The organism is Heliorestis acidaminivorans, assembly GCF_008933955.1.
GTDB classification, from domain to species: domain Bacteria; phylum Bacillota; class Desulfitobacteriia; order Heliobacteriales; family Heliobacteriaceae; genus Heliorestis; species Heliorestis acidaminivorans.
The window spans coordinates 230687-461372 of sequence record NZ_WBXO01000001.1 but is presented as its reverse complement, the minus strand read 5'-3'; the positions used below and the strand labels follow the sequence as shown (position 1 = coordinate 461372).

The following is a 230686-nucleotide window of genomic DNA, read 5'->3' as shown; positions in this document are numbered from 1 at the left end:
TATGAGAGGGTAATTATTTATTGGGATGTACTGTGGTTACTTAACTTTATCATGGATTTTTTATTGCTGTCTATTACGGCTACTATCTTACGCTGGCCTCATCAATTTGTAAGGGTAACCATCTCTGCAGTAGCAGGGGCTTCTTTTACTCTTTTACTGCTCTGGGTGGAGATGACTCCTTTTATTGTTTGGCTTTACAAAATAGCCCTAGCCCTGCTTATGGTTCGCATTGCCTTTCCCTTAAAAAGCTTGAAAGAGCTTTGGCGAGGTTCCCTAATTTTTTATTTATGTGCCTGGGTTGCTGGAGGAATTCTCTACTCTTTTGCTCCCTCAGCGACTTGGTATTCGGGAATCTTATTCTGGCTATTATCTCTGTTCGCCTTGTTGATTGCACTAGGCCTACTAACTTTTTGGCGTAACCAAGGGCAGAAGCAAGCCTGGCAAGCGCAATTATTTGTAACCATGCCTGCAGGAGAAGTGAAAGTTCCTGCTTTGGTAGACAGTGGCAATCGTCTTTCTTGTCCATTGACAGGTAATCCAGTCATCATCGTAGAGTACAAGGCTCTAGCTCATTTACTGCCACCTGCATGGATTGAAGGAACCTTTGAGACAGCGGCTACAGAGGCAACAGAACTGGCTGAAGAGTCACTACGACCACGTTATATCCCTTATACAGCTATGGGCACCTCTCAAGGACTCCTATTGGGCTTTCGACCCACCAAAGCTGAATTAATCAGAGAAGATGAAGTCATTCAATGTTGCAATGCAATTGTAGCATTAAGTCATCAACGGCTCGATCCAGCAGGCCAATATGAGGCCCTCGTCCCTACTGCCTGGGATAGTTAAATGTCGATTCTATTGAAAAGGAGGTATGTTTGTTGATGGAGAAGCCTCTCTTGGCTTTTAAGCATATGGGGCGAACTCTTGAATCGAGCTTCATGAAACTACTTCGCAAATTCGATCTTGTATCTGAAGTCCATTATATCGGTTCTAGTGAAACTTTGCCTCCACCACTAACGAATGATGAAGAAAGTCATCTCTTAATTCAACTAGAGCAAGGTGACTTCACAGTTAAATCCATTTTAATTGAGAGGAACTTACGTCTTGTAGTCTATATTGCTCGTAAATTCGAAAACACAGGCGTAGGTACTGAAGATCTGGTGTCAATCGGTACTATTGGACTTATAAAAGCAGTTAATACTTTTGATCCTCTAAAAAAAATCAAGCTAGCTACATACGCCTCACGATGTATCGAAAATGAGATTCTCATGTACCTACGTAGGAACAACAAGACACGATCGGAAGTATCTTTTGATGAACCCCTTAACATTGATTGGGATGGAAATGAACTCTTGCTCTCTGATGTACTAGGAACAGAAAATGATATTATTTACAAGTCTATTGAAGAAGAAGTAGACCGCAAACTATTACACGCCGCTATGAGTAAACTTACTTCACGAGAAAGAAAAATTGTTGAGTTACGTTTTGGTCTTCGCGACAGTCGTGAAAAAACACAAAAAGAAGTTGCCGATTTACTAGGGATTTCTCAGTCTTATATCTCTCGTCTAGAAAAAAGAATCATTAAGCGTCTACGTAAAGAAATTCATCGTATGGAATAATTTCTTTTTCCTTGCTCTCCGACAGTATAAGCCAGTGCTGGCAAGCTCATACTACTGTATATGATCAATCGTCACTGTCGGGAGGGTTGCCCATGATGGTCAACAAGGTGGAAATCTGCGGCGTTAACACTTCAAAATTGCAGGTGCTTACGAACGCAGAAATGCGTACCTTGTTTCAGGCCATGCAGTCAGGAGATTATTCTGCAAGGGAGAAGCTGATCGGTGGCAACTTACGGTTAGTACTCAGTGTAATACAACGCTTTACTAACCGTGGGGAGTATGTTGATGACCTTTTTCAAGTAGGTTGCATTGGTCTGATGAAAGCTATTGACAACTTTGATCTAGGTCAAAATGTAAAATTCTCCACTTATGCTGTGCCTATGATTATTGGTGAGATTCGGCGGTATCTCCGAGATAACAATCCCATTCGCGTCAGTCGATCTTTACGCGATATTGCTTACAAAGCCTTGCAGATTCGTGATCAGCTCGTTAATCAGCTTTCTCGTGAGCCATCGGTTACTGAGATTGCGGAAGCCCTTGGCTTTGCTCGAGAAGAAGTGGTCTTTGCTCTCGATGCAATTCAAGAACCTATATCTTTATTTGAGCCCATCTACCACGATGGTGGCGATCCCATTTTTGTAATGGATCAGATAGGTGATGAGAAAAACCAAGACGGTCAATGGCTGGAAGGCATTGCTGTGCGGGAAGCACTGCGCAAGCTAAACGATCGGGAAAAATTGATTTTAACGTTGCGTTTTTTTGAAGGAAAGACGCAGATGGAAGTAGCTGATGAAATCGGAATCTCGCAAGCGCAAGTATCAAGATTGGAAAAAGCGGCCTTAGGTCATATGCGTAAGCACCTTTAGTATCAGCAGAAAAAGTATTTTTTACGATAGCACTCTAGGAAGTGCTACTTTTTTTTCCTATTAGTCACAAAAAGAAGCCTCTGTTCATAGTATATAGCATTGAAATGGTTGTTCTATAGCAGGAGGTGATATATCTATGATCAAGATTTCCGATCTGCGTATGCGTGACATAGTTAACGTGGCCGATGGACGTCGTTTAGGGATGATTAAAGATATTGATATCGATCCTGAAGTGGGCAAGGTAAAAGCTTTGGTTCTACCAGCACAAGGCCGTTTTATGGGTTTTTTCAGTAGGGGAGAAGATATCATTGTTCCTTGGGACAAAATAAAAAAAATCGGCGTTGATGTAATTTTGGTAGAACTAAACCATCTGGGCGAGCCTTTTCAACAAGATGTTAGCTAAATAAGAGCCTTTAATCGAAGGACGCAGAAGACTTTGATTAAAGGCTCTTATTATGGGTAATTCATGGAAATATGTACCTTGACGTATCAAGATATAGGGAGATATAATAAGCTACGTACTAGATATAGTAAGAGAAGCAGGTGTTGTCCTATGAATTGTTTATACTGTGGCCATTCTGAAACGAAGGTTATCGATACCCGTACCGTTGAAGATGGACGAGCTATTCGACGTCGCAGAGACTGCGTTGAATGTAATAGACGATATACAACACTAGAAAAAGTAGAAGAAACACCGCTACTGGTGCGCAAAAAAGATGGTTCCTTAGAAATTTTTGATCGTGAAAAACTTTCTAGAGGACTGCTCAAAGCATGTGAGAAAAGGCCAGTAGCTATGGAAGAAATAGAAGCACTTGTCTTTTCTATTGAGCGTGATCTACGTAACCAATATAGCAGAGAAGTGACGGCACAGCAGATTGGTGAAATGGTTATGGAGAAGTTGCGTTATGTTGATGAAGTAGCTTATGTACGATTTGCTTCTGTCTATCGTCAATTCAAAGATATCAATCGATTTCTGGAAGAATTAGAGAACCTGCTTCCAAAGCAAAAGTAGTTAGGTAAATTTAAAAAGCATTGTTATAAGTAGCTAATAGCTTTTTATAGTGGTATTAAGCAATGTAGCAACAGTGCCAATTGTGAAAAGTGGGTAACCACTTAGAGGAGGAATGGAAATGTTTATCCAGATCCGCAAAAGAGATGGTAGAGTCGTTGATTTTCAAGAGTCTAAGATTACTGATGCCATTTTCAAAGCGGCTAAAGCTGTTGGTGGCGAAGATCGCCATATGGCTATGGAATTAACTTTACTTGTCTTACGGACATTAAAAGAAAAATATAATGGCCATATCTTTTCTGTTGAAGATGTACAGGATATGGTTGAAAAGGTGCTAATTGAGGAAGGACACGCTCGTACTGCTAAAGCATACATAATCTACCGTAACCAACGCACTAAGATTCGCGATGCTCGCTCTGATTTAATGGATGCTGTTCAAGAGATTCTAAAAGAAACAAGTCGGGAAAATGCCAATGTTTCTAACAGTCCTTCAGCTAAGGTTTTGCAGATCTCTGAAGTTGCTTCCGTTAATTATTATTTAAACAGAGTAATACCAGAAGATGAAGCGGCGGCTCATCGCAATGGCGATATTTACATTCACGATCTGGCCTGGTATGGGAAAACTATGACTTGTCTACAAATTCCCTTGGGCAGACTGTTAAAGAATGGCTTTGATAATGGCCATGGCCACATTCGATCTCCCAAAAGCATTAAGACGGCGGCAGCCTTAGCGGCCATTATTCTTCAATCTAACCAAAACGACATGCACGGTGGTCAGTCTTATGCTTGCTTTGACACCGATTTAGCTCCTTATGTAAAGGCCGAGTATAAGCGTCAAGAAGCAGATCTGAAGAAAGATTTTGCAACTCTGGACATGGAAATACCTTCTGAGAAGCTAGAACAATTAGTTCGTCAGCGTGTAGAAGCAGAGACTTATCAAGCTATGGAAGGTTTTATCTACAACTTGAACACTATGCACAGCCGAGCTGGTGCGCAAGTTCCATTCTCTTCCATCAACTTTGGGACAGATACGTCCTGGGAAGGTCGCTTGATTACTCGCACTTTCTTGAAAGCTTACGAGCGTGGCTTAGGGAAAGGGGAAGCGCCCATATTCCCAAACGTATGCTTCAAAATTCGTCAAGGCATTAACTATGAGCCCTCTGATCCTAATTACGATCTTTTTCAGCTCTCTATGGAAGTAGCTTGCAAACGCTTATTCCCTAACTTTGCTTTTCAAGATGCTTCTTTTAACAAACCTTTTAGTGAGCAAGGTGAAGAAGTCGCTTATATGGGCTGTCGTACTAGAGTAATAGGTAATGTAGTAGGTCCTGAAGTGACAGATGGTCGAGGAAACCTCTCCTTTACTAGTATCAACTTACCTCGTCTCGGGCTTCGAGCTGAAGGCGATCTAGATCGTTTCTGGTCTTTGCTCGATGAAACTATTGATGTAGTCGTCAAACAGCTAATTACACGTTATGAAGTACAAAGCAACTTAAAAGTGCGGGATTTTCCTTTTCTCATGGGTCAGCGCCTCTATATTGATAGTGAGAAGTTAGGGGTTCATGATAGGATCGAAGAAGCTATACGTCATGGTACCTTATCAATGGGCTTTATTGGTCTGGCAGAGTGCCTCATAGCTCTAGTTGGGCAACATCATGGTGAATCATCAGCGGCACAGGATCTAGGATTAAAAATTGTTGCCCATATGCGTGCTCGACTAGATGAGGAAACGGAGAAGCGAAAACTAAACTTCAGCTTACTAGCTACACCAGCAGAAGGCTTGTCTGGAAAGTTTACAGCTAAAGACCGTCAGGTTTTCGGTCTGTTGGAAAGAATTACTGATCGAGATTGGTACACCAATTCATTCCATATTCCTGTCGATTATACACTTAGCGCTTTCGAAAAAATTGCTATCGAAGGACCATACCATAAGTATTGCAATGCCGGTCATATCTCTTATGTAGAATTACCTTCTGCACCTCAGCATAACTTGCAAGCTTTTGAGAGTATTGTAAAAGCTATGTACGATGCTGATATGGGTTATGCCGCTATCAACTTTCCTGTAGATATTTGTAAGCGCTGTGGGTACAATGGTGTTATTCCTCGCAGTTGCTATAAATGCGGTAATGATGAGATTACACGGGTCCGTAGAATTACTGGATACCTTTCTACGCTAGATAATTTTAATGATGCCAAAAAACAAGAAGAAGCAAACCGAACTATTCATTACAAACTGCCCTCAGGTTGTTGTCCATAATTGTTAGTAAAGAGACCTGGACTCCTTATGAGTCGAGGTCTCTTTTTGAATAAGCCTGCTTATTCTGTTATGGTCTATAAATTTAAAAATATGCTTCTAGAATAGGGGATAAGCGGACTTTCAACGACCTTATCTTTCTAATTATAAATGAAAAAGGAAAAGAACATTTTATGACGAAGGATTAAGAGCAAATGTTTTTAGCATAGGGAGTTTTTATAAGGATGAGCGAGCTACGCTTAGCTGGTATCGTAAAAGATAGCATTGTTGATGGACCAGGTATTCGAATAACTTTATTTGCACAGGGCTGTTCTCATTATTGTAAGGGTTGTCAGAACCCACAAACTCATAATATAGAAGAAGGAAAAGTAATGACCCTTTCTGAAATTCTGAAAATAATTGATCAAGCACCTTACATACATGGTGTTTCCTTTTCAGGAGGAGAGCCTTTTTTGCAAGCTCCGGCTTTTACTGAGTTAGCTCGAGAAGTTCGTAAGAGAGGGTTGCATATAGTTCTTTATACAGGCTATACCTACGAAAAGATCCTTGAACTATCTAAGCAGGATAAGAGCTATATAGAGTTATTGCAACAAGCACAGTGGCTTATTGACGGTCCTTATATAGAAGAAGAAAAAGATTTATCCTTACCATTTCGAGGATCAGGTAATCAACGTATTATTGATGTAGAACGATCACTTTCTTCTGGTGTCCTTGTTACTGTGATGGATTGAGCCTAAGAAAGGGGAATTTCATTGCAAGATCTAAAGTGGAGTCGCCGATGTAGGGGTGAGCTTGCTGTCTATCAACCTTCTTGGGATAGCAATGTCCTTAGTGCTGTTAGTACGCGCCAAGGAGGTGCTAGTTCGCTACCTTATGATACTTTGAACCTTGCTTATCATGTTCAAGATGAAGCAGAAAAGGTTGAGCAGAATCGTGAAAGGCTTACGAGAGCATTAGGATTAGCTTCTGCTCCTTGGGTTACTCTTAATCAAGTTCATGGTACGAAAGTGCATTGGGTTAGCAAAGATAACATAAAGGCTTTTCAAGGTCAAAATATGAATGAGCTAGTAGAAGGCGATGCTCTTGCTACCGAAGATAGCGATTTACCGCTCGTTGTTTTCGGAGCAGATTGTGCGTTGTTATTATATTACGATGCTATAGGCGGCAGAATAGGGGCTGTCCACGCAGGCTGGAGAGGTACTGTAGCTGGTTTGCCATCTATTATGGTCGAAGAATTTATTGAGCGAGGTAGTAAAGTCCAAAATATTCAGGTAGCTATAGGACCTGCTATTGGACCTTGCTGTTATCCTGTAGGTACAGAAGTAGTCAATGCTTTTCATCAACGCTGGTCTTTTGCTGATCAACTCTTTACTTCTGAAGAGAAAGAGTGTAACGAAAAGAGCAAGAATATGGTAAGATTTGACCTAATCAAAGCGATAGAACTACAATTGATGGAATACAAGCTAAAGCCAGAACATATATCAACTCTTAATATGTGCACTTCTTGTGCAGAAGAAGATTTTTTTTCTTATCGCCGTGATCAAGGAAGAACAGGCCGTCATGGTGCATTGATTATGTTGACTCGTCCATGATAGAAGATTAAGGAGGACTTTATGGCTACCATTTTAGTAGTAGAAGATGATAGTAATATTTTAGAACTGGTAAAGTTTAATTTGGAAAAGGAAGGTCACATTGTTAATGAGGCTATCGATGGTGAAAGCGCCATTATAAAGTTACAGGAAACACTTCCTGATCTGGTTATATTAGATCTCATGTTACCTCGTCTTGATGGTTTAGAAGTATGTAAAAAACTTAGAGCTAATACAAGGTCATCTAATTTACCTATTTTAATGTTAACTGCTAAAAGTGAAGAATTTGATAAAGTTTTAGGTCTTGAGATGGGCGCCGATGATTATATGACAAAACCTTTTAGCCCTCGAGAGCTCGTGGCACGTGTGAAAGCTCTTTTGCGTAGAAGCAGTCGTCGTGAAAGCTCTTCTGATGGTCCTATTCAAGTGGGTGAAATCTCTATTGATGTGGAACGTTATGAAGTTTGGATTCATGGTCGTAAACAGGAATTAACGCCAAAAGAGTTTGAGTTACTGCGCTTATTAGCTTCTAATCCTGGGAAGGTTTTCAATCGTGAGTTTTTGTTAGAACGGATCTGGGGATACGATTATTTTGGAGATAGCAGAACTGTTGATGTTCATATCCGACATATACGACAAAAAGTTGAGAAAGATCCGGCTAATCCTCGCTATATTGAAACTGTAAGGGGAGTAGGTTACAAATTCCGTGATCCTGCTGAAATGGGATGAAAATAGTTGAAAAATAACTCAAGTATCCAAAAAAAGATTGTCTATGGTTACGTAGTAATTTTCTTAGTACCCTTCTTGTGGTTTTTTTTATGGTATTTACCTCAGGGAGACGAAGGTTTAACTTTATTTATTCTACTTTATGCAATCATAACAACAGCGGCAGTTTACTTCTGGTCTCGTAGAATTGCTAAAATAATCGTTGACTTGACTAGAGCAGTAGACGATATGCAAGATGGTTCTGCACCTCGTCTTTATGGTATTCAAGCTCAAGGAGAGTTAGGTGATCTAGCCGCTTCTATTCGTGCTACTTCAGAACAATTACAAAAGCAGATTCGCGACTTGAATCAGGAAAAAAATAAGTTTGAAACTGTTTTGGGCTCTATGGTGGAAGGTGTTGTAGGCTTTGATCGCATGGGCCGTATTTTACTAGTGAACAAAGCGGCAGAAAAAATGCTACTCATTAATGCTGAAATAGCTAAAGGTAAAATGTTAGTCGAAGTAATTCGTAATAGAGAACTAGAGGCTGTTTTCTCTCATACGCTTCATACGGGAGAAGTAGGTAGAAGAGAAATTCAAATCTGGCCTAACAAATTGCAAATGTATAAAGTGCAAGTAGTACCTGTCTGGTCAGAAGAGCGTATCTTTGGAGCTGTAATGGTTATTCATGACATCACTGAAGTACGACGCTTAGAACAGATGCGTACGGAGTTTGTTGCTAATGTATCTCACGAGCTACGCACACCTCTGACTTCAATTAAGGGGTTTGTGGAAACTTTGCTCGATGGTGCTGTGGAAGATAAGAAGCTTTCACATCGTTTTCTTACGATTATTGATGAGGAAACAGACCGCTTACAGAGATTGATTGAAGATTTACTAAAACTATCTCATATTGAAAGCCATCGAGAGCTAATTATTCAAGGTGAAACGGAAGTAGAGTCTGAGTTATGTCGAATAAAAAGTTTACTTACTCCTGTAGCCCAAGAAAAAGAAGTAACTTTGCATTTCGAAATTGCTAAGTCTTTACCGAAAGTACCGCTTACTTCAGACCACTTGCAACAAGTTCTTGTCAATCTGATTGAAAATGGCATCAAATATAACAAAAAAGGTGGTCACCTTTTTCTTCGGGCTTTTTCAAAGGGACAAGAGGTGCATATAGAAATTGAAGATACAGGCATTGGCATACCTGAAGATAGTGCACCTCGTATTTTTGAAAGATTTTACCGTGTAGACAAAGCTAGGTCTAGAGATATTGGAGGTACGGGACTTGGACTAGCTATTGTAAAGCATATTGTGGAAGGTAGTGGTGGCCAGATTACCTTATCTTCTCAAGTAGGTCGTGGAACTACTTTTTTTATTACTTTCCCAGCAGTAAAAAAACTAACAGTACTTTAACAGTTTCTTCAATTAAATATAATGCGCAAAGTCTACCATTAATCCTATAAGGATGGGTAGGCTTTTTCTTTTTTCTACCAATAATCACTTTGCAAAAAAGGAGCTATTTGCATCAATGACTTTATCAAAGAATTACACATTAGAAGATTCTAATAAGAACATCATAGCTATGGATATAGCACAATCAATTGGCACATTACCTATCGGACGATATACAGAACCTGTACAAATGATGGATCAATCAATTAAGACCCGTCATATTGCTGATTTTTTTGAACGCTCTCCAAACTCTCAATGTGTAGTAGTTACAGAAAAAGGTTTACCCGTTGGTCTAATTATGAAAGATAAATTTTTTGCTCATCTTGGTAGACGTTATGGTGTTTCAATTTACTACGATAGACCTAGCCGCTTAGTGATGAATAAAAATTATTTGCAAGTAAGTAGTGATACCACAGTAGAAGTAGTATCGAAGTTGGCAACACAACGAAATAGCGACTATCTCTATGATAGCATTGTTGTTACCGATCATGGACGATGTGTTGGCGTAATAACTATCAAAGCTTTGTTAGATTTAATAACCGGAAACCAGATTACCTTGGCTAAAAGCCAGACAAATAATCTAAAAATAACAGCTGATATGATTGGTAATATAGCTGATTTGGCACAAAAAATTGAAACTTACAGTGGTCAAACAAAAACCTATTCCCATTCTATGCATAGCTCAACAGTAGGAGGTCGTAAGGCTCTAACTGAAACAACTCAAGTTATTGCTCAGATCGATCAGGCCATAGAAAAAGAAGCAAAAATTATTGAGGTATTAGAAAGTTACTCGAATCAAATCAAACCAATATCGATTGTAATTGCCAAATTGGCTCAACAAATTGACATGCTGGCTATTAATGCATCTATAGAAGCGGCTCGAGCAGGACAGCATGGCAGAGGTTTTGCTGTGGTGGCACAAGAAGTAAAAAAATTAGCAGATGAAACTAATGAATCGGCGAAAAGTATAACGCAGTTAATTCAACACATTATTAATCAAGTTGGTTCAGCTGTAGAAACTTCAAGAAACACGCAAGAGCAAATTCAAGCAGGTACAAAAATATCCTCATCAATAGAAAGAGCCCTTGAAGAGATTTTTCATTCTATTGAGATAACGAACAATCACGTAGAAGGAATATTCGAACTAGCTAGCGAGATATCATCTAGTTCTACACATCTACTAGAGGTAATCCAATTTATGGCACTACAAGCAGAAGAGGCGGCTGGGCTTTGTGAACAGGTAAAGCAAGACGATAAAATGATAAGGTACTGTGTTAATCAATGATTAAGCTGAGAAGGGAGGACAAGGTTGTGAAGCCACTCAGTAGGATTAATAAGTGGCTTAAAGGTGAGGGCCATAAAGAGAAAAAGGAGCTTTTTTACTCTTCCATGGTTGCTAATTCACAAGTACTTAAGATGGTGGAAAGAGAATTATACCTTCACGGACAGCTTGGCTTAATCTATATCGACATAGTTAACTTTACTAATATAGAGATAAAGTACGGAAATAAAGTTTGTAAAAGAGTCTTAGAATTGTTAAAAGAAGCGATTCTGCAGTTTAGTAGTTCTAATGAGACAGTTAAAGTAGAAATCATCCACAATATTTATGGAGATGACTATGTGCTCTATTGTTCTATCCAAGCAAATAGCAAAGATCGCTCTTACTGCTTTGAACTAATTGCACATAAAGCTCAAGAATTAAAAAATTATATAATGAATCAGGTTAACAGAAAACTAAATAAAATTGTTGATGAAGATATGAACTTTCATGTAGGCTGTTCTGTACTTTGTTACAAATCAGAGCTAACAGTAGAAAGTCAAGTTTACAGTGCTATCAAACAAGCACTTGCCCTGGCCAAGGGGGAAATAGACTTAGATAGTGGAAAAAAGATTTGGGCATTAAAGCAAGCAATAGAAGATAAAAACTTCATAATTCACTACCAACCAATTTATTCTTTAGAAAAGGGTGCTATTATAGGTTACGAAGCTTTGGCTAGAGGTCCTGAAAATAGTGCATTTCAAAGCCCCTTACAAATCTTTAAGCTAGCAGAAAAAGCTAATTGCCTCTTACCCTTAGAGCGGCTTTTACGTCAACTAGCTTTAGAAGGTGCGAGCGATATAAAGAAAAATCAATTCTTGTTTCTAAATTGTAGCCCCCAAGTAATTAATGATCCTTCCTTTTCTAGGGGTGACTTTCGTCAAATTGTGGAATCTACAGGCCTTCGTACAGAACAAATAGTTTTAGAAATCACTGAGAGACATGTTATTAATGATTTTACGCATTTTCGCAAGATAATAGATATTTATCGCAAACAGGGATTTCGATTTGCTGTTGATGATGCAGGTGCAGGCTATTCAAGTTTGCAATCTATTGCCGAATTACAACCAGAATACATAAAAATAGATAAGTCATTAATAGAAGGGATAAATAACTCTGCTGTTAAACAAGCCTTGTTAGATACATTTTTATCTTTTGCCTTGAAAATCAATAGTCATATTATTGCAGAAGGGATTGAAAAGGAAGAACAACTTAAATGGCTTTGCAAAGCTGGAATTCATTTAGGTCAAGGCTACTTACTAGGTAGACCTTCACCACAAAAAAAATATAGCGAGTCTAGACAAATTCAATCACTTCAGAAGCAAAGGGAGATAGAAAATAAAGAGAAGCCAACAACTAAAGCTGTAATTGGTAGTCTTGTAGAAAATTATTATTTTTTATCGGCACAGGCACCTTCCAAAAAGGCAATGGAACATTTTCATAAACATCGAGATTCCTACAGTATCGTAATTATGGAAGAAGAGAAGCCAATAGGTTTATTAATGCGCGAGAAGCTATACTTTCATTTAGCAAATCAATATGGTCAAGCTCTTTACTCTGATAGACCTGTTTCTTTAATAATGGATCATAATCCATTGATAGTAGAGGGACATAGTCGATTAGAAAAGGTATCACAATTGGCGACTTCACGGCACTTATCACAACTATATGATCACATTATAGTTTGCCAATCAGGAAAGTGTATTGGCGTCGTTTCAGTTAGAACTTTACTCGATCAATTAACGAAAGCTCAGATGGAATTAGCATTATCAGCTAATCCGTTGACAGGATTACCTGGCAATGTACGTATAGAACAAGAAATATACCAAAAAGTTTGGAAAAAATCTTCCTTTACATCCATTTATATTGATCTAGATAATTTCAAAGCTTTTAATGATCGCTACGGTTTTGAAAGAGGCGATCAAGCTATCAAACTTGTTGCTGATATTCTAGTATCAACTATAGCTGAATTAGGCCATGAGGATGATCTAGTAGGACATATAGGTGGTGATGATTTTATCATCATTTCAGAAGCCCCTTTTCTACCGCTTTGTCAAAAAATCATTACTAAGTTTGATGAAAGAATTGTAGATTTCTATGCACCTACTGACCGACGTAATGGTCATATATACGGCAGAGATCGCTATGGAAAGCATAAAGCTTTTCCTTTGATGTCCTTATCCTTAGCTGTCCTTGTATGCCCAGCGGGACGTATTCACCATCCTGTAGAGTTAGGTGAATTAGCGGCCGAAACAAAAAAAGTGGCCAAAAAAATAGAAGGCAGTGCTTTTGTAATTGATGATGGCTATTTGTTAGCTTAACAAATACTTAAAATTAAGGTAATCAAGGGATAACAAATATGCATTAATATGTATTTCGTAAGCAGGACATAGAACAGAGTCCTGAAATTTTGAGGAGGTTAATCTACATATGTCTTATGTCAAAAAGTTTTCTAAAGTTATCGGTCTTACTGTTATTACCGCTATGGTTGGAGCTGTTGCTGTAGGTTGTTCTGGTGATCAGTCTCAAAGTAATTCGGGGGGAGATAGTACATCTGGTCTTTCTGGTACTATTCAAGTAAGAGGTTCTGATACTCTGGTGAATTTGAGTCAGGCTTTTGCAGAAGATTTTATGGATAAATATCCTAATGTGAGCATAGCCGTTACAGGTGGAGGCTCTGGTACAGGTATATCTGCTCTAATCAACGGTACTGCTGATCTAGCCAATTCTTCTCGTGATATTAAAGACAACGAAATAAATGATATAAAAGAAAAGACTGGTAAAGATGTGGTCGAGTACGACATCGCTCTTGACGGAATTGGTTTTATCGTTCACAAAGACAATCCAGTTAAAGAATTAACAATGGAACAATTAAAAGGCATTTATACAGGTAAGGTAACTAACTGGTCTGAACTAGGTGGCCCAGACCAAACTATTGTTCCACTTGCTCGTGAAACTTCCTCTGGTACACACGTGTTCGTAAAAGAATTCGTTTTGGATAACGAAGAGTATCGTCCTGATGCACTATTACAAACATCTAGTGCTACTATTGCTAAAGAAATTGAAACGAATACAGGCGCCATTGGTTATGTTGGTATGGGTTACTTAACAGATAAAGTACAGACCATTGCTGTTAAAAAAGATGATAATAGCCCAGCAGTATTACCTAGTGATAATGCTGTAAAAGATGGTTCATATCCTGTATCTCGTCCTCTTCATGTATATTCAGCCGGTGAACCAGAAGGTGTAGCTAAAGCTTTTGTAGAGTTCATGCTTAGCCCAGAAGGTCAGAAAATTGTTGGTGAAATGGAGTTTGTTCCTGTAAAGTAAGGTATTAGATGCAAATGTATAAAGTCTGCTTCATTCCGAGAGGAGAAAAGCAGACTTTTCTTTTGCAAAATATTGATTATATACCTCAATGAACAGACAAATATCACTATTATTTCAACAGAATTACAATTAAAGAGAATTAATATGTCGTATTTTGCCGAAAAACACCGCCTTAACATTCCCTTAACAATATCATAATCATAGCCTAACAAAAGCATAGTATTGTTAACCTCAGACATGAAGGTTTCTGTGCAAGGAAGCTGAATGTATTTTGAGGGGGTACAATATATTCATGGATTTTAAATCAAAGTTAAAACGGATTATTACAACTTCAAGTATGATTGCGCTGGTAGGCCTTCTCACAGTAGGTTGTGGAGGAGAGCCAAGGGAATCGATTCAAGTTAAAGGCTCTGACACAATTGTTAACATGACACAATTTTTGGCGGAAGAGTATATGATTCAACATGATGTAAGCATTGCTGTAACAGGCGGTGGCTCTGGTACAGGTATTTCGGCCTTAATTAATGGTACGGCTGATATAGCTATTACGTCTCGCGATATTAAAGACAACGAAATTGCCACAATATTAGATAGAACAGGCAAAGAAGTTGTAGAGTACACAGTAGCATTAGATGGACTTGCATTTATTGTTCATAGGGACAATCCCATTGACGAGTTGACAATAGGACAATTAAAAGATATTTATACAGGTAAAATATCCAATTGGAGCGAACTTGGCGGTCCTGATCAAGCCATTGTTGTAATGGCTCGAGAAACATCTTCTGGTACTCATGTTTTTGTTAAAGAATTTGTTATGAATAATGAAGAATATCGACCTGATGCACTTCTATTAACTTCTAGTGGTACTATATCCAAAGAAATTGTAACAAATCGCAATGCAGTTGGATATGTAGGTGTTGGCTATCTTACAGATGACGTAAAAACGATTGCTATCAAATTAAACGAAGAGGCAGTAGCGGTGTTACCAACGGATGAAGGAATCAAAGATGGCTCATATCCGATATCTCGTCCTCTTCACTTTTATACAGCTGGTGAAGCAGAAGGATTGGCCAAAGACTTTATTGATTTTGTCCTAAGTGAAGAGGGACAAAAAATCGTTGGTGAAATGGAATTTGTTTCCATTTTGTAATTTCTATATTTTTAATAGACACTATGATTTTGTAAATTATCAAGAAAATCGAATGGGTGGAGTCCAACTACTCTGCCCATTTTTTCTGCAAGAAGTTCCCCTTGAATGAGGAGGTAAAAAAATTGAGTTCCAATCAGGATAATGTAGCTTTTTCATCAAATCAAGAAAATGCTGAAGAACCAGGAGATAAACAAAAGAAATTATTGAAGAATTCCTCCCGTCGAAGAAAAGCTTGGGATATCTTCGAAAAGTTATCAGAAGGTGTTCTTTTTGTAAGTGCCTTTCTTGGTGTTATTACCGTTATACTAATATTTCTCTTCCTATTTAAAGAAGCCGTTCCTTTATTCCTCGATCCCCTATCAGCCCCTACACTGACGGCAAAGAATTGGTATCCAATTTCTAATCCTCATATTTTTGGACTCTGGCCATTAATAGCTGGCTCTTTAATCGTAACCTTTGGTGCTATTTTGATTAGCGTTCCTCTCGGGATAGGAGCGGCTATTTATCTCTCTATGGTCGCTAGCCCTAAAGTACGTGAGATTCTAAAGCCTACTATTGAAGTGTTGGCTGGAATTCCTTCTGTTGTGCTTGGCTTCTTTGGTCTTGTTGTATTAGCGCCTTGGATTAAAGACTTCTTTGGTTTATCAACAGGCTTAACAGCTTTGACAGGATCAATTACCTTAGCTCTTATGGCCTTACCAACAATTACATCTATTTCGGAAGATGCGATTTCTTCTGTACCTCGTAAATATATGGAAGCTTCTTTGAGCATGGGCGCCACTCGTTGGCAAGCCATTGTTACAGTTATTGTTCCCGCGGCCCTTTCTGGTATTACAGCATCGGTAATGCTCGGCATTGGCCGAGCCATTGGTGAGACCATGACGGTGTTGATGGTAACAGGTAATGCCGCCATTATTCCTGGTACTATGCTTGAGCCTGTTCGAACCATGACGGCTACAATAGCGGCTGAAATGGGTGAGGTTGCGCGTGGCAGTGAACATTATCACGCTTTATTCGTAGTTGGTGTTGTTCTATTCTTAATGACTTTTGCAGTAAACTATATTGCTGATCTTGTTAGTCGACGCATGAAGGAGGTTGAATAATGATGTCACCAAAAGTGACAGAAAAAATCGCCTTTGCTACTCTTAGAGCTATTGCTTTCTTCATTGTGCTCTGTTTGGCCGTTGTGCTTTGGGATATCTTCTCCAAAGGTCTGCCTGCCTTAACATGGGAGTTCATAACAGAAAATCCACGCCGTGGTATGACAGAAGGCGGCATATTCCCGGCCATTGTTGGTACTTTTTATCTTGTTTTAGGAACAATTATTTTTGCATTACCTATAGGCGTGATGACAGCCATTTATCTTGTTGAATATGCCAAGGAATCTTGGGCTACTCGTATGATTCGTCTCGCTGTTGTCAACTTAGCGGGTGTTCCTTCTGTTGTCTTTGGTCTATTTGGCTTAGGTTTCTTTGTCCTTTTCCTTGGATTTGGTGTTTCTATCTTAGCCGGTTCTCTTACCTTGGCTTTGATGATCTTACCAGTCATTATTACGACATCAGAAGAAGCTTTACGTACAGTGCCTCGTGGCTATCGTGAAGCTAGTTTGGCTCTTGGTGCGACAAAACTACAGACAATCCTCTTTATTGTTCTCCCCAATGCCATGCCAGGTATTCTAACAGGATCAATTCTTGGTGTAGCGCGAGCGGCCGGAGAAACAGCTCCGATTCTATTGACCGTAGCGGCTTTCTTCTTGCCTAGGTTACCCAACAGTATTTTTGATCAAGTTATGGCCTTGCCTTATCATCTCTATGTAATTGCAACTCAAGTACCTCATGCCGATCAATCCATACCTTATGGTACAGCAGCTGTTTTGATGATTCTTGTGTTAGGTCTTAACTTGATTGCCATATTGTTACGGACTTATTTTCGTCGTATGCGCAAGGTTTAGCGTGTAGAATGTAGGAGGATATAATGAGTAAAATAAAAATAGAAGCTGAAAATCTTAAGCTTTTTTATGGTGATTTTCAAGCATTAAAAAATATAAACCTAACGATGAAAGAAAAAGAAGTAACCGCCTTGATTGGCCTCTCAGGATGTGGAAAATCAACTTTTTTGCGCTGTTTAAATAGAATGAATGATATTATTCCCAATTGTCATGTAGAAGGAAAATTAACCTTTGAAGGGGAAGATATATATCATCCTGATTGTGATGTTGTAGCCTTGAGAAAAAAAGTAGGTATGGTCTTTCAAGCACCCAACCCTTTTCCCAAAACAGTATATGAAAATGTAGCCTATGCTCCTAAACTTCATGGGACCAAAGATCGAGCTTCATTAGATGAAATTGTTGAGACATCCTTAAAACAAGCCGCCTTGTGGGATGAAGTGAAAGATCGCTTACACAAGCCAGCGTTGGGTTTATCTGGAGGTCAACAACAGCGTCTTTGTATCGCTCGTGCTCTGGCAATCAAACCTGAAGTTTTGTTAATGGATGAACCAACATCAGCTCTTGATCCTATCTCAACCTTAAAAATTGAAGAATTGATTCGTGAATTAAAACAGCACTATACAATTATTATTGTTACCCACAATATGCAACAAGCGGCAAGGGTTTCTGATCGTACTGCATTTTTCCTTGTTGGTGATCTGGTTGAAGTAGACGATACGGAAGTTATCTTTACCAACCCTAAAGATCAAAGAACGGAAGATTATATAACAGGGCGCTTCGGATAATAGAATAGAAAGGGTGGAGCATATGGCAATTAGAACAGAGTTTGACCAATCTTTAAGAGATCTACAAGCCAAGTTGCTACACATGGGAACATTGGTAGAAGAAGCGATTCACAAAAGCACTGAAGCGCTAGTTAATCAAGATATTGCACTTGCAGATGCTGTCATTGATGGCGATGATGAGTTAGATAGATTACAGCTTGAAATAGAAGATAGTTGTATGAAACTGATCGCTATGCAACAGCCTATGGCTAAGGACTTACGTAAAATTAGCGCCGCTTGGAGAATTTCTGTCGAGCTTGAGCGAATGGCTGACAACGCTGTCGATATAGCTAAGTCCTGTCGTCGCATAGCCGGGCAACTATATATTAAGCCTCTTATCGATATACCGCTTATGTCAGAGATCTGTCAGCAGATGGTAAAAGGTGGCCTTGACTCCTACATCAAAGATGACAAAGATATGGCCATAAAAATGAGTGAAATGGATCACAAAGTAGATGCTTTATACAAACAAGTTTTTCGTGAGCTCTTGGCAATAATGTTAGAAGATCCCAAAACTATTGCACAGGCCACACACCTCTTGTTTATTGCACGTCACTTAGAGCGCTTTGGCGATCATGCCACCAATATTGCTGAATCTGTAGTCTATCTTGTTACAGGTGAGCGTGCCTACTTAAATGAATAAAATCAAAACTCTTAATGCTTCACAACGAAATGTTGTGGAGCTTTTTTTTAGGGAAAAGTTTTCTCCTAATACTCTCTGCGCTCTAGTATGATAGCTTATTAATTTGTACATAGTTAAAGCTAGAAAGGCTACTTATTGCTAAGGAGTAGAAAACTTTTATGAGACGAGAAATACAAGTTGATGAAAGGCCACCCATACTGAAATCAATTCCACTTAGTTTTCAACACCTTTTTGCTATGTTCGGTGCTACGGTCCTTGTGCCGATTTACTTTAATGTCAATCCTGCAACTATTTTGTTATTTAATGGTATTGGTACGCTTCTTTATCTCATTTTATGTAAAGGCAAGATTCCTGCTTATCTTGGCTCAAGTTTTGCTTTTATCTCACCAGTTGTACTTGTCTTACCACAATATGGTTATGAAGCCGCTCTAGGTGGCTTTATTGTTGTTGGTCTGATCTTTACCCTTGTTGCTTTAATCATAAAAGTTGCCGGTACTAGGTGGCTGGAAATTGTCTTCCCACCGGCCGCAATGGGAGCTATTGTTACTGTCATTGGTCTTGAATTAGCACCTGTTGCCGCTGGAATGGCTGGACTGACGGCAGAAGTTATAGAGCCACAAGTAGTAATAGTTTCATTATTTACTCTTGCCGTAACTGTCTTAGGCTCTTTGGTATTTAGAGGTTTCCTAGCGATAATTCCTATTCTAGTCGGCGTTATGGCTGGATATTTTCTTGCTTTATTCTGGGGGATGGTTGATTTAACAGCTATTCAGGAAGCCCCATGGCTTGCCATGCCTACTATATATAGGCCTACTTTTGAATGGGAAGCAATTGCTATTATTGCTCCTGCCGCTCTTGTGGTTATTGCAGAGCATATAGGTCACCTTGTTGTAACCAGTAATATTGTGGGGAAAGACTTGTCCAAAGATCCTGGACTGCATCGATCTTTACTCGGTAATGGCTTATCAACGACCTTATCAGGATTTTTTGGTTCTACACCTAATACGACTTATGGCGAGAATATCGGTGTAATGGCAATTACAAGAGTATACTCTGTTTGGGTGCTTGGTGGCGCCGCTATAATTGCTATTATACTATCTTTTGTCGGTAAACTAGCCGTAGCTATACAAACGATTCCTACGCCTGTTATGGGTGGTGTTTCACTCCTGCTTTTTGGCGTTATCGCCGCTTCTGGTGTGCGCATGCTCGTGGAAACGAAGGTCGATTACTCTAAAGCAAGCAACCTTATTCTTACTTCTGTTGTTCTAGTTATTGGAGTCAGTGGGGCACAGTTGTCTTGGGGAGCTTTTACCCTAAAAGGAATGGCTTTAGCTACTGTAGTTGCTATTATTTTGAGCTTGATCTTTCGTCTCTTAGAAGTCAAGAAACTTACTAACGATAGCGTGAAAGAATAAATTCCAAATTAACTTTAGATTATAGTAAAAGCTTAGTTGCCAGTAAGCTCGGATTGACAATTGTCGATTCGGGCTTTAACATTACAAGGGAACTGCTGGGAAGACAATAATAGGAGGGGTCATAAAGATGTCCCGGCTTACAATGGTTCCACTTGGCAAAGAAGCTATGAGCCGTCGTAGAAGATCGGCTCTGCTTAAAGTAGCTATATTAGTACTACTTATCATTACAATTGCATTGTTTTTCTGGTTTCTAAAAGGAAAAGTTACATCTTTGATCGTAAAAGCTGTTGTTGAAACAGAACCGGCCAGCATGGGACAAATAGCTGATACTCGTCATTTGCCTGGTTGGATCATTCGTGACGAAACTATTGTCTATACACCAATTACAGGTCGACTTGAATCTCTTATTGGCGATGGTGAACGTGTAAGATTAGGAGCACCTGTAGCTCGTGTAAAAACGGTTAACCCATCAGGAGAAGTGATGGGAACGGTGCAAGATTTTATGGCGCCTCGCTCCGGATTGGTTGTTTATAACACGGATGGTTTAGAAGATATTATGACACCTAGAGTTTTAGAAGAAATCGATGTAGAGCAATTGTCAAATCTTACAGTACGTAAGGAGATTATCGAGGTAGAACAATTAGTCTATCAAGGACAAGCTCTGTTCAAAGTTATCAATAATCTTGATAAGGCTCACTTCTTAGCTCACTATAACATACAAGACTTAGGAAGGGCTCTAGTACCTGGGGCGCGGTTAACTTTAGCCTTAAGTCCTGAGGGACCAACTATGTCGGCACGTGTCATTAATGTTCGGGGAGGAGAAGATGCCTGGGTAGTTTTGCAAATTTCTAATCCTCCAACAGAAGTTATCAAGGAACGACAAATGACACTTCTGGTTGTTGACAGAACATATCGCGGTTTTATCTTGCCGGAAAAAGCTATTGTTCAAAAAGAAGGGCAAGATGGTCTCTTGCTAAGCATAAGAAAGAAGGCCCAGTGGAGGCCTGTTGAGGTTTTAGCTATCGTAGGTGACCAAGTCGTTGTGGAAGGTATTAGAGAGGGCGATTTAGTTGTCCTAAATCCTCAATTTGTAGTAGAAGGGCAAGAAATAAAATAAAAATCTTAATAAAGGGATAGAATTTTATCTAGATGTAGCAGGATTTCCCTTTTTGGTGGCGAAATACGAAGCAGGTTGGAGGGATTGAGCATAGATGGGTCATGTAGAACAGAATCTCAATCGTGTTCGCCAAAAAATCAAGGCATCTGCGGATAAAGCAGGACGTAATATTGATGATATTACCCTCGTTGCAGTGACTAAGAATGTGGCTATTGCTGATATAGAAGCGGCTGTTGCCTCTGGTGTTACTACATTAGGCGAAAATCGTGTTCAAGAATTTATGAAGAAGATTGATCAACTGCAAAACCCCCCTGTGCGATGGCATATGATTGGTACATTACAATCTAACAAAGTTAAGTACATCTATGACAAAGTAGAATTAATACATTCACTCGATCGCCTTTCATTAGCAAAAGAAATCCAAAAATATGCCCGCTATCTCGGCAGACCTATTTCTTGTCTTGTAGAAGTGAACGTTGCGCAAGAGGAAAGCAAGGAAGGCTTACAGATAGACGAAGTCCCTGCTTTTTTGAAGCAACTAACTGAGCTAGAGGGCCTGACTGTTCAAGGTCTCATGACCATGGCGCCATATACAGAGAATCCAGAAGAAGTTCGCTGGGTCTTTCGTAAGCTACGCGAACTATCGCTAGAGTTAGCTGAGCTTAAGTTAGAAGGCGTAGCTATGCGGGAGCTATCTATGGGTATGTCTAATGATTTAGAAGTGGCTGTGGAAGAAGGCGCTACTCTTGTTCGTGTAGGAACAGCTATTTTTGGTGGTAATTGAAAGGAGGAGCTTTTAAGTGGCGAAGTTCATGGATAAGTTTTACAATATCATGGGCTTAGGTGATGAGTATGAAGAGGTCGAAGAAAGAACTACCAATACTAAAAGCACTAAAGACGAAGAGACAGAGAAAAATATTTTTTCTATGAAACGACCTACAGCAGAACGTAACGACCGGAATTTGAGCGCTCCTGTTGTAAGCTTGGCATCGGAGAGGCAGAAGAAGGATCATAAAGTTGTGGTCGTAGATCCCAAAAGCTTTGATGAAGCACAAAGCATTGCTGATCATCTGAAGAACAGAAGGCAAGTTATTCTAAACCTAGAAAACACTGATCGCGAGATGGCTCAGCGTATGATTGACTTTATTAGTGGTACAACTTATGCGCTCAACGGTTCTATGCAAAAAGTAGGTGCGAATATTTTTGTGTTTGCGCCCAGTCATGTAGATATATCAGGAGACTTTGTTTCTGAGAATACAATAATACGCCCCATGGCCTGGGCTAGTAAAGGCTAGGAGTGAATAGTTTGGGTCAACAGTATCTTTCTGAGAGAAAAGTTGGCTTTATCGGTGGCGGTGCAATGGCAGAGGCACTTTTAAGGGGCTTATGCAAAATCTTACCGCCTGAACGTTTAGCTGTTTCTGATCTATCTCAGGAACGATTAGAGTACTTAAAAAATGAACTTTCTGTAAATATATATAAAGATAACGAAGCATTATGTAGAGAATGTCAGATACTACTGTTGGCTGTAAAACCACAAGTATTGCCGAAGGTGCTTGCTTCCTTAGAGAATGTAATTCATAAAGACCATCTCATAATTTCCGTTGCGGCAGGAATATCCCTACAAAAGCTGGAAGCTCTCTTACCAGAAGGTGTTGCTGTCGTTCGTGTAATGCCTAATACACCTGCTCTTATTGGCAAAGGCGCTTCTGCCTTATCACGGGGCACTGCTGTTAAGGATGAAGAGTTAGAAGCCGCTTTGATCTTAATGAAGGCGGTAGGTACGGCTGAGCTTGTCCCAGAGTCTTATATGGATGCTGTGACAGCGCTAAGTGGCAGTGGGCCGGCTTATGTATACTTATTCATTGAAGCACTGATTGATGGAGCAGTACGTGAAGGATTGCCTCGCGATTTAGCTCGCAATTTGGCTCTACAAACAGTAATTGGTTCTGCAGAAATGGTACTGCATTCAGGAAACCATCCTGCTGTAGAACGAGATAAAGTTACATCGCCCGGTGGAACTACAATTGCTGCTATCGAAGCCTTAGAGCAAAAGGGAATGCGCTCTGCCTTATTTGAGGCACTACACGTAGCAGCCAAACGTGCTCGTCAGCTAGGTGAATCCTAAAAAAGCAAGAACCCGGCGATATCGCCGGGTTCTTTGAAGAACGGGGGTTGAGTTTTGGTTCTAGGCCAGATTATCTCTACGGCTTTCTGGGTGATGAAAATCCTTATATTAGTTCGTGTTATTGTTTCCTATTTTCCTCATAACCCAAATAATGCAGTATTTAAGTTTATTTATGAAGTTACAGAACCTATCCTTGCACCACTACGCAAAGTTATACCGATTCCCAAGTCATTGCCTATTGATTTTACGCCAATTGTAGCTTTTATTCTTTTAAGTATAGCTGAACAGATTGTTTGGTCTCTTTTCTTATAGAAATGACTAAAGGCAGAGGAAAGTTTCTAGAACACGTTGCTGAAGATATGCGTGAGCCCCTGGGCAGACTTATTGATCAAGCGGAGCTTTGCCAACGAAGCGGTAAGGTTCAATACAGTAACTTTCTAGAGCCTTTTTTATTCGAGAAGGCTTCCCAGCTCTTGCAAGGCTATTCAGCTCTTTATTTTTACCTCGATGGAGGTTATGAAGAAGCAGAGCGCAAACGATTTATCTTATATCCTTATGAATACGATAAAGCAGATAATAACTTGCAATGGCTGAAGGGAGAGCTTGCCAAAGGTCATGGCAAAGTAAAGCATCGAGATTATTTGGGGTCACTGCTCGGTATAGGGATTGGCCGAGAAAAAATAGGCGACCTAAAAATAACTGAAAAAGGTTGCGCTGTCGTTGTAGATGCTACACTGGCACCCTACATTGAGTCTCATTGGCGAGAGGTAAATAAGTATGGAATCGAAGTTTCAGCTATTTCAGTAGGAGAAATCCCTCCTTTTCTAGAAGAAGGAAAAATACGCTCTATAACCGTTTCTTCTCTGAGAACTGATGCTATTATAGCGGCAGTTTGGTCTCTTTCTCGCTCTAAAGCCGCTGAATTAGTTCAAAAAGGTTTGCTGCGCGTTAACGGTCGTGAAACTAGTAGAATAGACTTTGTCATTGAAGATCAAGACCTGCTATCTTTACGAGGTTATGGTCGAGCCAGAGTGCAAGAAATTACAGGAACTACCAAAAAAGGTCGTATTTCATTAAAGATCTGGCAACCTGTTGAGCTTTAGCGAGGAGGTTCTGTAGCTATGTTAACACCTTTAGAAATCCATCAGAAAGAATTCAAAAAATCCGCCTGGGGCTATAAACCTGAAGAAATTGATACTTTCTTAGAGCGAATAGCACAAGATTATGAAGCTCTTTACAAAGAGAACATGATTCTTAAAGAGCAAATAGCCCGCGGAGAAGAGAACTTGCATCGCTATCGTCAGCTAGAAGATACACTGAACAATACTCTCTTACTAGCCCAAAAAACTGCCGATGAAGTACGAATTACAGCTGAACGAGAATCGGAATTATTGCTCAAAGAAGCACGTCATCAGTCTGAGATTATCATCTCTAATGCGAAGAGCAAACAAAGAGAATTAGAGCAAGATTTTGAACGCCTAAAAAATCAATCTCGACAGTTCCGTGTTCAATTTAGAGCTATGCTGCTATCTCAATTAGAAGCTATCAAAGGTGAAGAAGAGAAAGAATTAGATAAATACGAACAAAATTACGTTGATTATGAAGCAAGAGACGTGGAAGAATATGAAGGACTTCCTGGTAATTTTCAAGAAGTGGAAGGTATCGCTTATGCTGAGACAGCTTCTGCCTTTGAAGGTTCTCCAGAGCTTAGTGGATCTGATAACAAAAAAGCTGTATACTGATAGAGTTAACAAAGTTTATATTAGAATCGGAAAAAAGGCAAAGAATGGGACAGGTAGTATGTTATTGTCTTGACAGCGAACCTGGGTTAGGTGGAAGCCAGGGCTAGATGACCATACTATATCACCCGGGAGCTGTGTCAGTGAAGCAATAGTAACTGACAACGGAAGCGGCCGTTACCCGCGTTAATGAGACTGTGATCGATGTGATAAGGTACATGAATTAGTGCCTCAGTTGTAACAGTAAACTAGGGTGGTACCGCGAGCTAACTCGCCCCTTGCGTAAGTAAGGGGTTTTTTTATTATACGGAGAGGTGAATACATTGACAGAAAAAGAGACACTAGACTATGGAAAAACATTAAATCTACCTAAAACGGAATTTCCTATGCGAGGAAACCTCCCCAAAAGAGAACCAGATATGTTACAGTACTGGGAAGAAATCAACTTATACCAAGAAGTAGCTAAAGCAAATCAAGGAAAAAAGAAATTTATTCTACATGATGGTCCGCCCTACGCTAATGGTGATATTCACTTAGGTCATACTTTGAACAAAGTTTTGAAAGATTTTATTGTAAAATATCGATCTATGGCTGGTTATGATGCCCCTTATGTACCAGGATGGGACACACACGGTTTGCCTATTGAGCAAAGAGCTATTAAAGCACTAGGCCTAAATAGACATGCTGTATCTCCTTTAGAATTTCGTCAACGCTGTCAGGAGTATGCCTTAAAATACGTAAATATTCAAAGAGAACAGTTTAAGCGCTTAGGTGTGCGTGGTGATTGGGAAAACCCTTACCTGACTTTGCAAAAAGATTTTGAAGCAGAGCAGATTGGTATTTTTGGTGAAATGGCCAAAAAAGGATATATTTACAAAGGGATGAAACCTGTATATTGGTGTGCATCTTGTGAAACAGCCTTAGCAGAAGCGGAAGTTGAGTATGGTGACAAAGAATCTAACTCTATATATGTCAAGTTTCCTGTACTAGATAGTAAAGGCTTATTTGACACAGAAAAAGTGTCCATTGTTATCTGGACTACTACACCTTGGACCTTACCTGCTAACGTCGCTATTGCTCTTCACCCAGAATTCAAATACCTTCTTGTTGCCTATGGCGATGAAAAATTGATCTTGGCCAAAGAGTTGCTTACTTCTTTTGGTGAGATAACAGGTCTTGGTGTAGGCAAGATTGAACAAGAATTTACAGGATCTGAACTAGAATTCGTACGTTGTAATCATCCTTTTATGGATCGACAGTCTTTAGTTATTGTGGGAGAGCATGTAACGCTGGAGCAAGGTACTGGTTGTGTTCATACAGCTCCAGGACATGGTGAAGATGACTTTATTGTAGCCCAAAATTATGACTTGCCTGTTATCTCTCCTTTAGATAATCAGGGACGTTTTACAGCTGAAGGTGGTCTTGTTGCTGGTCTCAAAACTACAGAAGCTAACGGTGTCGTTATCGAAGAACTAGCTAAAAGAAATCGACTAGTGCAATCTTCCAAAGTAAGACATCAATATCCACATTGTTGGCGCTGTAAAGATCCCATTTTATTCCGAGCGACGGAACAATGGTTTGCCTCTATCGATGGGTTTCGTCAAGAAGCATTAGCGGCCATAGAAAAAGTAAGATGGATTCCAGGCTGGGGACGAGATCGGATTCATAACATGGTGGCTGATCGTGGCGACTGGTGTATTTCTAGACAGCGCATCTGGGGAGTGCCGATTCCAATTTTCTATTGTAATGATTGTGGAGAAGCAATCATTACCGATGAGACAATTGAGCACATTAAACAGCTCTTTAGAGATCATGGCTCAGATATCTGGTTTGCCAAAAGTGCTGACGAACTAGTGCCACCAGGCTTAGCATGTACAAAATGCAAGCACAGTAAATTCCGTAAAGAGACAGACATTATGGATGTGTGGTTCGATTCTGGCTCTTCCCACGCGGCTGTCTTGGATGCCCGTGAAGAGCTTAGCTGGCCTGCTGATCTTTATTTAGAAGGTTCTGATCAGCATCGTGGTTGGTTTAATTCTTCTCTTTCTACAGCTGTAGCTACTAAAGGAACAGCACCTTATCGAGCCGTCTTAACTCATGGTTTCCTTGTTGATGAGCAGGGACGAAAGATGTCCAAATCCCTAGGTAATGGTGTTGATCCTCTTGATGTAATTAAAGATATGGGTGCTGATATCTTACGCCTCTGGGTTACATCGGCAGATTATCGCTCTGACGTAGCTGTTTCGCCCAATATTCTTCGTCAGATTGCCGATAGTTATCGGAAGATCAGAAATACATTCCGCTATTTCTTAGGAAACCTATACGATTTTGACCCTGCAAAAGATCAAGTTGCTGACCAAGACTTATTGGAGCTTGATCGCTGGGCTTTGATGAACTTAAACAAGTTAAATAAGCGTGTAACCAAAGCTTGCGAGAATTATGAGTTTCACGTAGTCTATCACGCTGTTCACAATTTCTGCGCTGTAGAGATGAGCGCTCTTTATCTTGATATTATTAAAGATCGGCTTTATGCTTCACCAGCTAATTCTTTGGAAAGACGTTCAGCACAAACTGTTTTATACAAAAGTGCCCATAGCTTAGTTAGGCTATTAGCGCCTTTCATTACTTTCACAGCCGAAGAAATCTGGCGTCATATTCCCGGCGCACTTGCAGAATCTAAGACAGTTCAAACAATGCCTTGGCCAGAATACGACGATAGCTACAATGATGCCGCTTTGGAGCAAAAAATGGAAAAATTGTTAGAAGTACGTACTCGCGTCTCTAAAGCTCTTGAGCTTGCCCGACAAAGTAAAGTGATTGGTCATTCTTTAGAAAGCCATGTAAAACTACACGTGGATGATCAATTGAAGCCTTTACTAGAAAAAGAAGATTTAGCCTCTTTCTTTATTGTATCGACTGTTACTATTGCGGACCAAGACAATAAAGTGCCAGAAAATGCTTTCTGCGATAAAGATCTACCAGGCTTAGCTGTACTCGTTTCAAAGGCAGAAGGTTATAAATGTGAACGTTGCTGGATCTATAGCACAGGTGTAGGTAAAGATGAAGTCCATAGTCAGTTGTGCCCTCGTTGTGCTCAAGTAATGGGGGAAATGGATGAAGAAGCGTAAGATATAGGTTTTATAAGCCACCGAATGGATTCGGTGGCTTTACTTTTCGCTTATAGTTCCTTCTTCTACGGTAACTCTACATATAGGTCGCAGAGAGAGGAGGCTCGAGAAATGTCGGCTACAGAAATAAAAATTGCCATTGGCGTGTCCAACAGACATATCCATATGGCAAAGCAAGACATGGAAATTCTCTTTGGAAAAGGTCATGAGCCCAAAATGTTAAAACACCTTTCCCAACCAGGGCAATATGCTTCTGAAGAGGTTGTCGCTCTCCTTGGACCCAAAGGAACAATAGAAAATGTTCGGCTCTTGATGCCTCTCCGGAAAAAGACACAAATAGAAGTCTCTCTGACCGATTGTTATAAACTAGGCATAGCTCCTGTGATTCGAGATTCTGGAGATATAGAGGGAACACCTGGTTTGACATTGGTAGGTCCTAAAGGGCAGTTAACCTTAAAAGAAGGCGTCATTGTAGCAGCTCGTCATATTCACTTGCGGCCTAAAGAAGCGGAGTTATTCAAGCTGAGTGATGGCGACCGAATTTCTGTACAAATTAGCGGAAGCCGCGCTCTACGGCTAGACCAAGTCTTAATTCGTGTCGATCCTTCTTTTGCTTCCGAGCTTCATATTGATACTGATGAAGCTAATGCTGGTGCGGTAAAAAACGGTGAATTGGCCACACTATTGTTTACCAAAGAAGTGGCTCGAGCAGATCGCCCTCTAGCAAAAGTGTAATTTGCCCAAGAACTGCTTTTCGACAAAATTTGATATTAGGGCAGGAGTTGTACAAACAGGCACGAATTAAAGTAAGCAATACCTTCTGGTAAAAGGTAATCTTACAGGCTTTTTGTGCCTTTTTTTTGAGGAGTGGAAGTTTTATGACGACAAAGAAAGAGAATCGCGTTATGGTAACAGTGATTGGACAAGATAGAGTCGGTATCATTGCTGGCGTTGCTACGATTTTGGCTGATGCTGGTGCCAATATTTTGGATATTAGCCAGACGATTATGCAAGAAGAATTTTTTGCTATGATCATGGTTGTGGACATGGAAGGTGCTAAGCTACCTTTTGATGAATTGAAGATTACATTAGAGGAAAAAGGCAAAAGCTTGGGCGTACAGATCATGGCCCAGCATGAAGATGTTTTTAAGTTTATGCACCGCATCTAATTTGTACAGGAGGCCATAAAAGCTATGCCAATGACCATATCGAATGATGAAATCTTAGAAACGATCCGAATGGTTCAAATGGAAAACCTTGATATTCGTACAATTACAATGGGGATCTCTTTAAGAGATTGTTCTCGTACTGATACAGAATCTACTGCTAGGGCAATTTACGATAAGATCACGAAAAAAGCAGAAAATCTTGTAAAAGCAGGGGAACAAATTGAACGGGAATTCGGTATTCCCATTATTAACAAAAGAATTTCTGTTACCCCTATTGCACTAGTAGCAGAAAGCTCTTCTGATCAGAATTATCCAGTAATCGCCAAAGCTCTAGATAGAGCGGCTATTGAAGTAGGTGTAAACTTTATTGGTGGTTACTCAGCTCTTGTTCATAAAGGTAAAACAAAAGGTGATTCGGCCTTAATAGAGTCTCTACCAGAAGCCTTAAGTACAACAGAACGAGTATGTGCTTCTGTTAATGTAGCCACCACAAAAGCAGGCATTAATATGGATGCTGTAGCTCAAATGGGTCGAATAATTAAAGCGACTGCAGAAGCTACAGCTCATCAAGGTGGCCTTGGTTGTGCTAAGCTTGTTGTTTTTTGTAATGTTCCTGAAGATAATCCCTTTATGGCTGGTGCTTTTCATGGTGTGGGAGAGCCTGAATCTGTTATCAATGTAGGTGTTAGTGGTCCAGGTGTAGTCCTCAATGCAGTTCGCAAAAATCCAGAAGCAGATTTTGGTGCTCTTGCTTCAACAATTAAACATACGGCTTTCAAAATAACTCGCATGGGTGAGTTAGTAGGACGAGCGGCTTCTGCCAAGCTAGGCGTTCCTTTTGGCATTGTGGACCTTTCCTTAGCACCTACACCAGCTATTGGTGATAGTGTAGCAGATATTCTTGAGGCAATGGGGCTAGAGCGATGTGGCACTCACGGCACTACAGCGGCCCTTGCTCTCTTAAATGATGCCGTCAAAAAAGGAGGAGCTATGGCCTCGTCCTATGTAGGCGGTCTTTCTGGTGCTTTTATTCCTGTAAGTGAAGACGCAGGTATGATTGCCGCTGTTGAAGTAGGAGCTTTAACAATCGATAAGCTAGAAGCTATGACTTGTGTTTGCTCTGTCGGTCTCGATATGATAGCTGTACCTGGCGATACATCAGCAGAAACTATAAGTGCTATTATTGCCGATGAGTCTGCTATTGGCATGATTAACCGTAAAACAACAGCTGTTCGAATCATTCCAGTACCAGGTAAAAAAGTAGGAGACCATGTAGAATTTGGCGGTCTTTTAGGCCATGCTCCTGTTATGCAAGTACACCCTTTTAGTGCCCAAACTTTTATTAATCGCGGCGGCCGTATACCAGCTCCTTTACAGGCCTTGAATAATTAAAACCATAGAGGCACAGATATAATAGGAGTATTTCTTTCCATTTAGTATTTTTTAGCCCTAATTGCTTTAATTCTGGAATCCTGCTAACAGCCTATTTTAGCTGTTAGTGGGATTTTTGCTTTTCAAAAGAATGCCTTGCTTGTAACTAGTAAAAAGTAAGGTCGAGGCTTAGAAGGTTTTTCACATAATATGAAAAAAGATTATTAAAAAAAGAAGAATGGAAGTAAAAAAAGGGATCTTGATCATAAAAATAGAAGATCTTTACATATAGTAAGGTCTCAGGAGGATGGGCAAAATGAAAGAGGAAGATAAAAAACAAGAAAACCAGCAACTATTGGAAAAGGTTTCACAAAAGCTCGATAATATGGCTGTAGATATGGAGAAGCTTCAGGTAGCTGAGTATATAGAGATGCTCAACAATCCTAGGCGACTTATGTTTTTGAACTTTTTAGCTGGAATCGCTAGAGGATTGGGAATGGCAGTCGGATTTACCATTTTAGGAGCTATTGTTTTGATTGTCTTGAGAGAGCTGGTTGTTCTTAATCTTCCATTGGTTGGCGGGTTTATTGCAGAAGTGGTACGCATGGTTCAGAGTCAGATGGGAATGCCATAAAAATCTAAGAGGGGTAGTGAAGACCCATGCTTTCTCGACCATCTATTGATCATGAAGCACAGTGGGAAAAGCTTGAAGAGATGGAAAAAGAGAACGAGCGAATGCTTCACCATTTAACAGAAGATGCACTGGGTGAATCGCTCGGTGAATCGATTCAGGAATTGAGTGTCTATGACAATCATCCTGCAGATATCGCTTCGGAACTATATGAGCGTGAAAAAGATATGGGTACTCGTGATCGCTTAAGTCGTGAACTAGACGAAATCGTAGAAGCCAAAAAAAGAATTACTGAAGGTATCTATGGCATATGTGAAGATTGTGGGGAAGACATTTCTGCTGAGCGAATGGATGCCATGCCTACGGCTACCCTGTGTATTCGCTGTCAACGAGAAGAAGAAACCTTTCATCCCGATCGACACCCTAGGCCGATTGAAGAAGATGTACCACCATATCCCTGGGGTGGTCAATCTGATCATCTCTATTCCATTGGAGAGCATGGCCTCGATAAAGATGAACGAGATCCAACTATGTACGATGGCGAAGACACTTGGCAAGATATTGCCGAACATGGAACTTCGGAATCACCAAGCGATATTGAGTTTACACCGGAATATCCCAAAATCTATCCTGATCACGGAGAGCGAATCGGTGGATCAGAAGCGATTGAAATGATCCCCGTGGAAAAAGACAAAGACGGTACCTTCTATCAAGATATGGACGGTCAAGACGACGAAATAGGCCCACAAAGGTTGTAGAAAAAAGAAAGAATCTTTATAAAAGCCGCCCACTGGGGGGCTTTCTTTATTGCCCGACAATTTAGACAATTCAACCAAAGCTGTCATGGTGTGGACATAACGGTAAGGCCTTAAGGTTTTAACAATAGGTTCATAATATGATCTGGCCTCAGATGAGGCATTCTATGCCTAGACAAGGAGGGAGGTGAAAACACACATGCCTAACCGAAACAAAGCCGTTTTCCCAGGAGCCCAATCTGCACTAGACCGCTTCAAATATGAAGTTGCTTCTGAAATCGGCTTGTCTAACAAGATCCAAACCCAAGGCTGGGAGAACATGACTACTCGTGAAGTCGGAGCCATCGGTGGCTTCATGACTAAGAAGATGGTTCAACTAGCGGAGCAACAACTGGCTCAGAACAATGGTGTATCTAGTCAGCTTGCCCGTTCTGCTGGTGCCGACGCTAGCCAAGGAGCAACACAAGAATCTGGCCGATAAGGTTGTCATAAAAAAGGTCAGCTTACGAGCTGGCCTTTTATTGATCTTGTCCGCTAGTTGCATCTCCCTAAGCCTCTATGCTAGAATGAAACGATTCTCCGAGGAGGGAGTGTATCTTTCTTTGAAAAAGTGGCTTCCCCAAAAGGTGTCTAATAAGGCTTTTTGGGTAGTTGTGTTGGCCTTAATAGTTTCCGATCAGCTCACTAAATGGATTGTTCAACAGCAAATGAACTTACACGATACTATCCCATTGATCCCCAACATATTCCACATCACATACATCTTAAATCCTGGTGCGGCTTTTGGCTTAATGGCTTACCAGAAAAGTTTTTTTATCGTCGTTACACTGATAGTGCTGTTAGCTATTTTATATTTTTATCGCAAAATACCACCAGAACAATCTTCTTTTCGCTTGGGACTAGCTTTTCAAGGTGGGGGCGCTACAGGCAACTTAATTGACCGAGTTAAAGAAGGCTATGTAGTTGATTTTATTGACTTTAGAATATGGCCTGTCTTTAACATTGCTGATATTGCCATTACCTTGGGCGTTATATTGCTCATCTATAGTATTGTAACTATGCCTGAGGAAGATGAAAAAATTTTTAAGTAAGAAGCGGGGGAGTGCCCGTGCCAGAAGATAAACAAGACTGGCTTCCGGAAGAACTAGACGGGGAAGTTGTTCAAATGTCCGTATTGCCTGAAGATGCAGGAACTCGACTCGATCTCTGGCTTTTCAAAAAAGGTATAGCTCCATCGAGATCACATGGCCAGATCTGGATTCGAGATGAATTGGTTATGAGGGCAGAAAAAATACTAAAAGGGAATTACAAAGTAAAAGCTGGCGATATAATTGTAGTAAAAAAACCTTTCCCACAGCCCGTGGAAATTGGTCCAGAAGACATTCCTCTAGCTATAGTTTATGAAGATGATGATCTTGTTGTGATCAATAAACCGGCTGGTCTGGTCGTGCATCCTGCTGAAGGAAACCAGACTGGAACGCTAGTCAATGCTTTGCTTTATCATATTAAAGACTTGTCTGGCATTAATGGTGAGATTAGGCCAGGAATTGTACATCGCATAGACAAAGACACATCGGGGCTTTTAGTGGTAGCCAAAAACGATGTGGCCCATATAGATTTAGCCGCTCAAGTAAAGGAACACCAAGTCAAAAGGGAGTATCTAGCTCTCGTTCATGGTATCGTGCCTAGTGAGACGGGAAGAATTGATGCGCCCATCGGAAGAGATCTGCGCGATCGTCAAAAAATGGCCGTTAATTCTAAAGGTAAACCTGCCGTAACTCACTTTTCGGTCAAAGAACGATTTCCTGTGCAAGGTGGTTTCTCCCTAATTCATTGTACTTTAGAAACTGGCAGAACTCACCAAATACGTGTTCATATGGCTTATATAGATCACCCTGTAGCTGGAGATCCCAAATACGGACCTCGCAAAAGTGCCTTTAATTTAACTGGGCAGGCCCTTCATGCTTGGCGACTAGAATTCCAACATCCTCGTCATAAGAAATTAATGTCTTTCGAACAAGAACCTCCTGAAGTTTTTCAAAAACTATTGGGTAAGCTAAGACAAAAGGATTGACAGGATTCGACAAGAGAATTACAATAGTCCTAATAAGTTTAGACCATCCTTTAACTCGGTCCTGTGAGGCCGCCAAGGTTGGCCATCGTGAACTATAGGATTGATACAAGTACTTCCCAAGGAAAGGTACTTACCTCTATGGTAGAGGTGTATTTTCTAGGGTAAGTTCTGCCTATAAGAACGAAAGCCTGTCTTTGTCGGTACTCGACCAAAGGCAGGCTTTTTTAGTTTATGTTGTTGCTGTACCTTGTTGCAAGAGGAAAGGGAGGGTGAATTCCATGAATTTACCGGATAAAGCCCAGTTAATGGACTCAGAAGGCATTCGAAGAGCTATAACCCGTATTGCACATGAAATTGTCGAAAAAAATCAAGGTGTAGAAGATCTTGTCTTGGTTGGTATTCGACGTCGTGGTGTCCCCTTGGCACAACGTTTGCGGGAAAAGATTTCTGACATCGAAAGCTTAAATATTCCTCTTGGCTCGCTCGATATAACTCTTTATCGAGATGACTTATCGACATCTCATGTACAGCCAATTATTCACAAAACAGAAGTTCCCTTTTCTATTGATGGAAAAATCGTAGTTTTAGTCGATGATGTTCTTTTCACGGGACGTACTGTTCGAGCGGCCTTAGACGCTTTAATGGATATGGGTCGTCCACAGGCAATTCAATTAGCTGTTTTAGTTGATCGCGGTCACCGTGAACTTCCTATTCGTGCAGATTTTGTTGGTAAAAATGTTCCTACAGCAAAAAAAGAAATCATTTCCGTTTGTGTCCATGAGATTGATGGAGATGATAGTGTTTCTATTCAGAAGTTACACCTCTGATGGAACAACAGAACCTCCCGGTTTTCCAGGAGGTATTTTTGTGAACAATTGTGCCAAAAGAGCAAAGGAGGCCATAGTCTGATGAGCTTTCAGCGCAAAGATCTACTTGGCTTACGAGGTATGACTGCTCAAGAAATAAGCTATATTCTTGATACGGCCTTGCCCATGAAAGACGTAATCCAGCGAGATATCAAAAAAGTACCAACTTTGCGAGGTAAAACAGTTGTATGTCTTTTTTATGAAGCTTCCACACGGACTCGTACATCTTTTGAATTAGCTGGCAAATACATGAGCGCAGACACCATTAATATTTCAACTTCAACTTCTTCGGTAGTTAAGGGTGAATCGCTTATTGATACGGGCAAAACAATTGATGCGATGGGTGCTGATATCATAGTTCTACGACATGGTGCTTCAGGAGCACCAGCTTTGCTTGGTAAACATGTTAAAGCTCGCATTATCAATGCCGGTGATGGTTTTCATGAACATCCTACTCAAGGATTGTTGGACATGCTGACGATTCGAGAGCGAAAAGGTACTCTTGAGGGCCTTACTGTGACTATCTTGGGCGATATTCTACATTCACGAGTAGCTCGGTCTAATATTTGGGGATTGACAACAATGGGTGCTAAGGTTCGAGTTTGTGGACCGGCCACCTTATTGCCACCGGAGATAGAGGCCTTAGGTGTAGAAGCTTTTACATCTGTAGAAGAAGCTTTAGAAGGTGCTGATGTTGTTAACGTATTGCGGATGCAATTAGAGAGACAACAAAAAGGACTTTTCCCATCGATTCGAGAATATGCTCGTCTTTTTGCTCTTAACAAAGAGCGACTTAAGCGCTGTAAATCTGATGTACTAGTGTTACATCCTGGACCGATGAATCGCGGCGTAGAAATTGCCAATGATGTGGCTGATGCTGATTTTTCTGCCATTGAAGAACAAGTCACGAACGGTGTGGCTGTGCGCATGGCCATACTGTACCTGATGATGGGAGGAGGCACTGCCAATGGCTCTGTACATTAAAAAAGGCAGAGTAATTGACCCTGCTAACGAAATCGATGAGATTAGAGACTTAAAAATAGATAATGGTAAGATTGTGGCTAGTGGACTTGCTGTAGCGGAGGAAGCTACGGAAGTTGATGAGGTCATTGATTGTGAAGGTATGCTTGTGATCCCTGGGTTGATTGACTTACACTGTCATCTTCGTGAACCTGGTGGAGAAGCAAAAGAAACTATTGCGTCTGGAACGAGAGCGGCCGCTCGAGGTGGCTTTACAGCTGTATCTGCTATGGCCAATACAGCTCCTGTCTGTGATAGCCAAAGTGGTGTTGAGTTTTTGCTCAAAAGAGCGGCAGAAACAGGTATAGTAAGAGTTTATCCCATCGGAGCAATAACGAAGGGACTAAAAGGTCAAGAGCTAGCTGAAATGGCTGATATGGCTACTTGTGGTGCTATTGCTTTTTCCGATGATGGCAAGACCTTATCTCGCAGTGATTTGATGCGTCAAGCTTTACAATATGCCCAGATGTGCCAGCGCTTGATTATCTGCCATTGTGAAGATGACGACCTAGTTCATGATGGTGTGATGCATGAAGGTTATTGGTCTACCATTCTAGGCCTTAAAGGTATTCCAGCAGTTGCTGAAGATATTATTGTAGCGCGTGATATTCAACTAGCTGAAGATACAGGATCAGCTGTTCATATTGCCCATGTCTCCACAGCTGGAGCTGTTGAATTAATAAGACAGGCTCGAGCACGTGGTGTCAATGTGACTGGCGAAGTTTGTCCTCATCATTTAGCACTTACTGATAGCGCTGTTGAAGGTTACAACAGTTCTACCAAAGTTAATCCTCCCTTACGTACAGAAAAAGATCGCCAAGCACTAAAAGAGGGTTTGCGTGATGGAACACTTACCATCTTAGCAACAGACCATGCGCCTCATACGACTGAAGAAAAAGCACGTGAGTATGCTTATGCACCTTTTGGCATCTCAGGCTTAGAAACAGCTTGGCCTTTATATTGGCGTGAGCTTATAGAAGAAAAAGTTATGACCATTTCTGAAATGGTTGCCTCATTAACTATCCATCCTGCCAAACGTTGTAACTTACCAGGAGGCACTTTATCAGTAGGAGCTCCTGCTGATATTACAGTGATAGACCCTAATATGGAAGAAAACGTAAGCCTAGAAGGTTGGGAATCACAAGGGAAAAACACACCTTTCTTAGGTTGGACTCTTCGCTCTTGGCCCATATGCACTATTGTCAATGGTCAAATTGTCATGAAGGATCGCAAAATCGTAGATTGAATGGAGGACAAGAACTTGAAAGGTTACTTAGTTTTAGAAGATGGTTCCGTCTGGGAAGGAAATGCCTTTGGCGCGGCGGGAAAGCAAATTGGTGAAGTAGTTTTTAATACCTCGATGACGGGATATCAAGAAGTTCTTACCGATCCTTCTTATTGTGGTCAAATTGTTGTTATGACCTATCCCTTAATTGGCAACTACGGTATCAACGATGATGACTTTCAGTCAGCCAAACCAGCATTGAGAGGCTTTATTGTCAAAGAATGGGCACAAGAGCCTTCTAACTGGAGAAGTCGTCAATGTGTAAACAGTTATTTGGAAGAACAAGGTGTTTTTGCACTTGCTGATATAGACACAAGAGCGCTAACGAGAAAAATTCGCAGTCATGGTGCACTTAAAGGAATTATGGTAAGTGGTCAAGAGGAAATCAATGTACCGGCTCTGCTAGAGGAGCTCGCCAATTCTCCATCTCTCACAGAACAATGTCTCGTCGAAGAAGTAACGGCCAAAGAAAAATTTACTTTAGCTGGTGATGGTCCTCGCGTCGTTGTAATGGATTTCGGTGCGAAACAAAGCATTCTTTCCTCACTTCATGAGCGAGGTTGTGAAGTAGTTGTTGTTCCTGCTACAGCAACAGCTGAGGAAATCAAAGCATTAGAGCCTGACGCTATTATGCTTTCCAATGGACCAGGAGACCCAACAGCCGTTCCTTATGCTATTGAAACAGTGCGTCAATTAATTGGCTATAAACCGCTCTTCGCTATTTGCCTAGGTCACCAGATTCTAGCACTTGCATCAGGTGCAAAGAGTTACAAATTACCTTTCGGACATCGTGGTGGCAACCAACCTGTAAAAGACTTGTCAACTGGACGTATCTACATTACTAGTCAAAACCACGGCTATGTCATTGATGGGGATACTCTTCCCGAACACGTAGAAATCTCTCATATCAATATGAACGACAACTCTTTAGAAGGTATTCGTTTCAAGAATGTACCAGCTTTCTCTGTCCAATATCACCCTGAAGCAGGTCCTGGACCAGGAGATTGCAACATGCTTTTTGATCAATTCATGGAACTGATTGAAGAACACAGTGAAAGGAAGGCCTAAGATGTCCAACACAAAAGAATTGCGTAAAGTTATGGTTATTGGGTCAGGTCCTATTGTGATTGGACAGGCCGCCGAATTTGACTATGCCGGTACACAAGCTTGCCGTGCCTTGAAAGAAGAAGGCTATGAAGTAATTCTAGTTAACTCCAACCCAGCTACGATTATGACTGATGCCAATATTGCGGATAGAGTATTCATTGAGCCCTTATCACCTGACTTTGTTGAAAGAATTATTCGCCAGGAAAAGCCCGACGGTCTATTACCAACCCTAGGAGGCCAAGTTGGTCTTAACGTAGCTCGAGCTTTGGCGGAAAGAGGTATCTTAGAAGAGTTAAACGTGCGACTCCTCGGTACTCCTCTTTCAGCTATTGAAAAAGCAGAAGATCGCGATCTTTTCAAACAAATGATGGAAGAAATTAATGAACCTGTACCACAGTCTACGATTGTGGAAACCTTAGAAGATGCTGTTGCTTTTGCTGAAGAAGTAGGATTTCCACTTATCATTCGCCCAGCTTACACCTTAGGTGGCACTGGCGGTGGTATTGCCGCCACCATGGAGGAGTTCAAAGCAGTAGCTGTTCGTGGACTGAAGCACTCTCCCATTACACAAATCCTAGTAGAACGCAGTGTAGCTGGTTGGAAAGAAATTGAATTCGAAGTAATGCGCGACAAAGCAGACAATTGCATTACGATTTGTAGCATGGAAAACATTGATCCAGTAGGTATTCACACTGGTGATTCTATCGTAGTAGCTCCGACACAAACTCTATCTGATAAGGAATATCAGATGTTGCGTGCCGCTTCCATTAAGATTATTCGTTCTCTGAAGATTGAAGGCGGTTGTAACGTACAATTAGCTTTGAACCCCAACTCTTTTGAGTATATTGTTATCGAAGTAAACCCACGGGTAAGCCGCTCTTCAGCCTTAGCCTCTAAAGCAACAGGCTATCCTATTGCCAAAGTAGCCGCCAAAATTGCTATTGGCAAGACTTTAGATGAGATTCAAAATGCAGTAACAGGCAAAACCTATGCTTGCTTCGAACCCTCAATCGATTATGTAGTTATGAAAATTCCTCGTTGGCCTTTTGACAAGTTCACAGGTGCTCAGCGTCGTCTGGGTACGCAGATGAAGGCTACTGGTGAAGTAATGGCCATCGATCGAAGCTTTGAGTCAGCGCTGCTGAAAGCTATTCGTTCTTTAGAAATGGGAGTCGTTGGTCTTTATCAAAAAGGCTGGGAAGCTCTTTCTGATGAAGAACTTAGTAAAGCTCTCGTGGAAGCAGATGATCGTCGACTCTTCGTCTTAGGTGAGGCTTTCCGCCGTGGTTGGACAGTACAACAGATTAACGATATCACAGCTATTGACCTTTTCTTCCTTCACAAAATGCAAAATATCGTGAACATGGAAAAAGAGCTAAGCAATTATCGCAATCAAGATATTCAAGCTTTACCACTGGAACTGCTCAAAAAAGCTAAAAAGATGGGCTTCTCTGACGCCGAACTAGAGCGCATTCTAGCAATTGATGAAGTTACTATTAGACAACATCGTTTGGAAGCAGATATTAAGCCAGTTTACAAAATGGTTGACACCTGCGCCGCAGAGTTTGAAGCTGAAACACCTTACTTCTACTCCAGTTACGAAAAAGAAGATGAAGGACCGAGAACAGATCGCCCCAAAATCGCAGTTATCGGATCTGGTCCTATTCGGATTGGACAAGGTATTGAGTTTGATTACTGTTCCGTGCACTCTGTCTGGGCTATTGGTGAGAAAGGTTACGAATCTGTTATTATCAACAATAACCCGGAGACTGTATCTACTGACTTTGATACTGCTGACCGTCTCTACTTCGAGCCACTCTTGCCAGAAGATGTAATTCATATCTTAAACAAAGAAAAGCCAGAAGGCATTATTGTGCAATTTGGTGGGCAAACAGCTATTAACTTAGCGGCACCTCTAGCTGAAGCAGGCTTCAAAATCCTAGGTACTTCTGTTGAAGATATAGACCGAGCAGAAGATCGCGACCGCTTTGACCAAGTTCTTATCGAACTAGGCATCGCTAAGCCTGCCGGTAAGACAGCCACTTCTGTAGAAGGAGCTCTTGCTGTAGCAAGAGATATTGGCTACCCTGTTCTGGTTCGTCCTTCTTATGTTTTAGGTGGACGTGCTATGGAAATTGTCTATAATGACAACGAATTAATGAACTACATGACAACAGCCGTAGAAGTTAACCCTAAGCATCCTGTGCTTGTCGATAAATACATGATTGGTAAAGAAATTGAAGTTGATGCTATTTGTGACGGACAAGAAGTTCTAATTCCTGGCATTATGGAGCACGTAGAAAGAGCAGGCGTTCACTCCGGTGACTCCATAGCTGTCTACCCAGCTAATAACCTTTCTGAGCATGTCGTTAACAAAATCATCGAGTATACGACCAACCTAGCATTACACCTCAATGTAAAAGGTGTCTTGAACATTCAGTATGTACTTCATGACGAGCAAGTATATGTTATTGAAGTAAACCCTCGTTCTAGTCGTACAGTTCCCTATCTCTCCAAAATCACCAACATCCCTATGATTAACATTGCCACACGTATTATCTTAGGAGAAACGTTAGCGCAACAAGGTTATAAGGGCGGTCTTGTGCCCCCACCACCTTATGTGGCTGTTAAAGTACCAGTCTTCTCTTTTGGTAAGTTAGTGGACGTGGAGACTTCTTTAGGGCCTGAAATGAAATCTACAGGTGAAGTAATGGGTGTCGATGTGAACTTCCATAAAGCATTCTACAAAGCCCTTGTAGCTGGCGGTATGGATATTCCATCTTCAGGAACAGTCTTAGCTACTATTGCTGACAAAGATAAAGAAGAAGCAATCGCTTTGCTCAAAGAATTTTCTGAACTGGGCTTCCCCATTATGGCTACTGGTGGAACGGCTAAGGCTCTACAAGAAGCAGGTGTTCCTGTAGAAGCTGTCAACAAAATTGGCGAAGGCTCTCCTCATATTATTGACTTGGTCAAAGAAGATAAGATTCAATTGATTATCAACACTATGACCAGAGGAAAAGAGCCACAACGTGATGGATTTAAGATTCGTCGTGCCGCTGTTGAACACTCAATTCCTTGCTTAACTTCTCTCGATACAGCTGCTGTGTTGTTGCAGACCTTGAAAGCAATGCGCGAAGGCGATGATTTTGATATGATTCCTCTTCAAGAATATCTGGCCTAAATAGGAAAGGCGGCGATATAAGTGCAGCCTATACTTTATCATGCTACGGTACTTGAACAAGAAGAGCTAAAACCTGCTATTTTTCGAATTCGTTTTATGGCTCCTGAATTGGCCCGGCTATGTCAACCGGGTCAGTTCATCCAAGTAAGAGTTAATGCTATGGTCGATCCTTTATTGCCTCGTCCCATTAGCATTCATGACTTTGATAGTGAAGCAGGCACAGTCACTTTACTTTATCACCGAGTAGGCAAAGGAACAGCTATCTTAGCTCAATGCCAACCTGGCGAGCAAGTAATGATCTGGGGACCCTTAGGAAGAGGCTGGACACTGCCAGAGGCTCAAGACCTGCCAGCAGGAGACCTTTTACCTATATATGTAGCTGGCGGCATTGGCGTTGCGCCTTTATTGTCGCTAGCTAAAGCATGGAGCAAAGTTGGCAAACCTGGCATTTTGCTTTGCGGTGGTCGTTGCGAAGAACAGCTTGTAGCCCTAGAGGAATTCCAAGCTCTAGGCGTAGATGTAGACCTAGCGACAGAAGATGGTTCTGCTGGTCATTGCGGTCGAGTAACTGCTCTTTTTGACCATCTGCCCTTGTTAGGGAAGATGCCACTTCTATATACTTGTGGCCCTAAAGGTATGCTTAAAGCTATTCATGAATTGGCTCTCCAAAAAGGTTGGCCTTGCCAAGTTTCTTTGGAAGAGCGCATGTGTTGCGGTCTAGGTGCTTGCCTTTCCTGTGTCTGTAAAAGAGAAGCAAGTCAAGAAGGTAAAACTTGGACTCATGCCAAGGTTTGCACCGATGGTCCTGTTTTCTGGAGTAAAGAGGTGATTTGGGATGACTGATCTCAAAGTTAATCTTGGTGGCCTAGCAATGCAAAACCCAGTGACGACAGCATCGGGAACATTTGGCTTTGGGTTAGAATACGCACCTTTTGTGGATTTACGTCGACTTGGTGCTATTGTTGTCAAAGGAACGACGCTAGAACCACGAGAAGGTAATGCTACACCGCGTATGGCTGAGACTCCGGCAGGAATGCTTAACGCCATTGGCTTACAAAATCCAGGTATTGATGGTTTTATTAAGCAACACTTGCCAGCTTTACAACCTCTCGGAACACCGATCATTGTGAATATCAGTGGGAACACCTTAGAAGAGTATGGCCAACTTGCGGCCATGATTGATGCTTGTGAAGGTATTTCTGCCATAGAAGTAAACATATCTTGCCCTAATGTAAAGCAAGGTGGCATTCAGTTTGGTACTGTTCCTACTATGGCCGCTGATGTGACAAAAATGGTTCGTGAGCATACCAAAAAACCTGTCATTGTTAAACTATCACCTAATGTAACTGATATTACGGAAATGGCTAAGGCTGTTGTCGATGTCGGAGCTGATGCTATTGCTTTAATCAATACGCTTCTAGGAATGGCTATTGATACTAAGCAAAGAAAGCCTCAATTGGCTAATATTTTTGGTGGTCTTTCGGGACCTGCTGTAAAACCAGTAGCTTTACGCATGGTCTATCAGGTTCACCGAGCTCTTCCCGCCGTACCTATCTTAGGTATGGGAGGGATCACAACGGCAGAAGATGCTATTGAGTTTATTATGGCTGGTGCTACTGCCATCGCTGTAGGAACGGCCAACTTTGTTAATCCGAAAGCAACTATAGATATATTAGAAGGTATTGAAGCTTTCTGTCTTCAAGAAGGCATAAATACTCTTCAAGACTTAGTTGGTGCGGCCCATAGTAGTTAGATGATAATTATAATAAATAGTCAAAAAAGGAAGGCTTTCATCGATAGCCTTCCTTTTTTTGCAAAAAAAAGACCTCCCCTTATAATAGGGAGGCCTGCTTAGGCAAAATTATTTCAGGCGAAGTTATTGAGAGATTTATGCCAAAGCTTTTCGTCCTTTTTCTTCTGCAGGGGCCTTTAGCATGGCGGCTAATACTGTTGCGATGGCCGCTAAAACAGCGGCAACTACATATGCTACTGTGTAAGTGCCGGTGGAATCGACCATATAGCCAGCTAGCATAGGACCGAAAACACCACCAACACCCCAACCTGTAAAAATTACGCCATAGTTAGTACCTAAATTTTTCGTTCCGTAATAATCAGCAGTTGTTGCTGGTATTAAGGCAATAGATGCGCCATAAGCAAAGCCAATTACAATCAGTGCAGACGCTATCATGTAGGGAGATTCGATAAAGTTAAGTAAAACTAAGACTAGAGCGGCAGGAGCAAAAACATAAGTCATTGTTTTGGTACGACCGAGGTTGTCTGATAGAGCTCCAGAAGCTAAACGGCCACCTGCGTTGGCGACAGCTAGAATAGCTACTAGGATAAAGCCCCACTGAGCGCCGCTTAAGCTCATGATTTTGGCGGCATGACCAATTACCATCAGACCAGACATGGCAATACAAGCAAAGATAAGCCAGAGATAATAGAACTGAGATGTTTTGACCATTTCAGATACACTATATTGATGTCCTTGAAAAGCAGTTGTAGCACCAGCACCTGTATTTTTTGGTGTTGGAGGTGGTACAAGAAGCTGGGCCAACAAAACACTAATAACCATAAAAGAAAGACCTAAAATGAGAAAAGACTGTTGAATTCCATAGTTATTTAACATATATGTTGCTAAGGGGGAAGCGTAGATAGGAGCTCCACCAAAACCTGTTACAACAATACCTGTAATTAAGCCTTTTTTGGCTGGTGGAAACCATTTGATAGCTGCCGGAGTTGCGGCGGCATAGGCTAGTCCTATACCTGCACCTGTCAAAATACCAAAGGCTAGCATAACAGTCGTTGGTGTAAGGGATAGACTGGCGATAACTAGGCCAAGACCACATAGAGCACCACCGACGGTAGCAACTATACGAGCTCCAAAGCGGTCTTGCATACGACCAGCAGGCCACATAAGTAAGGCAAACATACCAATTGCTAAAGTGTAAGGTAAAGTAGCTTCAGTATTAGTCCAATTGAGAGTTTCTGTTAACTCTTTAGCAAAAACGCTCCAAGTATAAAGGATACCAAGGGTAAGATTGATTCCCAGACCCGCTAGAACGACTAGCCAGCCCCGCGACGATGAGTTCATTAGTTTCCTCCTTAGCTATTGAAACAGTGGCATCAATTATGTTGTCATTCATCATCAGTCTATGAGTTTTTACAACCAATCATACAAGGGTCAACTCATTGATAAGGACCATGGATTTTCTTTTTTTGGCTTTTTCTCTCTTTTTTCTCTACCAAAAAAGCGCCAAAAAATGCCCTCCCTCGCCATAACCGTTTAACATTGTATAGGATAATACAAAAAAGGACAAGTATTTTCTAAAAATTAACGTAATTATGATATTACACACACTTCTGTCTTTTTAGCGACTTGTATTTTTTATAAATTGCTAGTTTTCTCGTAGATCATTTGTGGATTAGCCATAATCGTCTGTTGATGATCATAAATTACAAAACCAGGCTTAGCTCCCGATGGTTTGCGTACAAAACGACGCTCAGTGAAGTCCACAGGAACTTTTGTACTTTGGCGGCCCTGGCTGTAATAAGCGGCGTAAGCGGCCGCGATTTCCAAAACTGTAGCAGGTACATCTTTATCTTGACGACGTAGAATAAGTACATGAGCTCCCGGAATGTCTTTTGTATGCAGCCAAAGATCTTTATCACGACCTAATTTCATTGTTACATATTCATTTTGACGGTTGTTGCGACCGATCAAAATCGTCCACCCTTCATACTCTACCTTTAGAGGTTCAGGAGGGGGAGCAGCTTTTTGCGTACTTTGTGACTTTTGCTTTCCTTGTTTTTGTTTCTTTTGTTTTACTTTCTCTTTTTCTTTTTCTTTTTGCCAGTAACCTTCTTGAACAAGCTCTTCTTTGATTTCTGCTAACTCTTCTAAAGATTCACTTTGCTCAAGCATGGTTAGAATAGAGCTCAAATATTGGAGCTCATTTTTTGTTTTTGCTAGTTGTTCTGTAGCTTGCCGTACTGTTAATGTTGCTTTGTTATAACGACTATAATATTTCTGCGCGTTTTCACTAGGCGAAAGAGCTACATCTAAAGGAATTTGGTGAATTTGTTCTGGCCTTTCTAAGTCATAAGCCTGTAGTACCTTTTCGCCACCTTGTAATTGATAAAGATTAGTAAGAATTAGATCGCCCCAAGTGCGACAGATAAGATATTTTTCCGCTTCTACTATATCTTGAGTCTGACTAACTTGCTTACGTTGTAGTTTATCCCATTCAATAGCTACTTTTTTTTGCAAACTTTGACGAAGTTGATTAGTTTTATCGATACTTTCTTTCCCATGATAGAAAGCATCGAGTGTTTCGTTAATACTTTCTTTTTCTGTTTTACTTAAAGTTTTTTCTAAATGCTGAAGAGGCCAGGGAGCGAAAGTTTTTAGCTCATCTCCAGCCCAGTATAGATAACTTTCTTTTTCTTTTTTGTCAAGATACTGTAATAGTTCTCTAAAAGCGATGATAATTCTTCCAAGTTCGTAATTACCACATTGGTCTGCAGTAATTTCTGCATTGAGACCAGCTCGGTAAATTATCTCTTGTGTTGTTTCCATACTAAGTCCAGCAATTTGTTGCTGTAATACCTTCACAACTTTTTTATCAGGTTCTGTATAGAGAAGCGAAGCTAGTAGTTCATCATTAAGCTGATTAGGAGCAATTTTGTTTTGAGCAGGTGGGAGGACGTAGGGTCGGCCCGGTAAGACTTCACGATGTCGACTAAGTGCATGACTGTAGCGTCGCAACCCATCGAGAATAGCAGATGATTCTTCATCTACTAGAATAAGGTTTGAGTGGCGACCCATGATCTCCAAGATTAACTTTTTCTCACTTCGACCTCCTAGCTCATCTTTCCCTTCAACTGTAATCATCACAATGCGTTCCCAGGGAATTTGTTCGATTTTTTTAACCCGTCCACTTTCTAAGTGTTTTCGCAAAACCATGCAAAACAGAGGAGGTTGGGGCGGGTTTGTTTTATTTACTTTAGTCATATGAAGGCGCGCTGTCATGGCCTGAACTGATAGCAACAAACGCCAATGCTTAGCACCGGTTCTCCCTAGAATATGAATCTCTTCTGGTAAGGGTTGTACTATGCGATCAATCCGTCCTGTAATTAAGGTTTCTTTTAATTCATCAACAATGTGATGAAGTGTAATGCCATCTAAGGCCATTTTGTTTGGACCTCCTTTGATTCATATTGATCATACCATGACCCTTTTAGTGGAGCAATTGAGAAATTACCATCTTTGTAGCTACTTTCTTGCTTGTCCTCGTCATGGAAAGCTTTTCCTGAACATAGTCATGAAAAAGAGAAGCATCAGCTTAGCTTTTTATTACCTTTCCACTAAGGAGGAACAGTCATGGGAAGAGAGAGCCCTGTCGATGGTAAGGACAAGTCACAGTCCTTAAGGGACAAGCCTTGGCATCAATTCACAACAGAAAAAGTACTACATTACTTTGAAAGTAATCAAGATAACGGTTTGTCCGAGCAGGCCGCCAAAGAGAGGTTAGCTTACGTAGGTCCTAATTGCCTAAAAAAAGCAGAGAGTGAGCCACTGTGGAAAAAACTATTGAATCAATTTCAAGATTTTATGATTCTTGTTTTGCTTGGCGCAACTCTTTTTTCCTTTTTCTTAGGTGAAATTGTTGATGCTGTTACTATTTTGGTAATTGTTGTTATGAATGCCCTGCTTGGCTTTGTTCAGGAATATCGAGCTGAAAAGTCCTTAGAAGCTTTGCAAAAGCTTACAGCACCTGAGGCTAAAGTGCTTCGTGGTGGACAAGTAAAAAAAATAGCGGCAGAAAAAGTTGTGCCCGGCGATCTTGTCTTTTTAGAAGCTGGTGATCGCGTACCGGCCGATTTAAGATTATTGGAACTGTCCGACCTCAAAGTAGATGAAGCGGCTCTTACAGGTGAATCGATTGCTGTTAGCAAGCAAATCGAAAGCATAGATGCTAGTGAGACAAGCCTAGGCGATCGAAAGAACATGGCTTATGCCGGAACTATGGTTACACAAGGTCGTGGTCAAGGCCTTGTTGTGGCCACTGCAATGGATACTGAGATGGGTAATATAGCTAACTTAATGGAATCAGTGGGCCAAGATATGACACCTTTACAGCGGCGTCTAGAACATTTAGGTAAAGTTCTTGTTGTACTATGTCTGCTAATCTGTACACTCGTTGTGTTAATTGGTTTATGGCAAGGAGAGCCTATCTATCGAATGCTCTTAGTTGGTGTTAGTCTTGCTGTAGCCGCTATTCCTGAGGGTCTGCCTGCTATTGTAACGATTGCACTAGCTATTGGTGTCCAAAAAATGATCAAAAATAGGGCGATTATTCGCAAGTTGCCAGCTGTAGAAACATTAGGTTGCGCTACCGTGATTTGTTCAGATAAGACAGGCACGTTAACACAAAATGAGATGACTGTTCGCGAAATGTTCCTTCCAGGTCAGAGTGATACGATAAAAGTTGATGGACAAGGCTATGAACCTATCGGTGCTTTTAGAATGCACGGAGAAGTCTTAAAAAACAAAGTTATAATAAAAGATCTTTTACGTGCGGCAACTATATGTAATAATGCGGTGCTTAAAAAGCCCAAAGGATCGTTATTACCCAAGAAAGAGGGCTCTTGGCAGATTCAAGGTGATCCAACGGAAGGTGCTTTAATGGTTTTAAGTGCTAAAGGAGGAATTTACCGTGAAAATGTAGAAAAAGAGTTTGAAAGAATAAGAGAGATCCCTTTTGACTCCAATCGCAAGAGAATGGCGGTCATTGTTAAAAACTCTTACCAGCGTTATTTTTCTTACGTCAAAGGAGCTCCTGAAGCAATTCTTAACCTTTCTTCAGCCGTGCAAAGAGATGGACAAACTTACTCTTTATCGGAAGAAGAAAAGCAGTCTTTGCTTTTAGAGAGTGAGAAGATGGGACAAAAAGCTCTGCGTGTTATAGCGCTAGCTTATCGAGTTTTACCGCACCTTGATATTACCGATGAAGATGTAGCTTCTAAGGCTGAAGAAAATTTGATCTTTCTTGGTTTTGCAGGCATGATGGATCCACCAAGACCAGGAGTTCAAAAAGCTGTACAACGTTGTCAGCGAGCGGGCATTAAGACGGTGATGATTACTGGAGATCACCCTGTTACTGGCCTAGCTATTGCTAGAGAATTAGGAATTGCCAAAAGCTCTCAAGAAGTGATTGTAGGTCATCAATTAGATAAAATGACTGATAAAGAGCTTATTGAGCGTGTAGAAGGGACTTCTGTCTTTGCCCGTGTTTCACCAGTCCACAAGCTTCGTATTGTAGGAGCTTTCAAAAAACAAGGTCAAGTTGTTGCCATGACAGGCGATGGTGTTAATGATGCTCCAGCTGTAAAAGAAGCAGATATTGGTATTTCTATGGGTAGAACAGGTACTGATGTAACGAAAGAAGCTTCTTCTATGGTTTTGGCTGACGATAATTTTGTAACTATTGCTACTGCTGTACAACATGGACGAACTATATATGATAACATACGTAAGTTTATCCGTTATTTATTGTCTTGCAATACGGGAGAAGTTCTTGTTATGTTTTTGGCCAGCCTCATGGCTATGCCTTTACCTCTTTTACCAGTACAACTGCTATGGGTTAACTTAGTTACTGATGGATTACCAGCATTAGCTTTAGGTTTAGAAAAGTCTGAGCCTGATGTAATGGAACGCTCACCACGGCATCCTCAAGAAAGTATTTTTTCAAGGGGACTTGCACAGAAGATTCTCTTTTGGGGAGCATATTGTGGTGTTGCTACACTAGCAGTTTTCTCTTATGGAATCTATCTTGGTGACTTAGATTTAGCCAGAACGATGGCTTTTTGTACACTTACTTTTTTTCAACTTTTTTATGTTTTTGACTGTCGCTCCGAAAAATACTCTATCTTCGAACTGGGGTGGACTAGCAATCCTTATTTAATTGGGGCAGTCGCTTTATCAGCCCTTATGCAAATAGCAGTCGTATATATTCCACCCTTACAATTGATTTTTCAGACTGTTCCTCTTGAGATCTCTCATTGGCTTGTTATACTGTTTATGGCAGGAGGATGGCTTCTATTGGCAGGAATCTGGCATTTCCTTAGCCGCAGAAATCGCTTAGTACATCAATCTCCTGTGGATTTGAAGAAATAGAATCAGAAAGGTGGCACCTGTGCAAAATGGAATTTGTAAAAATGCACGGATTAGGTAACGATTTTGTAATTGTTGATGCGAGAAAAAGTCCTTACTTAGAGCACAAAGATTGGGAAGAGGTAGCAATCAAAGTTTGTGACCGCCACTATGGAATCGGCGCTGATGGACTGATTCTGGTTCTTCCTTCTGAAATTGCTGACATTAGTTGGAGAATTATTAATCCTGATGGTTCTGAACCGGAGATGTGTGGCAATGGTATTCGCTGTTTTGCCCGTTATGTTTATGAGAGAGCTATTGTAACGAATAAGATTATCAAAGTAGAAACCTTAGCTGGCATTATTGTTCCTGAGATTCAGGTAAATGATGAAGGCAAAGTAGTAGCCGTGAAAGTAGATATGGGAGAACCTATCTTCGAAAGAAGCAAAATACCAATGACTGGTCATGCCGATAAGGTCATAGATGAAGAGATTGATGTAAATGGCAATACTGTAAAAATAACCGCTTTATCAATGGGCAATCCTCATTGTTTAATTTATGTTGATAAGATAGATCAAGCCCCCTTGACGGAGTGGGGTCCTCTAGTAGAAAAGCATCAAATCTTCCCCAAGAAGACTAATGTAGAGTTCGTAGAAATACTTAACAGAAATGAAGCCCATATGCGTGTCTGGGAAAGAGGTGCAGGACCTACCCTTGCTTGTGGTACTGGAGCTTGCGCTACTCTAGTAGGCTCTGTGCTAAATGGTTACCTTGATCGTCAAGCAACAATTCACTTGCCTGGCGGAGATCTTGAGATCGAGTGGGATGAAGGTAGCAACAAAGTTTTTATGACTGGCCCAGCTGTTGAAGTCTTTCAAGGGAATTATCCATTGGAATAAATAATAATTATTAATAGGGTGTCGTCATTTCGCTAGGAATCGGTTATAGTTAGTATGGGGAAGGCTATTTCCGTATTGCTTCGATTGTAGAGACGGAGCAGATTCGAGAGGCACTGGCACGTATGAAAGAAGCGATTAGAACAGCGGAATTATAAAAATTGCTTTTATCGAGGCCAGCTATTCTGGCCTCGATTTTTGTTACAAATAATGAGGTGACGCAAGGACATGATTAAGAGCATGACCGGTTATGGTCGTGGAGAAGCAGTCGGTTCTGGACAACAGGTAACTGTAGAAGTGAAAGCGGTCAACCATCGCTATTCCGAAGTGGTTGTGCGCATCCCACGTACCTACATGTCTCTTGAAGAAGCTATCAAAAAACAATTCCAAAAAGGTGTATCTCGTGGTAGAGTTGATGTTTTTGTAAATATAGAACAACTTGGTGAAGTAAATGGAAAGGTAAAGGTTGACAAGAATTTAGCACTACAGTATTATCAATCTTTGAAAGAGTTGGCAGAGGAACTGAGTCTTCCTAGTGATTTTTCTGTTCATCAATTCATTAATCTTCCTGAAGTTATCACATTAACTGAAGAGGAAGAGGATTTAGAGGCACTTTCGGAATTAGCTAGCAAAGCTGCTCAAAAGGCTTTAGATAGTCTTTTGTCCATGCGCATTAATGAAGGCACTGTTCTCTATGAAGATCTACTAAATAGAATTGAGCTTATCAAAGATTTAACAGAGAAGATCAAAGAGAGAGCACCTTTGCTCGTCGGTGAATATAGACAAAAGCTACAAGAAAGACTCAAAGAATATCTCGATCAGATTCCTGTGGACGAGCAGAGAGTGGCCATAGAAGTGGCGTTATTTGCCGATCGTGTGAGCATAACAGAAGAGTTAGTTCGATTATGGAGTCATCTAGAGCAATTTGAGAAGGCCCTTAACTTAAAAGAGCCAGTTGGCCGGAAGCTAGATTTTATCATTCAAGAAATGAATCGAGAAGTTAATACTATTGGTTCTAAAGCAAATGACTTAGAAATTTCTCGGCATGTTGTCAACTTTAAAAGTGAGCTGGAGAAAATCAGGGAACAAGTTCAGAATGTAGAATAAGGTATTAAGAGACTTATGTATGAGTCACCAGGTAAAGTCTTAGACGTAAAAGTTCTTTAATACAGGGGATTGCAGACATTCATCGCTACACTGGGCTTAGGGGGATAAGGCTGTGGATATAAAGTTGATCAACATCGGTTTTGGCAATATCGTTTCGGCTAACAGAATAGTGGCTATTGTAAGTCCTGAGTCGGCACCGATAAAACGGATTATCCAAGAAGCACGGGATCGGGGCATGCTAATTGATGCTACCTATGGAAGACGTACACGAGCTGTAATTATTGTTGATAGCGATCATGTCATTTTATCAGCAGTACAACCTGAAACGGTGGCTCATCGACTTTCAATTAAGGAGTCGGTACAACATGGAGAGGATGGAAACGACTAAAGGTGCTCAGATCTTGGACTCTTGGTTAGCACGGCTGAACCGAGGTGTACTTATTGTTGTTTCAGGACCTTCTGGGGCTGGTAAAGGCACACTTTGTCGAGCTTTGCTCGAAAAAGAAGCAGATATTATGCTTTCAATATCAGCAACGACACGAGCACCTAGAAGTGGAGAAATAGACGGTGTCCATTATTTTTTCTTAGAAAAAAAAGAGTTTATTCAAAAAATCAACGCAAATTCTTTTTTAGAATGGGCTCAAGTTTATGACAATTATTATGGGACACCTCGTGAAAAAGTGGAAGAGTACTTAAGTCAAGGCAAAAATGTTCTCTTAGAGATCGATATTCAAGGCGCTTTACAAGTAAAGAAGCATTACGAGGAAGCGGCACTTATCTTCATCGCTCCACCTTCACTAGAAGAACTAGCTAAAAGGATTTACGGTCGAGGAACTGACAGTACTGAAGTGATTCAGAAACGATTACGTTTAGCTTCTGAAGAATTGGAGTATATTGACAAGTATGATTACTGCATCATAAATGATGAAGTAGAAAAGGCGACGGAGCGCTTGCGAGCTATTGTGGCGGCAGAGCGAAGTCGAATTTATCGATTCTAAATGAATTTTTTGCGTAAATACAGAGGAGGCCTTCCCAAAATGAATCAACCATCTTTAGATCGTCTCATGGAAAATGTAGATAGCAAATATGCTTTAGTCGTCTTAGCGGCCAAAAGAGCACGAGCTCTGACAGAAAAAAAAGATTCCCTACCAGAACAATATAAGAACAAAAAAGCAGTTACTTTAGCCCTTCAAGAAATTGTTGAAGGTAAAGTGAAGTATGAACAACCGAAGGGCGGCATCAAATAGCCTTGAACAGTCATTGTCTACAAGGGAAAAGAATTGTAGTTGCCGTTACAGGTGGCATTGCGGCCTATAAAGCTTGTGATCTCGTTAGTCGTTTGATCAAGCTAGGCTCTGATGTGCAAGTTATTATGACGGCTGGGGCTACGAAATTTGTTACGCCTCTAACTTTTCAAACTTTATCTCGTAACAGAGTAATTACAGAAATGTTTGAAGAACCGAAGGAATGGAATGTTGCTCATGTGTCTGTCGCAGAAGCGGCAGACCTTTTCGTCGTTGCACCAGCTACAGCTAACTTAATTGGAAAGCTAAGAGCAGGTATTGCTGATGATTTTCTAACTACTTCCTTGTTGGCGACGAAAGCACCTTTATTGTTAGCACCTGCCATGAATGTAAATATGTATGATCACCCTGCCGTTCAAGAGAATATGGAAGTTCTGCGCAGGCGGGGCATAATGATCTTAGACCCCGCTGAAGGTCTTCTAGCTTGTGGTGTCGTTGGTAAGGGAAGATTGGCGGAAGTAGATCAGATTCTAGATAGAATCATGGAAATTATGAGTCACTCTCAAGCTTTAGCAGGCAAAGAAATACTCATTACAGCTGGTGGGACAAGAGAACCTATAGATCCAGTGCGCTATCTTACCAATCGTTCTTCCGGTAAGATGGGTTACGCTTTAGCGGAAGAAGCAGTCGCTCTAGGTGCAAGTGTTACTTTAATATCAGCCCCTACGGCATTACCGGCTCCGAGACAAGTAAATGCTATTTATGTCGAAAGTGCCAAGGAAATGCGTTCAGCCGTGCTGGAGCGTTATAACAAAGTAGACGTAGTCATTAAAGCGGCCGCCGTTGCGGACTATCGACCCTTAAAAGAATATGATCGGAAAATAAAGAAAAAAGATGATCGATTTATTCTAGAACTAGTTAAAAACCCCGATATACTAGCTGAACTCGGTCAGAATAAAAAAGATCAAATTCTTGTTGGTTTTGCCGCTGAAACAGATGAACTAGAAAAATACGCCCAAGAAAAGGTGCGTTCCAAAAACTTGGATTTGCTTGTAGCTAATGATGTAACTATTCCTGGAGCAGGATTTGCTGTAGATACGAATATTGTTACATTGTTTGATAAAGATGGACAAGCTGAGCCTTTAGCTATAATGAGTAAAAAAGAAGTAGCAAGACGAATATTATTAAAAATTAAAGAACTTTTATCACAACGATAAAAAAGAGAAGTCTTGAATTTCGTGGCTTTCCTTGTTAATCTAGGAAAGTGTAGATTAATACAGCAATATATCGAATGATGGTGAAAAGCCGTCGAAGGAGGAGCGTACATTGAATCGTAGGCGTTTATTTACTTCAGAATCTGTGACAGAGGGGCATCCCGACAAAGTAGCCGATCAGATTTCTGATGCCGTTTTAGATGCTATTTTTGCCCAAGATCCTATGGCTCGAGTAGCCTGCGAAACTTCCGTTACAACAGGATTAGTTCTCGTTGCAGGTGAAATTACCACGCAGTGTTACGTAGATATTCCCAAAGTGGTTCGTCAGACCATTCGTGAGATTGGTTATACTCGGGCTAAGTTCGGATTCGACTGCGAGACTTGTGCCGTACTCACCTCTATTGATGAGCAATCTCCCGACATCGCTATGGGTGTTGATAAAGCATTAGAAGACCGCAATAGAGAAATGAGCGATTCAGAGATTGAGTCTATCGGTGCAGGCGACCAAGGTATGATGTTTGGTTATGCATCTAATGAAACACCTGAGCTAATGCCTATGCCAATATCTTTATCTCATAAACTTTCCCGTCGACTTGCAGAAGTTCGTAAGTCTGGTGAACTTGAGTACCTTCGTCCTGATGGCAAGACACAAGTCACCGTTGAATACGAAGGTAACAAACCTGTACGTGTAGATACCATTGTTATTTCTTCTCAGCACTCTCCTGAAGTAACACTCGAACAGATTCAAAAAGATCTGATCGAGCGTGTGATTGTACCCATCATTCCCCAAGAGCTTATTGATGAACAGACACGCTACTTTATCAACCCAACGGGAAGATTTGTCATTGGTGGTCCTCAAGGCGATGCAGGCTTGACGGGACGTAAGATTATTGTAGATACTTATGGTGGTATGGCTCGTCATGGCGGTGGTGCTTTCTCTGGTAAAGATCCCACGAAAGTAGATCGCTCTGCGGCTTATGCGGCTCGTCACGTAGCAAAAAACATTGTAGCAGCAGGATTAGCTGATCGCTGCGAGATCCAGATTGCCTATGCTATTGGCGTAGCTCAACCTGTATCAGTTATGGTTGATACTTTTGGTACAGCCAAAGTAGACGAAGTAAAAATTGAAGAATGGGTCAAAGAAGTCTTTGATCTTCGTCCAGCTGGAATTATTAAAGCACTTGACTTAAGAAGACCTATTTATCGTAATACAGCCGCTTATGGCCACTTTGGTAGAACAGATCTCGATCTACCATGGGAGAGACTAGACAAAGTGGAAGACTTGAAAAGGTTGGCAGGTCTGTAATACAAAGCAAAAATACTTACTAAAGTCAATAAATCTAAAGAAGCCAGGAGCGACTTATTGCTCCTGGCTTTATCAATTTTTCATATAAGAGACTCTTTCTTTGGCTTAAAAGGTAAAGATTTGTTATAATGTTGATTAGATTTGCTTAGATCACGGAGGTGGGTGTTTGAAGGAAGAGGACTCAACAAAACAGTCTTTAGCTCAAGTGATTATAGACAGCACCCACAGCAATTTGGATCGCCCCTTCCATTATTTTATACCAGAAGAGATGAGAGCTCTTGTTGCGCCTGGCATAGAAGTATATGTGCCTTTTAATCATCGAGTTATTCGTGGCTGGATTATGGCGATTGACGATGAGCTACCTGACCATATAGCTTATCACAGCTTACAAAAGATCGTGGCTGTTAATGAACAATATAGATTGCAAAAAGACTTAATATCCCTTGTTCCTTGGCTGTCTGAAACTTTACTTTGCTCACAATCGGAAGTTCTCAAAGCTATAGCACCAGTGGGAGTAGAGAAGAAGCTTCAAGAATGGATTTTCTTACCAGAGAAGCTATCCAAAGAACAGCTTTATCTCTGGCAAGGTCTAGATCCTGATAGTGCAGAAATATTGACACGTCTTAATAATGCCGCAGGAAGAAAGATTAAGAAAAAAACCTTGTTAACTAACAAAAGTGAGAATACATCAATAGCTCTGCAGAGACTTCTAAAAGATCGCCTAGTTGAAGTAAAAAAAATTCTTTCTTCAGGTAAAAGAAGCTCCCCTAAGTCTTCTTCATCTAAAATTATTGTAGAGGAACCAAGGAAGCATCAGCTGACCTTAGAACAAGCCAAGGTGCTTAAAGAGATAGAAAAATCAATGCAAGAAAAGATTTTTCGAATTTTTCTGCTTCACGGTGTAACAGGCAGTGGAAAAACAGAGGTGTACATTGAGGCGGCTAAGAAAGTACTAGCACGTCATCAGCAAGTACTTTATCTCGTCCCTGAAATTGCCCTAACACCTCAAACAGGTCGTCGTTTAATGGAGCGCTTTGGCAGTTCGAAGGTCGTTGTATTGCATAGTGCATTGCCAGAAGCAGTGCGTAGAAAAGAATGGCAGAGAATTGCCTCCGGAGAAGTGGAGATTGTCATTGGCGCACGTTCAGCTGTATTTGCGCCACTACCAGACTTAGGACTAGTCATAGTTGATGAAGAACATGAGCCATCTTATCGACAAGAAAAAGACCCTAAATATCATGCTCGAGATGTAGCTATTCAAAGAGCTACTATTCATGGCGCTACTGTCTTATTAGGCTCAGCTACACCATCCTTAGAAAGTTACGAAAAAGCCAAAAGAGGTTTATATAGCATATTAGAGCTAAAAAACCGTGCACGGGGACAATCGATGCCTATCGTAGAGATTGTTGACATGCGTCATGAGTTATCTGAAGGTCACAAAGGCATGATCTCAAGGCCCTTGCATAAAGCCATAGAAGAACGTTTGAGACGGCAGGAACAGGTCATCCTATATTTAAACAGACGTGGTTTTTCCACTTTTGTTCTTTGTCGTGAATGTGGACATATTGTAAACTGTTCAAGATGCTCTATCTCGATGGTATACCATCGTAGTGGAGAAAAGCTACATTGTCATTACTGTCAAAAGAAAGAGGCTGTACCTACCACCTGTCCTCAATGTCGAAGCAAATCAATTCGATTTTTTGGTACAGGTACTCAAAAGATAGAAGCAGAATTAATGAACCTCTACCCGGAAGTCCCTATCTTGCGCATGGATCGAGATGTGGCTCAACAAAGTGGTAGTATGGAAGAAGTCATAGATAAATTTGCTCGTGGAGAAGCGCCTATTTTGATTGGCACACAAATGATCGCCAAAGGTCTTGATTTTCCTCGCGTCACCTTAGTTGGTGTACTCTCTGCTGATGCGTCCTTACATGTATCCGATTTTAGAGCTGCTGAAAGAACTTTTCAATTGCTATCGCAAGTAGCTGGTCGAGCAGGGCGGGCAGAAAAAATCGGAGAAGTCTTTTTACAAAGCTACTGTCCTGAACATTACTGCTTAGAAGCTGTAAAAAATCATGACTACTTGTCTTTTTATTATCGAGAAATACAGATACGTCATCAGCTTGGCTACCCACCCTACTCTAGGTTAGCTCAGTTCTTATTTACAGGAGCTGAGGACGAAGAAGTGCAATCAGCAGCACAAAACTGGACAGAGATACTTAATCATATAAGCAAAGAAGTAAATATCCCTCTCGACGTCTGGGGACCAGCGCCTGCATCAATCCACCGTGTGGAAGAGCGTTTTCGCTGGATGGTTACAGCTCGTCTAGAGGGAACGGGAACAGATCTTTTGCGATATCTTATTAGATTAACAAAACATAGTTATCAAGAACAAAAAAGGAAGCCCAAAGGAGTAGCCTTGAGTATCTCAATTGATAGCAGTGACTTATAAATCTGAATGCGAATAAGGAGGAAATATTTTGGCTATTTATGAAATACTAACAGTAGGTCATCCTGCCCTTAGAGAAAAAGCTCGAGAAGTGACTAAATTTAACGAAAATTTAGGTCGACTTCTTGATAATATGGTAGAAACTATGGTGTCTGCTCAAGGTGTCGGCCTAGCAGCACCACAGATTGGTATTGCTAAGCGTGTAGTTGTTATTGATGTGGGGCAGGGACCAGTTGAATTGGTAAACCCTGTTCTAATGGAGTACAAAGGAACTCTTCAAGAGTTAGAAGGATGTTTATCAGTACCTGAATTTACTGAAGAAGTAGAGCGACATGCCTGGGTGAAGGTGAAAGCACAAGATCGTTATGGCAAAGAATTCTTTATTGAAGGTACAGAATTACTTAGCCGTGCTTTACAACATGAAATTGATCATCTTGATGGGATTCTTTTTATTGATCGGACCCAACGAGGTCCTTTACAGGAGAGATAAGTATGCGCATCCTTTTCATGGGAACACCCGATTTTGCAGTTCCTACTTTACAGGCCCTAGTTGAAGCAGGTTATGAGATTCCTCTTGTAGTATCTCGTCCTGATCGCAAGCGAGGTCGAGGTCAGAAAACAATGCCGAGCCCTGTCAAAAAGGTAGCTCAAGAATTGTCAATACCAGTGCTTCATCCTGCTAAGCTCGATCAAGATTTTATAGAAATTCTACAGAAAGAAAAAATAGATCTAGGTGTTGTTGTAGCTTTTGGTAGAATTTTGCCGCCTGATCTTTTAAAAGCTTTACCAAAAGGCTGGATTAATGTACATGCTTCTTTACTACCAGCTTACAGAGGTGCTGCTCCGATTCATAGAGCTGTTATGGCAGGAGAACAAGAAACGGGCATTACTACAATGCTCATGAGTGAAGGTCTTGACGAAGGCGATATGTTGCTACAAGAAAAAATAGCAGTTCACGAAGATGATACAGTCGGTAAAGTCCATGATCAATTGGCTCTTGTGGGAGCATCTTTGTTAGTGAAAACACTGAAAAAGTTAGAGCAAGGGCAATTAAAACCACAGCCACAAAATCATGAGGAGGCTACATATGCTTCCATGCTCTATGTAGAAGATGAGCAAATAAATTGGCAAGAATCGGCTGAAAAAATCCATAACCAAGTTCGAGGCATGAATCCTTGGCCAGGTGCCTCCATGAAAGATAATGGAAAAATAGTAAAAGTATTCAAAGGGTGCTTGCGTAAAGAAGGCCTCGCTTTAGAAGGCAACGGTCAGCCTGGTGAAATTATAGCTATAACAGGAGAAGAAGTAGCTGTAGCGACTGGGCAGGGGCTTTACTGGCTACAAGAAGTACGTCCTGCTGGTAGTAAAACCATGACGGCTGGTGCTTATGTTCGTGGACGTAGAATTGCAAAAGGATACTGTTTCACCTAAAGCCCCATAAATGACAGGAGAGGTGAAGAATGCACATACGCAAAAGATTGTTTATTGGCTTAATGATTGTAAGCTTCGTTACTGTACTATCTCTTCTGTTACTTGGGTGGTATACCATTAATTATCAAGATCACCTGTGGAATCAGGCTTTGATTGGTCTCATTGGTCTTGTTTTTCTGGTTCTTATTCTAATCATTGCCTTTGGAATTGCAGCAATGATCTTTTCTATCTGGCAAGATAGGGCTATACCGCAGTTATATCGATGGACTCGCATGGCTACTAATGTCTTATTTCCTTTAGCTTTGGTACTAGCTAAAGTTTTAGGTATATCGTCAGATCGTCTTAAAAGTAGCTTTATTGAAGTAAGTAACCAGTTAATAAAGACAAGAGAGTTCAATATTTCACCAGAAAGAATCATGATCTTAGGGCCTCATTGTTTACAAAAATCTAGTTGCCCTTACAAGATCACGCTTGATATTAACAATTGCAAAGAATGTGGAGCTTGTCCTGTTGATGAATTAAAGCGCTTAGCTAATCGCTACGGTGTCGTGCTTACTATCGTATCGGGAGGAACATGGGCTCGCAAAATGATTATGGAGCGAGCTCCTCAGGCGATTGTAGCTGTTGCCTGTGAAAGAGATCTTACTAGCGGTATTCAAGATATCGATCGGATTCCCGTAATTGGAGTATTAAATGATCGGCCCGAAGGTCCTTGCTATAATACACGAGTAAACTTAGAAAAAGTGGAAGAAGCAATTCGCTTTTTTCTTTACGGAGATCGACAAGGTTGGCAAATAGAAAGTCCATCTTCTTCGAGAAAAGTGCTAAAAAAAACCAGGACTAGCAAAATTATCAGTTAGAGGTGCTTTGATGAAAGAATCTGCTCGCCAGGTAGCCTACCAGGTACTTGCAGCGGTAGAAGAAAGACAAGCTTATGCTAATTTACAATTAACCCATCTATTGAACAAAAGCAATCTGGCTAGACTTGATCGAGCATTTGTTACTGAACTCGTTCTTGGTGTGTTGCGACGTCAAAATGCGCTAGACTACGCTATCAATCAATTTCTAGAAAGGCCCGGTAAATTGCCCAAAGAAATTAGAAGAATACTCAGACTGGGCTTTTATCAAGTGCTTTTTCTAGATCGTGTACCTAAAGAAGTGGCAACGAATGAAACAGTAGAGCAAGCTAAAGGTTTGCTAAAAGGGAAGTTTATAGCTCTTGTTAATGGTGTAATGCGCCAACTGGCAAGAAAAGAAAGTATTATTTGGCCTACTTGGGAAGCTAATCCCTTGCAATATCTTGTTGTTGTTGAATCTCATCCTAAGTGGCTAGTTGAACGGTGGGTCAAACAGTATGGCCTAGAGAAAACAAGAGCAATCTGTGAAAGAAACAACCAATCAGCTTCTGTTTCTATACGGGTCAACGCTTTGCGCATAGATCGGCAAGAGCTATTAGAGGATTTTGCTAAAGAGCAAATAGAAGCTAAGGAAACAGCTTTTTCAACAGTAGGCTTAAAATTAAGTGCCCCCTCGGCTATTACAGCCCTGCCAGGCTTTTGGGAAGGTTTATTTACCGTACAAGATGAAAGCTCTATGGTTATAGCACCTATTCTTAATCCACAGCCAGGTGAAACAATTATCGACGCCTGTTCGGCCCCAGGTGGCAAAACGACTCATCTTGCTGAACTCTCCAAAGATGAAGGAACAATCCACGCTTGGGATATTCATCCTCACAAATTAGGACTTATTCGTCAAAATTGTGAACGACTAGGCATTAATAGTGTAACTATAAGTAGAGTTGACGCTCAAGAGCCGCCTAAAGATCTTCACGGTCAAGTAGATCGTATCCTTGTAGATGCACCTTGCAGTGGCTTAGGCGTATTGAGAAGAAAGCCAGAATTGCGTTATCGCATTACAGAAAAAGATATTATCTCCTTAAAGAGCTTACAAGCTAAGATTCTTGACGGACTAGCACCACTTTTGCGTTCTGGTGGAATACTCGTTTACTCTACTTGTACTATTGAACCAGAAGAAAATTTCCAACAAGTAAAAGATTTTTTACAACGTCATCCAGACTTTGAAGCTGACGAACTACTTCCCTATATACCTGAACTAGATTTCTCTGAGGAAGAAAAAAGACAGATCGACAAAGGTTTCTGGCAGATCTTACCTCACCGCTATCAAACGGACGGCTTTTTCGTAGCTCGTCTAAGGAGGAAATAAGACCTTGGTCTCAGCAACTCCCTCTTTTCGAGAAATGCTACCAGAAGAAATAGGCGACTACCTACAAAGGCATGGTCATCCCAAATACAGAGGCAAGCAAATTTTTGCCTGGCTTCAAGCTCAAGCTGTCGTAAATAGTGAAGAAATGACTGATTTACCACAATCATTGCGCAAAGAAATAGTTGAAGAAAAGCTACTAAAACCACTACAAATAGAAAAAAAACAGATCTCTCGAGATGGTACAGAAAAATACTTATGGAAGCTTGAAGATAATGAGTTCATCGAAACAGTTTTAATGCCTTATCAGCGCCAACAAAGCCGCCAACGTGTGACACTTTGTTTATCAACGCAAGTGGGCTGTCCACTAGCTTGCAAATTTTGTGCCACAGGGAAAGAAGGTTTTACTCGTAATCTGACTACTGCAGAGATTGTAGGGCAGGTTCTTGATATTACAGCTGAAAAAAGAAAGCAAGATGATGACTTCAAAGTAACAAACATAGTTTTTATGGGTATGGGTGAGCCCTTGTTAAACTATGATGCTGTAAAAAAAGCGATTCAAATACTAACGCATCCTCAAGGACAAGCCATCGGACAGAGAAGAATTACTGTATCAACAGCTGGGATCATACCTGGTATTGACCGTTTTACCGACGAAGGCTGGGAGGTAAATTTAGCGCTTTCCCTTCACGCCGTTGACGAAGCTCTTAGAAGTGCCTGGATGCCAGTTAATCAACGCTATCCACTAAGTGCTCTTTTACAAGCTTGCAAAAGATACTGGGAAAAGACAAGACGCCGTCTTTCTGTGGAATATGCACTTATTGCAGGTGTTAATGATAAGCTTGAAGACGCCAAAAAGCTAGCTCATATTTTTCACAGATGGCCTATCCACTTAAATATTATCCCTGTTAATCCCGTGCAAGAAAGTGGCGCACAAAGACCAGCGCAAGAATCACTTCGAAAGTTTGTACAAGAGTTAAAAGGACGAGGCTTAGAAGCTGTTATTCGGGAAGAACGGGGCACTGATATTGATGCTGCTTGCGGTCAACTGCGAAGCAAGAAGCAGAGCGAAAAGGGGGAAGCTTGATGAAGTATCTAGTGCAGTCTATCGCTCGAACTGATATAGGAAAAGTACGAAAAACTAATGAAGATAGTTTTCTAACAGATTCTAATGATAGAATTTTTATTGTGGCAGATGGCATGGGAGGCCATGAAGCAGGGGAAGTGGCCAGTGCTTTAGCTGTAAAAGCTATTGCAGAATATTTTGAAAAACAAGACGAGGCTTCTAGAGGAATTAAAGCATTAGAAAAAGCTTGTCGAGAGGCAAATAGTCGAATTTATTTAGAAGCACAAAATAATAGCAAATGGGCAGGTATGGGGACTACTGTAACAGCTCTGCTTATTACCGACAGCACTCTTTGGATAACACATGTAGGTGATAGCAGAGCATATAAGTACAGCGGTGGCAGACTTTACAAACTTACAGAAGATCATTCTCTTGTAGAAGAAATGTTGAAAGACGGCAGAATATCTCCAGAGGAAGCGCAAGCACATCCCCAGAGAAACATAATTACAAGAGCACTGGGGACAAAAGAAGAGATAGATATTGACTTGGTAGAAGAACAGTGGGCTGTGGAAGATCTTATGATTTTATGTACTGATGGCTTAACTAATCTAGTATCAGAACAAGAGATTGAAAAGATTTTGCAGAGTCTACCTCCTTATCCTTATCAACAAAATCTTTTAGAAAAAATTGCTGACCGAATGATGGAGCTTGTTCTAGAACGAGGAGGCCATGATAATGTTACCTTCTTGATTCTCTGGCAGGATAATAACGAAGGATGGACGCAATGAAGGGTCGCATATTTGGAAATCGCTACGAGATAGTTGAATATCTTGGCGGCGGTGGTATGGCTCAAGTCTATAAATCCTGGGATCGTGTTCTAGAAAGAGCTGTTACAATCAAATTTCTTCGCGAGGGCCTCACTAATGATGAAGAATTTGTACGTCGCTTTCGACGAGAAGCACAGGCTATTGCCTCCTTATCCCATCCCAATATCGTAAATGTCTATGATGTTGGTCGGGAAGGTGAAACAGACTACATAGTGATGGAATATATAGACGGACCGACTCTAAAAGAAGTGATACGTCGTAATGGTTCTTTAGAGCCTGTAGAAGCTGTCAATCTGGCCCGTCAAATTTGTGATGCTCTTGAACATGCTCATGAGAAAGGCATTATCCATAGAGACATAAAACCTCATAATATTCTGCTAACAGCATCAGGTCGGGTAAAAGTAACTGATTTTGGAATTGCACGTTCTACTACACAAAACACTATGACCATGGATAGAACTATTGTCGGCTCTGTCCATTACCTATCTCCAGAGCAAGCTAGAGGTCTTCCAGTTGATGAAAAATCAGATATCTACTCCCTTGGCGTTGTTCTCTATGAACTTCTCAGTGGTCATGTTCCTTTTCAAGGCGAGACACCTATTGCCGTTGCTTTACAACAAGTTCAGCAAAACCCGCCTCCAATATCAAAAAGCACACCGGAAATTCCTCGAACCTTAGAAGAAGTCGTAATGAGAACCCTAGAGAAAAATCCAGAGCGTCGGTATGGGAATGCTAAAGCATTAAAAGATGACCTAGATCATGTTTTTTCAGGAACAATAGTTGGACGTCTTCCTTTAGAAGATGATAGCCCTACAGTACGTTTAGAACAACCTCTTCCCTGGCAAGAACATGGAAAGCTAGAAACAAGAGAGCCTAGCTATTCTAATAATAAGAATGAAAAAGAAGAACCGACAGCTCGTATTAATTGGAAAATAGTACTTTCTTCATTACTCTTATTAGCCTTGATAGCTTTTGCAAGCACATTTGCCTGGCAACGTTATATGAATGTTCCAGAAGTAATGCTTCCTAGGGTTGTTGATATGCACTACATGGAAGCGATTGAAGCTATAGAAAATGTAGGCCTGCAAGTACAAGTTGAAAGAGTAAATCACAACCAAATAGCAAGAGAGGTTGTGATTAGCCAAGATCCAGAAGGCAATCGTATGGTTAAAGCGACGCGAGAAGTACGTTTAACCGTAAGCCTTGGGCCCAAGCTAGATCGAGTTCCTTATGTTACAGGCATGACGCAACGAGAAGCTCTGATTAAACTACAAGAAGCAGAATTTTCCTATGATGTGGTCGAGGAATACGATAATAGAAGGCCAGCAGGCACCGTAATTAGTCAGAAACCGGCGGCCAATACAGAACAGCCTATTGGAACGATTATTGAATTACTAGTAAGCAGAGGGCCTGAAAACCAACCTATTATGCCAGCTCTTACAGGACTGTCTATTGAAGAAGCGAAAACGGTACTAGCACCTTTAGAGGTAAGAATAGAACAGCGAGAAGAAGCAAGCGATAGTTTTGGTCAAGGCCTTATTATAGGGCAAAATCCTGCTTCTAATAGCAATGTAGAAAAAGGCTCTACCGTCACAATTACAATTAGTACAGGAGCAGAAGAGAAAAAAGCAGAAATAGAAAAGAAGAAAACAACCGTAACGATTATGATTCCTGAGGAACGTACAGAGTCAAAAGTCCGCATTATTCTCCAACAGGGAGCAGAAACCATAGAAGCCTACTCTGGAACTCACGCAGGTGGAGATGCCGTAACTCGTCAAGTAGAGTATCAAGGAAGAGCAATTATTCAAGGATTCCTTGATGGTGAAAAAGTATTTGAACGTCAAGTTGAATAACGAAGGTAAAGGGAGTGCTAGGAGATCACCGTGAATCTACCGGGAAAAGAAGGTACTATAATTAAAGGGTACTCTGGATTCTATTACGTTTTATCAGAAGGAACGATCTTTACTTGTTCATTACGAGGCAAGTTTCGCCAAAAAAAAATGGAACAAACTTTTTTACCAGGTGATCGAGTCGTAATAAGCTTACTTGAAGGTGACAAAGGAGTTATCGAAGAAGTATTACCAAGAAAAAATGAGCTATTGCGTCCTACGATCGCTAATGTAGATCAAGCCTTGCTGGTCTTTTCGCTAACCTCGCCTGATCCTGACTTTGCACTCATCGATCGTTTGTTACTATTTACAATTGAAGAGCAGATAGAGCCTATTCTAATCTGGACAAAAAGCGATCTAGCCACAGAAGAATGCATCGAAAAAGCCAAAGAAAGCTTTGTACAAGGGCAGATAAAACAAGTTATAGTATCGGCCGAAACTATGAATGGTATTGAGGCGGTAAAAAATCTACTGCGTCAACGCATTACCGTCCTTGCTGGACCATCAGGTGCAGGCAAATCCTCTTTGCTCAATGCTTTACAACCTGGCCTAGCCTTAAAAACTGGTGAAGTAAGTAAAAAAACAGGCCGAGGCCGCCACACAACTCGTCATGTAGAATTATTACATCTCTCTTTTGACGCTCTGGTAGCCGACACACCAGGTTTTTCTACTTTGAATTTACCAGCTCTGACTGCCCCTCAACTAGGAGAACTTTTTCCTGAAATAGTTGATTTGATGGGTCAATGTCGCTTCAATAGCTGTCTTCATCGCACTGAGCCCGATTGTGCAGTACAAGAGGCTGTTGAAAAAGGCTTAATTCATCAACGAAGATATGAAAGCTACTTGCTTTTCCTTGAAGAACTTATCAACCAAGATCGCCGCAAACCGAAAGGAAGAAAAGAATGACCATAAAAATCGCCCCCTCAATCTTATCGGCAGACTTCGCTAGATTAGGTCAACAAGTAGCCCTTGTAGAAAAGGGTGGTGCTGAATATCTTCATATTGATGTGATGGACGGACACTTTGTTCCTAATATCACTATTGGACCACTTGTGGTGTCCGCATTAAGACCTCATAGCAAAATGATTTTTGATGTCCATCTGATGATAGAATCGCCTGATCAATATATTCCTGAATTTATTAATGCTGGTGCTGATCTAGTTACAGTTCATCAGGAAGCAACAAAACATCTTCATCGTACGATTTCTCTCATCAAAGAAAAAGGCGTCAAAGCTGGCGTATCAATTAATCCAGCAACGCCTTGGCAGACTTTAGAATATGTTCTCCCCATGGTAGACCTTGTTCTTATTATGTCCGTCAATCCCGGTTTTGGAGGACAAAAATTTATTCCTTCTGCTTTGAAAAAGATTAGTGCACTAGCTCATTACAAAAAAGAGCATGAATTAAACTTTGAGATTCAAGTAGACGGTGGAATTAACCGTTCCAATATAGCTCAAGTCGTGCAAGCCGGAGCCGATGTCTTGGTAGCAGGATCGGCGATTTTTAACACCGAAGATATTGAACAAGAAGTAATAGCCTTGCGAAAGCAAGGAGAGCTGGGTCTAAGTGGAGACTTTGTTAATTGACTCTTCCCATGGAAAAAGATATAATTGCAAGGTCTTCTCAATAATTGAACATAACCATTCCTTCGGGGTAGGGTGTAATTCCCGACCGGCGGTATAGCCCGCGAGCTTTTTAAGCAGATTCGGTGTAATTCCGAAGCCGACAGTTACAGTCTGGATGAGAGAGGGAAAAGGACAAGCTTTTCTACTTTTATAGAAGTAGGAAAGCAGTCTGTTGTATCTAGAAACCTCGGGGAAAGCTACCCTTGAGGTTTTTTATTTTCCATGGAAAAGGTAGGAAGAGGATGAAGGATGCAGATGTACTGTTTATGCAGAGAGCTATTGAGCTTGCTCTAAGAGGAAAAGGAAAAACAAGTCCTAATCCGCTAGTAGGTGCTGTGATCGTAAAAGATGGTCAAATTGTAGGAGAAGGTTATCATCAAAAAGCAGGGACAGCTCATGCCGAAATACACGCGTTGGCCCAAGCTAATGAAGAAGCCAGAGGTTCTACGCTTTATGTGACCTTAGAACCATGTAGTCACTATGGCCGGACACCACCTTGTACGGAAGCTATCTTGAAGGCAGGCGTAAAAAAAGTTGTTATGGCTATGCTTGATCCCAACCCACAAGTTGCCGGAAAAGGGATGGAAAAGCTCAGACATGAGGGTGTTGAAGTACAAGTAGGTCTTCTATCTCAAGAAACTGCTGAGATAAACCAGCCTTTTCTTACCTGGATAACTGCTCAACGTCCTCACGTGCTGGCGAAGTGGGCTATGACTGTTGATGGTAAGATAGCTACCCTAAGTGGTGACAGTAGATGGATTTCTTGTCCAACTAGCAGACAGTTAGTCCATCAGTGGCGTCAAGACAAAGATGCTATATTAGTAGGCATCGGAACAGTTCTAGCTGATGATCCGCAACTTACGACTCGACTTGCTGATTTTGATCCTACCTTTGATCAATCAGAACAGAGACACCCTTTGCGAGTAATTTTAGATAGCAAAGGGCGTACACCCTTAACTGCGAAGGTATTGAAGGCAGAAGGAAAAACGCTTATAGCAGTTACGGAGCAAGCCCCTTTAGAGAAAGTTAAGGCATTAGAAGCAATAGGTGCTACAGTGTGGCTTTGTCCACAAAATGAAAAAGGAAGGATAGATCTGCCTTCCTTGATGGCAAGACTGGGGCAAGCAGGGATTACTTCCTTACTAGTAGAAGGAGGCTCTTCTGTACACGGTGCTTTTTTGGAGGACAAGCTCGTTGACCAAATAGCAGTTTTTATAGCCCCAAAGCTTGTAGGTGGTGCTACAGCACCTTCACCAGTCGGTGGTGGCGGCGTGGAACTAATGTCTCAAGCTTGGTTAGTAAAAAGATGGCGTGGTCAACCTTCCGGTGAAGACTATTTACTAGAAGGGACTCTACGGGAGGTGATACCTTGTTTACAGGGATTGTGGAAGAACTAGGAAAAGTAAAGGAAATTAGAAGAGGTCCTCGTTCGGCCCAATTAGTCCTAGAAGCTCAAAAAGTGCTTGAAGATGTGAAAATGGGAGACTCTATTGCAGTCAACGGAGTTTGTCTTACAGTCGTGGAATTTGCCAAAGATTATTTCGTAGCAGATGTGATGGATGAGACATTGAGAAAAACAGCACTGGCTAGAGTTCAGAGAGGTAGTTATGTCAACCTTGAGCGAGCCTTACGCATGGGTGATCGTTTAGGAGGACACATCGTATCAGGTCATGTCGATGAAGTAGGGGAAATAGTAGGTCAGAAGAAAATCGATATTGCTGTTATAACAGCAATTACTTGCTCATCAGACCTTCTCAAATACCTGATACCGAAAGGATCTATTGCTATTGATGGAATTAGCCTCACTGTTGTTGATGTCACTCAGCAGGGCTTTACAGTATCGCTTATCCCCCATACAGCTGGCGAAACAACTCTAGGGATTAAGAAAAAGGGAGATCTGGTTAACTTAGAAGCAGATATGCTGATGAAATATGTAGAACGTCTACTTTCTACACAGAGTGAAGAGGGGACGAAAAAAACGGCAAAGGGTAACCTAACAAGAGAATTTTTGCTGGAACAAGGCTACTGATTCTTTTTTTGATCAAGAGAGTGAATCAGTAATCCTCTTTTAGAAACTCCTCTTTGCTCTTCTCTGTCTCAGTGGTTTTCCTAAATAACAAGGAGGTGATTCCTGTGTCTTTTCATAGTATTGAAGAAGCAATTTCTGATATTCAAGAAGGCAAAATGATTATTGTTGTTGATGATCAAGATCGGGAAAATGAAGGCGATCTGTTAATGGCCGCTGAAAAAGCAACGCCAGAAGCGGTAAACTTCATGGCTAGCTATGGTAAAGGCTTAATATGTGTGCCCATGTCAGGAGATCGCTTAGATAGTCTTGAACTTTATCCCATGGTTCAAAATAATACAGATCGTATGGAAACAGCTTTTACAGTATCTGTTGACGCGTCATCTTGCACGACAGGAATCTCTGCTTTTGAACGTTCTCAGACCATTCAAGCGCTCTTAGATCCTAAGACTAGACCTTCAGACCTTCGTAAACCAGGCCATATCTTTCCTTTGCGTGCTCGTGATGGCGGTGTTTTAACGAGAGCTGGTCATACTGAAGCAGCTGTTGATTTTGCACAAATGGCTGGTCTTTATCCTGCTGGGGTAATCTGTGAGATCATGGCTGATGATGGCACAATGGCACGAGTTCCTGCTTTAATAGACTTTGCCAAGAAACATAACTTAAAGCTTGTTACAATTGCTGATCTTATAGAATATCGTAGGCGCAAAGAAAAACTAATCCGACGGGTGGAGACTATCCAATTGCCTACTAAGTACGGCAATTTCCAAGCTGTAGCTTATGAAAGTCTTTTAGACAAAGAGTGTCACCTTGCTATCGTCAAAGGAGATCTTAAGCAGAGTGATTCTTCCGTTCTTGTTCGTGTCCATTCAGAGTGCTTAACTGGAGACGTCTTAGGCTCAAAACGTTGTGACTGCGGAGATCAATTAGCCGCCGCTTTAAGAACAATTGAAGAAGAAGGTCGTGGCGTCGTTTTATATATGCGCCAAGAAGGCCGCGGCATCGGTTTATTAAACAAAATAAAAGCTTATAAACTGCAAGATCTAGGTGCAGATACAGTTCAAGCAAATGAAATGTTAGGCTTCCCTGCTGACTTACGGGAATATGGAACAGGTGCTCAGATCCTTGTTGATCTAGGTGTTAAGCAGATTCGCTTAATGACTAATAATCCTCGGAAGATTAAAGGTCTAGAAGGATATGGTTTATCAATTGAAGAAAGAGTTCCCATAGTTACAGGCTGTGTACCGGAAAATGAACGATATCTTCATACCAAAGGCGAAAAATTAGGTCATCTGCTATTCGAACAACAATAGATGCGACATAGTGAAAGTAGCGCATAAATCATCTTAAGTCATATCAATTAAAGGAAAGGCGGTTTATATCATGGAAATTCAAAAATCTTATGAAGGCCACTTATTAGGACAAGGGTTACATTTTGCCATCGTAGTAAGTCGATTTAATGAGTTTATTACGAACAAACTTTTATCAGGTGCTCTCGATGCACTATATCGCCATGGTGTACCTAAGGAAAATGTGACTGTAACCTGGGTACCAGGAGCTTTTGAGATTCCTCTAGGAGCTAAGAAAATGGCGGAGAAAAATAATCATGCTGTGATATGTTTAGGTGCTGTAATTCGTGGCTCTACGCCTCACTTTGATTATGTTTGTAGTGAAGTTGCTAAAGGTGTTGCTCAAGTGAATATGCAGACTGGCAAGCCTACTATTTTTGGCGTAATAACAGTCGATTCTATTGAACAAGCCATTGAGAGAGCAGGTACTAAAGCAGGTAATAAAGGTTGGGAAGCAGCTTTATCAGCTTTAGAAATGGCTAACCTGATGGCTCAGTTGGAAGGGTAAAGGATGAAAAAAGTTCCGGCTATTGTTTCCGTGCAGAGCATGGTAGCACAGGGTTTTGTAGGTAATGGCGCTGTTGTCGCAGGACTATTGCAATGCGCTGTACAGCCCTTACCTATTCCTACGGTCTACTATGGCGCTCATGGTGCTTGTCAGCCTCGTCGAGGAGGCCCTGTGCCTGCCACTTTGTTTTATCAGCTTTTGACAGCTCTAAAAGACCGAGAAATAGATTTTTTATTAAGTGGCTTTTTAGGCTCTTCTCGACAAGGAACTATTCTTGCTAAGTGGTTAGAAGAGCGAAGAGATTTGCCTTATTTGTTAGATCCCGTCTTAGGTGACGATCCAAAAGGACTTTATGTCTCCCTTGATGTGGTTGATGTTGTACGCGAAAAATTGCTACCAAGGGCTGATTATGTTACCCCCAATCCTTTTGAACTTACGTTACTAGCAGAAGGTGAATTGACGGCATTAGAGGAAGGAACAAAACCTCGCGATTGTAATAAGCTTTATCAAGGTGCTAAGAAGTTATTGCAAAAAGGCCCAAGCTGGGTCGTTGTGACGAGCTGGCGTGTAGATGAGCAAGCACAGAAGATTTATAATCTTTTGTTGCACCGTGAAGGGGGCGCTTGGGAAGTTGCTGTTGATGCTGTACCGAAGAAAGCCTTTGGAACTGGCGACCTTTATGCGGCTATACTTACAGCAGGCTTAGCACGAAGCTACACAGTCAAACAATCCGCGTCAGCAGGCGCTTTTGCAGTGGCGCAGTCACTACAAAAGGCTTCTGAGCAAGATATGGATACTATTTTGCCTATAGGGTTAACAACAGATCTTTTTGAAGAAAAAAACCATAGTCAATTCAATATCACAGTTACCACTTTGGGAAAGGAAGAGTATAATATAGATGGGTGACCAGTTGATTTGGGCTACTGATCGAGATGGGCAGATTCGTTTAATTGCAGCACGTACTACAGAATTAGTAGCAGAAGCGCAAAGTCGACACAAAAGTTGGCCTACAGCAACAGCCGCTTTAGGTCGTGCTATGACAGCGGCTTTACTGATGGGTGCTATGCAAAAAGGTGAAGAGAAAATAACTTTACGCATTCTTGGCGACGGCCCTTTAGGCGCAATTGTGGCGCAAAGTAACGCTCAAGGAGAAGTGCGTGGTTATGTACAAAATCCAACCTTGGATTGGCCTTCGCGTTCGCCTGAGAAGCTAGATGTAGGTGGTGCTGTTGGTGCTACAGGTCATCTTCATGTAACTCGTGATCTAGGTCTGAAAGAAAGCTATACAGGCTCAGCACCTCTAGTTAGTGGAGAAATAGCAGAAGACTTAACTCATTACTTTGCTACATCAGAACAAACACCGACGGCTGTAGCTCTTGGTGTATTACTCAATGAAGATGGCACTGTCCAAGCGGCCGGTGGCTACCTATTACAGCTCTTACCAGGTGTAAGTGAGGAAAAGATAGAACATTTAGAAAAGAAAATCAAAGAACTAGGCCCTATTAGTTACTTTTTTGCTAGCGGCAAAGACGTTGCATCTCTTTTAGACCCTCTTTTGCCAGAAGAAGACAAAAAAATATTGGCCCAAAAAAAACCTTTCTTTCAATGCCAATGTGATCGCCTGCGTCTAGAAACAATGCTCAAAAGCTTAGGTGCTCAAGAGTTAGCAGAAATGCGTAAAGAACAAGGTGGAGCTGAAGTAGTCTGTCATTTTTGTAATGAACAATACATTTTTTCAGTTGACGAATTGATTGCTCTAGAAAAAGAGCTCGAATAAAATAAAAAAGTCCTTCGACATATAATGTCAAAGGACTCGTTTTATTACCCGTTCAGTATATTAGTGAATCTTATACAGATCTTTGAACCTTGCCCGAACGGAGGCAACGGGTACATACGTTCAGACGAACTGGAGTACCCTTCACAACAGCGCGAACACGCTGAAGGTTAGGCGACCAGGTACGTTTTGTACGGATATGAGAGTGGCTGACTTGCATACCAGTCTGAACCCCTTTGCCGCAAATGGCGCATTTCCGTGCCATGACTACACCTCCTTACGGGTCAAAAAAATCACTATTACAGTTTACCAGATACATTATTTTTTGACAAGCTCCAATCTAGGGGTAAAAGGATTTTCTATGATAGATGGCGAATATTGAACCATGACAGGGATAGAGGAGGTGTTATGATGGGAAAGATAACCAAAGAAATGTCCCTCTTAGAATTGCTTCAAACCTATCCCCGATCTAGAGAAATATTGGCAAACCACGGTATGGCTTGTCAAGGTTGCATGGGCTCTGCTTTGGAATCTATTGAAAACGGAGCGCGTATGCATGGTATTGATATAAATATTTTGATGAATGAACTTAATCAGTTGGAAAAGAAGGGGCCTTAAGGCTCCTTTTCCAATAGTGAATTAAGAAAAGCTTATTAGGTTTAATGATTGCTTTGAGGAGGTTAGAATGCTTATGTCTATTGTAGAGACTTCAAAAGCTGGGAATGTTTCAATTTCTGATGATGTTATTATGGCTATTCTATCTCAATCTATTTCAGAATGCTATGGACTTGTAGCTATGGCACCGAAAGATCTATTAGAGGGCCTAAACTTAAAAATTAGTGAAAAAGGTCGAAAAAAAGGCATAGCCATACAAAGTCACGATGACTTTTCTGTTACTGTAGATCTTCATGTTATTGTAGCTTACGGCGTAAGGATTCCTGAGGTAGCTCGCACTGTAATGGAAAGAGCTAAGATTGCTATTGAAACTCAACTTGGCATTCAGGTCCGTGAGGTGAATATAAATGTCCATGGCATCAAAGTCCCCAAAGGATAAGAATTACAAGCTCTCCGGAGAGGACTTAGTTCGCCTGCTTCAGGGTGGTGCTTACTCTGTTGAGCAAAAAAAAGCACAGATTGATCAGTTGAATGTCTTTCCTGTCCCCGATGGTGATACAGGTACAAACATGGCTTTAACGTTGAAATCTGCTGTAGCATCTCTGCCTGGTGAAGGAGAAAAAAAGGCAGGTAAAATTGCAACTGTAGCGGCCAAGGGTGCTTTGTTGGGCGCTCGTGGTAACTCTGGAGTAATTTTTTCGCAATTAATCTGGGGCTGGGCTAAAGCCATTGAAAAAAATACCCTAGTTACACCACAAGACTGGGCTCAGGGCATGGTTAAAGGGGTAGAACTGGCGTATAGCGCTGTTATGAAGCCTGTGGAGGGTACAATCTTAACAGTAGCCAAAGAAGCTGCTCAGGAGGCCAAGAAAAGAGCGAAGAGAAAAGATATATCCTTTGAAGAACTCTTTCTTATAGCGACTGAAGCAGGTCAAGAAGCATTAAGTCGCACACCAGAACTACTGCCTGTTCTAAAAGAAGCTGGTGTGGTTGATGCTGGTGGACAAGGCTATGTGCTTTTCTTACAAGGCATTTATAAAGCTTTACTAGGTGAGACAACTGAGGAAGAAGGCGATTTACAGCCTTTTTTGCAATCAGTAGAAGCAGACTGGCAGAAGCGCAATGCTTTTCATCTTACAGGAGCAAAAGAAAGAGAAGCTACTCATTTTACTTACTGCACAGAATTTATCCTTCGCGGTACGGCATTACCCTTGCAAGCATTACGTCACAGGCTTGAGGATATTGGCGATTCCGTTTTAGTCGTAGGAGACTCTAATGTACTGAAATGTCATGTACACACAGATCGCCCAGGGCTTGCATTAGAAAAAGGCGGTTTTTATGGTACACTTCACGACATCACAATTTCAAATATGAAAGACCAGCTACGCCCAAAAAGCGAAGTAGCTTTTATTGCTTCAGCACCTTCAGAAGGCTGGGCTCAACTGTTTCGTGAGCAGGGAGCTAGTGCCATTGTCATGGGAGGTTCTACAAGCAATCCTAGTGCCCAAGACTGGGTAGAAGCTATAGAAAAAGCAAATGCTGCTTACACCATATTACTGCCTAACCATCCAAACCTAACGATGGCCGCAGGGCAGGCTATCAAAATGATCGGTGAAGACCGAGTTATGATGGTGCCAACAAAGCATCTAGCAGGAGGCCTTGTAGCGGCCTTAGCTTATGATAGTAACAAAAGCGTTAAAGATAATGTACAAGTTATGACAGAAGGCTATCATCAAGTAGAGTGTGCTGAAATTACAAAAGCTGTAAGGGACGCAACTATTAATGGAATTACGGCTAAGGAAGGCCAATTTTTGGGCTTGTTGAACCACCAATTAGTAGCTAGCGGTACGGTAATAGAAGAAGTTATTGTGCAAACGATCGAACGAAATGATGAGGACTGGGAATTGATCACAGTCTATACAGGTGCAGGTCTGGAGCGAGAAGAGATTGATCGGGTTATCAAAACCTTACAAGAACGTTTTGCTGAAGCAGATATAGAAGAGATTACAGCAGGACAACCTCTCTATCCTTACTTGATAGGACTGGAGTAACAGAGCGATGAGTTGGCGACCTTTATGGATAGAGCTCCGACGTTCGATTGATGCAGAACGTAACCTGGGTTATACCGATGGTGCTGTTATTGGTGGTTTTTCCCGCTATGCGCAAACTATGTTAACTTCAATACTACAAAAGCTATCAGAAGAATCAGGGCCTTTTAAAGCACGTCTTGCTTTATGGGAAAGGCAAATGAGTAATTATCGTAGCTTATCGAAAGCAGAAAGAAAAAAAATCGTAGAAGAATTAGCAGAAGCCCTAAAAGAAGTAGAGATAGAAAAGCCGGAGCTTTTTCAAAAAAAAGAAGCCAATCAGCAGGAGGCTCAAGCCAAAGCTTCAAGTGTACAAAAAGGTCCAGGGACTGCTATTCAATTTTTAAAAGGTGTGGGTCCGCAACGGGCTCTAAAAATGAAGAAAATGGGTATTGAAACAATAGAGGATCTATTCTTTCATATCCCTTTTCGATATATTGATCGTAGTCAGATAGTTAAAATCTCACAAATTTATGGTCCTGGAGAAGTTACTGTAGCTGGTGTGATTCGAGCTTACCAGGAATGGCAACCTCGCCGTGGCCTTACTGTGATTAGAGGACGTTTAGACGATGGGACGGGAATTCTTTCTCTCCTATGGTTTAATCGTAAGCAAATGATGAAGCAATACCCCCCTGGGTCAGCAGTTATGGTATCGGGTAAAGTTGAGTACGCCTATGGCAAAGCAGAGCTAACAGTTCAAGAAATAGAGTTACAAGAAGAAGCTGGACTTCATACAGGGCGATTAATTCCTGTTTATCCTGCAACAGAAGGAATTCATCAGCGATACTTAAGAAAACTTTTTGAACAAGTCTTCCAGAACTATAGACATATTCTTGAAGATATTGTTCCTAGGGAGGTTCGACAGCAACTAGATTACCTTCCTTTAGACAAAGCTTTACAAGCTTTACACTTTCCTCATAGTTTAGAAGAAGCGGAAAATGGTCGAAGCGGACTTGTTTTTGATGAAGTTTTTCTTTTGCAATGTGCCTTACACTATCTAAGACAACAAAAAAAGGATACTTCTCGAGGTTTTGTTCATGGTCGGGGTGACGAAGAGCTTAGGCGCTTTTGGAGTCTCTTGCCTTTTAAACTAACAGGAGCTCAACAAAGAGTAATCCAAGAAATTTCATCTGATATGGCTTCTCCACGACCAATGAATCGTTTATTACAAGGTGATGTAGGGTCGGGGAAAACAGTAGTTGCCGCTTCAGCCGTTGTAAAAGCAGTCTCATCAGGTTATCAAGCCGCTTTTATGGCACCTACAGAAGTTTTAGCTGAACAGCACGCCATAAATTGGCAAAAGCTATTAGCCCCCATAGGCATAGCAGTTGCTCATCTTTCCGGTTCTTCAGGACGCAGGAAGAGAGAAGAAGTTTTACAAGGTCTGCTAGAAGGATCTATTTCTGTAGTTATTGGCACCCATGCACTAATACAAAAAGATGTAAGATTCAAAAAATTAGCTCTTGTAATAATTGATGAGCAACATCGCTTTGGTGTAAAACAAAGGTCTGCTTTATGGGAAAAAGGCAAAGGTGCTGACTTACTCGTTATGACAGCTACTCCCATCCCTAGAACACTAGCCATGACCATCTATGGAGATCTAGATGTTTCTGTGCTCAATGAGAGACCACCGGGCCGTCAAAGTATTAAAACATATCATCTATCCAGTAAAACTTGGCCTCGTATATATAACTTAATTCGTCGTGAAGTAAAGGCTGGTTTCCAAGCTTATGTGCTTTGTCCATCTATTGAAGAGTCTGAAACGATGGACTTAGCAGCTGTAGAAGAGAGATATGAGATACTATCTCGAGACATCTTTCCTGATCTGAAAGTGGCTATTATGCATGGGAGACTAAAAAAAGATGAAAAAGCTTCCGTTATGGAAGCTTTTAGTCAAGGCAAAATCGATATTTTAGTGACTACAACAGTTATTGAAGTAGGTATTGATGTACCTAATGCAACGGTAATGATTATAGAAGATGCAGAACGATTTGGTTTGGCCCAGCTACACCAGATTCGCGGACGTGTAGGAAGAAACTCTCATGAGTCTTACTGTATCCTCGTAGCAGATCGTTTAACTGAAGAAGGGCGCCTGAGAATGAAGGCTATGGAGAAAAGCAACGATGGCTTTTTACTTGCTGAAGAAGATCTAAAACTACGGGGACCTGGTGAAATGTTAGGAACGAGACAAAGTGGAATTCCTGCCTTCAAAGTAGCTGATCTAACGAGAGATGGCGCAATTATGGAGACAGCTCAGATCGCGTCTCGCTCCTACCTAGAAAAATATCCTCAATTAGATAATCCTGAAAGCAAGGCTTTACGCAAAAAAATCGCCCATACTTTTCAAGGTCTTGACTTGCTTTGAGTGATTTTTTTGAGTGACTTTTAAAAGAACAAGGAATCTTAAGAAATCTAGGTTCAAAAGATTATTGCAAATATTGTAGCCCTTCACTACTACTTGAGATAGATGGATGTAAAGCTTGGGCAAGACCTGTAGCAATGATACGAGAAGTATTTTCAATTAGTATATCGATCTCTTTTGGAGTCATAATTAAGTCTCGTCCAAAAGGCTCTAGCACATCTTCAATAATTTGTTGCATTGAATCAGGGTTAAGGCCTTTGTAGAGACGGTAGAGAGAAGGACTGGTATGAAACTGTTGAAGTAACATTTCGATGGCTTCGTGAGCGATTACACCGGCGTGGACGACGGTGGGAACACCGATAGCTATAACAGGTACGCCCATGGTTTCTTTATTAATTCCGACACGACGATTGCCAACACCTGAGCCAGGCGTAATGCCTGTATCGGCGATTTGTAAACTAGTAGCCATTCTTTCTACTGAACGAGTAGCTAGGGCATCAATAGCAATAATTACAGTGGGATTTATCTTTTCTACAACGCCTTTAATAATTTCTGCTGTTTCAATTCCTGTTAAGCCGAGAACACCAGGCGCAATAGCACTTACAGATCGCAGTCCTCCCTGTAACTCTTCCGGTGCAAATTTATGGAGATGACGCGTTACCATGGTGTGATTAACTACTTTGGGACCGAGGGCATCAGGCGTAGCATGCCAGTTGCCTAGACCTACCACTAAGACAGAATCATCAGGACCTAAGTGGAGAAGTTTACTTAGCTCCTGTGCTAACAAACCAGAAAGTTCCTGATGGATATCTCGGTTATTAACTTTCATATGCGGTGCATCGATGGTTACATAGTTACCCATGGGCTTACCCATAGCTTCTTCGCCTTCTGGCGACGTAATTTTTACGGTCGTTATATCGCTATGGCCCACCTTGTTCTTGTACATTTCTACACCGGCGATGTTACTTTGCCTTTCTTGTTGAAGCACATCATGAGCTTCAACAGCCATATCAAGTTGGATGCCTAAATTCTTGTAGAGATGCGAACGTTCCAAAAAAATGCCCTCCCTGTTCACTTTTCCCGTCATCTTCAATGTTCCACTGCACAGTTATAGTCATTCATGGAAGTCAATAATTGTCGATTGAAAGCGAATATGCTATAATTTGGTTACTGTCGACCTGGGAGGAATGTAAATGCGTGTGATTGCCGGTCAAGCCGGTGGTCGTAGACTCTTTGCTGTAAAGGGGCTGAATACTAGACCTACGGCAGATAGAGTAAAAGAAGCAATGTTTAATGTATTAGCTCACCGTGTGCAGTCAGCTCAGTGTCTTGACCTTTTTGCAGGTACAGGCTCTTTAGGGCTTGAAGCTTTGAGTCGAGGAGCTCAAAGCGTTTTATGGGTTGAAAAAGATCGCCGAGCTTACCAGGTCATTCAAAAGAATATAGAGAATCTAGGTATGCATAATAAAGGGAAGATTCTTCAACAAGATGTTTTTCAAGTATGCAAGAGACTGCTCCAAGAAGGAGAAAAGTTCGATCTGATTTTTGCTGATCCACCTTACCATAGAGAAATATTACCTTTGCTACTCCAATCACTTAATGAAAAACCTGGTTTACTTACAGAAAAAGGCACAATTATCTTGGAAAGTCATCGTGACGAGAAAGTGCCGAATAAGGTTGGACGATTAGAAAAAAGGCGAGAAGATGCTTATGGCGATACGGTTCTTCATTATTATCAATGGGAAGAAAAGCCGGAAAGTCTTGCTGTAGAAGTCAGGGAATAGGAGGCTATCATCGTTGCGAATTGCCGTCTATCCGGGGAGTTTTGATCCTATTACGAATGGACATATGGATATAATTACACGAGCGTCTAGTGTTTTTGATATTGTAATTGTAGCCGTTGTAAAAAATCCCGGCAAAAACCCTCTTTTCACCATGGAAGAGCGTGTGAAAATGATCGAAAAAGCCTCTGTACATCTTGGCAATATAAAGGTTAAAAGCTTTTCAGGCTTGCTCGTCGACTTTGTAAAAATCGAAAAAGCGCAGGTCATTATTCGAGGATTACGAGCAATATCAGATTTTGAAAATGAGTTTCAAATGGCTTTGATGAATAAAAACTTGTATCGCCATGCAGAAACGTTTTTTCTAGCTTCTCACACCGACTATGCCTTCTTGAGTAGTTCCATGGTAAAAGAAGTAGCTTCTTTTGGTGGAGATGTACAAGCTTACGTACCTAGTGCTGTTTGGGAACAATTGAAGATCAAGTACCGATAAGATATAGTGGGGAAACTATCATTATGATAGAAAGGGGAACAACATGGAGCGGGGGTTGCCTTTAGAAGGAAGCGGAATGCGAGGCATGGAGAGCAAGCTCAATGTAACGCGCATCATCGATGAGATGGAAAATTTAATTAACTCTTCATCGCGTATTCCAATGACAGGAAAAGTATTGATCGACGACCAGTTACTGCTTGATTATCTAGACAGAATTAGGACAAGCTTGCCGGAAGAATTAAGGCAAGCTAAGTGGTTAACTAAAGAAAGACAAAGAGTGATTCAAGAAGCAGAAGATGAATGTCAACGAATGATTGATGAGACTAAATCTTATGTAAGCAAACTAGCCAATGAAAGTGAAGTATATCGATTAGCTCAGACACAGTCAGAAGAAATTATTGCTGATGCCAAACGAGAAGCTGATGAATTAAAAATGAACGCTTGTCAATATGCTGATGATGTGCTCCAACAGATGGAGCAATTGTTAAATCGTGCGGCTACAACAGTTCGAGAAGGTCGTAACGAACTCAGGGAAGAAAGTAACAGTGAACAAGAGAGAGAATATTAGAGTATAAGGGGAGCCTAATTTAGGTTCCTTTTTATTTTTTAATTTTTTGATTTCTCCATTACAAAGACTTGAGCAATCTTTTTCTGGCAAAAACCAGAAAGAGCAGAAAGAAACCAAGAAAAGTATAAAAAAGTCCGATAATACCAGGCCAGAAAGACCACAAATTACTCGATAAGCTGGGATTGACCTCTACTGTAGCTAGAGGGAGAGGCCAGAGATGAAAGAGTAGATAGGAGATAGCAAGAGCAAGGAAGCCCTGCATTAATCGAGCAGTAATATATCTATGAACAGGAACACCGCTTTGAAGCAGAAAAGTGGCCACTTGCGCTTGTATAGACAAACCACTCCAAGCAAGAATAAAAGAAATAAGAAGAACTTTATCAATAAGAGGTGCTGATGTTGCGACAATCTGTTGGCTACCTAAAGTCATTTCCATAAGACCAGCAAGTAACCCTTGCGCTAATGCAGGTTCAAAGCGAAACCACATAAGAAACTTTTCCATAAACAAAATTAAAGGATTGAGCACTCCACTGGCCAAAAATAAGCGAAAAACAACGGTGAAAAAGATTAGATAACCACCGATAGCTATAGCATTATTCATGGCTTTGACAATAGACTGTCCGATAATTTCACCAGGTGGACTGTCGTTTAGAAGAAAACGCTTCCACTCTGCTTTCATACGAGAAGAGAAAGGAACTTTTGCAGGAACAGTAAGGACAGTTCTTTTGCGATCCAAAAAAGCAAAAAGAATACCTAAAATCAAGTTAGCACCATAATGCGAACAGGCAATCAATAAGCCAATTTCTGGATGGCCAAAAAGAGCTGTACCTACAACACCGAGTAGAAAAAGGGGACTAGCATTATTAGTAAAAAGAGCCAGACGTTCTCCTTCTTGCCTAGTAAGCAATCCTTCTTGAATAAATCTGGTAGTCATGATAGCACCAATGGGAAAGCCTGTTGTAAAACCCACAGCTACGACAACACCTGCTGGACCAGGCAAGCGAAAGAGAGGTCTCATCATAGGCTCAAATAAAAGTCCTAACAGTGGCGGCAATCCTAGTCGAATAATTAACTCAGCAACTACCATGAAAGGAAAGAGAGCAGGTAAAGCAACGGTGAGCCATAGGTGGAGACCATCTTTAGCTCCTGCTAGAGATTCTTGAGGGTAATAGACCATCAGGGGAGCTAAGAAAAAAATAAAAAGGACGAAAAAAAAGAGAATTCTTTTCTGCATGAAGGAACCTCCAGCTTTTCGTTCTTAGACTCAGTCTTCAAGAAACTAGAAAAATCTTTACAAGTGAGATCAATCACTCGTTTTAGGGTATATTAAGGTAGAAAGCAATGAAAATGGGTAGGAGGTTCAAGAATGATCGTCTTAGTAATCAACTCTGGCAGTTCCTCGTTAAAATATCAGATCTTTGACATGAAAGAAGAACAGTTATTAGCAAAAGGGTTGGTTGATCGCATCGGAATCTCAGGTTCATCGCTAACTCATCAACCTCTCAATAAAGAAGCGCTAGTTGTAAAAGAAGATATAGAGAATCACAATCAAGCCATTGAACTGACCGTAAAAGCATTAACTCATCAGCAACAAGGCGTTATAAAAGAAATGAATGAAATAGATGCTATTGGTCACCGCGTTGCCCACGGTGGTGATCGTTTTGCAGACTCTACTGTCATTAGTGATGAAGTTTCAAATAAAATAGCCATGCTTTTTGATGTAGCGCCTTTGCATAATCCACCAGCATTAATGGGCATAGAAGCATGTGCTAGAATGTTGCCTAAGGTAACACAAGTGGCTGTTTTTGATACAGCCTTTCACCAATCTATACCAGAAAAAGCATATATCTATGCCTTGCCTTATGAAATATCCAAGAAATACTCCTTGCGACGTTATGGTTTTCATGGTACATCACACAAATATGTAGCCCAAAAAGCGGCGGAATTTTTGCAAAAAGATATATCAGCTCTAAAACTGATCACTTGTCACTTAGGTAATGGTGCTTCCATTGCCGCCGTAAATGGTGGAAAATCAGTAGACACTTCAATGGGTTTTACACCTTTAGAAGGTCTTGTTATGGGAACAAGAGTAGGAGATATTGATCCCGCTAGTTTGCTCTTCCTCATGGAAAAGGAAAATATGAATATAGAAGAAATGAATAGTTTTCTTAACAAAAAATGTGGTGTTCTTGGTATTTCAGGCCTCTCAAGTGATTTTCGTGATTTAGAAGAAGCAGCTAAGAATGGCGAGCATCGCTGTCAACTAGCTTTAGATATATTTGCCTACCGTGTTAAAAAGTATATTGGTGCTTATAGTGCAGTTATGAATGGTGTGGATGGGATTATCTTTACAGCTGGCCTAGGTGAAAACTCACCTACAATTCGTCAAGCTATCACCGAAGATCTAGGTTACCTTGGTGCGGAACTAGATCATGAGAAAAACAATAGACGCGGTGAAAAAGAAATTTCAAAACAAGGAAGTCGATGCAAGATTCTCGTCATTCCTACGAACGAAGAGTTAATGATAGCTCGCGACACTTTTCGACTTGTAAAAACATCGTAAGACAAGATAATGAATCATTGACAGAGCCAGAGGAGCTTTGTATAATAATGGCTGGTCCGTTTATAATGAGGTGAGCTTGTGAAAGTCGAAGGATCAATACTGCTCAAAGCTCGAGAGACTTGGCGACCACAGCAGTGGTCAGGTCAGTGGCAGGAAGCCTTGGATTTAGGAAAAGACTTTCGCTTACTGGGACCTGTCGATGTAGAAGGAACAGTGGCCCGGGTGGAAGAAGGCTATCGTTTTCAAGGTCTTTTAAAAGCTCTTGTGCAAACAGCTTGTCATCGCTGCTTGCAAACGGTAGAATTACCTATGGAAGTTCCTCTAGATGGTATGTTTATATCCAATTCTTTAGAGAAAACAGCAGAAGAGGAAGAGCTAAAGGAAGAACCTGAAATACCAACTTATCCTTTATTGAATCAAGGTGAATTGGATTTGACGGAACTTAGTCAGGATGCTCTTTTGCTAGCTCTACCAATGAAGGTTCTCTGTCAGGAAGACTGTCAGGGATTATGTCCACAATGTGGAACTTATCTAAATGAACAGTCCTGTACTTGTCAGGTTGAACAAGGAGATCCACGCCTGGCTCCCCTCCTGGCTTTACTCAAACAGAAAGAACCATCGTAAAAGCATAAAGGAGGTGTAGGAGATGGGTGTACCTCAGCACAAACGCTCAAAGTCACGGAATCGCAATCGTCGTGCCGTGAATGAGAAACTAAAGCTTGTAAAGTTTAATGCTTGTCCTCAATGTCAAGAGCCGAAAATGCCTCACCATGTCTGCTCTAGTTGCGGTTTTTACCGTGAAAGGGAAGAAAAGAAGGCAGAATAGTTCACCGATCAAGTGAATTTTATAAAAAAGTATCCGAAAGGCCTGTATATTTGTATAGGCCTTTTTCTTTTTGGGAAAAAAGGAAAGTAAAGGAAAAACTTTTCTCTATACCTCTTTTTTTCTTGCTTTATCAGGGCGATAAAGATATACTAAATTTATTACCAGCTACTAATATTATCTTCATGCGCTCAAAAGAGTGGAGGTGTGGAGATAGTGGCGCGAAAAAGAAAAGGCTTGCGTCATGCAAACTTAGAGAAATTATTAAATGATAATCCGCTTCAAACAGATGGAGAGCTAGCTCGAAGACTTGGTGTAAGCATTCAGACAGTAAGGCTTGATCGTTTGGAGATTGGAATACCTGATTTGCGTGAGCGTACGAGACGAGTTGCAACGGAAAGGCTACAAGAAGTTCGTTCACTAAGTGATGCTGAAATCATAGGTGAGATAACAGAACTTACTTTAAGTAAGAGTGGCGCTTCCCGCTTAGAAATTACGGAAAATATGGTTTTGCGTAAAACAGCTATTGCAAGAGGGCATCATCTCTTTGCCCAAGCTAATTCATTAGCTGTAGCGATTGTAGATGCACCAATTGCTCTTACCGGAATTGCGAGAGTACGCTATAGGCGACCTGTTGCACTTGGAGAGATAGTTCGGGCAGAAGCTTTTGTTATGAAAGTAGTAGGTGCTCGTCACATCATTCGGGTCATAAGCCGAGTGGAAGACGAAATTGTACTCTCAGGTAGATTTTATATTGTCGCCCGTGAAGAGATTACAGACTCATAAGGAGGAGACCTACTTGCGCATTGCCTTGGACGCCATGGGTGGCGATCATGGGCCTATAGAGATTATCAATGGTGCTATTCAGGCGGTCGAAGAAAGCGATTTGACCATTTTGTTAGTAGGCCAAAAAGAAATGCTGGAACCATTACTGGCCGAAACTTCGTCAAAAGTTCGGTCTCGCTTAGAGATTATCGCTGCCTCAGAAGTTATTACTATGGATGAATCTCCTGCTACGGCCTTAAGAAGAAAAAAAGACGCTTCTATTGTAGTTGCCACCCGGTTGGTCAAAGAGGGAAAAGCAGATGCTCTTGTATCAGCAGGATCAACAGGAGCACAGATGGCTTCTTCACTGCTCGGACTCGGTCGTATTTCAGGCATTGATAGACCAGCTATTGCAACTATCATACCAACACCTTATGGTGGCAAATTATTGCTCGATGTAGGAGCGAACTCTGAAGCAAAACCTAAAAATTTACTACAGTTTGCTTTAATGGGCAGTATCTATATGGAGCGTGTCTTAGGGATCAAAAATCCTCGTGTAGGCTTAATGAACATAGGAGAAGAGTCTACAAAAGGAAATGAACTAGTCTTAGGTGCTTATGGACTACTGCAAGAAAGCCCTATTAATTTTATTGGTAATGTTGAAGGGCGTGATTTTTTCAATGACTCTGTTGACGTTATCGTTTGTGATGGCTTTGTAGGCAATATAGTTCTCAAATTTGGAGAAGGTCTAGTAAGTGCTCTGTACAGCATGGTAAAAGAAGAGTTGAAAAATAGTCGCCTCGCTCAAGTTGGAGCCTTTATGGCTACTCCCGCTTTAAGAGGTATGGCCAAGCGGCTAGATTATGCCGAATATGGCGGAGCTCCTCTTCTCGGTGTTAATGGTGTATCAATTATTTGCCATGGCTCATCGAAAGCAAAGGCCATTAAGAATGCACTTCAAGTAGCCCATCAAAGTGTAGAACAAAAAATTATTAAAGCTATCCAAGAAAATATTCCTGGAAAGGATAGTGTCCGGAATGATGACTGAGCTGCGTTCTGTAGGTTTTTGGGGCACTGGATCCTATCTACCTGAGAGAATCATGACTAACAAAGAGCTTGAATCAATAGTTGACACCTCTGATGAATGGATACGGACAAGAACAGGCATTCATGAGCGACGAATAGCGGCAGATCATGAAGCAACAAGTGATCTGGCCTTTAAAGCAGGTGAAAAAGCACTAGAACATGCTGGCCTCTCTGCTGAAGAGATAGACCTTGTTATTGTAGGTAGCTGTGCTTTTGATATGTACTTACCAGCTACAGCTTGTCTGGTAGCTGAACGGTTAGGCGCAAAGAAAGCGGCTGCTTTTGATGTAGAGACAGCATGCACTAGCTTTATCTATGGCTGTGCGATAGGAGCTCAGTTTATTGCCACAGGTTTTTATAACAAAGTTCTTGTCATAGGTGCCGAAGTCATGTCAAGAATTATCGATTTTCAAGATCGTAACACTTGTGTTCTTTTTGGAGATGGAGCAGGTGCGGCTGTCTTAGGTCCTGTTGAAAATGGCAAAGGAATCCGTTCTATTTATCTAGGAGCCGATGGTTCCGGCGGTCCTTCCTTGCTTGTGCCAGCAGGAGGAACTCGCTTGCCTCATTCGCTGTCTACGTTAGAGAAAAGAGAACACTTTGTACGTATGAATGGTTCGGAAGTGTATAAGTTTGCAGTAAAAGTGATGGGCGATGCAGCTTTAGAAGCTTTAGATAGGGCTGGATGGAAGCGTGAAGATATTGACTTTTTCATACCCCATCAGGCTAATCAACGCATCATCGACTCATCAGTCAAGAAACTAAAGATCCCCATGGAAAGAGTAGAAGTTAACTTAAACCGCTATGGCAATATGTCAGCAGCATCGATTCCAGTCGCCCTTGATGAAGCTGTAAGAGCTGGTCGAATTAGAGAAGGCGATCGTCTCATGCTTGTTGGTTTTGGTGCTGGCCTTACTTGGGGTAGTTTAGCAGTCCATTGGGCAAAGCCCCAAAAATAATTATTTATGAGACTTTGGTTAGTTGCGTAATTACAAAGGAGGAGACTCGTGAGAACCGTTTTATGTGACCTTCTAGGAATTGAATATCCGATCTTACAGGGTGGGATGGCCTGGGTGGCCACGGCGGAACTGGCGGCATCAGTATCTGAAGCTGGTGGCTTAGGTATACTTGGCGCCGGTCAAGCGCCAGCTGAGTGGATTGATACAGAAATTCGTAAAATTAAAGCAAAAACGAACAAGCCTTTTGGTGTTAACGTGATGTTAATGTCGCCTCATGTAGATGATGTGATGGATGTGATTATCGAACACAAAGTTAAGGTAATCACGACTGGTGCTGGTAATCCTGGCAAATATATCCCTCGATTAAAAGAGATTGGTACCAAAGTGATTCCTGTTGTATCTGCTGTGGCTCTAGCACAGCGGCTTGAAAAATCAGGTGTAGATGCTGTTATTGCTGAAGGTATGGAATCGGGTGGTCACGTTGGAGAAATGACAACAATGGCCTTAGTTCCTCAAGTTGTTGACGCTGTAAAGATTCCCGTTATTGCCGCTGGAGGCATCGCTGATGGTCGCCAGTTTGCCGCGGCTATCGCTTTAGGTGCTGCAGGTGTTCAGATTGGGACTCGCTTTATGTGTGCTGAAGAATGTATTATTCATAGCAAGGCCAAAAAGATGGTGTTAAAAGCAAAAGATCGTGACACCGTCGTCACTGGTCGCCCAACGGGCCATCCTGTTCGAGTTATTAAGAACAAATTGACGAGACAGTTTGAAGATATGGAAAGAAAAGCGGCATCAGCTGAAGAGTTTGAAAAGTTAGGTGTTGGCAAGCTACGGATGGCCATGATTGAAGGTGATGTGGACTATGGTTCCGTCATGGCTGGCCAAGTAGCTGGTATGATATGTAAGGAACAAAAATCTTCCGAAATCATTCAAGAAATAATGGAGGAAGCTAAAGTTGTTTTCTCCAACATGTCTGCAATAGCAGAGATGAAAGCTTAGGAGGCATCATGGAGAAAATTGCCTTTCTTTTTCCAGGTCAAGGCTCTCAATTCGTAGGAATGGGTGCTGATCTTTACGAACAGTTTCCAGAAGCCAAGAAGATTTATGATGAAGCTGATGAAGCTCTAGGTTTTTCTTTAAGTCGACTTTGTTTCGAAGGACCTGAGGAAGAGTTAAGACTGACTATAAATACACAACCAGCCTTGTTAGTTACTTCTATAGCCCTTTACAAAATTGTCTCCCAAAGAGGCTTACAGCCTCACTGGGTAGCTGGACATAGCCTTGGTGAATACTCTGCCCTTGTGGCAGCAGGTTCACTGAAGCTAGCTGAAGCTGTACAATTAGTTCGCCAGCGTGGTACTTTTATGCAATCAGCTGTTCCTGCAGGCCAAGGAACGATGGCGGCTATTCTTGGGCTAGAAGGTTCTTTAGTAGAAGAAGCTTGTCAGGAAGCCTTAGAACTAGGTATAGTAGAGCCAGCTAATTACAATGGTGCAGGGCAAGTAGTCATTGCAGGTGAAGTGAAGGCAGTTGAAAAAGCGGCTGAGCATGCTAAGGCCAAAGGGGCTAAGAAAGTAGTTATGCTAAATGTAAGTGCCCCCTTCCATTGCTCTTTGATGGAGAAAGCCGCTCGAGAGATGGCCGAAGTGCTAAGAAAAGCAGAACTTAAAGATCCTGCTATACCTATTGTTGCTAACGTAACAGGTACAGCTTCCTACAAAGCTGATGAAATCCGTAATAATCTCATTAAGCAGGTAGACCATTCTGTAAGATGGGAGCAATCTATGAACTTCTTGGCCCAAGAAGGTGTCACAGATTTTTATGAAATCGGGCCAGGGAAAGTTTTATCAGGATTAGCAAAAAAAATAATAAAAGGTTCCAAAGTTATTTCTATAAGTGATGTAAGTTCACTAGAAAAGATTGTTGCATCTTCTGGGGAGAGTGGATAAAATGGGTGTAGACCAGCGGGTAGTTCTGGTTACAGGTGCTTCTCGGGGTATTGGACGGGCTGTAGCTCTCCGTTTTGCTGAAGAAGGTTATGCTGTAGTCGTTAACTACATGGGTAATGAGGAAAAGGCTAGGGAAGTTGTAGAGCAGATTGAAGCTAAGGGTGGTCAGGCCATAGCTATCAAAGCTGACGTTTCTAAGCAAGAAGAGGTAGAAGCGCTTCTACAAGAACTCTTAAACCGTTTTGGTAGAATTGATGTACTCGTGAATAACGCCGGCATTACGAGGGATAATCTCTTAATGCGTCTTAAAGAAAATGATTGGGACGCTGTCATGAATACAAACCTCAAAGGCGTATACCTTTGTTCAAAAGCAATTGCCAAAGTGATGATGAAACAGCGTCAAGGGCGTATTGTTAATCTCACTTCTGTTATAGGACAGATTGGTAATGCAGGACAGTCAAACTATGCTGCTGCCAAAGCTGGTGTTATAGGCTTTACCAAATCATTAGCCAGAGAGTTAGCTTCTAGGAACATAACTGTAAATGCAGTTGCACCAGGCTTCATAGTGACAGATATGACAGATAAACTGCCTGAAGAGTTACGCAATAATATGATTCAAGCAATCCCTTTATCTCGTTTTGGTCAACCTGAAGATGTAGCTAATGTTGTTGTTTTTCTCGCTTCAGAGCAGTCTGCTTATATTACAGGTCAGACGATTAATGTTGATGGTGGTATGGTCATGGCCTAGTCATGAACTAATAATGAAATGAGTAACTGAAGGAGGTGAATTAGGTGTCAGCAAATATTTTCGAAAAAGTTAAAGCTATCGTTGTGGAACAGTTGGGAGTAGACGAGGAAGACGTCAACATGGAGACCTCTTTCGAAGATCTTAACGCCGACTCTTTGGATGTTGTTGAATTGGTCATGGCGCTAGAAGAGGAGTTCGATATTGAGATCCCCGATGAAGACGCCGAAAAGATCAAAACCATCGGTCAGGCTGTAGAATACATTAAAGAAAATCAATAATTTGTACCAAGAAAATGATGAAAGCCTAATTCGGAAGTCCCGTAAGCATTACGGGGCTTCCTTCCTATAAAGAGGTACCATCGTATGCTCAAATAGCCTAGCTTTTTTCTTGGACAACCATTGGGGGAGTAACGGGTGAATCTACCAGAACTGAAAATTGGTCACCTTACAGCTAGAGTACCAATCATTCAAGGTGGAATGGCTGTAAAGATATCTATGGCTCCTCTTGCGGCTGCTGTAGCAAATGAAGGTGGCATAGGTCTAATAGCGGCAACAGGTCTAACAGATGAAGAATTACGTCAAGAGATTCGTAAAGCCAGGGAGTTAAGCGACGGGATTATCGGTATTAACTGTATGTTTGCAGCAAAAGTATTTGCTCAACTAAGCAAAACAGCAATTGAAGAAGGTATCGATCTTATTGTAGCTGGTGCAGGATTCTCTAGAGATATCTTTCAGTGGGGGAAGGATTCGAATACACCTATCGTCCCTATTGTTTCTTCGGCAAGATTAGCTAAGCTCGCCGAAAAGATGGGTGCTGCCGCTGTCGTAGTAGAAGGCAAAGAAGCTGGCGGTCATTTAGGCACTGATGAATCTATGAAAAAAATTGTTCCTGAAGTAGTATCAGCCGTAAAAATACCTGTTATTGCGGCCGGTGGTATTATTGATGGTAAAGATATTGTAGAAGCTTTCCAAATGGGTGTTCAAGGCGTACAGATGGGTACACGTTTTGTAGCAAGTGATGAGTCTAGTGCGGCCGAAGCTTTCAAAGAACTCTACCTTCAATCAAAACATGATGATGTAATACTCATTGATAGCCCCGTCGGCTTACCCGGTAGAGGTCTCAAAAACTCTTTTTGGCAGAAGCTTGAAGACGGTACCGATCTCGCCCCAGAAAACTGTATCGGGTGCTTAAAACATTGCTCAAGGCGCTTTTGTATTTTAGATGCTCTCAACCGGGCTCAACAAGGCGATTTAGAATTCGGTTTAGTTTTCTCAGGCGAGGACGTGGAAAAGATTAAGGAAGTCTTACCTGTAAAAGAGATCTTCCGCAGACTATTGCAAGAAGTGGAAGACTATTCCTAAGGAGTGTGTAGACAGAAGATGAATAAACGTGTAGTCATAACGGGTCTAGGTGTAGTTTCACCTGTTGGAATTGGCAAAGACTCTTTTTGGAACTCCCTTATTGCAGGCGAGTCTGGAACTGGTCCTGTTACCCGTTTTGACGCTAGCGCCCTGCCGACTCAGGTTGCCGCTGAAGTCAAAGACTTTGAACCGACCCGCTATCTCGAACGTAAAGAAGCACGACGGATGGACCGCTTTGCACAGTTTGCTGTGGCCGCTTCCAAAATGGCTTTAGAAGATGGTAAGATTGAACAAGAAAAAATAGATTTGGAGCGCGTTGGCGTTATCCTTGGTTGTGGTATTGGTGGTATGGAGACTTTCGAAGACCAAGCCAGAGTACTTTTTGAAAAAGGTCCTGGTAGAGTTAGTCCATTCTTTGTACCTATGATGATTTCTAATATGGCTGCTGGTCATATCTCCATGCAATTAGGTTTAAAAGGTCCTAGCGAGACTGTAGTTACTGCTTGTGCTTCTGCTACTAACGCTTGTGGTAGTGCTTTTCGCCTTGTACAACGGGGTGAATGCGATATGATTTTGACAGGTGGTACGGAAGCTTCAATTGAGCCTCTGGCCTTTGCTGGTTTTTGTGCCATGAAAGCTATGTCGACTCATAACGACGATCCTAAGAGAGCTAGTCGTCCTTTTGACAAAAGTCGTAGTGGTTTTGTCATGGGTGAAGGCGCAGGCATCTTGCTCTTTGAAGAATTAGAGCATGCTTTAGCTCGAGGTGCTCATATCTATGCAGAAGTAGTTGGTTACGGATGTACTAGTGATGCCCACCATATTACCGATCCTGCTCCAAATGGTGAAGGTGCCGCTAGAGCTATGGCAAAAGCCCTCAAAGATGGGGCCGTTAAACCAGAAGAAGTAAGCTACATCAATGCTCATGGTACAGGAACAGAAAAGAACGATTACTTTGAAACTATGGCCATTAAGACCATTTTTGGCGATAAAGCCAAAGAGATCGCTATTAGTTCAACCAAATCGATGACAGGGCATTTATTAGGAGCTGCTGGTGCCATCGAGTTAATGGTTGCGGCTTTAGCTATTGACAATAATATAGTGCCACCTACGATTAACTTAGAGGAACCTGGTGAAGGTTGCGACCTAGACTATGTGCCCAATGAAGCACGCAAATTAACAGTAGACATAGCAATCTCCAATACTTTCGGTTTTGGAGGCCATAATGCTACACTAGTTGCTCGCAAATACAGAGACTAGTCAATTAAGAAGACCCCGAACCCATACGGGTTAAGGGGTTTTTTTTTCGAGGTGATTTTATTGAACCATCGAGGTAAAAAAAGTAATGCAAGTTGGCCTGCCGACTTGGCAACTATCGCAGGTGTCGATAAAGCACAAAGAAAACTTCTCGAAATAGCTCTTACGCACCCTTCTTATGTCTATGAAAACAGCCGCCTGCCTCAAGAGCACAATCAACGCTTAGAGTTTTTAGGTGACGCTGTACTTGGTTTAGTTGTGGCAGAAGAGCTTTACAAACAATACCCTCATTGGTCAGAAGGAGAACTATCTCGATATAGAGCTGTTATTGTCTGTGAGGCTAATCTTGCCTCAGCGGCTCGTAGAATTGGCTTAGGAAATTGGTTAAAGCTTGGCAAAGGTGAAGAAGGCAGTGGTGGTCGCGATCGCACTTCTAGCTTAGCTGATGCTTTAGAAGCATTGATAGGCGCTTCTTATTTGGCAAGCGGTATAGATGCTGCTCGTAACTTGGTGCTGACGCTTTTTGGAGACAAGTTAGAAAAGCTACCTGAAAAAAGTGGACTAGATCACAAGACAACTTTACAAGAAATTATTCAGAAAAATGGTCAAGCCCAAATTGCCTATCGAATACTAGAAGAATCAGGGCCTGATCATAACAAACTTTTTAAAGCTGGTGTCTATCTAAACGGAAATTTGCTTGCCTCCGGGCAAGGCAAGACTAAGAAAGAAGCAGAACAGAAAGCAGCGGGTCAGGCTTTAGAAGAGATTAAAGGCAATGAAAAAACCTTGTCATGATTATTCCAATTTTTTTACCGCAAATCGGCTGTCCTAATCATTGTATCTATTGTAATCAAGAAGATTTAACAGGCACTAGGGGCTTGCCAAGAAAAGAAACTATCGATCAAACTGTTCAAGCTTACTTAGCTAGCTCTAATCAACGACAAAAAGCAGATCAAACTGTAGAGATAGCTTTCTATGGTGGTACTTTTACAGCTTTGCCAGAAGCTACTCAAGCAAAACTTCTAGACTACGCATCTTCATGGATAGAAAAAAGATTAGTTCATCACTTGCGTATTTCTACACGCCCTGATTATGTAGATCTTTCTACGGTACGACGGCTCTCCACTTATGGTGTAGCCATTGTAGAAATCGGAGCGCAAACTATGAATCCAAAGGTATTGCAAAATATTTATCGTTTTCACAAGCCGCAAGCTACTGTGCGAGCCATAAAGCTTTTGAAACAAGAAGGAATAACAACAGGTCTTCATCTAATGACAGCTTTACCTGGTGAAGATGAAGCAAGTGCACTGCTTTCCCTAGAAGAGTCTTTACATCTTAAGCCGGACTTTTTACGTATTCATCCAACTCTTGTTCTTAAGAACAGTTTGCTAGAGAAAAAATGGCGGACTGGAGCTTATCAGCCTTGGAGCTGGGGAAGAAACTTACGTTTGTTAACGAAAATGGCTTTACTTTGTGCTCGGCACAAGATACCTGTATATAGGTGGGGTCTTATGCCAGGGGAGCTATGCCGTAATAGTTATCTAGCTGGTCCTTATGCTCCTGCTCTTGGAGAATGGGTGAAGCGTTCTTTAGCTTTTCACTATGTAGCTTCTTTACTAACAATTGCATTGTCCTCTAAAGAGCCGGGACTTTCTCAACTTACTCTTTCTGTCCCCCAAAAAGATCTTTCATTAGTCAAGGGACAAGGCAGCTGGCTACTTCGACATTGTAATAGCCTTAGCGACATTATTATAACGTCTTCTACCCACCAAAAAGAAGAAAGAAGTCTAAATCTACCCAACTACCTACCTTTTCATGGCGACTGGCATATTCAAAAAAATGGCGAAAAATTATTCTTTCTTACACAAGAGGAATTTATAGCCAATTGGCGAATATAATGTTGTCGTAGTTGTAGTTCTAGCTATATACATGAATGAGGTAATAAGGAGGGAATTATTGGTGGAAGGCTTAAAAGTATCTGCACAATCTAATCCCAAATCAGTAGCAGGCGCATTAGCCGCTATTCTTCGCGAAAAAGGCCGTGCTGAGATTCAAGCTGTAGGAGCAGGCGCTGTAAATCAGGCTATTAAAGCTATTGCTATAGCCCGTGGTTTTGTAGCTCCTAACGGCATCAATCTCGTGACAATACCGGCTTTTGTAGAGATTGCTATTGAAGGGGAAGAAAGAACAGCGATCAAATTTATTATCGAACCACGATAAGGTGATGACTAATATTTTTGTATAACCTAATAGAATGGGTAAACCTAATAGGAAGCCTGACCAACTGCTCACAGTTCTGTGAGCAGTTCTTTTTTTACTCTGCTTGTTCCTTTCCGCGGGCCTGTGCTACAATGGGAGAGGAATTTTTCGGGAGGAATTGGCATTGGTTTTAAAAAGAATTGAGCTCAATGGATTCAAATCTTTTGCCGATAAAACAGAGATCCTCCTTTCTCCTGGCGTTACAGTTATCGTGGGACCTAATGGATCCGGTAAGTCCAATGTCTCCGATGCCATACGCTGGGTTTTAGGTGAGCAAAGTGCACGCTCTTTACGAGGCTCTAAGATGGAAGACATAATCTTTGCTGGCTCAGAGCGACGTAAACCGGTAGGTATGGCAGAAGTATCAATTCATGTTGATAATGATCAAGGTCTTTTACCCCTTGATTATAGAGAAGTCCTCGTAACACGAAGAGTTTATCGCTCTGGTGAGAGTGATTTTTTATTAAATCGAAGCACTTGTCGTTTGCGCGATATTCATGAGCTTTTCGCCGATACTGGCTTAGGTCGAGAAGGAATCTCTATCATCGGTCAAGGCCGTGTTGATGAAGTGCTTTCGTCGCGTCCTGAAGATAGGCGAACATTTATTGAAGAAGCTGCTGGAATAGTCAAGTATCGTAATCGCAAAAATGAAGCACTTAAAAAGATGGAAGATACACAAAATCATATTATAAGAGTCGAAGACATCATTGATGAACTTGAAAAACAATACCTTGCGATGACAGAACAAGCTGCTAAAGCTCGTCTCTACCAAGAGCTAGAAAAGAAAATCAATCAACTTGAACAAAGAGTTGCGCTGACTGATTACAAAGAAGTAAAAATCAAAAAAGCTCAACTTCAGCAGTCTTATCAAAAACAGCAAGAGGGCCTTTTGGGAAAAGAAAGTGCTTTTGTTAAATTTGAACAAGAAGAAAGCACCCTGTCTTTACAATTAAAAAAAGCTGAAGAAGCCTTGTCTACTATACGACAAGAGAAACAGGCCCAGTCGGAGCAACTATTAAAACTCAAAAACGAATTAGCTCTTTTAGAAGAGAGAAGCAAAGGGCTAAAGGCACAGAAAGAGATGCTCCAAAAAGAACTTAGCCAGAACCAAGAAACTTTAACAGAGATTCTTAGAAGAGAAGAAAATGATCTAGCAAAAGAATCAAAAGTAAATAAACGATTACAGACTTTAGATCATGAACTTAAGGATCAGCAGAAACTAGGTGAATCGTCTAGAGCACAGGTCTTTCAGATAGAACAAAAGATTACGGAAGTAACATTAAGAGCGCAGAAAAGAGATGAAGAAGCTGAAGTTATACAGCGACAGCTTCATGAAATAGAGATAGCCTTAACTCGCCAAGAAGAACAATCTAAAACTTTAGAAGAATCGATTTCCTTTTCACTTGCTCGTATGGCTGAATGGGAAGAAGAATATAGTCGATGCCAAGAAGAGCAAGAAAAAGTAGTTCAAAAAGCAAAGCGTCTTGAAGAAGAAGCTAAGCAGACAAAAGAGAAACTGACAGCTATCCAGATAAAAGGGGAAGACATAGAGAACAAGCTTACAGAAACGATGCGTCGATGGCAAGAAATTTCAGCACGAATTAAAGCTCTTGAGCATATGGAACGTTCTTATGAGGGCTTTAACAAAGGCGTCAAAGAAATTATGACAGAAGCAAAAAAGCATCAAAGCTCTTTACAGGGGATCTGTGGGCTAATCAGTGAGCTTATTGAAGTACCATTAGGCTTGGAAATTGCTTACCAGGTAGCTTTGGGATCGTCTATGCAGAACATTGTTGTAGAAGATGATCGCTCAGCGCAAATAGCTATTGAATTTTTGAAAAAATACAAAAAGGGAAGGGCTACCTTCTTACCTCTTAAAAGTCTACAAGTATACACAGGACCTGGGAAAGAATTTCTTCAAGAACCTGGTGTGATTGGTTGTGCCGCCGATCTGATTCAATTTGATAAGCGCTATGATAAAGCGGTACGCTTTCTATTAGGTCGAACTTTGATCTTTGAAGACTTGACAAGAGCACTTGCTTTTGCACGACAAAAGAAAAGTAACTATAAGCTTGTAACACTAGATGGAGAAATTCTACAGCCTGGTGGTACTGTTACTGGCGGAACTTTAAGTCCTCAGGGAGGCCAAACTTTTCTACGTCGACGAGAGCTTACTATGTTAAAAGAAGAAGAAAGAAAACTATCTCTAGTGATTGCTAGTCTCAAACAAAGTCGAGAAGAAGTGCGGGAAGAACAACAGAAGACAGCAGAGCAATCAATGCAACTTGAAAAAGATCTAACAGCCTTACAATTCGATAGATCATCAAAAGATGCTGAAATGTTAGGACTACAAAAATCTTTAGCAAGAGAACGACAGCAGATAGAAGAGCGACTCAAAGAGCAAGGTAACTGTCAAGAGACGATGACTAGGCTATATAGTGATAGAAATCGTTTAGAAGGAAAGATCAAAAACCTCTTTAGTCTCAAAAAAGAGCTGGAGCAGACCTATCAAGAGCTAAAAAAACAAATAGAAGAACTTCGAAAAAAAGGCGACGATGAAAATAAAGTTCTAACAGAAAGACAATTAGAAAGAGCAAGACTTGAAGAAGAACAGAAAAGCCTTGCTGTATCATTACAAATCTTAAGAGAAAGTAAAGCAAAATTACATGAAGAAGCAGAACAAAAAAAAGAAAAAGATCAAGAATGGGCAGAATTGCTGTGTAATTACGAGAAAAGAGCTCAAGAACTAGAAGCCAAGGTATTTCAGGGGATTTTACAAGAAGAGACTCTTGTAGAGCAAACAAAGCAGTGTCAACAAGTCTATGACAGCCTGCGTGAAGAAGTAGAAGTTTTACTTAATAAAAAGAAACCTTTACTAGCTGAAATTACAGCCCTTAATAAAGAATTGCATCAGATAGAAATTGCCTTAACAAAAGTAGAAACAGAAGAAAAGGCACTTCTCCTTAAGTTTCAAGAAAAATGGGCCATTACTGACGAAGCAGTTATGACACAAGCAGAAGAAGATGAAATAGATCGCAAAGCATATCAAAAAGAGATTGCTACTGCTAAAATATCGCTAAAAGAACTTGGTACAGTTAACATGCTAGCTATCGAAGAAGAAAAGAATTTGCAAGAGAGAATATCTTTTCTTCATCAACAACATGAAGATCTGAAAGCGGCTCAAGATAGTCTAGAGCAAGTGATTACAGAAATAGAAGAGATTATGATCCAGCGTTTTGGACAAGCTTTTGACGAAATCAATGAACATTTTCGCTATACTTTTTCTGAGCTTTTTCAAGGTGGACAAGCAGAATTAATTCTTACAGATCCAGACAATCTTTTAGAGACAGGTATTGACATGGTAGCTCAACCACCTGGCAAAAAGAGAGTACCCTTGTCCTTACTTTCAGGTGGAGAAAGAGCCTTAACAGCTATTGCCCTGCTCTTTGCTTTACTTAAGACTAGACCGAGTCCCTTTTGTGTCTTAGATGAAATCGAAGCAGCCTTAGATGAAGCTAATGTATCACGTTTTGCTAATTACCTAAAAAAACTATCACAAAAAAGCCAATTTATTGTTATCTCTCATCGTAAAGGAACGATGGAAGCGGCAGACTACCTTTATGGTGTAACCATGGAAGAAGGCGGTGTGTCTAAACTTATTTCCGTTAAGATGACTGATCGCGATGATGGTATAGATGCAGTTAGTTAGAGGAGGCGCCATATGGGTTTTTTTGATCGATTAAAAGAAGGCTTAAGTCGAACACGACAGAACCTCGTTCAAAAAGTAGAAGAACTAGTAACAGGAAGACAACATATTGATGAAGAGCTTTATGAAGAGCTTGAAGAAGTCTTAATTAGTGCCGATGTAGGTGCTGAAATGGCATTAGAAATGGTAGAAAGACTGCGAAAGAAAGTAAAAGAACAAAAAATTAGCGATCCCTCAGAGCTAAAAAATCTGCTTCAACAGGAGATCGTAGCTTTATTAGGACAAGAAGCTGTGCCTGTTAAGATAGAGCAAAAACCAACTGTTGTTTTGGTAGTAGGCGTTAATGGTGTGGGGAAGACTACAACTATTGCCAAGCTAGCCCATCGTTGGAAGTCAGAAGGTCGTAAAGTGTTACTAGCGGCCGGTGATACATTCCGTGCTGCCGCTATTGATCAATTAGAGATTTGGGGTCAACGAGTTGGTGTTGATGTTATTCGCCATCAGGAAGGTTCTGATCCTGGTGCTGTTGCTTATGATGCCGCACAAGCCGCGATTAGTCGTGGTGTTGATATCCTCATCGTCGATACTGCAGGACGGTTGCATAATAAAAACCATCTTATGAGCGAGCTTTCCAAAGTAGGTCGTGTCTTAGATCGGGCACTTCCTGGAGCTCCCCATGAAATCTTACTGGTCTTAGATGCGACAACAGGTCAGAATGCTGTAACACAAGCGCGCTTATTTGGTGAAGCTGTAGGAGTTAGTGGGTTGGTGCTCACAAAACTTGATGGAACAGCCAAAGGCGGTGTCATCTTAGCCATACAAGGAGAACTTAGTGTTCCTGTTAAGTTCATCGGTATTGGAGAAGCTATGGACGACCTTCGTGTCTTTGAACCACAACAATTTGCCAAAGCTCTTTTTGGGCAAGAGGAGACAGGGGAGTAAGGCTATATAGCTTAAGTAAAAAAGCTCTCTTCTTTCACTTCCAGCACCAAAATAACAATAACAATGTTATAGAAAAGGAGATTTGATTCAAAATGCCAGTTGTACAAATTACGATGTTAGAAGGACGATCAGAAGAACAAAAACGTGAGCTAGCCAAAGCGATTACGAAGGCTCTTGTCGACACTTGTGGTGCTAAGCCAGAGTCAGTAATCATGACTGTCTTAGATGTGTCTACAGAAAACATTGCTCTAGGAGGAGAGTTAATTAGTGACCTAAGGAGGAAATCCTCTTGAGCGTAAAAATTGCAATTATTGGCGGTACAGGTGTCTATGACCCTACTATGTTAACAGACTTAAGACAAGTTGAAGTTGATACTGTTTACGGTAAAGTTGCCATCAAAGTAGGTCGTTATCAAGAAAAAGAAGTGGCCTTCCTACAACGTCATGGAGAAGGTCACTCTGTTCCACCTCATCTTATTAATTATCGAGCCAATATTTTAGCGCTGAAAAAGCTTGGTGTTCGCCAGATTATTGCTACAGCCGCTGTAGGCTCTTTAGATATGAAGCTAGAAGCAGGTCATCTCGTTGTTGTTCATGACTTTTTAGATTTCACTAAAGTAAGACCTACTACCTTCTTTGATGGTGGAGAAGCAGGCGTTGTACACACTGATTTTACTTACCCCTACTGCCCAAGACTCCGCAATGTACTCTTAGAAGCAGGGCGTCAAGAGAGCTTAACTATTCATGACAGTGCTGTTTATGTTTGTACAGAAGGACCTCGCTTTGAGACACCAACAGAGATTAAGATGTATCAGAACTTTGGAGGTCATCTTGTTGGCATGACTAGCGTTCCGGAAGTCTTATTGGCAAGGGAAGCGGAGATATGTTACGCTACTGTAGCTATGGTTACGAACTATGGCGCCGGTATCTCACCACAACCGCTGACGCACATGGAAGTTCTAGAAGCCATGGATGCTAACAAAGAAAATATTAAGTCCTTGGCTATGAAAACGATTGAGTTATTGCCGACTGATGATGATTGCGAATGTCACCATGCTTTGGCTGACTTTGGCGGTTTTAAGCTTTAAGGAAAGGAAGTTTTTCATTGGATGCGATTCGCTGGCATGAAGACCACTTATTACTGCTAGATCAGACCAAACTCCCTCTTGTCGAAGAGTACATTGAATGTTGGGATCATCATATCGTAGCCAGAGCTATTAAGATTTTGCAAGTACGTGGGGCCCCAGCGATTGGTGCTGCCGCCGCTTTTGGTGTAGCTTTAGCAGGCCTTAATTATACTGGTGATTCTGTTGAAGAATTTGAAGCAGAAGTTCATCAAGCAATTGACGACCTAGCCAAAACAAGGCCTACAGCTGTTAATCTTTTTTGGGCTCTTACGCGCATGAAGTCTTTTCTGGAAAGCACTAGAGGCACATCCATAACAGATCGACAACAGTCTCTGCTAGCTGAAGCACAAGCTTTGTTGGCTGAAGACAAGGCTATGAATGAACAAATGGGCCAATATGGTCAAGAGCTAATTCCTGAAAGTGCTGGTATACTCACCCATTGTAATGCTGGTGCTTTAGCAACAGGTGGTTTTGGTACAGCCCTAGGTGTGATTAGAGCGGCCCATCAAGCGGGTAAAGAAATTTCTGTTTTTGCTGATGAAACAAGACCGTTATTGCAAGGTGCTCGATTGACTGCCTGGGAATTGATGAAAGATGGTATTCCAGTCACTTTAATTACCGATTCCATGGCGGCTTATGTAATGAAACAAAAGCTTGTGGATCTAGTCATTGTAGGAGCAGATCGAATTACAGCTAATGGTGATGTAGCTAATAAGATCGGTACTTATGGTTTGGCTGTATTAGCTAAAAATCACGGTATCCCTTTCTATGTAGCGGCGCCCTTTTCTACTTTCGATCTCTCCTTGCAAAGTGGTGATGAGATACCTATTGAAGAAAGAGATCCTGAGGAAGTACGGACATTAGGTGGAACTACAACAGCACCTCTGGAAGTACCAGTATATAACCCATCCTTTGATGTAACGCCTAATGAATACATTACTGCTATTATTACCGACCGAGGTGTTATTCAAGGGCCTTATACTGAGAATATAGCTAAGCATATGAAGTCCTAAGCTACTGGAGGTGAATAAGTTGAGCAGAATCTTAATTCAAAATGCTACCATTATTCCTATGACTTCAAAAGAAGATATCTTTCAAGGTCATATCTATATTGAAGATGGAAAGATTGTTCGTCTTTATAACAAAAGGGAAAGAGAAGAAGTTTCTTTTCCGCTAGAGATGACAGACTTAGAAATTATAGATGGTCAAGACAAAGTAGTTATACCTGGCCTAGTGAACGCTCATACTCATGCTGCTATGACTCTCTTTCGGGGCTATGCTGATGACCTTCCTTTAATGGAATGGCTTAATGATGCCATATGGCCTGCTGAAAAAAAGCTAACAGATGAACATGTCTACTGGGGAACTATGTTAGCCATTGCCGAGATGCTCAAAGGTGGCATTACCGTATTCGCCGATATGTACTTTTTCATGGACCAGGTGGCCAAAGCAGTCTCCGATAGCGGCATACGAGGTCACTTAAGTCGTGGTATGATCGGCTTTGGTCCAACATCAGAGAAAGCACTTGTTGAATCTGAAGAATTTTATCGAAAGTGGCATGAAGGTGCTGATGGCAGAATTCGCGTCTGGTTAGGACCTCATGCACCTTATACTTGCCCACCTGATTACCTGCAGAAAGTAATGGCCCTAGCCGATCGTCTTGGAACAGGCTTGCATATCCATTTGGCAGAAACGAAAAAAGAAGTAGAAGATATTCAAAAAGAGCATGGCCTGAGACCAATTGAACTTATGAATAAGATTGGACTCTTTGAACGTCCTGTCTTAGCCGCTCATTGTGTTCATCTTACGGAAGAAGAAGAGAACATACTGGTTGAAAAAAAGGTAGGTATTGCTCATAATCCGGAAAGCAATATGAAATTGGCTTCCGGCATTGCACCTATTGAGAGTTTGCGACAGAAAAAAGCAATTGTAGGTCTGGGAACAGACGGTGCGGCCAGTAATAACAACCTTGATCTAATAGAAGAAATGCGACAAGCCACTTTCTTGCAGAAAGTAAACCTCCTTGATCCTACAGCCTTACCAGCTTATGATACTTTAGCTATGGCCACTATTGGTGGTGCCAAAGCATTAGGTTGGGATCATGAGATTGGGACTTTAGAAGTAGGTAAAAAAGCGGACTTAGCTGTGATTGATATGAAGCAACCTCACCTTTATCCTGTCCATGATCCTGTGGCTCATCTGGTCTACTCTGCCAAGGGATCTGATGTGCATACAGTTATAGTAGACGGCAAGGTATTAGTGCGAGCAGGAAAACTTACGACAATGAATGAAGAGCAGATTATGACAGAAGCACAGAAAGCGGCTGTAGTTTTAACTAGCAAAGAGGGCTAAATTGCACTCAGTATAGGAAAACTGCAGAGACGAAGATAGGGTAGAGGAAATATTTAGCCAGAGTATTAGTGCTCTGGCTTTGCTCCTTTTTCTGATTTTTTCTTATGTTAAGCAAAAATCCTTGACAGTAGGGGCTAGACGTAGTAAAATCAATAACGGTCAAGCACGTGTCAAGGTATTTAGCTTGACAACTGAGGGATCAGTATGATGGAAGAGTCCACTTTAGATAAACTGATCAGAATGAACTTGCTTGTTGACTTTTATGGTCAGCTTTTAACGGAAAGACAGCGGCAGGTCCTTTCTTACTATTATGAGGATAATCTCTCTTTAGGGGAGATTGCTAATGAACTAAAGGTTTCTCGACAAGCTGTTTTTGATTTATTGAAGAGAGTAGAGAAATTATTAGAAGGCTATGAAGGTAAGCTTGGTCTCGTCAATCGCTGGCAAACAGAACGTGCCAAATTGTTACAAACAGTTGGAGAGATGAAAGAAGCTCTAGCGAAACGAGATTGGAATAATATAGAGAATGCGGTTCAATCTTTTGCCAAAATGGTAGAAGAGGGGAGGGTTTAAGGTATGGCTATGTTTGAAAGTCTTGCGGAAAAGTTGCAAAGTACCTTCAAAAAGTTACGAGGCAAAGGTAAAGTTTCTGAAGCTGATGTAGCAGAGGCCATGCGGGAAGTTCGGATGGCCTTACTAGCCGCCGACGTTAATCTTAAAGTAGTTAAAAACTTTGTGGCTAAAGTAAAAGAGCGCGCAATTGGCCAGGAAGTTTTAGATAGCTTAACGCCAGGTCAGCAAGTTGTTAAAGTTGTACATGAAGAACTTGTTGCCTTGATGGGTGGTACTTCATCCAAAATTAATATGTCTCAAAAACCACCTACAGTCATTATGTTGGTAGGCCTTCAAGGTGCTGGTAAAACTACTTCTGTTTCTAAGCTAGCTTTATATTTGCGCAAGCAAGGAAGAAAGCCACTTATGGCCGCTTGTGACGTTTATCGTCCTGCGGCAGTAAAGCAGTTGCAAGTCCTCGGTAATCAACTGGACATTCCTGTTTTCTCCATGGGCACAGGTGTTAATCCAGTAGATATTGCACGCGGTGCTATGGAAAACGCTATTGCTACAGGCCGTGATACGCTTTTACTAGATACAGCAGGCCGTCTTCACATCAATGAAGAGCTCATGGGTGAGCTCAAGAATATCAAAAGCACTGTAAAACCTCATGAGATACTCTTAGTCGTAGATGCCATGACTGGTCAAGATGCTGTTAATGTAGCTGAGACTTTCCATGAACAACTTGGTTTAGATGGTGTTATCTTAACTAAGCTAGATGGTGACGCTCGTGGTGGTGCTGCTTTATCGGTAAAAGCAGTAACAGGCTGTCCTATTAAATTTGTCGGTCTTGGTGAGAAAGCAGAAGCGTTAGAACCTTTCCATCCTGATCGTATGGCTTCTAGAATCCTCGGTATGGGTGATGTTTTAACGCTCATTGAGAAAGCCCAAGCTTCCATGGATACTCAGATGGCTCGCGATATGGAGCAGAAGCTTCGTAAGGCTGAATTTAACTTTGAAGACTTTCTTGTACAGATGCAACAGATGAAAAAAATGGGACCGATTGATCAAATTCTCGGTATGTTGCCTGGTATGGGGAACATGAAAGCACTAAAAGATGTGCAAGTTGATGACAAAGAAATGAAGCACATTGAAGCGATTATTCTTTCCATGACACAAGAAGAGCGGCAGAACCCTCAGTTGATCAAAGATAGTCGCAAACGTCGTATTGCGCGAGGATCAGGAACATCGGTACAACAAGTGAACAATTTATTGAAAACTTTTGATCAAAGTCGTAAGTTAATGAAGCAATTTTCTGATATGCGAGGCGGCGGCAAAAAAGGTAAGAACAAAGCTAAAGGTATGTTTAAGATGCCTTTCTTTAAGTAAAACCTATTAAGTATACAAATCTGGCAATTAAGCTAAAGTCTTTGAAGGAGGTGATATTCTTGGCTACACGTATTCGTCTAAAGCGCATGGGTATGAAGAAAAAACCTTTTTACCGTGTTGTTGTCGCCGATTCGAGATCTCCTCGTGATGGGCGTTTTATTGAAGAAATTGGGTACTACAACCCTATTAAAGAACCTGCTGAAATCTCTATCGATGAAGAAAAAGCACTAAAGTGGCTACAAAATGGTGCTCAGCCTTCCGATACAGTAAGAGCTCTGCTCACCAAAGCTGGTGTTATTCAAAAGTGGACCGAAAGCAAAGCGCAAGGTTAAGGTCTTTGCTTTAGTTACCCCCCAGGAGGTAACATAATGAAAGAATTAGTGGAACTTTTAGCAAAAGCACTGGTTGATCAACCAGAAGCGGTGCAAGTTACACAAAAAGAGACGGACAAAGAAGTTTTACTAGAGTTACGAGTGGCGCCTGAAGATATGGGCAAAGTAATCGGTAAGCAGGGTAAGATTGCTAAAGCCATTCGAACCATGGTAAAAGCGGCGGCGGCTAAAGATGGTCGTCGTGTAACCGTCGAGATCATTTAATGTTTGAGACATAGATGATCCTGTGGAAGAGGGGGCAAGTGCTCCCTCTTTCTTTATTAGGAGGCTGTAAAAGTGAGAAAGCATGTTCGTGTTGGACAAGTAGTTAATACACAAGGCATTAAAGGTCAAGTTCGTGTATGGCCGCTCACAGGCTCTGTGGAACGATTTAAAACAATAAATAATGTCTATCTGGAAAAAACAATTCCAGGTCTTCCTGAAAAATTAACAATTACAGCCACTGGCCAGCTCAAAAAGCTGGTAATCCTTTCTTTTCAGGAAATCACCACAATGAATGAGGCTGAAAAATTAAAAGATTCCTATTTAATTATTCCTATTGAAGAAGTGCCTCCACGAGAAGAGGACAGTTATTATCATTTTGAGCTAGAAGGACTTAAGATCCTCACAGAAGAGGGCGAGCTATTGGGGCAATTACATGAAATTATTGAAACAGGTAGCAATGATGTTTATGTTGTTCGTAAAGAAGACAAAAGCCAGAAAGATTTACTCATTCCAGCTCTGAAGTCAGTTGTTCTTAAAGTTGATCTACAAGAAGGAACCATGGTTGTAAAATTACCAGAAGGATTGCTAGAGTAGTGGCATCTATGAATATTCATATTTTAACTATTTTTCCTGAGATGTTTCAGGGCCCCATGAGTAGCAGTATTATAGGAAGAGCTTGCCAAAAAGGACTTCTTTCTATAGAACCTCATAATTTACGCGATTATACAAAAGATAAGCACCGCCAAGTAGATGATACACCTTATGGTGGCGGGGCAGGTATGGTAATGAAAGCAGAACCTTTTTTTGAAGCTCTAACGGAGCTAACGGGTTCACCTAAGCAAAAAAAAGTAGGGCGAAAAATTATCATGCTAACGCCACAAGGCGCAACTTTTACACAAAAGAAAGCCCAAGAACTAGCTACTATGTCTGAAATTATTTTTTTATGCGGTCGTTATGAAGGTATTGATGAGCGCGTTCGGCAAACTTGGGTTGATGAAGAAATATCTATTGGTGACTACATCCTTACAGGCGGAGAATTAGCCACCATGGTGATTATAGATGCCCTTGTTCGTTTCCTACCCGGTGCTCTCGGTGACGAGATGTCAGCACAAGAAGAATCTTTTAGCGATGGACTTTTAGAGTATCCACAATACACTAAACCAGCAACTTGGCAAGGTATGACTGTACCCGCTCCTTTATTGAGTGGTCACCATGAACAAATCAGAAAGTGGCGACGTAAAGAAGCTTTTAAGCGAACTTATCAGTTTCGTCCCGAACTACTTAGGGGACGTTCTTTATCAATAGAAGACCAGATCCTTTTTGCAGAGGCTCTCCAAGAATTAGGGATGCCTGTAGAGATTGAGAAAAGCTCACGAAAGAAGAAAAGAAAGGGCCGAACAAAAGATGACATGGGAGAATGATCAACAGCGAAAAAAAGCCCTTTTGTATATAGCCCTTGTGCATCATCCTGTCTATAATAAAAACATGGACATAATAGCTACATCTGTCACCAATCTTGACCTACATGATATTTCGAGAACGGCAAGAACTTATGATGTGGCAGGTTACTTAATCCTACACCCACACTTAGCTCAACAAAGATTAGTGTCAGAAATTCTTCGTTACTGGACTGATGGATATGGAGCAGAATATAATCCTGATCGCAAAGAAGCTTTGGAAAGAATTGAAGTTCTAACTTCCGTAGAAGAAGCGATAAGTTATATAGAGCAGAAGGAAGGGCGCCGTCCCCAGATCATAACGACTGATGCTCGTATTTACGATAACTCGATCAGTTATAGTGGGATGAGAAAAAAACTGCAGACAGAAGAAGGCCCCTGGCTTCTTCTCTTTGGTACCGGTTTTGGCATGGAAAAAGAACTCATGGCTTCTGCAGACTATATCCTTCATCCCATCTGGGGCAGAGGAGACTACAATCACCTCTCCGTCCGCAGTGCTGCTGCTATTATCATCGATAGGTTACTTGGCGAAAGTTGGTTCGAATAAAACCTACAACGTTAGTCGACAAGTTACGAAGAAAAAACTTGCTGACAGGCATTTAGCTATGCTATAATCAGAGTGTTGTCTTTATGGGAGATTTATACTCCCTTAGCAAGGGTGGTCCGCTGGCTTCAAAAGGGAGTTAAGAACACCTGGGCCGGAAGGAGGGACTTTTTAATGCAAGAAATTATTCGTCAAATTGAAGCGGGTCAACTGCGTCAGGACATCCCCCAATTTGGCCCTGGAGACACTGTTCGTGTTCACGTGAAAGTTGTAGAAGGAAACCGTGAGCGGATTCAGATTTTTGAAGGTGTAGTCATCAAGATTAAAGGTGGCGGATTGAGAGAAACCTTCACAGTACGCCGTGTTTCTTATGGCGTTGCTGTTGAGCGTATTTTCCCCTTACATTCACCTCGCCTCGAAAAAATCGAAGTGATTCGTCGAGGACGTGTACGCAGAGCCAAACTGTACTACTTACGTGGCCTTTCTGGTAAAGCTGCTCGTATTAAAGATCGACGCTAACTTGAAAAGGGACTGGAAACCCAGTCCCTTTTTGACTATGTGCCTATGTAAAAAGATGGATTCTCAATTTCAGGAGGTGTCTCGTGGAAGAGATCCAACAACAACAAGATCTTGCTAATGGCACTGAAAAGAAAAAAGAAAAATCGGCCTTGCGAGAGATAGTTGAGTCTATACTGATAGCCATAGTGCTAGCCTTTATGATTCGCTATTTTCTTTTTCAGCCTTTTTATATTCCTTCAGGATCTATGGAACCGACCCTTAAGCCATATGATCGCATTATTGTTAGTAAGATGAGCTTTTGGTTTAGTGAACCTGAACGGGGCGATGTTATTGTTTTTCGCTATCCTCTCGATCCCAGTCGAGATTTTGTAAAACGAGTGATCGCTTTAGAAGGAGAAACGGTAGAGATTAGGAATAATCAACTTTTGATCAACAATGAAGTGATTGATGAACCTTATCTACCTCCTTTAGTTATGAGAGATTATGGTCCTACGAAAGTATCAGAGGGTCATCTTTTCGTACTGGGAGATAACCGTAACCATTCTGACGATAGTCGTTTTTGGGGCTTTGTTCCCGAGGAATATCTTGTTGGCAAATCAGTGCTTATTTACTGGCCTCCTGATAGAATTGAACTTTTGGGGGGTAAATAGTGACTTCTGTACAATGGTATCCAGGTCATATGACCAAAGCAAGGCGGCAAGTAACAGCTGATCTAGCAAAAGTAGATGTAGTCTTGGAATTGTTAGATGCTCGTATACCTATGAGTAGTCGCAATCCAGATATAGATAAAATCATTGGTGAAAAACCAAGGATTATCTTATTGAATAAAGCTGACTTAGCTGATAGTAACTTCACCAAAACTTTTATAGATTATTTTGCCCAAAATAACTTACGCTCCATTGCTATAGAAGCATCTACCGGTAAAGGATTCAATCTTATTTCTCCTGCTGTAGAGAAAGCCTCTGTACAATTGTTAGAGAAATGGAAGCAAAAGGGCATGAGGCCGCGCGCTTTTCGAGCTATGGTAGTAGGTATTCCTAACGTAGGCAAGTCATCGGTTATTAATCGATTAGCTCGTGCAAGGAAAACAGTGACAGCCAATCGACCTGGCGTTACGCGTGGACAGCAATGGGTAAAAGTAAGTGACAAACTTGAACTACTTGATACACCTGGTATTTTGTGGCCAAAGTTTGATGATCCCTTAGTTGGTTTGAAGCTAGCGGCTACAGGTGCTGTTAGTGACTTTGTTACCAACTTAGAAGAAATAGCCTTTTATGCCTTACAAGTAACGGAGCAAAGAAGCTCGGCAATTATTAAGGAACGTTATCATCTAGATTGTGATGCAGTTCCACATGAAGAATGGTTGGAAAAGATAAGCCGCCGCTTTGGTTTTTTGGTATCAGGTGGTAAAGCCGATACTATCAAAGGCTCAAAGCAAGTCTTGCAAGATTTTCGTGCTGGTAAACTTGGCAAGCACACTTTAGATTCAACTCCGTAGTTTCCTATACAAAGATGTATAGCACCCTTAATGGGGTGCTATTTCTATTTCGTATGGCTTAAGTTCATCAAGACTTACAAAGCTATATCCTTTTTTTTCGATCGTATCTATGATATTCTCTAGTTGATTTACAACAACCATGGAGTTGCCGTGCAAAAGAATAATTGCCCCAGGATGAAGTTGCTGAATTACGCCTTTATACACGTTTTGTGCGGAACTGTTTGGTTTCCAGTCCACAACAGCAATGCTCCAAAAAACACTTTGATAACCTAACTGTTTCGAAATTTCTAAGGTTTTGCGGCTAAACTCCCCTCTAGGAGGACGCAAATATTTTGGTTCGTAATTAACATGTTCTTTTATATGGTCGTGTAAGGACATTATTTCTTTGGTCAATTTTTCTTCAGAAATATCAGGTAAACTGGGATGTCCCCAAGTATGGTTTCCTACAATATGACCTTCTTCAACAATTCTTTTTAGAAGTTCAGGTTGTGTCTTTACCCAATGACCAGTGAAAAAAAAAGTAGCTTTTATATTGTGCTTATCTAGAATATCAAGGATCTGGGGAGTGGCGCCTTCTTTTTCATAACCCATGTCAAAGGTTAAAGTTACGTGCTTTTGGTCTTCTTTGCCAATATAAAAAGCTCCATATTCTTTTAATAAATCTTTTTCCCACTGAGGCACTTGCGGACCTTTTTCGTTTTTGGAGCGCACAAAGCCCCAGCCATATTTTTTGTTAGCTTTGGGAGATGCCATCAACTCATCTATAAACTCGATAGATTCTTGAGCCTCCGGATACCCTGGTGGTGGTGATGATTGGTTATTGTACGACCAATGATAACCACCATACAGAAGAACTATGGATAGGGCGAAGAATCCTAGGAGTTTTAACAGCCCTTTGTTTTTCAAGAATACCTCCCCTTCGTTAGTTCTGTATTACCTTTTAGTAGTTCCATTCTAGCTAAAAAGTTCTTTCGACTTTGCTTTTAGTCTATTTCTTTTTACAGAAACTATGGCAGGAATAAAGAGGCCTTTTTGGCATAAATCAATTTTCTATATGGATAAAGATGGCCTAAAGAAAAATAATGGAAAGGTGGTGAGGCTCACTGTCTAAATACAGTAAAATTTTATGGGACCATTGGACAGTAATGGAAAAAAATTTACGACAGAGTGGTCACAATTTATTGGCAGGTGTTGATGAAGTAGGGCGTGGACCTTTAGCAGGGCCTGTTGTTGCTGCGGCTGTAATCTTGCCTCCTTATTGCTATATCGACGGTTTAGCAGATTCCAAAAAAGTGAGCTCCTCAAAAAGAGAAAAGTTAGCTCAAGAAATTGCCGAGAAAGCAATTGCGCTCTCTGTAACGGTCATATCGGCTCGACATATTGATCAACAAGGAATTGTTCCTTCAACCTTTAAGGCTATGAACAGAGCCGTTGAGCATCTTAAGTTGACGCCTGATTATGTGCTTGTTGATGGCAACAAAGTTATTCCAACTTATCAAGGTCAACAAAGCTCTTTGGTTGGTGGTGACGGACTGGCCGCACCTATTGCGGCGGCTTCGATTATTGCTAAAGTTTTCCGAGATAACCAAATGATTCGCTTCAGTCGTATCTTTGCTGAATACGGTTTTGAGAAACATAAAGGCTATGGAACAGCAGAACATAGAAAAATATTATCCCAAGTAGGACCATCACCGATTCATCGACATTCTTTTTTACCAAAATAAATGTAAGCAATCTACAGTTTGAAGGAGTGAGCTTATATGGACCCTTCAATGCAAGTGTTGCTTCGAAGTACGATGGATCAAATTATTAAAGATCAAAATCCCAAAACTAATCATCAAAGACTGCTTTGGAGTGCTGGTACTCAGCTTCGTGGAGAAGTTGTACAAAGCTTAGGAGACGATACCTTTACCCTTTTAATAGATGGCAAAAAGGTAATATTACAGTCTAGCCATAATCTTCAAGTAGGGCAACCTGTAACTTTGCGTGTAGAAGGAAGCCAACAAGGTCAAGTTGTTGCTAAGCTTTTGCCGTCCCAACCTAACCAGAATTTGCAAGGAATCATGTATCAAGAAAGAAATCTTGCTAATAGCTTAGAAAAAATGGGCCTAAAGAACACGGTTGAAAACAGGCTAATCTACAGAGCTCTTATAGACTATCAGATAGAACTTACACCTGAAAGATTTCGGCAAGTTACTCAAGCTATGAATAGTTTAGGCAAAATTGACTACCCTACTGCGCAGATTACAGCTTTTGCCATAAAAGCAAACCTTCCTTTACAAAAAGATGTCCTTTTATTACTGCAAAAATCTTTTGGCTCTGAACATATCTTTAGAGAACTGCAATCATGGATTGAAGAAACTAAAAACATCACTAGAAATCTTCCTGGTCTATTAGCAAGTGCAGAACAGAAGGAAAATCCTTGGAAAGGAGACCTGCGCAATCAACAAGTCCTTATGACGAACCTAATGAAGAATGTAGAGCAGTTGGAAGAACAACTTAAAAATCTACTTATTAGAGGGAATGAAGATAAAAATATTATTCGAGATAAAGCAACTGCGGCAATAGAATCACAGCTCTTTCAACGACAAGAAGGCAAAGTTCTTTCTAAGGATTTAACTGCTGTAACATCATCGCAAAGGAATCTATTGCCTACTCTGATCAGTAACTCAGTAACACAACTAGAAGTATTGATGCAGTTTCCTGATGCTAGAGAAAAGTTCTCTCAATTGCTTCAAACCCTAGCTCGAGGTCTTGTTTTAGAGGAGGTGTGGGCAGGCAAACAGGTGCTTCAACATACTGACAAGTCTTCCAATCAGTCAGGAGATTACTATTATTTTCAGATACCTTTTCAACAGTCTGAAAACAAGGAAAGTGTAGCTCAACTAAGAGTTTATAAAGATGCTGGAAAAAGAAAAATAGATAAAAAAAATTTACGCCTAATTTTGCTGTTGCATATGGAACAGATGGGTCCTTTTAGTATGGAATTGCAAATTCAAAATGAAACTATTCAAGGTCGTGCAACTGTGCAGAATAAAGAGATAGCTTCTATAGCTCAATCTTTTTGGCCACAATTACAAAAGGACTTGGCTAGCTACGGTTACGCTCTTCATAATTTTGAATGGCACATAGGCGAGCCAGCTGACTTAAAGCCTGCTCTTGAAGCTCCCTCGAAAAAAGAGACAACAAAAGTTGATCTCTTTGTGTAGGAGGCTTGAACAATGGAAAAAGACAAAGATAAGCAAAAGGACCTTTTAGCTGTAGCTTTACGTTATAATCAAGCAAAAGAAAAGTCACCACGGGTTGTAGCAGTAGGTAGGAACTATTTGGCGCAAAGAATACTAGAAGTAGCTCAAAAAGAAAACATTCCCATAAAAAAAGATGCTTCTATGTCAGAGTTGCTGTCGAAGCTAGATTTAGGGGAAGAAATTCCTCCAGAATTATATCAAATCGTGGCAGAGCTTTTTGCCTTTATCTATCGTTTAGAAGCAAACTATGGCGAACATAAAATAGAGATGTTGCAAAAAGGTAACTTTTCAAAAGATTACAAAACAAAAAAGTAAAGCTTTTAGAAGGGTTTTTTGATTCCATAGAGAATATAAATTTTTTGGGATATAGCTTGCTTCCCTATATGCATTATCCGAAGACGTTTTTAATGTCAGTTCGTGGAGAAAGGAGGGGAGGCGGTGTTAAAAGACTATCTGGGCATAGGTATCTTTCTGGCTGTTGGCTTAGTAATGCCATTGATCATTTTAGCCGTATCAGCCTTGTTACAGAAAATCTCGATTCGATATGCCAAGACTGAAGGCCCTGCTAAGTATGAAACTTATGAGTGTGGTATCGAGACTAAAGGTGATACCTGGGTTCAGTTTAAGACAAGCTACTTTTTGTATGCTCTCGTCTTTGTTGTCTTTGATGTGGAAGCCATATTCTTGTTTCCCTGGGCTGTCACATTCCAGGAACTAGGTACTCCTGCATTTATTAAAATGTTTATATTTATTACAATTCTAGTTGTTGGATTCTGGCACGCCTGGAAGGAAGGAGCTTTGGAATGGAAATAGGAAAGGACAGAGATGTTCTTAATGAACGTCAGGTCCAGGATCTCGTCAAAAATAACATCATTTTAACGAGTCTTGACGCAGTTTTTAATTGGGCTAGAGGTAATTCCTTTTGGCCTCTTACTTCTGGTTTAGCCTGCTGTGCGATTGAGATGATGGCTTGTGGTACGAGCCGCTTTGACATTGCCCGTTTTGGCTATGAGGTTTTTAGACCTTCGCCAAGACAAGCTGATGTTCTTGTTGTGGCTGGTACGGTAACAGATAAAATGGCCGATCCTCTTGTTCGGTTATACGATCAGATGGCTGAACCTAAATGGGTCATTGCCATGGGTTCATGTGCTTGCACAGGTGGTCCTTTTATAGATTCTTATGCTGTTGTGCCTGGTGTAGATAAGATACTTCCAGTTGATGTTTACGTTCCAGGTTGTCCACCTCGTCCTGAAGCACTGATTGATGGGTTTTTGAAGCTCAAAGAAAAGGTGCAAAACCCGACGAAAGTGGGGTCTTTGTAAAATGGCTATTTCATTACTTGAAAAGTATTCAGTAGATGAAGTTTTTGCGCCCTTTCAAGAAGTTGTTCAAGTGGAAGGGGAAGGTGTAAGTCAGGCCGTAGTTGTTCCAAAAGAAAAACTTGTAACAATTATGGAACATTTGGCTCAGAACTTCTCTTTAGACTATCTCAGCGACCTTACTGCTGTCGATCGAGGCGAAAAAGGCTTCGAAGTCGTTTATAATCTATTTTCCATCTCCAAAAAGTTTGAATTATGTGTGAAGACTCTAACTTCACAAAGTGAAGCTGAAGTGCCGACGGTCATACCTGTATGGCCAGGCGCTGATTGGATGGAACGTGAGGTTTACGATCTCATGGGAGTGACTTTTGCCGGTCATCCCAACATGACACGGTTGCTATTACCTGAGGAGTTCGAGGGTCACCCCTTACGAAAAACCTTTAAGCTTCAATCAAGAGCGTAGATAGGCTAGGTGAAATTCTTTGCAAACACAAACCTTTGAATTGAATATGGGTCCTCAGCATCCGGCGACACACGGTGTCTTGAGGGTTGTATTAGAACTAGATGGAGAAATTGTCGTTAAAGCGACACCTGTTATTGGTTATCTTCATCGCGGTATAGAAAAGATTTGTGAGAACAGGACCTATGTTCAGTCTATTCCTTTTACCGATCGGATGGACTACCTTTCTGGAATGAATAATAATTTGGCAATCTGTCAGACCATTGAAAAGCTTATGGCCTTAGAAATTCCTGAAAGAGCCGAGTATATCCGCGTGATTACAGCTGAACTCAATCGGATTGCCTCTCACATGATTACTATTGGTGTGTTAGCTCTAGACTTAGGCGGTTGGACTGGCATGGTTTATTGTTTTCGAGACCGCGAAAGGATTCTAGATCTATTTAATTCACTTTGTGGCGCACGCATGACTTTTAACTACATTCGCGTAGGCGGTGTAGGTTGGGATCTTCCTGAAGGCTGGCTCGATGAGTGCCGTCGCTTTCTAAAAGACTTGCCTGAGATGCTAAAGACCTATGAAGATCTGATCAGTGGCAATGAAATTCTCCAGATGCGCTTAAAAGGTGTAGCACCTTTAAGTGCTGAAAGAGCTATTGCTATGTCAGCTAGTGGTGCAGTTTTACGAGCTTCTGGTGTTGATTACGATGTTCGTAAAGCTAATCCCTATGGAATTTACGATCGATTTGACTTTGAAGTGCCTCTGGGCACGAGTGGCGACAACTGGGATCGATTCTATCTTCGCTATCTTGAAATAATTCAGTCAGCAAGAATTATCGAGCAAGCTTTAGAGCAAATCCCAGAAGGACCTGTGATGGCTAAGGTACCCAAAATGATTAAGCCACCTGTTGGCGAGGTTTATCATCATGTAGAAAATCCTCGTGGTGACTTAGGTTTCTACCTCGTCAGTGACGGTTCGCCGAAGCCCTATCGATGGCATGCACGGCGTCCGGCCATGATTAACCTGCAACTACTTGATGAGCTATCGAGAGGAACTTTTATTGCTGACGTAGTTGCGACTTTAGGTACTCTTGATCCTGTATTGGGAGAGGTGGATTGTTAATGCCACAAGGTGGGGAGACGAGGAAATGAACACCAATCAAGATATTCTGTTAACCATCGCTGCCACCTTACGTTCTTTTTTAGATCCTCTGCTGGGAAATCCCGATGTAGTAGACGTGACCATGTACGGTGTGGCTTTAGCAGCCATCTTAGGTATAATTTTTGGTAATGCCGTTATATTGGTCTGGGCAGAACGTAAAGTGGCAGGTTACATGCAATCACGTCCAGGACCAAACCGTGTGGGTCCCATCGGTTTGCTTCAGACTGTTGCAGATACGATTAAGTTGATTACCAAAGAAGATATTCGCCCAAAAGGCGTCGATCGCTGGGTATGGTTTTTGGCACCTGTCGTTCTTTTTGTACCCACATTGGCAGCTTATGCTGTTTTCCCTTTTTCTGAAGGTTTAATTGCCGTAGATTTGAATATCGGCTTGTTCTACTTTCTAGCAGTTGCTTCTACAGTAACGATTCCATTTTTGATGGCTGGCTGGAGTTCTAACAACAAGTACTCCTTAATAGGTGGTATGCGTTCTGTAGCTCAGATGGTGAGCTATGAAATTCCGCTAGTCTTCTCATTAATTGGTGTTGTTATGCTAGTTGGTTCCTTGAAGATGTCTTCTATCGTAGAGGCACAGTCAGGAATCTGGTTTATATTCTTACAACCGGTAGCATTTTTGATCTATGTAATAGCAGCAACAGCAGAGACCAACCGTACGCCCTTTGACCTCGTTGAAGGGGAATCAGAGATTGTTGCTGGACCGATGACAGAATACTCCGGTATGAAATGGTCTCTCTTTTTCTTAGCTGAATATGCCAATCTTTTTGCAGTTTCAGCTATTGCAACAACCGTCTTTTTAGGAGGCTGGCAACCACCACCGATGCCTGCTGTAATGCGCGACGCTGTAGCTTTTATTCCTGGATGGATCTGGTTTGCCGCCAAAACCTACTTTATGATTTTTCTCTTTATGTGGTTCCGGTGGACTTTCCCACGTTTTCGGGTTGACCAACTTATGTCTTTCGGTTGGAAAGTGCTATTGCCTCTGGCTTTGGCCAACATCCTGGTCACCGGTGTCGGTATCTATGCCTACCGCATAGCGATTGGAGGGTAATTGATGCTGGGTAAAAGTTTATTGACAGGGATGGCTGTAACCCTGAGAGAGCTTTTCCGTAAAAATGTGACAGAAGAGTATCCAGAGGTGCAACCGGAGCTAGGAGACCGATTCCGTGGAGGACGTCTGGACTTAGTCGTTAGTAAATGTATTGCTTGCGGACTTTGTATGAACAACTGTCCTAATGGCTCCATTAAGCTAAAAACTGTCAAAGATGAAAATAACAAACGTCAATTGGACAGCTACATTCATAATACTGGACTTTGCTTATTCTGTAATTTATGTGTAGAAGTTTGTCCAACCAAATGTCTCGTCTGGTCGAAAGAGTTTGCCTATGCTGGCTACTCTAGAGATGCATTAGTTTTTGATTGTATGGCACTAGACAGAGAACGAATTCATAGAGAAGAACAAAGTCAGACAACAGAGGAAAAGGGGTGAACGAACTGTGAATGAGACTGTCTACGTAATAGCCTTTTATATCTTAGCTGCTATTGTTCTTTTCTCAGCGATTGGTGTTGTAGTTCTCAAAAACATCGTTCACAGTGCACTCTTGTTGGCTTTGACTTTTGTTGGTGTAGCCGGTATTTATGTATTGCTCAATGCAGACTATTTAGCGGCTGTACAAGTTATGGTCTACGCTGGTGCGATTGCGATTCTCATCGCATTTGGTGTCATGTTGACGCGCAGGCCTAACATGAAAGAATCAAACCCCTTTAATTCAAGCGCTGTTGTAGGCTTTGTCGTTGCGGCGGGCCTTTTTGGAACGATGGCTTGGGCTATTTTGACTACAACCTTCCCGCTGGGTCTTACAGCACCGACTGATGAAATCTCCGTTCGCGGTGTTGCAAAACTGTTATTAGAAGACTACACTGTATCTTTTGAGGCAGCAGCCTTGCTCTTAACAGTGGCCATGGCTGGCGCTATTATCATTGCCAAGGGGGCGAAAAAAGCGTGACCATTGGATTGACTCACTTTTTAGTCCTTGGAGCGGCCCTCTTTTGCTTAGGTCTTTTTTGTGCCCTCTCTAAACGCAATTTGATTGCCATTTTGATGGGTATTGAGTTAATGCTCAATGCTGTCAACGTGAATCTAATTGCTTTTAATAAGTTTGTTGCTCCAGGAAGCTTTGAGGGACAAGTCTTCTCCATTTTCATTATTGCAGTTGCCGCTGCTGAAGTAGCTGTAGGTTTGGCACTCGTCATTAGCATCTACCGAGATCGCACTACTTCCAGTGCGGAAGAACTGAACTGGCTCAAGTTGTAAGCGATTATTAGATGCGACTTTCGTAGTAAAGGTAGGTGTGATGGGGCAATGGCTTTTGCCCAATTTAGTTTAGAAAATGCCTGGCTTATTCCATTACTGCCCTTCGTAGCCTTTTTGTTGATTGTCTCTTTCTTCAGAAATATGGAAAAGACAGCTTCAACAACGGCTATCATATCAAGTGTGATATCTTTTGCACTTGCATTAGGAGTAGTGGCGGCCGTATTGCAAAGACCGGAGTTAATTGAAGAACCCCTCGTATATTCGATGCGCTGGTTCTCTATGCCCGGCTTAGAAGTATCCATGGGTGTGCTTATTGACTCAGTAACAGCAATGATGCTCTTTGTTGTTACGCTTGTTGCCACCATGGTAATGATTTACTCAACAGGTTATATGAAAGGCGACCCTGGTTATAGTCGCTTCTTCGCATACCTATGTCTCTTTGCAGCATCCATGTTAGGACTCGTTATTTCTACTAACTTGTTGCAAATGTTTGTTTTCTGGGAGCTTGTAGGCCTCTGCTCTTATTTGCTGATTGGATTCTACTACTTTAAAGACTCAGCCAAAGAAGCAGCCAAAAAAGCCTTCATTACAACTCGTATTGGAGACTTTGGTTTGCTCATCGGTATCTTGTTAATCCAAGTTAACTTTGGCACCTTAGAGTTTGTTGAATTGGCTGAAATGATGCCAGCCTTTGCACTGGCTCATCCTTTTCTAGTTACATTGATGGGTATTTTGGTCTTCGTTGGACCAATCGGTAAGTCAGGTCAGTTCCCCTTGCACGTCTGGTTACCTGATGCCATGGAAGGCCCTTCTCCAGTATCAGCTCTGATTCACGCCGCAACGATGGTTGTTGCTGGTGTTTATCTAGTAGCTAGAGCTTTTACTCTTTTCCAGTTCTCTCCAGAAGCTATGATGGTGATTGCTTATATTGGTGGCTTTACGGCCTTGTTTGCGGCAGCCATTGCCATAACACAACGAGAGATGAAGAGAATTCTAGCCTACTCAACAGTCTCACAGCTAGGTTACATGATGTTGGCTTTAGGTGTAGGTAGTCTTTCGGCTTCCATGTTCCATTTGATGACTCATGCTTTCTTTAAAGCCTTAATGTTCCTTGCTGCTGGATCTGCCTTACACGCTATTCATGGTCGTACTGATATCTTCCAAATGGGTGGACTATACAAAAAAATGCCTTGGACAGCAGGTTTTATGGTAATCGGTTTGTTGGCCATCGCAGGGATACCACCTTTTGCTGGTTTCTGGTCCAAAGATGAAATCGTATTAGCGGCTCAATTAGGTGGCTATACTGATCTTTATTATGTGGCCAAAATTACAGCATTTATGACTGCTTTTTATATGTCACGCATGGTTTTTGTTGCTTTCTTCGGCAAAGAAAACCCCGAAAATCATCCCCACGAATCGCCTATTAACATGCTAGCCCCTATGGGTGTATTAGCCTTTTTAGCAATCTTCGGTGGTCTCGTTGGGGCACCTTGGGTAGAAAAAGGTTTCAGCTACTGGGTACGCTATGGCGAATACGTTCCACATCAAGCTGATCTGATGACCATGGCTAGTTCTGTGCTAATTGCTGGAGCTGGGATAGCTCTTGCTTGGGTTATCTATGGTGCTAAATGGATTGATGCTAGCATGTTGGCTGAAAAAGCTTCTTTCCTACACAAGCTTTCCTACAATAAGTTCTACATTGATGAGATCTATCAGTGGATGAATGAGAAGATCGTAGCTGGCACTAGTCGTGTTCTCTATTGGATAGATCTTCGCGTTGTAGATGGTGCTGTAGATGGCTCAGCTAAACTTACAGGTTGGTTAGGCGATAAATTGCGACTTTCTCAAACGGGTCAATTACAACATTATGCCATGATATTCTTTGCTGCTGTTGTGCTGTTAGTAGCGATCATGGGTATGATGGGTGCAGAAACTGCTATGGCTCTGATCGGAGGTGGAAAGTAAGTGGACTTTCCTTTGCTTACCATCGCCCTACTAACACCACTCGTTGGGGCATTGGCCTTGGCTTTCGTTCCCAAAGATGAGCATAAGGTGATCAAATCTTTATCTGCTCTATTCACAGGAATTCCCTTACTGCTTACTATTTATGCGTATTTCACTTACGATTTTGCACAAGGCGGTATGCAATTCGTTGAAGAAGTTCAATGGGTTAAAGATTTAGGTATAACCTATATCATGGCCGTTGATGGCATTTCTTTACCCATGTTACTTTTAACGAACTTGATTGGATTTAGTGCTGTTTTCGCTTCTTGGAATATTGAGAAAAGGCCCAAAACATTTTTTATCTTGCTACTCATTTTGATTGCCGGTGTTATGGGAACCTTTATCGCCCAAGACTTATTCTTCTTCTTCTTGTTCTATGAAGTGGTTGTAATTCCACTTTATATCATGGTTATCATTTGGGGTTCTAGCAAACGAGTTACCAAAGAATACGCTGGTATGAAGCTAACTATCTACCTGCTTATTGGTTCAGCACTCTTATTGGTTGGTCTACTTGCTATGTACCTCAATGCTTATCCTGCTGGCGAGAGAACTTTCTTAATTGAAAGTTTACAACAAGCGAATTTTAGTGACGAATTCCAGATCTTTGCCTTTTTCTTGTTACTAGTTGGCTTTGGCTCACTCTTATCTATGTTTCCTTTCCATTCATGGTCACCAGATGGATACGCTGGTGCACCGACGGCTGTTTCGATGATTCACGCAGGCGTACTGAAAAAGATTGGTGGTTATGGCCTGATTCGTATTGGTATTTTAGCACTTCCTGTAGGCGCAAAATTTTGGGCGCCCTTGATAGCTGTACTTGCTGTTGCGAACGTTGCTTATGCGGCCATGATTGCTCTTTCTCAGAAAGATTTGAAGTATGTTGTTGGTTATTCTTCAGTCAGCCATATGGGCTTCGTCTTGATAGGCTTAGCTGCCATGAATATCATTGGCATTAACGGAGCTATTGCTTATATGTTCGCCCATGGTGTTATGTCTGCCTTATTCTTTGCCTTGATTGGACATGTATATGAGAAAACTCATACTCGATACATCCCCGATTTAGGCGGTTTATCACACCAGATGCCACGCCTAGCAGTTGGTTTTATGATTGCTGGTATGGCCGCTCTTGGTTTGCCTGGATTGATATCTTTCGTTCCAGAATTCACTATTTTCATTGGTGCTTTCCAAGAGTTCCCAATAATGACGGTGATTGCGATTACTGGTATTATCATCACAGCTCTTTACACCCTACGTGTATTGGCAAACGTCCTCTTTGGACCACGCCGAGCAGAGCTTGACAAGTATCGCGATTTGCAAGGTCCAGAGATGGTACCCCTAATCCTCTTAGGAGCTGTAATTATCGTAACTGGATTCTTCCCAGCTCTCTTGATGGATATGGTTAACGCAGGCGTTGAACCTTTGATTGGTCCTCTTCTTGACATGCTTGGTGATACGCCAACCATAGGAGGTGGATTCTAAGATGAATTACAGCTTGCTATCCACCGAAATGTTAATGGCCGCCCTGGGTATCGGTCTACTGGTTTTGACCATTCTTTCACCAAGAGAAAAGGGACATCAAGGTATCGGTTACGCAGCTGTCTTTGGTATGGTAGCCATTTTAGTGGCAACATCATTTCAATACGGTATTAATGAAACAACTTTTCGTGAGATCTGGATAGTTGATGATTTTGCTGTTTTTATGAAACAACTCTTCTTAGTTTCAGCAATATTTGTCACCTTATCTTCTTTAGATTATGTTCGTTCTCTACCAAAATACCATGGCGAATTCTTTGTTATGATAATTTTTGCCACTCTTGGTATGATGGTTATGGCATCAGCCAATGATCTGATTACTCTTTTCGTTGGCATGGAGTTAATGACTGTCACTTTCTTCGTCCTAGTTTCCTTTTTACTTGGAAACGGTCGATCTTCTGAAGCAGGTATTAAGTACTTGATCCTAGGGGCTACTTCGTCAGCTATTATGTTATATGGCATGAGCTTACTATATGGTTTGACCGGTACGACAATCATTCCTGAACTCGTAGACGGTCTCACATGGAGTCCAGCTCTTGCTGTTGCAGTAATCATGATTTTAGCTGGCTTTGGCTTCAAAATTGCTGCCATTCCTTTTCACATGTGGTCACCTGATATCTATGAGGGTGCACCAACACCAATTACAGCATTCTTAGCTGTAGCGTCTAAAGCGGCTGGTTTTGCTGTTATGATTCGTCTCTTTATTCAAGGTGTACCTGTTACAACAGGTGTAGATTGGATAGTTATTATTGCTGGTTTGGCCGCTATTACCATGATTGTTGGTAACGTAATTGCCATTCCACAGACGAATATTAAGAGAATGTTAGCTTACTCATCTATTGCTCAAGCTGGTTATTTGCTTGTCGGTATGATGGCCGCTGACGTAGCTGGTATAAAAAGTATCCTTTTCTATGCCATGATCTATGTCTTTGCCAACATTGGTGCTTTTGCAGTTGCTATTGTAGTTGGTAAACATCTTAACTCAGACAAAATTTCTGACTACGCGGGATTAGGACAGCGCCAACCTTTATTAGCCATAGTTATGACAGTTAGTTTACTATCACTAGCTGGTATCCCTCCGCTGGCAGGCTTTGTAGGTAAGTTATATCTCTTTGCGGCCATTATGGACCAAGGTGTTCTTTGGCCAGCATTCATTGGATTTGTTATGTCTATGATTTCAGTATATTATTACCTCAATGTGTGTCTCTATATGTGGAGAGACGATCCTAAGGATGATCAACCAATTCATGTTAGTGGAGCTATTAAGCTTACTGTTGTGGTATCTATGGTTGTCACTTTGGTCTTGGGAGTCTATCCTCAGCCATTGGCAGAAATGGCTAATATTGCAGCCAAAGCATTATTCTAAACACTTCAATGAAGAAGTAAGTCTTTTTATAAGACTTACTTCTTTTTTTATTCTTTCAAAATAAAAAGCATAGATAGAAAAGATTATATAAGTGAAATTTAACTACAATATTTGATTTATTATTTTTACTCTGGTCTTGTGTTTATTGAATATGAATGATTATTTTAATTAAAAATATTGAAAGGACGATGAAGCAAAATGTTAAAAGTAGCAGTAGCAAGTAGTGATGGAAAAGTAGTTAATCAGCATTTTGGTCGAACGAAACAGTTTTTAATTTTTCAAGTTGAAGAAGGCATTTATAGATTTTTAGAACTTCGTACTACATCACCAGCCTGTAGGGGACAAAATCATAATGAAGGTAAAATGGAGGAGATGATCGAAACTATAAGTGATTGTAAAGCTGTCCTTGTAAGCCAAATTGGTGCAGGTGCAACAGATAAATTATTAGCTAAAGGTATAGAAGCTTTTATAATACCAATTTTTATTGATGATGCTCTTAAAGCATGGATGGAAATGGAAGGCCTTGCATGAACTTTATAATACAATTATTTAAGGGCAGTCACAAAGATTGCCCTTAAATAATTGTTAAAAATGGTTATAAAAAGAAGGAAAAGATCGATTAAAAAAGAATGGCTTTCCAAGTAGAAAAATAGTAGGTGATATTATGAATCATAAAGTTCTTCTAGGACGATGGGGCGAAGAACAAGCTTGTCTTTTCCTTCTTGAAAAAGGATGGATACTAAAAAAGAAAAATTATCGATGCTCTTTTGGTGAAATTGACTTAATTTTTAACGATGAAAAAAGTATTGTTTTTGTAGAAGTTCGTACACGCTCCTCAGATCGTTGGGGACGAGCTGAAGAAACAATTGACTATAAAAAGAAAAGAAGACTACTGCTAGTAGCTTCGAATTATTTACAACAGGAGCAATCAGTTTTTCAGCAAATACGGTTTGATTTAATAAGTATAAACTTAAATAACAATTGTCCAGAAGATAGCAAAGGTTTTCATATAGATCATCGCAAAGCTATATTTACGCCTTAAAAACCAATATCATAAAGAGTAAAAAAGGCAATAAAGGAATATAATTACTATTTGTCGAAACTCATAGAGTAATTATTTATTAGTTTTTTTAATCGATCATAATTGAGGAGTTGTCCCAAATGCTTGCAAGAGTTCGAAGCGTTGTTTTAGAAGGTATGATAGCTAGGCCTGTGCTAGTTGAAGTTGATGTATCTAATGGCTTACCTGCCTTCGATCTTGTTGGATTACCAGCTACAGCTGTTCGAGAAGCACGAGAACGAGTTCGAACGGCCATTAGAAATAGTGGTTTTAGTTTTCCTTTACATAGAATAACTGTTAATTTGGCACCAGCTCATGTACGTAAAGAAGGTACTGTATTAGATATACCTATTGCTTTAGGTGTTTTATCAGCAACAGGCCAAGTTAACCTTCAAAGATATATAAGTGATTATTTTGTTGGAGAATTAGCATTAGATGGTTCTGCCCGACCTGTGGAAGGAATCTTAGCTATGGTTTATGGATTGTCAAAAAATCATATGAACGAAGATAAGACAATTCAAATATGGGTACCAGAAGCGAATATAGGTGAAGCTTCAAGGATTACGCAGTTAAAAAGTCAAGCAGTAAAAAATCTTCAAGAAGTTATACATAGCTTACAACATCCTCATGAAGAGAAAGGGAGAATCATAAATATAACGAAAAAAAGCACTCATAATGACAGTAGAGTAGAAAGTGCTTATGATTTAAGTCAAATAAAAGGTCAAAGTATAGCTAAACGAGCTTTAGAAATTACAGCGGCAGGAGGACATAATCTTCTTATGACTGGTCCACCTGGTACGGGGAAGACAATGTTAGCTCGCTGTCTGCCAACCATACTTCCACCAATGTCTTATCAAGAGTCTTTAGAAACAACGATGATTTACTCCGTTACAGGTGGACTTCTTGATGATAGTACCTGGATTACAGAAAGACCTTTTCGAACACCTCATCATCACAGTACTATGACAGCACTTATTGGCGGAGGAAGGACACCTAGACCAGGAGAGATCAGCTTAGCCCATCATGGTGTTTTGTTTATGGATGAATGGCCTGAATTTACAAGAGAACTTCTAGATGCACTCCGACAACCTCTAGAAGATGGGGAAGTAACTATATCAAGACAAGGTGGAACTTATACTTTTCCATCAAAATTTATCCTTGTTGCAGCGATGAACCCTTGTCCTTGTGGCTATCTAGGAGCAGAAGATGATCAAGAATGTAATTGCACCCCTTATGCAATTGAACGATATAAGCATCGTATATCAGGACCATTATGGGATCGTATGGATATACAAGTAAAAGTAACTAGGCCTAAGTATGAATCATTACGTCAAAAAGAAGGACCAGAGGAAAGTTCAGCACAGATGAGAGAAAGAGTTATGATAGCAAGAGAACGGCAATTAGAACGATTATTGCCTTATGAAAAGAAAAATAAAGTTTTTTGCAATGCCCATTTAGATGCAGAATTGCTTGAAAAGACTTGTATTTTAGAAAAAGAGGCAGAACAGTTGTTAGAAATGGCCTATAAACAATTTCACCTTAGTGGGCGAGGACTTCATCGCTTAATCAAAGTGGCTAGAACAATAGCTGATCTCAGAGGTGCAGAAACAATATCAAGCATTGATTTAGCAGAGGCAATACAATATCGATTGTGAAAAGATCTCTTTTTTTCCTTGACAAGTATTCATGAAGTCATTAATGTTAAATACAATCTATGGCACGATTATCCAGCTGTTAATGGCTGTTAATTGTACCTTGGAGGGAAGAACTATGCAGATAATTTCTGAAAGAGAGCGTCCTTACTGGATAGCTTTGGCGTCCTTACCTGGCATAGGTGCTAGAAGATTTCATAGCATTGTAAGTCATTTTGGCTCTGCGGAATCAGCTTGGCTTGCCTCAGATAAGGAATGGGATGGTATTGCTGGTTTAACTTTATTAGGTTGGCAAAAAACTTTACAATGTCGAAGAAAGGACTATTTATCTTCCTTTTTGGAACGTATACATTATGGAGCAATAAAAGCCTTAACTTTATATGATGATGAATATCCAGAACTTTTGCGTTCTATTGCCGATCCTCCGCCGGTTTTATATACAAAAGGACAGATCGAAAAGAACGATAAGGTGAATATGGCCATAGTGGGCACTCGTAAGCCTACTGCATATGGAGAAAAAGTATGTTCACTCTTAACAGAAGAATTGGTTCAGCAGGGTAGGACAATCATAAGTGGTCTCGCTAGAGGAATTGATGGTATCGCTCATCGTAAAGCTTTGGAAAAAAAAGGCCGGACTCTTGCGGTATTGGCTTGTGGACTTGATACTATCTATCCAAAAGAACATAATAATTTAGCATCAGCTATATTAGAAAAGGGTGCACTGATCAGTGAATATCCGCCGGGGTCGCCAGCTGAACCTGGTAAATTTCCCGCACGCAACAGAATTATTTCAGGGCTTTCTCAGGGCGTTATTGTGATTGAAGCAGGAGAGAGGTCAGGCGCTCTGATCACAGCCGACCAAGCTTTAGAGCAAGGTCGGGAAGTATTTGCTGTTCCCGGCCCTATTACTTCACGCCAAAGCGTAGGGACAAATCGCTTAATACAGCAGGGAGCTAAACTAATTACTTCTATAGAAGATGTGCTTTCGGAAGTGCAAATGCAGTTTAACTTTCTAAATAGTCCCCAGCAAGAAAGCAGCTTAGAACCTAGCGAAAAAGTTATTTTATCCCAACTCAATTGGGAGGGGAAAAGTATTGATCAATTGGTGCACTGCACAGGAATGAAAGGTGCAGAAATAGCATCAATATTAACCTTATTAGAAATGAAAGGCCTGGTAAAATCACTACCAGGAGGAAGCCATTTTGTTGTCCAATAATTAATTAACTTGTTAAATAAATTCTGTTGGCTATAATAGCCCATAGGTAGAGGGTTACAAAATAAGATTATTTATCAGGTGAACGAGGTGAACCTGTTGTCCGATAAAGTACTTGTTATTGTTGAATCACCAGCTAAAGCAAAAACAATTGGTAAATTTTTGGGTCGACGTTATCAGGTCAAGGCTTCTATGGGTCATGTACGAGATCTACCCAAAAGTCAATTTGGTGTAGATGTAGAAAGCGATTTTTCTCCTAAGTACATTACCATTCGGGGCAAAGGTGATTTACTTAAGGAATTGCGTAGTGCGGCAAAAAAGTCTACAAAAATTCTCTTAGGGCCTGACCCTGACCGAGAAGGAGAAGCTATTGCTTGGCACCTAGCTCATATTCTTGGCGTTGAAGAAGAAGCTTTATGTCGTATTGAATTTAATGAGATCACCAAAAAAGCAATTCAAAATGCTGTTAAAAAGCCAAGACAGATTGACGTTGATCGCGTAGAAGCACAACAGGCTCGACGCATTCTAGATCGCTTAGTCGGTTACAATCTAAGTCCACTTTTATGGCGCAAAATTCGCAAAGGTCTTTCGGCCGGACGAGTACAGTCTGTTGCAGTAAGATTAATCTCTGATCGAGAAGAGGAAATACAAGACTTTAAGCCTGAAGAATACTGGTCTCTTACAGCACAGTTAGAAGCTGAACAAGGTTCTCTCACTGCTAAACTACAAAAAATGGGAGAACAAAAAATTGAAGTAAAGAATAAAGAACAAATGGATCAAATTCTTCAAGAAATTGAACAAAAACCTTTTCAAGTAACAGAAGTAAAAAAGAAAGAGAAAAAGCGAAATCCTGCTCCACCTTTTACGACAAGCTCACTACAACAGGAAGCTTATCGAAAGCTTGGTTTTACAGCACGACGCACCATGATGGTGGCTCAACAGCTTTATGAAGGCATTGATTTAGGCAAAGAAGGTACTGTAGGTTTGATAACCTATATTCGTACCGATTCTGTACGCGTTTCAGAAGATGCTATGGAAGAATTGCGAACTTATATCGATAGTCGTTTTGGTAAGGATTATTTACCTAACTCAGCTAGACAATATGAAACTAAAGGCAAAGCGCAAAATGCCCATGAAGCTATTAGACCTACATCCATTCAATATGAGCCCGAAACAATCAAGTCAGCTGTAACTACAGATCAGTATAAGCTATACAAACTTATTTTTGAGCGCTATACGGCTAGTCAGATGAGTTCGGCTATCATGGATACAACAACTATAGATATAACAGTGGCTAATTATATTTTCCGTGCTTCTGGATCAACCATGAAATTTGCTGGCTTTATGAAAGTATATATTGAAGGAAAAGATGATGAGGCCAAAGAAGAGTCAGGTTTGTTGCCAGAAGTAGAAGTAAATAGCACCTTATCTTTAAAAGATCTCGAACCAAAACAACACTTTACTCAGCCACCGCCAAGGTATACGGAAGCAACGTTAGTAAAAGCCTTGGAGGAACAAGGTATAGGTCGACCTTCAACTTATGCACCAATCATTGAAACGGTAGTAGCTCGTGGCTATGTTGTTCGTGAAGAGAAACAATTTTTTCCTACTGAACTAGGAGAAGTGGTTGTTGAACTACTTAAGGAACATTTTCCCGAGATATTAGACGTAGAATTTACAGCAACTATGGAAAGTAAGCTAGATCAGGTTGAAGAAGGTGCTGCTGAATGGAGAGAAGTTCTACGTAATTTCTATGAGCCTTTTAAAGAACGATTAGAAGAAGCGGAAGAGAAAATTGGTTCTATTGAATTAACTGTTGAAGTAAGCGATCAAGTCTGTGAAAACTGCGGTGCTCAAATGATTGTTAAACAAGGACGTTTTGGTAAATTTTTAGCCTGTCCCCGTTTTCCAGAATGTCGCTATACCAAACCATTGCTTGAAGAAATAGGTGTACCTTGTCCCAAATGTGATGGAGCAATTGTTTTACGACGGACCAAAAAAGGGCGAAAGTTTTTTGGTTGTGCCAACTATCCTGATTGTGACTATGTATCATGGGAGCGTCCTACTGATATACCTTGTCCACAATGTCAAAAACCTTTAGTTCAAAAAGAATCGAAAAAACTTGGAACTCGAAGAGTATGTTTAACAGAAGGCTGTGGCTTCGAAGAAAAAGTTAACCTAGAAAATATAGACGAAATGGAACAGAAACAGGTGACAAGATAGTGAAAGTAACAATTATTGGTGCCGGTTTAGCTGGAGCGGAAGCGGCTTGGCAATTAGCACAGAGAGGTATAGCCGTTCAGCTTGTGGAAATGAGACCACAACAAATGACACCAGCACACAAAACAGGAGACTTTGCAGAACTAGTCTGTTCTAACTCTTTACGAAGTGACGCTATTGAAAATGCCGTAGGATTACTCAAAGAAGAATTACGACAGCTAGGCTCATTAATTATGGAAGTAGCTGATCAAAACAGAGTACCGGCGGGAGGTGCTCTAGCAGTTGATCGCCATAAATTTGCTCTTACTATTACACAGCGACTGCTAGAACATCCCTTAATAGATGTAGTAAGAGAAGAAGTTACTTCTATTCCTACAGAAGGGATTGTAATAATTGCTTCTGGTCCGCTTACTTCATCAGCCCTCTCTCAAGCTATTGGGGAATTAACTGGTACTGACTACTTGTATTTTTATGATGCGGCCGCTCCTATTGTAGATGCTGATTCAGTTGACAAAAGTATTGCATTTTGGGCTTCCCGCTATGACAAAGGCGACGCTGATTATTTAAACTGTCCGATGACAGAAGAAGAATACAACCGATTCTACGAAGCATTAACAACAGCGGAAGTACATCCTCTTAAAGAGTTTGAGAAAGAGATTTTTTTTGAGGGCTGTATGCCTATTGAAGTGATGGCCCGTAGAGGACGCGAAACGATGACTTTTGGACCGCTCAAACCTGTAGGACTTCGAGATCCTCGCACCGAAAAAAGACCTTTTGCAGTAGTTCAATTACGCAAAGAAAACCTAGAAGGAACTATGTTGAATCTAGTAGGTTTTCAAACTCATCTAAAATGGCCTGAACAAAAAAGAGTTTTTTCTCTTATACCTGGCTTAGGAAATGCTGAATTTATACGCTACGGTGTTATGCATAGAAACACCTTTATTAATAGTCCTTTATTATTAGCACCAACTTATCAAATGAAAAAGCAGAGCAGAATTTTCTTTGCTGGGCAGATTACTGGTGTAGAAGGGTATATTGAGTCAACCTCGTCAGGTTTTTTGGCAGGTCTTAATGCAGCAAGATTAGTTAAAGGATGGGAACCTTTAATTTTTCCTGCTGAAACAGCTATGGGCGCTTTGGCTAATTACATTACCACAGCTGATGCCAAAAACTTTCAACCGATGAACGTAAACTATGGAATTTTTCCTTCATTGCCAGGTAAAGTAAAAGGCAAAAGCATGAGACAGAAAGCACATAGTGAAAGAGCTTTATCAAAAATCTTAGAAATGAAAAGTCAAAATTTCTAAATAGATTGATTAGATAGGACGGAGTAATTTGAAGAAGTGGTATTATTGGCTAGACCGTTATATGAATTATATAAAAGCAGAGAAAAACTTCTCTGACCATACGGAAAAAGCTTATGCCACTGATCTAAATCAACTACTAGAACACTTAGAAGAGTGCAACGGAAAAGTACCAGAACTAGAACAAGTAACGCCAGAAATGATACGCCTTGCTTTGAATCAGCTTTACCAGGGACAGTTGGAGCGTTCTACACTGGCCCGCAAAATAGCCGCCTGGCGCGGCTTTTTTCGCTACTTAATAAGGGAAGAAGTTATTGAAAAAAGCCCGCTTTTTCGCTTCAAGTCTCCTAAATTAGCTAAAAAAATGCCTAAGGCCATAACTATTGAAGAAATAGAAAAGCTACTAGAATTCTCTAAAGATCAGGGCAATCCTTATCTATCTTCACGTAATGGCGCTATTTTTGAATTATTTTATGCTTCTGGTATCCGCATTCGAGAGCTTTGTAAAATAGATCTAGTTCATCTTGATCTGAATATGAAACAGTTGCGGGTAAAAGGAAAAGGCAATAAAGAACGACTAGTACCTCTTGGCGAGGAAGCCCAAAAAGCTTTAGCAGCTTATATGAAAGAGAGTCGTCCTATTCTAGCGGCAAAAGCAAAAAGTAGTGATTGTAAAGCCTTATTTCTCAACCATCGAGGTGAAAGACTCGGAGCGAGAGGCATTCAAAATATACTACATAAAATTGTAAAAGAAGCTAATTTAGATTCATCAATTACTCCTCACGTTCTAAGACACACTTTTGCAACCCATATGGTTGACGGTGGTGCAGATATAAGACTTTTACAGGAATTGCTCGGACACAGCAAGCTATCGACGACTCAGATTTACACTCATCTTTCTACAGAAAGACTTAAAAAGGTTTATCAAAAAAGTCATCCAAGGGCCTAACTTGCCAATTAACACCAATACTTTAGACAGAAGGAGTCTATGTCATGAAAATGAGGGGTACGACTATAGTAGCCGTAAAAAAAGGTAATGCTGTCGCTGTAGCAGGTGATGGTCAAATTACTTTAGGCGATAAAACGGTTATGAAAGGTTCTGCTAAAAAGGTACGCCGCTTATACCAAGGAAAAGTTATCGCAGGCATTGCAGGATCTGTTGCCGATGCCTTGACTTTACTAGATAAACTAGAATCTAAAATACAAGAGTATCGTGGTAACTTACTAAGAGCATCTGTTGAGCTAGCCAAAGAATGGCGTACAGACAGAGCCTTACGCCACTTAGAAGCGATGATTATTGCCGCTGATAAGGAACAATTACTTGTCCTTTCCGGAAATGGAGAAGTTATTGAGCCTGATGATGGCGTTGCAGCAATTGGTTCGGGAGGAGCTTATGCATTATCTGCGGCAAGAGCCCTAGTACGCCATACGGACTTACCAGCAGGAGAAGTTGCAGAGAAGTCCTTGCAAATCGCCGCAGAAATTTGCGTATATACAAATGATCATATTACTGTGGAAGAAATAGAAGGGACTGAACAGTAATGAGTTCAGAAAATCTTACTCCCATAAAAATTGTGGAAGAATTAGATCGTTACATTGTTGGACAACGAGGTGCCAAAAAAGCCGTTGCCATCGCCTTACGTAATCGATTTCGTCGCAAACAATTACCTCAACAATTGCAAGAAGAAATAACTCCCAAAAATATTCTTATGATCGGACCAACAGGTGTGGGCAAAACAGAAATAGCCAGAAGGCTTGCTAAGCTAGTACAGGCGCCTTTTATAAAAGTAGAAGCAACTAAGTTTACTGAAGTTGGATATGTCGGTAGAGATGTAGAGTCTATGGTTCGCGATCTAGTCGAAACATCGATCCGCATGGTAAAAGCGGAAAAGCTAGAAGACGTTCAAGGAGCGGCTGAAAAAGAGGCTGAAGAGCGCCTTGTAGAAATTCTAGTGCCAACACCTCGACCTAGTCGCAATATGTCTAACCCTTTTGAAATGCTTTTTGGTTCACAGAATCAACAAAGTACTCAAACTTCTACTGTAGAGCCTGAGCTAAGAGAACAGAGAGCTATCATAAGGCAAAAGTTAAAACGGATGGAACTAGAAGATCAAATGGTAGAAGTAGAAGTAGAAGAGCAAAGCAACCCTTTTGGTGATATGTTAGGGAATCAAGGCCATGATGATATGGGGCTAAACAATATACAGAATATGTTAGGTCAGGTCTTTCCCAAAAGTAGAAAAAGAAGACGTCTTCCTGTACGGGATGCGCGCAAAGTATTAGCTTTACAAGAGGCTCAGAAGCTGATTGATATAGAAGCTGTTAATCGCGAAGCTATTGAAAAAGCAGAGCAATCAGGGATCATTTTTCTAGATGAGATAGATAAAATAGCTTCTCGAGAAGGTGGGCAAGGGGCAGATGTTTCAAGAGGTGGAGTGCAAAGAGACATCTTACCAATTGTTGAAGGCTCGACTGTGATGACTAAATACGGTCCTGTAAAAACAGATCACATATTATTTATAGCAGCAGGCGCTTTTCATGTTTCTAAGCCTTCTGACTTGATACCCGAATTACAAGGCCGCTTTCCTTTACGAGTGGAATTAGAAGCTTTAAGTCAAAAAGATTTTCAAAGAATCTTAACAGAACCTGAGAATTCTTTATTAAAACAATATATTGCTTTACTATCTACGGAAGAGATAGAGCTAGATTTTGCAGAAGAAGGTATTGAAGCTATTGCTTCAATAGCTTATCGTGTCAATGCTCAGACAGAAAACATTGGCGCCCGTAGATTGCATACCATATTAGAAAAAGTATTAGAAGACCTTTCTTTCCAAGCCCCGAATCTAATTGATAAAAAAGTAGTCATAGATAGAGAATATGTTGAATCTAGGTTAGAAGACATTGTTGAAAAAGAAGATTTAAGTAGATATATTTTGTGAAAAGCGTTATAATATAAAACTAGAAATGAATAAATAACTTTTGGATTGTATTATACAGTTTGCACTGACCGACTAAGGAGGCAATGGGGGTAATATGCGCAGCTTACTGGAGAAGACAAGAACAGTTAACAAGCTAATTCAGAAAAATGCAGGTCATCCTGTTAACTTTAATGAAATGGCTAAAATAACTAGTGAACTGATAAAAGCGAATTGCTACATTATAGGTAGACGGGGTCGGATTTTAGGTTTTTCCTTTATGCCTCACTTTAATTGCCACATCATGGCGGATATTGTGCACCATTCGGAACGTTTTCCTGAAAGTTACAATCAGGATTTAATGCGTATAAATGAAACACAAGCGAACTTCTGTCAAGTCACTAGTTCTTGTGTATTTAATTACGGTGAGAAATGTTCTTATGGTCATAAGCTAATGACAGTTACACCAATTTTAGGTGGCGGGCAACGACTAGGTACGCTTGTCCTTGCAAAATACAACGAAGAATTTACTGATGAAGATCTCATCTTAGCAGAATATGCCTCTACTGTTGTAGGCATGGAAGTTTTGCGAGCGAAGGCTGAAAGAATGGAAGAAGAAGCACGCAAAAAAGCTGCTGTTCAAATTGCTATCGGGACTTTGTCTTATAGTGAATTAGAAGCGGTAGAGCATATCTTTTCTGAATTAGAAGGTAACGAAGGTCTTCTAGTTGCCTCTAAAATTGCAGACCGAGTTGGAATTACCCGTTCTGTAATTGTTAACGCCTTGCGCAAATTTGAAAGTGCTGGCGTTATAGAGTCAAAATCACTGGGAATGAAAGGAACATATATCCGAATTCTCAATGATAACTTATTAGATGAGTTAGAAAAACTACGTCACTAATAGATGAAAATAACTTAATAAACGTTATATATATAAATAGATAGTATTAGAAAGAAGGTTAACCAAGGGGTTAGCCTTTTTTTTTTCAAAAAAAGGAATTGCGAAAGTAGTATCGAATAATTTTATATCGATGATGTGATGATTCTATCTGAAAGGGCACCTTCATTTAAAAAGTGATGAAGGTGGTCGTAATAAAAAAAAATATATCGAATACTTATACGAGATATGTGATTAGAATTGATAATACCTTTTTTACGCTCAGTAAGTATTAGAGCAAAAGAGTAAAGAGGTGAGAAAATGGCTCAATTTCTAGATACTGCTTCAACAAGTTTACTGGAAAAAGGGCTTAATGTTGCCGCCCTTCGCCATAAGGTTATTGCAGATAATATTGCCAATGTAGATACACCTGGATACAAAAGAAAAGAAGTTAGTTTTGAAAGTGAGCTTGCTCAGGTGATGAAAGGTAACTCTCAAATGAAGATGGACGGTTCCATCAATAACTCGAGACATATTCCTATTATGGCTTCATCAATTCATGAAGTTAATAGCAAAACTCATCATACTAAAGAGCAAAGTTATCGTAACGATGAGAACAATGTGGACATAGATAAAGAGATGGCTGTTTTGGCCAAAAATACTTTATGGTATGATGCGATGATTACACAAATATCTCGTCGACTTTCAGGTTTGAAAAATGTGATCAAGGAGGTGCGTTAAAGCATGAAATTTCTTAGCTCTATTGACACAAGTGCTTCTGCTTTGACAGCCCAAAGATTGCGCATGGATATTGTTGCTAACAACATTGCTAACGTAAACACCACTCGTTCTGGTCAAGTAGACGGTGATGGTAATGTTGTACCTTACCGACGCCAAGTACCTCTTTTTTCAGCAAGACCGGCTAATAATGAATCTTTTGCTACTTCCCTTGCCAAAGCAGAAGAACAGATGAATGCACCAGGTTCAGGTGTGCGTGTTGTAGCCATAGTTGAAGATCAGAAGCCTTTCAAAATGGTCTATGATCCAGAGCATCCCGATGCGATACGAGAAGGTCCTGAAGCAGGCTATGTGAGAATGCCTAATGTCGATACAGTTGTTGAAATGGTAGACATGATTTCCGCAACACGAGCATATGAAGCCAACATAACAGCTATTAATTCAGCTAAAACATTAGCAACAAAAGCGTTAGAAATCGGAAGAGGGTAACTATTATTCATCTTACGAATTTATAAAAAACTAAGGAGGCAGATGATATGAAAGGGCTGGCCGTTACTCCTAATTCTTTATTACCCTATCAAAGCCTGATCAAAAATGGACAGCCTGCAGAAGCGGTTGCCAAGGGGAAAGATTTTTCTGCCTTTCTCAAAGAGTCTCTTAACAGTGTAAACCAACTGCATGCTGAATCAAATCGACAAACAGAAGCGCTTGTTTCAGGTCAGACAGAAGATATTCACCAAGTTATGATTGCCGCAGAAAAAGCGAGTATTGCAACTTCAATGACCTTACAAGTGCGCAATAAAGTGATGGAAGCTTATCAAGAAATTATGAGGATGCAGGTTTAATTTCTATTAGTGAAGGATTTCTGATCAATGAATGAAATGTTTGAAAAACTGCGCACTCAATTGAATGAGCTTCTAGGTAAATTATCAAGACAGCAAAAATTTATTATTGCTGGCTCTATTTTTGCTGTTTTATTTACCTTGCTTGCTTTTGCCTTTATTGCAGGACGTCCAGATTATGTTCCGCTTTTTTCGCGTCTCGATCCAACTGATGCCGGTGCTATAAGAGCAAAATTAGTAGAAATGAATAGTGATTTCAAAATCTCTGAAGATGGATCTACCATTTTTGTGCCTTCTAAAGATCAAGCCAATCTACGACTTGAACTAGCCAACTCAGGTTTACCAAGAGGCACAGGATGGGGCTTTGAGACTTTTAGCGAGAGTCGCTTTAGCGAAACAGAAAAAGAGCGAGAGATAAGACTCAAAGTTGCTACCGAGACAGAGCTGGCCAGAACATTACAGAATATAGCTGGTGTGGACAATGCCCGTGTTATGATTGTTCCTGCCACAGATTCTCTTTTTAGAGATAATGCTACAGATGCAACAGCATCGGTAATGTTAATTATGAGGCCTTTTTCGCAACTAGAAGATGAACAGGTACGCGGAATTGTTCATCTCGTATCAAGAAGTGTGAAATCGCTAAAACCAGAAAATGTAACAGTTTTAGACCAGAATGGTATTGTTTTAACAGAAGGCCTTTTTAATGATAACTTAGGTCTACAACTAGATGGCTTAACAAAGCACCAAATGGAAGCTAAGAGTCAATTTGAGAGACACTTGGAGCAGAAAGCTCAAGAAATGCTTAATCGTGTTGTAGGTCCTGGTAACGCTATTGTCAAAGTAGCTACAGAACTCGATTTTTCTCAACAAGAAGTAAGGGATTCTCAATTTGGTCGACCTGTTGGACCCCTTTCTACAAGAGAAATCTTAGAAAGTGGGGAAGGAACGACAGGAGGCGCTGCTCCAGGTGTCGATGCTAACATTCCTATGCAACAAGAAATAGGAGCAGGAACAAGTCGTTATGAGAGATCAGACATTATAATCAATAACGAAATTCCTAGGACAGAAACGCACATTATTACACCACCAGGTTCCATGATTAATCGACTCACTGTGTCGGTAATGATCGATAGCAATCGAATTGATGGTGAGTTTGACGAACAGAGACAGCAACAATTTGAGCAAGCTGTAGCTCGTGCTGTTGGAATTCAATATCCCATTGTAGAACCACAACCAGGTGGACGAGTTGAACAAATTAGTGTCGTAGCTATGCCTTTTGATCGTACTGCAGTCGATGAGTTAAATCGACTTTTGGCTGAAGAAGCGAACATGAGAAACTATCTCTGGATAGGTGCTGCAGTGGCTGTTGCTTTAGCTGTAGCAATTGCGTCTATATTCTTCATCCGCAAAGCTATGGCTAAAAAGAAAGAAGAAGAAAAACCAGTAGAAATGGTCCAAGAAGAGCCTTTGGTAGAGGAAGTTGCACCGACACCTCCTGTTATTGAACTGACACCGGAAGAGAGAGAAAGATTAGCATTGCGAGAACAAATTGAAGAACTGACAGAAAGCAATCCTGAAGCGGTAGCCCGTTTGTTAAAAACGTGGCTAGCTGAAGACTCGAGGTGATTCAGTGACAACGAAAGGATCATTATCTGGAAAACAAAAAGCAGCAATATTTTTGATTTCTTTAGGACCGGAGAAATCAGCAAAAATATTTAAACATCTAAAAGACGAAGAAATCGAACAAATGACTCTTGAAATTGCTAGCATTCGAAAAGTAACACCTGAGAACCGTGATATAGTCTTTGGTGAATTTCACAGTATTTTGATGGCTTCGGAGTACATAACCTCAGGTGGTATTGATTATGCCAGAGAAATCCTTGAGAAAGCTTTAGGACCACAAAAAGCACTTGACATAATCAATAGACTGACATCATCTTTACAAGTTCGTCCTTTTGAGTTTGTTAGAAGGACTGATCCGGCTCAACTTTTGAACTTTATACAATCAGAGCATCCACAGACTATCGCTTTGATCTTGGCTTACCTAAGCCCAGAACAGGCCTCGATTATCTTATCAGCCCTACCTCCAGACAGGCAGTCTGATGTTGCTAGAAGAATTGCTTTGATGGATCGAACATCACCAGAAGTAATAAGAGAGGTAGAGCTGGTACTAGAAAGAAAGTTGTCTTCCTTAGTCTCTCAAGAGCATACAAGTGCTGGCGGTATTGAAAATGTCGTTGAGATGCTCAACAGAGTCGATCGAGGAACGGAGAAATCGATTTTAGAAGCTTTAGAGATACAAGATCCAGAGCTAGCTGAAGAGATCAAGAAGCGTATGTTCGTCTTTGAAGATATTGTTATGTTGGATGATCGTTCTATTCAGCAAGTTCTGCGTGAAGTGGATACTAAAGATCTAGCCTTGGCGCTCAAAGGTGCTAGTGAAGAAGGAATTCAAAAGATATTCAAAAACGTATCCAAAAGAGCTGGCGAAATGCTACGAGAAGATATGGAATTTATGGGACCTGTTCGTTTGCGAGATGTGGAAGAAGCTTAGCAGCGGATTGTTAATATTATCCGCAAGTTAGAAGAAGCTGGCGAGATCATTGTTGCTCGCGGCGGAGGTGATGAACTCATTGTCTAGAGTCATCAAATCTTCGACTTTATTAGCTAACCAACCTAAGTTACTCAAACTAAGTTTTATCGAAATGAAACCAGAAGAGCTAGCACCTCCCTCTGAAGAGAGGGAGGAAAAGGTAGAAGAGCAGGAAACTGCTATATTAGCACAAGAAGAAGCTGAGCAAATCTTAAGGGAAGCTCATCAAACAGTACAAGAGCTACTTCAAAAAGCAAAAGAACAAACACAGATCATAATGACGCAGGCTAAGGAAGAAGCTAGGGGAATTTTACAACAAGCTCAGAATGAAGCAGAAGGCTTAAAAAGCTTGAAGGCTGAAGAAGGATATGCAGAAGGTTATCAAGATGGTTATCAAGCAGCAATTGAAGCGGCTAGAAACGAAAGCGATGCCATGATTGCAGAAGCTCAGCAGGAAGTAGAGGCGGCCAGACAGGCACGACTTATCTACATGCAGGATCAAGAGAAGGATATGGTAGAACTAGCTTATGGAATTGCTGAAAAAATACTTCAATATGAGATAGAGCGTAATGACGAAGTAATCTTACGAATTACTGAAAAAGCCTTGAATAAAGCACGAGACATTAGTCAAGTAATTATCAAGGTAAACCCTGAAGATTATGCTGTCTTACAAAGTTACAAAAGTGATCTGATGAGTTTAATCAAAGGCTTGCGCTCTATAAATATTGAAAAAGATGAAAGTATCAGTCGTGGTGGTTCTATTATTGATACAGCTTACGGCTATGTAGATGCTCGAATCGATGCACAACTTGAAGAGTTGAGGCGAGTTCTTAGTGAAATCATGAACAGGTAGATAGTCTATGCAAAAATATATTGATGCCTTAAAAAAAACCGACCCGGTACGATTGAATGGAAAAGTTAACCAGGTAATCGGCTTGGTCGTTCAGTCTGATGGACCTAGTGCTCGACTTGGAGAGCTTTGTTATCTTTCCACTCAATCTAGTGGCGAGAGAATTGGTGCAGAAGTTGTAGGTTTTCGTGACAAAAAAACATTACTAATGCCTCTAGGTGATATGACAGGCATAGGACCAGGTGCACAAGTTCTTGCATCTGGTGATGTATTAAAAGTATCGGTTGGAGAACACCTTTTAGGTCGTGTACTCGATGGCCTAGGTAACTTCATGGATAGTTATAATCCTATGGGTTTTTATGAAGCGTACCCTTTAGATGCTACACCACCCCATCCACTTAAAAGGCAACGCATTCAAGAAATACTACCATTTGGCGTAAAGGCAATTGATAGCATGCTAACCTGTGGTAAGGGACAACGCCTTGGAATCTTTGCTGGTTCTGGTGTTGGCAAAAGCACCTTGTTAGGTATGATTGCACGGAACACTTCTGCGGACATTAATGTGATCGCATTAATTGGCGAAAGAGGACGGGAGGTCAGAGAGTTTCTTGAAAAAGATCTAGGACCTGAAGGCCTGGCACGCTCTGTTGTAGTTGTAGCCACCTCTGACCAACCTGCTCTAGTTCGCCTGAAAGGTGCACTAGTTGCTACAGCAATAGCAGAATATTTTCGTGATCAAGGTCGCGATGTCATGCTCATGATGGACTCTGTAACGCGTTTTGCCATGGCTCAACGGGAAATAGGACTGGCTATTGGTGAACCACCAGCGACACGAGGGTATACTCCCTCTGTTTTTGCTATGCTACCGAAGCTATTAGAACGCTCAGGTACTTCAGATCATGGAACTATCACAGGCCTATATACAGTATTAGTAGATGGCGATGACATGAATGAGCCAATTGCAGATGCTGTTCGTGGTATTCTAGATGGGCATATAGTTTTATCAAGAGAAATGGCGGCACAAAATCACTATCCAGCCATAGATGTACTAAGAAGTGTAAGTAGGGTAATGATTGAATTAGTCACTCCTGAGCATCGTGAATTGTCAGCAAGGCTTAGACAAGTTTTGGCTACTTATAACGATGCTAAGGACTTATTAGATATTGGCGCTTATCAATCTGGTGCTAACGCTAGAATCGATTATGCGATAAAGAAAATAAATGCATGTAATAACTTTCTAAAGCAAGAAATTGAGGAAGCAGTGCCGATTGAGCATACCTTAGCACAGTTACGAGAGTTGTTTAGTTCATGAAGCCTTTTGTTTTTAAGTTACAACGTTCTTTAGACTTAAAGCTAAAAGAAGAAGAATACCTTAAGACAGAATTACAGCAACAGTGTGAAAAGGTAGAAGAATGCGAACTCTATGTAAAACATAATAAAGAGGCCATGGCAGAGGCTATAAAAAAATGTAAGCCTCAACAAGGAACAGCTTTTGACTTAGACAGCCGCATGATTTTTAGCCATTTTTGGCAACGTCTACAAGAAAAAGAAGATGAGTTGTACGAACACTTGTCTTCTGAGCGTGAAAAAGAGCAAGAGATTAGAGAGCAATTACATAAGACAATGAACGAGAGAAAAATTCTCGAAAAATTACGAGACAAACATCTTACTGCTTATCAAAAAGAAGTACTAAGTGAAGAACAAAAAGTCCTTGATGAAATGGCACTTAATCGTTTTATTGCTTCTAACAATAAAGGAGAATAGGAGGGAGATAGGTCTTGGCCGATAATCAAAAAGAAGATAATAAAAAATCATTATTTCCATGGAAAACATTTTTTGTTCTGGCCATCCCTGTCTTTCTTCTAGGCTCAATCAGTGCCGCTCAAGTAACAGGCGTTGTTGATTTTACGCAATACCTGAGACAAGTGCCTGTTGTAGGAGCCCTTTTTCCAGAAAAAGAAGAAGAAGCTGCTTTTCAACAAACGTTTGAAGAATATCGAATTGCACAATTAGAAGAAGAAAAAGCAGAAATGGATGCTCAGTTACGTGAGCTACAACAACAACTTGCTTGGTTAGAGCCTCAAGAAGATTTATGGAATCAGGAAAAAGATGAATTAGAAGAAGAATTAAAAGCTTTACAGGAACAGTTAGAAATATCATTGGAGCAATCAACGCAAACAACAGTAGATCAACAAGGTCTTGTTGAAAGACTTGCTTTAATGAAACCAGCTAACGCAGCAAAGATTATGGAAAATTTACCGGATCACATGGTTAATAGTTTATTATCTGAAATGGATGTCGACGAAGCCGCAAGAATTATGGCTCTTTTCGATCCTTTAAGAGCAGCTCGTCTGGCCTATCCAGATATTAACATTGAAATAGCTACACAAGATGGATCTCAGCAAGCCGTCCAAGAAAGATCTGCTACCTTACAAAGTCTCGGAAGATCTCTAGCCGCCATGCAGCCTGATGAAGCTTCTATGTTAATTGAAAACTTATCAAATGATATAGCTGTTGCAATAATGAAAGAAATGAATGATGAAGCAAGAGGAAAGATTTTATCATCTTTATCTTTCCAGAACCCAGCGAGAGCGGCTCAGCTTGTTACAATGATAGGACAGTCTTAAAAGAAAGGGGTGATGAAAAAAGAAAAGTATTCTAAAAGATCTTCATTAAGAATCTTTAGAAGTGGTAGAAGTTTAAGGAGGTGATAAATTGAGTGATGTAGCTATCTTAGCTTCTTTGGTTCAAGGGCAAGGAAAGTCAAAAAAAGAGTCACCAGCTCAGATGGATCAGCAAGAGATGAGAGGACAGGAAAGTTTTGCAAGCCTAGTGAGCACTTTTATTTCAAACCATACAATGCAAGGCAGAAATCATAGTTCCTTTCTACTCAATGAATTGAATCAAAGTATGGCAAAGAGATTTGAGGAAAGTCGTAATCAGCAGAGAAGAGAGAATCTGTCAGCCTCTATTAGCAACACAAGAGGTGAGGAACGAAGAGAACTGACAGCTTCACCGATTACTCCTAGAGAGAAAAAAGATCATGTTAATCACTCCCCCAAAATAGAAGCGAGTAATAGCAAAGAAGAGAGACAACCTCAAGGAAAAGTAGAAGAAAAACAACAAAATGTCTCTAGCAACCGGGAAAAAATGTCACCTGTCACTCAATCACTAGAGGATAAAGGATCTACTACATCGACATCTCAAAAAGAAAAGCTTGACATTTCTTTTATTTCAAAAGGAATGGAAGAAAAAAATGTCAACTCAGAAAAAGAACAAACTGTTTTATTTCAACAAACAAAACCGGTAGATAAGCCTAAAGTTTTGAATAGTCAAACAAAAGTACAGAGTGAACTGTTGCAAGAACCTAAAGAAAAGCTACAAGAACAGCTAAAACAAGAGATTATGCAACACCTGCGTAATAATGTAAGTTCAGGGAAGCAGAACGTAGAGACAAATTATTTAAAAGTAACTGAAGAGAACGTCAAAGCTCTATCAGCAACAGAACCAGAACAACTACCCTTGTTAGCTAACTTACAGCGACGTCAAGAGAGACAACAAAGCAGTAAGGATGGATTAACAAGAGAGGAGCCTCTTTTAACTACGGAAAGCTCTGAAAAAGCAGGCATCCCTAATTCATATTTGAGTCCTCAGATGCTCGGTAGGAAAGATGGTGGGACACAACAGCCATTAAATTACCGATTGATGAGAGATGGAATGGGACATGAAGCAGCTAGCGAAAAAATGCTACAGAACAAAAACAGTTCCAACAATGCTTTAGGGGCCACAGAAGCTAGTAGAGAGACGTTTAAAGGTAGGCTTCTAAACATACAGAAACAACCAGTGATGCCGAATCGACAAGAGATACTGAATCAGGTTATTGCTCAAGCAAAACTTTTGAATAAAGCAGGATCACAAGAGTTGAAGATTCAGCTTAAACCAGACTTTTTAGGGCCTATGAAAATGAGAGTGCTTATGGAAGATGGAATTGTATCGATTCGTATCGCCGCAGAAAATCCACAGGTAAGACAACTGCTTGAATCTAATATGGCTCAACTAAGACAATCATTAGAAGAACAAGGGATTAAATTCGATCGAGTAGATGTAAGTAAAGATGATAGTGGTAGAGATTTTTATCAGGGAAATCAGAACGGCTTTTTAGAAAAGCAACCTGGTAGAGGGCAAGCTCATGAGGGTCTTTTGTATAGTAAAGAGGGCGAATTGGGAGAAGAAGATCATCCTTCTGCACAAAAAACTGCTCTCTATTACGAAAGTGAGCGCAGTACAGTAGAGTACTTTGCTTAATACAAAAGCAAGTGATCATAGAGTTGCGACATCTTAAGATTCTATTAATAAAGATTAATAAGCTATAAGCGTTTTAGTAGGAGGTGAAGAAGTGTCTAACATAGTAAATTCGCAGTATGCCTCTCAAATGGCTTCTCTTGAAGTATCTAAAGTTAATAAAGACAAAAACACTATGGGCAAAGACGACTTCCTAAAACTCTTAGTTACACAATTACGTTACCAAGACCCAATGAAACCTATGGAAGATAAAGAGTTTATTGCCCAAATGGCACAGTTTAGCTCACTTGAACAGATGCAAAACATGGCTGATGGCTTCATGGAGTTAAAAGAGGCCCAAATGAAAATGCTTCACGAAAATTATGTAGCTCAGGCTGTTAGTTTCATAGGTAAAGAAGTTGATGCAGTAACTTTCCAAAGAGATGCCTATGGAGAAACTATTTATGATAATAGTGGAATGGCTTTAACAGAATTTGTACAAGGCGAAGTGCGAGGCGTAAAGTTTGACAAAGGCCAACCAATTTTGCAAGTACAGATCAATAATGGAGATCAGACTTACATGCGTTCAGTTCGATTAGAAGAAATAAGTCAGGTAATAGCAAAACAAGAAACTGTTGCATTAATACCTCAGACAGAAGCAAAAGAGGACGGAGAAGAGGAGGTAAAAGATAATGAATAAACCTTTCTTCTATCCTCAACCAATGATCCCAGGCGCTAACAATATAGCACCAACAACTAAATCACCTACTGCTAAAGGTTCTATTCATAATTCTGGACAATCAGCGGACTTTCAAAAAATTCTTGATCAAGAAGCTGGCAAGTTAAAATTCTCTAGTCATGCACAACAAAGATTAAACCAGCGTAACATCCACTTTGGAGAAAAAGAGCTGAAACAATTAAACGAAGCTGTGCAAAAAGCAGAAAGTAAAGGAGCACAAGAAGCTCTTGTTATGATGAAAGATCTTGCTCTAGTTGTATCGATCAAAAATCGCACCGTTATCACAGCTGCCCATGGTAATCAACTTAAAGACAATGTCTTCACTAAGATTGATAGCGCCGTGATTATCCCGTCTTAAAAGGCTGGACCTCCCGAGGAAGCCTTGATTGTGGACCGATAGAAGCAATCAGCGGGAAAGGTAGAATCAAAGAAACGGGGGTCATTTTAATATGATGCGTTCTCTTTACTCAGGCGTAACTGCACTGAGGAACCATCAGACACGAATGGACGTAATCGGTAACAATATTGCGAACGTAAACACAGTTGGCTTTAAGAAAAGCCGTGTTACTTTCCAAGATGTTCTAAACCAGACTGTACGCGGTGCCTCTGCTCCACAAGGTGGACGTGGCGGAACTAACCCTATGCAAGTCGGGTTAGGCATGAATATAGCAACTATTGAAGTTGTTCCGACTGCGGCAAGTCCGCAAGGAACAGGAAAAAACTCTGATTTATCTATCTCTGGAGATGGTTACTTCGTCTTAGACGATGGTGGTTCTCGTTATTATACAAGAGCCGGTAACTTTGATTTAGATACTTCTTTTAACCTTGTACGTACCGACAACGGTATGCGCGTTATGGGTTATAAAGCTGTAGATGGAGTAATCGAAAGCACCGATGCACCAATTGCTTTGAATTTACGAGAGGCTATGAGCATGGAAGCTCAAGCGACCGATAAAGTTACTTTTATCAAGAACTTAGATGCGCGAACGCAGAATGGTGATGATGCTATTGTACAGACTATTACAATTTATGATTCTCAAGGTGGTCCTCACCAATTAGAAGTTAAATTTACAAAAAGTAACGTTGATAATGTTTGGAATGTAACAGGCGCCCTAGTTCATCCCAATGGTAGATATTACACTACAGATGGTGACCAGACTGACGTTAACAATGCTAATATTGCTAACTTAATTAGTGGTGCTATGCAATTTAACGAAAGTGGTAAGTTTGTATCATTTGTATCGGATGAAAATGATATAGCTCCCATCGAATTACCTGGTGGTGTTTTTGAAATCCCAGCTATGAATGGGAATTATTTCTCAGATCCTGATCCAGATGATGATGATGAGATGACCTTTGAGCAAGCCAAAGCAGAAGCAGACGCGGCAGGACTTCCCAGACCAATCTGGATCGACTTGTCTTCTATGACTCAGTTCGGATCTGCGACGACCGTCACACCATTAGATCAAAATGGTTACCAAGACGGCGACTTACTAACCTACTCTTTTGACGCAACTGGTACCATCACAGGAAGTTACTCTAATGGGCAGAATCGCCAAATTGCCCAAGTAGCTATTGCCAATTTTTCCAATCCGTCAGGTCTACTTAAAAACGGCGAAAATTTATACAGTCAATCGAATAACTCTGGAATGGCGCGAACAGGACGACCAGGTGAAGATGGTAGAGGAACTATTATTCCAGGCTCTCTAGAAATGTCTAACGTAGAATTAGCTGAGGAATTCACCGATATGATCGTCACTCAGCGTGGTTTTCAGGCGAACAACCGAATTATTACCGTATCAGATTCAATGATTGAAGAATTAGTAAATCTGAAACGCTAATAGAAGTAAATTAAAGTCTCTAAAAAGTGATTGAACCTGTTGATGTGAAATATACAGTTAATACCGTAACTTGCTTCTTTTATTGAGGGCGGGTATTAAAGGCCAAACCCGCCCGTTTTATCATTATTAGGGGGGGATGTAAGCTGATCAAAGTAACGCAACTAAATCAACGCGAAATAGTCATCAATGCTGATCTAATAGAGATAGTTGAATCTACACCAGATACATTGATTTCTTTAACAACAGGACGTAAGCTAGTTGTTAAAGAAAAGGTAGAAGATGTCATAGAGCGCGTTATTACATATCGCAAAGCTTATTATCAACGGAAATATTCCAACGATCCCCTATAAGAAAAAAGAAGGAGCTAGCAAGATGGCCTAGAATCCATATATAATAAGACGAGGATAGGCTTCTTATTAACAAGGGCAAGCCAAGAACAATGCCTGGGAAGGAGCGCTTCTTCACGATGGCTGAAAATGAAAAAAATGAAGAAAAGAAAAAATCGTCTATAAACATAAAGTTTATAGTCATTGCCTTGGCCATGATGGTCATAACAGCACTTATCTCAATTGCGGCTTTTACTTTCTTTGTAGCTCCTAATGGCTTAATAGGTGGTACTACCATTCAAGAGCCAGTAAGAGCGCCTGGTGTGCTATACGATCCAGGCGGAGAATTTAAGACGAACCTTGCTGATCCCGGTGGCAGAAGATACTTATTAGCTCAGATTTCTTTAGAGCTAAACATGCAAAAAAGAGATGAAAAAGTAATCGCCGAACTAGATGAACAATTGCCTATTGTTCGTGATCGAGTACTAGCAGTACTAAGTGCAAAAACAATTGATGATTTTCAGAGCCATGAAGGAAGAGAAAGAGTGAAGAGGGAAATACTTATTGCTCTTAACAAACAATTTGGAGCAGACAAGTTTCGAAATGTTTACTTCATAGATATTGTTTATCAATAAAGGTGTAATGAATGATTAAAGGTTCGATAAGGAGGAGGTGAGGGTTAAAAAATGAGCGAAGTTCTCTCTCAATCGGAAATAGATGCTCTATTAAATGCCCTTGCCAGTGGTCAAGTCACCGCTGATGAAGTGAAGCAAGAAGACTTGGCCAACAAAGTACGCCTCTACGACTTTAAAAGACCTAATAAGTTCTCAAAAGACCAGATTCATACTTTACAAGTAATTTACGAGAACTTCTGCCGCAGTCTGACTACATACTTTTCAGCCCATTTACGTACCCTGGTTCAGATTTCAGTTATGTCAGTTGATCAATTAACCTATGAAGAATTTGTTCGTTCTATTCCCAATCCCACCATTGTCAACATCTTTACTATGACCCCTTTAGATGGTAATGGCATTATGGAAGTTAATCCGAATATTGCTTTTTCTATTATTGATCGTCTTTTTGGAGGTACTGGACAACCTCCAAGCAAGATTCGGGGCTTAACAGAAATAGAGCAATCTGTTTTTCAGAGAACGACGAGGAGAATGCTAGATAGCTTTGCAGAAGCATGGGAAAATATTGCTGAGGTAAGTGCTAACCTCGAAGTAATTGAAACTAACCCTCAGTTTGTTCAAATTGTAGCACCTACAGAAATGGTCGTGCTGATCACCTTAGATTGTCGTATTGGTGAGACAGAAGGTATGATTAACATCTGCTTGCCTTATATTCTACTTGAACCAATTATCAGTAAGCTCAGTGCTCATTTTTGGTTTTCTAGTTCAGCAAAAGGGCGTACGCAGGAGCAATTAGATATTCTGCGTTCACGTTTAGAAAAAGCCAAAATTCCGATGACAGTTTTATTAGGTCAGACGCACTTACATGTAAGTGAGCTCTTAGATCTTCAAAAAGGTGACGTAATCCAACTTGATAACCAAGTTTCTGAAGAACTAATCGTAATGGTAGGTCAACGAAGGAAGTATTGGGGGCGACCCGGTGTCGTCGGTTCAAAACTAGGTGTGCAGATCACCTCTACCTTCGATGAAGGAGTTGAGACAGATGATGAGTAGTGGTGTTCTATCGCAAGAAGAAATAGATGCCCTGCTTAAAGGATCCGATGCCGATACCTCTCCAGCAGAAGATAACTTAACAGCACCGGTAGATCCCAATAACAGCATTAGTGACATGGAAAAAGACGTTATTGGTGAGATAGCCAACATCTCTATGGGAACAGCAGCAACAACATTGTCAACACTTCTAGGCAAAAAAGTAGACATAACTACCCCTCGAGTATCTCTAACATCAAAAACAGAGATTCAAAGGGATTACCCTTCACCATTTGTTGTTGTTGATGTACACTATACAGCAGGATTAGAGGGTAACAATGTACTTGTCATCAAAGAGTCCGATGTAGCTATTATCGTTGATTTGATGATGGGTGGAGATGGATCAGCGCCACCAATAGAACTATCAGAGTTGCACTTTAGTGCTATTTCTGAAGCTATGAACCAAATGATGGGCTCAGCGTCAACATCAATGGCAACTATGCTGAACAAAAAAATAGACATTTCTCCACCTGAATTGAACAAAGTTGATTTTGCTAGTGAGGAACTTCAACATCCAGAGTCTGATCCTGTTGTAAAAGTGGCATTTCGAATGGTTATAGAAGGTTTAATTGATAGTGAATTGATGCAGATCTTCCCCATTCCCTTTTCTAAAGCCCTGACCAGAGGCTTAATGGGAGACAGTAGTGAAAGTGCAGCTACAAACACAGCAGAAGTTGCAGCATCAGTTCCTCCTTCTACAGCGCCATTCCCAGATCTTCCAGGAGCAGCAACAGCTTCACCAATGGCTGCAGGACCATCAGCGGTAACAGCACCTCAGCAACCAATGCCGCAGCATCAACCTCCGCAGGTACCACCAATGGGTTCAGGTAGTGAACCTTACGGAGCACCACCGCCACAACATTACTATGGTCCACCACCAGGCTATGGGAACTACTATCATCACCCCCAACAAGGTATGATGTATCCCCCACCACAACCACCAACTCCATCGTCTATCCCTGTCCAACCTGTTCAATTTTCACCACTGCAAGGCCAAACTTCATCAAAAGAAGTAGGTAATCTAAATCTTATAATGGATGTGCCTTTGCAGGTAACTGTTGAACTAGGAAAAACAAAGAAAACTATTCGAGACATCTTGGAGCTTGGCTCCGGTTCGGTGATTGAGCTAGATAAATTGGCTGGTGAGCCAGTTGATATTCTAGTAAATGGTAAGTTAGTGGCCAAAGGTGAAGTTGTCGTAATTGATGAAAACTTTGGTGTCCGCATAACGGATATTGTAAATCCCATAGAGCGGATTGGAAATCTACAGTAAACGGAGGATGAATATATCATGGCCAATCGTATTTTGATTGTCGATGATGCGGCTTTCATGCGCATGATGATTAAAGATATTCTATCGAAAAATGGTTATGAAGTTGTAGGAGAAGCAGAAAACGGAGCAGTTGCCGTAGAAAAATGGAAAGAACTAAGACCAGATCTAACAACAATGGATATTACCATGCCTGAAATGGATGGCATTAATGCAGTTAAAGCTATTCGACAAGTTGATGCTAGTGCAAGAATTATTATGTGCAGTGCAATGGGACAGCAGGCAATGGTTATTGATGCTATTCAAGCTGGTGCTAAAGACTTTATCGTTAAGCCCTTTCAACCAGAAAGAGTATTGGAAGCAGTAAAAAAAGCTATTGGTTAATCGTACCCACCGCTTCAGAATCTGTAACATTACTTTCTCTCCAGGTTAGGCGGGACATTTATGAATGTATGTCGGCATTCTGGCCGCCGAAACATCGGCGGCCTGGTATTTTTAACTTTACTTCTTTTGTTGCTCATGAACCCTCTTAGTGCTCTGGCAAGCTCAGACTTAGAGGGGGGAGGCAGTTTGCAAGAACGGCCTTATCCTTCTACAGCGGTCTTCGAAGATCGCTCAGAAAGCATGCCAGGCACAGGAGAAGTTATTTTTCGATTGATTATCACTCTTTCCATATTGGCTATAGTTGCCTGGCTTGTACTACGCTACTTAAAGAGACCAGGAAATACAGCTTTCTTTCCCAAAGGGGAATGGCTCTCTGTACTAGATCGAGTTTCTTTAGGACCTAACAAGAATCTTTTTATTACAGAAATAGCAGGTAAATATGTTGTTCTTGCTGTAACGGATCAATCAATACAACCGATTATGGAGATAACAGATCCGAAAAAAATAGAATCTATTCAAAGATCTATTGAAGAACAGAAAGAATTACCAGTACCCAACTTTTTTTCCGATCTTCGCAATGTGGCAACGAAGCTCAAAGGAGAAGAAAGGAATAAAAACGACCTATCTTTTCATAGTGAAATGATGCGACAGATCGATCGATTGAATTCCCTGCGGATGGGAGATGAAAAGCAGAATAACAAGAGCTCCAGAGAAGGAGAGAAAATGTGATGAAGTCCCTGTGGCGCAGAGGTCAATTACTAAGATTACCTTTATTACTGCTTTTATTTGTAACCCTCGTGCCTACAGAAGGGCTGGCCAATCCTCTACCAATTCCAACTGTATCGATTGGAGTGGAAGGTACAGACGATCCTGTAGAAGTTTCAAAAAGTCTACAAATACTTTTTCTCTTGACTGTCTTATCGCTTGCACCGGCAATCTTGATCATGATGACTTCCTTTACTCGTATCATCGTGGTCTTAAACTTTACTCGTACCGCATTGGCCATGCAAACAATGCCACCCAACCAAGTCTTAATTGGACTGGCCTTGTTTCTAACCTTCTTTATTATGGCACCTACTTGGTCTACTATAAATGAACAGGCTTTACAACCTTACATAGCCGGTGAGTTATCACAAGATGAAGCATTAGAAAATGCTATTGATCCTCTTCGAGAATTTATGTTAAAGCAGACGAGAGAAAAAGATCTAGCACTATTCGTCAATCTTGCAGAAATTGACCAACCTGAAACATACAGAGATATACCAACGCGTGTTGTAATTCCAGCCTTTATACTTAGTGAATTAAAGACTGCTTTCCAGATTGGTGCAATTATTTACTTGCCTTTTATTGTGATAGATATGATAGTAGGTTCTGTGCTCATGTCCATGGGGATGATGATGTTACCGCCTATGATGATTTCATTACCTTTTAAAGTGCTTGTCTTTGTTCTTGTAGATGGTTGGTACTTAATAGTACGATCTCTTGTCCTTAGTTTCCAATGACCCTCCTTGTCAAGTGAGTAGTACTTTTTAACAATAAATTTGCTTTCATTAGGGGAGGGAAGATCTTGCCACAAGATATTGTAATTCAGCTTGCTCGTGATGCTCTAACTGCTGTATTGATAATTGGCACACCGGTTTTAGCGGGAAGCTTGTTAATTGGTTTGGCTGTAAGTTTATTTCAGGCTACAACACAGATACAAGAAGCGACCCTCGCATTTGTACCGAAAATTATAGGTGTTTTTCTCATTATTTTTATACTTGGTCCTTGGTTGCTAGAAAACATGCTTCAATATACAGGTAGCCTTTTTGAGAATCTCCATCTTTATACATTTATTCGATAAAGAAGAATTTTACGGGAAAGGGATTTTAACCAGTGGAAACGGTCATCTCCCAATTTCTGGTTCATCTAGATATATTGTTGATGATGATGACCAGGGTTGCTGGTATTCTGGTGATGGCTCCTCTTTTCAATACACCGGGCTTTAATAATTATGCCAAGATTGGATTTGCTTTCTTTGTTGCCTTAACGCTTTTTTTAGCCATGCCAGCGAGTAGCTATCCAGAAGTGCCAACTGATCTTTTTCACTTTACCGTTACAATAACCCAGGAAGTTGTTATTGGATTAACCATTGGATTTATTTTCCAGCTACTTTTTGCTGCTATCATGACGGCTGGTCAGTTTATTGATTACCAATTAGGTTTTGGTATTATTAACGTTGCTGATCCGCTCTGGGGAACACAAGTGCCAATGACAGGCCTTTTTCTTCAAATGATTGGCTTACTCTTTTTTGTTCTTGCTGATGGACATCTCCTAATCATTCAAGTTCTAGCAGATAGTTTTCGATTAATTCCTGTAGGAACAGGTCCTTTTACAGCAGAGTTATCAGGAAGTATTGCGGCTTATATTGTTCATTTGTTTGTAAGTACTTTTCTTATTGCGCTTCAACTTGCCCTTCCCATTCTAGGTGTCACTATAATTACCGATGTTGCTCTGGGAATCATGGCTCGTACAGTTCCTCAGCTCAACATTTTTGTTGTCGGTTTACCTCTGAAAATTGGTGTCGGCATCTTCTTCTTATGGGTATTAATTCCTTTTTACATAGAGAGTCTAAATTACCTCTTTGCGATTACGCTGTCCAATGTAGAAGGCTTTTTATCCATTATTGTTCGTCAATAAGTAGAATCAATAAAGGATTGACCAGCCATGGTAAAATGGAATCTCCAATGGTTTGCGGGAGAAAAAACAGAAAAAGCAACGCCAAAGAAAAGACAAGACTCACGAAAAAAAGGTCAGGTTGCCCGTAGTCAAGAGGTAAACTCTGCAATTATTTTACTTGTTACTTTTCTTACCCTTTTCTTTTTGGGTCAGCAAACGATTGATGGAATTCAACGATTAACCTCTCACATCTTAGGCGTTTTAACAGGTACAGAAATTACACCAATTACTGTTTTTTCTGTTGGATTAGATATCACGATACTAGCCTCACTGTTGGTAGCACCTTTTTTACTAGTAGCTATGGCTGCTGGATTAACGGCAAGTTATCTACAGGTAGGCTTTTTGTTTTCTACGGAAGCTATAAAAGTCAAATGGAATAGAATCAACCCTCTGTCAGGATTTAAAAGAATTTTTTCAAAAAGAGCACTCGTTGAGTTAGTCAAATCAATTTTGAAAGTAAGCTTTGTTGGCTATATCGCATACATGGTAATTATGGAGAATTTACACACTTTTCCCAAAATGATGGGAATGGATGTAACCACAGCTCTAGCTATCATTGCCAATATAGGATTTGATGTAGGCTGGCGAGTTGCTTTGTTACTGCTTTTTGTGGCCGCCATTGACTTATGGTATCAGCGTTATTCTCACGAAGAGTCCATAAAGATGAGTAAACAAGAAGTAAAAGATGAACATAAGCAAGCAGAAGGGGATCCACAGATTCGTAGTAAGATTCGTCAAAGGATGAGAGAAGCGGCCATGCGTCGCATGATGCAAGAATTGCCTCAAGCTGATGTAGTAATTACGAACCCAACGCACTTTGCCATAGCCCTAAAATACGACGGAAACTCAATGGCAGCACCTCGAGTCATTGCCAAAGGACAAGATTTTCTGGCTCAAAAAATAAAGGAAGTTGCTCAAACACATGGAATACCAATGGTGGAAGATAAACCACTGGCGCAAACTCTTTATCGAACTGTCGAAGTAGGCGATCAGATACCAGCGGACCTATTCCAAGCAGTCGCTGAAGTTTTTGCTTTCGTTTTTAGAATGAAACAAAAAAAGGCCTAAAGTCATATCGCTTTTTAGTGCACAAGATTAATAATAAATTTTTCCCATCATGGTGACGAAAGGGGAAAGGAAGAGTTAGATGGCCCAAACAGAAGCGTCGAGCCCATCATTTCGATACTCAGATATATTAGTTGCTGTCGCTGTTCTGACGACCGTTATCATGATGATCATCCCCCTGAGCCCCATTCTGTTAGACATGCTACTGATCTTTAACATTACGATTGCTATGTTGATTCTCTTAACGGCTATGTTTATCAAAGGTACTTTAGAGATTTCTATTTTTCCTTCTTTACTTTTGATTACGACACTTTTTCGATTAGCACTTAACGTTTCTTCTACAAGGCTTGTTCTTCTCGATGGTTATGCTGGTGAAGTCATTGCCAAATTCGGTTCTTTTGTGTTAGCCGGTTCTGTTATTGTTGGATTTATTATCTTTTTAATTCTTGTCGTTATTCAATTTATTGTCATTACTAAAGGCTCAGAACGGGTTGCAGAAGTAGCAGCTCGATTTACCCTAGACGCCATGCCTGGTAAACAGATGGCTATTGATGCAGATCTGAATGCAGGCTTGATTAACGAAAGTGAAGCCAAACAAAGGCGTAAAGATATACAACGAGAAGCAGACTTTTACGGTGCCATGGATGGTGCTACCAAGTTTGTTAAAGGCGATGCTATTGCAGGTATTGTTATCGTTATTGTTAATATCATCGGTGGTTTTATCATCGGTGTTCTTCAAAGAGGTATGTCTATAGGTGAAGCAGCCAGCGTTTACACCTTACTTACCGTCGGTGATGGTCTCGTAACACAAATTCCCGCTCTGATCATCTCTATTGCCACAGGTATTATAGTAACGAGAGCGGCATCAGAAGGAAATTTAGGTCAAGATATTACTTCACAGTTTTTCCAAAGACCGAAAGTACTTTTTATCGCTGCTGGTTTACTTGCTCTACTTGGTATTGTTGGCTTGCCACCTCTTCCGCTTTTTACCATGAGCATACTTCTAGCAGTCTTGGGCTACCAAATGAAAAAAGCGCAAGATAGAACGGCAGTCTCAGAAGTAGAAAAGGCTCAGGAAGAAGAGATAGAAGAGATCAAAAAGCCAGAAAATGTTATTTCCTTACTCAATGTAGATCCTTTAGAGTTAGAAATGGGCTACGCTTTAATACCACTAGTAGATGCTCAACAAGGGGGCGATCTACTGGACCGCGTGATTATGATCAGAAGACAATGCGCTTTAGAACTAGGTCTTGTTGTACCACCAATTCGCTTGCGAGATAACATGCAATTGAAGCCTAATACATACTCTATCAAAATAAAAGGAGTAGAAGTAGCTTCTGGCGAATTATTATTAGATCACTATTTAGCCATGTCGCCTGGATTTGAAGATGATACAATTTCCGGTATAGATACAGTGGAGCCTGCTTTTGGATTACCAGCAAAATGGATTACAACTGACATAAAAGATCAAGCAGAATTAGCAGGATATACAGTTGTTGATCCACCAAGTGTAGTTGCAACACACTTAACAGAAGTGATTAAGTCACATGCTCATGAGATTATGGGTCGTCAAGACGTACAATCACTGGTCGATCATGTAAAGCAAAGCCACCCTGCTGTTGTGTCAGAACTTATACCAGATTTAATGACTATTGGAGAATTACAAAAAGTATTAGCAGGCTTATTAAAAGAAAGAGTGCCAATTCGAGATCTTGTCACTATCATGGAAGCCTTGGCAGATAATGCAAGATTGACCAAAGATAGCGATGTTCTCATAGAATACGCTCGGCAAGCTTTAGCACGCCAAATTGTAAAAGCTTACGTTGTGCCAGGAACGAACCAACTCTCTGTCATTGCTCTTGATCCTGCATTAGAAAATCAGATTCGAGAATCAATTCAACAGACTGAGCATGGAACTTATCTGGCTCTTGATCCAACAGAAGCTCAGAGAATGCTTACTTCTTTAGCTAGCGAAGTAGAACGAGTTTCTCAAATGGGCTATCAACCGATTGTTCTTTGTGCCCCTATTGTTCGCCTCTATTTCAAACGACTAACAGAAAGAGTGGTTCCCCAATTGACTGTTTTATCTTATAACGAAGTAGGAACAACCTATGAAATTCAAACAGTTGGGATGGTGAGCTAGACGGTGCGTGTAAAGCGTTTTGTTGCCAAAACAATGCAAGAAGCTATGACAAAGATGAAATCAGAGATGGGTCATGATGCTGTAATTCTGCATACCCGCAAGGTAAAAGAAGGAGGCCTTCTAGGCTTTTTCACGAGAGAAATGTTTGAAGTTACAGGTGCTATTGAAAATGTTGCCAAGGGAATCACCAAAAAAACAGTGCCATCTACCAAAAATAACATTCAAACTATGGAAGTACTCGCTTCATTACAAGAAGAAGAGACAATAAAACAGAGCAAAGAAGAGCCATTAATCGATCCTAAGACGTTATTTTCCACTAAAACAAATGATGATGGTGTTAAAGTGGAAATAAAAGAACTAAAAACAATGATGGGCGAGATTCTTCATACATTAAATAAAGAAAAAAAAGATCTGCCCGTAGAATTACAACAAATTGAAGAACAATTGATTAAGAATGATGTTGAACCTACGATTGCAGAAACATTGATCGCTGAAATCTATAATGAGTTAGGGGAGAAGTGCAAAGAAAACCCTAGCGTTATCAGAGAAAAATTATACGATAAAGTAGTAGAACTCTTAGGTACACCAAAGCCGATTCTTTCCTCAGATCAACGACAACAAGAAGTTTTTATTTTGCTAGGACCAACAGGTGTAGGAAAAACAACTACGGTAGCCAAACTAGCCGCAACATTCTCTATTGTTGATAAACGCAAGGTTGGGTTAATTACTGTAGACACTTACAGAATAGCCGCTGTTGAACAACTAAAAACTTTTGGTGAGATAATTGGTGTACCTGTAGAAGTTGTATTTACACCTGAAGCTTTAAAAACAGCGATTGATCGAAACCGTGATAAGGAGCTAATCCTTGTAGACACAGCCGGAAGAAGTCATAAAAACAAAGAACAAATAGAAGAATTAAAAGCTTTTGTAGATGCCTGTCCAGGCTCAAAAGTAATGCTAGCTTTATCTTTAACTACCAAATACGCCGATTTAGAACAGATTATAGAGAGATTCTCTTCATTAAACATTAATCGCTTTCTCTTCACCAAACTAGACGAAACAAATCACTATGGAGCAATTCTTAATATTCTTCACAAAACACACAAACCTGTCTCATATATAACAACAGGGCAAAATGTGCCTGATGATATGGAAATTGCCGATTCCCGCAAAATAGCGAAACTTATTTGTGGAGAGGCGAAGGTATGAAAGATCAAGCAGAAAAACTTCGCATCATGATGCAAAATATGCGACAACAAGTAGAATTTGAAATTGCAGGTGAAGAATCGCCTACTCGGATTATATGTATATCAAGTGGCAAAGGCGGTGTAGGTAAAACCAACTTAACACTTAACCTTGGCCTAGCTCTTGTTGACTATGGTCAAAGAGTACTTATTCTAGATGCTGATATGGGAATGGCCAATGTAGACGTAATACTTGGCAAAGTTCCACCGCATAATCTATACCACGTTATCAGGGGCGAAAAAAAACTATCTGAAGTCATCTGCAAAGGCCCTAAAGGAATTGGACTCATCTCAGGTGGATCAGGTATTGTTGAGTTGGCTAACTTAGGCGCACAGGAGCTTGATCGTTTTATCGAAGGTCTTTCTGAACTAGATGGAACAGTAGACATATTATTAATAGATACAGGTGCAGGGATATCAAAGAATGTACTATCTTATATTTATGCTGCAGACGAATTGATCGTTGTAACGACACCAGAACCAACGGCTATTACAGATGCCTACGGGCTTATCAAGTCTGTAGAAATGGTACAAAAAAAGAAGCCTATATCACTTGTAGTAAACAAAATAGAAAACGAAAAAGAAGGAAACGACGTATCTCAAAAATTACTTATAGCTTCAAAGAAATTTCTAAATCGAGAATTGAACGTCATGGGTTATATTCCAGACGATCCTGTCGTTTCAAAATCCGTAAAAATCCAAAAACCATTTTATCTGCACTATGAAAATTCTTCAGCTTCGCTAGCTATTTCACGTTTGGCCGCTAACCTGTGTAATGTAGCTGTAAAAGCAGATAATAAAGGTACGTTGAGTCGACTTTTTGGACGGATGAAAAGCTTTTTTGGTTAAAGCCTACAAAAAGGGCAGGAAAAAAACTTAGCAATGTGGAAGATCTTAATATTGCGGATAATAATTTAGCTATCCCAAATCGACTGGGAGTGATCGCGTGTCAGTCATTAAGGTATTAGTCGTTGATGACTCAGCCTTCATGCGCAAAGTAATATCGGATATGATTGCCGCTGAATCCGGCATGATTGTTGTAGGTACGGCACGAAATGGTCAAGATGCTCTACATAAAATTGAGCAGCTATCACCTGATGTCGTAACTATGGATATAGAAATGCCTATCTTAGATGGGCTTTCTACGCTTGAAAAAATAATGTCAGAAAAACCCGTACCAGTGATCATGCTTTCTAGCTTGACACAACAAGGTGCAGAATCGACTCTGCAAGCTTTACAAAAAGGTGCTGTTGATTTTATTCCCAAACCATCAGGTACGATTTCTTTAGACATTCATAAAGTTCGTGATGAGCTGCTAAGTAAAATTAAGATAGCAGCTATGGCGCGTATTAGAACAAAACCTGTGGCACCTAGGAAGTGGTCAGCACCACCAGCAAGTCCTTCTCCAAAGCCATCAACTAAAAAGATTACCATTCCACTTATGTCAGAGGCAAAAGAACCAAACACTTATGCAGGAAAAGTATCGAATAATCTAGGTGGTTTAAACAAAATTATCCTAATAGGAACTTCAACAGGAGGCCCTAAAGCACTATACGAAGTGATTCCTAAGCTACCAAGAGATTTAGACGCAGCAGTTCTTGTTGTACAACACATGCCGCCTGGTTTTACTCGTTCCTTAGCAGAAAGACTTGATGCCAACTCTCCTCTTAAAGTGAAAGAAGCGGAGCATAATGAAGAGATTCGCCCAGGCGTAGTCTACATTGCTCCTGGTGACTATCATTTAAAAGTTCAAAAGACAGAAAAACCTAGTCTAGGTAAGCAATTGTGGGTACGATTAACCCAAGAACCACCCGCAGGTGGACATAGACCTTCTGTAAATGTCATGATGACATCAGTAGTAGATAACTACTGGTCTAAGATAGTAGGAGTTATCATGACGGGAATGGGTAGTGATGGAGCAGAAGGAATAAAACTTATAAAAAGTCAGCAGGGCAAAACAATAGCAGAAGATGCATCAACATGTATTGTTTATGGAATGCCCAAAGTTGCTATCGAATCTGGCTATATTGACAAAGTTGCCCCCCTTACAGAGTTAGCCGACGAGATCACAAGATCTATCAGGGAACGTTAAGATTGATAACCTTGGAGGTGTGGACAAAATGGATATGTCCCAATACCTTGATATGTTTTTAGAAGAATCGCGGGAACACCTTCAAACATTAAATCAGAAGATTCTCGAGCTCGAAGATAACCCTCATAACGTTGCAGTTTTGGACGAAATTTTTCGTTCAGCTCATACGCTCAAGGGAATGTCAGCAACAATGGGCTTTGAAGGCATAGCCGAACTTACCCATGAGATGGAGAATGTTTTATCAAACTTGAGAGGTTCACCATCAGCAGTAACAACAAAGGTAGTAGACTTGCTTTTTAAGTGTTTAGACTCCCTAGAAAACATGGTAGATGCCATTGTAAGTGGTGGCGATAATAAAGGTAATGGGGAAGAACTAATTCAATTATTGCGATTAGCTGGCACTGGGGAACTAGATAGAGAAGAGAAGAAAGTAAAGAAGATTATAGAACCTAAAGAGAACCTGACAAAGATATTACAAGAAGAGGAAGAGAGAGAAAATCAGCAAAATGAAGAGCTCTTAGCTTCCTTTAATATCAACCAGTACGATTTAACAATCCTTCGAGAAGCTGATCGCAAACAACTGCAAGCTTACCATATTAATGTACAGCTAGACGCAAGTTGTGTCATGAAAGCTGCTAGAACCTTCATGGTCTTCCGTAATCTAGAAGAAGCAGGCGAAATTATCAAGTCAGTTCCAACGGCGCAAGAACTTGAAGAGGAAAAATTTGATCGTACATTCCAAGTAGTGGTAGTGACCCCTGACAGCAAAGAAGAAGTTATAAAAACACTGGAAAGTATAGCTGAAGTAGAAGTCTTGTCAATCACAGATATTAATATTGATGAAGTACAAACTCAAAAAGGTCAAGAATTATCTAAGGATGAATTTTTAGATAATGCAGTAGCTGTAGAAGAAAAACTTGAAGTAGTACATATAGAAGATAAGAGAGATAGTCAAAAACAAGAAATAAAGACAGCTACAGGCAAAGAGACTGTTAAGAAGACGAAGATTAGTCCTACAGTTAGAGTTGATATTGAGCGACTTGACAACTTAATGAACCTTGTTGGTGAGTTAGTAATTAGTAAGACCAGACTAGAGCAAATCTCTACAACCAGTGATCTTGCTGAGCTTAATGAGACCATAGAGCACATTGATCGCATTACAACAGATCTACAGACCGTTGTGATGAAAGTGCGAATGGTTCCTATTGAACAAGTATTTAACCGTTTCCCTCGCATGGTTCGTGACTTGGCCAAAGAATTAGGCAAAGAGATAAACTTAATCATAGAAGGCAAAGAGACTGAACTAGATCGCACAGTAATTGATGAGATTGGCGACCCCCTCGTACATTTGATACGAAATGCAATTGATCATGGTGTGGAGCAACCAGAAGTTCGTCGTCAAATGAACAAGCCTGTAGAAGCAGTACTACGTCTTGTAGCCAAACATGAAGGTAACAACGTAGTTATTGAAGTAGAAGATGATGGTCGAGGCATTGATGCTGGAAAACTCAAAAACAAAGCGATTCAAAAAGGATTAATTACTGCCAAAGAAGCAGAACAATTAGACGAACAGGGTGCGGTAAACTTAATATGGATGGCAGGATTTACAACAGCTGAGCAAGTATCTGATATATCAGGGCGCGGTGTAGGTCTTGATGCTGTAAGAACCAAAATAGAATCATTAAGTGGTTCAGTAGAGATAGAGACACAAATCAACAAAGGTACAAAATTCAAAATTAGACTACCCTTGACCCTTGCTATAATTCAAGCGCTCCTAGTCAATGTGGGCGATGAAATTTATGCTATACCTTTAGGTGCTATTGATGAGACAACAAGCATTGAACAAGGACATATTAAGAAAGTACAGAATCAAGAAGTAGTTTTACTACGAGGTCAAGTACTTCCTTTAGTACGTCTTGATCAAGTCCTTGAAGTACCTCGTGCAGGTACTCATACAGAAGAACTTTACGTTGTTGTAGTACGTAAAGGAGAAAAGAAGGCGGGACTAATTGTCGATTCTTTAATTGGTCAGCAAGAGATTGTCATCAAATCACCTGGCAAACTACTACAAGGCATTTGTGGTATCGCAGGAGCTGCGATTTTAGGCAACGGTCAAGTTTCATTGATTCTTGATGTAGGAACTCTCTTGTAAGAGGTGACGTTTGATGGATAGGGTAGATTTTTACGACGAATCACAATTGGTGGCCTTTACATTAGATGGCGAAGAATATGCCATCAATATTCACTATGTTCAAGAAATTAATCGCCTTCTTAACATTACCCGTGTTCCGAAGGCACCCTTTTATGTTGAAGGTGTCATAAACTTGAGAGGAAACGTTGTGCCAGTTATTGATTTGCGCAAACGTTTTTCTCTATCCCCTCGAGAAACTACAGACCGCACTCGAATTATTATAGTTAAGGTCAAAGATATAACAGTAGGGATTATTGTTGATGGTGTTTCTGAAGTAATAGGCTTGGCCAATGGAAACATTGAGCCGCCTCCAGGCTTACAAGGATCTTTAGAGCAAGAGTTCATTTACGGTGTGGGCAAAATTGATGAGCGGCTTTTAATTTTGATCAACATCGAAAAAGTCTTAGCTATTGAGTCAGTAGAAGATAAGGAATAATTATGGCACTGCTCGGAGTGAAGGGATGATGAAGGCGTGCTAATTAAAGTGGGCATGGCCGATTTGAAAGTGTCTAAAGCACCCCAAAATCTAATGACCTCTGGTTTAGGTTCCTGTATTGGTATATGCCTTTATGATGGAACAGCACGAGTCGGAGGTCTAGCCCATATCATGCTTCCTACATCAACACAAGCACGAAACTCAGATAATAAAGCCAAATTCGCAGATACAGCCATTCCCTATTTAATTGATGAGATGAGGCGTTTGGGAGCGGCAAAAAGCCGTCTTGTTGCCAAAATTGCAGGCGGTGCACAAATGTTTGCTTTTCCAGGCGCTTCTGATGTCATGAGAATTGGGGAAAGGAATGCAGAAGCTGTTATTGAAAAATTGCGAAAAGAACAAATACCATTATTAGCCAGGGAAACAGGTGGCAATTATGGGCGGACGATTGAATTAGATACTAGCACGGGAAAACTATTTATACGCACCATTGATCGAGGCGAAAAAGTCCTATAGGGAGGAAATGTGGTGTTTAACGTCGCCATATGGTTCTCCGCTGGCATGGCCCTTTTTTCAGGCTTACTAACAGCGGCCGTTGCTATCGGGGCATCGGTTGCATGGAAAGCTGTAATAACAAGAACTCTAATGGCGGCTCTTGTTGTTGGAGCGCTAACTTATGCCGTATCTTGGTATCTTGGTAGAATTATAGAAGAGAATAACTCTAAAAGCCTAGGAGAAAGCAATTTAGAGGAAGAAGATTCTTCTACAATCGCAGAAACATCAAAAGGTAACCATTTAGATGTAAAGCTTCCTACCGAAAAGCCTTTCGTTCCAGGTCAGATAGAAGCTGATCTAGAAGAACTGCTTGCAACGGATCCGGCCCGGGCAGCAGAAATCATCCGGAAGATGCAACTGGAGGAGTGAAGCAAGTAATGACACTTCAAACCAGTTTACTTCTCCGTGAAGGAGCGGTATAGGTGGCCCTTACAATGTCAATATATTCTAAAAAAGAAGATACCAGCAATATTTGGCATCGCTATAAAGTCCAAAATGATTGCACAGCAAGGGAAGAGCTTATACTTTACTATGCACCTCTTGTTAAATATGTGGCAAGCAGGCTAGCTATCTTACTACCTCCAAATGTGGATAGAGATGACCTAAACAGTTACGGAATCTTTGGTTTAATTGACGCTATTGAAAAGTTCGACCTTGCAAGAGGGCTCAAATTTGAGACTTATGCTATCGCTCGGATTAGAGGTTCTATTCTAGACGGATTACGAGCTATGGACTGGGTGCCTGCATCATTACGACAGAAAGCAAAAGAAGTAGAAAAAACTTTTGCTTTACTGGCCCATCAGCTTGGCCGTGAAGCTAATGATGAAGAAGTTGCTGAAGCCATGGGTTTAACAAACAAAGAATACCAGAAACTAATGAACGATTTAAAAGCTACCACCCTTTTATCATTAGACGAATACTGGCCTGCAGATAGAGATAAAAGCGATACTTTTTCACTTATAGAAACAATTGTTGATGAAAATGTAGAAGATCCTGGTGTATCAATAGAGTTTGAAGAACTTAGGCAAATATTGTCGAAAGCTATTGATAAACTTTCAGATAAAGAACGAAAAGTTGTTGCACTTTACTATTACGAAGGACTTACCCTAAAAGAAATTGGTGCTGTTCTTAATTTATCAGAATCAAGAATCTCTCAAATTCACACTAAAGCAATTTTGCGTTTGCGAGGACAACTAGCTAGGCAAAAGAAAAAAATTTTTTGATGTAAAGGGGAGATCAACATGAGCGAAAACAGAAAGGTGGACGAGAGAGAAGATATAAATAATAATGAGAAATTGGTAGAAAAAAAAGATGGGGAAGTCGTAGTAAAATTCTCAAGAGATGAAATGGAAGCTTATCTTGTCGTAGTACCACCAGAAAATGGTGGAACCCCTGTAAGTATCACAATGGCGAAAGAAGCTATACAACAGGCCGGAGTTCAGTACGGTATTTTAGAACAAGAGGTAGAACATGCCGTTAAAATGATGAATCCTTCAGACAATGTTGTAGTAGCAAAAGGTAAAAAGCCTACAAACGGACAAGATGGTTTTATTGAGTATAAATTTAGCACTGATACACGCATACAGCCTATGGAAATTGAACATGGACGAGTAGACTTTTACAATCTAAACCTTATTAAGAATGTACAGGCTGGAGATGTACTGGTTGTAAAAACGCCAGCATCACCAGGCGAACCGGGCATGACTGTAAAAGGTAAAGAATTAAAAGCTAAAGCAGGTAAAGATGTTCGAATTGCCGTTGGTAAAAACACAGACCTAAGCGCTGATGAAAAATCACTGACAGCGACTACAGCAGGACATGTCCACATTGTAGGTGGCAAAGTTATTGTAGATCCTGTTTTTGAATTAAAAGGCGATGTTGACTTTTCTTCTGGTAACTTAAACTTTTTAGGAACTGTTGTCGTTCGAGGCTCTATAACTTTTGGTTTTTCCGTACAATGTGAAGGAGATTTAGAGGTAGGCGGATCTATTGACGGAGGCAATGTTACTGTAGGTGGTAATCTCACAGTACGCCAGGGCATTCAAGGACAACAACGTTCAATAATTGATGTAAAAGGAAATCTAGTCTCGCGATTTATTCAGAATGCTACTGTCAAGGCAGGTGGCGATGTAGTCGTAGGAGAAGCAATCATGCATTCTATGATTGATGCAGGCTATAACCTGATAGTAGGTGGCAAAAAAGGCTTAATTGTGGGTGGACAATGTAGAGCAGGTAGTGAGATAGTAGGAAAAACATTAGGTTCTTTACACTCAACAGTGACAGAACTAGAAGTTGGTGTCTGCCCAGAAATTAGGCAAAAATATAACGAAGTCTGCAATGCACTTGATGAGAACCGCTTGAACTTAGACAAAACACAAAAAGCAATTAAAGTCTTAAAAGACTGGGAAGCACGTTTGGGCTCATTAGCAGAAGACAAGCGCTTTTTGTTAATGCGACTAACCCGTACGCAGTTTCAACTCCTTAAGACAATACAGGATTTAGAGGCAGAAAAAGAAATTTTAGAATTACGGGTAGAAGAAGGAAATCGCGGCAAAATACGAGCGGCTACATGTATATATCCAGGCGTAGGAATAAAAATCGGTCAAAATACAACAAGAATTCGTGATAAAATTGACTTTGCCACCATTCTGATTGAAGAAGGAGAATTGCGTTTTAAACCTTACAACTATTAGAAGTAACTTAACTTCTATTCTCAAATTTAAGGGTGTGAGGATTATGACAATTCGTTCTGTCGATATGCAAGTTCTGCTACCAAAAGTACCCAAAGTAAGTAATCAACAGCAAACTCAACAGCAGACACCACAAAATCAGCAGGATTGGATGGCGCAACAGGCTCAACAAAACTCTGCAGACAATTTAAAGAAAGTTTTACATTCACCTAATTCTGAAGAATCTAAATTAGATACACAAGAAGATGGAAAAAATCGTAGAGAAAAGCAAAAACAAAAAAGCAAAAATAGCAAGAATTCTTCTAAAGATTTAGCTGATGAGGAACAAAACGATTCTCGTAAAGGAAAACATCTCGATATTAGAGTATAAATGAGGAGGTTAATCTGTGGATTTTGGTCTAATACTAGCAGGCCTCGGTATCTTTCTAATGGCGGGGGGAATCCTTCAGTTCTCTAAGCAGAATCGTAAAAAGGAAGAAGAACTAATAGAAGCCGTAGAGATCGATAGAAAACTACTCGAAGCTAAATTGGTTAAACGAGATATGGAAGAACTGCTTAAAGTAGCTACTTTACAGAGCGAAGAAATTGTAACCAAAATACAACGTGAAGTAGAACAAGCCAAAACAAACTTAGCACATCAAGAGCATAATAAATTGCCTGTAGAAAAAGAAGTAGTAAACAAAAAGGTTGAAGTAGTCTCTTCTGTACCACAGAAAGTAGCATCTCGACCTTATTATATTGAAGAATATCGACAACAGCTGGAAGGAAAAAACTACAGTAAGAGCAAAAATAGTCCCCAAAGTTTATATCAACAGGGCGAAGAATATATAAGACTATTAGACAAAGGCACTCCACAAAATTGGAGCAAAAATGAACGTTATGAGCAGATCCCAGTTTTACGCCAAATGGGCATTCAAGACAGGGAGATAGCCCAACTGCTACATATAGGTTTAGGTGAGCTTCAGCTAATTAGTGAATTACGTAGGAGGGCTTAGTACTTTGGGAACAAAACATCCTAATGAACAAAGAACCTTCTCGACTAATCGCTTTAGTAAAGCGACCGACGGGAGGGTTCTCTTTGCCATAGGTTTGTTATTTTTTATACTTGGTCTTTTGCTTCATTATGCAGGTCCACAGTTAGACAGACTATCTCAAGAAAGAGTTGGCTTTTTAGAAGAATCAGAAAGTAAAAAAGAGCCAGTAGAAGAGGAATATGAAGAAGAAAATATTTCTTTTACAGAAGAGTATGTTGAAGAAGAAATCGTAGAAATTATTGAAGAAACAACTGAAGAAACAACTGAAGAAACTATTGAAGAGGTTATTGAAAAGTTCGTTGAAAAGTATGTCCAAAAAGCCGTTTCGTCTCAAGAAAGAGTCGATTTTTTTGAAGAACAAGAAAATGAACAAGAAGCAGTGCCAATGGAACAGGAAGCTAAAGATTTATCTATAACAGAACATGTTGAATTAGAAACAATAAAGGCAACTAAGAATGAAGTAACCTTAGTAGAAGATAATCTTACTGTAGTTATGGATAAAGTAGAAGCTCCCGTGGCTACCTATCATGAATTTACAATTTTTCGTGGAGATACATCAGAAAAAGTGGCCAAACGGTTAGAAGAAGCTGGCTTAATCGATAATAGCCAGCAATTTAACAGTTTCATGATCTTGCAAAACTATGTGCGAACTATAAAAGTTGGAACTTATTACCTCAGCAGATCTATGTCATACGAAGAAATGGCCGCTGTCATTACAGGAAGACAATGAAAATTTGACATTTTTCTTGCCAAGCTAAGACTTCTATGATAATATTCATTTTGGTGTGATTACACACGGTTGACAGACCTTTTCGTCCGGTTCCCATGTTATGAGACAGGGTGGCGAAAGAGAATGAAGCAACCGGAGGAAGAAAAACCTGGAAGGAGGTGGAGTTGTGGCGGTTATCTCAATGAAACAACTGCTCGAAGCAGGTGTTCACTTTGGACATCAGACACGTCGCTGGAATCCCAAGATGGCCCCCTACATCTTCACTGAGCGTAACGGCATTTACATTATTGATTTGCAGAAAACGGTACGCAAAGTAGACGAGGCTTATAACTTTATCCGTGACGTAGCGGCGCAGGGTAAGAAGATTCTTTTCGTAGGTACGAAAAAGCAAGCTCAAGATTCCGTTAAGGAAGAAGCAGAGCGTTGTGGCATGTACTTTATCAACCAACGTTGGTTAGGCGGTATGCTGACTAACTTCCAAACCATTCAAAAGCGTATTGCACGCTTGCGTGAATTGGAGAAGATGGAAGAAGACGGCACTATGCAATTGTTACCTAAGAAAGAAGTTTCTCAATTGATGCATGAAAAAGAAAAGCTAGAGCGCTTTCTTGGCGGCATCAAAGATATGAAAGACCTACCGGGCGCAATTTTTGTCATCGATCCTCGAAAAGAGCGTATTGCAGTGGCAGAAGCACGTCGATTAGGAATTCCTCTTGTTGGTATTGTAGATACAAACTGCGATCCTGATGAGATTGATTATGTTATTCCCGGTAATGATGATGCTATCAGAGCCGTTAAGTTGCTCACAGCCAAGATGGCCGATGCTGTTTTGGAAGGCAACCAAGGACAATCGGAAGCCCAATAATTCAGAGGGGTGACCGGGGTATACCCCGTGGTCACCCTTTTTTACTAGACTATTCTCTAACAGATACGGGAATACTAATAGAGTGAGTGAATTTTAGGGAGGAATCGTTTGTGGTTACAGCAGCTATGGTTAAAGAACTGCGTGAACGCACTGGCGCAGGCATGATGGATTGTAAAAAAGCATTAGCTGAGACTAATGGTGATCTTGAAAAAGCAGTAGATTTTTTGCGTGAGAAAGGCTTAGCCGCCGCAGCAAAGAAATCAAGCCGTATTGCAGCAGAAGGACGTGTTGAGTCTTACATTCATGGCGACGGACGCATTGGCGTACTGATTGAAGTAAACTGTGAAACAGACTTCGTAGCCAAAACTGATGATTACCGCAATCTTTGTCGCGATATAGCTATGCAAGTAGCAGCCGTAAAACCTGAATTTGTTCGTAGAGAAGAAGTACCTGCTTCTTACATTGAGAAAGAAAAAGAAGTTCTTCGTTCCCAAGCACTGAATGAAGGCAAACCTGCACATATTGTCGATAAGATGGTTGACGGTCGTATCGAAAAATATTACAAAGAGATTTGTCTCATGGAGCAAAGCTTTATTAAGAATCCAGATCAAACAGTAGAAGAAATGATCAAAGAAGCAATTGCACGAATTGGTGAAAACATCAACATTCGTCGCTTTGTTCGCTTTGAATTAGGTGAAGGCCTAGAGAAACGGCAAGATGATTTCGCAGCTGAAGTAATGGCTGAAATGAAAAAGTAATGCCGCTATAAGGCTTCATTTAGACCGAAAAAAGGGGACACAAAAAAAGTGTTCTCTTTTTTATAATAAAAGGATTTTCCAAGCTTCTGTAGAAATGGAAATAGAGAACAGGGGAGGTAAAACTCCATTGCAATTAAAATATAAAAGAGTCATCCTCAAATTAAGTGGAGAAGCACTAGCGGGAGATCAAGGCTATGGAATCAATCCAGATGTGGTTAACTCCATTGCCGATCAGATTGGTGAAGTTAAAAATTGTGGTGCTGAAGTTGCTGTTGTAGTAGGTGGCGGCAACATATGGAGAGGTGTTGCTGGCTCTGCCAAAGGAATGGATCGAGCAACAGCAGATTACATGGGTATGTTGGCTACTATTATGAACTCTTTAGCTATACAGGATGCTTTAGAAAAGCGTAACATTGACACTCGTGTACAGACAGCTATCGAGATGCGACAAGTAGCAGAGCCTTATATACGTCGCAGAGCCATAAGGCATCTCGAAAAAGGTCGTGTTGTAATATTTGCCGCTGGTACGGGCAACCCTTATTTCTCAACTGATACGACAGCGGCCTTGCGAGCCGCTGAGATTGAAGCTGATGTAATTCTGATGGCCAAACGAGGTGTAGATGGAATCTATGATTCCGATCCTAGAAAAAACCCAGATGCACAAAAAATCAATGAATTATCTTATATAGAAGTACTCAACCGTGGACTAGGTGTTATGGATTCCACAGCAACTTCTTTATGTATGGATAACCATATCCCCTTGATTGTATTTGGTTTAGATGAATCAGGTAACATAAAAAGGGCAATCACAGGAGAAAAGATTGGAACGATTGTAAGGAGGAACGATTCATGATTGCTGGCATCAAGAAGGAAACAGAAGAAAAAATGAAGAAGTCCTTAGATGCCCTTCGAAAAGAATACCAGAGTATTCGTACCGGAAGAGCAAATCCCGCCTTGCTAGACAAAATTATTGTAGACTATTACGGCACACCAACACCAGTGAACCAGGTAGGTAATATTTCAGCTCCAGAACCACGTCTTTTGGTCATTCAACCATGGAGTAAAAGTGATCTTGCTGCCATTGAAAAAGCTATCCTTAAGTCAGACTTAGGGCTAACACCTTCTAATGATGGACAAGTTATTCGCTTGGCTATTCCTGCTCTAACTCAAGAGCGTAGAGCGGAACTTGTAAAGACTATAAAGAAAAGAGCGGAAGAATATCGTGTCATATTGAGAAACTTCCGTCGCGATGGAAATGAAGAAATAAAAGCACTTCTTAAGTCCAATAGCGTTTCTGAAGATGAGTCTAAAAGAGGCCAAGATGAAATTCAAAAACTAACAGATAAGTATATCAAAGAAGTAGACGCTGTTGCCGAAAGAAAAGAAGAGGAGATCATGGAGATTTGAACCTCCTAACAGCAAAAGGAGACCTTGAACAGTTAATTGGACTTCCTCTTGATCAAGCTCAAAAATTCTGTGAAGAACAGGGATTTATTGTATCAATTCAAAAAACAGGTTCAGCTTCATCAAAAGAAGTAGATATAAGACCACAAGGTCGTGTTCTACAAGTTTGCTTTCAAGAGTCATCTAAGATCAAACTCCTCTATACCAACTTTCTTATATAGTTGAGTAGACTAAAATTATGACCCCCTCGGGGCTCCGAGGGGGTCTCCTATCTTTATTATCACTTATTAAAAACATATTTCATGGCAAAAATTAGTACGGGAGGGGTTTGATTTGACGAGGCGTTTTTGGCCTTTTCGAGAACAAAAAACCACCCCATCAGAAGAAGAATTGATGAAGCAAATTGACTCCCAGCGCTTACCTCGACATATTGCAATTATAATGGATGGCAATGGACGTTGGGCCAATCGCAGAGGCTTACCACGAGCGGCAGGCCATAGAGCCGGAGTTGAATCCTTACGAAGAGTTTTAGAAACTTGTGAAGACTTACGTATAGGAGTTCTAACAGTATACGCTTTTTCAACAGAAAACTGGAAAAGACCGGCCGATGAAGTTAGCGCTCTGATGGATCTGTTAGTAGAATACTTACAACGAGAACTTGATGATTTACATCAGAAAGGTGTTCGCGTATCTACTATAGGTCTTATCTCGGACTTGCCAGAGAGACCACGTAAAGAATTGGAAAAAGCTATCCAAAAAACCTCTAAGAATGATAAAATGGTCTTAAATGTTGCTTTAAACTACGGTGGTCGTTTAGAAATAGTAGAAGCTGTCAAAAAAATTGCCACAGATGTTTCGAATGGTCGCATGAAAGCTGAAGAAATTGATGAAAATCTATTTGAACAATACCTCTATACAGCTGGAATGGTCGATCCAGACTTATTAATACGTCCTTCTGGAGAGCTGAGGTTATCAAACTTTTTATTATGGCAATCAGCTTATACAGAGATTTGGGTAACGCCTACCTTATGGCCAGATTTTGGGCGCATCGAGCTTATGCAGGCTATCATTGATTTTCAGAAGCGAGATAGGCGCTTTGGTGGCGTAAAAGTATAGGAGGATTTTACCTCGTGCTTTGGAAGCGAATTGCAAGTGCTATCATAGGTATCCCTCTTCTTGTGGTCATTGTATATCAAGGCGGTTGGTTAATGACCACAGCCGTAGCTATTCTAGCTCTCATTGGTTATAGAGAGTATCATGTCATGGTTCGCCGTATGGATCATCGACCGCCACTTTGGATTGCCTATCCACTCGTAGTAATGTTTGTTCTTGCAGCTCACCATGGTGGAGTTGGCTTAACTTGGCTAATAGCTCTGGCGACTTTAGCTATACTAACACATTTCACAATTACTTTTCCTGAAGGCAACCCCCAAGATGGTGCTATAGCTGTCACTGGAGCATTGATGACAGGATGGTTGCTTGGTCATCTCATCTTACTACGCCAACTTCCTAGCGGCTTAGAAGCTTTACTAATCACCTTTTTTATAACTTGGGCAACAGATACTGGTGCGTACTTTGCTGGCAGAGCTTTTGGGAAAAGACCATTAGCCAAACAGCTTAGTCCAAAGAAGACTTTGGAAGGCTCTTTAGGCGGCATAGTCTTAGCTATCATAATCGGTGTAACTTTTGGTTCACTATGGTTTCCTAATGTAGATTTGTCTTTATGGATTGTTCTTTCTTTAATTCTTTCTATAGTTGGTCAATTTGGAGACTTGGCTGAGTCTGCGCTAAAAAGAATGGCAAACATTAAAGATTCTGGCACCCTCATACCTGGCCATGGAGGAGTATTAGATCGTTTTGATAGTATCTTATGGACCGCTCCTGTAGCCTATTATTTTTTTCAAATAATTGAGGTGTGGCTGTAATGAAGGACTGGCAAGATTCATTATCCTTACTCATAAAACTATCTATCTGGACAATTAGTTTAGTCTTATTCTATTTTGCACTTAACTATGTACTTCCTTTGACAAATGAGATCTTAGGACGCTTAACTATATACCTTTTCCCCTTTATTATTGGAACAGCTATCGCAGTTTTGATCGATCCGGTCGTAGAATTTTTGACTAAAAACACAAGGTTTTCTAGAGGATGGTCTACCTTAATCTCCCTATTCTTTACTATTAGTATAATTAGTTTTGCACTCTTTTTTATTACGAGTCGTCTCGTTGTAGAGCTTCTAAAAATAGCTGCGAATTTGCCTTCACCACAAAAGATAAGCGACTTTTTTACATCATGGCTTGATGCGGCAGAGCCCTATTATGCTCTGCTTTACTCATCGCCTGAAGTTGTTTCAACCTTACAAAGAGTTACTTCAGACGGCTTAGTTACCGTTAAGAACATGATGGTCTCATTATCTAACTTTTTGCTGGAAACCTTGGCGGCCTTGCCTGAGTTTTTTACAGTCTTATTATTTACGATCATTGCAACATTTTTTATTAGTCGTGATAAAAGGCTCGTATTAGGACTTATATATGGTATATTACCTCGCAATAGAGCAAAACAAGCACGCCAAGTAATCATAGAAATGGGTCGCGCTTTTATTGGTTTTATTAGAGCTCAATTTATTTTGATTACAATTACAGGTATTTTAACAATAATTGGACTCTACATAATAGGTATTGAATATGCATTTACAATTGGTGTACTTGCTGGAATGCTTGATATTCTACCTATCGTAGGTCCTGGACTACTATTCATCCCTTGGATTGGATGGGAGTTGCTAACTGGGAACTATGGATTAGGTGCTAAACTTGCTTTGCTATACGGCTTTATAGCAATTACAAGACAAATGATTGAACCAAAAGTCGTTGCAGACTCTATCGGCCTTCATCCACTAATAACTTTATTAGCAATCTATGTAGGATTAAGAGCTTTTGGTTTTATAGGTATAATAATTGGTCCTGCGGTAGTATTACTACTTTTATCATTTTATCGAGCCGGTATATTCCGTGAAATGCAAACGAGGTGACGTTGTTGACCAAAGCAATTGCCATACTAGGTTCAACAGGTTCCATTGGCAAACAAACTTTAGAAGTAGTTGATCAACACTACCATGCTTTACGAGTGGTAGCGTTAGCGGCCAGCTCTAATTGGAAAGAAATGCTTAAACAGATAAAAAAATACAAACCATCTTTAGTAGCACTGATGGATCCTTTGGCGGCAGAAAAACTAGAGCAAGCACTTTATGAGCAAGATATTAATGTTACTGTAGCTGTAGGCTTACAAGGTCTTACAGAAGTAGCCACTCATGAAGAAGCTCATACCATAGTTACGGCCGTTAGTGGTGCCATTGGTTTAGGTCCTACCCTAGCGGCCATTGAAAAAGGAAAAAATATTGCACTTGCTAATAAAGAGACCCTTGTAGCAGCCGGTGCTCTAGTCATGGAAAAAGTAAAAGAAAAAGGCGTATCCTTGTTACCTGTAGACAGTGAACATTCAGCAATTTTTCAATGTCTTCAACAACAAGATTGCCAACAAGCTAGACTTCTACTAACAGCTTCAGGTGGTCCTTTTCGAGATAAATCCTTAGAAGATTTGCAAAAAGTAACAGCAGAAGATGCTTTACGTCATCCTAATTGGCGTATGGGCTCTAAAATTACTATCGACTCAGCTACACTTATGAATAAAGGATTAGAAGTTATTGAAGCAAGATGGTTATTTGATATCGACTTTGATCGTATTGATGTACTAATTCATCCGCAAAGCATTATTCATTCCATGGTGGAATTTGCTGACAGTTCTGTAATAGCCCAACTTGGCCACCCCGATATGCGTTTACCCATACAATACGCACTTTCCTATCCACAGCGATGGGACAGCCAGTGGCCACGACTAGATCTTACAGAGCTTGCTGGTCTAACCTTTCATAAGCCAGACTACGACCGTTTTCCTGCTTTACAATTAGCCTTGCAAGCAGGTAGAGCCGATGGAACCATGCCTACTGTTATGAATGCCGCTAATGAAGTTGCTGTACATGCATTTCTAGACCATAAAATTGCTTTTATGGATATCCCAAGAATAGTAAAAGGAACTATGGAAAAACATAATTGGGTTGCCAAACCAAAACTAAAAGATATTCAGATAGCTGATCAATGGGCAAGAGAATTTGCTGAAATCCAGGTCAACCCTCATAGGGAGGTTTCTCAATGACGTTTCTCGCTTCTGTCTTTGTATTCGGGTTGCTCATTGTCTTCCACGAATTTGGTCATTTTATTGTGGCCAAAATGGCAGGAGTTCGTGTGCTAGAATTTAGTGTCGGTATGGGACCAAAACTATTTGGTCATCAACGAGGGCCTACTCTATACGCACTGCGAGCATTACCGATTGGCGGTTTCGTCCGCATGGCCGGTATGGATCCCGAAGAAAACAAAGAGCAGGAAGAAGGCTCATTAAAGGACGCTGGCAGTTTTAATAACAAATCGATTTTTAAGAGAGCGGCTATTATTTTTGCTGGCTCCTTTATGAACTTTGTTTTAGCTATTCTTCTTTTTATCTACATCTACGCTATTGTAGGCATACCCATGTTCACCAATGTAATTGGTGATGTTCTACCAGATCGACCAGCAGCCATGGCGGGTATTCAACCAGGAGACCGTGTTGTAGCAGTTGATGATAGGCCTGTAAGCAACTGGGCTGAATTAATTCAAGAAATTCATCCTAGAGCTGGTGAAGAAATGCGCTTAATGGTTGATCGTCAAGGAATGGTGCAAGAATTTCGCGTCACACCAGCTTTAGATCCAGAAAGAAACGTTGGACAACTTGGTATCGTAGTAGACGAAAGTGCTTATCATCATGAAAAGCAAGGCTTTTTAGAATCCATTCGTCTTGGTTTAATGAACACCTACATGCTTACCAGCTTAATCTTAGAAAGTCTTTATCAAATGATCACAGGTGCTGCACCAGCTGAAGTAGGTGGCCCTGTCATGATTGTCAGTGAAATTGGTAAAGCGGCAGAAACAGGATGGTCCAACCTACTTATGTTAGCGGCAATCTTGTCGGTTAACTTGGGAATCATTAATTTGTTACCCATACCTGCTCTTGACGGTAGTCGACTGCTATTTTTAGCTATAGAAGCAATTAGAGGAAAACCGATTGATCCTGCCAAAGAAAACATGATTCATCTCATTGGTTTTGCCTTCTTAATTACCTTGATGATTCTCATTGCCTATCGTGATGTAATTCGCTTGATGGGAGGCGAATAATTTGGAAGGGCAAGTATATCGCCGAAAGAGCAGACAAATAAAAGTAGGCTCCATACCAATTGGTGGTAATGCGCCAGTATCAATTCAATCGATGTGCAATACCGATACAAGAGATAAAGAAAGTACAATTGTCCAGATTAACAGACTTGCCGAAGCAGGTTGTGAAATTATAAGATTGGCCGTTCCCGATCAAGAGGCAGTAGAAACCTTACCAATGATCATAAAAAATTCTCCCTTACCTGTGATAGCTGACATACACTTCGACTACAGACTAGCCATCGATTCAATTAAAGCAGGAGTACATGGACTACGATTGAATCCAGGTAATATAGGTGGCGCGCAAAAAGTTCGCGAAGTGATTGCCTCTGCAAGGGAAAGAGAACTTCCCATACGCATAGGAGTCAATGCCGGATCCTTAGAAAAAGAAATATTAGAAAAATATCAAGGAATTACGCCAGAAGGCATGATTGAGAGTGCCTTAGGTCATATTCAAATCTTAGAAAATGAAAACTATCCTTGGATGAAAATATCACTAAAAGCATCATCAGTACCTTTAATGATTAAAGCATATCAAGGTCTAGCAGAAAAAGTAGACTATCCTTTACACGTAGGTGTAACAGAAGCCGGAACAGTTCGTTCCGGCATCGTCAAGTCTGCAGTAGGTATTGGTGCTCTTTTAGCCCAAGGTATAGGAGATACTATAAGAGTTTCTTTAACAGGTGATCCTGTTCCTGAAGTTAATACAGCCTGGGAAATTGTAAAATCCTTAGGTCTTCGCCAACGTGGTCCAGAACTCATATCTTGTCCCACCTGTGGTCGATGTCAGATTGACTTAGCCTCTATAGCTGAAGCAGTTGAAAAAGCATTAGCTACAGAGAAGAGATCCCTTACTGTAGCTGTTATGGGCTGTGTCGTTAACGGTCCCGGTGAAGCCAAAGAAGCAGACGTGGGGATTGCTGGTGGAAAAGACTGTGGGCTACTTTTCCGACAAGGAAAAGTCATAAGAAAAGTCTCACAAGAAGAAATGGTACAATCTTTATTAGAAGAAATTGCTCGTCTGCCCTAAAGAACGTAATGTGGAGTGAATCGATCCATGAAAATGAGTAAACTAATGGCCCCAACACTAAGACAAACCCCTGCAGAAGCAGAAGTAGTAAGCCATCAACTCTTATTACGAGCTGGTTACATCAGACGATCTTCTGCTGGTGTTTATCATTACCTACCCTTAGCCCATCGAGTTTTACAGAAGATCACACAAATCATTAGAGAAGAAATGAATAAAGCCGATGGTCAAGAAATAGTTATGCCCGTCATGCAACCAGCTGAACTATGGGCCGAATCTGGTCGCTGGCACGTGTATGGTGATGAATTATTTCGACTGAAAGATCGACACAATAGAGACTTTTGCTTAGGGCCAACGCACGAAGAAATTGTAACAGATCTTGTACGTAATGATATTCGTTCTTATCGTCAACTTCCACTATTGTTATATCAAATAGCTAACAAATATCGAGATGAGCGACGTCCGCGTTTCGGTCTTTTACGAGGTCGGGAATTCATTATGAAAGATCTCTATTCTTTTGACCGAGATGAAGAAGCTTTAGATAGAACTTATCAAAGTATGTACCATGCTTATAGCAATATTTTCAAGCGCTGTGGATTAACTTTTCGACCTGTAGAAGCTGATGCTGGTGCTATCGGTGGAACAGGAGGCACCCATGAGTTTATGGTGATAGCTGACTCAGGTGAAGGCGCTATTCTCTTTTGCCACCAATGCGACTATGCCGCTAATGTTGAAAAAGCAGAAAGTGCATTAACCGAAACAGTATCTCCACAGGAACCTTTGGACATGCTAACGGTAGATACACCCGAGCAAAGAACGATTGAAGAAGTAAGTAACTATTTGAATATTTCTCCTTCTGAAATGATAAAAACTATGATCTATCGTGCCGATGAAGAAGTAATTGTTGTTCTAATTCGGGGCGATCATCAATTAAACGAAGTCAAACTTGCTAACCTAACACAAGCACTTGACTTAGAATTAGCTTCAGAAGAGGAATGTCAACAGATTAGTCCGGGAGGACAAGGGTTCTTAGGGCCTCAGGGACTTGGAGCTCTCAAGATTTACGCAGACAAAGAAGTTATGAAAATGACAAGAGCTGTTGCCGGCGCTAATGAACGGAACAAACACGTCGTCAATCTTTGCCCAGGTAGAGATTTCCAAGTTACGATTGAAGCCGATTTGCGTATGGTGGAAGCAGGGGAAGCCTGCCCAAAATGCAGAGCACCCTTAGAAGAAGCAAGAGGTATAGAAGTCGGACAGGTTTTTAAACTTGGTACAAAATACTCAACAGCCCTTGGCTGTACCTTTCTAGACGAAAAAGGAAAAGAAAAACCCATGGTAATGGGATGCTATGGAATAGGTGTAAGTCGCACTATGGCAGCTACAGTAGAGCAGAATCATGATGAAGTAGGAATCATCTGGCCTATGTCTATAGCTCCTTATCAAGTCATAGTTGTTCCTTTATCTTATAAAGATGAGCAACAAAGAGAAATTGCTGAAAAGTTTTATCAAAACTTATTACAACAGGGCATAGAAGCGCTTATAGATGATCGCGATGAAAGACCTGGAGTAAAGTTCAAAGATGCTGATCTAATAGGAATTCCAATAAGAGTTGTAATAGGTAGCAAAGCTATCAAAGAAGGTCTTGTAGAAGTAAAAGTACGCAAAACAGGCGAGCAACACAACATAACTGTAGAAGAAGCTACTAACAAAGTTATGGCCCTGATAGAACAAGGTTTCAAAAATACCTAGTCACGATTAGGGGTGGGGCATTAGTGTCTGTTTCTGTCATCATACCGGCCTATAATGAAGAACGTACGATTACAGAAGTTGTTCAAGTAGTCAATACTTCTCCCTATAACCAGGACATTATTGTGGTCAGCGATGGTTCTATGGATAATACCACAACAGTAGCTCACCAAGCTGGCGCAAAAGTCTTAGAACTACCTGAAAACATTGGTAAAGGTGGAGCCATGAAAGCTGGTGTGCAAGAAGCAAAGTATGAGATACTTCTTTTTCTCGATGCCGATCTAATTGGCCTAAGAAAAGAGCACATACAAAGCCTCGTAGAACCAATTCTTGATGGCAACGCTGAAATGACCGTTGGTGTTTTCGAAAAAGGAAGATTGGCTACCGACTTTGCCCAATTAATCACACCTTATTTGTCAGGACAACGAGCTGTGTTAAAAAGTATTTTTTTGAATGTTTCTGAGTTAGAAGCTAGTCGATACGGTGTAGAAGCAGCACTTACGCAACATTTTAGAAACTCTACTTCATTACGAATAATAGAAGTATTACTTCCCGATCTAACCCATCTTATGAAAGAAGAAAAACTCGGATTAGTAAAAGGATTTAAAGAACGCATGAAAATGTATTGGGAAATTGCCAAATGGGTAAAGTAATAATTTTGCAACTGTAATCAGGAAAAAAGCCCGTAAAGATTATCTTTGCGGGCTTTTTTAAAGTCAATTTGTTGACATGGCAAGAACAATAATGGCATGATTATAAACAAATTGCAGAAGACCTTAGCAGGAGAATTTGGATGAATTCAACAGACGTTTTGATACTATCAGTCGAAGCAGGTGCAGGCCACAAAAGAGCCGCTCAAGCCCTAGCTTTGGCTCTTAGGAAGAAAGGCTTGCAAAGCCAAACAGAAGACCTTTTCACCTGTGGACCTTCATGGGTCTTTCGCTTTACTATTGGTAGTTACATGAACATGCTTCATTGGACACCAGGACTTTATCGAACACTTTATGATACATCATCAAAGCCTAAAGTAAGCACCTTGAGTAAAAACTTTGTTAAACATTCACTCTACAAATATTTAGGACCGGGACTAAGTAGATTAATAGATGATAAAAAACCTAAAGTAGTCATTTGTACCCATCCTTTTCCTCTCGGAGTCTTATCAGTGCTCAAAGAAGAAGGTTGTCTAAATGCGAAAACAGCAGGTGTTCTAACAGACTTTTCTGTTCACCCTTTTTGGACTTATTCTAATTGCGACCGTTATTATGTAGCCGCAGAAGAAATGATTAACGAGCTAGTTGAATTAGGTGAAGAAAGAAGTAAAGCTTCTGTAACGGGAATACCGATTCATGAAGATTTTTCCTTTGCAGGCTCACTTAGTCGAGTAGAAGCTGAAAAAATAGCCAAGCTCTCTTCAGCTAGTCATCGCATCTTAATTATGGGTGGAAGCTTAGGTCTAGGTCCTTTAGAAGTATGGGTAAAAAGACTTTTTGATCAAATAAAGCTTTCAAAACTAGAAGAATGGCAGATTGTGGTCATAGCAGGAAAAAACAAAAGTTTAGAAGAAAGATTAAGAAAAATAGGCGATTCCCAACTTACTGTTTATGGATATACAGACAAAATTGCCTATATCATGGCCGCTTCTGATTTATTGCTAACAAAACCAGGAGGTCTTTCTTCGTCAGAAGCAATAGCTCTAAACTTGCCGCAACTTCTTCTTTCGCCCCTGCCGGGACATGAAGAAAGGAATTATCAATTTTTGCTAGAGAAAGGTGTAGCAAGGGGAGCATCAACTTTAGAAGAACTAACAACATTAACTATTGAGCTTATCAAAAACAAAAATGAGCTTTCATACCTTCAGGAATGTGCTAAAAGACTGAATAAAGTAGAAGCTGCACATATGGTAGCAGAAGATATCAAAAGAATGGTTTATCCAGTTTCAGCAATGGGTTCATAGAAGGAGGGACAAGGCATTGGCCAAACCTTGTACAGTTATAACGACAAGACAGGCCCTTGCCCAGGGTAAGAATTTACATTTAGAGCGATTACAGATAGACAGTACTAGACAAGAAATACATCTCTATCTACAAGCCTGGCAACCCTGGCAAGAAGAAGAATTTATTTATTTAAAAGAAAAAGTCGCAAATTGCTTTCCTGATTATCACAATCTTTTTATTCACATAGAGTGCCCACTAGATTATCCTGAGAAATTACTAGAATCATACTTACATTGTTGGATACACTTATCTACGGCAGATCAGCCGCTACTTCGCTCCACATTACAAGCCCTAAAAGGGAAGGTAGAAGAGCAAAAGATTATCTTTATGGTAGAGCGAACGAAAGCAGAACTGCTTAAAAATCGACGTTGTTTAGAAACCTTAGCAGAACAGGCAAAACAAGTCTTTGGTCTAGCTATAACAATTTATCTTGAAGAAGTAGAACCACAATACGACGAAAACTATCTCCAAAATAGAGAAGAAGAAGAGCAAAGACTGCTATCAGAAGCTTGTAAAGTCATAGCAGTACAAGAAGAAAAGAAAGATAAAGAAGAGATAGGTAAAAACAGAACAACAAACCAAGAGATTTATGGCAAAAAAATCGATTACAACGGGACCTTTTACCCTATTCGAGATATAGAAGATGAAGAACGATCCATAATCATTCAAGGGCGTCTTTTTGGCTTAGATACAAGAGAACTAAAGTCAGGAAGACGACTTATTACTTTTAACGTAACTGATATGACTGATACAATAACAGTCAAAGTATTTGAGGGAGAAAAAGAAGATCTTTTAGCCAGTGGACAACTGAAAAATCATTGCTGGGTCAAAGTGCGAGGTGCAGTTCAACTAGATAAATATCAACAAGAATTAGTGCTCCTAGCAAGAGATATTAATCTAGCGGAAGAACCGATAACACGCAAAGATGAAGCACCAGTAAAAAGAGTAGAACTCCATGCCCATACCAAAATGAGTTCCATGGATGCCGTTCTTTCTGCCAAAGAACTGATTAGTCGTGCCGCTTCCTGGGGTCATAAAGCTATTGCAATTACAGACCATGGAGTAGTGCAGGCTTTTCCTGAAGCGGCAGATGCAGGTAAGAAACATAACATAAAAGTAATATACGGTGTGGAAGGATACTTAATTGATGAAGTACCGCCAAGTGGAGCAAAAGTAAAGTCCTATCACATCATTATCCTAGTTCGCAATATGAAGGGATTAAAAAACCTATATCAACTGATTACCAAAGCTCATCTAGAATACTTCCATCGACGCCCTAGAATTCCACGTAAGATACTTCAAGAACATAGAGAAGGCTTGATCATTGGTAGCGCCTGTGAAGCAGGAGAACTGTATCAAGCTTTGTTAGAAAAAGCACCAGAAGAAAAAATTCAAGAAATCGTCAACTTCTATGACTATCTAGAAATTCAACCATTAGGTAATAATTTGTTTTTGTTACGCAAAGGTCTAGTACAATCAGAACAAGAGTTACGGAACATTAACAGCCAGATCGTAGAATTGGCCCAAAAAAATAGTAAGAAGGTAGTTGCAACTTGTGATGTCCATTTTCTAGATCCAATCGATGAATACTATCGCCGTATTTTAATGGCTGGTAAAGGTTTTGAAGATGCAGACGATCAAGCACCCTTGTATTTCCGAACGACAGAAGAGATGTTGGAAGAATTCTCCTACCTAGGGCCAGATAAAGCTAATGAAGTTGTCATTACCAACCCTGCCATCATTGCAGAAGAAATAGAAAGCATTAAACCAATTCCCGATGATTTTTATCCACCCATTATTGATGGTGCAGAAGATCAGATTCGTCAGATGACAGAATCTTGTGCCGCCGAGCTTTATGGTGAGCCTTTGCCAGAAGTAGTACGCAAAAGAGTTGACAAAGAGCTAAACTCCATCATCTCTAACGGCTTTGCCGTCTTATATCTGATCTCTCAAAAGCTGGTCAAAAAATCTAATGACGATGGCTATCTTGTGGGCTCTCGTGGCTCTGTTGGCTCGTCTTTAGTTGCCACTTTTACAGGAATTACAGAAGTAAATCCTTTGCCACCTCATTATCGATGTAAATCTTGTAAACACTCAGAGTTTTTCACCGATGGTTCTATTAGCTGTGGAGCTGACTTGCCCGATAAAATATGTCCACACTGTGGTGAAAATTTAGAAAAAGATGGCCATGACATCCCTTTCGAAACTTTTTTAGGCTTCGAAGGCGATAAAGTACCTGATATTGATCTGAACTTTTCAGGTGAATATCAACCACGAGCTCACAAATTTACGGAAGAACTTTTTGGTCGAGAATATGTTTACCGAGCAGGCACCATTTCTACACTAGCAGAAAGAACAGCATTCGGCTTTGTAAAAAACTATCTAGAAGATAAAAAAATGCAATACCGCAATGCAGAAGTTGAGCGTCTAGTCAGTGGGTGTACTGGTGTTAAGAGAACGACAGGGCAGCACCCTGGTGGTTTAATGGTTGTACCACGCAATGCAGAAATACACGATTTTACACCCTTACAGCGACCAGCAGATGACGTAAAATCTGAGACTATCACAACACATTTTGATTACCACTCTATTTCTAGTCGATTAGTGAAACTTGATATTCTAGGCCATGACGATCCGACAGTAATCAAAATGCTAGAAGACTTAACAGGTATTGATGCGCGAAGGATTCCTCTTGATGAACCGAGAACCATGTCCCTTTTTTCTAACACAGAAGCTTTAGGAGTAAAAGCAGAGCAAATTCGTTCTACCGTAGGGACATATGGCATTCCTGAGTTTGGAACCAAATTCGTACGACAAATGCTTGAAGACACAAAACCAAAATCCTTCTCCGAACTAGTGCGTATCTCCGGTTTTTCTCATGGTACAGACGTATGGCTTAATAATGCTCAAGACTTAATCAAAAGTGGTACTTGTCAAGTGAACGAAGCTATCTCAACACGGGATGACATTATGGTTTACTTACTATATCAAGGATTACCACCCAAAAAGGCATTTTCTATTATGGAAAGTGTTCGCAAAGGCAAAGGAGTAAAACCTGAAGATGAAGAGCTGATGCGTCAGCATCAAGTACCAGAGTGGTATATTCAGTCTTGCCAAAAAATCAAATACATGTTTCCCAAAGCCCATGCTGTTGCTTATGTTACCATGGCCTTTCGTATAGCTTACTTTAAAGTCTATTATCCGGAAGCCTTCTATGCCTCCTTTTTCACTGTTCGTGCTGATGAATTTGATGGCGACATTATTTGCAACGGTCTTCATCCAGTACGCATGAAAATAGAAGAAATTGAAAGAAAAGGCCATGATGCATCGCAAAAAGAGAAAAACTTAATGACAATTTTAGAAATAGCCTTAGAAATGTACGAACGAGGCATTGGAATGCAGAAAGTAAATTTGCAGCGTTCTCATGCTACACGTTTTATCATTGAACCTACAGGTCTCTTACCACCTTTTGCAGGCTTAGCTGGTCTTGGTGATTCAGCAGCGCAAAACATCATGGCCGCTCGAGAAGAAGCTCCCTTTACATCTATTGAAGACATTCGAGTGCGGGCTAGAGTTAGCAAAACAGTAATTGAGGTTTTGCAAAACCATGGTGCTTTAGATGGTTTATCAGAGACTAATCAGATATGCCTTTTCTAACAAGAGCATTAGAAACATCTCTATCTCTTTTTAGTAGTAAATGTTATAATAAACAATGAAGCAACTATGTGGAAGAACAGAAAAAAGAAATAACAGTCACTAATAATAACTCAAAGCCTGCTCTTTATGCGTTACTAATAAAGAGAGGCTTTCTTTATAGTAAGATTGAGGGAGAAGATTGAGACATGATAAGAGTAAAAAAGATATGGCAAAAAGCTTTTCCTCTCCCCCTCACTAAAAGAGTATATTTTTCGATAATATTTCTACTACTTCTTTATACCATTGGCATGACAGGCATTATACATCTTGGTTTTATCAAAAAGGAACGTTATGAACGAAGTCAAACATTGAGAGATCTTACATACAACATGGGTAATCATATCGCTCTTACGTATGGAGATATTAATACCACAATAACACCAAGAGACTATGAAGAAGAGCTCAAAAAAAATATCACATCTTATTTAGCTGAATTAGCCAAAAAAAATCCTGGTGTAACAGTTGCTTTTTATTACAAAGAAACAGGTCAATTAATTAATCATGAAGAAGAGATGAAACTAAATATACAAATAATCGATCATATCTATCCTGTTAACTATTTTAGTTTGAGATATTATGTGCCCAACCAAGATATCATAGAAATAATCGAAGAAAAGCTGAGTAAAGAAGGATACAATTTCAATCAAGCGCACCAGTCCTTTTCTTGGAAAGGCGATCCTTCTATGTATGTAATGCAGCCCGTTTATTACGATGATCAACTAATAGGCTATAGTTGGGCTGGCATTAACAAAAATAGATTTCACGGCATCGTTAATTTGCGAACAGCAGAAGTTGCTTTTATCCAAATGTTTATCGCAGCAATTTCCATATTATTAGCTTGGCATATTTTCCGAAGATTAAAGAGTGAGATCGAAAGCTTCAGCTTAGCGGCAACAACCCAATCAGATGAAGTCTTGCTTCTTCAACAAAACCTACCTGAGTTACGTCCCTTATTAGAAAAAATGAGTGCTCATAGTGATGAGATCAAAACTGCTAATCGTCAATTAGCTCAGGAAGTTATCGAGAGAATAAAAGCTGAAAAAGAGCTGGCTCGCTTTTTTGCCTTATCACTAGATATACTTTGTATCATTGATTTTAATCAGCAAGTAAAAAGATGGAACGACGCTTTCGCAAAAACTGTTCTTCTCAACTATAAAGACATCTCTGAAAAACCCCTACAATCATTTATTCACCCCGAAGATATACAAAGCTTTTTAGATGTCTTTGAGCAAATCAAGAGAGGTTCAGCCATATCTAACCAAGAAATGCGTATTAGTTCAAGCATAAATAATTATCGTTGGATTAACTGGAACGCAGTACCTGTTTTAGAAGAAGGGCTCATCTACATTGCTGGTCGTGATATAACGGAACAAAAAGAAACACTTCGTAAGCTTCATCTCTCAGAAGCACTTTTCTCCAAAGTCTTTCATGCCAATCCTAACCCAATGGCAATTAACGAAATAGATAATTGCAAATTCACGGAAGTTAACGACAGCTTCCTAGAAGTTACAGGATTTACGAGAGAAGAAGTACTATGGAAAAGTCCAGAAGAAATCAACCTTTGGAATAAAGACGACGTTAACTTACAAATCATACACAATGCTCCTTCTTTAGCTAGGAATATTGAGAAAAACATATACATCAAATCAGGAGAATTAAGAAACTGGTTACTTTCTATAGAGATTATTGAATTAAACGGCAAACTTTGTTATGTAACTGCTGCTAATGACATTACAGAACTTAAAAAGTTTGAAAAAGAAATTGCCGAATTAGATCGCCTAAATCTCGTTGCCCAGATGGCGGCCGGCATTGGACACGAGATTCGCAATCCCATGATGATTGTGCGCGGATATTTACAAGTTCTTAGTCACAAGGAAGAACAATCAATCAACAAAGAAAAATTTAATATTATGATTGACGAATTAGATCGAGCTAATGAAATTATCACAGAATTTTTATCACTAGCTAAGCATAGAGCAGAGAATCGTAAAGAACATAATCTAAATCAAATATTACAATACCTTTATCCTTTGATTCGGGCTAATGCTACGCTAGCACAAAAAGATATCGTTATGGACTTGCAAGAAATCCCCGAATTACTTCTTGATGAGAAAGAAATACGTCAGCTAATTCTAAACATTACGCGCAATGGCCTAGAAGCCATGGATAATGGTGGAACTCTTCAGATCTTTACCTATTCTGAGAAAGATCAGATAATATTAGCTGTACAAGATGAAGGAAAAGGTATCGAAGAAGATCATACCAAAAAAATTGGCACACCCTTTTTTACAACTAAAGATCAAGGTACTGGCTTAGGCCTTGCTGTTTGTCAGAGTATAGTAAAGCGTCATAACGCAGTTATGTCATTTGAGAGCAACGAGAAGGGAACAACTTTTTACATTGCTTTTCCAACTAAGAAAAGGACAGAAGTAACTGAATCTTAACAAACTATACAGGAGCGCAATACCTTACTATGGATAGTCAGGTATTGCGCTGGCAATAACGGTGTGTTATACTATTTTTGCTTTGTGTTGCTTCTCCATACTTTAGAAGAGCAACAGATTGATGACCTGATTTCCCCCGATTGACACTGTTGATTTATTGATTTTTCTAGTAGAGTGGGTGCCTAACCCACTCTTTCCATTTGTCTATAAATGTGACGCATCAGGTATGTCACTATTTAGATAAGGAAAAACTAAAAATTATGATTGAAGACTAGCAAAACTTTCTTTTTTTGGGACTAAGGAGGCGTAAGTCTGTGAAAGAGCGCATTGAGGAAAAGGTCGCTCTATGGGCAGAACCGATTGCTCAGGAACTTGGTTTAGAACTCGTAGACGTAGAATGGGTTAAAGAAGGCGGACAATGGTATCTACGAGTATATATTGATAAAGAGCAAGGCATTGAACTTGATGATTGTCAGAATCTGAGTCGAAAAATTGACGAAATGCTTGATCGTGAAGACCCAATCGCCCATTCCTATTTGATGGAAGTATCTTCACCTGGTATCGAAAGACCATTAAAAAAAGCAAGTGATTTTGAGCGATTCAAGGGTGAAACGATTCGAATCACAACTTTTGCCCCTATAGATGGTAGCAAAGAGCATATAGGCCAACTTGTCACGAGAACCAAGGAAGATATTACCATTCTTGTAGATAATCAAGAAAAAGCATTACCAGTAAACAAAGTTTCATCAGTTCGCTTACATGTTAACTTCTAAAAATAAAAAAATTAATCTAGGAGGTCATAGCGATGAACGTCGAATTTCTAGAGGCGCTTCAAGACCTCGAACGGGAAAAAAATATATCTAAAGAGATTTTAATTGAAGCAATAGAGGCGGCACTCATATCAGCTTACAAAAAAAACTTTGGTTCATTACAAAACGTTCGGGTTCACATCGATAGAGCCTCTGGAGAGTTTAAGGTATACTCTCGAAAAACGGTAGTCGAAAAAACAAACGATTCACGATTAGAAATTTCACTAGAAGAAGCCAAGCAAATAGATCGTCGATATCAACTAGAAGATATTATCGAGTTTGAGGAAACACCGAGGAATTTTGGTCGTATAGCCGCACAAACAGCAAAACAAGTCGTAGTACAACGAATTCGTGAAGCTGAGCGCGGCATGATTTATGAAGAGTTTTCCAATCGTGAAGGAGATATAGTTACAGGTATTGTCCAACGTATGGAAAACAAAAATATCTATGTTGATTTAGGTCGAGTGGAAGCTTTGTTAGCACCTTCTGAGCAAATGCAAGGCGAATCGTATCGTCATGGAGAACGGATAAAAGCATATATTGTCGAAGTGAAAAAAACCACTAAAGGCCCTCAAGTCATGATCTCTAGAACACACCCCGGACTATTAAAAAGACTCTTCGAATTAGAAGTGCCAGAGATTCATGATGGTACAGTAGAACTGAAAGCCGCCTCGAGAGAAGCTGGTGCACGATCCAAAATAGCAGTCTACTCCAGAGATGAAAATGTTGATCCTGTTGGTGCCTGCGTAGGACCGAAAGGAATGAGAGTGCAAGCCATCGTAACAGAACTTCGTGGCGAAAAAATAGACATCGTAAAATGGAACGAAGATCCAGCTAGATTTGTGGCTAATGCACTTAGTCCAGCGAAAGTAATCTCTGTTGATATTATAGAAGAAGAAAAAGTCGCTCGTGTCATTGTTCCAGATTATCAGCTCTCATTGGCCATAGGTAAAGAAGGGCAAAATGCCAGATTAGCGGCAAAGCTTACGGGATGGAAAATTGATATCAAAAGTGAAAGTCAAGCCAAAACGCTACAAATTTTGCCTGCAACATATGAAGGTCAAGGAGAATATGAAGATTACATCTACGATGATTATGACTATGAACAAGGCACTGAAGAACCACAGGACAACTATGACGAAACTTATGATGAGAACTATGACTATGAAGAGAGCTATGAAGACTTAGAACAAGCAGAATACGAGGACGTCGCAGAAGAGCAATATGACGAAAATGATGTTCACAGTGAGGATTACACAGTAGAGGATGATCAAAAAAGCTAAACTGTACTAATGCGGAGGAATAGCAATGGTTCGAACGAAGAAAATTCCTCAACGAATATGTGTAGGTTGTGGAGAAACGAAAGATAAAAAAGCCTTAATTCGAGTTGTTCGTACGCCGGAAGGAGAAATTCTTTTCGATCCAACTGGTAAGAAATCGGGTCGAGGTGCCTACCTTTGTGTTTCTCAGGATTGTCTCAACAAGGCTATCAAAGCGAAACGACTGGAAAAAGCTCTTAAGCAAGCAATTACCCCAGATGTTATCGAACAACTAAAGGCTCAGCTAGGAGATGTTTGATGGATTCAGCAAAATTTTATGCCTTGCTAGGTTTTGCCCGTAGAGCAAAAAAAGTCGCTTCCGGAGAAACAGCCGTAGAAGCAAACCTCAAAAAAGGTAAAGTCTTGCTGCTTATTTTGTCGGAAGACGGATCAGAGCATAGTAGTGAAAAGTACGAACAATGGTGTCAAGATATAGGCGTCAAAACAGTACGGTTTGGCACAAAAATAGCTTTAGGAACAGCACTAGGGCAATCTCCTCGAACCATGGTAGCAATCCTAGATGAGGGATTTGCAAAAGCCATTGAACAAACGTTAGCTAACTAATAGCAAAAAAATTCGGAGGTGACAGAATGGTCAAAAAAAGAGTTTTTGAACTAGCCCGAGAATGGGGTGTAGAGAGCAAAACACTTATCTCTACCTTTAACAACATGGGTGTTGAAGTAAAAAACCATATGTGTACCATTGAAGATGAAGATATCAAAAAAGTTTTGCCACATGTCAAGAAAGCAAATCAGCCAAGAAGCAATATTGACCATAGAGAGCATAATGGCATTAAAGAAGATCAGGAGAGAAATGCTCAAGAAGGTCGTCCCCCACGTTCGGGACCAACAGGGGATCAGCGATCTGCTCGTCCACGCAATGAAGGTAGACGTCAAGACCAGGCACCTAGACAAGAGGGCATCAGACAAGAGGGCCAAAGACCTACAGGACAAAGACCAATGGGAGCAGGCCCCAGACCAGGAGGTCAAGGCGGTTTTGCTGGTGGACCTCGTCCAGCAGGAGCAGGACCCAGACCAGCTGGTCAAGGTGGACCAGGCGGACCCCGTCCAGCGGGATCAGGCCCCAGACCAGGAGGTCAAGGCGGTTTTGCTGGCGGACCCCGTCCAGCAGGTGCAGGCCCTAGACCAGGCGGTCAAGGTGGTTTTCCAGGAGGACCTCGTCCAGCAGGAGCAGGCCCTAGACCAGGCGGTCAAGGTGGCTTTGCTGGAGGACCTCGTCCAGCAGGAGCAGGCCCTAGACCAGGCGGTCAAGGCGGCTTTGCTGGAGGACCTCGTCCAGCAGGAGCAGGCCCCAGACCAGGAGGCCCTGGTGCTGGAAGACCTAGTGGTCCTAGACCAGGCGGCTCCGGTGGCCCTGGTGGTGGAAGACCTGGCCAAGGACGTAAACCAGGAGGCCCTGGCGTTGGCGGTCCCAGACCGATTCCTAAGTCAGCCATTCCCAAACCACCAGATATTGTAGAACCACCAAAGAAAGACGGCAGACAAAGACATGCCAACAATAAGCAAGCACCAAAAGATAAAGACCATCGCTACGATGACAAGCCAGGTGCAAAATTATTACATCCCAGAGGCAAAGGGAAAAACAAGATTTTGCAACGAGAGCAACAAATTGCAGAACGACCTAAACATATTGTCATCGACGAAAGTGTAACGGTCTCTGAACTATCCCAAGCCATGGGAATACCTGTTAATGAATTGATCAAAAAGTTGATGCAATTAGGCGTATTAGCTACAATCAACCAAGAGATCGACTCTGACACAGCAATGGTACTTGCTTCTGAATGGGATATTACTGTAGATGTTAAGAAATCTTTTTCAGCTGAAGAACTATTGGCTGAAGACGCAGAAGATATTGAAGAGGACATGATTGTTCGTCCTCCTGTAGTAACTGTCATGGGACACGTCGACCACGGAAAGACTTCATTACTCGATAGCATTCGCCATACTGATGTTATTGCATCAGAAGCAGGTGGTATAACTCAGCATATCGGAGCTTATCAGGTAGAGGTACAAGGTAAAAAGATTACTTTTCTTGATACGCCAGGCCACGAAGCATTTACAGCCATGCGTGCCCGTGGTGCAAAAGTTACGGATATAGCAATCCTTGTTGTTGCAGCTGATGATGGCGTAATGCCTCAAACAATTGAAGCTATCAACCATGCCAAAGCGGCAGAAGTTCCAATCATAGTAGCCATCAACAAGATTGATAAACCAGACGCTACACCAGATCGAGTTAAGCAAGAATTAACAGAACATGGTCTCGTAGTGGAAGAGTGGGGCGGAGACACTATTGCTGTACCCGTTTCTGCGAAGACAGGTCATAATTTAGAACAACTTCTAGAAATGGTACTGATAGTTGCAGAAGTACAAGACCTAAAAGCAAACCCCAACCGCACAGCTCATGGTACAGTCATCGAGGCTAAGCTTGATAAAGGACGGGGTCCTGTAGCTACTGTACTAGTAGAGCGTGGAACACTCAACGTAGGCGATGCCATAACTGCAGGTACATCGAGCGGAAAAGTACGGGCTATGATAGATGATCGGGGTCGCAGAGTCAAAAAGGCAGGTCCATCTATGCCTGTCGAAGTACTTGGTCTTTCTGATGTACCTCAAGCAGGCGATACTTTTGCAGCTGTTGATGATGAAAAATTATTTAAGCAAGTCATTGCCGAGCGCATGGCTAAGCGGCGAGAAGAGGATCATAGAAGAACAGCAAAAGTTTCCTTAGATGATCTCTTTAAACAAATTCAGGAAGGTCAAGTCAAAGACTTGAACCTCATAGTAAAAGCAGATGTTCAAGGATCTGTAGAAGCCATACGCGGCGCCCTTGAAAAACTATCAACAGACGAAGTGCGAGTCAAATGTGTTCATGATGGCGTCGGTGCGATCAAAGAAACAGACGTTATGTTAGCAGCAGCTTCTAATGCAATCATCATTGGATTTAACGTTCGACCTGACAGCAACACCAGAAAAGCAGCAGAAGCTCAACAAGTAGATACTAGACTCTACCGAGTTATCTATGATGCCATAGAAGATGTAAAAGCAGCTATGTCAGGCCTACTAGATCCTGAGCAGAGAGAAGTTGTTCTAGGCCGTGCAGAAGTAAGAGCAACTTTCAAAGTTCCCAAAGCAGGCACTATTGCAGGATGCTATGTGCTTGAAGGAAAAATTGCCAGAAACGCTGAAGTTCGAGTCATTCGTGACGGCATCGTCATTCACGAAGGCAAACTTGACTCCCTAAAAAGATTCAAGGATGATGCCAAAGAAGTTAACGAGGGCTTTGAATGTGGTGTAGGTATCGATAGATTTAACGATCTCAGAGAAAACGACATTATCGAAGCTTTTATCTTCGAAGAAGTAAAACGCAAAATCCAATAGTACAATCAGACAAAAGCCTTATTAAGCTCAATGTCTGACCTGGGGAGGTACCATCATGGCTGGTCATCGTGCAGCACGCGTGGCAGAAGAAATCAAACGTGAATTAGCTCGTTTGATTCGTGACGAAATGAAAGATCCTCGCCTGGGCTTTGTGAGTATCACTGATGTAGAAGTTTCCAAAGATATTCGCCATGCCAAAGTCTATGTGAGCGTTTTAGGTGATGAAGAAGTAAGAAAGGCAACTCTGACTGCACTAAAACAAGCAACAGGATACTTACGCAGTGAGTTATCCAATAACATTAGAGTTAGATTTATGCCTGAATTAGCTTTTCAATTTGACGACTCTATCGAAAAAGGAAGTCGTATCAACGAACTTCTTTCACAGGCTAAGAGAAATGAACAAGAGTAATTCATTAGCGACAGAAGTAGGCCCAGAAATCGTCAAAACACTCCGTCAAGCAAAACGAGTACTCCTATGTGTACACCAAATACCTGATGGAGATGCCCTTGGTTCTATGAGTGCCTTAATCTCTACTTTACAAGAACAAGGAAAAGACCTTTTTGCCTACTGCCACGATGAGGTGCCGCAGATCTATCGTTTTCTGCCTGGAATTCAAAAAGTAAAACAGAAAATTGTAGACCCTGCCGCCTCCTTTGATGTGGCCCTTATTATGGATTGTGGAGATTTAGAAAGAATAGGCCCAAGCTTAGATTTTCTGCACAATGTAGAAGTCATCATCAATCTAGATCACCATACAGGTAACCCACTCTTTGGTCATTTGAATTGGGTTGATACAGAGGCCGCCGCTACAGGTGAAATTGTTTATCAGCTACATGAACAAGCAGGATGGCCAATTACCGCTGACGTAGCGACGGCACTTTATACATCTTTAATGAGCGATACAGGTTCTTTTCAATTTTCCAACACCAGTGCCTATACCATGAGAATTGCAGCAGAACTTAGAGAAAAAGGTGCAAGAACAGACGAAATACGAAGAGAAATCTACGAAAAAAAAACTATGCGTTCTCTTCAACTATTGAGACATGCCCTTAACCAACTTCAAATCTCCGAAGATGGTCAAATCGCTTGGATTAGCATAAGCTCAGAAATTAATGGCCAAATTGGAGCTACTCATGAAGACTATGAGGGGATAATATCTTATCCGCGCACCATAGAAGGTGTAGAAGTAGCTTTACTATTTCGAGAAATGGAAGTAGGAACTATCAAAATAGGACTTCGTTCTAATCGAACTATAGATGTTGCCGCCGTTGCACGCCAAATCGGAGGTGGTGGCCATCGTAGAGCCGCTGGCTGTACCTTTAAAGGTTCACTTGCAGAAGCAGAAGAACGCTTGCTGGAGATGATAAAGGGGTGCCTTAATGCAAATTAACGGCATTATCAATCTACTGAAAACACCAGGAATGACTTCTCATGATCTTGTGGCCAAAGCACGCAGAATATTGCAAGAGAAAAGAATTGGACACCTTGGAACATTAGACCCTGAAGCGGCAGGTGTATTACCTATTGCCATAGGACAGGGTACACGATTAGTTCAATTTCTTAGTAGCTCTAACAAAACCTATCGTGCTCAACTTCTCTTAGGCCGTTCAACAGATAGCCAAGATTTTACGGGAAAAACTGTGGAAGAACATGCTCTGCCAGAGCTAACTAGAGAAGAAATAGAGAAGATCTTAGAAAAATTTCGTGGATCAATTGAACAAATTCCGCCTATGGTTTCTGCTGTATCTGTAAAAGGAAAAAGGCTTTATGAATATGCACGACAAGGCATAAGTATAGAGAGAGAGCCACGGAAAGTGGAAATCTATCGCCTTGAGGTGCGAAGATACGATGCTAAGTGTCCCGAAGAGATCATCCTAGATGTTCAATGCTCTGGAGGTACTTACGTTAGAACACTTTGCCATGATATCGGACAAGTCATAGGCTGTGGTGCCCACATGGGATGGCTAATCCGTACTCAAAGCGGACCTTTTCAATTGCAAGATAGCATTCCTTTTGAAGAATTAACAAAAGAAAAAGCACTTTCTTCAACCACGAACCTCTATGATGCATTGGAACATTTTTCATCTTGGGAAGTTCCAGTACATCGACATGAAGCTTTACAAAAAGGGCTAGCCCAATATATTGAAGGCTCTTGGATAGAGGGACAGTGGATTCGCTTACACCATCAAGGACAATTACTTGCATTAGGTCAAGCTGTAAAGCAAGGTGACCGTTGGTCTTGCCAACCGAGAAAAGTATTCCAAGGCTCTCAAAATGCAACAAAGTAGGGAATAGCCATGGATACCATCATCTACAAGGGACGTTCTATAGGAGAATACCAGCGTGTGCACATAGCACTTGGTAATTTTGATGGAGTCCATCTTGGACACCGTCGCATAATAGAAGAACTGGTGAAAAAAAGCCACCAAGAGCAGGGTACAGCTGTTGTAGCAACCTTTGATCCCCATCCACTTGAGGTGATTCGGCCTCAGCAACCACCAAAACTAATTACGCCCATGAAGGTGAAAGGAGAACTATTTCGACGCCTTGGTGTTGACATTTGTCTTCTTTTTTCTTTTTCAGATCAAATGGCGCAACTAACAGCAGAAGACTTTGTTGAAATAGTATTAAAAGAACACCTTCGATGTAACTCTGTTATGATAGGCTTTAATTACTCTTTTGGTAGCAAAGGGCTAGGAACGCCAACACTTCTACAAAAGCTGGGCAAGGAAAATGGCTTTAACGTAAAAATTATGGATGCAGTTACTATTGATGGGATACCAGTAAGCTCAACTAATATTCGTAAAGCTTTATTACAGGGAGATGTAGAAAGAGCAACACAATTGCTTGGTTACATTCCAATGCTTACGGGAAAAGTTGTTCATGGTGAAAAAAGAGGAAGGCAAATGGGCTTTCCTACAATAAATCTAGATTTATCGAAAAACCAACTGCTGCCCCAAAGAGGCGTCTATTCAGCTGTAGCCACTTTTGCAGATAAGAAAGATAGATATATAGCCCTTGTTAATATAGGCGTAAAGCCAACCTTTGGCTGTCACCGGGAAAGTGTAGAAGCTCATCTACTAGACTTCCGAGGCGATCTATATGGCCAAGAGGTAATCTTGCATCTCATACATTTTCTGCGTCCAGAAATCGCTTTTGGACAAGTGGAAGAGCTTATTGCACAAATCAAAAAAGACAGTACTCAGACAAGAGAGTATATGAAAAGAATCGATCAAGAATTTATTAACGAAAAATTGATTGATCTTCATAATAGATCTACAAGCTAAGAACCTTTACTTACCAATAAGGCTGTGCTACAATGTTACAGTGTTCCAAAAGGCCATTTGCTCGGCCTACCGACATCCTCCGACGGTTCGCTGGGCTTATGGAGAGAAAACATAAGGAGGTGCCACAATGGTACTAGAAGGCAATCGCAAACAAGAGTTAATTTCCAAGCATAAGCAACATGATCGTGATACTGGATCACCAGAAGTTCAAATCGCCATCCTAACGGAGCGAATTAACTATCTCACGAATCACTTAAGAACCCACAAAAAAGATCACCATTCACGTAGAGGACTACTGAAAATGGTTGGTCAAAGACGTGGAATGTTGCGTTACCTCAAAAACAAAGACATTGATCGCTATCGCAAGATTATTGCTGAGCTTGGATTGCGTCAATAAGTGTCAGAAAAGAACGGGGAAGACCCGTTCTTTTTTATTTCTTCATGTGTTTTTTCGCTTATGGAAGGAAATACTAACTTATACGTCGAAAAAAGTTTTAGAGAGGAGGTCTTTCATTTGCAAGTTTTTACAATGGAATTGGCCGGTCGCACTTTAACCATTGAGACTGGTCGCATGGCCAAGCAGGCTAGTGGCTCTGTACTTGCTTCCTACGGTGATACAGTTGTCCTAGTAACAGCAACAGCATCAAAAGAACCAAGACCTGGTATTGATTTCTTTCCCTTAACAGTAGATTACGAAGAACGCCTATATGCAGTAGGTAAAATTCCTGGTGGGTTTATCAAGAGGGAAGGTAGACCAACAGAAAAAGCAATCTTATCGTCTCGCCTCATTGATAGACCTATTCGTCCCCTATTTCCCAAAGGATTTCGCAATGACGTTCAAGTTGTTGCTACAGTCATGTCGGTAGATCAAGAATGTCAGCCCGATATGGTTGCTATGATAGGTGCTTCTTGTGCATTATCTCTATCAGATATTCCTTTTGAAGGACCTATAGGCGGCGTAACAGTCGGTCGTGTTGATGGACAGTTCGTAATCAATCCAGGCGTAGAAGCATCTGAGAAAAGTGATATCAACCTAGTCGTAGCAGGCACCAAAGATGCAGTTATGATGGTTGAAGCAGGCGCTAATGAAGTACCTGAAGATGTGATGCTAGAAGCTATCATGCATGGCCATCAGGAAATTCAACGTATTGTAGAATTTCAAGAAAAAATGATGGCTCAAGCTGGACAAGAAAAAAGAGAACTTATTCTTCATAAGATGAATGAAGAGATTGAAGCGGCTGTGCGTCAACATGTTGGCGACAAGCTAGCACAAGCAATCCGGAATTCCGATAAACTTTCACGAGAAGCAGATATTCAAGCTGTAAAGGAAGAAACTGTTACAGCGCTGATCGAGCAATTTCCTGATCAAGAGAAAGAGCTTCAAGATGTACTCAGTACAATGGTCAAAGAAATCGTACGCTCTATGATTACCGTTGATAAAGTACGTCCTGACGGAAGAAAGCCTGACGAGATACGTCCTATCACCGTAGAAGTAGGTATCTTGCCTAGAACACATGGTAGTGGACTTTTTACGAGAGGCCAGACACAAGTTCTGAATGTTTGTACCCTTGGAACAATCGGTGACTCACAGATTTTAGATGGATTAGGCTTAGAAGAGTCCAAGCGTTATCTTCACCACTATAACTTCCCCGCCTTTAGCGTTGGTGAAGCAAGACCAATGCGCGGTCCTGGTCGACGAGAGATTGGACATGGTGCACTAGCTGAAAGAGCTCTCGTACCTGTTTTGCCAACGGAAGATGAATTCCCTTACACTATTCGCTTAGTTTCTGAAGTATTAGAATCTAACGGCTCTAGTTCTATGGCAAGCGTATGTGGATCTACCCTTTCTATGATGAATGCTGGAGTACCAATTAAAGCGCCTGTAGCAGGAATTGCCATGGGTCTAGTAAAAGATCAAGAGCATTACTCCATTCTTTCTGATATACAAGGTATGGAGGACTTTTTGGGTGACATGGACTTCAAAGTAGCTGGTACATCTAAAGGTGTTACAGCCTTGCAGATGGATATTAAGATTCGAGGCGTGAGTCGAGAAATTTTAACAGAAGCTCTGAGTCAAGCACAAAAAGGTCGCATGCATATCTTAGATAAAATGATTGAAGTCATAGCCAAACCATCAGAAACTATGTCTCCTTATGCACCACGTATCATTGCCTTTACTATTGATGCAGATAAGATTCGCGAAGTAATCGGCCCTGGTGGCAAAACAATTAATAAAATTATTGCTGACACGGGTGTAAAAATTGACATCGAAGACGATGGTCGCATTTTCATAGCTTCAACAGATGAAGAAAGCGCTCAAAAAGCACTAAAAATCATTCAAAACCTAGTCGCAGAAGTAGAAATAGGCCAGATCTATACTGGAAAAGTCACGCGTATAATGACTTTTGGAGCTTTCGTGGAACTCATACCAGGCAAAGAAGGTCTAGTCCACATCAGTCAGCTAGCTAACGAAAGAGTAGGCAAAGTTGAAGACGTAGTAAAAGTGGGAGACGAAATAACAGTAAAAGTTATAGAGATTGACAAACAAGGTCGAGTTAATCTTTCCAGAAAAGAATTACTCAAACCAAAAGCTCCATCGGGAGAACCGAATGGTGAATAAAATCATAGCAATAGATGATAAACCGAGATCAACAGCTCGGTTTATTTATTTTTTTACCCCCTTGAGCATAGAGTTTCATAAGGTCTAGAAAAAGGACTGGGCCGAAAGGGGTAGAGATGCTATGAAAGTTTTTTTTATTTCTAAAAAGAAAGCAATCATAACGGCTATAGTTAGTTTCACAATCATAATTGGACTTATTAGTCTAGGCAACCTATGGAATCCTTCAAACAAAGCACACATAGAAGAATCGATCACATCAACAGGAGCAATAGGGACGGAGATACCAGGTGTTCTCTATAGAGGAACAGAAGTCAATAAGATTGCCTTAGCTATCAATGTTGATTGGGGAGAAGAATACATTCCTGAGATTCTTGAAATCCTTAAACAACATAATAGTAAAGCAACCTTCTTTTTTACTGGTCGGTTTGCAGAGAAGCTGCCTGACATAGTAAAAATGGTTTTTCAGGAAGGTCATGAGATTGGCAATCATGGCTATTCACACCCTCATCCCACCCAAATTTCTAGTGAAGCCAATCGTCGTGAAATTCAAAGAACTCATCAAGTTTTGGTGAAAACAACAGGGCAAGCACCACACTGGTTTGCTCCACCTTACGGTGAATGCAATACGCAAGTTGTAGAAGTGGCTCGTCAAGAAGGTTATGGTACTGTACTATGGACCGTAGACTCAGCAGATTGGATGAACCCCGCTCCTCAAGACTGGATGAAAAGGGTCATGAAAGGAATTGGCCCTGGTGCTATTGTTCTAATGCACCCTACAAAATCAACTGTTCAAGCTTTACCAGAACTTTTAAAGTATAGTCATGAAAAAGACTGGCGCGCAGTAACCATGTCTGAATTAACTAAGGAAGAAAAAGAATCTGCAAAAGAAGAAGAGAAAAAACCATAAAAGTTGCCCTAGAGAGTCATAATAACCCTGCACACTTTTGCAGGGGGAATAATAATGATAAAATTTACAAGGACAACACTTTTCTTTTGTTTCTTTTGCTTCTTAATATTTCTGACTAAAGAAGCAGAAGCAATACCATCAGTAACAGCCGATTCGGCTATCTTGCTTGATGCACATACAGGAGAAATATTATATGAACGTAGCTCCATGGAAGCGAGACCACCAGCATCAACGACAAAAATCGTAACAGCCATCTTAGGATATGAGATGGGCGACCCTGAAGAAGAAACCATAGTAAGTCAGAGAGCGGGGACAACTGGAGAAGCTTCCATACACCTTTACCCAGGAGAACATGTTACCCTCGGCGATCTATTGACCGGTGCTCTTGTGCGCTCAGGAAATGATGCCTGTGTTGCCATATCGGAACACCTTGCCGGTAGTGAAGAATTTTTTACCCTCTGGATGACAGCAAAAGCAAGACTCCTAGGAGCTCGTTCAAGTCAATTTTTTAACCCCCACGGCTTACCACATAAGCAACATCACTCAAGCGCCTATGACCTAGCAGTAGTGGCTTATTACGCCATTCAGAACCCTTCTTTTGCATCTACAGTTAAGCAAAAATACGCCAACCTCGATCATCGAGAAGGTTGGCCAAAAGAAATCAGAAGTACGAATCGTTTACTTTGGAATTATCCTTTCGCCGATGGAATAAAAACAGGAACGACTCGTGCCGCTGGCGCCTGTCTTGTTGCCTCGGCTACCAAAGAAGACCATCATCTTATTGCCGTAGTGTTACACTCTGACGATCGCGTCGGAGATACCATGAGACTGTTTGAATACGGTTTTGCCATTCAAGAAGGAAAATAAAGTTTTCATATAGAATAGCTTTATTTTACCCTTTTGCATTATTGTAATGGTGCCATCCCAAAATCCAAGGAGGCCACAAAGGAATGGTTCGCAAAGAAGTATTGCCCAATGGAGTTCGCATAGTTGCTGAATCTATACCTCATGTTCGTTCTGTAGCTCTCGGCATCTGGGTTGCTACAGGCTCGAGAGATGAAGAGCCTGCTGTTGCAGGTGTATCACATTTTCTTGAGCATCTCTTATTCAAAGGTACAGAGAAAAGAAGCGCCAAAGATTTAGCTGAAGTACTAGAAGCTGTGGGCGGACAGCTTAACGCTTTTACCTCCAAAGAATATACCTGCTATCATGCTAAAATACTAGACGAACACTTCGACTTAGCATTAGATGTTTTAACAGACATGTTTTTCAACTCTCGCTTTAACGAGGAAGATATTGAGCGGGAACGAAGAGTAGTACTCGAAGAGATAAAAATGTATGAAGACTCACCTGATGAAGTAGTTCATGAACTTTTATCTGAAACAATGTGGTCTACTAATAGTCTGGGAAAGCCTATCTTAGGTACCTATGAGTCTATTGATAGCCTTTCTCGAGATATGATTGTGGATCATTTTCACAATGAGTATACAGCTAACCGGATAGTAATTGCTGTAGCTGGTCGCATAGATCCAGACAAAGTTATTGCTCAGATCAGAACTCATTTTGAAAAGATGGAAAAGAAGAAGAATAGAGAAATTCGACAATTACCAACGACAACAACAAAAGTAGCTTTTGTTAAAAAAGACGTGGAACAAGTACAGCTTTGTATAGGTACATCAGGTTTAGCCCATCACAGTTCCAATATCTATGCACTTCATATACTCAATAATGTAATTGGTGGTGGAGCGTCGTCACGACTATTCCAAGAAATTCGAGAAAACCGTGGCTTAGCCTATTCTGTTTTTTCCTATCACTCCTCCTTTTCTGATGCCGGACTCTTTAGCATCTATGCCGGAACAAGTCCAAACTATCTACAAGAAGTTTTAGAAATCTCCATTCAAGAAATGGTTCGCATCAAGAACGAAGGCATCACAGAGAAAGAACTAAAAAGAATTCAAGATCAAATTAAAGGTAGCATGTATCTCGGCTTAGAAAGCGTTAACTCCCGCATGACTCGTCTAGGGCGTTCTGAGATCCTTTACGGTCGCTATGTTACACCAGAAGAAGTCATAGAGAAGATTTACAATGTAACTAGAGAAGACGTGTTAAACCTTGCTCGTCAACTCTGGACAAAAGATCAAATCGCTCTCGCTATTGTAGGTTCAAAAGAACCAGAAATTGAACTAGCTGAAGTTTTACACAAGCAAGGAATGTAAGCTTTGCTGGAACAATATTGAACAGGAGCGATATAATGGATCGAGAAGAAGGATTGAAAGAGCTAACTAAGCAGGATAGATTGTCTCACATCTTTGAGTTACAATCTGCTTTCGATAATGAAATCATCAAAAAAAGAGGACTAGAACAAATTAGTCGAGAAGAGTGGCTTCAAAAAGAAACTTTAGCAATGATTTCAGAGCTATCAGAGCTACTAGATGAAGTGAACTTTAAGTGGTGGAAGAATCCTAAGCCAATTAATGAAGATGCAGTGAAAGAAGAATTAATTGATATTTTGCATTTTTTTGTCAGCATGTGCCTCAAAGCAGGTCTGACGCCAGAAGAGCTATATGAAAGATATAAGAAAAAGAACCAGGAGAATTTTGACCGTCAAGCAGGATTATCAAAGAAAAAAGGCTATTCGTTCTAAAGCACCTACTTGTCCGCATAGTACTTTTTTGAAGGGACAAGAGGGAGAGGGTGACGATGCGCCTAAGTGATCTCGTAGGCAAAGAAATAGTCAATATTACTTCGGGAGCCAGATTAGGCACCGTAGGTGACTCCGATCTCGTCATCGACGAGTTTACAGGAGAAATTGATGCCATTATATTGCCAGCACGCAATGGTGTTGTAGGTTTCTGGACGGACCGTCAACCTCTGCTCATCCCTTGGGACTCAATTGTGAAAATTGGAGCAGAAGTTGTTATTGTTGAGCTTGACGATACATACCCTGGTTATACCAGAAGATTTCCTTTTTAGCGTTGACGCTGACAATGTAACATGGTACTATCAAAGTTAACAAAGTCATATATTTTTTGTACCTCATCCCAGTGGAGAGTTAGAGGTGCGGTATGTTATGAGTAACACAGATGAGTTTTGACGGAAAACTATGATTCTGTAGGGAAAGGAACTACCGCCGAAGTCTGAATAATGCCGATCATTTTCAGGCTGGGGCTGGGCAAAATATGCCCAGAACTGCCACCAGTACTTTTTTTGGTGGAGAGCTACTTTTTACGTACGGGGACGGTGGATATATGTTACCCATCTTCTTTGATTATGGGGGCGACCGCTGAACTCCTTGCGGTCGCCTTTTTGTATTCTTTTTTAGAGGTGAAGAAAAAAATGTCAAAAAAAATTCGTGTCTTGGTAAATGGTGCTCGAGGAAGAATGGGGAAGGAAGTAGTTAAGGCCATTCTGAACGATCCAACCCTAGAACTAGTTGGTGCCGTTGACCCTGCAGGAACAGAAGAAGATGCCGCAGTAGTAGCTGGATTGCCCGCTTGTGGTGTCTTACTTACTGGTGATTTATCCGATACGATCGAAGCGAGTAACCCTGAAGTTATGGTGGATTTCACAATACCCCAATCAGTAATGGGCAACATTCGCATCGCTTTGCAACATAAAGTTTCCCCTGTTGTAGGAACAACAGGTTTAAGTGAACAAGACTTGCAAGAGATTCGTGAATGGACAGCAAGCTATGAAACATCTTGTCTAATTGCACCAAACTTTGCTATCGGCGCTCTATTAATGATGCGCTTTGCTAGAGAAGCATCACGTTTCTTCCCCCATGTAGAAATCATGGAATATCACCATGATCAAAAGCTAGATGCACCATCTGGAACAGCAATCAAAACAGCAGAAGCTATTCAAGAAGAAAGACAAAAAATCAATCAAGGTCATCCTGATGAAGAAGAAATAATCGCTGGTTCAAGAGGCGGAGAATTTGAAGGCATGCGCATTCACAGTATACGCCTACCTGGATTGGTAGCTCATCAAGAAGTACTATTTGGAGGACTGGGGCAGACACTAACCATTCGCCACGATTCAATTACGCGAGAATCTTTTATGCCCGGCGTAATAGAAGCTGTTCAGCGTATTCGCTCTGCTAAAGGCCTCGTTTATGGATTAGATAAATTGATTTTCTAAGAAAGCTTACAGTCAACTACAAACATGTTCACCTCTTGTCAGTTTCCCTCATAGTATGACTTGAGTTTTATTGCACCGCTATGAGGAGGTCAGAGGCATCATGTCAGACCTGCAGGGAATTTCATTGGCTGTCATCGGTGGTGACAAAAGAGATCAGATTCTGGTTCAACGGCTTGTAGAATTAGGTGCTCAAATTAACGTTATTGGTTTACCAGTTGATGATTGCGACCAAGTTTCCATCAAGAATCATCTCTCACATGCTCTTACCGATGTATCAGCTCTTATTTTGCCTATGCCAGGAATTGATCCACAGGGAAGAGTCTATGCACCCCTGTATGATAAAAAGCTCTATCTCAATAATGAAGAACTCCAAGCATTACCTTCCGGATGCCCTATTTTTGTTGGTGTAGCACGTCCAAAACTTCGGGAAATGGCTGAAAAAAGAGGTGCCGAGATTATAGAGGTTGCCGAGATGGATGAATTTGCTATCTTGAATTCTGTACCTTCTGCAGAAGGTGCTATACAGATGGCTATGGAAGGTCTGCCAATCACCATTCATGGCAGTCGTTCCATTATCATTGGTTTTGGTCGACTAGCAATTACGCTGACAAGAATGCTTATGGGTTTAGGGTCTCAAGTAACAGTTATAGCTAGAGATCCTGTAGCTAGAGCACGAGCTTGGGAAATGGGAGCCAAAGCTTTACCCATGGAATCACTGCCTGAAGCACTGGCAGAAGGAGATTTTATCTATAACACTATTCCAGCAATGATCTTAGATCAAAAAATGATAAACCTTGTGAATCCCGAGGGAATGATCATCGATCTGGCCACTGCACCCGGCGGTACTGATTTTGAGACTGCCCGACAAAAAGGAATCAAGGCAGAACTTGCGCCAGGACTACCAGGCAAAGTAGCACCGAAGACAGCAGGTAAGCTAGTTGCCAAAGTATACCCTGGTTTGATTCGGCAGTATGTGCTCAGCACCGGTGGGTAGTCCGGGGAGGTGTACAGTATGCGTCTAAAAGGTAAAACAATCGGTTTTGCCATTACAGGTTCACACTGCACCATTGCAGAAGTCATTCCGATCGTCAAAGAACTGATTGAAAAAGAAGGTGCCGTGGTCATTCCCATTTTTTCAGAAACTGTACTAACGACCGATACTAGGTTCGGCAAAGCTGAAGATTGGAAAAAAGAATTTGAAACACTGACAGGTCAAAAAGTCATCACATCTATAGTAGAGGCAGAACCTATTGGACCTCGAAAATTATTAGATGTTATGGTGGTAGCACCATGTACAGGAAATACCATTGCCAAACTAGCTAACAGTATCACCGATACGACTGTACTCATGGCTGTAAAAGCACAGCTTCGCAACCTAAAACCAGTTGTATTAGCCATTTCAACAAATGACGGTCTGGCAGGCAACCTAAAAAATCTTGGTCATCTTATGAATGCTAAGAACATTTTTATGGTTCCCTTTGGCCAAGACAGTCCTACAGGCAAGGCTAATTCCATAGTTGCCAAGATGGAGTTGCTTCCTGATACAATTGTATCTGCCTTAGAGAATCGACAAATACAGCCGCTATTAGTAAACAAATAATTCTTAAATAACAAAAATAAAAAGCATGCAGAAAACAAGGAGGCCATGTTAGGTGAAAAAATACAACGTAGCGATTGTAGGAGCCACAGGTGCCGTTGGTCAAGAACTGTTAAAAGTACTAGCAGAACGAAACTTTCCCCTCGGTGAATTAAGGTTGTTAGCCAGCCCACGTTCAGCAGGCAAGAAGATGAATTACCAAGGTAAAGAATATACCATTGGTTTAACTGATGAGAAAGCTTTTGATGGCATGGACATTGCTCTCTTTGCTGGTGGTTCGGCATCAACAAAGTACGCACAATCAGCAGTCGATGCTGGTGCTGTAGTTATTGATAACTCATCGGCTTTTCGTTTAAGAGATGATGTACCCTTAGTTGTACCAGAAGTAAACCCTGAAGACGTTGATTGGCATCAAGGTATAATAGCTAATCCCAATTGTTCTACCATCATTATGGCAGTTGCCTTAAAGCCTTTACACAGTGCTGGTACCATCCGTCGTGTCGTTGTATCCACCTATCAAGCTGTATCTGGAGCGGGCAAAGAAGGTATTGAAGAACTAACGGAGCAGATCGGGCAAACAATCCGTGGTGAAAAAGTAGCACCATCCGTCTTTGCCCATCCCATTGCTTTTAACTTAATACCTCACATCGATGTTTTCCAAGACGGTGATTACACCAAAGAAGAATGGAAAATGATCAAAGAAACTCAAAAAATAATGCATGAGCCTGCTCTGCCTATTACAGCTACTACAGTAAGAGTTCCTGTATATAGAAGTCATTCCGAATCTATTAACATTGAACTAGAAAAGAAAATAACGGCAAAAGAAGCGCGGCAGATTCTGTCCGAAGCACCTGGCATTATAGTTTGTGACAATATTGAGAACAAAGAATATCCTATGCCTTTATACACATCAGACAAAGATGAAGTTTTTGTAGGTCGAATTCGAGAAGACTTGTCTATCGAAAAAGGCTTAAATATCTGGGTAGTAGCTGATCAGATTCGTAAAGGTGCGGCAACTAATGCTATTCAAATTGCTGAGACTTTAATAGAACGCCAGAAAATCTAAAGACCCTCTCATGGCCCACACTCATAAGGAGTGAGGGTATTTGAAAATCGTTGTCCAAAAGTTTGGTGGTACCTCTGTAGCCACGGAAGAACTAAGGCAACAGGCCATTAAACGAATAAAAGAGGCTCGGGAAGAAGGGTACCATGTTGTTGTTGTTGTTTCAGCAATGGGACGAAAGGGAGCTCCTTATGCAACAGACACCCTTCTTTCCCTTACAGAGTCTATTGAACCAAACTTACCTGGAAGAGAAAAAGATATCCTCATGGCTTGCGGAGAAATCATCTCCGGTGTAGTCATGACTGCTCAAATGCTCAGAAGTGGAATGGAAGCTATATTCTTAACAGGTTGGCAATCTGGCATTCTCACATCTGATCATTTTGGCGAGGCACGTATTCTAAGTATTAAGCCTGATAAAATATTTGACGAACTAAAAAAAGGTAAAATAGTCATCGTTGCTGGATTTCAAGGTTCTAATGAAGAAAAAGAAATAACCACACTCGGTCGTGGTGGCAGTGATACGACAGCAGTAGCCCTTGGTGCCGCCATGAAAGCTGAGCTGGTAGACATCTTTACCGATGTAGCTGGTGTAATGACTGCTGATCCTAGACTAGTAAAAGGCGCGAAATTTTTAGATAAACTGACTTATCAAGAAGTATGTCAACTAGCACAAGAAGGCGCTAAAATCATTCATCCTAGAGCCGTTGACATGGCTATGCAGAGACAACTTACTTTACGTATTCGCAGTACCACATCGCCTGCCGCAGGCACTTTAATAACAGACAAAGAAAAGGATAACATTTTTGCACCTCAACAGCGCTTAATCACCGGTATTGCTCACCGCTCACAGATCACACAAATTAAGCTAGACATATCTCAATTATCTAAGCCCTCAGAAATAGAGCTGAAGGTCTTCAAAGCGATGGCAGAAGCTGGCATTAGTGTTGACTTTATCAATGTAAGTCCTAGAATTATTATTTTTACAGTTGATGACACTGTAGCACCTAAGGCAATAGAAATATTAAAGAGCAAAAATCTTCATCCCGATGTGATTTCACATTGCGCCAAAGTGGCAGTCGTCGGAATGAACATGATGGGTGTTCCAGGTGTTATGGCCCGTGTCGTAGAAGCTCTCACCAGAAATCAAATAACGATCTTACAATCGGCTGATTCTTATACAACTATTTGGTGTTTAATAGAAGAAAAAAACCTCACCAAAGCGGCCAATGCACTTCATCAACAGTTTTGTCTTGATTAGATAGGGAAAATATTTTGAAGGAGCGAGGAAATTTATGGATTTTGGCAGACTCATAACAGCAATGGTAACTCCATTTAATGAACAATTTGAAGTAGATTATGATAGAGCCAAAGAACTTGCAAAGTACTTAGTAGCTAATGGTTCAGACGGTCTTGTTGTAGCAGGAACAACAGGAGAATCACCAACCTTAACAAAAGAAGAGAAAATCAAACTATTTGCCACAGTCGTAGAAGCTGTAGGTGATCAAGTACCTATTATTGCAGGGACAGGTACGAATGATACAGCCTCCTCCATAGCTCTTTCTCAAGAAGCAGAAGCTGTAGGTGTACAGGGTCTTCTGCTTGTAGGTCCTTATTATAACAAGCCAAGCCAAAAAGGATACTACCAGCACTTTGAAGCTATATCTAAAGCAACGAAAGTACCTATTATGCTTTATAACATACCAGGACGCACAGGATCTAATATAGAAACAAATACAGTAGCAGAACTAGCTCAAATTGATAATATAGTAGCCATCAAAGAAGCGGCTGGTTCTATGGACCAAGTTAGCGAACTTGCACAAAAAGTACCTGATAGCTTCCGCATTTACTCTGGTGATGATGGCTTAACTTTACCTATGATGGCATTAGGTGGTTACGGTGTTGTGAGCGTCTCGGGCCACATAATTGGTCAAGAAATTCAGAAAATGATGCAGGCTTTTGTAGCAGGAAGAAACGAAGAAGCTACAGCCATTCACAAAAAATATTATCGTCTCTTTAAAGGCCTTTTCGTGGCGACTAATCCGATTGGTGTAAAAACAGCCCTTAATCTCATAGGCCAACCTGTAGGCACTCTCCGACTGCCTATGGTACCAGCAACAACAGAAGAAGTTAAATTTTTGAAAGAACTGCTGAAATCATACGGTCTAATAGAATGTCAATGTAACTGTAACTGCCAATAATTTTAATAAAATTAAGCATAATGCTGAATATAATCATAAATTATAAGCTAAGTCAAAGTAAAAACTAATTTTAAGCCTCCCCTTCATGAAGGGGAGGCTTTTTCAATTTCCTGAACTTGTATATCCAACAGAGAGCTTGTATAATGATACAGAATGGGTTGTACGGTTATAGGGATTCCTGTAAAGGCTATAAGAGGCGGCGGGGCCAGATAATCTAAAAATCTTAACGAGGAAGTACAAGCACCCTTCCCCGATTGGGGTGGGGTTGTTATGATTCCATCAATGTTGCTATTAAGGAGGTCTGCTATGGCTATTAATGATAAAGTAACCATTATTCCGCTTGGCGGTCTTGGTGAAATCGGTAAAAATATGACTGTAATTAAAGTGAATCAAGATCTGTTGATCATCGACTGCGGCCTTATGTTTCCTGAAGATGAGATGCTAGGAATTGATGCTGTCATTCCTGATATTTCCTACCTAACGGAAAACAAAAATGCCATCAAAGGAATTATCTTAACTCATGGCCACGAAGATCACATAGGTGCTTTACCATATATATTAAAAGATCTTTCCGTTCCCGTTTATGGTACTCGATTAACCTTAGCACTGGCCCAGAACAAATTAAAAGAACAAGCCATTCAAACTAACGCAACCTTTCATGCACTTAAACCTAGAGAAATCGAAAAAATAGGACCTTTTCGCGTAGAACTTTTGCGACTTTGCCACAGCATACCAGACTCAGCGGCCGTAGTAATTCACACTTCAGCTGGAACGGTCTTATATACAGGAGACTTCAAATTCGATCAGACCCCCGTAGATGGTCAATTATCGGACTATTATCGCCTATCACAATTAGGTGAAAAAGGTGTTCTGGCCTTGCTTTCTGACTCCACCAATGCAGAGAGGACAGGTTTTACACCATCGGAACGAGCTCTTTATGAGAAAATAGAAGAAATTTTTCGACTCTCCAAAAGTCGTATCATTATAACGACTTTTCCTTCTAGTCTTTATAGAATACAACAAACTTTTTGGGTTGCCGCTAAATACAATCGAAAGATCGCAATTATAAGTAAATCGATGCGCAACGTACTCGATGTAGCTTACCAACATGGTTACTTAGATGTGCCGCCGGGCCTTCTTGTAGATCCTGAACAATGGCAACAAATTCCCAACAATGAAGTCGTTTTAATGACGACAGGCCATCAAGGAGAACCTTTATCAGCGCTCACACGTGGATCTTGGGGTGATGGGCGACAGATAACCTACCAAAGAGGTGATACTGTTATCATCTCTTCTAATCCCGGTGCCGGCAATCAGAAAACGATTGCTAGAACTGTTGATGCCTTAGTGCGCATGGGTGCTGATGTCTATCATGAATCGGCCAATGTTCATGTATCTGGACATGCTAGTCAAGAAGAGCTGAAAATGATGCTGAACCTGATTAAGCCCAAATACTTTATGCCGATCCAAGGTGAATATCGGATGCTAGTCCTGCATGCTAAGCTAGCTAAAGAATTAGGCTTAGCAGATGAGAATATTTTTATCTTAGAAAACGGTCAGGTTCTAGAAGTCTCTAGCCAAAAAGGAGCCATCACGTCGAAAGTAACGGCTGGTCGAATCCTAGTTGATGGATTAGGAGTCGGAGACGTAGGTAATATAGTGTTACGAGATCGACGTCAATTATCACAAGATGGTATTCTTATTGTCGTCCTTACCATTAGCAAAGAGACAGGACAAGTTGTAGCAGGTCCAGATATGGTCTCTAGAGGCTTTGTCTATGTAAGAGAAGCTGAAGAGTTAATGGAAGAAGCAAAGATCAAAGTAAAGCAAGCCCTAGAAAAATCAGATGAACGCAAAGCAACAGAATGGGCAGCAATCAAAACAAATGTACGAGACGTATTATCTAAGTTTCTCTACGAAAAAACTAGAAGAAGGCCAATGATTTTACCTATTATTATGGAAGTATAGTATAAGTCCTCCGGAAAGGGTTGAAACTATTAAAAATGTGCCCCTAGAAGGAGGACATCCCATAATCATGGTCGAACAAAACTTTGAAACTCAATCACCAACAAAAGATGATCACGAAAAATCTAAAGCCATAGAACCGATCAAGGAGTTAGGCGAAACAGAAGTTCCCTCTACAAAAAGCAACATTCACTGTCTGACTATTGTTGGTCAAGTAGAAGGTCACATGATCCTTCCGCCACAGAACAAAACGACGAAATACGAACACATCATCCCGCAATTAGTAGCACTAGAACAGAATAAGGATATTGAAGGTGTATTGATCGTTTTGAATACAGTCGGCGGCGATGTTGAAGCAGGTCTGGCCATTGCCGAAATGATCGTAAGTCTTTCTAAGCCCACTGTTTCTCTTGTTCTTGGAGGAGGTCACTCCATAGGTGTGCCCATCGCTGTTTCAGCTGATCACGCCATGATTGCTTCTACAGCCACTATGACCATTCATCCAATTCGATTAACAGGTCTGGTGATAGGAGTACCGGCAACATTTGAGTATCTTGAGAAAATGCAAGATCGAGTAATTGCTTTTGTAACTGCTAACTCCTCCATTTCTTCAGAGAAGTTCAAAGAGTTAATGTTTAGAACTGGCGAATTAACAAGAGATATAGGAACCGTTGTAGTAGGGAAAGAAGCTGTAGATAATGGATTAATTGATTCTGTTGGTGGAATTAGTGAGGCCGTTAAGAAGTTAGAAAGCCTTATTGAAGAGGGTAAAAAGAACGGGGCGATGATTCAATGATCATCTACACCCCTTTGCCTGCTGAAATGGTATTAAAAGGCTTAGAACCCTCTGTTCCAGAGATGTCTAACATCACGTATAAAGGCAAGTCTGTTATGGGTTACAAAAAAGAAGATGGCCACTATGAACTAACAAGGATCCTTAGCACGGACCCTCAAGATTTTTTAGATCCCCAACTACAACCTGGAAGAACAGTTCTCCCTGATTAAAGAGGGTCAACAAAGAGAGCCAGCCCGCTAGGGATGGCTTTCCTTTGTTGAGGAATAGCCCTTAATAAGTTAAGGTGATGGCATGGCTAATATGTTTCAACAACTGAAAGAAGACTTAAAGTACGAAATAGCAGGGCTTACCATAGTTTCTTTTGCGATATTTTCCATAATAAGTCTTTTTACCGTAACAACAGATCCGCTCTTCATCTCCTCATCAGGCTCAGGAGCTATTGGTCAATTTTTAGTTACTATATTAAGCGCCTTAGCAGGCAATGGCAAAATTTTCATACCTATATTTTTAGCTTATGTGGGCATCAAAGTAATGATAGAGAGAGCTAGAGCGGCAATCATCAACAAAAAAACATTTGCCTTCCTTGTAGCTTATCTAATGCTACTTACTTTTTTCCACCTTCAACTACCTGCAGGATTATCAGACTGGCAAGCAGGTATGCAAGGTCAGGGTGGTGGAATAATTGGTGCTTCCATTGTTATCGTACTTAAAACACTTTTTGGAATCATAGGAACATACGTAGTTTTAGCAACCTTGATTATAGCATCTGTTCTTCTTGCTTTTGACTTATCACTAGTAAAAATTGCAAAAAGTCTATTCAAAAGATTTCAACAAGGTTTTAAGAACTCCAAAGGTTCTCTTAATAAAGTGCTATTTACAGTAGTAGACGAAGAAGAAAAATTACCGACCAAAAACAAGACTAACAAGAAAAATAGTCGTAAAAAGGTAGAGGAACGAGAGCAAGAAGAAGAGAACAACTTGATTATTATCGATCACAGAGATGAAGAACGACAGTGGACTGAAGAAAATGGTAACTACAAAAATGTAGAAACTTACGAAAATGTAGAAGAACAGGTAACACCACTTGAACAAGAATCATCTAAATTTGATGATGTAGAATATGTAGATTACAAAAATACTGAACAATTAGAACTTACCCTGGCACAAGAAGAGGCAAAAAGTCAAGCACAAGTGGCGACACCTGAAGTAGAAGAGAAGGTGCTTCCTAAGAGTCAGATCGAAGCGACCGTAACTTCTACTAGTGCAACTGAATACCTCTTGCCACCTATAACTATCTTAAATCGTTCCTTGAGAGTAAAAAGTCCACGGTTAAATCAAGACATTACCGAGAAAGTAAGAGTCTTAGAAGAAACATTAGAAAGCTTCGGAGTACGGGTCAAAGTAACACAAGTAAGTCGAGGTCCATCTATTACGCGCTATGAGATACAGCCAGCTCCTGGTATAAAAGTCTCCAAAATTATTAACCTAGCTGATGACATAGCCCTTTCCATGGCTTCAGGATCAGTGCGTATAGAAGCGCCTATTCCAGGTAAGGCCGCTGTCGGTATTGAAGTACCGAATAAAGAAATCAGTCCCGTTACTTTTAGGGAAGTTTTGGAAGGTCCAGAGTTTCTTCAAGCACCCTCTAAACTTACCATAGCTTTAGGAAAAGATATTGCGGGCACACCGATTGTAGCAGAACTAAATCGTATGCCCCACTTATTGATTGCTGGTGCTACAGGAGCAGGCAAAAGTGTTTGTATGAACAGTTTAATCTGCAGTATTCTTTTTAAAGCCAAACCTACAGAAGTAAAATTTCTCATGATCGACCCCAAAATGGTAGAACTTACTCAATATAACGGCATTCCTCATCTGATTGCCCCAGTAGTAACTGATGCAAAAAAAGCCGCAACAACACTAAAGTGGATTGTCAACGAGATGGAGAATCGCTATGAATTGTTTGCCAGTGCTGGTGTCAAAGAAATCACACGCTATAATCAATTAAAAGGACAAGAAACACCAGATAGCACAGAACCAGCTTTACCTTACATAGTTGTGCTGATTGACGAATTAGCCGACTTAATGATGGTTTCAGCTGTCGATGTAGAAGATGCTATCTGTCGACTAGCTCAAATGGCTCGCGCGGCAGGAATTCATCTTGTCGTAGCTACTCAGAGACCGTCCGTAGACGTAATCACTGGAATAATTAAGGCAAACATTCCTTCTAGAATAGCTTTTGCTGTTTCCTCTCAGACAGACTCCCGTACCATCTTAGATCAAGCTGGTGCCGAAAAGCTAATGGGCCGAGGTGATATGCTCTTTTATCCCGTTGGTGCAAATAAACCTTTAAGGGTACAAGGATGCTATGTATCGGACAAAGAAGTAGAAGATCTAGTGGAATACCTAAAAGGACAAGGACTACCAGAATATCAAGAAGGTATTATAAAAGCACAAGAACAGCAAGAAACAGTAATAGAAGAAGATGACGAGCTATTTTTACAGGCAGTACAAGTTCTACTTGATAATGGACAGGCGTCTATCTCCATGCTACAACGTAGACTACGTATCGGCTATGCAAGAGCGGCACGATTAATTGATATGATGGAACAGCACGGCATTGTGGGAGGCTATGAAGGTAGTAAGCCAAGAGAAATTTTAATTAGCAAAGCACAATTTGAAGCAAAGTACGGTATGTCACAGAACAAGGCAACGTAACGAAGAAAAGGGGGAAGAAAAATGGGGGTAAAAAAAAGGAAAAGCCATAAAATCCTTTTCTTACTCATAATTCTTTCGCTATTGCTTCTAGGATGCCAGGGTAAAGCTGTAGACTCTGATGCAGACCTAGAAGCAGTAGTTGTTAATTCTGCTCCAACCTTAATCGGAGCTATTATGGCACCCGGGGAATCCCCCTATGGATACTATAACGATTTAGTTCGAGAAGCTATACAACGCATAGGACATCGTCAGGGGATGCAAGTTACGATCATCGAAGCAGAAGACTTCTTGGAAAAAGAAGAAACAATTGATTACTTTTTTCAAAACCGTGCACTTTACGTATTTGTTAATGATCCAGCCTATTATGACATACTTTCTCTAGAAAATAGAGAAGATGGTACTAGCTTTGTAATGCTTTTTGAATTACTTCGATCTCCTAGCTTAGATGAAGAGGTTGAGGATGATCAGCTTTTCCCTGAAGAAAGAGAAGATAGCTTAATGGTAGAAGAAGAAGGACTTTCTTATTGGTTAGAAGAGCAAATGGAAAAAATAATCAATCAAGATCAGCTAATAGATAATATAGAGTAGTACTTAATAAATAACTCGATTTTTGACAGTTTCTTTTGAAAAATGATATACTATCATTTGATCTATTGGAATAGGTTTAATGTTTTTTAGTGATAATACCATAATTAACTAGTCTATAAACTCAATATGTAATGATAGAATCGGAAAGACTTTTTTATGCACACAGTGACGCATATTAGGTATAAAAATCTTTGAAAGGGGGGCAAACCTTTCATGAACGCAAAGAGAACCATATCGATCTTACAAGAAGCAAGAGAGCGAAAAGGAATCTCATTAGAACAAGCAGAAAGTGACACGAATATCAGGAAGCAATATCTTATTGCACTAGAAGAAGGAAACTATGACCAATTACCAGGTCGAGTTTACTCCATAGGCTTTTTGCGTTCCTATGGTAAATATCTTGGACTCGATCCAGAGCCATTAATCCAAGAATTTAAGCATAACTACCAAGATGAAGTTGCCGAAATTATAGAAGTGGAATCGAATAAAGAAACAGAAAGAACAGTGATGGCAGTAAAGAGAGGCCAGTCAATGATTCGTATGACTGGATATGGCTTAGCGATTGTTACTTTAGCCGGATTGTTCTATATTCCTTCTCTTCTATCAGACGATGGGGCCAATAACCAAGTTTCAGAAAACAGAATCACCACAACAAAACAAGACAGAGAAGCAAATCAAGAAGAAGCGCTTAATGGAAACTCTACTATTGGTGAAGCGATAGAGAAGGAAAACTCTGTACAGCCTGAAGCTCAACAAATTGTTACACAAGAAGATGGTGTTAATATTACGATTCGTATACGCGAAGATCGTAGTTGGATAGCTGTAACAGAAGATGGAGTTCCTCGATACCAGGGCATCATGCACGCTGGTGAAACAATGACTTTTAATGGTAAAGAAAAAGTATTTCTCCATGTGGGAAATGCCGGAGCTGTTGAGATTATTTATAACGGGGAAAATCTTGGCCTAATGGGAAGGTGGAAAGACGTAGAAAAGAAAGAATTTGTACGTTCTTGATACCAAGGAGGCGGAATCAATATGGCGAAAGATGCTAGTTTTGACATTGTATCACAAGTAGATGAACAAGAAGTTTCTAATGCTGTTAACCAAGCTGTGCGAGAAATGGAACAGCGCTTTGACTTCAAAGGAAGTAAAAGTAAAATCACCAAAGAAAAAGACAAAATAGTCCTAATTTCTGATGACGAATATAAGTTAAAAAATGTTACCGATATCTTAGAAAGCAAAATGGTAAAGCGGGGAATTTCCCTTAGAGCTTTGCAATACGGTAAAGTAGAAGACTCAGCAGGAAATACTGTAAAGCAACAAGTAGATATTGTCCAAGGTATTTCCAAAGAAAAAGCTAAAGAAATTATCAAACTAATTAAAGATAGCAAAATAAAAGTACAAACACAAATTCAAGATGATCAATTGCGAGTAAGTGGCAAAAAAAAGGACGATCTACAAAATGTAATCGCACTTTTAAAGAATGCAGATCTTACTATTGAACTACAATTTATAAATTTTCGATCTTAAGATCTAAGTAAAATATTCTATAGTGGCAGTTGGGAAAGCTTTTAATATAAGTTCACTCAACTTTTCTTCAATTAGCTGAGCCTCTTCCTTTTTATAGACGTATTTACTTACCCCGTACTTGCCAAATTTTAACTTACGTTGACTTTCTTCGAGATCTAATTGGCTATCAGGAAAACGTTCGAGAATCACTTTTTTTGCTTTTGTGGTAAAGCGATGCTGAATTAACTCAAAAGATATGGGTACAGAAAAGGTCTTGACTTCTTCAAGGCCTTTTTTTAGTTTCTCAATCATCTGCCCGTACTCTTCAAACCAGCCTGGATAAAGCATTATAGGTGCAATTATAAAACCAAGAGGATAGCCAGCCTTAGCTACTTTGACAGAAGCCTCTATGCGCTCTTCAATAGAAGCTGTATGGTGCTCAAAGTGCTCAACAACACGATTACTATTGAGTGAGAAACGAAAGCGGCAATGGCCTTGGTGATCTAAAGATAAAAGAGGATCAACATAAGTAAACTTAGTAACAAAGCGTAACCTACCTAAAGGTAATTGTCCAAAAAAGGAAATAGTCTGGCCTAGTGACCCTGTTAAATGCTCAATACTTAGGGGATCACCAGAGCTAGCTACTTCAAAAGTGGTTATAGATGGACTGTTTTTTTCCACATATTTAGAAGCTTGCTCTAGAATCTCTTCAATATTTACATAAACTCGCAAATAAGGGCGTTGACCTAAAGTAGTTTGTAAATAACAATACTCACAATGACCAGGACAACTAGTCATGAGAGGAAACTGGTAGTCCGCTGAAGGACGGCAACTCTGAAAACGAAGATCTTTTTTTAGACCGACAACAATAGTCTTTTTGGCTTGACTGTATTTTTGCTGAGCACTCGCTCCAGGAAGACCTGTTACACGATTATGAGCTGGTATAGTACGGTGAGGAATCTTATGCTCTTTAGCAAATGATAGTAATTTTTGACCTAGAGGGTAATCATAAGCTTCACTTTCAAAAAGCATACGATGAGGCATATACAAATCCAAAGAACCACACCTCCTGATCAATAGTTTGTCCAGAGAAAAGCAAAATAAAGAGCACTGAAAGAAAAGCAATCAGTGCTCTTTTAGAATGATGGAAAAAAAAGTCAACTTAATCTTGCCCTTGAATATCATTGATACCGTAACGCCAAAAATGGTTTTTTAAGTGGCCTATTGTTTTGGGAGTTACGCCAAATTCTTCTGCCATTTCTGTATCACTACGATCTTTGGCAATTCCATCTATAAAGTTGTCAAAATCTATCCCTACTTCATTGGTCATATCAACAAGGCTAGGACGAATTCCCCAAGGTGCTCCACGAGTTGTATAATTTGTAGTTTCAGGAGCACCAACATCACGAGGTTTAACACCTTTCTCAGTAACATAACCATGTAATTCCGATCGTCCATCGAGAGCTACTCTCGTTGCCGATCCTAGATCTTCAGGGATAAACTTATCCGGCAATGGTCTCTGACTCACATCAAACCCTCCTTTTAGCGAGACTGCATTTCCTGTAAGCATATACAAGATTCCTATAGATGATCATGCACGTCTTTCAAAGAGCTTATCCATCATGCTTAGGGATTTTTTTTCCGTCTATAATGTTTTCTAGATAGGGCAAGATAAGGTCACAAGAAACGAGAAGAGGCTGGTGACAAAAGCTTGCGATTTGATACTGTTATTATAGGAGCAGGGCCGGCAGGACTTTCTACGGCCATACAGCTAGCACGATACAATTACTCTGTTCTTGTCTTTGATGGTGGTGATGGTAGAGCTTCTTGGGTACCTAAATTCCACAACTATCTTGGCTTTCCACAAGGTGTTTCTGGTAAAGATATCTTAAGACTAGGACGAGAACAAGCACAAAAATACGGAGCAGAAATTGTAAAGAGTCAAGTAGTGAAAATTGAACATCCTGGGGAAGAAGAATTTCTGATCACCACAAGCAGTGCAGAGTATCAGAGTCGTAGATTAGTTCTGGCCACAGGTATTCAAGATATTCAACCAGAGATTGTAAACCGTTATGATTTTGCTGGTCGTTCTATTTTTTATTGCTTAGACTGTAACAGTTATGAATTTAGCGGACAAAAAGCAGTTGTTTTTGGACACAATGAAAGAGCCATATTTAATGCCTTGGGCTTGCTAGATTTTACCCATCAAATTTATATTGCTACTAACGGTGTAGAATTAGAAGGCTATGAGAAACACAAAAAAACACTAGAGGAATATAGCATCGACGTAATTACTGAGCCAATAGAGCGACTACATGGTCAAAAAGGTGTAAAAGGCAAACTTGAAGAAATAGAATTCCAAAATGGAGAAAAAAGACCAACAGAAATAGCTTTGTCAACCTATGGCTACAACATTAATAACCAATTAGTAGAAAAGTTAAATCTTGAAACGAATCATAGTGGCCATATAAAAGTTGGAAAATTCATGGATACGAATATAAAAAATATCTATGCTGTAGGAGATATTGTAGACACTAGTCAAATGCTAGTCTTAGCAGTTAGCGAAGGAATTAAAGCTGCCATAGCTATTCATCGTTCCTTACAATCACAAAGGAAAAGTACTGTAGAAGAATAAAAAAGACTAAAGAAAAGGCAAAAAAAATGAAAAAGGCAGTAAAAGTAGTATGACTTACCATACTACTTTTACTGCCTTTTTAAAAAATTGTGAGAAATGAGTTCTTACGCTTATCTGTAAAGTATTTATAATGAAAGTGTAAGAAAAAATATAGAGACATATAAAAAAATATAATATTCGGAAAAAAGACTTTTCTTTAAAGATATTTTGTCATATAATGATAGTCACAAGAAGAAGAGATTGTACTTTGATTTGTCTAACAATTCGAATTATTCGAAGAAGCTAAGACCGATGAGACAAGGAAAGGGGAAAAAGAGAGCTATGAAAATTGAAAAAATGGATCAAGAAAGATTACAGCTCCTTGTCTCTACGAGCGAATTAACACAGTATGATATTGACATCAAAGATCTCTGGCAAAACACAGCAGGTGCCCAAAAGTTTTTTCTATCAATTATGAAAAAACTTAAAAAGAAGCAAATTAATCATTTAGAACAAGAAGACATTGATTTTTCTGTGGAAGCTATTGGACTAGTTCCTGAAGGTGTAATAGTTATATTGAACCAATGTGGCTACTACGTACAAGAACAAGAATGTATAGCTATCAACGAAGATGCAACATTAATTGACGATAAGCTGTGCTTTTCTTTTTCTAATTTAGAAGATCTCTATGAATTGTGCCAGCGCCTCAAGAACATAGGTAAAGAAGAAGGTTCTCTCTATCATTACAAAGATTCTTTTTACTTGATTTTACCAGACTCAGAAGCCACTTCATCTCAAACGATAGCCCTATTAGGGGAGTATGGAGAAAAAAGCAACCTTATGACTTGTGTGCTTTATGAGCATGGTACTCTAATAGAAAAGTATGAAGCACCTCGTTTTGTAAGTCAACTTTTTTAACAAACTATTTTAGTTACTTATATAAAAATACTATCTAAATTATTTGGTAAAAATTTATTTTTACCTCTTGCCAAAATACCTATTTGTCCCTTATAATCATATCAGAAGCAAGAGCTGGTCACACAGACGTGACCACTAACATTTAGGCAAAGGCGCCTTCATAATCTCTTATTTAGAGGTATGAAGGTGTTTTTTTATTTGAAAAAATTATCTCAAGGAGGTAGTACCATGTCCTATACTAAAGAAGATGTCCTTCGCTTAAGTAAGGAAATGGACGTCAAATTCATCCGCTTACAGTTTACCGATATCTTTGGTGTTTTGAAGAATCTGGCAATTCCTGTAGAGCAGCTTGAGAAAGCATTAGATGGGGAGTTAATGTTCGATGGTTCTTCCATTGATGGCTTTGTTCGTATTGAAGAGTCAGATATGTACCTTCGTCCCGATCCCAACACCTTTGTTGTCTTCCCGTGGCGTCCCCAAGATGGTGCTGTAGCTCGTCTCATTTGTGACGTCTATACTCCAGATGGTACTCCTTTCATTGGAGATCCTCGTAATGTACTTAAGAGCGTTTTAGCAGAAGCCGCTGAAATGGGTTACACCATGAACGTCGGTCCTGAGCTTGAGTTTTTCCTCTTCCTCACTGACAGTGAAGGAAAAGCTACAACTAAAACTCACGACAAAGCTGGCTACTTTGATTTAACACCTGTTGACATGGGCGAGAATGCTCGTCGAGACATGGTTCTAACTTTAGAGCGTATGGGCTTTGAAATTGAAGCTTCTCACCACGAAGTAGCTGCTGGACAGCACGAAATCGATTTCAAATACTCCGATGCTCTTGACGTAGCCGACAAAATTGTTACTTTTAAGTTTGTCGTACGCACTATTGCTCAAAGACATGGTCTACATGCAACCTTTATGCCTAAGCCAATCTTTGGAATCAATGGTTCTGGCATGCATACTAATATGTCCTTATTCAAAGATGGAGAGAACGCCTTCTATGATCCTTCTACCCCAGACCAGCTTAGTGAAGAAGCCAAATACTACATTGGTGGTTTGCTCAAGCACGTTCGCTCCTTCGCTGCTGTTACCAACCCAACTGTGAACTCCTACAAGCGCCTTGTACCTGGTTATGAAGCTCCTTGCTATGTAGCTTGGTCTTGCCGCAACCGTAGTCCACTAATTCGTATTCCTGCCAAGAGAGGTAACTCAACACGAGTTGAATTACGCAGTCCAGACCCATCCTGCAACCCTTACCTCGCCTTAGCTGTTTGCCTCAAAGCAGGTTTAGATGGCATCAAAAACAAAATTACACCACCGCCATCAGTAGATGAGAATATCTACCACATGGACCAAGCTCGTCGTGCCCAGTTTGGCATTGACAGCTTACCAGCTAACCTTTTTGAAGCTATTGAAGAGCTAGATAAAAACGAAGTTATCAAGTCCGCTTTAGGACCTCACGTTTCAGAAAGATTTGTCGATGCAAAACGCGATGAATGGGATTCCTTCCGTATCAGCGTTCATCCTTGGGAAGTAGAAGAATACTTAACCAAATATTAAGATTAATGTAAAGAGAGGCCCTCTCTGTTCTGGCAGAGAGGGCCTCTCTTTATTACATACGCAACAATCTTTCAACGCGTTGATCTGGTGGAGGATGAGTAGAAAACCAAGAAGATACTTTCTTTTTTAAGGGATCAGCTATATAGAGCGAAGCTGTTGCATCACTAGCGACCTCAACAGGATTGGGATTACTCGTAATCTTTTTCAAAGCGCTGGCTAAAGCCCCTGGATTTCTACATAGTGCTGCTCCGTCGGCATCGGCTAAGTATTCACGGTTTCTTGAAAGAGCAAGCTGTATAAAAAGAGCTACAAAAGGTGCAACAAGCAATAAAACAAAAGCTATTAAGAGGAAAGCGGCTTGTTGATTACCGCGACCTCGACGACCATAGAAAAGCAGACGACTTCCAAAATGACTAATCAAAGAAATAGCAGATACAAGGGCAACAGCAATCGTAGCTAGTCGAACGTCATAGTTTTTTACATGTGCGATTTCATGAGCTATGACCGCTTCAATTTCTTCACGATTTAACCGGTCCATGAGTCCTGTCGTTACTGCGACAGAAGCATTCTCAGGATTTAAGCCGGCTGCAAAAGCATTTGGTGAGGGATCATGGATTAAGAATACTTTAGGCATAGGAATTCGTCCAGCTAAAGAAAGGCCTTCTACAGTGTTCCAAAGAAAGGGATGATCACTTTTACTCTTAATTTCTTGGGCCCGATTCATAGACATAACGATTCTATTAGATTGACTTAAGACAATGGCCACATAGATGAGAGCTACAACTGATGATATGATAGCACCTGTAAGCCAGTCACCCTCTAAAGCATAGGTTAGGAAAGAACCTAAGAATAAAATAAAAAGAATAAAAAAGATAACAATCAAAACACTTTTTCTTTTATTCTTTTCTATCTGTTGATAAAGAAGCATAAACTACTCCTCACTTATTAGAAACGCACTTGTATATTCTCGCGCTCTCTCTCAGGTATCTCAAGCATAGATTCTTCCGTAAATCCATGAAAAGAGGCTATTAGATTGGTAGGAAAAGATTGAATTTTTGTATTGTATTTCATGATAGTATTGTTATATAGTTGTCTAGCATAGGCGATTTTATTTTCTGTGCCACTTAACTCTTCTTGGAGCATCATGAAGTTTTGATTTGCCTTAAGATCGGGATAAGCTTCAGCTAAAGCAAAAAGAGAGCGTAAAGTACTGGTAAGAGCTATATCAGCATCTACTCGTTCTTGAGGCGACTTACCTGTCCCCACTAGATCGTTCCTGGCTCTTATTACTTTTTCTAACGTTTCTTGTTCGTGTTTGGCATAGCCTTTCACAGTTTCCACCAAGTTTGGAATAAGATCGTAACGACGTTTTAATTGTACATCAATTTGTGCCCACGACTCCCGAACCCAATTGCGATATTTAATCAAGCTATTATAAGTAAATATCCAAAAAACAGACAACAAGACAATTAAGACCAGCAGATAAATAATCACACTGCATCCTCCTTTATCATTAATCTTTACAGTCGGCACTATTTTTTACTTTCTAATATTATGGCTGTAATGCCTTCATTTTCTTGCTTTGATTTAAGCAACGTTTTATAATGACTAGGGAAACCTTACATAACGAGGTGACAAACCTATGGGTAGAAAAAAAGAAATGAATCCCAAAATAATTTTAGGGCTTGCCATGTTGTTCCTATTTCTCCTTTCAGCTGGAGTAACATATGCACTACTTCATAACAGCCTAGATAAACCAGAACATCAAGCAGAAGAAGTAGATGAAAGTGATGTCAAAGATGCCAAGATACTGAAAAAAGATCGTATTAACTTATTGTTGATAGCTCTAGATGCTAGACCAGGAGAAGTTGAAGGTCGCACTGATTCACTTATATTTGCCAGTTTAGATAGACAGAACAACAGTATTTCCTTAATGTCTATTCCTAGAGACACGAGAGTAAGTATCAGTGGTCGCGGACAAGACAAAATCAACAATGCCCATTTCTACGGAGGAGTTCCTCTTGTTCAGAAAACTGTAGAAGATTTACTGGGAGTTTCTATAGACTACTACGTAAAAACAAACTTTGAGGGATTTCGAGACATTGTTGATACTTTAGGTGGCGTAGAGATTGATGTAGAACGGAGAATGTATTACTATCAAGGCGATCCCTATGACCGCATCGACCTACAAAAAGGCTTACAGCGCCTTAACGGAGACAAAGCTTTACAGTACGTAAGATTTAGATCTGACGCATTAGGTGATATTAGCCGCACACAAAGACAACAAAATTTTTTACAAGCCTTTGCCAAAGAAACTTTACAAATGAACAATCTATGGAAAATACCAACATTAATCCCGCAGATGTCTAAAGCAGTAGAAACAAACTTAGGAGTTAGCGATATGCTAGCTTTAGCTTTTACGGCACGAGATTGGAATTCGTTAGAAATATTCTCCCATACCCTACCTGGCAACTTTTTGGACTTAAATGGTGTGAGTTACTGGCAAGTAGACCCTACAGTTGCCAAAAAAGCAACAAAAGACTTATTACTTGGCGAAGTTAATACGGACATTGTAGAAGGGCGTACTATCGTCTTGAATGACCGACCGGTACAAAAAGCCCCCCAAAAAGAAGATTTAGAAGATGATGAGATAAACCAAGATCAAAGTAAAGACTTAAAAGAAGAGTTGCGTGCAGGAGAAAAAGAGTCACAAGAAAAGAAAAACGATAGTAGGACTGAAGCAACGCCAACAAAGCCTTCAAATCCTACAGCACCAACATCTCCTATGACGCCTCCTCTAAGACCTTCTACTTCTACACCTAGCACTCCAGAAAAGCCTCAAACACAAGAACCTACCCAACCTAAGAATGACAAACCTTCTTTAGATTTTAATGAAGGACCTACCAAGCCTTCACAAGATATAAATGAAGGAGCACCACCTGTTCCTTCGGGAGTTGAACCACTGCATCCTGCAACACCGATTGAGAATTCTGTACAATTCGGCGGTAGCAGTATGGATGAAAATATATAGGAGGTTACATTCGTGGAATCAATGATTCGAGATATCAATCTAGCACCATCAGGACAATTAAAAATTGACTGGGTAGAGCAACATATGCCCATACTCAGCCAATTAAAAAGAAAATTTGCAGAAGAAAAACCGCTAGCAGGAAAAAAAGCTGTCATTTGCTTACATCTAGAAGCTAAAACTGCTTACTTAGCATTGACAGTTCAAGCGGCAGGTGCAGAAGTGGCTGTATGCGCATCTAATCCGCTGTCTACGCAAGATGACGTTGTAGCCGCATTAGTACAAAACGGTGTAACAGCATTTGCACGTTACGGTGCTAGCGATGAAGAATACAAATTACATCTGAATAAAGCTCTAGACTTTGATCCCGATATTCTCATTGATGACGGTGGAGATCTTGTATCTTTATTGCATTCAGAGCGACAAGAACAAGCCAAAAAGATTATTGGCGGTGCTGAAGAAACAACGACAGGCATATTACGACTTCGTGCTCTAGCTCGTGAAGGTCTTTTGCAATTTCCTATGATGGCTGTTAATGATGCTCAGATGAAGTACCTTTTTGACAATCGTTATGGAACAGGGCAATCAGTATGGGATGCAATCATGAGAACAACTAACCTTGTTGTCTGTGGTAAAGTAGTTGTGGTTGGTGGATACGGTTGGTGTGGCAAAGGTGTAGCGGCTCGTGCTCAAGGCTTAAATGCTCGTGTAGTCGTTACAGAAATCGATCCAATCAAAGCTAATGAAGCACTAATGGATGGCTATGAAGTAATGCCCATGGTGGAAGCCGCCAAAATCGGTGATATTTTCATTACAGTCACAGGAAACCGTGACATTGTCAGAAAAGAACACCTGGAAGTTATTAAAGATAAAGCTATTTTATCTAATGCAGGACACTTTGACGTAGAAGTTAACAAAGAAGACTTAAAAGAACTTTCTACTTCTGTCAAAGTAGTTCGTAATAATATTGAAGAGTATACTTTCCAAGACGGACGCAAGGTTTATCTTTTAGGTGAAGGTCGACTAGTAAACTTAGCTGCTGGCGATGGTCATCCAGCAGAAGTAATGGACCTGACCTTCGCTTTACAAGCTCTTTCTCTTGACTATCTGGTAAAAGAGCGCAGTCAACTTAAAGCAGAAGTTTATTCCGTGCCTGAGGAAATTGATCGCAAAGTAGCTCAGTTGCGTCTAAGTGCTCTAGGTATAGAAATAGACGAATTAACAGAAAAGCAGAAAAAATATCTTAACAGTTGGCAAGAATAGGACTTTGCCCTAAGTTTTTATCTTAAAAAATACTTGCAAAAGGCCGTCTAGAGACGGCCTTTCACAATATCAGACAATTTTAGGACTTAACTAAGTCTAATTCTGAAATTAACGGAAGAGAAGATGTCGAAAAAAGAACTATGGCGTAAAAAAAAATATCCCTTAATAATCTTTAATTCTACACAAGAAGCAATAGCGGGAGAAAAAATATTAGAAGAAAACAAAATCGACTGTCTCATCATACCAACACCTCGTGAGCTAAGTAATGGATGTGGACTCTCTTTGCGAATTGCTCATGCTTCTATTCCCATAACGATCAGGACCATGAAAGAAAAGGCGATGAATGGGACTTTATTTCTATGGGAAGAATCTCAGGGAATATGGAAACCACAAGCTGAAGAGGAATCATCAAAAGGATATCTTTCAACAGCACCAGAAAAATGATAAAATAAAGTCTATCTATATATAATTTTTGTTAATGCTGTTATGGAGTAGTTAACCACGGAGGTTACGTAATGAATCACAAAGTGGTCATTCCCAACGCCTTTACTTTGGCCAATTTATTATTAGGAATCCTATCTCTTGTCTACACCATGGATGGAAACTTTCGATTGGCCGCTGTCATGATTCTCTTGTCTATGGTATTAGATGGTATGGATGGAAAAGTGGCACGCAAACTAGATGTTACATCTCCTTTTGGCAAAGAGCTAGACTCTTTATCTGATCTAGTTTCCTTCGGAGTTGCACCTGCCATTTTAGTTTATGCCGCCATAATGTCTGAACCTTACGGTATTGTAGGACTCGTTATAGCCATTACATTTGCTCTTTGTGGGGCTGTTCGATTAGCGAAGTTTAATATAATGAATATAAGTACTCATTTTCTCGGCATCCCGATTACTGTAGCAGGACCATTAATGGCAATTTTCACACTTGTCAGCGATCATTTACCGCTTATCTTTTTTCCATCGGCAATGCTACTATTGGCGGGATTTATGATTTCTAATATCAAAATTCCCAAATTATGATAAAATAGAAAGAAACCCCTCCTTGACAGGGGTTTCTTTTTCAGTGATGATGGTTATAGAACTTATATAATTAATAAACTATCTGCAAAAGTGTAAAAGTTCAATATGTAAGAGGAAGTCCTCTTCGCTGGTTAGGCTATCCAGTAAGGGACCATCTCACTGGCAGGGAACTTCCTCGCTACTATTATAACCATCTAGGCGTCACCTATACATGCGGAGGTGAGATCCTTGCAAATTCCTTTTTGTGAGAACTGCGGAACCAAAAGTACGCAGGGAGCTGTTTGTGGCCATTGTGACACCATGTATTGTTATGACTGCATAGACAAGAAACAGATTAATGTAACTGTTTGTAAAGACTGCGGAAGATTTATCTGTGCCGCCTGTAGAACAGGAATGGATCGCTGTACGCAAGTACCAACTCAAGTTGAGACCTAGCAGCGAAAGAAAAAGAACAAAATATACCTAAAAAGGTTATAGATGTCAAAATGGAAGCATAGACATTACTACCGAAATCTGGGAGGTAGTTGCTTTGTTAACCATTTTGGCATTTTTCTTTTTGGCCTTTTTAACTGCATCACTACCTCTGACCTATTGGCTAGGAAAAATCAAATACCAAATACTTTTATCAGATTATGGTCCTGGATCAATAGGGCCTTCTAAACTTTTGCGCTTAGCTGGTTCACAAGCGATGATTCTTAGTACCTTCATAGAAGCAGGTAAAGGTCTAATCATTGCTATACTAGCATATCATAGTCAGATCGCAGAGCTCTACCTATGGCTAGTTGTGCCACTCATTATGGTTGGACATGGCTGGTCTCCTTTGTTACAAGGTAGAGGTGGCAATAGTTGGCTCCCTTTAGGTACTTATCTTTTTTTCTTAGCACCACCATTAGGTCAGACAGCTCTGGCACTAGCCTTATCAGCATTACTTTTAACTCGCTCGCCTGCTATAGCTGCAACATCTTCAATTTTACTGTTGAGTATCTTAGCACCGTTGTGGCATGTTGAAGGGCACATGCTTGCAACTTTATGGACTGCTACGGCCATTCTATTTATGCAAAACTGGCTTGTCTATAATCACCGAATCTATACGTCAGAAATATAATAACAAGGGATTTCCAAAAGGTAGAGTGATTAGAAAGGGTGAATCATGATGAAAATTTACTTCATTAGACTACCAAACTTTTTACGGACCCTACTTTTGAAAGTTTGGCGTTAAAAGTGAAAAAAAGAAAAATAAAGAAAAACAAAGCCAACGGGTAAGACTACGAGACCCGTTGGCTTTTTGCTTATAAGTATGCTATCATGTACTAGATTAAACTTACTTTTTCCAAGCTACCCCAACTACACCACCGGTTATACCACCAACTAAAGCATAAGCAAGTTTTTTCCACCATTCTGTCATAGGAAAAGAAACCTCTGGTAAGAAATAACCTCCTAGTGACGTGATGAGGAAGAAAACTAGACCAGCCAGAAGACCATATATCAAACCTCTTGAGCCAGCTCGACGAGCTGTTACTAGTCCTGCCCAGAAAGCACATACACCGAAAGCTCCCTGGACAAATGGAGCTACGTAATATTCAGAAACAGATGTAAAGAAAAGTGTAGTTACGATGACTAAAGACAAGAGGAGCGATAAGACAAGGGCCTGGCCGGTTCCTATCAGCAAAGGTGTCACAGTTACAACCCTTTTCTCGCTTTTTTCCTCCACTTCATTCCCACCTCCTTGCCTACACTTTATTCAACAAGTCATTTCTTTAGGACGAGATTTGAACAGGACGGTGACATTGAATTGCTCACTAGCAGGGCTAACAAAGTTGTAGCTGTTTTTCTAGGATTCATTATTTTTACAGCATTCTATCTATCATCACAACATGATCCTTCGCCTAATACAGCAGATTCTGCTTCAGCAGTTGAAGAAGAAAAAGTTCTGCTTACTGTAACAGGCAGGTCAACTTGGCAAGGAGAATATGAAACTACGAACCTAGATGCTTTAATAGCAGAAGCAAGAATAGAAGCAGAAGAAATAGCCAGACAAATGAACCACAAAGTAGGAGAAGCGCTTTCTATTGAAATAGTGAAAAAGGAAGAAGAACAGACCGAGCACTCAACTGTTCAAAGCTTACAAGCTATTGTTTTATTTCGCCTTGAACCATAATGAACATTTTTCATGAAAGTTTGACACCTATAATCTTATATAAGTATAATATTGATATGTAAAAATTATTATCGACAGGGGGCGTCCCCAAAATGGATCGTTTTCAAGATATATGTTCAAGGATTCACAAAAAAGAATACAAATTAACACCACAAAGACAAGTTATCTTACGAGCTCTCTTAGCTAATGATGAAGAGCACTTAAGTGCAGAAGACGTCTATGGTATTGTAAAGCAAAAAAACCCCGAAATCGGCCTAGCTACAGTATATCGCACCTTAGAGCTACTAGCAGATCTCGATGTCTTATTAAAAATGGACTTTGGCGATGGAAGACTGCGCTATGAATTTGCTGATGATGACGGAACGCACCATCATCATCACTTGATATGTAATAGCTGTGGGATAGTTCAAGAGTTTGAAGATGATCTATTAGAAAGTTTAGAGCAGACGATTCAGAAAAAGAACAACTTCAAGATTGAAGATCATCAACTTAAATTTTTTGGCCTTTGTGAAGAATGTCAAAAAGAAGCCAGGGACTAAGCCCCGGCTTCTTTTTTGTCATTTCCCTTTTTCATTTTGTCAATCAACTGATCGCGTAACTCATCTTCATTAGAAAAGCCTTGTAAAGAGGGATATACTTCCATAGCGGCATCAATCAAAGCTCTTAGAACAGCCTCTCTTTCCATGAAGGTCTTGCTTTCACGATAAGGTGTTGCAGAGATTTCCTTTAACCAAGTGACTTGTTCCTCATGGAGCGTTGCCGTCAAACGAACTTTAGGACCTCTTGCTTTTCTTACCGGTGATTCTTTTATCGGAGGTTCTACCGTAGAAGAAGAGGAGCTTTCAACCTTTTCCGTACTATCCTTTTGCTCGTTAGGAATACTATCATTTCCTAGTGCTTTAGATTGCTCTCTAGCTAGAGCCCATTGATCTCGCGCTAGCCGCTCAATTTCAGGTTCACTTTTGATAGCAGAACTTTGCATAACCGTTCTAGAAAACCAACGAATAGCTTCATCATACGTACCAATTTGACGATAGAGCTCACCGATTAAATAAGAGAGAGTACTGCTACTCATTTTCCCAACACTACGTTCAGAGGCATAAGCCTTCTCATACAATTTAAGAGACTCCTTGATAAATACAAGTGACCTCGTCTCATCTTGCATTTCCCTCGCAAGCCAGGCACATTTTAAGTATAGTGATGCACTTACGCTTGCTGGTGCTTGGCTTATTTGGGCTGTTCGAATGGCTAATTCAAAAGCACGCAATACTACAGGCAAAGATCGGACTCCTAAAAAATTCGGTTCTTGTTGCCGCAAGAGAAAAAGCTCACGGGCCACTTTACTCGTATCACCGTAAGGGCTATCAAAGTTATTTTCTTGCGAAGCATAATAACAGCTAGGACAAACGAAGATTTGATAATGAATAGGATTAACACCATCATAGATAATCATAAAATCAGCTTTTCGTTCCCTAATGCGTATAAAAGAACTTCGCACTCTCGTCGCTTGAAAAATCTGTCTACAGATGGGACATGTTTTTTCCTGAGTAAAAAAAGCGCCTTCAACAGTCATAAGTTAATCATACTCCTTATGTTGATTTTCTTTATCGACATGATAAAATGAAGCAATGGAAGCTTAGAAGTCGCCTAAAAAGGAGGAAAGCAAAGTGCAAAAACAATTTATAGACAAAAAGATAAGTTACGATGGAAGTCAACTATCCTCCCTTTGGGCATATCGCTTTTTTCAGATTCAAGGCGATAGTATTATAGCTTTTTGTGGTCCCTGTCAAGTCGAGCTAGATAAAATGGTAGACTTAGAAGATTATCAAAAAGGTGAAACTATTTACAGTCCTGCAATGCTGCACTTTATTATAGAACACTTTGAAATGGATTTAGAGAAAACAGTACTTCGTCAACGCTTGTTGATGGCCCTAATAAAAGAGGAATTAGAAAAAAAAGGTGCTAACTTTTTGTCTCGACAAGGCGATGACATATATTATAAGGGTAACTTAAAGCTCTCAGTATCAATTGCCACACTTACACCAGTATCAACAATGATTCATGTAGGTCTTAATCTTTGCACTGAAGGGACGCCTGTTCCAACTGTATCTCTATCAGAAATTGGTGAGCTCGATCCTGCAGATTTTGCACATAGAATTATGGTACACTACGCTGAAGAAATGAAAGATATCTATCAAGCTCGATGTAAAGTACGAGGAGTTGAATAACTCATTGTTGGATGGAAAAGCCAATATAGTAGAAATAATGGAATCAGTGCAAGGTGAAGGCCCTTGGTTAGGTTGTCGACAGCTCTTTATCCGCTTTTCAGGATGCAATCTCCACTGTCGTTACTGTGATACCCTTAGGAGTAAAGAAGATGACCTAGCCTTCTGCCAAGTAGAAAAAGCCTGGGGAAGCAAAGAATTCGAAAAGTGGGAAAACCCCGTCGCTATTTCTAACATACTAGAAATAATTAGAGAAAGAAATGGAAAGATTCATGCTCTAAGTTTAACAGGCGGTGAACCGCTACTATCAGCTAGTTATATAGCACAACTTGCACAAGCCTGGGGTCCAGAACGACCACCTTTTTACTTAGAAACGAATGGAACACTTTTTGAGGCTATGGCCTCTATAGCAGATTGTATAGACTATGTGAGTATGGACATAAAACTTCCAGGGTTAACAGGACAAAATCGCTGGCTTGAACATGAACAATTCTTAGATTGCATAAAAGAAAAGGCTGGCTATGTAAAAATAGTCGTAAGTAAGGAAACAACTCAAGAAGAACTAGTGCAAGCAAGTAGGCTTGTTCAGCAGAGAGCTCCAAGATTTCCTATAGTACTACAACCAATCAGCGATAAAGAGGGGAAAACAATTGTAGTGCCAACAGAACTATACAAATACCAATCATGGGCTTTAGAAGAACATGACGATATAAGAATTATACCACAAACACATCGACTGCTTGGCTTTTTGTAATACTTTGCTAGCTTAACAATAAAGCCCATCGCTGAACAGTGTAATAAAAAAAGGAGTTGAACTCAAATGGATTTAGAAAAAATCGAAGTAGCTGTCCGTATGATGTTAGAAGCTATTGGAGAAGATCCGAACCGTGAAGGTTTAGTGGACACGCCTCGCCGCGTCGCTCGTATGTACAATGAAATCCTCTGTGGTTTAGAAGAAGATCCCCAAAGACATCTAGAAGTAATCTTTAATGAAGAACATGAAGAAATGGTGCTTGTTAAAGATATTCCCATCTATTCCCTCTGTGAACACCACTTGCTACCATTTTATGGAGTAGCACATATTGCCTATATACCGGAAGGTGGACGCATAACAGGACTAAGCAAAATGGCACGAGTCATAGAAGGCTTTGCCAAGCGCCCTCAATTACAAGAAAGACTTACTTCTCAAGTCGCAGATTCTATCATGAAAAAGCTAAATCCTCAAGGTGTATTAGTCGTAGTTGAAGCAGAACATATGTGCATGACTATGCGTGGTGTAAAAAAACCAGGCTCACGCACGGTAACATCGGCAGTACGTGGCATTTTTCAGAAAAACCAGGCAACACGCAGTGAAGCTTTTGCCTTAATCCGCAATAGTTAAAAGCATACCTTCAATAAGGAGGTAGAGTGCTATGAATCACCGTCTTTTTACTTATGGGACACTTATGAAAGCAGAGATAATTAAAGA

235 protein-coding genes, 1 pseudogene, 2 riboswitches and 1 other annotated feature (2 of these 239 cut by a window edge) are annotated in these 230686 nt (G+C 40.6%); of the genes and pseudogenes, 224 read left to right on the top strand and 12 right to left on the bottom strand.

The genetic code is table 11. The features are described 5' to 3' along the window. From F9B85_RS02240 to F9B85_RS02035, 42 genes are all read left to right on the top strand, one after another. Positions 1-846 carry the 3' portion of a sigma-E processing peptidase SpoIIGA gene (locus F9B85_RS02240; protein ID WP_151618039.1) on the top strand. 9 nt of this gene lie to the left of the window's left edge, so 846 of the gene's 855 nt are visible here — the last part of the coding sequence; its start codon lies beyond the left edge, outside the window; its stop codon occupies positions 844-846. A gap of 65 nt (positions 847-911) precedes the next feature. Next, on the top strand, positions 912-1619 hold the full coding sequence (gene sigE, locus F9B85_RS02235) for an RNA polymerase sporulation sigma factor SigE (protein WP_151618399.1): 708 nt from the start codon (positions 912-914) through the stop codon (positions 1617-1619). Positions 1620-1711: 92 nt separating this feature from the next. Beyond that, a complete protein-coding gene (gene sigG / locus F9B85_RS02230; protein WP_151618037.1) occupies positions 1712-2485 on the top strand; it encodes an RNA polymerase sporulation sigma factor SigG in 774 nt (257 codons plus the stop codon). Positions 2486-2621: 136 nt separating this feature from the next. Further along, the gene (locus F9B85_RS02225; RefSeq protein WP_151618035.1) at positions 2622-2888 is read left to right on the top strand and encodes a YlmC/YmxH family sporulation protein; all 267 of its coding nucleotides are present in this window, start codon (positions 2622-2624) and stop codon (positions 2886-2888) included. A gap of 150 nt (positions 2889-3038) precedes the next feature. Next, positions 3039-3497 (top strand): transcriptional regulator NrdR, encoded by a 459-nt coding sequence (gene nrdR / locus F9B85_RS02220; protein WP_151618033.1) that lies wholly within the window; start codon positions 3039-3041, stop codon positions 3495-3497. Positions 3498-3615: 118 nt separating this feature from the next. Beyond that, on the top strand, positions 3616-5751 hold the full coding sequence (locus tag F9B85_RS02215; protein ID WP_151618031.1) for an anaerobic ribonucleoside triphosphate reductase: 2136 nt from the start codon (positions 3616-3618) through the stop codon (positions 5749-5751). A gap of 221 nt (positions 5752-5972) precedes the next feature. Further along, positions 5973-6479, top strand: coding sequence for an anaerobic ribonucleoside-triphosphate reductase activating protein (nrdG, locus tag F9B85_RS02210; protein ID WP_207707016.1), 507 nt, complete (start codon positions 5973-5975; stop codon positions 6477-6479). 21 nt (positions 6480-6500) lie between these two features. Further along, complete coding sequence (pgeF, locus tag F9B85_RS02205; protein WP_170270098.1) at positions 6501-7340, top strand: peptidoglycan editing factor PgeF; 840 nt, start codon at positions 6501-6503, stop codon at positions 7338-7340. 21 nt (positions 7341-7361) lie between these two features. Next, positions 7362-8066 (top strand): response regulator transcription factor, encoded by a 705-nt coding sequence (locus F9B85_RS02200; RefSeq protein WP_151618025.1) that lies wholly within the window; start codon positions 7362-7364, stop codon positions 8064-8066. Between the two features lie 6 nt (positions 8067-8072). Then, complete coding sequence (pnpS, locus tag F9B85_RS02195) at positions 8073-9458, top strand: two-component system histidine kinase PnpS (RefSeq protein ID WP_151618024.1); 1386 nt, start codon at positions 8073-8075, stop codon at positions 9456-9458. 115 nt (positions 9459-9573) lie between these two features. Further along, positions 9574-10782 carry a methyl-accepting chemotaxis protein gene (locus F9B85_RS02190; RefSeq protein ID WP_170270096.1) on the top strand — a complete coding sequence of 403 codons (1209 nt, stop codon included), beginning with the start codon at positions 9574-9576 and terminating at the stop codon, positions 10780-10782. A gap of 26 nt (positions 10783-10808) precedes the next feature. Beyond that, positions 10809-13136 (top strand): GGDEF domain-containing protein, encoded by a 2328-nt coding sequence (locus F9B85_RS02185; RefSeq protein WP_170270094.1) that lies wholly within the window; start codon positions 10809-10811, stop codon positions 13134-13136. 109 nt (positions 13137-13245) lie between these two features. Continuing rightward, a complete protein-coding gene (locus F9B85_RS02180; protein ID WP_151618018.1) occupies positions 13246-14145 on the top strand; it encodes a phosphate ABC transporter substrate-binding protein in 900 nt (299 codons plus the stop codon). Between the two features lie 292 nt (positions 14146-14437). Continuing rightward, positions 14438-15295, top strand: coding sequence for a phosphate ABC transporter substrate-binding protein (locus F9B85_RS02175; RefSeq protein ID WP_151618016.1), 858 nt, complete (start codon positions 14438-14440; stop codon positions 15293-15295). 122 nt (positions 15296-15417) lie between these two features. Continuing rightward, a complete protein-coding gene (gene pstC / locus F9B85_RS02170; RefSeq protein ID WP_207707015.1) occupies positions 15418-16398 on the top strand; it encodes a phosphate ABC transporter permease subunit PstC in 981 nt (326 codons plus the stop codon). Beyond that, entirely contained in the window at positions 16398-17246 is an 849-nt protein-coding gene (gene pstA, locus F9B85_RS02165; protein WP_243138035.1) for a phosphate ABC transporter permease PstA, read from the top strand. The genes pstC and pstA overlap by 1 nt, the downstream gene beginning before the upstream one ends. Before the next feature lie 23 nt (positions 17247-17269). After that, entirely contained in the window at positions 17270-18028 is a 759-nt protein-coding gene (gene pstB / locus F9B85_RS02160) for a phosphate ABC transporter ATP-binding protein PstB (RefSeq protein WP_151618014.1), read from the top strand. Between the two features lie 22 nt (positions 18029-18050). Next, positions 18051-18710 (top strand): phosphate signaling complex protein PhoU, encoded by a 660-nt coding sequence (gene phoU, locus F9B85_RS02155; RefSeq protein WP_151618012.1) that lies wholly within the window; start codon positions 18051-18053, stop codon positions 18708-18710. A 158-nt stretch (positions 18711-18868) separates the two neighbouring features. After that, the gene (gene uraA / locus F9B85_RS02150) at positions 18869-20125 is read left to right on the top strand and encodes a uracil permease (protein WP_151618010.1); all 1257 of its coding nucleotides are present in this window, start codon (positions 18869-18871) and stop codon (positions 20123-20125) included. 127 nt (positions 20126-20252) lie between these two features. After that, positions 20253-21242 (top strand): biotin/lipoyl attachment domain-containing protein, encoded by a 990-nt coding sequence (locus F9B85_RS02145; protein WP_151618008.1) that lies wholly within the window; start codon positions 20253-20255, stop codon positions 21240-21242. A gap of 94 nt (positions 21243-21336) precedes the next feature. Beyond that, positions 21337-22026, top strand: coding sequence for a YggS family pyridoxal phosphate-dependent enzyme (locus F9B85_RS02140; protein ID WP_151618006.1), 690 nt, complete (start codon positions 21337-21339; stop codon positions 22024-22026). A gap of 16 nt (positions 22027-22042) precedes the next feature. After that, the gene (locus F9B85_RS02135; RefSeq protein WP_151618004.1) at positions 22043-22537 is read left to right on the top strand and encodes a cell division protein SepF; all 495 of its coding nucleotides are present in this window, start codon (positions 22043-22045) and stop codon (positions 22535-22537) included. 11 nt (positions 22538-22548) lie between these two features. Next, positions 22549-23370 carry a pyrroline-5-carboxylate reductase gene (gene proC / locus F9B85_RS02130; RefSeq protein ID WP_243138034.1) on the top strand — a complete coding sequence of 274 codons (822 nt, stop codon included), beginning with the start codon at positions 22549-22551 and terminating at the stop codon, positions 23368-23370. A gap of 54 nt (positions 23371-23424) precedes the next feature. Continuing rightward, a complete protein-coding gene (locus tag F9B85_RS02125) occupies positions 23425-23682 on the top strand; it encodes a YggT family protein (protein ID WP_243138033.1) in 258 nt (85 codons plus the stop codon). Beyond that, positions 23664-24473: a YlmH family RNA-binding protein gene (locus tag F9B85_RS02120; RefSeq protein ID WP_207707014.1), complete on the top strand. Its 810-nt coding sequence runs from the start codon at positions 23664-23666 to the stop codon at positions 24471-24473. Before F9B85_RS02125 ends, F9B85_RS02120 begins: the two co-directional genes overlap by 19 nt. 18 nt (positions 24474-24491) lie before the next feature. Further along, complete coding sequence (locus F9B85_RS02115) at positions 24492-25112, top strand: DivIVA domain-containing protein (protein WP_151618000.1); 621 nt, start codon at positions 24492-24494, stop codon at positions 25110-25112. Positions 25113-25143: 31 nt separating this feature from the next. Continuing rightward, positions 25144-25391, top strand: a binding site (T-box leader). A gap of 104 nt (positions 25392-25495) precedes the next feature. Beyond that, positions 25496-28237 (top strand): isoleucine--tRNA ligase, encoded by a 2742-nt coding sequence (gene ileS / locus F9B85_RS02110; protein WP_243138047.1) that lies wholly within the window; start codon positions 25496-25498, stop codon positions 28235-28237. A 111-nt stretch (positions 28238-28348) separates the two neighbouring features. Continuing rightward, the gene (locus F9B85_RS02105) at positions 28349-28972 is read left to right on the top strand and encodes a phosphate propanoyltransferase (protein ID WP_151617996.1); all 624 of its coding nucleotides are present in this window, start codon (positions 28349-28351) and stop codon (positions 28970-28972) included. A 143-nt stretch (positions 28973-29115) separates the two neighbouring features. After that, entirely contained in the window at positions 29116-29406 is a 291-nt protein-coding gene (locus F9B85_RS02100) for an ACT domain-containing protein (RefSeq protein WP_151617993.1), read from the top strand. A gap of 24 nt (positions 29407-29430) precedes the next feature. Continuing rightward, positions 29431-30798: a PFL family protein gene (locus F9B85_RS02095; protein WP_151617991.1), complete on the top strand. Its 1368-nt coding sequence runs from the start codon at positions 29431-29433 to the stop codon at positions 30796-30798. Positions 30799-31093: 295 nt separating this feature from the next. Next, positions 31094-31411 carry a DUF5665 domain-containing protein gene (locus tag F9B85_RS02090; RefSeq protein WP_151617989.1) on the top strand — a complete coding sequence of 106 codons (318 nt, stop codon included), beginning with the start codon at positions 31094-31096 and terminating at the stop codon, positions 31409-31411. Positions 31412-31437: 26 nt separating this feature from the next. Further along, on the top strand, positions 31438-32166 hold the full coding sequence (locus tag F9B85_RS02085) for a TraR/DksA C4-type zinc finger protein (protein WP_151617987.1): 729 nt from the start codon (positions 31438-31440) through the stop codon (positions 32164-32166). Positions 32167-32362: 196 nt separating this feature from the next. Beyond that, entirely contained in the window at positions 32363-32644 is a 282-nt protein-coding gene (locus F9B85_RS02080; protein WP_151617985.1) for an alpha/beta-type small acid-soluble spore protein, read from the top strand. Positions 32645-32765: 121 nt separating this feature from the next. Continuing rightward, positions 32766-33254: a signal peptidase II gene (lspA, locus tag F9B85_RS02075; protein ID WP_243138032.1), complete on the top strand. Its 489-nt coding sequence runs from the start codon at positions 32766-32768 to the stop codon at positions 33252-33254. Positions 33255-33328: 74 nt separating this feature from the next. Beyond that, positions 33329-34237, top strand: coding sequence for an RluA family pseudouridine synthase (locus F9B85_RS02070; RefSeq protein WP_151618386.1), 909 nt, complete (start codon positions 33329-33331; stop codon positions 34235-34237). Between the two features lie 278 nt (positions 34238-34515). Beyond that, positions 34516-35064, top strand: coding sequence for a bifunctional pyr operon transcriptional regulator/uracil phosphoribosyltransferase PyrR (gene pyrR / locus F9B85_RS02065; protein WP_151617983.1), 549 nt, complete (start codon positions 34516-34518; stop codon positions 35062-35064). Between the two features lie 81 nt (positions 35065-35145). Next, positions 35146-36087, top strand: coding sequence for an aspartate carbamoyltransferase catalytic subunit (locus tag F9B85_RS02060; protein ID WP_151617981.1), 942 nt, complete (start codon positions 35146-35148; stop codon positions 36085-36087). Next, positions 36071-37369: a dihydroorotase gene (locus F9B85_RS02055; protein WP_151617979.1), complete on the top strand. Its 1299-nt coding sequence runs from the start codon at positions 36071-36073 to the stop codon at positions 37367-37369. The genes F9B85_RS02060 and F9B85_RS02055 overlap by 17 nt, the downstream gene beginning before the upstream one ends. A gap of 15 nt (positions 37370-37384) precedes the next feature. Then, on the top strand, positions 37385-38476 hold the full coding sequence (gene carA, locus F9B85_RS02050; RefSeq protein ID WP_151617977.1) for a glutamine-hydrolyzing carbamoyl-phosphate synthase small subunit: 1092 nt from the start codon (positions 37385-37387) through the stop codon (positions 38474-38476). Position 38477: 1 nt separating this feature from the next. Beyond that, a complete protein-coding gene (gene carB / locus F9B85_RS02045) occupies positions 38478-41699 on the top strand; it encodes a carbamoyl-phosphate synthase large subunit (RefSeq protein ID WP_151617975.1) in 3222 nt (1073 codons plus the stop codon). Between the two features lie 21 nt (positions 41700-41720). Continuing rightward, positions 41721-42542, top strand: coding sequence for a dihydroorotate dehydrogenase electron transfer subunit (locus tag F9B85_RS02040; RefSeq protein ID WP_151617973.1), 822 nt, complete (start codon positions 41721-41723; stop codon positions 42540-42542). Continuing rightward, positions 42535-43452, top strand: coding sequence for a dihydroorotate dehydrogenase (locus F9B85_RS02035; protein ID WP_151617971.1), 918 nt, complete (start codon positions 42535-42537; stop codon positions 43450-43452). The genes F9B85_RS02040 and F9B85_RS02035 overlap by 8 nt, the downstream gene beginning before the upstream one ends. Before the next feature lie 135 nt (positions 43453-43587). Here F9B85_RS02035 and F9B85_RS02030 read toward each other — a convergent pair whose 3' ends face one another. Together F9B85_RS02030 and F9B85_RS02025 are read right to left on the bottom strand one after the other, a co-directional pair. Continuing rightward, on the bottom strand, positions 43588-44793 hold the full coding sequence (locus tag F9B85_RS02030; RefSeq protein WP_151617969.1) for an L-lactate MFS transporter: 1206 nt from the start codon (positions 44791-44793) through the stop codon (positions 43588-43590). A gap of 294 nt (positions 44794-45087) precedes the next feature. Beyond that, a complete protein-coding gene (locus F9B85_RS02025) occupies positions 45088-46893 on the bottom strand; it encodes an Rqc2 family fibronectin-binding protein (protein WP_151617967.1) in 1806 nt (601 codons plus the stop codon). 189 nt (positions 46894-47082) lie between these two features. Between F9B85_RS02025 and F9B85_RS02020 the strand changes: the two genes are divergently transcribed. From F9B85_RS02020 to hslO, 24 genes are all read left to right on the top strand, one after another. Next, on the top strand, positions 47083-49878 hold the full coding sequence (locus F9B85_RS02020) for a calcium-transporting P-type ATPase, PMR1-type (RefSeq protein ID WP_151617965.1): 2796 nt from the start codon (positions 47083-47085) through the stop codon (positions 49876-49878). A gap of 26 nt (positions 49879-49904) precedes the next feature. Continuing rightward, positions 49905-50753: a diaminopimelate epimerase gene (dapF, locus tag F9B85_RS02015; protein WP_151617963.1), complete on the top strand. Its 849-nt coding sequence runs from the start codon at positions 49905-49907 to the stop codon at positions 50751-50753. Positions 50754-50978: 225 nt separating this feature from the next. Continuing rightward, positions 50979-51857 (top strand): YicC/YloC family endoribonuclease, encoded by an 879-nt coding sequence (locus F9B85_RS02010; protein ID WP_151617961.1) that lies wholly within the window; start codon positions 50979-50981, stop codon positions 51855-51857. 112 nt (positions 51858-51969) lie between these two features. Continuing rightward, positions 51970-52245: an extracellular matrix/biofilm regulator RemA gene (gene remA, locus F9B85_RS02005; RefSeq protein ID WP_151617959.1), complete on the top strand. Its 276-nt coding sequence runs from the start codon at positions 51970-51972 to the stop codon at positions 52243-52245. Next, positions 52232-52855: a guanylate kinase gene (gmk, locus tag F9B85_RS02000; protein WP_151618384.1), complete on the top strand. Its 624-nt coding sequence runs from the start codon at positions 52232-52234 to the stop codon at positions 52853-52855. Before remA ends, gmk begins: the two co-directional genes overlap by 14 nt. A 39-nt stretch (positions 52856-52894) precedes the next feature. Continuing rightward, entirely contained in the window at positions 52895-53104 is a 210-nt protein-coding gene (gene rpoZ, locus F9B85_RS01995; protein ID WP_151617957.1) for a DNA-directed RNA polymerase subunit omega, read from the top strand. 2 nt (positions 53105-53106) lie between these two features. Next, positions 53107-54318 carry a bifunctional phosphopantothenoylcysteine decarboxylase/phosphopantothenate--cysteine ligase CoaBC gene (gene coaBC / locus F9B85_RS01990; RefSeq protein WP_151617955.1) on the top strand — a complete coding sequence of 404 codons (1212 nt, stop codon included), beginning with the start codon at positions 53107-53109 and terminating at the stop codon, positions 54316-54318. A 109-nt stretch (positions 54319-54427) separates the two neighbouring features. Beyond that, complete coding sequence (gene metK, locus F9B85_RS01985; protein WP_151617953.1) at positions 54428-55621, top strand: methionine adenosyltransferase; 1194 nt, start codon at positions 54428-54430, stop codon at positions 55619-55621. 166 nt (positions 55622-55787) lie between these two features. Then, positions 55788-58073 (top strand): replication restart helicase PriA, encoded by a 2286-nt coding sequence (gene priA / locus F9B85_RS01980; protein WP_151617951.1) that lies wholly within the window; start codon positions 55788-55790, stop codon positions 58071-58073. A gap of 28 nt (positions 58074-58101) precedes the next feature. Next, positions 58102-58560, top strand: coding sequence for a peptide deformylase (def, locus tag F9B85_RS01975; RefSeq protein WP_151617949.1), 459 nt, complete (start codon positions 58102-58104; stop codon positions 58558-58560). Positions 58561-58562: 2 nt separating this feature from the next. Then, positions 58563-59501, top strand: coding sequence for a methionyl-tRNA formyltransferase (gene fmt, locus F9B85_RS01970; protein ID WP_151617947.1), 939 nt, complete (start codon positions 58563-58565; stop codon positions 59499-59501). A gap of 29 nt (positions 59502-59530) precedes the next feature. Beyond that, positions 59531-60361 carry a DUF116 domain-containing protein gene (locus F9B85_RS01965; RefSeq protein ID WP_151617946.1) on the top strand — a complete coding sequence of 277 codons (831 nt, stop codon included), beginning with the start codon at positions 59531-59533 and terminating at the stop codon, positions 60359-60361. Between the two features lie 10 nt (positions 60362-60371). Further along, the gene (rsmB, locus tag F9B85_RS01960) at positions 60372-61724 is read left to right on the top strand and encodes a 16S rRNA (cytosine(967)-C(5))-methyltransferase RsmB (protein WP_151617944.1); all 1353 of its coding nucleotides are present in this window, start codon (positions 60372-60374) and stop codon (positions 61722-61724) included. A gap of 4 nt (positions 61725-61728) precedes the next feature. Further along, positions 61729-62808: a dual-specificity RNA methyltransferase RlmN gene (gene rlmN, locus F9B85_RS01955; protein ID WP_243138030.1), complete on the top strand. Its 1080-nt coding sequence runs from the start codon at positions 61729-61731 to the stop codon at positions 62806-62808. Continuing rightward, positions 62808-63575, top strand: coding sequence for a Stp1/IreP family PP2C-type Ser/Thr phosphatase (locus F9B85_RS01950; protein ID WP_151617942.1), 768 nt, complete (start codon positions 62808-62810; stop codon positions 63573-63575). The genes rlmN and F9B85_RS01950 overlap by 1 nt, the downstream gene beginning before the upstream one ends. After that, positions 63572-65467: a Stk1 family PASTA domain-containing Ser/Thr kinase gene (gene pknB, locus F9B85_RS01945; RefSeq protein ID WP_170270093.1), complete on the top strand. Its 1896-nt coding sequence runs from the start codon at positions 63572-63574 to the stop codon at positions 65465-65467. Before F9B85_RS01950 ends, pknB begins: the two co-directional genes overlap by 4 nt. 30 nt (positions 65468-65497) lie before the next feature. Beyond that, complete coding sequence (rsgA, locus tag F9B85_RS01940; RefSeq protein WP_151617938.1) at positions 65498-66409, top strand: ribosome small subunit-dependent GTPase A; 912 nt, start codon at positions 65498-65500, stop codon at positions 66407-66409. Continuing rightward, on the top strand, positions 66406-67089 hold the full coding sequence (gene rpe, locus F9B85_RS01935; protein ID WP_151617936.1) for a ribulose-phosphate 3-epimerase: 684 nt from the start codon (positions 66406-66408) through the stop codon (positions 67087-67089). The genes rsgA and rpe overlap by 4 nt, the downstream gene beginning before the upstream one ends. A 54-nt stretch (positions 67090-67143) precedes the next feature. Further along, positions 67144-67259: riboswitch (FMN riboswitch) on the top strand. A 111-nt stretch (positions 67260-67370) separates the two neighbouring features. After that, on the top strand, positions 67371-68525 hold the full coding sequence (gene ribD, locus F9B85_RS01930) for a bifunctional diaminohydroxyphosphoribosylaminopyrimidine deaminase/5-amino-6-(5-phosphoribosylamino)uracil reductase RibD (RefSeq protein WP_151617934.1): 1155 nt from the start codon (positions 67371-67373) through the stop codon (positions 68523-68525). Next, positions 68498-69157 carry a riboflavin synthase gene (gene ribE, locus F9B85_RS01925; RefSeq protein WP_151617933.1) on the top strand — a complete coding sequence of 220 codons (660 nt, stop codon included), beginning with the start codon at positions 68498-68500 and terminating at the stop codon, positions 69155-69157. Before ribD ends, ribE begins: the two co-directional genes overlap by 28 nt. Positions 69158-69261: 104 nt before the next feature. Then, a complete protein-coding gene (locus tag F9B85_RS01920) occupies positions 69262-70467 on the top strand; it encodes a bifunctional 3,4-dihydroxy-2-butanone-4-phosphate synthase/GTP cyclohydrolase II (RefSeq protein ID WP_151617931.1) in 1206 nt (401 codons plus the stop codon). A gap of 76 nt (positions 70468-70543) precedes the next feature. Then, complete coding sequence (gene ribH / locus F9B85_RS01915; RefSeq protein ID WP_151618380.1) at positions 70544-71011, top strand: 6,7-dimethyl-8-ribityllumazine synthase; 468 nt, start codon at positions 70544-70546, stop codon at positions 71009-71011. A 3-nt stretch (positions 71012-71014) separates the two neighbouring features. Then, on the top strand, positions 71015-71917 hold the full coding sequence (locus F9B85_RS01910) for a bifunctional hydroxymethylpyrimidine kinase/phosphomethylpyrimidine kinase (RefSeq protein WP_151617929.1): 903 nt from the start codon (positions 71015-71017) through the stop codon (positions 71915-71917). Beyond that, the gene (hslO, locus tag F9B85_RS01905) at positions 71910-72788 is read left to right on the top strand and encodes an Hsp33 family molecular chaperone HslO (protein WP_151617927.1); all 879 of its coding nucleotides are present in this window, start codon (positions 71910-71912) and stop codon (positions 72786-72788) included. The genes F9B85_RS01910 and hslO overlap by 8 nt, the downstream gene beginning before the upstream one ends. Before the next feature lie 70 nt (positions 72789-72858). Here the strand turns inward: hslO and rpmB are convergent, their stop codons facing one another. Continuing rightward, a complete protein-coding gene (rpmB, locus tag F9B85_RS01900) occupies positions 72859-73050 on the bottom strand; it encodes a 50S ribosomal protein L28 (protein WP_151617926.1) in 192 nt (63 codons plus the stop codon). Between the two features lie 146 nt (positions 73051-73196). Between rpmB and F9B85_RS01895 the strand changes: the two genes are divergently transcribed. The 4 genes from F9B85_RS01895 (at position 73197) to recG (ending at position 77852) form a co-directional block, all read left to right on the top strand. Further along, positions 73197-73403 (top strand): DUF1858 domain-containing protein, encoded by a 207-nt coding sequence (locus F9B85_RS01895; RefSeq protein WP_151617924.1) that lies wholly within the window; start codon positions 73197-73199, stop codon positions 73401-73403. Between the two features lie 73 nt (positions 73404-73476). Then, entirely contained in the window at positions 73477-73839 is a 363-nt protein-coding gene (locus F9B85_RS01890; protein ID WP_170270091.1) for an Asp23/Gls24 family envelope stress response protein, read from the top strand. Next, positions 73814-75451 carry a DAK2 domain-containing protein gene (locus tag F9B85_RS01885; RefSeq protein WP_170270089.1) on the top strand — a complete coding sequence of 546 codons (1638 nt, stop codon included), beginning with the start codon at positions 73814-73816 and terminating at the stop codon, positions 75449-75451. The genes F9B85_RS01890 and F9B85_RS01885 overlap by 26 nt, the downstream gene beginning before the upstream one ends. A gap of 7 nt (positions 75452-75458) precedes the next feature. Next, a complete protein-coding gene (gene recG / locus F9B85_RS01880; RefSeq protein ID WP_151617918.1) occupies positions 75459-77852 on the top strand; it encodes an ATP-dependent DNA helicase RecG in 2394 nt (797 codons plus the stop codon). Positions 77853-77913: 61 nt separating this feature from the next. Here the strand turns inward: recG and gpr are convergent, their stop codons facing one another. Then, entirely contained in the window at positions 77914-78903 is a 990-nt protein-coding gene (gene gpr, locus F9B85_RS01875; protein WP_151617916.1) for a GPR endopeptidase, read from the bottom strand. A 139-nt stretch (positions 78904-79042) separates the two neighbouring features. On the opposite strand from gpr, the gene rsmD reads away from it, so the two are divergent. Genes rsmD through F9B85_RS01860 form a run of 3 tightly spaced genes read left to right on the top strand, consistent with a single transcriptional unit; the run spans position 79043 to position 80691 of the window. After that, complete coding sequence (gene rsmD / locus F9B85_RS01870) at positions 79043-79633, top strand: 16S rRNA (guanine(966)-N(2))-methyltransferase RsmD (protein ID WP_151617914.1); 591 nt, start codon at positions 79043-79045, stop codon at positions 79631-79633. A gap of 13 nt (positions 79634-79646) precedes the next feature. Beyond that, positions 79647-80123 (top strand): pantetheine-phosphate adenylyltransferase, encoded by a 477-nt coding sequence (gene coaD / locus F9B85_RS01865; RefSeq protein ID WP_151617912.1) that lies wholly within the window; start codon positions 79647-79649, stop codon positions 80121-80123. 43 nt (positions 80124-80166) lie between these two features. Beyond that, the gene (locus F9B85_RS01860; RefSeq protein ID WP_151617910.1) at positions 80167-80691 is read left to right on the top strand and encodes an ATPase; all 525 of its coding nucleotides are present in this window, start codon (positions 80167-80169) and stop codon (positions 80689-80691) included. A gap of 58 nt (positions 80692-80749) precedes the next feature. Here the strand turns inward: F9B85_RS01860 and F9B85_RS01855 are convergent, their stop codons facing one another. After that, positions 80750-81925: a nucleoside recognition domain-containing protein gene (locus F9B85_RS01855; RefSeq protein ID WP_151617908.1), complete on the bottom strand. Its 1176-nt coding sequence runs from the start codon at positions 81923-81925 to the stop codon at positions 80750-80752. A 132-nt stretch (positions 81926-82057) separates the two neighbouring features. Between F9B85_RS01855 and F9B85_RS01850 the strand changes: the two genes are divergently transcribed. The 31 genes from F9B85_RS01850 to ylqF all read left to right on the top strand — a co-directional run bounded on the left by F9B85_RS01850 (position 82058) and on the right by ylqF (position 109142). Continuing rightward, entirely contained in the window at positions 82058-83254 is a 1197-nt protein-coding gene (locus F9B85_RS01850; RefSeq protein ID WP_151617906.1) for an acetate/propionate family kinase, read from the top strand. A gap of 78 nt (positions 83255-83332) precedes the next feature. Then, positions 83333-83878, top strand: coding sequence for a YceD family protein (locus F9B85_RS01845; RefSeq protein WP_151617904.1), 546 nt, complete (start codon positions 83333-83335; stop codon positions 83876-83878). Between the two features lie 22 nt (positions 83879-83900). Continuing rightward, complete coding sequence (rpmF, locus tag F9B85_RS01840; RefSeq protein ID WP_151617902.1) at positions 83901-84080, top strand: 50S ribosomal protein L32; 180 nt, start codon at positions 83901-83903, stop codon at positions 84078-84080. Between the two features lie 213 nt (positions 84081-84293). Continuing rightward, positions 84294-84863 carry a transcription factor FapR gene (gene fapR / locus F9B85_RS01835; protein WP_243138029.1) on the top strand — a complete coding sequence of 190 codons (570 nt, stop codon included), beginning with the start codon at positions 84294-84296 and terminating at the stop codon, positions 84861-84863. 13 nt (positions 84864-84876) lie between these two features. Next, positions 84877-85890, top strand: a complete 1014-nt coding sequence (plsX, locus tag F9B85_RS01830; RefSeq protein ID WP_151617900.1) for a phosphate acyltransferase PlsX — start codon at positions 84877-84879, stop codon at positions 85888-85890. Continuing rightward, positions 85880-86887: a beta-ketoacyl-ACP synthase III gene (locus F9B85_RS01825; protein ID WP_423245043.1), complete on the top strand. Its 1008-nt coding sequence runs from the start codon at positions 85880-85882 to the stop codon at positions 86885-86887. The genes plsX and F9B85_RS01825 overlap by 11 nt, the downstream gene beginning before the upstream one ends. A 105-nt stretch (positions 86888-86992) precedes the next feature. Next, positions 86993-87886 carry an enoyl-[acyl-carrier-protein] reductase FabK gene (gene fabK, locus F9B85_RS01820; RefSeq protein WP_243138045.1) on the top strand — a complete coding sequence of 298 codons (894 nt, stop codon included), beginning with the start codon at positions 86993-86995 and terminating at the stop codon, positions 87884-87886. An 8-nt stretch (positions 87887-87894) separates the two neighbouring features. Next, positions 87895-88836 (top strand): ACP S-malonyltransferase, encoded by a 942-nt coding sequence (gene fabD, locus F9B85_RS01815; RefSeq protein WP_151617896.1) that lies wholly within the window; start codon positions 87895-87897, stop codon positions 88834-88836. A gap of 1 nt (position 88837) precedes the next feature. Further along, complete coding sequence (fabG, locus tag F9B85_RS01810; RefSeq protein ID WP_151617894.1) at positions 88838-89584, top strand: 3-oxoacyl-[acyl-carrier-protein] reductase; 747 nt, start codon at positions 88838-88840, stop codon at positions 89582-89584. Positions 89585-89628: 44 nt separating this feature from the next. Continuing rightward, the gene (acpP, locus tag F9B85_RS01805) at positions 89629-89862 is read left to right on the top strand and encodes an acyl carrier protein (protein WP_151617892.1); all 234 of its coding nucleotides are present in this window, start codon (positions 89629-89631) and stop codon (positions 89860-89862) included. Positions 89863-89997: 135 nt separating this feature from the next. Beyond that, positions 89998-90945, top strand: coding sequence for an NAD(P)H-dependent flavin oxidoreductase (locus F9B85_RS01800; protein WP_151617890.1), 948 nt, complete (start codon positions 89998-90000; stop codon positions 90943-90945). Positions 90946-90963: 18 nt separating this feature from the next. Beyond that, positions 90964-92205 (top strand): beta-ketoacyl-ACP synthase II, encoded by a 1242-nt coding sequence (gene fabF / locus F9B85_RS01795; RefSeq protein ID WP_151617888.1) that lies wholly within the window; start codon positions 90964-90966, stop codon positions 92203-92205. Between the two features lie 51 nt (positions 92206-92256). Continuing rightward, the gene (gene rnc, locus F9B85_RS01790) at positions 92257-92997 is read left to right on the top strand and encodes a ribonuclease III (RefSeq protein ID WP_243138028.1); all 741 of its coding nucleotides are present in this window, start codon (positions 92257-92259) and stop codon (positions 92995-92997) included. Continuing rightward, positions 92994-94100 carry a radical SAM protein gene (locus tag F9B85_RS01785; protein ID WP_151617887.1) on the top strand — a complete coding sequence of 369 codons (1107 nt, stop codon included), beginning with the start codon at positions 92994-92996 and terminating at the stop codon, positions 94098-94100. Before rnc ends, F9B85_RS01785 begins: the two co-directional genes overlap by 4 nt. Before the next feature lie 61 nt (positions 94101-94161). Then, positions 94162-94422, top strand: coding sequence for a stage V sporulation protein S (locus tag F9B85_RS01780; protein WP_151617886.1), 261 nt, complete (start codon positions 94162-94164; stop codon positions 94420-94422). 163 nt (positions 94423-94585) lie between these two features. Continuing rightward, a complete protein-coding gene (gene smc, locus F9B85_RS01775) occupies positions 94586-98170 on the top strand; it encodes a chromosome segregation protein SMC (RefSeq protein WP_170270087.1) in 3585 nt (1194 codons plus the stop codon). Positions 98171-98182: 12 nt separating this feature from the next. Then, positions 98183-99109, top strand: a complete 927-nt coding sequence (gene ftsY, locus F9B85_RS01770) for a signal recognition particle-docking protein FtsY (RefSeq protein ID WP_151617884.1) — start codon at positions 98183-98185, stop codon at positions 99107-99109. A 92-nt stretch (positions 99110-99201) separates the two neighbouring features. Further along, positions 99202-99402, top strand: a complete 201-nt coding sequence (locus tag F9B85_RS01765) for a 2-hydroxymuconate tautomerase (RefSeq protein ID WP_151617883.1) — start codon at positions 99202-99204, stop codon at positions 99400-99402. After that, positions 99399-100196, top strand: a complete 798-nt coding sequence (mtnP, locus tag F9B85_RS01760; RefSeq protein ID WP_151617882.1) for an S-methyl-5'-thioadenosine phosphorylase — start codon at positions 99399-99401, stop codon at positions 100194-100196. The genes F9B85_RS01765 and mtnP overlap by 4 nt, the downstream gene beginning before the upstream one ends. A gap of 17 nt (positions 100197-100213) precedes the next feature. Then, complete coding sequence (gene mtnA, locus F9B85_RS01755) at positions 100214-101248, top strand: S-methyl-5-thioribose-1-phosphate isomerase (protein ID WP_151617881.1); 1035 nt, start codon at positions 100214-100216, stop codon at positions 101246-101248. 19 nt (positions 101249-101267) lie between these two features. After that, positions 101268-102587 carry an amidohydrolase gene (locus tag F9B85_RS01750; protein WP_151617880.1) on the top strand — a complete coding sequence of 440 codons (1320 nt, stop codon included), beginning with the start codon at positions 101268-101270 and terminating at the stop codon, positions 102585-102587. A 204-nt stretch (positions 102588-102791) separates the two neighbouring features. Further along, positions 102792-103160 carry a YlxM family DNA-binding protein gene (gene ylxM / locus F9B85_RS01745; RefSeq protein ID WP_151617879.1) on the top strand — a complete coding sequence of 123 codons (369 nt, stop codon included), beginning with the start codon at positions 102792-102794 and terminating at the stop codon, positions 103158-103160. 9 nt (positions 103161-103169) lie between these two features. Further along, entirely contained in the window at positions 103170-104528 is a 1359-nt protein-coding gene (gene ffh, locus F9B85_RS01740) for a signal recognition particle protein (RefSeq protein WP_151618373.1), read from the top strand. 59 nt (positions 104529-104587) lie between these two features. Further along, a complete protein-coding gene (rpsP, locus tag F9B85_RS01735; RefSeq protein ID WP_151617878.1) occupies positions 104588-104860 on the top strand; it encodes a 30S ribosomal protein S16 in 273 nt (90 codons plus the stop codon). A gap of 36 nt (positions 104861-104896) precedes the next feature. Beyond that, positions 104897-105124, top strand: coding sequence for a KH domain-containing protein (locus tag F9B85_RS01730; protein WP_151617877.1), 228 nt, complete (start codon positions 104897-104899; stop codon positions 105122-105124). Between the two features lie 72 nt (positions 105125-105196). After that, a complete protein-coding gene (gene rimM, locus F9B85_RS01725; protein ID WP_151617876.1) occupies positions 105197-105718 on the top strand; it encodes a ribosome maturation factor RimM in 522 nt (173 codons plus the stop codon). 8 nt (positions 105719-105726) lie between these two features. Continuing rightward, on the top strand, positions 105727-106545 hold the full coding sequence (gene trmD / locus F9B85_RS01720) for a tRNA (guanosine(37)-N1)-methyltransferase TrmD (RefSeq protein ID WP_151617875.1): 819 nt from the start codon (positions 105727-105729) through the stop codon (positions 106543-106545). After that, positions 106529-107128 carry an RNA methyltransferase gene (locus F9B85_RS01715; RefSeq protein WP_151617874.1) on the top strand — a complete coding sequence of 200 codons (600 nt, stop codon included), beginning with the start codon at positions 106529-106531 and terminating at the stop codon, positions 107126-107128. The genes trmD and F9B85_RS01715 overlap by 17 nt, the downstream gene beginning before the upstream one ends. Before the next feature lie 171 nt (positions 107129-107299). After that, positions 107300-107644, top strand: a complete 345-nt coding sequence (rplS, locus tag F9B85_RS01710) for a 50S ribosomal protein L19 (RefSeq protein WP_151617873.1) — start codon at positions 107300-107302, stop codon at positions 107642-107644. A gap of 83 nt (positions 107645-107727) precedes the next feature. Then, positions 107728-108294 carry a signal peptidase I gene (lepB, locus tag F9B85_RS01705; protein ID WP_151617872.1) on the top strand — a complete coding sequence of 189 codons (567 nt, stop codon included), beginning with the start codon at positions 107728-107730 and terminating at the stop codon, positions 108292-108294. Next, positions 108294-109142: a ribosome biogenesis GTPase YlqF gene (ylqF, locus tag F9B85_RS01700; protein ID WP_151617871.1), complete on the top strand. Its 849-nt coding sequence runs from the start codon at positions 108294-108296 to the stop codon at positions 109140-109142. The genes lepB and ylqF overlap by 1 nt, the downstream gene beginning before the upstream one ends. 27 nt (positions 109143-109169) lie before the next feature. Here ylqF and F9B85_RS01695 read toward each other — a convergent pair whose 3' ends face one another. Continuing rightward, on the bottom strand, positions 109170-110048 hold the full coding sequence (locus F9B85_RS01695; protein ID WP_151617870.1) for a polysaccharide deacetylase family protein: 879 nt from the start codon (positions 110046-110048) through the stop codon (positions 109170-109172). Positions 110049-110287: 239 nt separating this feature from the next. Here F9B85_RS01695 and F9B85_RS01690 point away from each other — a divergent pair, with 239 nt between their 5' ends. From F9B85_RS01690 to F9B85_RS01170, 105 genes and pseudogenes are all read left to right on the top strand, one after another. After that, on the top strand, positions 110288-110866 hold the full coding sequence (locus F9B85_RS01690) for a ribonuclease HII (protein WP_151617869.1): 579 nt from the start codon (positions 110288-110290) through the stop codon (positions 110864-110866). A 36-nt stretch (positions 110867-110902) separates the two neighbouring features. Then, positions 110903-112351 (top strand): hypothetical protein, encoded by a 1449-nt coding sequence (locus tag F9B85_RS01685; protein ID WP_151617868.1) that lies wholly within the window; start codon positions 110903-110905, stop codon positions 112349-112351. A gap of 12 nt (positions 112352-112363) precedes the next feature. Next, the gene (locus F9B85_RS01680) at positions 112364-112705 is read left to right on the top strand and encodes an EscU/YscU/HrcU family type III secretion system export apparatus switch protein (protein ID WP_151617867.1); all 342 of its coding nucleotides are present in this window, start codon (positions 112364-112366) and stop codon (positions 112703-112705) included. Positions 112706-112828: 123 nt separating this feature from the next. Next, positions 112829-113203 (top strand): NADH-quinone oxidoreductase subunit A, encoded by a 375-nt coding sequence (locus tag F9B85_RS01675; RefSeq protein WP_151617866.1) that lies wholly within the window; start codon positions 112829-112831, stop codon positions 113201-113203. After that, entirely contained in the window at positions 113194-113712 is a 519-nt protein-coding gene (locus tag F9B85_RS01670) for an NADH-quinone oxidoreductase subunit B (protein WP_151617865.1), read from the top strand. Before F9B85_RS01675 ends, F9B85_RS01670 begins: the two co-directional genes overlap by 10 nt. 1 nt (position 113713) lies before the next feature. Next, entirely contained in the window at positions 113714-114172 is a 459-nt protein-coding gene (locus F9B85_RS01665) for an NADH-quinone oxidoreductase subunit C (RefSeq protein WP_151617864.1), read from the top strand. Positions 114173-114191: 19 nt separating this feature from the next. After that, positions 114192-115286, top strand: coding sequence for an NADH-quinone oxidoreductase subunit D (locus F9B85_RS01660; protein WP_170270085.1), 1095 nt, complete (start codon positions 114192-114194; stop codon positions 115284-115286). A 25-nt stretch (positions 115287-115311) separates the two neighbouring features. Further along, positions 115312-116394: an NADH-quinone oxidoreductase subunit NuoH gene (gene nuoH / locus F9B85_RS01655; RefSeq protein WP_151617863.1), complete on the top strand. Its 1083-nt coding sequence runs from the start codon at positions 115312-115314 to the stop codon at positions 116392-116394. A gap of 3 nt (positions 116395-116397) precedes the next feature. Further along, positions 116398-116832 carry a NuoI/complex I 23 kDa subunit family protein gene (locus tag F9B85_RS01650; RefSeq protein ID WP_151617862.1) on the top strand — a complete coding sequence of 145 codons (435 nt, stop codon included), beginning with the start codon at positions 116398-116400 and terminating at the stop codon, positions 116830-116832. A gap of 7 nt (positions 116833-116839) precedes the next feature. Then, positions 116840-117349, top strand: coding sequence for an NADH-quinone oxidoreductase subunit J family protein (locus F9B85_RS01645; RefSeq protein ID WP_151617861.1), 510 nt, complete (start codon positions 116840-116842; stop codon positions 117347-117349). After that, on the top strand, positions 117346-117657 hold the full coding sequence (nuoK, locus tag F9B85_RS01640) for an NADH-quinone oxidoreductase subunit NuoK (protein ID WP_151617860.1): 312 nt from the start codon (positions 117346-117348) through the stop codon (positions 117655-117657). Before F9B85_RS01645 ends, nuoK begins: the two co-directional genes overlap by 4 nt. A gap of 48 nt (positions 117658-117705) precedes the next feature. After that, entirely contained in the window at positions 117706-119622 is a 1917-nt protein-coding gene (gene nuoL, locus F9B85_RS01635; RefSeq protein WP_151617859.1) for an NADH-quinone oxidoreductase subunit L, read from the top strand. Then, complete coding sequence (locus F9B85_RS01630) at positions 119623-121140, top strand: complex I subunit 4 family protein (protein WP_151617858.1); 1518 nt, start codon at positions 119623-119625, stop codon at positions 121138-121140. A 1-nt stretch (position 121141) separates the two neighbouring features. Next, positions 121142-122560, top strand: coding sequence for an NADH-quinone oxidoreductase subunit N (locus F9B85_RS01625; protein WP_151617857.1), 1419 nt, complete (start codon positions 121142-121144; stop codon positions 122558-122560). Between the two features lie 198 nt (positions 122561-122758). Next, complete coding sequence (locus tag F9B85_RS01620) at positions 122759-123091, top strand: NifB/NifX family molybdenum-iron cluster-binding protein (protein WP_151617856.1); 333 nt, start codon at positions 122759-122761, stop codon at positions 123089-123091. Between the two features lie 133 nt (positions 123092-123224). After that, a complete protein-coding gene (locus tag F9B85_RS01615) occupies positions 123225-123602 on the top strand; it encodes a YraN family protein (protein WP_151617855.1) in 378 nt (125 codons plus the stop codon). A 119-nt stretch (positions 123603-123721) separates the two neighbouring features. Beyond that, the gene (locus F9B85_RS01610) at positions 123722-125275 is read left to right on the top strand and encodes a YifB family Mg chelatase-like AAA ATPase (RefSeq protein ID WP_151617854.1); all 1554 of its coding nucleotides are present in this window, start codon (positions 123722-123724) and stop codon (positions 125273-125275) included. A gap of 115 nt (positions 125276-125390) precedes the next feature. After that, a complete protein-coding gene (dprA, locus tag F9B85_RS01605) occupies positions 125391-126488 on the top strand; it encodes a DNA-processing protein DprA (RefSeq protein ID WP_170270083.1) in 1098 nt (365 codons plus the stop codon). 96 nt (positions 126489-126584) lie between these two features. Next, positions 126585-128708, top strand: coding sequence for a type I DNA topoisomerase (gene topA, locus F9B85_RS01600; RefSeq protein ID WP_151617852.1), 2124 nt, complete (start codon positions 126585-126587; stop codon positions 128706-128708). Beyond that, on the top strand, positions 128708-130012 hold the full coding sequence (gene trmFO / locus F9B85_RS01595) for an FADH(2)-oxidizing methylenetetrahydrofolate--tRNA-(uracil(54)-C(5))-methyltransferase TrmFO (protein ID WP_151617851.1): 1305 nt from the start codon (positions 128708-128710) through the stop codon (positions 130010-130012). Before topA ends, trmFO begins: the two co-directional genes overlap by 1 nt. Before the next feature lie 28 nt (positions 130013-130040). Beyond that, positions 130041-130958, top strand: coding sequence for a tyrosine recombinase XerC (xerC, locus tag F9B85_RS01590; RefSeq protein WP_151617850.1), 918 nt, complete (start codon positions 130041-130043; stop codon positions 130956-130958). Between the two features lie 50 nt (positions 130959-131008). Further along, complete coding sequence (gene hslV, locus F9B85_RS01585; protein WP_151618369.1) at positions 131009-131551, top strand: ATP-dependent protease subunit HslV; 543 nt, start codon at positions 131009-131011, stop codon at positions 131549-131551. Continuing rightward, positions 131551-132948 carry an ATP-dependent protease ATPase subunit HslU gene (gene hslU, locus F9B85_RS01580; RefSeq protein ID WP_151617849.1) on the top strand — a complete coding sequence of 466 codons (1398 nt, stop codon included), beginning with the start codon at positions 131551-131553 and terminating at the stop codon, positions 132946-132948. The genes hslV and hslU overlap by 1 nt, the downstream gene beginning before the upstream one ends. Before the next feature lie 94 nt (positions 132949-133042). Then, complete coding sequence (gene codY, locus F9B85_RS01575; RefSeq protein ID WP_151617848.1) at positions 133043-133825, top strand: GTP-sensing pleiotropic transcriptional regulator CodY; 783 nt, start codon at positions 133043-133045, stop codon at positions 133823-133825. Positions 133826-134122: 297 nt separating this feature from the next. Next, positions 134123-134542 (top strand): flagellar basal body rod protein FlgB, encoded by a 420-nt coding sequence (flgB, locus tag F9B85_RS01570; protein WP_151617847.1) that lies wholly within the window; start codon positions 134123-134125, stop codon positions 134540-134542. A gap of 3 nt (positions 134543-134545) precedes the next feature. Then, positions 134546-135028 carry a flagellar basal body rod protein FlgC gene (gene flgC, locus F9B85_RS01565; RefSeq protein ID WP_151617846.1) on the top strand — a complete coding sequence of 161 codons (483 nt, stop codon included), beginning with the start codon at positions 134546-134548 and terminating at the stop codon, positions 135026-135028. 47 nt (positions 135029-135075) lie between these two features. After that, on the top strand, positions 135076-135384 hold the full coding sequence (gene fliE / locus F9B85_RS01560; protein ID WP_151617845.1) for a flagellar hook-basal body complex protein FliE: 309 nt from the start codon (positions 135076-135078) through the stop codon (positions 135382-135384). Between the two features lie 27 nt (positions 135385-135411). Beyond that, positions 135412-137007, top strand: a complete 1596-nt coding sequence (gene fliF / locus F9B85_RS01555; RefSeq protein WP_151617844.1) for a flagellar basal-body MS-ring/collar protein FliF — start codon at positions 135412-135414, stop codon at positions 137005-137007. Between the two features lie 4 nt (positions 137008-137011). Continuing rightward, positions 137012-138022 (top strand): annotated as a pseudogene (gene fliG, locus F9B85_RS01550) (flagellar motor switch protein FliG). Next, positions 138015-138827: a FliH/SctL family protein gene (locus tag F9B85_RS01545; protein WP_170270076.1), complete on the top strand. Its 813-nt coding sequence runs from the start codon at positions 138015-138017 to the stop codon at positions 138825-138827. The pseudogene fliG and the gene F9B85_RS01545 overlap by 8 nt, the downstream one beginning before the upstream one ends. Positions 138828-138834: 7 nt before the next feature. After that, complete coding sequence (fliI, locus tag F9B85_RS01540) at positions 138835-140136, top strand: flagellar protein export ATPase FliI (protein ID WP_151617842.1); 1302 nt, start codon at positions 138835-138837, stop codon at positions 140134-140136. Beyond that, entirely contained in the window at positions 140133-140588 is a 456-nt protein-coding gene (fliJ, locus tag F9B85_RS01535) for a flagellar export protein FliJ (protein ID WP_151617841.1), read from the top strand. Before fliI ends, fliJ begins: the two co-directional genes overlap by 4 nt. Before the next feature lie 14 nt (positions 140589-140602). Next, on the top strand, positions 140603-141451 hold the full coding sequence (locus F9B85_RS01530) for a magnesium transporter MgtE N-terminal domain-containing protein (RefSeq protein WP_151617840.1): 849 nt from the start codon (positions 140603-140605) through the stop codon (positions 141449-141451). A gap of 88 nt (positions 141452-141539) precedes the next feature. Further along, complete coding sequence (locus F9B85_RS01525; RefSeq protein ID WP_151617839.1) at positions 141540-143129, top strand: flagellar hook-length control protein FliK; 1590 nt, start codon at positions 141540-141542, stop codon at positions 143127-143129. A 91-nt stretch (positions 143130-143220) separates the two neighbouring features. Continuing rightward, positions 143221-143805, top strand: a complete 585-nt coding sequence (locus F9B85_RS14690) for a flagellar hook capping FlgD N-terminal domain-containing protein (protein WP_243138027.1) — start codon at positions 143221-143223, stop codon at positions 143803-143805. After that, positions 143798-144202: a TIGR02530 family flagellar biosynthesis protein gene (locus F9B85_RS01515; protein ID WP_151617838.1), complete on the top strand. Its 405-nt coding sequence runs from the start codon at positions 143798-143800 to the stop codon at positions 144200-144202. Before F9B85_RS14690 ends, F9B85_RS01515 begins: the two co-directional genes overlap by 8 nt. Positions 144203-144293: 91 nt before the next feature. Beyond that, positions 144294-145685, top strand: coding sequence for a flagellar hook protein FlgE (locus tag F9B85_RS01510; protein ID WP_151617837.1), 1392 nt, complete (start codon positions 144294-144296; stop codon positions 145683-145685). 119 nt (positions 145686-145804) lie between these two features. After that, positions 145805-146035, top strand: coding sequence for a flagellar FlbD family protein (locus F9B85_RS01505; RefSeq protein WP_341474373.1), 231 nt, complete (start codon positions 145805-145807; stop codon positions 146033-146035). 116 nt (positions 146036-146151) lie between these two features. Then, entirely contained in the window at positions 146152-146646 is a 495-nt protein-coding gene (locus F9B85_RS01500; RefSeq protein WP_170270075.1) for a flagellar basal body-associated FliL family protein, read from the top strand. Between the two features lie 51 nt (positions 146647-146697). Next, the gene (fliM, locus tag F9B85_RS01495; RefSeq protein WP_151617835.1) at positions 146698-147696 is read left to right on the top strand and encodes a flagellar motor switch protein FliM; all 999 of its coding nucleotides are present in this window, start codon (positions 146698-146700) and stop codon (positions 147694-147696) included. Next, positions 147686-149005, top strand: a complete 1320-nt coding sequence (fliY, locus tag F9B85_RS01490) for a flagellar motor switch phosphatase FliY (protein WP_341474369.1) — start codon at positions 147686-147688, stop codon at positions 149003-149005. The genes fliM and fliY overlap by 11 nt, the downstream gene beginning before the upstream one ends. 18 nt (positions 149006-149023) lie before the next feature. Continuing rightward, positions 149024-149386, top strand: a complete 363-nt coding sequence (locus tag F9B85_RS01485) for a response regulator (protein WP_151617834.1) — start codon at positions 149024-149026, stop codon at positions 149384-149386. A 186-nt stretch (positions 149387-149572) separates the two neighbouring features. Next, positions 149573-150115: a flagellar biosynthetic protein FliO gene (gene fliO, locus F9B85_RS01480; protein WP_170270073.1), complete on the top strand. Its 543-nt coding sequence runs from the start codon at positions 149573-149575 to the stop codon at positions 150113-150115. Further along, positions 150115-150888, top strand: coding sequence for a flagellar type III secretion system pore protein FliP (gene fliP / locus F9B85_RS01475; protein ID WP_151617832.1), 774 nt, complete (start codon positions 150115-150117; stop codon positions 150886-150888). The genes fliO and fliP overlap by 1 nt, the downstream gene beginning before the upstream one ends. Before the next feature lie 65 nt (positions 150889-150953). Continuing rightward, positions 150954-151229: a flagellar biosynthesis protein FliQ gene (gene fliQ / locus F9B85_RS01470; protein ID WP_151617831.1), complete on the top strand. Its 276-nt coding sequence runs from the start codon at positions 150954-150956 to the stop codon at positions 151227-151229. 32 nt (positions 151230-151261) lie between these two features. Beyond that, positions 151262-152065, top strand: a complete 804-nt coding sequence (gene fliR / locus F9B85_RS01465; RefSeq protein ID WP_151617830.1) for a flagellar biosynthetic protein FliR — start codon at positions 151262-151264, stop codon at positions 152063-152065. 27 nt (positions 152066-152092) lie between these two features. Further along, complete coding sequence (gene flhB, locus F9B85_RS01460; RefSeq protein WP_151617829.1) at positions 152093-153172, top strand: flagellar biosynthesis protein FlhB; 1080 nt, start codon at positions 152093-152095, stop codon at positions 153170-153172. 79 nt (positions 153173-153251) lie between these two features. Next, positions 153252-155312 (top strand): flagellar biosynthesis protein FlhA, encoded by a 2061-nt coding sequence (flhA, locus tag F9B85_RS01455; protein ID WP_151617828.1) that lies wholly within the window; start codon positions 153252-153254, stop codon positions 155310-155312. Between the two features lie 3 nt (positions 155313-155315). Beyond that, positions 155316-156521, top strand: a complete 1206-nt coding sequence (gene flhF, locus F9B85_RS01450) for a flagellar biosynthesis GTPase FlhF (protein ID WP_151617827.1) — start codon at positions 155316-155318, stop codon at positions 156519-156521. Continuing rightward, entirely contained in the window at positions 156518-157405 is an 888-nt protein-coding gene (locus tag F9B85_RS01445) for a MinD/ParA family protein (protein ID WP_151617826.1), read from the top strand. The genes flhF and F9B85_RS01445 overlap by 4 nt, the downstream gene beginning before the upstream one ends. Before the next feature lie 97 nt (positions 157406-157502). Then, the gene (locus F9B85_RS01440; RefSeq protein WP_151617825.1) at positions 157503-158648 is read left to right on the top strand and encodes a protein-glutamate methylesterase/protein-glutamine glutaminase; all 1146 of its coding nucleotides are present in this window, start codon (positions 157503-157505) and stop codon (positions 158646-158648) included. Positions 158649-158676: 28 nt separating this feature from the next. Beyond that, a complete protein-coding gene (locus F9B85_RS01435; protein ID WP_151617824.1) occupies positions 158677-160800 on the top strand; it encodes a chemotaxis protein CheA in 2124 nt (707 codons plus the stop codon). 13 nt (positions 160801-160813) lie between these two features. After that, entirely contained in the window at positions 160814-161275 is a 462-nt protein-coding gene (locus F9B85_RS01430; protein ID WP_151617823.1) for a chemotaxis protein CheW, read from the top strand. Between the two features lie 54 nt (positions 161276-161329). Then, positions 161330-161791 carry a chemotaxis protein CheD gene (locus tag F9B85_RS01425; protein WP_151618361.1) on the top strand — a complete coding sequence of 154 codons (462 nt, stop codon included), beginning with the start codon at positions 161330-161332 and terminating at the stop codon, positions 161789-161791. A 12-nt stretch (positions 161792-161803) separates the two neighbouring features. Continuing rightward, on the top strand, positions 161804-162199 hold the full coding sequence (locus F9B85_RS01420; protein WP_151617822.1) for a hypothetical protein: 396 nt from the start codon (positions 161804-161806) through the stop codon (positions 162197-162199). Between the two features lie 65 nt (positions 162200-162264). After that, positions 162265-163053: a FliA/WhiG family RNA polymerase sigma factor gene (locus F9B85_RS01415; RefSeq protein WP_151617821.1), complete on the top strand. Its 789-nt coding sequence runs from the start codon at positions 162265-162267 to the stop codon at positions 163051-163053. Between the two features lie 18 nt (positions 163054-163071). Beyond that, positions 163072-164523 (top strand): DUF342 domain-containing protein, encoded by a 1452-nt coding sequence (locus F9B85_RS01410; RefSeq protein ID WP_151617820.1) that lies wholly within the window; start codon positions 163072-163074, stop codon positions 164521-164523. 43 nt (positions 164524-164566) lie between these two features. Then, positions 164567-164890, top strand: coding sequence for a hypothetical protein (locus F9B85_RS01405; RefSeq protein WP_151617819.1), 324 nt, complete (start codon positions 164567-164569; stop codon positions 164888-164890). Positions 164891-164906: 16 nt separating this feature from the next. Continuing rightward, positions 164907-165515, top strand: coding sequence for a hypothetical protein (locus tag F9B85_RS01400; RefSeq protein WP_151617818.1), 609 nt, complete (start codon positions 164907-164909; stop codon positions 165513-165515). 4 nt (positions 165516-165519) lie between these two features. After that, on the top strand, positions 165520-166284 hold the full coding sequence (locus F9B85_RS01395) for an endolytic transglycosylase MltG (RefSeq protein ID WP_151617817.1): 765 nt from the start codon (positions 165520-165522) through the stop codon (positions 166282-166284). A 166-nt stretch (positions 166285-166450) separates the two neighbouring features. Beyond that, the gene (gene rpsB / locus F9B85_RS01390; RefSeq protein WP_151617816.1) at positions 166451-167149 is read left to right on the top strand and encodes a 30S ribosomal protein S2; all 699 of its coding nucleotides are present in this window, start codon (positions 166451-166453) and stop codon (positions 167147-167149) included. Positions 167150-167274: 125 nt separating this feature from the next. Further along, on the top strand, positions 167275-167907 hold the full coding sequence (gene tsf, locus F9B85_RS01385; RefSeq protein WP_151618359.1) for a translation elongation factor Ts: 633 nt from the start codon (positions 167275-167277) through the stop codon (positions 167905-167907). A gap of 127 nt (positions 167908-168034) precedes the next feature. Beyond that, positions 168035-168760, top strand: coding sequence for a UMP kinase (pyrH, locus tag F9B85_RS01380; RefSeq protein ID WP_243138026.1), 726 nt, complete (start codon positions 168035-168037; stop codon positions 168758-168760). Further along, positions 168757-169314: a ribosome recycling factor gene (gene frr, locus F9B85_RS01375; protein ID WP_151617814.1), complete on the top strand. Its 558-nt coding sequence runs from the start codon at positions 168757-168759 to the stop codon at positions 169312-169314. The genes pyrH and frr overlap by 4 nt, the downstream gene beginning before the upstream one ends. Beyond that, positions 169311-169532 carry a hypothetical protein gene (locus F9B85_RS01370; protein ID WP_151617813.1) on the top strand — a complete coding sequence of 74 codons (222 nt, stop codon included), beginning with the start codon at positions 169311-169313 and terminating at the stop codon, positions 169530-169532. The genes frr and F9B85_RS01370 overlap by 4 nt, the downstream gene beginning before the upstream one ends. A 112-nt stretch (positions 169533-169644) precedes the next feature. After that, positions 169645-170427: an isoprenyl transferase gene (locus F9B85_RS01365; RefSeq protein WP_279237698.1), complete on the top strand. Its 783-nt coding sequence runs from the start codon at positions 169645-169647 to the stop codon at positions 170425-170427. Between the two features lie 14 nt (positions 170428-170441). Next, the gene (locus F9B85_RS01360) at positions 170442-171236 is read left to right on the top strand and encodes a phosphatidate cytidylyltransferase (RefSeq protein ID WP_170270072.1); all 795 of its coding nucleotides are present in this window, start codon (positions 170442-170444) and stop codon (positions 171234-171236) included. Continuing rightward, positions 171236-172339 (top strand): sporulation integral membrane protein YtvI, encoded by a 1104-nt coding sequence (ytvI, locus tag F9B85_RS01355; RefSeq protein ID WP_151617811.1) that lies wholly within the window; start codon positions 171236-171238, stop codon positions 172337-172339. The genes F9B85_RS01360 and ytvI overlap by 1 nt, the downstream gene beginning before the upstream one ends. 5 nt (positions 172340-172344) lie before the next feature. Further along, positions 172345-173520: a 1-deoxy-D-xylulose-5-phosphate reductoisomerase gene (locus tag F9B85_RS01350; protein WP_151617810.1), complete on the top strand. Its 1176-nt coding sequence runs from the start codon at positions 172345-172347 to the stop codon at positions 173518-173520. Further along, complete coding sequence (gene rseP, locus F9B85_RS01345; protein WP_151617809.1) at positions 173517-174572, top strand: RIP metalloprotease RseP; 1056 nt, start codon at positions 173517-173519, stop codon at positions 174570-174572. The genes F9B85_RS01350 and rseP overlap by 4 nt, the downstream gene beginning before the upstream one ends. 1 nt (position 174573) lies before the next feature. Beyond that, a complete protein-coding gene (gene ispG, locus F9B85_RS01340; RefSeq protein WP_151617808.1) occupies positions 174574-175638 on the top strand; it encodes a flavodoxin-dependent (E)-4-hydroxy-3-methylbut-2-enyl-diphosphate synthase in 1065 nt (354 codons plus the stop codon). A gap of 27 nt (positions 175639-175665) precedes the next feature. Next, positions 175666-177387, top strand: a complete 1722-nt coding sequence (locus F9B85_RS01335; RefSeq protein ID WP_151617807.1) for a proline--tRNA ligase — start codon at positions 175666-175668, stop codon at positions 177385-177387. A 23-nt stretch (positions 177388-177410) separates the two neighbouring features. Next, positions 177411-178037 (top strand): glycosyltransferase family 2 protein, encoded by a 627-nt coding sequence (locus tag F9B85_RS01330; RefSeq protein WP_151617806.1) that lies wholly within the window; start codon positions 177411-177413, stop codon positions 178035-178037. 140 nt (positions 178038-178177) lie between these two features. Beyond that, complete coding sequence (locus tag F9B85_RS01325) at positions 178178-179338, top strand: MGDG synthase family glycosyltransferase (protein WP_151617805.1); 1161 nt, start codon at positions 178178-178180, stop codon at positions 179336-179338. A 16-nt stretch (positions 179339-179354) separates the two neighbouring features. Then, the gene (locus F9B85_RS01320; RefSeq protein ID WP_243138025.1) at positions 179355-183035 is read left to right on the top strand and encodes a PolC-type DNA polymerase III; all 3681 of its coding nucleotides are present in this window, start codon (positions 179355-179357) and stop codon (positions 183033-183035) included. 185 nt (positions 183036-183220) lie between these two features. After that, the gene (locus F9B85_RS01315; RefSeq protein WP_151617803.1) at positions 183221-185518 is read left to right on the top strand and encodes a PAS domain-containing sensor histidine kinase; all 2298 of its coding nucleotides are present in this window, start codon (positions 183221-183223) and stop codon (positions 185516-185518) included. A 314-nt stretch (positions 185519-185832) separates the two neighbouring features. Continuing rightward, entirely contained in the window at positions 185833-186291 is a 459-nt protein-coding gene (locus F9B85_RS01310; RefSeq protein WP_151617802.1) for a ribosome maturation factor RimP, read from the top strand. 32 nt (positions 186292-186323) lie between these two features. After that, positions 186324-187610 carry a transcription termination factor NusA gene (gene nusA / locus F9B85_RS01305; RefSeq protein ID WP_151617801.1) on the top strand — a complete coding sequence of 429 codons (1287 nt, stop codon included), beginning with the start codon at positions 186324-186326 and terminating at the stop codon, positions 187608-187610. 25 nt (positions 187611-187635) lie between these two features. Beyond that, positions 187636-187905, top strand: a complete 270-nt coding sequence (gene rnpM / locus F9B85_RS01300) for an RNase P modulator RnpM (protein WP_151617800.1) — start codon at positions 187636-187638, stop codon at positions 187903-187905. Beyond that, positions 187905-188210, top strand: coding sequence for a L7Ae/L30e/S12e/Gadd45 family ribosomal protein (locus F9B85_RS01295; protein ID WP_151617799.1), 306 nt, complete (start codon positions 187905-187907; stop codon positions 188208-188210). The genes rnpM and F9B85_RS01295 overlap by 1 nt, the downstream gene beginning before the upstream one ends. Before the next feature lie 26 nt (positions 188211-188236). After that, positions 188237-191044 (top strand): translation initiation factor IF-2, encoded by a 2808-nt coding sequence (gene infB, locus F9B85_RS01290; RefSeq protein WP_151617798.1) that lies wholly within the window; start codon positions 188237-188239, stop codon positions 191042-191044. Between the two features lie 55 nt (positions 191045-191099). Continuing rightward, entirely contained in the window at positions 191100-191453 is a 354-nt protein-coding gene (gene rbfA, locus F9B85_RS01285) for a 30S ribosome-binding factor RbfA (protein ID WP_151617797.1), read from the top strand. Continuing rightward, on the top strand, positions 191440-192435 hold the full coding sequence (locus F9B85_RS01280) for a DHH family phosphoesterase (RefSeq protein ID WP_151617796.1): 996 nt from the start codon (positions 191440-191442) through the stop codon (positions 192433-192435). The genes rbfA and F9B85_RS01280 overlap by 14 nt, the downstream gene beginning before the upstream one ends. Then, positions 192425-193333: a tRNA pseudouridine(55) synthase TruB gene (truB, locus tag F9B85_RS01275; protein ID WP_151617795.1), complete on the top strand. Its 909-nt coding sequence runs from the start codon at positions 192425-192427 to the stop codon at positions 193331-193333. The genes F9B85_RS01280 and truB overlap by 11 nt, the downstream gene beginning before the upstream one ends. 9 nt (positions 193334-193342) lie before the next feature. After that, on the top strand, positions 193343-194332 hold the full coding sequence (locus F9B85_RS01270) for a bifunctional riboflavin kinase/FAD synthetase (RefSeq protein ID WP_151617794.1): 990 nt from the start codon (positions 193343-193345) through the stop codon (positions 194330-194332). Between the two features lie 127 nt (positions 194333-194459). Next, a complete protein-coding gene (gene rpsO, locus F9B85_RS01265) occupies positions 194460-194729 on the top strand; it encodes a 30S ribosomal protein S15 (RefSeq protein WP_151617793.1) in 270 nt (89 codons plus the stop codon). A 132-nt stretch (positions 194730-194861) separates the two neighbouring features. Beyond that, entirely contained in the window at positions 194862-196952 is a 2091-nt protein-coding gene (locus F9B85_RS01260; protein WP_207707022.1) for a polyribonucleotide nucleotidyltransferase, read from the top strand. A gap of 121 nt (positions 196953-197073) precedes the next feature. After that, positions 197074-197859 carry a polysaccharide deacetylase family protein gene (locus F9B85_RS01255; protein ID WP_151617791.1) on the top strand — a complete coding sequence of 262 codons (786 nt, stop codon included), beginning with the start codon at positions 197074-197076 and terminating at the stop codon, positions 197857-197859. A gap of 54 nt (positions 197860-197913) precedes the next feature. Further along, a complete protein-coding gene (locus F9B85_RS01250) occupies positions 197914-198726 on the top strand; it encodes a D-alanyl-D-alanine carboxypeptidase family protein (protein WP_151617790.1) in 813 nt (270 codons plus the stop codon). 83 nt (positions 198727-198809) lie between these two features. Then, positions 198810-200075, top strand: coding sequence for a M16 family metallopeptidase (locus F9B85_RS01245; RefSeq protein ID WP_151617789.1), 1266 nt, complete (start codon positions 198810-198812; stop codon positions 200073-200075). A 35-nt stretch (positions 200076-200110) separates the two neighbouring features. After that, positions 200111-200503 carry a dUTPase gene (locus F9B85_RS01240; protein ID WP_151617788.1) on the top strand — a complete coding sequence of 131 codons (393 nt, stop codon included), beginning with the start codon at positions 200111-200113 and terminating at the stop codon, positions 200501-200503. Between the two features lie 56 nt (positions 200504-200559). After that, the gene (locus tag F9B85_RS01235; RefSeq protein ID WP_151618355.1) at positions 200560-200832 is read left to right on the top strand and encodes a YlmC/YmxH family sporulation protein; all 273 of its coding nucleotides are present in this window, start codon (positions 200560-200562) and stop codon (positions 200830-200832) included. Positions 200833-200904: 72 nt separating this feature from the next. Next, positions 200905-201088: riboswitch (Lysine riboswitch) on the top strand. A gap of 107 nt (positions 201089-201195) precedes the next feature. Next, positions 201196-201999: a 4-hydroxy-tetrahydrodipicolinate reductase gene (gene dapB, locus F9B85_RS01230; RefSeq protein ID WP_151617787.1), complete on the top strand. Its 804-nt coding sequence runs from the start codon at positions 201196-201198 to the stop codon at positions 201997-201999. A gap of 100 nt (positions 202000-202099) precedes the next feature. Next, positions 202100-202993: a dipicolinate synthase subunit DpsA gene (dpsA, locus tag F9B85_RS01225; protein WP_341474368.1), complete on the top strand. Its 894-nt coding sequence runs from the start codon at positions 202100-202102 to the stop codon at positions 202991-202993. 18 nt (positions 202994-203011) lie between these two features. Further along, positions 203012-203599, top strand: coding sequence for a dipicolinate synthase subunit B (locus tag F9B85_RS01220; protein ID WP_151617786.1), 588 nt, complete (start codon positions 203012-203014; stop codon positions 203597-203599). A gap of 52 nt (positions 203600-203651) precedes the next feature. Further along, positions 203652-204662 (top strand): aspartate-semialdehyde dehydrogenase, encoded by a 1011-nt coding sequence (locus tag F9B85_RS01215; protein WP_151617785.1) that lies wholly within the window; start codon positions 203652-203654, stop codon positions 204660-204662. A 40-nt stretch (positions 204663-204702) separates the two neighbouring features. Then, a complete protein-coding gene (gene dapG / locus F9B85_RS01210; RefSeq protein ID WP_151617784.1) occupies positions 204703-205917 on the top strand; it encodes an aspartate kinase in 1215 nt (404 codons plus the stop codon). Between the two features lie 34 nt (positions 205918-205951). Continuing rightward, entirely contained in the window at positions 205952-206857 is a 906-nt protein-coding gene (dapA, locus tag F9B85_RS01205; protein ID WP_151617783.1) for a 4-hydroxy-tetrahydrodipicolinate synthase, read from the top strand. A gap of 306 nt (positions 206858-207163) precedes the next feature. Further along, positions 207164-208825, top strand: coding sequence for a ribonuclease J (locus F9B85_RS01200; RefSeq protein ID WP_151617782.1), 1662 nt, complete (start codon positions 207164-207166; stop codon positions 208823-208825). A gap of 67 nt (positions 208826-208892) precedes the next feature. Beyond that, on the top strand, positions 208893-209618 hold the full coding sequence (locus F9B85_RS01195; RefSeq protein ID WP_151617781.1) for a ClpP family protease: 726 nt from the start codon (positions 208893-208895) through the stop codon (positions 209616-209618). Then, positions 209615-209827: a YlzJ-like family protein gene (locus F9B85_RS01190; protein WP_151617780.1), complete on the top strand. Its 213-nt coding sequence runs from the start codon at positions 209615-209617 to the stop codon at positions 209825-209827. The genes F9B85_RS01195 and F9B85_RS01190 overlap by 4 nt, the downstream gene beginning before the upstream one ends. A gap of 91 nt (positions 209828-209918) precedes the next feature. Beyond that, positions 209919-212333: an FtsK/SpoIIIE family DNA translocase gene (locus F9B85_RS01185; RefSeq protein WP_151617779.1), complete on the top strand. Its 2415-nt coding sequence runs from the start codon at positions 209919-209921 to the stop codon at positions 212331-212333. A 21-nt stretch (positions 212334-212354) separates the two neighbouring features. After that, complete coding sequence (locus F9B85_RS01180; protein ID WP_151617778.1) at positions 212355-212921, top strand: hypothetical protein; 567 nt, start codon at positions 212355-212357, stop codon at positions 212919-212921. 213 nt (positions 212922-213134) lie between these two features. Beyond that, positions 213135-213935: a helix-turn-helix domain-containing protein gene (locus F9B85_RS01175; RefSeq protein ID WP_151617777.1), complete on the top strand. Its 801-nt coding sequence runs from the start codon at positions 213135-213137 to the stop codon at positions 213933-213935. Positions 213936-213956: 21 nt separating this feature from the next. Then, a complete protein-coding gene (locus F9B85_RS01170) occupies positions 213957-214451 on the top strand; it encodes a YajQ family cyclic di-GMP-binding protein (RefSeq protein WP_151617776.1) in 495 nt (164 codons plus the stop codon). 3 nt (positions 214452-214454) lie between these two features. On the opposite strand, the gene splB is transcribed toward F9B85_RS01170, so the two are convergent. Next, positions 214455-215486 (bottom strand): spore photoproduct lyase, encoded by a 1032-nt coding sequence (splB, locus tag F9B85_RS01165; RefSeq protein ID WP_243138024.1) that lies wholly within the window; start codon positions 215484-215486, stop codon positions 214455-214457. Positions 215487-215592: 106 nt separating this feature from the next. Further along, positions 215593-215958 carry a hypothetical protein gene (locus F9B85_RS14685; protein WP_243138023.1) on the bottom strand — a complete coding sequence of 122 codons (366 nt, stop codon included), beginning with the start codon at positions 215956-215958 and terminating at the stop codon, positions 215593-215595. A 183-nt stretch (positions 215959-216141) separates the two neighbouring features. On the opposite strand from F9B85_RS14685, the gene F9B85_RS01155 reads away from it, so the two are divergent. The 3 genes from F9B85_RS01155 to glnA all read left to right on the top strand — a co-directional run bounded on the left by F9B85_RS01155 (position 216142) and on the right by glnA (position 219519). Beyond that, positions 216142-217065 (top strand): NAD(P)/FAD-dependent oxidoreductase, encoded by a 924-nt coding sequence (locus F9B85_RS01155; protein WP_151617775.1) that lies wholly within the window; start codon positions 216142-216144, stop codon positions 217063-217065. Between the two features lie 321 nt (positions 217066-217386). Further along, a complete protein-coding gene (locus tag F9B85_RS01150) occupies positions 217387-217962 on the top strand; it encodes an adaptor protein MecA (protein ID WP_170270068.1) in 576 nt (191 codons plus the stop codon). A gap of 228 nt (positions 217963-218190) precedes the next feature. Continuing rightward, a complete protein-coding gene (glnA, locus tag F9B85_RS01145; RefSeq protein ID WP_151617773.1) occupies positions 218191-219519 on the top strand; it encodes a type I glutamate--ammonia ligase in 1329 nt (442 codons plus the stop codon). 52 nt (positions 219520-219571) lie between these two features. Here the strand turns inward: glnA and htpX are convergent, their stop codons facing one another. After that, positions 219572-220447, bottom strand: a complete 876-nt coding sequence (gene htpX / locus F9B85_RS01140; RefSeq protein WP_151617772.1) for a zinc metalloprotease HtpX — start codon at positions 220445-220447, stop codon at positions 219572-219574. Between the two features lie 17 nt (positions 220448-220464). Further along, entirely contained in the window at positions 220465-221013 is a 549-nt protein-coding gene (locus tag F9B85_RS01135; protein WP_243138022.1) for a LemA family protein, read from the bottom strand. A 148-nt stretch (positions 221014-221161) separates the two neighbouring features. On the opposite strand from F9B85_RS01135, the gene F9B85_RS01130 reads away from it, so the two are divergent. The 6 genes from F9B85_RS01130 to F9B85_RS01105 all read left to right on the top strand — a co-directional run bounded on the left by F9B85_RS01130 (position 221162) and on the right by F9B85_RS01105 (position 225940). Next, positions 221162-222550 (top strand): LCP family protein, encoded by a 1389-nt coding sequence (locus tag F9B85_RS01130; protein WP_243138021.1) that lies wholly within the window; start codon positions 221162-221164, stop codon positions 222548-222550. A gap of 21 nt (positions 222551-222571) precedes the next feature. Further along, positions 222572-223810: an adenosylhomocysteinase gene (locus F9B85_RS01125; protein WP_151618335.1), complete on the top strand. Its 1239-nt coding sequence runs from the start codon at positions 222572-222574 to the stop codon at positions 223808-223810. A 123-nt stretch (positions 223811-223933) separates the two neighbouring features. Further along, positions 223934-224254, top strand: coding sequence for a putative Se/S carrier protein (locus F9B85_RS01120; RefSeq protein WP_151617771.1), 321 nt, complete (start codon positions 223934-223936; stop codon positions 224252-224254). Positions 224255-224325: 71 nt separating this feature from the next. After that, entirely contained in the window at positions 224326-224835 is a 510-nt protein-coding gene (pssA, locus tag F9B85_RS01115; protein WP_151617770.1) for a CDP-diacylglycerol--serine O-phosphatidyltransferase, read from the top strand. Between the two features lie 228 nt (positions 224836-225063). Continuing rightward, positions 225064-225270, top strand: a complete 207-nt coding sequence (locus tag F9B85_RS01110) for a hypothetical protein (protein ID WP_151617769.1) — start codon at positions 225064-225066, stop codon at positions 225268-225270. Between the two features lie 94 nt (positions 225271-225364). Beyond that, positions 225365-225940, top strand: coding sequence for a glycerol-3-phosphate acyltransferase (locus F9B85_RS01105; protein ID WP_170270067.1), 576 nt, complete (start codon positions 225365-225367; stop codon positions 225938-225940). A 216-nt stretch (positions 225941-226156) separates the two neighbouring features. Here the strand turns inward: F9B85_RS01105 and F9B85_RS01100 are convergent, their stop codons facing one another. After that, positions 226157-226546: a TIGR04086 family membrane protein gene (locus tag F9B85_RS01100; RefSeq protein WP_170270065.1), complete on the bottom strand. Its 390-nt coding sequence runs from the start codon at positions 226544-226546 to the stop codon at positions 226157-226159. 81 nt (positions 226547-226627) lie between these two features. Between F9B85_RS01100 and F9B85_RS01095 the strand changes: the two genes are divergently transcribed. Continuing rightward, positions 226628-226993, top strand: a complete 366-nt coding sequence (locus F9B85_RS01095) for a hypothetical protein (protein ID WP_151617766.1) — start codon at positions 226628-226630, stop codon at positions 226991-226993. Positions 226994-227085: 92 nt separating this feature from the next. Next, positions 227086-227532, top strand: coding sequence for a Fur family transcriptional regulator (locus F9B85_RS01090; RefSeq protein WP_151617765.1), 447 nt, complete (start codon positions 227086-227088; stop codon positions 227530-227532). Here F9B85_RS01090 and F9B85_RS01085 read toward each other — a convergent pair. Next, positions 227529-228566 (bottom strand): DUF2225 domain-containing protein, encoded by a 1038-nt coding sequence (locus F9B85_RS01085; protein WP_151617764.1) that lies wholly within the window; start codon positions 228564-228566, stop codon positions 227529-227531. The genes F9B85_RS01090 and F9B85_RS01085 overlap by 4 nt on opposite strands. 94 nt (positions 228567-228660) lie before the next feature. Here F9B85_RS01085 and F9B85_RS01080 point away from each other — a divergent pair, with 94 nt between their 5' ends. From F9B85_RS01080 to F9B85_RS01065, 4 genes are all read left to right on the top strand, one after another. Continuing rightward, positions 228661-229221: a DUF366 family protein gene (locus tag F9B85_RS01080; protein ID WP_151617763.1), complete on the top strand. Its 561-nt coding sequence runs from the start codon at positions 228661-228663 to the stop codon at positions 229219-229221. A gap of 4 nt (positions 229222-229225) precedes the next feature. Further along, the gene (locus F9B85_RS01075) at positions 229226-229972 is read left to right on the top strand and encodes a 7-carboxy-7-deazaguanine synthase QueE (RefSeq protein WP_151617762.1); all 747 of its coding nucleotides are present in this window, start codon (positions 229226-229228) and stop codon (positions 229970-229972) included. A gap of 66 nt (positions 229973-230038) precedes the next feature. Then, positions 230039-230599 (top strand): GTP cyclohydrolase I FolE, encoded by a 561-nt coding sequence (gene folE, locus F9B85_RS01070; RefSeq protein ID WP_151617761.1) that lies wholly within the window; start codon positions 230039-230041, stop codon positions 230597-230599. Positions 230600-230630: 31 nt separating this feature from the next. Next, positions 230631-230686: the 5' portion of a gamma-glutamylcyclotransferase family protein gene (locus F9B85_RS01065; protein WP_151617760.1), read on the top strand. It continues 289 nt past the right edge of the window; the window shows 56 of its 345 coding nt (coding positions 1-56); its start codon is at positions 230631-230633; its stop codon lies off the right edge, out of view.

What these genes read in the sequence shown, in the direction of transcription:
- sigE (WP_151618399.1), top strand. Translation starts at nt 912, where the DNA reads ATGGGGCGAACTCTTGAATCGAGCTTCATGAAACTACTTCGCAAATTC.
- sigG (WP_151618037.1), top strand. Translation starts at nt 1,712, where the DNA reads ATGATGGTCAACAAGGTGGAAATCTGCGGCGTTAACACTTCAAAATTG.
- F9B85_RS02225 (WP_151618035.1), top strand. Translation starts at nt 2,622, where the DNA reads ATGATCAAGATTTCCGATCTGCGTATGCGTGACATAGTTAACGTGGCC.
- nrdR (WP_151618033.1), top strand. Translation starts at nt 3,039, where the DNA reads ATGAATTGTTTATACTGTGGCCATTCTGAAACGAAGGTTATCGATACC.
- F9B85_RS02215 (WP_151618031.1), top strand. Translation starts at nt 3,616, where the DNA reads ATGTTTATCCAGATCCGCAAAAGAGATGGTAGAGTCGTTGATTTTCAA.
- nrdG (WP_207707016.1), top strand. Translation starts at nt 5,973, where the DNA reads ATGAGCGAGCTACGCTTAGCTGGTATCGTAAAAGATAGCATTGTTGAT.
- F9B85_RS02200 (WP_151618025.1), top strand. Translation starts at nt 7,362, where the DNA reads ATGGCTACCATTTTAGTAGTAGAAGATGATAGTAATATTTTAGAACTG.
- F9B85_RS02190 (WP_170270096.1), top strand. Translation starts at nt 9,574, where the DNA reads ATGACTTTATCAAAGAATTACACATTAGAAGATTCTAATAAGAACATC.
- F9B85_RS02180 (WP_151618018.1), top strand. Translation starts at nt 13,246, where the DNA reads ATGTCTTATGTCAAAAAGTTTTCTAAAGTTATCGGTCTTACTGTTATT.
- F9B85_RS02175 (WP_151618016.1), top strand. Translation starts at nt 14,438, where the DNA reads ATGGATTTTAAATCAAAGTTAAAACGGATTATTACAACTTCAAGTATG.
- pstA (WP_243138035.1), top strand. Translation starts at nt 16,398, where the DNA reads ATGATGTCACCAAAAGTGACAGAAAAAATCGCCTTTGCTACTCTTAGA.
- pstB (WP_151618014.1), top strand. Translation starts at nt 17,270, where the DNA reads ATGAGTAAAATAAAAATAGAAGCTGAAAATCTTAAGCTTTTTTATGGT.
- phoU (WP_151618012.1), top strand. Translation starts at nt 18,051, where the DNA reads ATGGCAATTAGAACAGAGTTTGACCAATCTTTAAGAGATCTACAAGCC.
- uraA (WP_151618010.1), top strand. Translation starts at nt 18,869, where the DNA reads ATGAGACGAGAAATACAAGTTGATGAAAGGCCACCCATACTGAAATCA.
- F9B85_RS02145 (WP_151618008.1), top strand. Translation starts at nt 20,253, where the DNA reads ATGTCCCGGCTTACAATGGTTCCACTTGGCAAAGAAGCTATGAGCCGT.
- F9B85_RS02140 (WP_151618006.1), top strand. Translation starts at nt 21,337, where the DNA reads ATGGGTCATGTAGAACAGAATCTCAATCGTGTTCGCCAAAAAATCAAG.
- F9B85_RS02115 (WP_151618000.1), top strand. Translation starts at nt 24,492, where the DNA reads ATGTTAACACCTTTAGAAATCCATCAGAAAGAATTCAAAAAATCCGCC.
- ileS (WP_243138047.1), top strand. Translation starts at nt 25,496, where the DNA reads ATGCGAGGAAACCTCCCCAAAAGAGAACCAGATATGTTACAGTACTGG.
- F9B85_RS02105 (WP_151617996.1), top strand. Translation starts at nt 28,349, where the DNA reads ATGTCGGCTACAGAAATAAAAATTGCCATTGGCGTGTCCAACAGACAT.
- F9B85_RS02100 (WP_151617993.1), top strand. Translation starts at nt 29,116, where the DNA reads ATGACGACAAAGAAAGAGAATCGCGTTATGGTAACAGTGATTGGACAA.
- F9B85_RS02095 (WP_151617991.1), top strand. Translation starts at nt 29,431, where the DNA reads ATGCCAATGACCATATCGAATGATGAAATCTTAGAAACGATCCGAATG.
- F9B85_RS02090 (WP_151617989.1), top strand. Translation starts at nt 31,094, where the DNA reads ATGAAAGAGGAAGATAAAAAACAAGAAAACCAGCAACTATTGGAAAAG.
- F9B85_RS02085 (WP_151617987.1), top strand. Translation starts at nt 31,438, where the DNA reads ATGCTTTCTCGACCATCTATTGATCATGAAGCACAGTGGGAAAAGCTT.
- F9B85_RS02080 (WP_151617985.1), top strand. Translation starts at nt 32,363, where the DNA reads ATGCCTAACCGAAACAAAGCCGTTTTCCCAGGAGCCCAATCTGCACTA.
- F9B85_RS02070 (WP_151618386.1), top strand. Translation starts at nt 33,329, where the DNA reads ATGTCCGTATTGCCTGAAGATGCAGGAACTCGACTCGATCTCTGGCTT.
- pyrR (WP_151617983.1), top strand. Translation starts at nt 34,516, where the DNA reads ATGAATTTACCGGATAAAGCCCAGTTAATGGACTCAGAAGGCATTCGA.
- F9B85_RS02060 (WP_151617981.1), top strand. Translation starts at nt 35,146, where the DNA reads ATGAGCTTTCAGCGCAAAGATCTACTTGGCTTACGAGGTATGACTGCT.
- F9B85_RS02055 (WP_151617979.1), top strand. Translation starts at nt 36,071, where the DNA reads ATGGCTCTGTACATTAAAAAAGGCAGAGTAATTGACCCTGCTAACGAA.
- carB (WP_151617975.1), top strand. Translation starts at nt 38,478, where the DNA reads ATGTCCAACACAAAAGAATTGCGTAAAGTTATGGTTATTGGGTCAGGT.
- F9B85_RS02035 (WP_151617971.1), top strand. Translation starts at nt 42,535, where the DNA reads ATGACTGATCTCAAAGTTAATCTTGGTGGCCTAGCAATGCAAAACCCA.
- F9B85_RS02030 (WP_151617969.1), bottom strand. Translation starts at nt 44,793, where the DNA reads ATGAACTCATCGTCGCGGGGCTGGCTAGTCGTTCTAGCGGGTCTGGGA.
- F9B85_RS02025 (WP_151617967.1), bottom strand. Translation starts at nt 46,893, where the DNA reads ATGGCCTTAGATGGCATTACACTTCATCACATTGTTGATGAATTAAAA.
- F9B85_RS02020 (WP_151617965.1), top strand. Translation starts at nt 47,083, where the DNA reads ATGGGAAGAGAGAGCCCTGTCGATGGTAAGGACAAGTCACAGTCCTTA.
- dapF (WP_151617963.1), top strand. Translation starts at nt 49,905, where the DNA reads ATGGAATTTGTAAAAATGCACGGATTAGGTAACGATTTTGTAATTGTT.
- F9B85_RS02010 (WP_151617961.1), top strand. Translation starts at nt 50,979, where the DNA reads ATGATTAAGAGCATGACCGGTTATGGTCGTGGAGAAGCAGTCGGTTCT.
- gmk (WP_151618384.1), top strand. Translation starts at nt 52,232, where the DNA reads ATGGAAACGACTAAAGGTGCTCAGATCTTGGACTCTTGGTTAGCACGG.
- rpoZ (WP_151617957.1), top strand. Translation starts at nt 52,895, where the DNA reads ATGAATCAACCATCTTTAGATCGTCTCATGGAAAATGTAGATAGCAAA.
- fmt (WP_151617947.1), top strand. Translation starts at nt 58,563, where the DNA reads ATGCGCATCCTTTTCATGGGAACACCCGATTTTGCAGTTCCTACTTTA.
- F9B85_RS01965 (WP_151617946.1), top strand. Translation starts at nt 59,531, where the DNA reads ATGCACATACGCAAAAGATTGTTTATTGGCTTAATGATTGTAAGCTTC.
- rsmB (WP_151617944.1), top strand. Translation starts at nt 60,372, where the DNA reads ATGAAAGAATCTGCTCGCCAGGTAGCCTACCAGGTACTTGCAGCGGTA.
- F9B85_RS01950 (WP_151617942.1), top strand. Translation starts at nt 62,808, where the DNA reads ATGAAGTATCTAGTGCAGTCTATCGCTCGAACTGATATAGGAAAAGTA.
- pknB (WP_170270093.1), top strand. Translation starts at nt 63,572, where the DNA reads ATGAAGGGTCGCATATTTGGAAATCGCTACGAGATAGTTGAATATCTT.
- rpe (WP_151617936.1), top strand. Translation starts at nt 66,406, where the DNA reads ATGACCATAAAAATCGCCCCCTCAATCTTATCGGCAGACTTCGCTAGA.
- ribD (WP_151617934.1), top strand. Translation starts at nt 67,371, where the DNA reads ATGAAGGATGCAGATGTACTGTTTATGCAGAGAGCTATTGAGCTTGCT.
- F9B85_RS01910 (WP_151617929.1), top strand. Translation starts at nt 71,015, where the DNA reads ATGAAAAAAGTTCCGGCTATTGTTTCCGTGCAGAGCATGGTAGCACAG.
- hslO (WP_151617927.1), top strand. Translation starts at nt 71,910, where the DNA reads ATGGGTGACCAGTTGATTTGGGCTACTGATCGAGATGGGCAGATTCGT.
- rpmB (WP_151617926.1), bottom strand. Translation starts at nt 73,050, where the DNA reads ATGGCACGGAAATGCGCCATTTGCGGCAAAGGGGTTCAGACTGGTATG.
- F9B85_RS01895 (WP_151617924.1), top strand. Translation starts at nt 73,197, where the DNA reads ATGGGAAAGATAACCAAAGAAATGTCCCTCTTAGAATTGCTTCAAACC.
- F9B85_RS01890 (WP_170270091.1), top strand. Translation starts at nt 73,477, where the DNA reads ATGTCTATTGTAGAGACTTCAAAAGCTGGGAATGTTTCAATTTCTGAT.
- F9B85_RS01885 (WP_170270089.1), top strand. Translation starts at nt 73,814, where the DNA reads ATGGCATCAAAGTCCCCAAAGGATAAGAATTACAAGCTCTCCGGAGAG.
- recG (WP_151617918.1), top strand. Translation starts at nt 75,459, where the DNA reads ATGAGTTGGCGACCTTTATGGATAGAGCTCCGACGTTCGATTGATGCA.
- rsmD (WP_151617914.1), top strand. Translation starts at nt 79,043, where the DNA reads ATGCGTGTGATTGCCGGTCAAGCCGGTGGTCGTAGACTCTTTGCTGTA.
- F9B85_RS01860 (WP_151617910.1), top strand. Translation starts at nt 80,167, where the DNA reads ATGGAGCGGGGGTTGCCTTTAGAAGGAAGCGGAATGCGAGGCATGGAG.
- F9B85_RS01855 (WP_151617908.1), bottom strand. Translation starts at nt 81,925, where the DNA reads ATGCAGAAAAGAATTCTCTTTTTTTTCGTCCTTTTTATTTTTTTCTTA.
- F9B85_RS01850 (WP_151617906.1), top strand. Translation starts at nt 82,058, where the DNA reads ATGATCGTCTTAGTAATCAACTCTGGCAGTTCCTCGTTAAAATATCAG.
- rpmF (WP_151617902.1), top strand. Translation starts at nt 83,901, where the DNA reads ATGGGTGTACCTCAGCACAAACGCTCAAAGTCACGGAATCGCAATCGT.
- F9B85_RS01825 (WP_423245043.1), top strand. Translation starts at nt 85,880, where the DNA reads ATGATGACTGAGCTGCGTTCTGTAGGTTTTTGGGGCACTGGATCCTAT.
- fabK (WP_243138045.1), top strand. Translation starts at nt 86,993, where the DNA reads ATGGCCTGGGTGGCCACGGCGGAACTGGCGGCATCAGTATCTGAAGCT.
- fabD (WP_151617896.1), top strand. Translation starts at nt 87,895, where the DNA reads ATGGAGAAAATTGCCTTTCTTTTTCCAGGTCAAGGCTCTCAATTCGTA.
- fabG (WP_151617894.1), top strand. Translation starts at nt 88,838, where the DNA reads ATGGGTGTAGACCAGCGGGTAGTTCTGGTTACAGGTGCTTCTCGGGGT.
- fabF (WP_151617888.1), top strand. Translation starts at nt 90,964, where the DNA reads ATGAATAAACGTGTAGTCATAACGGGTCTAGGTGTAGTTTCACCTGTT.
- F9B85_RS01785 (WP_151617887.1), top strand. Translation starts at nt 92,994, where the DNA reads ATGATTATTCCAATTTTTTTACCGCAAATCGGCTGTCCTAATCATTGT.
- ftsY (WP_151617884.1), top strand. Translation starts at nt 98,183, where the DNA reads ATGGGTTTTTTTGATCGATTAAAAGAAGGCTTAAGTCGAACACGACAG.
- F9B85_RS01765 (WP_151617883.1), top strand. Translation starts at nt 99,202, where the DNA reads ATGCCAGTTGTACAAATTACGATGTTAGAAGGACGATCAGAAGAACAA.
- ylxM (WP_151617879.1), top strand. Translation starts at nt 102,792, where the DNA reads ATGATGGAAGAGTCCACTTTAGATAAACTGATCAGAATGAACTTGCTT.
- ffh (WP_151618373.1), top strand. Translation starts at nt 103,170, where the DNA reads ATGTTTGAAAGTCTTGCGGAAAAGTTGCAAAGTACCTTCAAAAAGTTA.
- F9B85_RS01730 (WP_151617877.1), top strand. Translation starts at nt 104,897, where the DNA reads ATGAAAGAATTAGTGGAACTTTTAGCAAAAGCACTGGTTGATCAACCA.
- trmD (WP_151617875.1), top strand. Translation starts at nt 105,727, where the DNA reads ATGAATATTCATATTTTAACTATTTTTCCTGAGATGTTTCAGGGCCCC.
- F9B85_RS01715 (WP_151617874.1), top strand. Translation starts at nt 106,529, where the DNA reads ATGACATGGGAGAATGATCAACAGCGAAAAAAAGCCCTTTTGTATATA.
- rplS (WP_151617873.1), top strand. Translation starts at nt 107,300, where the DNA reads ATGCAAGAAATTATTCGTCAAATTGAAGCGGGTCAACTGCGTCAGGAC.
- F9B85_RS01690 (WP_151617869.1), top strand. Translation starts at nt 110,288, where the DNA reads ATGGAAAAAAATTTACGACAGAGTGGTCACAATTTATTGGCAGGTGTT.
- F9B85_RS01685 (WP_151617868.1), top strand. Translation starts at nt 110,903, where the DNA reads ATGGACCCTTCAATGCAAGTGTTGCTTCGAAGTACGATGGATCAAATT.
- F9B85_RS01680 (WP_151617867.1), top strand. Translation starts at nt 112,364, where the DNA reads ATGGAAAAAGACAAAGATAAGCAAAAGGACCTTTTAGCTGTAGCTTTA.
- F9B85_RS01670 (WP_151617865.1), top strand. Translation starts at nt 113,194, where the DNA reads ATGGAAATAGGAAAGGACAGAGATGTTCTTAATGAACGTCAGGTCCAG.
- F9B85_RS01665 (WP_151617864.1), top strand. Translation starts at nt 113,714, where the DNA reads ATGGCTATTTCATTACTTGAAAAGTATTCAGTAGATGAAGTTTTTGCG.
- nuoH (WP_151617863.1), top strand. Translation starts at nt 115,312, where the DNA reads ATGAACACCAATCAAGATATTCTGTTAACCATCGCTGCCACCTTACGT.
- F9B85_RS01650 (WP_151617862.1), top strand. Translation starts at nt 116,398, where the DNA reads ATGCTGGGTAAAAGTTTATTGACAGGGATGGCTGTAACCCTGAGAGAG.
- nuoL (WP_151617859.1), top strand. Translation starts at nt 117,706, where the DNA reads ATGGCTTTTGCCCAATTTAGTTTAGAAAATGCCTGGCTTATTCCATTA.
- F9B85_RS01625 (WP_151617857.1), top strand. Translation starts at nt 121,142, where the DNA reads ATGAATTACAGCTTGCTATCCACCGAAATGTTAATGGCCGCCCTGGGT.
- F9B85_RS01620 (WP_151617856.1), top strand. Translation starts at nt 122,759, where the DNA reads ATGTTAAAAGTAGCAGTAGCAAGTAGTGATGGAAAAGTAGTTAATCAG.
- F9B85_RS01615 (WP_151617855.1), top strand. Translation starts at nt 123,225, where the DNA reads ATGAATCATAAAGTTCTTCTAGGACGATGGGGCGAAGAACAAGCTTGT.
- F9B85_RS01610 (WP_151617854.1), top strand. Translation starts at nt 123,722, where the DNA reads ATGCTTGCAAGAGTTCGAAGCGTTGTTTTAGAAGGTATGATAGCTAGG.
- dprA (WP_170270083.1), top strand. Translation starts at nt 125,391, where the DNA reads ATGCAGATAATTTCTGAAAGAGAGCGTCCTTACTGGATAGCTTTGGCG.
- hslV (WP_151618369.1), top strand. Translation starts at nt 131,009, where the DNA reads ATGAGGGGTACGACTATAGTAGCCGTAAAAAAAGGTAATGCTGTCGCT.
- hslU (WP_151617849.1), top strand. Translation starts at nt 131,551, where the DNA reads ATGAGTTCAGAAAATCTTACTCCCATAAAAATTGTGGAAGAATTAGAT.
- codY (WP_151617848.1), top strand. Translation starts at nt 133,043, where the DNA reads ATGCGCAGCTTACTGGAGAAGACAAGAACAGTTAACAAGCTAATTCAG.
- flgB (WP_151617847.1), top strand. Translation starts at nt 134,123, where the DNA reads ATGGCTCAATTTCTAGATACTGCTTCAACAAGTTTACTGGAAAAAGGG.
- flgC (WP_151617846.1), top strand. Translation starts at nt 134,546, where the DNA reads ATGAAATTTCTTAGCTCTATTGACACAAGTGCTTCTGCTTTGACAGCC.
- fliE (WP_151617845.1), top strand. Translation starts at nt 135,076, where the DNA reads ATGAAAGGGCTGGCCGTTACTCCTAATTCTTTATTACCCTATCAAAGC.
- fliF (WP_151617844.1), top strand. Translation starts at nt 135,412, where the DNA reads ATGAATGAAATGTTTGAAAAACTGCGCACTCAATTGAATGAGCTTCTA.
- fliI (WP_151617842.1), top strand. Translation starts at nt 138,835, where the DNA reads ATGCAAAAATATATTGATGCCTTAAAAAAAACCGACCCGGTACGATTG.
- fliJ (WP_151617841.1), top strand. Translation starts at nt 140,133, where the DNA reads ATGAAGCCTTTTGTTTTTAAGTTACAACGTTCTTTAGACTTAAAGCTA.
- F9B85_RS01515 (WP_151617838.1), top strand. Translation starts at nt 143,798, where the DNA reads ATGAATAAACCTTTCTTCTATCCTCAACCAATGATCCCAGGCGCTAAC.
- F9B85_RS01510 (WP_151617837.1), top strand. Translation starts at nt 144,294, where the DNA reads ATGATGCGTTCTCTTTACTCAGGCGTAACTGCACTGAGGAACCATCAG.
- F9B85_RS01500 (WP_170270075.1), top strand. Translation starts at nt 146,152, where the DNA reads ATGGCTGAAAATGAAAAAAATGAAGAAAAGAAAAAATCGTCTATAAAC.
- fliM (WP_151617835.1), top strand. Translation starts at nt 146,698, where the DNA reads ATGAGCGAAGTTCTCTCTCAATCGGAAATAGATGCTCTATTAAATGCC.
- fliY (WP_341474369.1), top strand. Translation starts at nt 147,686, where the DNA reads ATGATGAGTAGTGGTGTTCTATCGCAAGAAGAAATAGATGCCCTGCTT.
- F9B85_RS01485 (WP_151617834.1), top strand. Translation starts at nt 149,024, where the DNA reads ATGGCCAATCGTATTTTGATTGTCGATGATGCGGCTTTCATGCGCATG.
- fliP (WP_151617832.1), top strand. Translation starts at nt 150,115, where the DNA reads ATGAAGTCCCTGTGGCGCAGAGGTCAATTACTAAGATTACCTTTATTA.
- flhB (WP_151617829.1), top strand. Translation starts at nt 152,093, where the DNA reads ATGGTAAAATGGAATCTCCAATGGTTTGCGGGAGAAAAAACAGAAAAA.
- flhA (WP_151617828.1), top strand. Translation starts at nt 153,252, where the DNA reads ATGGCCCAAACAGAAGCGTCGAGCCCATCATTTCGATACTCAGATATA.
- F9B85_RS01445 (WP_151617826.1), top strand. Translation starts at nt 156,518, where the DNA reads ATGAAAGATCAAGCAGAAAAACTTCGCATCATGATGCAAAATATGCGA.
- F9B85_RS01435 (WP_151617824.1), top strand. Translation starts at nt 158,677, where the DNA reads ATGGATATGTCCCAATACCTTGATATGTTTTTAGAAGAATCGCGGGAA.
- F9B85_RS01430 (WP_151617823.1), top strand. Translation starts at nt 160,814, where the DNA reads ATGGATAGGGTAGATTTTTACGACGAATCACAATTGGTGGCCTTTACA.
- F9B85_RS01425 (WP_151618361.1), top strand. Translation starts at nt 161,330, where the DNA reads ATGGCCGATTTGAAAGTGTCTAAAGCACCCCAAAATCTAATGACCTCT.
- F9B85_RS01415 (WP_151617821.1), top strand. Translation starts at nt 162,265, where the DNA reads ATGTCAATATATTCTAAAAAAGAAGATACCAGCAATATTTGGCATCGC.
- F9B85_RS01410 (WP_151617820.1), top strand. Translation starts at nt 163,072, where the DNA reads ATGAGCGAAAACAGAAAGGTGGACGAGAGAGAAGATATAAATAATAAT.
- F9B85_RS01405 (WP_151617819.1), top strand. Translation starts at nt 164,567, where the DNA reads ATGACAATTCGTTCTGTCGATATGCAAGTTCTGCTACCAAAAGTACCC.
- tsf (WP_151618359.1), top strand. Translation starts at nt 167,275, where the DNA reads ATGGTTAAAGAACTGCGTGAACGCACTGGCGCAGGCATGATGGATTGT.
- frr (WP_151617814.1), top strand. Translation starts at nt 168,757, where the DNA reads ATGATTGCTGGCATCAAGAAGGAAACAGAAGAAAAAATGAAGAAGTCC.
- ytvI (WP_151617811.1), top strand. Translation starts at nt 171,236, where the DNA reads ATGAAGGACTGGCAAGATTCATTATCCTTACTCATAAAACTATCTATC.
- rseP (WP_151617809.1), top strand. Translation starts at nt 173,517, where the DNA reads ATGACGTTTCTCGCTTCTGTCTTTGTATTCGGGTTGCTCATTGTCTTC.
- F9B85_RS01335 (WP_151617807.1), top strand. Translation starts at nt 175,666, where the DNA reads ATGAAAATGAGTAAACTAATGGCCCCAACACTAAGACAAACCCCTGCA.
- F9B85_RS01325 (WP_151617805.1), top strand. Translation starts at nt 178,178, where the DNA reads ATGAATTCAACAGACGTTTTGATACTATCAGTCGAAGCAGGTGCAGGC.
- F9B85_RS01315 (WP_151617803.1), top strand. Translation starts at nt 183,221, where the DNA reads ATGATAAGAGTAAAAAAGATATGGCAAAAAGCTTTTCCTCTCCCCCTC.
- nusA (WP_151617801.1), top strand. Translation starts at nt 186,324, where the DNA reads ATGAACGTCGAATTTCTAGAGGCGCTTCAAGACCTCGAACGGGAAAAA.
- rnpM (WP_151617800.1), top strand. Translation starts at nt 187,636, where the DNA reads ATGGTTCGAACGAAGAAAATTCCTCAACGAATATGTGTAGGTTGTGGA.
- F9B85_RS01295 (WP_151617799.1), top strand. Translation starts at nt 187,905, where the DNA reads ATGGATTCAGCAAAATTTTATGCCTTGCTAGGTTTTGCCCGTAGAGCA.
- infB (WP_151617798.1), top strand. Translation starts at nt 188,237, where the DNA reads ATGGTCAAAAAAAGAGTTTTTGAACTAGCCCGAGAATGGGGTGTAGAG.
- rbfA (WP_151617797.1), top strand. Translation starts at nt 191,100, where the DNA reads ATGGCTGGTCATCGTGCAGCACGCGTGGCAGAAGAAATCAAACGTGAA.
- F9B85_RS01280 (WP_151617796.1), top strand. Translation starts at nt 191,440, where the DNA reads ATGAACAAGAGTAATTCATTAGCGACAGAAGTAGGCCCAGAAATCGTC.
- truB (WP_151617795.1), top strand. Translation starts at nt 192,425, where the DNA reads ATGCAAATTAACGGCATTATCAATCTACTGAAAACACCAGGAATGACT.
- F9B85_RS01270 (WP_151617794.1), top strand. Translation starts at nt 193,343, where the DNA reads ATGGATACCATCATCTACAAGGGACGTTCTATAGGAGAATACCAGCGT.
- rpsO (WP_151617793.1), top strand. Translation starts at nt 194,460, where the DNA reads ATGGTACTAGAAGGCAATCGCAAACAAGAGTTAATTTCCAAGCATAAG.
- F9B85_RS01260 (WP_207707022.1), top strand. Translation starts at nt 194,862, where the DNA reads ATGGAATTGGCCGGTCGCACTTTAACCATTGAGACTGGTCGCATGGCC.
- F9B85_RS01255 (WP_151617791.1), top strand. Translation starts at nt 197,074, where the DNA reads ATGAAAGTTTTTTTTATTTCTAAAAAGAAAGCAATCATAACGGCTATA.
- F9B85_RS01250 (WP_151617790.1), top strand. Translation starts at nt 197,914, where the DNA reads ATGATAAAATTTACAAGGACAACACTTTTCTTTTGTTTCTTTTGCTTC.
- F9B85_RS01245 (WP_151617789.1), top strand. Translation starts at nt 198,810, where the DNA reads ATGGTTCGCAAAGAAGTATTGCCCAATGGAGTTCGCATAGTTGCTGAA.
- F9B85_RS01240 (WP_151617788.1), top strand. Translation starts at nt 200,111, where the DNA reads ATGGATCGAGAAGAAGGATTGAAAGAGCTAACTAAGCAGGATAGATTG.
- F9B85_RS01235 (WP_151618355.1), top strand. Translation starts at nt 200,560, where the DNA reads ATGCGCCTAAGTGATCTCGTAGGCAAAGAAATAGTCAATATTACTTCG.
- dapB (WP_151617787.1), top strand. Translation starts at nt 201,196, where the DNA reads ATGTCAAAAAAAATTCGTGTCTTGGTAAATGGTGCTCGAGGAAGAATG.
- dpsA (WP_341474368.1), top strand. Translation starts at nt 202,100, where the DNA reads ATGTCAGACCTGCAGGGAATTTCATTGGCTGTCATCGGTGGTGACAAA.
- F9B85_RS01220 (WP_151617786.1), top strand. Translation starts at nt 203,012, where the DNA reads ATGCGTCTAAAAGGTAAAACAATCGGTTTTGCCATTACAGGTTCACAC.
- dapA (WP_151617783.1), top strand. Translation starts at nt 205,952, where the DNA reads ATGGATTTTGGCAGACTCATAACAGCAATGGTAACTCCATTTAATGAA.
- F9B85_RS01200 (WP_151617782.1), top strand. Translation starts at nt 207,164, where the DNA reads ATGGCTATTAATGATAAAGTAACCATTATTCCGCTTGGCGGTCTTGGT.
- F9B85_RS01195 (WP_151617781.1), top strand. Translation starts at nt 208,893, where the DNA reads ATGGTCGAACAAAACTTTGAAACTCAATCACCAACAAAAGATGATCAC.
- F9B85_RS01190 (WP_151617780.1), top strand. Translation starts at nt 209,615, where the DNA reads ATGATCATCTACACCCCTTTGCCTGCTGAAATGGTATTAAAAGGCTTA.
- F9B85_RS01185 (WP_151617779.1), top strand. Translation starts at nt 209,919, where the DNA reads ATGTTTCAACAACTGAAAGAAGACTTAAAGTACGAAATAGCAGGGCTT.
- F9B85_RS01180 (WP_151617778.1), top strand. Translation starts at nt 212,355, where the DNA reads ATGGGGGTAAAAAAAAGGAAAAGCCATAAAATCCTTTTCTTACTCATA.
- F9B85_RS01175 (WP_151617777.1), top strand. Translation starts at nt 213,135, where the DNA reads ATGAACGCAAAGAGAACCATATCGATCTTACAAGAAGCAAGAGAGCGA.
- F9B85_RS01170 (WP_151617776.1), top strand. Translation starts at nt 213,957, where the DNA reads ATGGCGAAAGATGCTAGTTTTGACATTGTATCACAAGTAGATGAACAA.
- F9B85_RS01150 (WP_170270068.1), top strand. Translation starts at nt 217,387, where the DNA reads ATGAAAATTGAAAAAATGGATCAAGAAAGATTACAGCTCCTTGTCTCT.
- glnA (WP_151617773.1), top strand. Translation starts at nt 218,191, where the DNA reads ATGTCCTATACTAAAGAAGATGTCCTTCGCTTAAGTAAGGAAATGGAC.
- htpX (WP_151617772.1), bottom strand. Translation starts at nt 220,447, where the DNA reads ATGCTTCTTTATCAACAGATAGAAAAGAATAAAAGAAAAAGTGTTTTG.
- F9B85_RS01130 (WP_243138021.1), top strand. Translation starts at nt 221,162, where the DNA reads ATGGGTAGAAAAAAAGAAATGAATCCCAAAATAATTTTAGGGCTTGCC.
- F9B85_RS01125 (WP_151618335.1), top strand. Translation starts at nt 222,572, where the DNA reads ATGATTCGAGATATCAATCTAGCACCATCAGGACAATTAAAAATTGAC.
- F9B85_RS01120 (WP_151617771.1), top strand. Translation starts at nt 223,934, where the DNA reads ATGTCGAAAAAAGAACTATGGCGTAAAAAAAAATATCCCTTAATAATC.
- pssA (WP_151617770.1), top strand. Translation starts at nt 224,326, where the DNA reads ATGAATCACAAAGTGGTCATTCCCAACGCCTTTACTTTGGCCAATTTA.
- F9B85_RS01090 (WP_151617765.1), top strand. Translation starts at nt 227,086, where the DNA reads ATGGATCGTTTTCAAGATATATGTTCAAGGATTCACAAAAAAGAATAC.
- F9B85_RS01085 (WP_151617764.1), bottom strand. Translation starts at nt 228,566, where the DNA reads ATGACTGTTGAAGGCGCTTTTTTTACTCAGGAAAAAACATGTCCCATC.
- folE (WP_151617761.1), top strand. Translation starts at nt 230,039, where the DNA reads ATGGATTTAGAAAAAATCGAAGTAGCTGTCCGTATGATGTTAGAAGCT.